Raw genomic sequence first — 224,275 nt, 5'->3', positions numbered from 1 at the left:
ACCCTGCTTGTCCGCCTCGCTCTCGGTGACCGCGATGCCGTCGGTGCCGAGGCCGTCCAGTGAGCCGTGGACGGTACCCAGGTCGAAGGTGCGGTGCAGGGCGGCCGGGTCGGTGACGGTCAGCGCCCGCCCCTCGCCGTCCACTTCCGCGACGCCCCTGCCCAGGCCGACGGCGGTGTCCACCTCGGGCAGTTCCTGGACCGCGCCCGCCAGCCGCGGGCTGAGGCCGCTGCCGCCCGCGCCGAAGGACGGCGCGCTGACGGCGACGTCGCCCGCGAAGGACCGGGAGACGGTCTGGTCCATGGTCGCCTTGAGCGAGGCGCCGAACACCGTGAACAGCGACACGACCGCCACGCCGATCATCAGCGCCCCGGCGGTGGCCGCCGTGCGCTTGGGGCTGCGCAGGGCATTGCGCCGGGCGAGGACGCCGGTGACGCCGCGCAGCCGGTCCAGCGGGGCCCCCAGGACGCGTACGGCGGCGCTGGAGGCGACCGGCCCGAGCACCACGAAGGAGACCAGGGTGAGGACGGCGCCCGCTGCCGCCGACCAGACCGACGGGGAGAGCAGGACCCCGGCGAGCGTCACCGCGAGGGCGAGCGCGAGCAGCGCCGTGCCGGTGACCGCACGGGCACGGGAGGCGCCGGAGGTGTCGACGGCCGTCTCGCGCAGCGCGGCCAGGGGTGCGGTGCGCCCGGCCCGGGCCGCGGGCAGCAGGGCGGAGCCGAGGCAGACCACGACGCCGACGGCGAGCGGGAGCAGCAGCGACAGCGCGCTGATCACCAGGGCGCCTTCGGGGAAGGGGAAGCCGATCGCCGGGAAGAGGGCCTGGAGTCCGGCCGCGATGCCGATGCCGCCCGCGAGCCCGGCGGCGGACGCGGTCACCGCCACGGCGGCCGCCTCGACGAGGGTGGCGGCGGTGACCTGCCCGCGGGAGGCGCCGAGGGCGCGCAGCAGGGCGTTCTCCCGGGTTCGCTGGGCGACCACGATGGCGAAGGTGTTGTGGATCGAGAAGGTCGCGACCAGCAGGGCGATGCCGGAGAAGACGAGCAGGAACGTGGTGAACAGGGTCAGGAACTGGCTGGAGATCATGTCGGTGTTCTCCGCCGCCGACTCCTGCCCCGTGATTGCCTCGACGCCGTCGGGCAGTACGGGGGCGAGCCGGTCGACGAGTTCCCGCTGGCCGACGCCCGGCCCGGCCCGCACCTGGATGCTCGCCGCCTCGCCCGGCCGCGCGGTGAGGTACTTCTCGGCGTCGGCGCGGGTCATGCCGGTGTAGGTCACCTGGGCCATGCCGTCCTCGCCGCCGAAGGTGGCGAGTCCGACGATCGTGACCTCGACGGGGTCGGGGGTGCGCAGGGTGGTGGTGTCGCCGATCGCCAGGCCGCCCTTCTCGGCGGTGCCGCGGTTGACGACGACCTCGCCGGACTTCTGCGGGGCGCGGCCCTCGGCCAGGCGGTACGGGTTCAGCTCGGGATCGGTGATCCAGTTGCCGGCCAGGGTGGGCGGACCCTGGCCGCCGATCGGGTCGCCGTTCGCGCCGACGAGCTGACCCGCGCCCTGGATGCTGGGGGCGACGGCGGCGACGCCGTCCACCCGCTCCAGGGTCCGCACCAGCTCGGTGCCGACCGGCTGCCGTACGCCCTGGCTCTCGCCCGGTGTGGTGATGGCGTCCGCACTGCGCACCACGGCGTCGGTGCCGCCGGCGGCGTTGCCGAACATGCTGTCGAAGCTCGCGCGGAGCGTGTCGCCCATGACCAGGGTGCCGGCCAGGAAGGCGACGCCGAGGACCACGGCGAGGAAGGTCCCGGCGAAGCGGCGCTTGTGGGCCCTGAGCGAGGAGACGCTCAGACGGACGGGGACGGGGGCGTTCACGACGGCACCTCGAAGGCTTTCATCCGGTCCAGGACCCTGTCGGCGGTCGGCGCGTCCATGCGGTCGACGAGGCGTCCGTCGGCGAGGAAGACGACCTCGTCCGCGTGGGCGGCGGCGACGGGGTCGTGGGTGACCATGACGACCGTGCGGCCGGTCTGCCGGACGGTGCGGCCGAGGAGGCCGAGCACCTCGCCGCCGGAGCGGGAGTCGAGGTTGCCGGTGGGCTCGTCGGCGAAGACCACGTCGGGCCGTCCCGCGAAGGCGCGGGCCACGGCGACGCGTTGCTGCTGTCCGCCGGAGAGTTCGGCGGGGCGGTGGTGGAGGCGGTCGCGCAGTCCGACGACGTCGATCAGCGCGTCGACCCATTCGGTGTCGCCCCGCCGTCCGGCGAGGTCGAGGGGGAGGGTGATGTTCTCGGCGACGGTCAGCGTCGGCACCAGGTTGAAGGCCTGGAAGACGAAGCCGACGCGGTCGCGGCGCAGCAGGGTGAGCCGGCGGTCGTCGAGGGTTCCGAGGTCGGTGTCGCCGATGTGCGCGGCGCCCGAGGTGAGGGTGTCGAGCCCGGCGGCGCAGTGCATCAGGGTGGACTTGCCGGAGCCGGAGGGGCCCATGATGGCGGTGAAGCGGCCGGCCGGGAAGCCGACGCTGACGCCGTCGAGGGCGCGTACGGCGGTGTCGCCACCGCCGTACACCTTCACGGCGTCCACGACCCGGGCGGCGGCCCGGGTGACGGTCGTCGCGGTCATGCCGCACCGCCCTTGCCGGTCCGGCCGAACTGCTCGTCCAGCACGGACAGCCGGCGCCAGTACTCGTCCTCGTCGATCTCGCCGGAGGCGAAGCGATGGCCGAGCACCGTGATGGGCGAGTTGTCCTCGACGGCGCGCGGCCGCCCGGGACCGCGGCGTCCGCGCCACACCGTGCGGCGCAGCAGGGTGATGACGCCGCCGATGACCAGTGCCCAGATCACCGGGAAGAGCAGGATCCACGGGCCGGGCCCGCCGTCTCCGAACTGTGCCAGGGTCTCCATGTCGTCCAACTCCTCGGTCGCGATGTCCCTTGTGTCGCTTCCGAGCCTGACTCCGGGAGGGGGTCCGGGTCGTCGTACGGCCAGCGGCAGTGTGCGTACCCCCCGGGGAGTACTTCGGAGGTCCGCGTCTGCTTCCCCGGTCCCGGTCGACCTCTCGACGTCTGTAACTACTAGTATGTACAGTGCTCTCATGAGCACCTCGGAACGCCTGATCGAGTCGACGCGCGAGTTGTTGTGGGAGCGGGGGTACGTGGGCACCAGCCCCAAGGCCATCCTTGAGCGGGCCGAGGCCGGGCAGGGCAGCATGTACCACCACTTCAAGGGCAAGCCCGATCTCGCGCTCGCCGCGATCCGGCGCACGGCAAGGGAGATGCGGGCCGCGGCCGGTGCCGTGCTGGACGGTCCGGGGACCCCGTACGAGCGCATCGAGGCGTATCTGCGGCGCGAGCGGGACGTGCTGCGCGGGTGCCCGGTCGGCCGTCTGACGATGGACCCGGACGTGATCGCGGACGACACCCTGCGCGCCCCCGTGGACGAGACCCTCGACTGGCTGCGGGAGCAGATCGCCCAGCTGGTCGAGGAGGGCCGGGAACAGGGCGAGTTCGCGCCGTGGCTGGACGGCGAGGAGATCGCGGCGGCGGTCGTCGCGACCGTGCAGGGAGGCTACGTCCTGGCCCGCGCGTCCGGCTCCCCCGCCGCCTTCGACGCGGGCGTCCGGGGACTGCTGTCGCTGCTCAAGCCGCCGAAGTCCGTCCTGCGGTAGCGCAGCCGGCACCACCCGAGAGGACCGGAGGAGTCACGAACCGTGCATGCCATGCAGTACACCTTCACCCTGCCCGCCGACTACCCGATGGACGCCATCAGGGAGCGGGTGGCCCGCACCGGGCACCTGCTGGACGACTGGCCCGGGCTCGGACTCAAGGCGTACCTGGTCCGGGAGCGCGGCGGGGACGGCTCGCCGGTCAACCAGTACGCGCCGTTCTACCTGTGGCACACCGTGGAGGGCATGAACTCCTTCCTCTGGGAGGGCGCCTTCCAGCGGCCCACCGACGACTTCGGCCGGCCCGCGGTCCGGCAGTGGACGGGCCTGGCGTACGAGGAGGGCGGCCCCGCCGGATCTCCCGCGCGGGTGGCGGTCGTGCGGCGGCGGCCGGTGCCGGAAGGCGTACCGCTGTCGGAGGCGGCGGCGGACGCGGTGCGGGAGACCGGACGGCTTTCGGCCGTGGACGGGGCGCTGCTCGCGGCGGCGGTCGTGGACACCGGGTGCTGGGAGCTGGTGCACTTCTCGCTGCACGCGGGCGACGCGCCGGACGGCGTGGAGGGCGAGGTCTTCCGGGTGCTGCACCTGTCGGAGCCGGGGCGGGGTCTGCTGGCGAGGGGACGTCAGTGGTGAGCGCCGTCCGCACGGTCCTCGGGGACGTCGGCGGCGCGGAGCTGGGTGTGTGCGACGCCCACGACCACCTGTTCTTCGCCAGTCCCCGGCTGCCCGGCGAGGAGCTGCGCGACGCGGCGGCGGCCCGGGCGGAGCTGGCCGCGTTCCGGGAGCGGGGCGGCGGCGCGGTGGTGCAGTGGACGCCGTACGGGCTGGGGCGGCGGGCCGCCGACCTGCCGGCCCTGTCCCGGGAGACCGGCGTCCACGTGGTGGCCGCGACGGGGCTGCACCAGGACGTCCACTACGACGAGGACACACTCGCGGCGCTGCGGGGCCGTGCCGCCGACGTCTTCGTCGCCGAACTGACGCGGGGCATCGGGACGTCGGGCGTGCGCGCGGGACTGATCAAGGTGGCGGGCGGTTTCCACGCGCTCGACGCGCACGCGCGGTGGACCATGTCGGCGGCGGCCGAGGCGCACCACGCGACGGGAGCGCCGATCGCCGTGCACCTGGAGCTGGGTACGGGCGCCTTGGACGTGCTGGACCTGCTGTGCGGCGAGTCGGGGGTGCCGGCGGAACGGGTGATCCTCGGTCACCTCAACCGCTCCCCCGACCCCGTGGTCCACCGGCAGGCCGCCGCGTCGGGGTGCTGGCTGGCCTTCGACGGGCCGTCGCGGGCGCACCACGCCACGGACTGGCGGATGCCGGACGCCGTGCGAGACCTTGCCGAGGCGGGGTTCGGCGATCGGCTGCTGCTCGGCGGCGACACGACGACCGCGGCCGCCCGCTCGGTGCACGGCGGCCCGGGGATGCCGTACCTGCTGCGCCGTGTGGTTCCCCGGCTGGCGGCCGCCGTGGGCGAGGAGCTGGTGCGGCGCGTGCTCACCGAGAACCCCGCGCGGGCGTTCGCCGCCGACTGGCGCTGACGTCCGCCCCGCACACCGGCGCCCCCGAGGCGTCCGCCCCCGACACCGGCCGCCTTCCGACGTGTCCGCTCCGCACACCGGCCCCCACTCGACGGGAGACCCCTTCATGCCCTTCGTCCGCATCGACGCGCACGGTGGCCGCACCGGCACCGGCCGGCTCGACGCGCTCGGCCGGGCCGTCCACGACGCCCTGGTCGAGACCCTCGGCATCCCGTCCGACGACCGCTTCCAGGTCCTGACCGCCCACGACCCCGCAGGCGGCACCCTGCGCTACGACGACTACCTCGGCGTGCACCGGGACGAGGGCATCGTGTTCGTGGCGATCACGATGCGGGCGGGCCGGACGACCCGGCAGAAGGAGGCGCTGTACGGCCGGATCGCCCGGCTCGCCGAGGAGTACGCGGGCACGGACCCCCGCAACGTCTTCGTCACCCTGACCGAGAACACCTCCGCGGACTGGTCGCTGGGCAACGGGCTGGCGCAGTACGTAGGGTCGGGATCATGCTGAGACTCGGAATCCCCGTCATCGGTGTCACGGACCTCCCCCGCGCGGTCGCGTTCTGGACGGCGGCGCTGCCCCTGGTGGCCGCGGACGAGTGGCAGAGCGAGACGTGGCGGACGCTCGAGTACGCGGACGGCTCGGGGCGCGCCCTCGGCCTGCTGCGCAGCGACTCGCCGCCCGAGCCCCGGCCCCGTCTCCACCTCGACCTGTTCACGGACTCGGCCGGGGAGCAGCGGGCGGAGGTGCGACGCCTGATCGGCCTCGGCGCGCGGGCCGTCGAGTGGGAGCTGTACCCGCCCGACCCCGACTTCGTCGTCCTGGCCGACCCGGACGGCAACATCTTCTGCGTCGTCGACCTCAGCCACGCCCCGAGCGGCGGAGACCGGCCCGCGCCCTGAGGTGCGGGCACGTCCGGCCGCCTACGCCGGGACGCCCAGCGGGTCGTCCAGGACCGGCTGCCAGGCCAACTCGGCCGCGCCGACCAGGCTGTTGTGGTCGAGTCCGCAGGGCAGGATCGGCACCCCGCCGCTCTGGCCCCACAGACTGCGCCCGGCGACGACCGCGCGCAGCCGCTCGGGGTCGGCGTCGAGGAGCGCCCGGTGGAGCCCGCCGAGGACGATGCGGTCCGGGTTGAGGATGTTCACCAGTCCGGCGAGACCCAGGCCGAGGCGGTCGATGAGGGTCTCGGTGGCGGTGCGGACGGCCGGGTCGGTGTAGTGCTCGCGGATCAGGTCGTAGGACTGCTGGAGCAGGGACACCTCGGGTCCCGGTTCGCGCCGGGCCGCCGTGAGGAAGGCCAGCGGGTCGGTCTCCACGTCCAGGCAGCCGCGGCTGCCGCAGTGGCAGGGACGGCCCTCGGGGTTGACGGCGAGGTGGCCGACCTCCAGGGCGAGCCCGGAACTGCCGGTGTGCAGGCGGCCGTCGAGGACCAGGGCGCCACCGACGCCGCGGTGGCCGGTGGCGACGCACAGCAGGTCGCGGGCGCCGCGTCCGGCGCCGTGGCGGTGCTCGGCGAGGGCGGCGAGGTTGACGTCGTTGGCGGCGAAGGCGGGTCCCTCGATGCCCGCGGCGCGCACCTGCTGCGCGAAGATCTCCCGCACGGGCGCGCCGGCCGGCCAGGCCAAGTGCAGCGGGTTCAGGGCCAGGCCCTCCGGTTCCGCGACGGCGGACGGCACGGCGAGCCCGGCGCCGACGCAGCGCCGCCCGGTCTGCCGCAGCAGCTCCGCGCCCGCCTCGACGACGGAGCCCAGCACCTTCGCCGGATCGGCGTCGACGACCTCGCAGCCGGGCGCGGTGGCGACGATCCGGCCGCCGAGACCGACCAGGGCCGCACGGAAGCCGTCGGCGTGGATCTGGGCGGCGAGGGCGACGGGGCCGTCCTCGGCGACCGCGAGACGGTGCGAGGGACGGCCCTGGGAACCGGCGGCGGCCCCGGGCCTGGCGTCCACGCGGATCAGGCCGAGCGCCTCCAGTTCGGCGGCGACCGCGCCGGCCGTGGCCCGGGTCACGCCCAGTTCCGCGGTGAGGACGGCCCGGGTGGGGGCGCGTCCGGTGTGCACGAGCTCCAACGCGGGTCCGAGCGCAGCGCGCCCCCGGTCCAGCCGCGTCCTCGAGGTGGTCCCTTCCCCCGCCGCCCGGGGGTCCGCCTTGCCGCTCATGAGGGGGAGTCTCCCATGATCCGTCCGTGGCGCGGGCCCGGAGGCCGCTGACCCGGGGCGTGATGTCCAGCCGCCCGGCGAGTCCCAACTCGGGTGGCGCGGTGCCCGGGTGCACCCTCGGCACCCCGTGGTACGCGAGCCGGGACGGGCCGCCGAAGACGAACAGGTCGCCGCTGCGCGGCTCGGTGCCGGTGTGGGGCCGTCCGGCGGATCAGGTCGCGGGAAGGACGGGGCACCCTGTCCCCGCGTCTGCGGCATGATCCGCCGGACAGGCCTTCAGGGCGGGTGCGGGTCTCGGGTTGCCGATGCGGAAGACGCAGGTGTCGCCGAGGCTGCGGGAGACCGCGGGGGCGTCGGCGCGCTCGTCCGCGTCGCGGTGCGTGCCCATGCGGGCGTCGGGGTCGTAGAAGTTGACCGGCGCGATGTCGTACGGGGCGGGTGGCAGCGCGTCGGCGCCCAGCGCGTCGGTCACCGCCCGGCGGGCGAGGTCGTCGAGCCGGGCCGGGAAGGGCTTGACCGGGGCGCCGTCGCCGTCGACGGCGGTGGGGGCGTAACCGTACGGGGACCAGTGACGGCCCCGGCAGGCCTGCCGGGCGGTCATCGTGCCGCCGCCGGGGGCGCGCACCGTGCGCGGTCCGGCCGGGGGCGGGCCCGGGCGCCGCAGGCGTCCAGCAGCTCGCGCTGCCGTCCCGGGGCCGGCCGGTCCGGCACGGGGACGGCGCCGGGCGCGGGCCCGGCGCGGGCCCTGGGGAACAGCTCGGCGTCCATGCCCTCCGTCCTGCCTCCGGGAGCGGCCCCACCGGGCGCGACCAGCACCGGGCCGGCGCTCGGCTAGCCTGGACACACGATGAACGACCGCAGCACGAACGACCGCAGCGACAGTACGAACGGCAGCGGCGACCGCATGACCACGCCCTGGGGCGAGCACGTGCTGTCCCGCCATCCCGAGGACCCGCGTGACCGGCTCCGTGCCTGGGACGCCTCCGACGAGTACCTGCTGGGGCACCTTGCGGAGCGGAAGGTCCCGCTGGACGGCACGGTCGTGGTCGTCGGTGACCGCTGGGGAGCGCTGGTGACGGCGCTGGCCGCGCACCGGCCGGTGCAGATCACCGACTCCCACCTCGCGCGGGAGGCGACCCGGGCCAACCTGGCGCGCGCCGGTGCCGAGCCGGGCTCGGTGCGTCTGCTCACCACGCAGGACCCGCCGCCGGACCGGGTGGACGTGCTGCTGGTGCGGGTGCCGAAGAGCCTGGCGCTGCTGGAGGACCAGTTGCTGCGGCTGGCGCCCGCGCTGCACGGGGGCACGGTCGTGGTCGGCACCGGGATGGTGAAGGAGATCCACACCTCGACGCTCCGGCTGTTCGAACGGATCGTCGGCCCGACCCGGACCTCCTTGGCCGTGAAGAAGGCCCGGCTGATCTTCGCGGAGCCCGATCCCGCGCTGCGGCGGCCGGCCAACCCCTGGCCACTCGCCTACCGGCTGCCCGACGAGATCGGGCCGCTCGCCGGCCGCCCCGTCGTCAACCACGCCGGGGTCTTCTGCGCCGACCGCCTCGACGTCGGCACCCGCTTCTTCCTGCGGCACCTGCCGGACACCAGGGGTGTCGGGCGGGTCGTGGACCTCGGCTGCGGCAACGGTGTGGTCGGCACGGCGGTGGCCCTGGCCGATCCGGACGCGGAGGTGCTGTTCACCGACGAGTCGTTCCAGGCGGTGGCCTCGGCGGAGGCGACGTACCGGGCGAACGAGGTCGCGGGCCGGGCGGAGTTCCGGGTGGGCGACGGGCTGGCCGGGGTGCCGGACGGCAGTGTCGGCCTGGTGCTCAACAACCCGCCCTTCCACTCCCACCAGGCGACGACCGACGCCACGGCGTGGCGGATGTTCACCGGGGCGCGGCGGGTGCTGCGCCCCGGCGGCGAACTGTGGGTCGTCGGCAACCGGCACCTGGGCTACCACGTCAAGCTGCGGCGCCTGTTCGGCAACAGCCGGCTGGTGGCGGGCGACCGGAAGTTCGTGGTGCTGAAGGCGGTCAAGGAGTAGCCGGAGGGGAGGCGGGGGCGGTCCGCGCGACCACCTGGATGAGCGTCGCCACCGTCCGGGCCATGGCCTCCCTCCCCGCGGTGAGGTAGCCGCGCGAGTCGACCGCGTCGGGGCGTGCGGCGAGATGCTCCCTGATCGCGCCGGTCATGGCGATGTTGAGCGCGGTGCCGACGTTGACCTTGGCGATGCCGCCCGCGACGGCCGCGGTGAGTTCGCCGTCCGGCACCCCGGAGGAGCCGTGCAGGACGAGCGGCACGTCCAGGGCGCCGGACAGTTCCTTGAGCAGGTCGTGGTCGAGGGCCGCGGTGCGCGTCGTCATCGCGTGGGAGCTGCCGACGGCGACCGCGAGGGCGTCCACGCCGGAGTCGGCGACGTAGGCGTGTGCCTCGGCGGGGTCGGTGCGGGCGCCGGGCGCGTGGGCGTCGAGCGGCGGGGCGCCGTTCTTGCCGCCGACCTCTCCCAACTCGGCCTCGATCCACAGCCCCTGGGCGTGCGCCCAGTCGGCGGCGGCCCGGGTCGCCGCGAGGTTCTCCGCGTACGGCAGCCGGGCGGCGTCGTACATCACGGAGCTGAACCCGGCGTCCGCGGCCTGGCGCAGCAGGCCGTCGCTCTGGACGTGGTCGAGGTGCAGGGCGACGGGCACGGCGGCGCCCTCGGCGGCGGAGACGGCCGCGCGGGCCAGGGGCAGCAGGCGGCCGTAGCGGTACTTCACGGCGTTCTCGCTGACCTGGAGGACCACGGGCATCCCCACGGACTCGGCGCCGGCGACGACGGCCTCGATGTGCTCCAGGGTGATGACGTTGAAGGCGGCGACGGCGGAGCGGCCGGCCGCGGCGCGGCCGACCAGGTCGCCGGTGGTGGCGAGGGGCACGGTCTGGTTCCTTCCCGGGCTTCGGGCGTGGGCGTCAGGGGGCGAGGATGACCGAGCGGGTCAGATGGCGCGGCCGGTCCGGGTCGAGACCGCGGGCGGTGGCGACGGCGACGGCGAGCCGCTGGGCGCGGACCAGTTCGGCCAGCGGATCCAGCGCCGCGGGCACCCACGTCGCGCCGGTCTCCCGGACCTGCTCGGCCAGCCCTTCGGGCGCCTCCCCGAACATCCAGGTCGCCGTGCCCGTCGTGCTGATGCTGATGGGGCCGTGCCGGTACTCCATCGCCGGGTAGGCCTCGGTCCAGGACAGGGAGGCCTCGCGCATCTTCAGGCCCGCCTCGTTGGCCAGTCCGACGGTCCAGCCCCGGCCCAGGAAGGTGAACTGGGTGCGCTCCACGAGCCCTTCGGGCAGGTCGGCGGCGAGCGCGGCACGGGCGTCGGCGACGACGGCGTCGGTGTGCAGGCCGAGGTGGGCGCGGAGCAGCGTGAGCGCGGTGGTCGCGAACCGCGTCTGCACGACGGACCGTTCGTCGGCGTAGTCGAGGACGACCACGTCGTCGGCGGCGGTCATCACCGGCGTCTCCGGGTCGGCGGTGAGGGCGACGGTGCGCGTACGGCCCTTCAGCTCCGTGAGCAGCTCCAGTACTTCGGTGGTGGTGCCGGAGCGGGTGAGGGCCACGACCCGGTCGTACGCCCGCCCCCGGGGGAACTCGGAGGCCGCGAAGGCGTCCGTCTCGCCGAGGCCCGCGTCCTCGCGCAGGGCCGCCGCCGACTGCGCCATGAAGTACGAGGTGCCGCATCCGACGATCGCCACCCGCTCCCCCGCCGCGGGCAGCGCCGCCGTGTGGCGTGCCGCCTCCCCGGCGGCGCGCGTCCAGCACTCGGGCTGGCTGTTGAGCTCGTCCTCGACATACGTCATGTCGCACACTCCCCGAACACGGATTGATTGTTCCTGCAAGATATAGCGAGCTTTCGAGCACAATCAAGCAATCAGAGGGAACAGTACGGTGCGCTAGGGTCGGCGGGGATCGAGGAACGGAGGCGCGGATGTCGCGCGACGCCCGCTGGAAGGCGCTGCTGGAGCTGCTCGTCGAGCGCGGCCGGCTGGACGTCGAGGAGGCGGCGACCGAGCTCGAGGTCTCGGCCGCGACGATCCGCCGGGACTTCGACCGGCTCGCCGAGCAGCAGATGCTCGTGCGTACGCGCGGGGGCGCGGTGGTGCACGGGGTGTCGTACGAGCTGCCGCTGCGCTACAAGACCGCCCGCCGCGCCTCGGAGAAGCAGCGCGTCGCACAGGCGGTCGCCGCGCTAGTGGCGCCCGGCGAGGCGGTGGGGCTGACCGGGGGCACGACCACGACGGAGGTGGCGCGCGCCCTGGCCGTGCGCGCCGATCTGGCCTCCGGCACCCCCGCGCTGACCGTGGTGACCAACGCGCTCAACATCGCCAACGAGCTGGCCGTCCGGCCGCAGTTCAAGATCGTGGTGACCGGCGGGGTGGCCCGCGCCCAGTCCTACGAGCTGATCGGGCCGCTCGCGGACGGGGTGCTGGGCCAGGTGACCCTCGACGTGGCGGTGCTGGGCGTCGTCGCCTTCGACGTGGCGCACGGTGCCGCGGCCCACGACGAGGCGGAGGCCGCGATCAACCGGCTGCTGTGCGACCGCGCCGAGCGGGTGGTCGTGGCCGCCGACTCCAGCAAGCTGGGCCGGCGGGCGTTCGCCCGGATCTGCGCGACCGGGTCGGTGGACACGCTGGTCACGGACGGTGCGGCCGACCCGGAGCTGGTGCGGGGGTTCGAGGAGGCGGGGGTCCGGGTCGTCACGGCCTGAGGACATCCCCTGAGGGCGGCGGCGGTCAGTGTCCGTGGCCGTCGGCGTGCTCCGGCGTGGCGGCCGGGGCGGACTCCTGCGCGCCCGGTGCCGATCCGGCGCGCACGGTGAACGCCGCGGTGTGGACCTCGCCCTGGTGCCGGAAGTCCAGGAAGAGACGGTAGGCGCCGGCGCTGGGCGCGGTGGCCGTGAAGGAGACCTCCGGGCCGGGCGCGGTGGTGCCGTCACCGGGTTCGCCGTTCGGGTGGACGTGCAGGTAGGCGAGGTCGCCGGAGCGCAGGGCGACCAGATGGCCGTAGGCACCCAGGTAGGGCTGGAGGTCGTTGACGGGTTCGCCGTCGCGGGACACCTTCAGCTTCAGCTCGCTCGCCTTGCCGGGGTGCAGGGCTCCGGCGAGTTCGACCTCGTAGCCGTCGGTCCGGGCGGTGGCGTCCGGGACCGGGAGGCGTGCGGGCCGGTAGCGGCCGGAGGCGGCCAGGTCGGCGCCGAGGGTGAGGTTCTCCGCTCCCTTGCCCGCCGGGGTGAAGTCGGCGAAGACGCGGTAGCCGCCCGCCGCGGGCAGGTCGACGGGGGTGCTCCAGGTGCCGTCGGCGGCACGGGTGGGGTGCAGGTGGCGGTAGGTGACCAGGTCGCGCGAGGCCAGGACGAGGTGGAGTTCCTTGTCGTGCTCGCGCTGGTACGCGGTGACGGCGTCGCCGTTCGCGTCCCGGACGGTGAAGCGCAGTTCGGCGCTCCGGCCGGCGGTGACGCGCGGGGTGGCGAGGTCGAGGGTGTATCCGCCCTCGGAGATCTGCAGACCGCCGGGCGGGGTCCTCTCCTGCCCCTCGTGGCTCTTGTCCCCGTGCTGCCGCGCCGTTGACCCGCCGTGCTCGTCGTGCGGCGCGGGTTCGCTCTCCGCTACGACCGGGTCCACTCCCCTGCCCACGCCGTAGGCGGTGCCGAAGGTGGCGGCCAGTGCGGCGGCGAACGCGGTGATCCTCAGTCCGGTGTGCATGGCGGTCCTCTCCTCGAATTCGGGGTCTCCAGCTCACGCGGAGGCCTCTCCATGCACTTCACAATACCCCTAGGGGGTACCCGGTCAAGCGATTCGACGGCTTGCGTCAGATACCCCTTGGGGGTATACATGGAGTCGCCGGGCCGGATACCCCCGCCCCGTATGAGTTCCGACGCCAATCCGGAGGAAGCAATGACCTCGAACGTCACCGCCCCCGTCACCACCACCTACGCCGTCGCCGGCATGAGCTGCGGCCACTGCAGCGCGACACTCACCGGGGTGATCGGCGAGCTGGAGGGTGTCACCGGCGTCGACGTCGCGCTCGACACCGGCCACGTCACCGTCACCTCCGCCGCCGAGCCGGACGACGCCGCGATCGCCGAGGTCGTCGACGAGGCCGGCTACGAGCTGACCGGCCGCCGCTGACCGGCCCGCACGCCCCCCCGTCGAACAGCCGCACCGCCGGGGCCCGCACGCCGGGTCCCGGCCGGCGGCCCGCACCAGGAGCAGCCATGACCACCAGTACGACCAGCGCACCAGCCGAGGTGGAACTCGCCATCGGCGGCATGACCTGTGCCTCGTGCGCCGCCCGGATCGAGAAGAAGCTCAACCGGATGGAGGGGGTCACCGCCACCGTCAACTACGCCACGGAGAAGGCCAGGATCAGCCATGCCGCCGACGTCTCCGTCCCGGAGCTGATCGCCACGGTCGAGGCCACCGGGTACACGGCCCGCGAGCCCGAGCCGGTCCGCCCCGGGCCCACGGGCGACACCGAGCAGGCCGAGCCCGCCGACCCCCTGCGGCCGCTCCGGCAGCGCCTGGTCACGGCCGTGGTGCTGGCGGTCCCCGTCATCGCGATGGCGATGGTGCCGGCGCTCCAGTTCGAGTACTGGCAGTGGCTGTCGCTGACCCTGGCGGCGCCCGTGGTGACGTACGCCGCCTGGCCCTTCCACAGGGCCGCCTTCACCAACGCCCGGCACGGCGCGGCCACCATGGACACCCTGATCTCCGTCGGCACGTCGGCGGCGTTCCTGTGGTCGCTGTGGGCGCTGTTCCTCGGCACCGCGGGCACGCCCGGCATGACCCACCCCTTCGAGCTGACGATCGCCCGCGGTGACGGCTCAGGGAACATCTACCTGGAGGCGGCCGCCGGGGTGACCGCCTTCATCCTCGCCGGGCGCTACTTCGAGGCACGCTCCAAGCGCAAGGCGGGTGCCGCGCTGAAGGCGCTGCTGGAACTGGGCGCGAAGGACGTCACCGTCCTGCGGGACGGCATCGAGGAGCGCGTCCCCGTCGGCGAGCTGAAGACCGGGGACCGCTTCCTGGTGCGCCCCGGCGAGAAGATCGCCACCGACGGCACGGTGGTCGAGGGCACCTCGGCCGTCGACGCGTCGATGCTCACCGGCGAGTCCGTGCCGGTCGAGGTCGGCGTGGGCGACGGGGTCACCGGAGCGACCCTGAACGCGGGCGGCCGACTGGTGGTCGAGGCGACCCGGGTCGGCGCGGACACCCAGCTGGCGCGGATGGCGAAGCTGGTCGAGGACGCGCAGAACGGCAAGGCCGCCGCCCAGCGGCTCGCCGACCGCATCTCCGCCGTCTTCGTCCCCGTCGTCATCGCCCTCGCGCTGGCCACCCTGGGCTTCTGGCTCGGCAACGGCTCGGGACCGGCCGCCGCGTTCACCGCCGCCGTCGCCGTCCTGATCATCGCCTGCCCCTGTGCCCTCGGCCTCGCCACCCCGACCGCGCTGATGGTCGGCACCGGGCGCGGCGCCCAGCTCGGCATCCTCATCAAGGGCCCCGAGGTCCTGGAGTCCACCCGCAAGGTCGACACCGTCGTCCTCGACAAGACCGGCACCGTCACCACCGGCCGCATGACGCTGCTCGCCGTGCACACCGCCGAAGGCACCGAGGAGGCCGAAGTGCTCCGGCTGGCCGGGGCGTTGGAGCACGCCTCGGAGCACCCGATCGCCCGGGCGGTCGCCACGGGCGCCGCCGAACGCATCGGCACCCTGCCCGCCCCCGAGGACTTCGCCAACGTGCCGGGGCTCGGCGTCCAAGGCGTCGTCGAGGGCCATGCGGTCCTGGTCGGCCGCGAGAAGCTGCTCGCCGAGTGGGCCATGGAGCTGCCCGCCGGCCTGGCCCGCGCGAAGACCGCGGCCGAGCAGACCGGCCGCACCGCGATCACCGTCGCCTGGGACGGCGAGGCCCGTGCCGTCCTGGAGGTCGCGGACGCGGTGAAGGAGACCAGCGCCGAGGCGATCACCCGGCTGCGCGGCCTGGGCCTGACGCCGGTGCTGCTGACCGGCGACAACAAGGCAGTGGCCGCCTCCGTCGCCCGCGAGGTCGGCATCGACGCCGAGCACGTCGTCGCCGAGGTACTGCCGCAGGACAAGGTCGCCGTCGTCAAGCGCCTCCAGGGCGAGGGCCGTTCGGTGGCGATGGTCGGCGACGGGGTCAACGACGCCGCCGCGCTCGCCCAGGCCGACCTGGGGCTCGCCATGGGGACCGGCACCGACGCCGCCATCGAGGCCGGCGACCTCACCCTCGTCCGCGGGGACCTGCGGGCCGCCGCCGACGCCATCCGGCTGGCCCGCAGGACGCTGGGCACCATCAAGTCGAACCTGTTCTGGGCCTTCGCCTACAACGTCGCCGCGCTGCCGCTCGCCGCGGCCGGACTCCTCAACCCGATGATCGCCGGAGCGGCCATGGCCTTCTCCTCCGTCTTCGTCGTCGGCAACTCCCTGCGGCTGCGGGGCTTCAAGGCCGCCGGCTGATCCACCACCGCGCCGCCGGGCCGCCGGCCGACCCCTCGAGGGCCGGCCGGCGGCCCGGCGCCGTGTGGTCCCGGTCGTGCCGGTCCGCACCCCGGAACTCGGCCTCCTCGCTCCCGCCGTCCCCCGGACGGGCCCCGCCCACGCGCCGTCGCGCCCGGCCGCGACCAGGGTGGTTCGGGTCCCCTCTCCCCGCGGAGCGAGGAGCCCATGACCGAACCGACCAACGCCGACGGCGACACCCGTGGCCCGCTCGGGCCGGCCCCGGCGCCGGCCCCCGCACGCCGGCGGGCCGTCGCTGCCGTGCTCGGGGATCTGCGTGCCGTGGACGGCGCGCTCTACGCCGCGGTGGCCGCCACGTCCACGCCCACGCTCGACCGGGCACTACGGCGCCTGTCCCATGCCGCCGACCATTCGAAGGTCTCGCTGGGGATCGCCGCCGCGCTCGCGCTGGGCGGGGCGCGGGCACGGCGGGCGGCCCTCGTCGGTGTGGGGGCGGTCGCCGTGGCGTCGGCCTCGACGAACCTGCTGGGCAAGCGCCTGGTGCACCGGGCGCGGCCGGACCGGGAGGCGGCACGCGTGACGGTGGACCGGTATGTGCCCATGCCCCGGTCGGCGTCGTTCCCGTCGGGGCACACGGCCGCCGCGGTGGCGTTCGCCACGGCCGTCGGCGTGGTCCTGCCCGAGGCCGCCGTGCCGCTCGGCGCGCTGGCGAGCGCCGTCGGCTACTCGCGGGTCCACACCGGCGTGCACTATCCCGGTGACGTCGCCGCGGGCGCCGTCCTGGGCATCGCCAGTGCGGCGGCCGCGTTGGCGGCGGCGGCGCCTGCCAGGGTTCGTCAGCCGAACACCTTCACGGCCTGGTAGTACGTCCACGCGGTGCTGTTGCAGGCGGTCTTGGTGGCCCCGCCGTAGCGGGCGCAGACCCGCTTGAGGTCCTCGTAGAAGGCACTGTCCAGGCGGGACTTGTTGGCGTCGAAGGTGCCCGCGTCCTTGTAGTTGCGGTAGCCGAAGTCGTGCCGTGCGCAGGAGGTGCTGAAGGGGAAGCCGAACGGGTTGTCCGGCGAGGAGGAGCAGTAGTCGGTGGTCCAGTCGAACCCGTAGGCGGACCAGGCGGACTTGTCCGCCCGTGCCGCGGTCCAGGCGTTGTAGCTGGACGCACTGGTCTGCGTCCAACTCGCCAGTACCTGTGCCTTGTCGGAGGGAGCGGCCTCGGCGGTCGCGGCGGTGGCGACGACGGTGGTCACCGCCAGCGCGGCGGCGGTGAGTCCGGTGGCGAGTCTGCGGTGCATCCCAACACCTCCATGAGGATGCGGCCCGACTCTCGGGCCGCAGGTTCATGTCAAGATGATGCGCACCTGGACCCCCTGTTCACACCTCTTTCACCCCAACCCGCCGTGAACTCTTCGGTTTTGAGCTACGCGCGTCCTTCAGGGGCCCAGTCGGGATGACCGCCGTGCATGGCCGCGTAGAAGGGGTCGCCGGGCCCGATCTCCCCCGCGTGCACCGGCCGCCCGGTGAACGCCGCCTTGTACAAGGCCGCGGCGAACTCCAGCGTGGCGCGGGCCTCGAAGCCGCTGCCGGGCGGTCGGACCCCGGCGTCCCAGGCGTCCAGGACGGCGCCGAGCTGCGCCGTGTGGGAGCTGGGCACGTCGGCGGGCGGGGTGCGCCAGGCGGCGGCGCGCTCGGGCGCGACGTGCCGGGCCGGGGTGTAGACCCAGTCGTCGTTGCGGTGCCCGTACAGATGGGTCAACTCGACCGTCGCGTCGCGGCAGTCGACGCGTATCCGGCTCGTCTCGTCCGGGGAGAGCACGCTGTTGACGACGGTGGCGAGGGCGCCGCTCCCGAAGCGCACCAGGGCGGTGGAGACGTCCTCGCTCTCGGTGTCGTGCACCAGGCGCGACGCCATGCCCCGTATCTCCGCCCAGGGACCGAGCAGATGGAGCAGCAGGTCGTACTGGTGGATGCCGTGGCCCATGGTCGGGCCGCCGCCCTCGGTGGACCAGCGCCCGCGCCAGGGCACCGCGTAGTAGGCGGCGTCGCGGTGCCAGGTCGTCTGGCAGTGGGCGACCAGCGGGGCGCCCAGCTCGCCGCTCGCGATCAGGTCGCGTGCGTGCGCGGCGCCCGAACCGTACCGGTGCTGGAAGACCACGGACGCGTACGCCCCGGACGCCTCCTCGGCCGCGGCGATGTCGTCGTACTCGGCGAGGGAGAGGCACAGCGGCTTCTCGCACAGCACCCACGCACCCGCCTCGAGCGCGGCCACCGCCTGCTCCCGGTGCAGGGACGGCGGCGTGCCGACGAGCACCAGGTCGGGCCGTACGGCGTCCAGCATCGCGCCCGTCGAGGCGTACCCGGTGACGTCGCCGGGCGCCTCGGCGCGGAAGGCGTCGAGCCGCGCGGGGTCCACGTCGACGGCGGCGACCAGCTCGGTGCGGTCGGCGTGGGCGGCGAGCGCCGGCAGGTGGCCGCCGGTGACGATGGCACCGGTGCCGATCACCGCGACCCGGCGGCGGGCGGGGCGTGGGGACATGCGGTCCTCCTCGGACGGCGGGGCGCGGCACGCGGCGCACGCACACCGTGCGGCACCGCGTCGCTGGAGAAAGCGCTTTCAGAGCAGACCGACCATAGGCGGACCGCGTCACCCCGGACAACCCCCACCGTTTGCGGGCCGGGCGCACCCCTGGTCGACTGTCGCGGGGGGAACCCGGGCCGGCGGCAGCGCGCCGGCCCGCCCTTCAGTCCTCTCCAGAAGGAGTACAGGCGTGAGTTCCCCGAAGCCGAAGCCCCCGTCGTCCGCGGAGCACCGGTCGGACGGCAGCCAGCCCTGGCTGCACCAGAAGGGCCGGACCATTCAGGAGTTCGGCACCGTCAAGCAGTTCCCCGTGGCCCTCACCATGGACACCCGGCTGTACTCCTGCCAGCGGCTCAACAAGGTCCTGGCGGACACCCGGATCCTGCACGACCTGTACAAGAAGTACCACTGGCTGATGCGCGGGGCGACGTTCTACCAACTGCACCTGCTCCTCGACAAGCACGCGGGCGAACAGCTGGAGCTGATCGACACCGTCGCCGAGCGCGTCCAGACACTCGGCGGCGTCGCGGTCGGCGACCCCCGGCACGTCGCCGAGATCACCACCGTGCCGCGCCCGCCGGACGGGGTGGAGGAGGTGCCGTCGATGCTCTCCCGCCTGCTGGAGGCGCACGAGCTGATCCTCACCGAGTGCCACGACGCGGCGGCCCGCACCCAGGAGTACGGGGACGACGGCACCAACGACCTCCTGGTCTCCGAGGTCCTGCGCACCAACGAACTCCAGGCGTGGTTCGTGGCGGAACACCTCGTGGACACGCCGCTGGTCCACGCCTGACCCCGGCCCGGACATGGCGCACCTGTCCCAGGACGCCGACGGCGGTCCCCCGGCCGGCGGGCGGTGGTCCGCCTTCCGGCGGTCGCCGTTCTGGCCGGCCACCGTTCTGGTGCTGATCCTCGCGGCCGCGGCCGGCCTCTTCGCGGGCTCGTACACCTACTCGATGGCGAACCCGACGCCGCGCCTGATCCCCACGGCCGTGGTCGGCTCGTACGAGAAGGCGGCCGGCCGGGCCTATCTCCGCGGCCTGGAGAAGGCGTTGGACACCTCGGTGAAGGTGCATCCGTACGAGACCCGCGCCGCGGCCCGCGAGGCGATCGAGCAGCAGGAGGTCTTCGCGGTCTTCGAGCTGCGCGACGACGGGCGCAGCGCCGCCCTCGACGTGTCCGGCGCGTCCGGCGCCTCGGTCGCCGAACTGCTCTCGCAAACGGCACCGGCCGTGGGCAAGAAGCTCGGTGTCCGGGTCTCGGTGCGGGACGTCAATCCGTTGCAGAAGGGCGACCCGCGCGGGCTGGCGATCTTCTACATCTCGCTGGCCGCCGTGATCATCGGCTTCGTCGGCGCGATCCAGCTCAGCGTGCACGCGCGCACGCTCACCCCCGTCGAACGCATCCTGTTCACGATGGCCTACGCGCTGCTCGGCGGGTTCGCCATCGCCGCCACGGTGGACTGGCTGCTGGGCGCGCTGAACCTGCCGTTCGCCCAGTCGTGGCTGATCCTGGCGCTCACGATGTTCGTGTCCGGGATGGTCTTCACCATGTTCAACACCATGTTCGGCCGCTGGGCGATGCTGCCCACCTGGGGCCTGATGGTGATCATCGGCAACCCTTCGTCCGGCGGCGCGGTGTCCTGGCCGCTGCTGCCGTCACCGCTCGGGACGATCGGCCGGTGGCTGCCGCCCGGGGGCTCGGTCAACGCGCAGCACACAGCGGTGTACTTCCAGGGCCACCAGCACGCCTTCCCGTACCTGGTGCTGGGCGGGTGGGCGCTGTTGTCGTGCACGGTCTTCTGGGTCTGGCGGCACCGGCATCCCGGCGGCCGCGAGCGGGACCCGACGGGAGCGGAGGACACCTGACCCGCGGGTCGCGGGCCCCTGTCGCCGGCGCCGAGCGGCTGCGATCATGAGGCCGGAAGACCCGCCTTCGGGAGTCCGCGCTTCCGGAGGCACCGGCTTCCGGGAGTCCCCGCCTTCGGTTGGAGTGCACATGGCCCTCGACGTCGACGCGATCCGCGCGCAGATACCCGCCCTGAAGTCCGGCTCGGCCCGCTTCGACGCGCCGGGCGGCACCCAGACCCCGCAGCCCGTCATCGACGCGATCGCGCAGGCGCTGTCCAACCCGCTGGCCAACCGCGGCCGCACCACCGAGGGCGAGCGCAACGCGGACGGCATCGTCGCGGACGCCCGCGCCGCGCTGGCCGACCTGCTGGGCGCCGAGCCGCGGGGCATCGTCCTCGGCCGCAGCGCGACCCAGCTCGCCTACGACCTGTCCCGGACGCTCGCCAAGTCCTGGGGGCCCGGGGACGAGGTGGTCGTCACCCGGCTGGACCACGACTCCAACATCCGGCCCTGGGTCCAGGCGGCCGAGTCGGCCGGCGCGACCGTGCGGTGGGCCGACTTCGACCCGGCCACCGGTGAACTGCGTCCCGAGCACATCGAGGCGGTCCTCTCCCCGCGCACCAGGCTGGTGGCGGTGACGGCCGCGTCCAACCTGATCGGCACGATGCCCGACCTGCCGGCGATCGCCCGGCTGGCGCACGGTGTCGGCGCGCTGTGCCACGTGGACGCGGTGCACTACGCCTCGCACGCCGTCGTCGACCCGGTGGCGCTCGGCGCGGACACGCTGGTGTGCTCGCCGTACAAGTTCCTCGGCCCGCACCTGGGGGTGCTGGCGGCCCGGCCGGAGTTCCTCGAGACCCTGCGTCCGGACAAGCTGTTGCCCTCCAGCGACGCCGTCCCCGAGCGCTTCGAGCTGGGCACGCTGCCGTACGAGCTGCTGGCCGGCGCCCGTGCCGCGGTGGACTTCCTCGCCGGTCTGGAGCCGGACGCGCGCGGCACGCGCAGGGACCGGCTGGTCGCCTCGTTCGCGGCGCTCGAGGCCCACGAGGACGTCCTGCGTGAGCGGATCGAGCGGGGGCTGGCCGGTCTGGACGGCGTCACCGTGTACTCGCGGGCCGCACGGCGCACGCCGACCCTGCTGTTCACCGTGGCGGGCCTGCGCCCGGCCGACGTGTACGGGCGACTGGCCGAACGGGGTGTCGACGCGCCCGCCGGGTCCTTCTACGCCCTGGAGGCCTCGCGCCGCCTGGGCCTCGGCGACGCGGGCGCCGTCCGGGTCGGACTGGCGCCCTACACCAGCGCGGACGACGTGGACCGCCTCCTGACCGCGCTGGCCGGCCTCGGCCGCTGACCCGGGCGGTCTCACGACAGCGGTACGGTCACCTTCCCCTCGCCCCGCGCGCTCGCGCCGCCCGCGACCCGGACGGTGAAGGGGCGGTCGGTACCGGTCGCGGTGACCCGCAGGACGTCCCCCTCCCGCCGCACGCGGAAGCTCGCGGCCGGTGTGCCCAGCAGGTCGGGCACGCCGGCCTCGGCCGTGTAGCCGGCGTCGGCGGACGGGTGGACGAGCAGGGTCGGGGCGTCCAGCCAGTCGCCGTCGGGGCGGCTGTCGTCGGAGGCCAGCGGCAGGACGGCGCCCTCGCGGACGTACAGCGGCAGGCTGTCGTAGCCGTGCCGTTCGGTGCGCCAGGCCGGGCCGGTGACGCGCTCGCCGGACAGGAGGTGGGTCCAGGTGCCCTCGGGGAGGTAGACCTCGACCTCGCCGTCCTCGGTGAAGACCGGGGCGACCAGGACGTCGGAGCCGAGCATGTACTGGCGGTCCAGCGGGCGGCAGGCCGGGTCGTGCGGATACTCCAGGACCATCGGCCGCATCATCGGCACGCCGGTGCGGTGGGCCTCGGCGGCGACGCCGTACAGGTAGGGCATCAGGCGGTGCTTGAGGAGGGTGAAGCGGCGGGCGACGTCGACGGCCTCCTCGCCGAACTCCCACGGCACCCGGTACGACGAGGAGCCGTGCAGGCGGCTGTGCGAGGAGAGCAGGCCGAAGGCCAGCCAGCGCTTGAAGACGGCGGGATCGGGCGTGCCCTCGAAGCCGCCGATGTCGTGGCTCCAGAAGCCGAAGCCGCTCAGGGACAGGGACAGACCGCCCCGCAGTGACTCGGCCATCGCCTCGAAGGACGACCAGCAGTCGCCGCCCCAGTGGACGGGGTACTGCTGGCCGCCCGCGGTCGCCGAGCGGGCGAAGAGGACGGCCTCGCCCTGCCCGCGCTCCTTCTCCAGGAGTTCGAAGACGGTGCGGTTGAACAGGTGCGTGTAGTAGTTGTGCATGCGCTCCGGGTCGGAGCCGTCGTGCCAGACCACGTCGGTGGGGACGCGCTCGCCGAAGTCGGTCTTGAAGCAGTCCACGCCCTGGTCGAGCAGGGGCTTGAGCTTCCCGGCGTACCAGTCGCGGGCGGCCGGGCTGGTGAAGTCGACCAGGCCCATGCCGGCCTGCCACAGGTCCCACTGCCAGATGTCGCCGTCCGGCCTGCGCACCAGGTGCCCGAGGGCGGCGGCCTCCTCGAACAGCGGGGACTTCTGGGCGATGTAGGGGTTGATCCAGGCGCTGACCCTCAGCCCCTTGGCCTTGAGCCGGGCGAGCATGCCGTCCGGGTCCGGGAAGACGTCCGGGTCCCATTCGAAGTCGCACCACTGGTACTCGCGCATCCAGAAGCAGTCGAAGTGGAAGACGGAGAGCGGGATGCCGCGCTCGGCCATGCCGTCCACGAACGAGGTGACCGTCTGCTCGTCGTAGGAGGTGGTGAAGGACGTGGTGAGCCACAGGCCGAAGGACCAGGCCGGCGGCAGGGCGGGGCGGCCGGTGAGGGCGGTGTAGCGGGTGAGGACGTCCTTGGGGGTGGGCCCGGCGACGACGTAGTACTCCAGCGTCTGGTCCTCGACGCTGAACTGCACCTGGCCGACGGACTCGGAGCCGACCTCGAAGGAGACCGCGCCGGGGTGGTTGACGAAGACGCCGTACCCGCGCGAGGAGAGGTAGAACGGAACGTTCTTGTAGGCCTGTTCGCTGCTGGTGCCGCCGTCGGCCTGCCACATGTCGACGACCTGGCCGTTCTTGACGAACGGGGTGAAGCGCTCGCCGAGGCCGTAGATCTGCTCGCCGACGCCGAGGGCGAGGCGGCCGAGCATGTGGTGGCCTCCGTCGCCGGTGGTGGCGAAGGCGGTGCCCTTGGCGTCGGCGCGGGTCAGCTCGCGTCCGTCGGCGTCGTGGAAGGTGAGGCCCCAGGGGCCCTCGCGGTCCAGGCGGAGGGTGAGCGCGCCGCTGGTCAGCTCGGTGACGGAGCCGTCCTGGCGCACCTCGCCGGCGCCGTCCGCCGCACCGCTGAGGGCGAAGTCGGGACCGGGCCGGCGTTTGCCGGCGTGGTGGGTGACGCGGACGCCGATGACGCCCTCGGCGGGAGAGAAGCACTCGACCGTGAGGAGCGGCGCGTTGAGCGTGTCCCCTCGCCGCGTCACCTTCTTCACGGCGGCATGGGCGGTGAAGCGCTTCGATTCGGGACGTACATCGCGTACCTCGGTGGCGTACGAGAGGTGCACGCCCTCGCGGATGAGCCAGAAGCCGTCGGTGAACTTCATGATCTTCCTCGGGTGGGGCGGGAGCTGTCGGATGGGGAGCACGGTGGCCGTCTCACAGCGAGTTGATCGTACACAAGACAAATTCCGGCGCCGCGGCGTTTGCCGCACATACAGCGCTCTGAACAGGGACTATTGCCTCACAGAACAGCTTCGCCACCACCCGGGGCGAAGAGGGAGGGGCCACTTTGCTCTAGCGCGGAAGCGGGTCCGTGACGTATTAGTCATCACACCAAACAAATCGGTCCGGCGACGAAGCCGGACAGTACGACAGCAAGGGCCGCACCATGTCGAAGCGCTTCACCTCGCTCGCCTTGACAGCACACCCTCCGGCTGCCACACGCCGCGGGCGAGGGCGCTCAAGCCGAGCCCTCGCCCCGTTCACCGCCGCATCCGTGCTGGTCGCCGGAGCGGCGCTGGCCGGCTGCGGACAGCAGCGCGACGCCGGCACGTACACCGTGATGAACTCCTCGACCGACGAGTCGTACCACCGCTGGGACGCGGAGGCGATGGCCCGCTGCGGCAAGGAGCTGGGCGTCACCATCGAGCAGCAGAGCGTCCCGGCGGCGCAGGTGATGACGAAGGCGCTGCGCATGGCGTCGTCCAAGTCGCTGCCCGACATCGTGCAGTTCGACGCGTCCGAGATGCCGACCTTCGCCGACGCGGGCGGCCTCGTCGACCTCAGGACGCTCGGGCTGAGCACCGAGGACATCCCCGACGGCATCGTCGACTTCGGCTCGTACAAGGGCACGTACTACGGCGCGGCCCGCTCCGTGAACACCCTCGCCCTCTTCTACAACAAGGACGTCCTCGACGAGGCGGGTCTCGATGTGCCCACCACCTGGGACGAGTTGCGGCGGACCGCGAAGGAGCTCACCGAGGGAAAGCGGTACGGCCTGGCGCTCAGCGCGGGCGGCGCGGAGGACGGCGTCTTCCAGTTCACGCCGTTCATGTGGTCCAACGGGGGTGACGAGACCGACCTGGACGGCCCGAAGGTGGTCGAGGCCCTGGACTACTGGAAGAGCCTGCTGAAGGACCGTTCGCTGTCGAAGTCGACGGTCAACTGGACCCAGGCGGACGTCAACGACCAGTTCATGGCCGGGAACGCGGCCATGATGATCAACGGTCCGTGGCAGGTGGAGACCCTCAACAGCGACAAGTCGCTGCACTGGGGCATCGCGCCGATCCCGGTGCCGGAGGCCGGTGACGACTCGGTCGGGCCGCTCGGCGGTGCGGTCCTCACCGTGCCCAACACCGGTGACGAGGGCAGGGAGAAGACGGCCGGGAAGATCGTCGCGTGTCTGTCGAGCGAGAAGGAGCAGCTGACCTACGCGCTCAACAGCTGGATGGTCCCGGCCAACGCGAAGGCCGCGGCCGTCTGGCGCGAGAAGGTGCCCGAGCTGGACTCCCTCGCCGACCAGGTGGCCGTCGCCCGGTCCCGCACGGCGAAGCTCGGCGCCGGCTGGTCGAGCGTGTCGCTCGCCCTGCAGAGCGCCTTCCAGTCGGCCCTGACCGGCCAGTCCAGTGAGACCGCCCTGAAGCGCGCCCAGCAGCGGGCCACGAGCGGGAACTGAGGTACGCCCCCATGACCACGCCCATGCCCACGTCCACGTCTTCCGTCGGCGCGCAGGCGCCCGCGAAGACGTCCGCGTCGCCCGCCGCGCCGGACCCCGGCCGGATCGCGCGCCGCCGCAGGCTCGCCCAGTGGGGGTTCGTCGTCCCCGCCGTCGTCTTCATGCTGCTGTTCTTCGGCTACCCGCTCGTGCGCAACGTCGTGATGAGCTTCCAGGACTACACGCCGAAGACCTTCTTCACCGGTGAGGCGCCCTTCAACGGCGCCGACAACTGGTCCAACGTGTTCCAGGACGCCCTGTTCGGCAAGGCGCTGTGGCACACGCTCGTCTTCACGGCGGGCTCGCTGCTCGGCCAGTTCTGCATCGGCCTGGCGCTCGCGGTGTTCTTCAGCCGGCGCTTCCCCCTCAACGGGGTGCTGCGCTCGCTGATCCTGCTGCCGTGGCTGGTGCCCATGGTGGTGTCCGGCATCGTCTGGCGCCGCATCCTCGACCAGGACACGGGCGTGCTGAACTCGTTCCTGGACACGCTCGGGATCGGCGGTCACACGCCCTGGCTGACCAGCCCCGAGATGGCCCTGGTGTCGGTGATCCTGGTCAACATCTGGATCGGCATCCCGTTCAACATGGTCATCCTGTACGGCGGTCTCCAGGAGATCCCGAAGGAGCTGCACGAGGCGGCCGCGCTGGACGGCGCCTCGGCCTGGCGGACCTTCCGTTCGGTGACCCTGCCGATGCTCAAGCCCGTCGTCACGGTCGTCCTCGTGCTGGGCTTCATGTCGACGGTGAAGATCCTCGACCTGATCCTCGCCCTGACCGACGGCGGCCCGGCCGACGCCACCCAGACGCTCGGCACCCTGACCTACCAGAACTCCTTCGTCCAGCTGGACTTCGGCGCGGGCGCCGTCGTCGGCAACGTACTCATCCTGATCTCCGCCGTGTTCGCGGTGTTCTACCTGCGGGCCAACCGCACCGAGGGGAAGTGACGTCCATGGCCTCGCACACGCCCACCGCCTCCCGGCGCCGCTGGGGTTCCACCGTCGCCGGCGTTCTCATCCTGTGCGTGATGCTGTTCCCGCTGTACTGGATGCTCAACACCGCGCTCCAGCCCGACTCGGGACTGCTCCAGGTCGACCCGGTGCCGGGCGGCCTGGACTTCTCCGGCTTCTCCAAGGCGATCAGCGACCAGGGCGGTCACCTGCTGACGTCGCTGGCGGTCTCGCTGGGCGCGGTCGCCATCTGCCTGGCGATCTCGGCACCGGCGGCCTACGGGCTCGCACGGTTCGGGCTGCGCGGCTCGCGCACCATCGTGTTCGGCACGCTGATCACCCAGATGGTGCCGGGCATCGTCATCGCCAACGCGCTCTACAACTCCTACGTCGACCTGGGCCTGGTCAACTCCTACTTCGGCCTGATGCTGGCGGACGCCTCGCTGGGCATCCCGTTCTCCATCGTGCTGATGCGCTCCTTCATGGTCTCGATCCCGGGCGAGGTGATCGAGGCCGCGCAGATCGACGGAGCCGGACCGGTCCGCACCTTCGTGCGGGTGGTGCTGCCGATGAGCCGCAACTCGCTGATCACGTCCGGGCTGTTCGCGTTCCTGTTCTCGTGGAGCGACTTCATGTTCGCGCTCACCCTGAACACGACCGACGAGGTCAAGCCCATCACCCTGGGCATCTACCAGTACATCGGCGCGCACGTCGGCGACTGGGGCTCGGTGATGGCCGCGTCGGTGCTGTCGGCGGTGCCCGCCGCGATCCTCCTCGTCCTCGCCCAGAAGTACATCGCCGCCGGGATCACCGGCGGCTCCGTCAAGTGAACCCCGTACACATGGAATTGAGCTGTACAGCATGAGCGACTACCCCGGTTTCCCGCCCGGTTTCGTCTTCGGCGCCGCGACCGCCTCGTACCAGATCGAGGGCGCGGCGGCCGAGGACGGACGCGGTCCGTCGATCTGGGACACCTATAGCCGCACCCCCGGTCTGGTCGTGAACGGCGACACGGGTGACGTGGCCTGCGACCACTACCACCGCTACCCCGAGGACGTGGCTCTGCTGCGCGACCTGGGCGTGGACTCGTACCGCTTCTCGATCGCCTGGCCCCGCGTCGTGCCGGACGGCTCGGGCGCGGTGAACCCGAAGGGTCTGGACTTCTACTCCCGCCTGGTGGACGAACTGCTCGCGGCGGGCATCGAGCCGGCCGCCACCCTCTACCACTGGGACCTGCCGCAGGCACTCGAAGACGTCGGGGGCTGGCGGGTGCGGGAGACGGCGGAGCGGTTCGCCGAGTACACGGCGGTGGTCGCCGAGCACCTGGGCGACCGGGTACCGCGCTGGATCACCCTCAACGAGCCGTGGTGCAGTTCCTTCCTCGGCTACTCCATCGGCCGGCACGCGCCCGGCGCGAAGGAGGGCCGGGGCGCGCTCGCCGCCGCCCACCACCTGCTGGTCGGCCACGGGCTGGCCGTGCAGGCGCTGCGCGCGGCCGGGGTCCGCGAGGTCGGCATCACGCTCAACCTCGACCGCAACCTGCCCGCCACCGGCTCCCCCGACGATCTGGCGGCGGTGGTCCGCGCGGACACCCAGCACAACCTGGTGTGGACCGAGCCGATCCTCGCGGGCCGCTACCCGGCCACCGAGGAGGAGACCTGGGGCGAGCTGATCACCGGGGAGGACTTCAGGCGGGAGGGCGACCTGGAGCTGATCTCCCAGCCGCTGGACTTCCTCGGCGTCAACTACTATCGGCCGATCGTGGTCGCCGACGCCCCGCACCGCGAGGGCGACCCGGCGCGGCGGGTGGCCACGGACAACCGGTACGAGGAGGTACGGCTCCCCGGCGTGCGGCACACGGCGATGGACTGGCCGGTCGTGCCGGACAGCTTCACCGACCTGCTCGTTGCCCTGAAGGAGCGGTACGGCGACGCGCTTCCGCCCGTCCACATCACCGAGAACGGCTCGGCGGAGGACGACGCGCCCGCCGCCGACGGCACGGTGCACGACGCGGACCGGGTCGCCTACCTGCGCGACCACCTCACCGCGCTGCGGGCGGCGATCGACGCGGGCGTGGACGTGCGCGGGTACTACGTGTGGTCGCTGCTGGACAACTTCGAGTGGGCGTACGGCTACGACAAGCGCTTCGGCATCGTGCGGGTCGACTACGACACGCAGGAGCGCACGCCGAAGGACAGCTACCGCTGGTACCGGGAGATGATCGCCGCGCAGCGCGGCTGACGGAGCGGGGGGCGGGGCACGGGTGCCGAGGGCCGCCGGGCGGCTGCCCTCGGCATCGGCGCGCGGCGGCGCGGTGGGGCGGTGGGCGGTGGGGCGGTGGGGCGGGTCCTGAAAGCAGCCTTGCCCGTGTGCGGCCCCACCTCTAGCCTGATTTTGTGCCGCAAATAAACAAAGCCCGATCGCACAGCGCCGTGCCGGGCACCCGCGACGACCTCACCCGTCTCCGTGCCGCTCTGACCGCCTTCTTCGCCCTCGACGGCTTCGTCTTCGCCGGCTGGGTGGTCCGCATCCCCGCCATCAAGGAGCAGACCGGCGCCTCCGCCAGCGCCCTGGGCCTCGCCCTGCTCGGTGTCTCGGCCGGTGCCGTCGTCACCATGACGCTCACCGGCCGGCTGGTCCGCCGCTACGGCAGCCATCCCGTCACCGTCGCCTGCGCGGTCCTGCTCTGCCTCAGCATCGCGCTGCCCCCGCTCACCCACTCGGCGCTCGCCCTCGGCGCCGTGCTCCTGGTGTTCGGGAGCGCGTACGGCGGGATCAACGTCGCCTTCAACAGCGCCGCCGTCGACCTGGTGGCCGTACTGGGGCGCCCGATCATGCCCAGCTTCCACGCGGCGTTCAGCCTCGGCGGCATGGTCGGTGCGGGGCTGGGCGGCCTGGTCGCCGGGTCGTTGTCGCCGACGCGGCATCTGCTCGCGCTCACCGTGACCGGTCTGCTGGTCACCCTGGTCGCGGGCCGTGCCCTGTTGCGCTGCGAGCCCGCCGTGCCGCCGGACCGCGCCCCCGAGGAGAACTCCGGACGGGACGGCGCCCCGCGCCGCCGGGACCGCCGTACCCGCCGCCTCGTCGTCACCTTCGGGCTGATCGCGCTGTGCACGGCGTACGGCGAGGGCGCCATGGCCGACTGGGGCGCCCTGCACCTGGAGCAGGACCTCGACGCCTCGCCGGGCCTGGCGGCCGCGGGGTACTCGTGCTTCGCGCTCGCCATGACCGTCGGCCGGCTGACCGGGACGACGCTGCTGGAGCGGCTGGGCCGGACGGCCACGGTCGTGGCCGGCGGCACCACCGCCGTGGCCGGCATGCTGCTCGGCTCGCTCGCCCCGTCCGTAGGGGTGGCGCTGTTCGGCTTCGCGATCACCGGCCTCGGCCTCGCCAACATCTTCCCGGTCGCGGTCGAGCGGGCCGGAGCGCTCGGCGGCCCGAGCGGTGTCGCGACCGCCTCCACGCTGGGCTACGGCGGCATGCTGCTGGGCCCGCCCGCGATCGGTTTCATGGCCGACTGGTTCTCCCTCCCGACGGCGCTCACCAGCGTGGCGGCGCTCGCGGCGGTCGCGGTGCTGGTCGCGGTGGCCACACGGCGCGCGGGGGTGGCCGGCTGAGGCGGGTCTCCCCCGAACACCCGCCCGCTCTGGGACACTTCACGACATGGACACCAACGGGGGACGGCGCTCGCAGCGCGAAAGGGACGCCGTCACGGTCGAGATCGGCTACGCCCTGTGCAGCGCGGCGTTCGCGGCTGCCGTGCTGTTCGGGGCGGTGGCGGGACCGGCGTATCTCTTCGGTCTGACGGGCGGACCGCGCGCCGCGCTCGTCGGGTCCGGGGCGGTGTCGGCCGTGGTGGTGTTCCTCGTCCGGGTGGTGAGCGTGCTGGTCCGGTTCGCGCGGGGTGGTCAGCCGAGCCAGCCCGGCCGCACCAGCCCGGACTCGTAGGCGAGGACCACCAGTTGGGCCCGGTCGCGGGCGCCCAGCTTCACCATGGTGCGGCTGACGTGGGTCTTGGCGGTCAGCGGACTGACGACGAGTCGCCGGGCGATCTCCTCGTTGGACAGTCCGATGCCGACCAGTGCCATCACCTCGCGCTCCCGCTCGGTGAGCCGGGCCATCTCGCCGGCCGCCGCGGGCTCCTTGGAGCGGGCCGCGAACTCGGCGATCAGCCGGCGCGTCACCCCCGGTGACAGCAGCGCGTCGCCGTCCACCACCGCACGGACGGCGCGCAGGAGTTCCTCGGGTTCGGTGTCCTTGACCAGGAATCCGGAGGCGCCGGAGCGGATCGCCTCGAAGACGTACTCGTCGAGTTCGAAGGTGGTGAGCATGACCACCTTCACGTCGTGGAGCCCGGCGTCACCGGTGACCTCGCGGGTCGCGGCGAGGCCGTCCAGCAGCGGCATGCGGATGTCCATGAGGACGACGTCTGGGCGCAGTTCGCGGATCGAGCGCACCGCCTCCTCACCGTCGGCGGCCTCCGCGACCACCTCGATGTCCGACTGCGCGTCCAGCAGCGCCCGGAACCCGGCCCGGACCAGCGACTGGTCGTCGGCGAGCAGTACGCGGATCACCGGTCGTCCCCCTTCACCTGCGTCGTGTGCTTCACGTGCGCCGTGTCCTCACGTGCGTCGGTTCCTTCCGCGTGCGCCGTGTCCTTCACGTCGGCCGGCAGGGTCGCCAGTACCCGGAAGCCGCCGTCGGGACGCGGGCCCGCCTCGATGGTGCCACCGAGGGCCGCGGCGCGCTCCCGCATCCCGGCCAGCCCGTTGCCGCTGCCGCCCGCCTCGGCGCCCGTCGCGGGGCCGTCGTCGTCGACGCGCAGCCGCAGTGTGCTCCCGTCCCTCTCGAGGCGGACCCGCGCGTGCCGCGAACCCGAGTGCCGCACGACGTTGGTGAGTGCCTCCTGCACGATGCGGAACGCGGCGAGATCGGTTCCCGGCGACAGACGCGGGGCCTTCCCCGACACCTCGACGGTCAGACCGGCGCTCGCCGCCTGCTCGACCAGTTCGGGGAGCCGGTCGAGGCCGGGGGCCGGAGCGCGGGGCGCGTCCCCGGGGGTGCGCAGGGTGTCGAGCACCTGCCGCACCTCGCCGAGCGCCTCCTTGCTCTGGTCCTTGATGGTGGTGAGCGCGGATCGGGCCTGCTCCGGGTCGGTGTCCAGGAGGGCCAGTCCGACGCCCGCCTGCACGTTGATGACGGAGATGCTGTGCGCGAGTACGTCGTGCAGCTCGCGGGCGATCCGCAGCCGCTCCTCGTCGGCGCGCCGGCGTGCCGCCTGGGCCCGCTCGGCCCGTTCCCGGGCCCACTGCTCGCGGCGGGCCCGGGCCAGCTCCGACAGGGCCGCGATCGCCACGACCCAGGTGGCGACGACCAGCTCCTGCCCCCAGGACGCGGCCGAGTCCCCGGACGGCGGCAGCCACCGGTAGAGCCAGTGCGCCAGCAGGGCGTGTCCGGCCCACAGCGTCCCCATCGCCGCCCACGCGGCCTTGCGGTGCCCGGCGACGACGGCACTGAAGCAGGCCACCGCGACGGCCACGAACACCGGGCCGTACGGGTATCCGGCGCCGAGGTAGACCAGGGTGGTGACCGCGGTGCCGAACACGACCGCCACCGGATACCGCCGCCGCCACAGCAGGGCGGCGCCCGTCACGAACAGCAGCACCCGCGCGAAGGGGTCCAGGGCGGCCCGCTCGGCGGCCTGGGCGTGGGCGGCGAAGTTCGAGCCGAACAGCACGAACGCCGTGACGAGCACCGTGGAGCGCCAGGGCCACCGGGGGCGGCGCTCCTCGTCGCCCCGCCGGTCCCACCACGCGGGCCCGTGCCGCCACCACCGCGGTGCCCGGCCCCCGGGCTCGTGCTGTCCGTCCATGCCCGCCACGCTAGACGCCTGGCACGTCGGGCGGCGTCACCCGCGCGTGGTGACCACGCGTACTCCCGGCGAAGTACGCCCTTCGCGGGCGAGAGGTCAGGGGCCGGCCGTCTCCCCCGCCGCCGGCTCGGACGGAGCGGACGACGCGGGCGGGTCGGACGGTGCGGCCGGCTCCGCACGCCGGTCCATCGCCGCCAGTGCCCGCTGCGCCAGCGGATGGCCGCGGACCAGCTCGCCCAGCGAGGTCGAGCCCTGCGTGATGTCCTTGAACGCCTTCCACGCCGGACGGAACCCCGTCAGGGCCGCGTGGAACAGCCCGGGCCGGCGCTCGAACACCGTCAGCATCCGCTTGCCGACGCTCATCTCCACGCCGAGCCCGGCCTTGATGGCGAACGCGTAGTTCAGGGCCTGCTTGCGCGCGTCCACCGCGTCGTGCGCCTCGGAGACGCGGACCGCCCACTCCCCCGCGAGCCGGCCCGAGCGCAGCGCGAAGGAGATGCCCTCGCGGGTCCACGGCTCCAGCAGCCCGGCCGCGTCGCCGCACACCAGGACGCGGCCGCGCGACAGCGGCGAGTCGTCCGCGCGGCAACGCGTCAGATGACCGGAGGAGATGCTCGGTTCGAAACCGGCCAGCCCGAGCCGGGCCACGAAGTCCTCCAGATACCGCTTGGTCGCCGCGCCCTCGCCGCGCGCCGAGATGACCCCGACCGTCAGCGTGTCGCCCTTGGGGAAGACCCAGCCGTAACTGCCGGGGATCGGGCCCCAGTCGATGAGCACCCGGCCCTTCCAGTCCTCGGCGACCGTCTCGGGCACCGGGATCTCCGCCTCCAGGCCGAGGTCGACCTGGTCCAGCTTCACCCCGACGTGGGCGCCTATCCGGCTGGCGCTGCCGTCCGCGCCGACGACGGCCCGGGCCAGCACGGTCTCGCCGCCCTGGAGGACGACGGCGACCGTGCGCCGGTCCGGGACCGCCGACCCGTGCTGCTCCACCCGGGTCACGGTGGCCCCGGTGCGCAGCTCGGCGCCCGCCTTCTGGGCGTGCTCGACCAGCTGAAGGTCGAATTCGGGCCGGTTGATCAGCCCGAACAGCATCTGCCGGGAGCGCCGGGTCCGGGTGAAGCGCCCGTTGTTCGAGAAGGTCACCGCGTGCACCCGGTCCTGGAAGGGCAGCTCGAAGCCGGGTGGGAGGGTGTCGCGCGAGGGGCCGATGATGCCTCCGCCGCACGTTTTGTAGCGGGGCAGCTCGGCCTTCTCCAGCAACAGCACGCGCCGCCCCGCGACCGCCGCCGCGTAGGCGGCCGATGCCCCCGCCGGTCCCGCGCCCACCACGACCACGTCCCAGACCTGACGCGCGTCGTCCGCCGAAGAGTTCTCGCTGCTCACGATGGTCTACTGCTCCGATCAAACCGCCTGCCGCACCTGACCCCCGCATCCTACGGCGGGCATCGCCGCAGGCCACTGTGGGAGGATCGGCCCATCATTCCAAGTACTCCTTGGTACAACGTCGCACCCACAAGGAGCGTGCCCATGTCGCCGAATCCGGTCGCCGAGACCGTCGCTTCGCTGATGCCCCGCGCGAAGGAGGAACTCGCCGCGCTGGTGGCCTTCAAGTCGGTGGCCGACTTCGACCAGTTCCCGCGCAGTGAGAGCGAGGGCGCCGCGGACTGGATAGCGACGGCGCTGCGCGCCGAGGGTTTCCAGGACGTGGCCCTGCTCGACACCCCCGACGGCACGCAGTCGGTGTACGGGTACCTGCCCGGCCCCGAGGGCGCGAAGACGGTGCTGCTGTACGCCCACTACGACGTGCAGCCGCCGCTGGACGAGGCCGGGTGGCTCACTCCCCCGTTCGAGCTGACCGAGCGCGACGGCCGCTGGTACGGGCGCGGCGCCGCGGACTGCAAGGGCGGTGTGCTGATGCACCTGCTGGCGCTGCGCGCGCTCAAGGCGAACGGCGGCGTGCCGGTGCACGTCAAGGTCATCGCCGAGGGTTCGGAGGAGCAGGGCACGGGCGGCCTCGAGCGGTACGCCGAGGCGCACCCGGACCTGCTGGCCGCCGACACCATCGTCATCGGCGACGCGGGCAACTTCCGCGTCGGACTGCCGACGGTCACCTCCACGCTGCGCGGCATGACGCTGCTGCGGGTGAAGGTCGACACGCTCGAAGGCAACCTGCACTCCGGACAGTTCGGCGGCGCGGCGCCCGACGCGCTGGCCGCCCTGATCCGCGTACTGGACTCGCTGCGCGCCGAGGACGGCTCGACGACCGTCGACGGCCTCGCGGCGGACAGCGAGTGGGAGGGCCTCGCCTACGACGAGGAGCAGTTCCGCCGGGACGCGCGCGTGCTGGACGGCGTGGAGCTGATCGGTTCCGGTTCGGTCGCCGACCGCATCTGGGCGCGGCCGGCCGTCACGGTGCTCGGCATCGACTGCCCGCCGGTCGTCGGCGCCACCCCGTCGGTGCAGGCGGGCGCGCGGGCGCTGGTGAGCCTGCGCGTGCCGCCGGGCGTGGACGCGGCCGAGGCCACCAAGCTGCTCCGGGCCCACCTGGAGGCGCGGACGCCGTGGGGCGCCCGGGTCGCCGTCGAGCAGATCGGCCAGGGCCAGGCGTTCCGTGCCGACACCACCAGCCCGGCGTACCAGGCCATGGCCGACGCGATGGCGGTGGCGTACCCCGGCGAGGAGATGCAGTACGCCGGTCAGGGCGGCTCCATCCCGCTGTGCAACACGCTGGCGGCTCTCTACCCGGACGCGGAGATCCTGCTGATCGGGCTGAGTGAGCCGGAGGCGCAGATCCACGCCGTGAACGAGAGCGTCTCCCCCGAGGAGCTGGAGCGGCTGTCGGTGGCGGAGGCGCACTTCCTGCTCAATTACGCGGCGGGCTGAGCCGGGTCGCGTTCCGGGTCCGGCCGTCGGCAGAGGGGCCTCGCCACCCGGCGGGGCCCTGCCCACGGTCGTCCCGTGGACGTCGTCGGACTCCTCCCGCGTCCGCACCTGCTGCGCTTCCCGGTCGGTCGGGCCCATCTCCGGCGTGACGGGGACGAGGTGACGCCGATCGACGCCGGGCATGCCGGGTGCGGTGCGCGGATCGCCGCGTACGCGCGGGCCGCCGGCCGCGTGCGACGGGTCGTGCCCACCCACTTCCACGAGGACCGTGCGGGCGGGGCGGCCGAGGCCGGCGCGCTCGCCGGGGCCGACGTGGTGGCGCACGCCCTGGACGCGCCCGTCGTGCGCGGGGAGGTGCCCCGCCCGCCGCCCCCGCTGGAGGACTGGGAGCGCCCGCCGCACGAGGACGCCCTGCGGCGACTCCCGCGCGGCGGCTTCGACCGGCCGGCCCGGGTGGCGGAGGTGGTGGACGGACGGGGACGTCCTGGACTTCGGCGGCGGGACGCGGGTGGTCCATGCGCCGGGTACACGGACGGGAGCATCGCCCTGTACCTGTTTCGGTCATCGGGGATCCGGTGACCGCACGGGCCGGGGACGTGCTGCGCGCGGCGGCGCGGACGTACGGAGTCCCCGGGCGGTCTCAGCCGACCGGCGTGCCCGCCTCCAGATAGTGGGCGGCACCGCGCTCCCGGGCCCGCAGCGCCCAGCGCAGCCGCTCGTAGCGGACCGGGGGCAGCAGGGCGGCGGCCTCGTCCTCGGTGGCGAAGCGCCAGGCGCGCAGCTCGGAGGCGGGCAGCAGGACCCGGTCGGCGTCCGCGGAGTCGAGCCGTCCGCCGTCGAACAGCAGCCGCAGGCCGCCGTGGGCGGGGGGTGCCGGTGGTTCCCAGTCGACGACGAGCAGGGCCGGTACGTCGTCGAGGCAGAGCCCGGTCTCCTCGGCGACCTCGCGCATACCGGCCCGGGCCGGCGCCTCGCCGGGTTCCACGACGCCGCCGGGGAACTCCCAGCCGGGTTTGTAGGTGGGGTCGACGAGCAGGACCCGGTCCCGGTCGTCGAAGAGCAGGACACCGGCGGCGACGGTCTCGCCGGTGGGCTCCGGAGTCTGCACGATCTCGCAGGCCGGTGCCTCCCCCGTGCCGACGGCCTCGGCGACCCGGGCGGCGGCCTCGTACGGGGTGAGGGCGCCGGTGTCGACGGGATGGGCGTCGGCGGTGAGCCAGGAGGCGAGGGCCGCGCGGTAGGGCTCGATGTGGTCGTAGGACCACTGCCGGACCCGCATCTCGCCGTCCGGGAGGCCCTCGGGTATCTCGCGGCTCGCTATCCGCTCGCGCAGGATCGTTTCGGCCGGAGCCAGCAGGACGTGCCGGACCTCGATCCGGCGGGCGGCGAGGCCACCGAAGATCTCGTCCCGGTACTCCTGACGCAGCAGGGTCATCGGGACCACGAGCGTCCCGCCGAGGTCGGCCAGCAGCGCGGCCGCCGTGTCGATCACCAGCCGGCGCCAGATCGGCAGGTCCTGGAAGTCCCCCACCTCGGCCAGGCGTTTGGGCGGCAGCAGCTGCGCGAGCGCGCCGCCGACGACCTCGGGGTCGAAGAGTGTGCTGTTCGGGATCAGTTCGATCAGTTCCCGTGCGGTGGTGGTCTTCCCCGCACCGAACGCGCCGTTGATCCAGACGACGGTCACAGGTCCCCCTCTTCTGTTGGCCCCCTGTGGCTTGCCCGCTTCACCCTGCCACGGAAACCAGGCCGAGTTGAGCCGCGTGAAAGGGCATATGACAACGGCGCCGGCACCCCTCGGGGGCACCGGCGCCGTGCGGTCCGGCCGGGCGTGCGGGCCCGGCCGGCGGGTGTCAGCCCCGCTGTCCCAGGGCGTCGTCGTCGAGGGTCAGGCTCTCGGTGGCGACGGTGTCCTGGAGGGTGCTGACGGTGTCGTCGACCCCGAGACCGAGCGGGAGCTCGCTCGGGGCCGCGTGGGACGGGCTGACGGCCGCCACGACGAAGCCGGTGGCGAGGGACGCGAGGGCGAGCATGCTGCGCTTCTTCATGCCCCGTTCAACTACGCCGACGCGCCGGGGTCACGGGCAGGACGGGCAAGCCTCGGAAGACCCCGGTTCCCACCGGCCCCCGGGCCGGACCCGCAGGGCGGCCGCAGCCGCCGAACCCGGACGTCCCGCGACGGTCGTCGCACAACCCGCCCTGCCCTGACGCCCCGCGGCGGGTGCGTACCGGCTCCCGCGCCCGGACCGGCGCGACGGCCGTGACGCCCGCCGTAGCGGGACGGGCGCGACGGTCCTCGCACCCGCTTCGTCCATGACGTCCAGGCAGCCGGCCCGAGGCGGGTGCCCACACACGCACGGCGGCCGTGGCACCCACCCGCACCCGCCCGCGCCCAGACATGCACCGCGGCCGTCGCCCCGCCGCGCCCAGACGTGCGCGGCACTCGCCGCACCCGCCCGTGCTCAGACGTGCGCCGCGGTCGTCGCGCCCGCCGTCCGCGACAGGGCAGCCGCGGCCGCGCCGACCAGTCCGGCGTCCGTTCCCATCTGGGCGGGGACGACCACCAGGCGCTGGACGAAGGACAGCGTCGCGTAGTCGGTCAGCGCCTTGCGCAGGGGGGCGAAGAGGACGTCCCCCGCCTTGCCCACTCCCCCGCCGACCACGGCGATGTCGATCTCGACGAGGGTCGCGGTCGCGGCGATACCGGCGGCCAGCGCCTGCGCGGCCCGCTCGAAGGACGCGACGGCGACGGGGTCGCCCAGCCGGGCGGCGGCGGCGACCGCGGCGGCGGAGGTGTCGCCGTCGGGGCGGGGCACCCAGCCCCCTTCCAGGGCGCGGCGGGCGATGTTGGGGCCGCTGGCTATGCGCTCCACGCAGCCGCGCGCACCGCACGGGCAGGGGTCGCCGTCCAGGTCGACGCTGATGTGGCCGATGTGGCCGGCGTTGCCGGTCGGCCCCGGGTGCAGCCGGCCGCCCAGCACCAGACCGCCGCCGACGCCGGTCGAGACCACCATGCACAGCGCGTTGTCGTGCCCGCGGGCGGCGCCCTGCCAGTGTTCGGCCGCCGTGATGGCCACCCCGTCGCCGATCAGTTCGACGGGCAGGCCCCCGGTGGCCGCCCGGACCCGGCGGACCAGCGGGTAGTCGCGCCAGCCGGGCACGTTCACCGGGCTGACCGTGCCCGCCGAGGCGTCCACGGGGCCCGCGCTGCCGATTCCGACGGCCGCGGCCCGGCCCCACAGCGGCGACGTGGCCAGTTCCGCGAGGACGGCCTCGACGGCCCCCATCACGGTGTCACCGTCCTCCCGGGCGGGTGTCGCACGCTGTGCGCGCGCCTGGATGCGGCCGTGGCCGTCCACCAGCGCGCCGGCGATCTTGGTGCCGCCGATGTCCAGCGCTGCCACTAGGTCGGTGTGCATCAGAGTCGGATCTCCCCGTCGGACCGAAAGCGAAAAAGCCGTACAACACGAGCGCGCGGCAACCGGCCCCGTGATGGGGACGAGGGCCGGAGAGTGCGATGGACAGTGTCTCCCGCATCTGACAACGTTGTCCAGGCTCTATGCTCGACGCCACATCCTCATACAAGCCCATGACCGACACATCCCCCCGGACAGCAGGAGCCGACGCAATCCCGTGGACGACAGGACAGGACACCGCATCGTGCCCGACGTGACCCGCCGCGCAGACCGCCTCCCCGGGAACCGTTACGGCAACCGCCCGACCATGAAGGACGTGGCAGCCCGGGCGGGAGTCGGCCTCAAGACCGTCTCCCGGGTGGTCAACGGAGAGCCCGGCGTCACCCCGGAGACCGAGCGCCGCGTCCAGGAGGCCATCGACGCGCTGGGCTTCCGCCGCAACGACAGCGCGCGGGTGCTCCGCAAGGGCCGCACCGCGAGCATCGGCCTGGTCCTGGAGGACCTGGCCGACCCGTTCTACGGGCCGCTCAGCCGCGCCGTCGAGGAGGTGGCCCGCGCCCACGGCGCCCTGCTGATCAACGGGTCCAGCGCGGAGGACCCGGAGCGCGAGCAGGAACTGGTCCTCGCCCTGTGCGCGCGGCGCGTGGACGGTCTTGTGGTCATCCCGGCCGGGGACGACCATCGCTATCTGGAGCCCGAGCTGAAGGCGGGCGTCGCCACGGTGTTCGTGGACCGGCCGGCCGGGCAGATCGACGCGGACGTGGTGGTCTCCGACAACTTCGGCGGGGCCCGCGACGGCGTGGCCCACCTGATCGCGCACGGGCACCGCAGGATCGGTTTCATCGGGGACATGCCCCGCATCCACACCGCCGCCGAGCGGCTGCGCGGCTACCGGGCGGCCATGGAGGACGCGGGCATACCGGTCGAGGACGCCTGGATGTCCCTGGGGGTCACCGACCCCGAGCGGGTGCGCCGGGCAGCCGAGGAGATGCTCGCCGACCCGCATCCGGTCACCGCGATCTTCACCGGCAACAACCGGGTGACGGTGACCGTGATCCGGGTCCTGGCCGGACACACCAGGGGCGTCGCCCTGGTCGGCTTCGACGACATCGAGCTGGCCGACCTGCTCCAGCCGGGCGTCACCGTGGTCGCGCAGGACGCCGCCGCCCTCGGTCGCACCGCGGCCGAGCGGCTCTTCCGGCAGCTGGACGGCACCCTCCTCGCCCCCGACCGCATCGAACTGCCGACCAGGCTGGTCACCCGGGGTTCGGGCGAGCTGCCGCCGTCGGACTGAGCGGACCGCGCCGCCCCGGCCGCCGGGAGGAGACCCACCGTGTCGCAACCACCGTCCGAGGGCCGCGAGCCCGCGCCGCCGCCCGGCGGCGACCGCACGCTGCGGGCGCTCGGGCTTGACGGTGTGCCGCGCGAGGAACCGCTGCTGTACCCGGGGGCGTGGCCCCGCGAGTCCGGGCTGCTGGACGGGGACCGGCTGCTGCCGCTGGACCGGCCGTCGTGTCAGGAGTGGGAGGAGGGGGAGGGCCGGGTGCCGGTGCTGGCGATCGGCTCCAACGCGAGCCCCGGTCAGCTGCGGCACAAGATGGCCGAGTTCGGCATCGGCTCGCCGATCCCGATGGTGAGGTCGCGGGTCACGGGGCTGGACATCGGCGTCTCCGCGCACGTGAGCCGCATGGGCTACGTGTCCGCCTCGCCGGTGGGTGCCCCTGGCTCCGTGCGGGAGCTGTTCGTCCTGTGGCTCGACGCCGGGCAGCTCGCGGTGATCGACGCGAGCGAGGGCGTGCCGATGGCGGGCGGCAACTTCGACCGGGTCTGGCTGCCCGCCCCGGACGTGCGTGTCGAGCCCGGGGACGGCTCGGTACTGCGCGGCGCGTACGCGTACGTCAACCGGCACGGGGTTCTGCACGACGGCACCGGCGCGCCACGGCGGCATCCGGGCGAGCAGCGGCCCCTGATCACCGAACTGCTGCACGGGTCGGCCCGGCTGCGGGAGCTGTTCGGCGTGACGCCGGAGGAGTTCTGCGCGCGGGCGCGCGCGGACCGGCGGCTGTGCGACCGGGGGACGCGGCTGTTCGCCGAGGAGCAGCGGGTGACGGCGTCCGGCCTGGAGCGGTACGCGGGCTCCGGGCCGGACGATCCCCTCGCCGGGGGCCGGACGCCGTCGGCGGGACCTACTGCGCCGATGCCGTGAGGTCGCCGCGCCGCGGGCCCGAGAAGCCCTCCAGGTCGGCGCGGGTCAGGCCGGTCAGCCGGGCGACCTCGCCGATGTCGAGCGCGCCGCAGTCCAGGCCGCGCAGCAGGTAGCCGCTGAGGGCCTTGGCGGTGGCGGGCTCGTCCATCACGTCGCCGCCGGTGCGGTTGGCGTAGCGGGCGAGGCGGGCGGCGGCCTGTTCGAAGCCCTCGCGGTAGAAGGCGAAGACGGCGGCGTACCGGGTGGGGATGTGGCCGGGGTGCATGTCCCAGCCCTGGTAGTAGGCGCGGGCCAGCGCGCGGCGGGTGAGGCCGTAGTGCAGGCGCCAGGCGTCGTGGACCTGCGCGGTGGGGCCGACCGGCAGGACGTTGGTCGAGCCGTCCGAGACGCGTACGCCGGTCCCGGCGGCGGCGACCTGCATGACCGCCTTGGCGTGGTCGGCGGCCGGGTGGTCGCTGGCCTGGTGGGCGGCGGAGACGCCGAGGCAGGCGCTGTAGTCGAAGGTGCCGTAGTGCAGGCCGGTGGCGCGGCCCTCGGCGGCCTGGATCATGCGGGCGACGGTGGCGGTGCCGTCGGCGGCGAGGATGGACTGGCTGGTCTCGATCTGGATCTCGAAGCCGATCCGGCCGGGCGTGAGGCCGCGCGCCTCCTCGAAGGCCTCCAGGAGCCGCACCATGGCGGTGACCTGCTCCGGGTAGGTCACCTTGGGCAGGGTGAGGACGAGTCCTTCGGGCAGGCCGCCGGCCTCCAGCAGGCCGCTGAGGAAGACGTCGAGGGTGCGGATGCCCCGGGCGCGCACCGGAGCCTCCATGCACTTCATGCGGATGCCCATGTACGGGGCGGCCGTGCCCTGCTCGTACGCCTCCGCGATCAGCCGGGCGGCGCGGGCGGCCGCCTCGTCCTCCTCGGCGTCCGTACGGTTGCCGTAGCCGTCCTCGAAGTCGACGCGCAGGTCCTCGATCGGCTCGCGCTCCAGTTTGGCGCGTACGCGGGTGTACACGGGCTCGGCGAGGTCGTCGGCGAGGCCGAGGACGGCGGCGAAGGAGGCGGCGTCCGGGGCGTGTTCGTCGAGGGCGGCGAGCGCCCGGTCGCCCCAGGAGCGGACGGTGTCGGCGGCGAAGACGTCACCGGGTACGTAGACGGTGTGGACGGGCTGGCGAGTGCCCGGGTCTCCGGGGTAGCGGCGCTCCAGCTCCGCGTCGACCGGTGCGAGGGAGGCACTGATCTCCTCGCCGACGGCGCCCGCGAGGCTCGTTGCCACCTTCTCCTGCTGACCCATTCGACACCCTCCTGATGTTCATTTTTCCGCTGAACGGAATCTGTTATCCGTAGAGTGAAGTTATCTGCCGGTCTCTCGCCGGTCAACACCATCCTGCGCGCGCACCGAGGCCCCCGCGACGTCCGTGGACGTCTCCGGGGGCCTCGGTGTGCGGAGCGGCGGGAAGGGTCAGCCCTTGCGGGTCTTGACCTCGTCGGTGAGCTGCGGGACGACGTCGAAGAGGTCGCCGACGACGCCGTAGTCGACCAGCTCGAAGATCGGGGCCTCGGCGTCCTTGTTGATCGCCACGATCGTCTTCGAGGTCTGCATGCCGGCGCGGTGCTGGATCGCGCCGGAGATGCCGGAGGCGATGTACAGCTGCGGGGAGACGGACTTGCCGGTCTGCCCGACCTGGTTGGTGTGCGGGTACCAGCCCGCGTCCACCGCGGCGCGCGAGGCACCGACGGCCGCACCGAGGGAGTCGGCGAGCGCCTCGATGATCGCGAAGTTCTCCGCGCCGTTGACGCCGCGGCCGCCGGAGACGACGATCGCGGCCTCGGTCAGCTCCGGACGGCCGGTCGACTCGCGCGGCGTGCGCGAGGTGACCTTGGTGCCGGTCGCGGCGGCGGAGAAGGAGACCGACAGGGCCTCGACCGCACCGGCGGCCGGGGCGGCCTCGACGGCGGCCGAGTTCGGCTTGACCGTGATGACCGGGGTGCCCTTGGAGACGCGGGACTTGGTGGTGAAGGCGGCGGCGAACACCGACTGGGTGGCCACCGGGCCCTCGTCGCCGGCCTCCAGGTCGACGGCGTCGGTGATGACGCCGGAGCCCAGGCGCAGCGCCAGGCGGGCGGCGATCTCCTTGCCCTCGGCGGAGGAGGGGACCAGCACGGCGGCCGGGGAGACGGCGGCGACGGCGGCCTGGAGGGCGTCGACCTTCGGCACGACCAGGTAGTCGGCGTACTCGGCGGCCTCGTGGGTGAGGACCTTCACCGCGCCGTGCTCGGCGAGGGCGGCGGCGGTGTCACCGGCACCGTTGCCCAGCGCGACGGCGACGGGCTCGCCGACGCGGCGGGCCAGCGTCAGCAGCTCCAGGGTCGGCTTGCGGACGGCACCGTCCACGTGATCGACGTAGACGAGAACTTCAGCCATGGGACTTCTTCTCTCCTGCTTGCGAAAGATGAGGGGCGGTAAGGGCGGCAGGGCCTCAGATGAACTTCTGGCCCGCGAGGAACTCGGCGAGCTGCTTGCCGCCCTCGCCCTCGTCCTTGACGATCGTGCCCGCGGAGCGCGCCGGACGCTCGGCGGCCGATTCGACGACCGTGTAGGCGTTCTCCAGGCCGACCTCGTCCTCGTCGATCTCGAGGTCGGAGAGGTCCCAGGACTCCACCGGCTTCTTCTTCGCCGCCATGATGCCCTTGAAGGACGGGTAACGCGCCTCACCCGACTGGTCGGTGACCGACACGACCGCCGGCAGGGAGGCCTCCAGCTGCTCCGTGGCGGAGTCGCCGTCGCGGCGGCCCTTGACCGTGCCGCCCTCGACCGACACCTCGGACAGCAGCGTCACCTGCGGCACGCCCAGGCGCTCGGCGAGCAGCGCGGGGACGACGCCCATGGTGCCGTCGGTGGAGGCCATGCCGGAGACGACCAGGTCGTAACCGGCCTTCTCGACCGCCTTGGCCAGCACCAGGGAGGTGCCGATCGCGTCGGTGCCGTGCAGGTCGTCGTCCTCGACGTGGATCGCCTTGTCCGCGCCCATGGACAACGCCTTGCGCAGCGCGTCCTTGGCGTCCTCGGGACCCACCGTCAGGACGGTGACCTCGACGTCGTCGTCCGAGTTCTCAGAGATCTGCAGCGCCTGTTCGACCGCGTACTCGTCCAGCTCGGAGAGCAGACCGTCCACGTCGTCCCGGTCGACGGTCAGGTCATCGGCGAAGTGCCGGTCGCCAGTGGCGTCGGGCACGTACTTCACAGTGACAACGATCCTCAAGCTCACGCCGGCTCTCCTACTGCGTCGACATTTCTGTGCTGCCTCTTGCAGGCAGCATAGGCGCCCCAAGCGGCCGATCCCGGTCGGGGCGACCTGCGCTCCGCCCGGAATATTACTCGTCAGTACACCCAGTTCTTTCCCGCTAAGCAAGCGCTTTGAACTGTGACCTTCGCAACGCAGCGTAACCGGAACTCGACGCCTCCGCAGAAGCCGTCCCGCTGACCGGTCAGTCGCGCAGTCCCCGGTAACGCCCCTGGTGGTACAGCAGCGGCTCACCGGCTCCGGCGGGGTCGCCGAGGAGGACCTCCGCCAGCACGATCCGATGGTCCCCCGCGGGCACCCGGCCGGCCACCCGGCACACGAGCCAGGCCAGCACGCCGTCCAGCACGGGCACACCCTCGGGCCCCTCCCGCCAGACGGTGGGCGCGGCGAAGCGGTCGGCGCCGCTGCGGGCGAAGGTGGCCGCCAGCTCCTGCTGGTGCTCGCCGAGCACGTGAACGCCGACGTACTGCGCCTCCGACACCGCGGGCCAGCTCGACGAGCCGGTGCCGATGCCGAAGGAGAGCAGCGGCGGGCGGGCGGAGACGGAGGTGAGGGACGTGGCCGTGAAACCGACCGGCCCGCCGGGACCCCGCGCGGTGATCACGGCGACGCCCGCCGCATGCCGCCGGAAGACGGACCGCAGCAGGTCGTCGGTGGCGGGCCGCGGCGAGGCGAGGCCGGGTGTGACCGTCATACGGGGTGGTCCTTCTGTGTTGCGCCGCGGTCCCGGGACCTCGGAGCGGGGCACGGGGGCAGGCTGACGATGGGTGGCACACACAGTCAATTACGTCCCGGGATCTCGGAGCTGTGGAGAAGACCTCACCGCTCGGGTGGCGCTTGTCACACCGCCGCACCCAGCGCGGCGATCACGTCCGCCGTGCGCGGCTGCCCGACGGCACGCCGTACGACGCGGCCGCCGGCGTCGAGGACCAGCACGGTGGGGGTCTTGAGCACGCCGAGGGCGCGGACCAGTTCCAGGCGGGCCTCGGCGTCGATCTCGACGTGGGCGACGCCGGGGACCATGCCGGCCACCTCGCCCAGTACCCGCCGGGTGGCCCGGCAGGGCGCGCAGAAGGCGCTGGAGAACTGTACGAGCGTGGCGCGGTCCCCGAGTTCGGCACCGAGGGCGGCCGCGTCCAGTCGCGGGGTGCCGGTCCCGGACCGCCTGCCGTCGTCCTGCTCGCCCACCAGTGCGCTCCCGTCCCGCCGCCACCGCGGCTGTCCCGGGCGCGCGTGCCCGCGCGCCGCCGATCCGGTCCTCCGAAGGTGCAGCGCCCCGGAGGCGGCCAGGATTCCCGCCGACCGTCGCGTTTCGGCCACCAAACGGCCGTGTGAGTGATGAGGATCTCCCCTCACACGGGCACCAAGGCTGGTACACCGGCCGTTCTTGGGGCACGATCGGCGACAAGCCGAAAACCTACGGCTGCGTAACTTTCGACTGGGAGCCCCCTTCCCAGGCTGACAAGGAAGGGTCCGACCCGCCCATGGCAGAACTCGCCTACCGCCCGGCCATCGGTCTCGCCCGCACCCTGTTCAAGGTGTGGGACCTCAAGATCGACTGCCAGGGTTCGGAGAACATCCCGCGCTCGGGCGGCGCCGTACTGGTGAGCAACCACATCAGCTACCTGGACTTCATCTTCGACGGCCTGGCGGCGCTGCCCCAGAAGCGGCTGGTGCGCTTCATGGCGAAGGAGTCGGTCTTCCGGCACCGGGTTTCCGGCCCGCTGATGCGCAACATGAAGCACATCCCGGTCGACCGCAAGCAGGGCGAGGCGGCGTACGCGCACGCCCTCGACTCGCTGAAGTCCGGCGAGATCGTCGGGGTCTTCCCGGAGGCGACGATCTCCGAGTCGTTCACGCTGAAGAGCTTCAAGTCGGGTGCCGCGCGCCTGGCGCAGGAGGCGGGCGTCCCGCTGATCCCGATGGCGCTGTGGGGCACCCAGCGGCTGTGGACCAAGGGCCACCCGCGCAACTTCAAGCGCAGCCACACCCCGATCACCATCCGGGTCGGCGAGGCCATGGAGGCCTCCCGCGAGCAGTACGCGGGCGCGATCACCCGGCGGCTGCGCGAGCGGGTGCAGGAGCTGCTGGAGGCGGCGCAGCGTGCCTACCCGGTGCGTCCCAAGGGGGCCGACGACACCTGGTGGATGCCGGCCCACCTCGGCGGCACGGCCCCGACGCCCGAGCAGCTGCGCACGGCCCAGGCGCACTGAGCCGGGCGTTCAGAGCGCGGTGGGGAGGGTCTCCCACAAGTGCGGGCGGTCGGTGGCCGCCTTGAGCACCTCCAGCACCTTCGGATGCGGCGCCGCGTACAGCTCCGGGTAGTCCGCCTCCCCCGCCGCGTGGTCCGGCGTGAAGGCCAGCCGCTCCCGCCCCAGGGAGAACCGCGCGTTCACGCCGGGCTTGTTCCCCCGCGGATCCTGCCGGTGCCAGGCGCCGTCCAGGCGTACGGCGACCAGTCCGTGCACCACGTCGAACCGCTGGTAGCACAGCGCGGTGGGGATGTCCTCGGCCCGCAGCAGCGCGGCCAGCGCGTGGGTCTTGGCGTAGCAGATGCCGGTGCGCCGCTCCAGCACGTCGGAGGCCCGCCAGGTGACACGCGGATCCCCGGAGTCCTGTGAGTGCGGGATGGTGTCACGCACGAAGTCGAAGGCCAGCCGCGCATAGTCATACGAATCTGCCGCCTCCTGGGCGAGCAGGCCGGCCGTCTCCCGTACGCGCGGGTGGTCGTGGTCGATGGCCTCGTCGGCTGCCAGATAGGCGGACAGGTCAGGGGTTGTCTGGATCGGCTCCATGCCCGCAGAGCATAGGAAAGCGATCACCCGTCAGTCAATGACTTTTCAGGTGACCGCATACCTATGCAATTCCGGGAGATGCTCCCGTCAGCGCGCCATCTCCTCCTTGAGGGCGGCCACGAACGCGTCGACGTCGTCCTCCGTGGTGTCGAAGGCGCACATCCAGCGCACGTCGCCGGCGGCCTCGTCCCAGAAGTAGAAGCGGAACCGCTTCTGGAGGCGCTCGCTCACCTCGTGCGGCAGCCGCGCGAAGACCGCGTTGGCCTGCACCGGGTAGAGGATCTCCACGCCGTGCACGGCGCGCACGCCCTCGGCCAGGCGCTGGGCCATCTCGTTGGAGTGCCGGGCGTTGCGCAGCCACAGGTCCTTGGCCAGCAGCGCCTCCAGCTGCACGGACACGAAGCGCATCTTGGACGCCAGTTGCATGGACAGCTTGCGCAGGTGCTTCATGTGGCGCACCGCGTCCTGGTTCAGCACCACGACCGCCTCGCCGAACAGCGCGCCGTTCTTGGTGCCGCCCAGGGAGAGGAGGTCGACGCCGACCGCGTTGGTGAACGTGCGCATGGGCACGTCCAGCGAGGCGGCGGCGTTGGCTATCCGGGAGCCGTCCAGGTGCACCTTCATGCCGTGCGCGTGGGCGTGCTCGCAGACGGCGCGGATCTCGTCGGGCGTGTAGAGGGTGCCCAGTTCGGTGCTCTGGGTGATCGACACGACCTGCGGCATGGCGCGGTGCTCGTCGTTCCAGCCGTACGCCTGCCGGTCGATCAGGTCGGGCGTGAGCTTGCCGTCGGGGGTGGGGACGGTGAGCAGCTTGAGGCCGCCCATGCGCTCGGGGGCCCCGCCCTCGTCGACGTTGATGTGCGCGCTGTCGGCGCAGATCACCGCGCCCCAGCGGTCGGTGACCGCCTGGAGCGCGACGACGTTGGCGCCGGTGCCGTTGAAGACCGGGAACGCCTCGGCGCCGGAGCCGAAGTGGCTGCGGACCACGCGCTGGAGGTTGTCGGTGTAGTCGTCCTCGCCGTACGCGACCTGGTGACCGCCGTTGGCGAGCGCCAGGGCGGCCAGCACCTCCGGGTGGGCCCCGGCGTAGTTGTCACTGGCGAAACCGCGGACCTCGGGGTCGTGATGGCGACGCGCGTCGGTCTTCGGGGGGTTCACGGCTTCTCGGTCAGCCACAGACGGTTTCCGTTCACTTCCGCGGCGGGCTTGTCCCAGACACCGGCGACCGCCTCGGCGAGGTCGCGCACGTCCGTGAAGCCCGCGAACTTCGCGTTGGGGCGCTCGGCGCGCATCGCGTCGTGCACCAACGCCTTGACCACCAGGATCGCAGCCGCCGACGTCGGTCCCTGCTCGCCCCCCGCCTTGCGGAAGTAGTCCGCCATGGCCAGCGTCCACGCCTCGGCGGCGGCCTTGGCGGCCGAGTAGGCGGCGTTGCCCGCGGTGGGGCTGGACGCGCCGGCGGCGCTGATCAGGACGTAGCGGCCGCGGTCGCTGCGCTGGAGCGCCTCGTGGAAGGCGAGGGAGGTGTGCTGCACGGTGCGGACGAGCAGCTTCTCCAGGAGGTCCCAGTCGCCGAGTTCGGTCTTGGTGAAGCTCTTGCTGCCGCGCCAGCCGCCCACGAGGTGGACCATGCCGTCGACGTGGCCGAACTCCTTCTCGGTGCGGTCGGCCCAGGCCCGGGTGGAGTCCAGGTCGAGCAGGTCGACCGTCTCGCCGGTGACGGTGGCGCCGCCGTGCGCGTAGCGCGCCGCGTCGACCGCCTCGGCCAGCCGCTCCGGGTCGTTGTCCGCGCCGACGACGGTCGCACCCGCCTCGGCGAGCCGCAGCAGCGCGGCCCGTCCGGCGGGTCCGCCCGCTCCTGCCACCGCGATCACCGCGCCGTCGAGCGCCCCGTTCCCCATGGTCCTCGCCTCCCGAGCCTGCTGAGCCTGTGTCTGCCGTACATCTTCCCGCGTGCCGCCGCCGTCGCTCACGCGGCGGCCCGCTCGGAGCCGTCCGTGGCCGCGGTGATGCCCCGGGTGGAGGCGATCACCTTCTTGAGCTTCTTGGACAGGGCCTCGTAGAACATGCTCAGCGGAAACTCGTCCGGAAGCACGTCGTCGACGAGTTTGCGCGGCGGCAGGGTCAGGTCCAGGGCGTCGGGGCCCTTGGCCCACTTCGAGCCCGGGTGCGGGGCGAGGTAGGTGGAGACCAGCTCGTAGCCGGCGAACCAGTGGACGATCTTCGGGCGGTCGATGCCGTCGCGGTAGAGCTTCTCGATCTCGGCGCACAGCTCGTTGGTGACCTGCGGGGCGCGCTGCCAGTCGATGAAGAGCTTGTTGTCCGTCCAGCGGACGACGTCGTGCTTGTGCAGGTAGGCGAAGAGGAGCTGGCCGCCGAGGCCGTCGTAGTTGCGCACGCGCTCGCCGGTGACGGGGAAGCGGAACATGCGGTCGAAGAGCACCGCGTACTGCACGTCACGGGCCTGCGGGACGCCGTCCGCCTCCAGCTTCACGGCCTCCCTGAACGCGGTGAGGTCGCAGCGCAGCTCCTCCAGGCCGTACATCCAGAACGGCTGGCGCTGCTTGATCATGAACGGGTCGAAGGGCAGGTCGCCGTGGCTGTGGGTCCGGTCGTGGACCATGTCCCACAGCACGAACGCCTCTTCGCAGCGCTTCTGGTCGTGGACCATGGCGGCGACGTCCTCGGGCAGCTCCAGACCCAGCAGGTCCACGGCGGCCTCGGTCACGCGGCGGAAGCGGGCGGCCTCGCGGTCGCAGAAGATGCCGCCCCAGGAGAAGCGCTCGGGGGCCTCCCGCACGGCGATGGTCTCCGGGAAGAGGACGGCCGAGTTGGTGTCGTAGCCGGCCGTGAAGTCCTCGAAGGTGATGCCGCAGAACAGCGGGTTGTCGTAGCGGGTGCGCTCCAGTTCGGCCAGCCAGTCGGGCCAGACCATGCGCAGCACGACCGCTTCGAGGTTGCGGTCCGGGTTGCCGTTCTGCGTGTACATCGGGAAGACGACCAGGTGCTGGAGGCCGTCCGCGCGGTTCGCGGCGGGCTGGAAGGCCAGCAGCGAGTCGAGGAAGTCGGGCACCTCGAAGCCGCCGTCCGCCCAGCGGGCGAGGTCGGTCACCAGGGCCTCGTGGTAGGCGCGGTCGTGCGGCAGCAGCGGGGACAGCTCGCGCACGGCCTCGGTGACACCGCGTACGGCGTCCTCGGCGGCGGCCCGCTCCGGGGCGCCCTCGGCGTCGAAGTCGATCGACCCGTCCTGGGACTGCCATGGCCGGATCCGCTCCACGGCATCCTTGAGCACGGGCCACGCCGGGTGCTCAACCACCCTGTCCGCCGGAGGAACGTCGCCCTCCACACCCACCTGCACAAGAATTTCCGTCATGTCCCATCCTCCACGGGAGAAGCTAGCGTGACGACACCGTAGACATACGACGTTTCTCCAATCAAGGGGAGGCTCCGTAAATTATCCTGCCTGACCCCGGACTTCGCCGCATTTTTTCCTGTCGAGCGCCGGGTTCGTATACCCGGCGCGGCACGGGGGAAACGGTCCGGCAGGGCCGCTAGGCTGCCGCCCTGCCCACGCCGACGTCGACGGAAGCGAGTCGAGCCTTGAACTTCCTCACCATCGGTCACCGCGGAGCGATGGGTGTCGAACCCGAGAACACCCTGCGCTCCTTCGTCGCCGCCGAGCAGGCCGGCCTCGACGTCGTCGAACTGGACCTGCATCTGAGCAAGGACGGCGCGCTCGTCGTCATGCACGACGCCGACGTGGACCGCACCACCGACGGCACCGGCGCGATCGCCGACAAGACCATCGAGGAGCTGCGTGCCCTGGACGCCGGGCGCGGGGAGCGGATCCCGGTCTTCGAGGAGGTGCTGGACGCCGTCTCGGTGCCGTTGCAGGCCGAGATCAAGGACGCGGCCGCCGCGCGCGTCCTCGCCGAGGTGATGCTCCGCCGGGACCTGGTGGACCGGGTGGAGGTGATCTCGTTCCATGACGAGGCCATCGTCGAGATCGCCCGGCTCGTGCCGGGGGTGCGGACCGCCCTGGTCGCGCAGTACTACGGCCCCGAGGTCGTGGACCGCGCCGTGGAGGCGGGCGCCCGGACCCTGTGCCTCGACATCAACAGGATCACGCTGGAGATCGTGAAGAAGGCCCGCAAGGCGGGCCTGCGGGTCTTCTCCTGGACTGTGAACACCCAGGACCACTTGCGTCTGGTACGCGCCCTGGGCCTGGACGGTGCGACGACCGACTATCCGGAGATCAAACGCACCGGCCGCTTCACGGCCTGAGCGGCCGGAGCGGGCCGTTCCCGCGTCACGCCAGCGGCTTGACCAGCAGCTCGAACCGGAGGTCGTCGCGCTGCGGGATGCCGAAGCGCTCGTCGCCGTACGGGAAGGGGGTGGTCTCTCCCGTACGGCGGTACCCGCGGCGCTCGTACCAGGCGATGAGGTCCTCCCGCACGGAGATCACGGTCATGTGCATCTCCGTGGCACCCCACGTCTCGCGGGCCTGCCGCTCGGCCTCCGCGATGATCGTCTTGCCCAGCCCCTCGCCCTGGAGCGCCGGGCTGACGGCGAACATCCCGAAGTAGGCGTGCGCCCCGCGGTGCTCGAGCTGGCAGCAGGCGATGATCCGGCCGTCCCGCTCCACCGTCAGCAGGCGGCTGTCCGGCGCCTTGACGACCTCCAGCACGCCCTGCGGGTCGGTGCGCTGTCCCTGGAGGATGTCCGCCTCCGTGGTCCACCCGGCCCGGCTGGAGTCTCCCCGGTACGCGGACTCTATGAGCGCGACGAGCGCGTCCACGTCGGCGTCGGTGGCGTCGCGGTAGGTCAGTGGGCTGTCGGCGGTGTCCATGGGGGCGTCTCCGGTTCGTTCTCGGGCGCGGCGCGGGCACCGATGAGCGTAACGCCGCCGGCGGCCGCCACTACGCTCGGGACGCATGGTGCACGTACTCGGCAGCCGGACCCTGCTCCGCCCCACCGACCCCGACCGTTCCCGCGCCTTCTACGGCGAGCAGCTCGGTCTCGCCGTCCACCGGGAGTTCGGCACGGGCCCGGAGCGGGGCACCGTCTACTTCCTCGGCGGCGGCTTCCTGGAGGTCTCCGGACGTTCCGGGACACCCGTCACCCCTGGTCTCGCCCTGTGGCTCCAGGTCGAGGACGCCGCGGCGGCGCACGAGGAACTGCGCGCCAAGGGGGTCGAGATCGTGCGGCCGCCGGTCGAGGAGCCGTGGGGCCTGGTGGAGATGTGGATCGCGGACCCGGACGGCACCCGGATCGTGCTGGTGGAGGTGCCCGCGGAGCATCCGCTGCGCTACCGGCCGGGCATCTGAGCCGCGCGGGACGTACCGCGACCGGTGTGCGTGGGTGCCGGATGGCCGCGGTCCCGGCCCGGCCTTAGCGTGCTGGAGGGGGACGGACGGTTCCCGGCCACCGCGGAAGGACGCCACCACGATGAAGCTCCATGAACCGGTGCCCGGCGGGCCCTGCTGGGCGGAGCTGGGGACCACCGACCTGGAAGCGGCCAAGCGGTTCTACACCAGGCTGTTCGGCTGGTACCCGCGGACGGACCCCCGGCAGCAGGCGGGGGGCTACACGATCGCCCGGATCGGCGACGCGGCGGTCGCCGCCCTGACGCCGCTGTACCAGCCGGGACAGCCGGTCGCGTGGAACGTGTCCTTCGCCGTGCGCGACGCGGACGCGGCCGTACGGCAGGTGACGGCGGCCGGCGGTGCGGCCCTCCAGGGACCGACGGACGTCTTCGACTCGGGCCGCTTCGTGGTCGCCGCCGATCCGGCCGGGGCGGTCTTCCAGCTGTGGCAGGGCCGCTCGTTCCCCGGGGCCGGGCTGTTCAACGCGCCCGGCTCACTGGGCTGGGTGGAGCTGCTGACCCGGGAACCCGACCGGGCAGCCGACTTCTACGAGACGGTGTTCGGCTGGAGCATCACGCCTTCGCAGAGCTATCCGCAGTGGGGCATCGACGGGGCGGACTTCGGCGGCATGGTGACGATGGACGACAAGTTCCCGCACGAGGTGCCGGCGCACTGGCTGCCGTACTTCGCGGTGGCGGACGTGAACACCGTCGCGGTCGACACGACCGACGGCGGCGGCAGCGTGCTCATGGAACCGACCTCGGTGCCCGACGGACCGCGCATCGCGGTACTCCGGGACCCGCAGGGCGCGATGTTCGGCGTGTACCGGGCGGGCGACGAACGCTGACCGGGACGGCGTGGGGAGGCCGCCACCGGGCGTCGGTCGACGGGCGTCGGGCGACGGGCGACAGGCGGCGGGCGGTCAGGCCCGCAGCGCGTCCAGGCGGCCCTCCAGCTGGCCGAGGAGTCCGCCGAGGAGCGCCGCCAGCTCGCCCTGCCGCACCCCGTCGACACCGGACAGGACGGCGGACTCGTAGGCGAGCTGTTCCGGCAGGATGCCGTCGACGAGGTCGCGTCCGGTGTCCGTGAGGCGGAGGTGGGCGACCCGGCGGTCCCGGGTGTCGCCGCGCCGCTCGACGAGGCCGCGCTCGGTGAGCTGCTTGAGGCGCTTGGTGACGGCGGCTCCGGAGGAGAAGGTCTCCCTGGCCAGCTCGCCCGGTGTCAGCTCGTGCCCGGTGCGGCGCAGCGCTCCGAGCAGATCGAACTCGGCTCGGCTGAGGCCCGCCCGGCGCAGCGGCGCGTCCTCGGCCTGCTGGAGGAGGGCGGCGCAGCGGTTGATGCGGCCGATGATCTCCATCGGCCCGGTGTCGAGGTCCGGGCGGACGGCACGCCACTGGCGCACGACGGCGGCCACGGTGTCCCCACCCGGTCCTGCCGCCCCGCCGTCACCGGCTCGCCCGTCACCGGCTCCCCCGTCGTGGGCTCCCCCGTCGGTTGCGGTCATGGCCGTACGTCCTCCGTTCTCGTGCCCGTGTCCCGGTCCGGACGCGCTGCCTGGCGTCGCACCGCCTCGGCGAGCGTACGGTGTCCGGACTGCTCGGCCAGCACGACCCTCTCCTGGGGCAGCGCGCGTCCCCACCATTCACCGGCCGCCGCGTCGGCGGTGGCCCGCAGCTCGGTCAGCGCGGCGGCCAGCGACCGGCGCGCGGCTTCCAGGGCGCCGGGGGCCGGCTCGGGCTCCGCGAGGAGGCGCGCGGCACGCTCCCGGGCCCGGTCGGCCGCGGTCACCGCCTGTTCGACGCGGTTCCCGGCCCGCCGGTTGGTGACGACGACGGCGGCGAGGAAGCCGACCAGGGCCCCGACGAGGGTGTCCACGGCCCGCTCGGTCATCAGGTCGCCGGGGGCCTGGTAGCCGGCGAACTCGGTGACGAGCAGGGCCATCGGGGTCACGCAGACGCTGCCGAGCCAGTAGTTGCGGGTGATGAGTGCCTCGGCGCCGAAGTTGAGGGCGAGGCAGCACAGGACGAGCAGCACCTGCGCCAGGTGGGCGAGCGGGGCTATGGCGGCGAAGAGCAGCACGCCGGCGAGGTTGCCGACCACGCGCTGCACGGCCCGGCTCCAGGTCAGGGTGAGGTTGGCCTGGTAGAGCGCGGCGGCGGTGACCAGGGCCCAGTAGGGGCGGCCGATGCCCAGGGCGAGGGACGCGTAGCCGGCCAGCGCGCAGCCGAGGCCGGTACGCACGGCGATCGGGGCCAGCGGGCCGAGCCGCCGCCACAGGGGCGCGGGGCGGGCGGCGAGTTCGGCGTCCACGCCGAGGAGTTCGTCGCCGTCGGCCGGGGCGTCGCCGATGCGGGGGATCCGGCCGCCGCCGCGCAGGGCGTGGGCCCAGGCGCGCAGCCGCTCGGGGTCGGTGTCGGCGGGTGCGGCCAGCGCGACCTCGGCGCGGACGACGAGGCGTTCCAGGGCGTGCCGGGTGGTGGCGCGGGCGCCCGTGGACGGCAGGGCCAGCAGCGTCTGCCAGGCGGCCTGTACGGCGGCGTACCCGGCGGCGCGGGCGGAGGCGTGGCCGTCGCCGGTGCCGCGGGTGGCGGCGTACGCGGCGGCGGCGTTCAGGGCCTGGGCGGTGGCCCGGCGCTCCGGTCCGTGCGGGCGGACCAGGGCGGGTGCCATGCCGACGAGCCAGGCCCAGACGCCCGCGGCGGCGGCCAGCGCCAGGTGCCCGGGGATCTGGGCGAGGGTCTGCGGGGCGAAGAGGGCGGCGGAGCTGATGAAGGTCAGGATCACGTTGCCCGGCGGGCCGACGCGTCCGGCGTCGCACAGGGCCTTCTGCACGGCGGCCAGCAGCGCGCCGACGGTGACGAGGACGACGGCGTCGCGGGTGAGCGAGGCGGTGACCAGGGCGACGGCGACGCCGCCGAGCATGCCGAGTACCACCCACGCCAGGGTGCGGGCACGGGCGGCGTAGGGGCGGTTGTGGGCGTAGAGCGCGCACAGGGACCCGGCCATCGTGTACATCGCCAGGTCGAGCCGGCCGAACGCCAGCAGGAGCAGGTTGGGAGGGGCGACGGCGGCGACCGAGCTCAGGGCGGGCTTGAACCAGATCTCCGAGGGACGTCGCAGCCGCAGCACGCCGGCCAGGGACAGACGGCGGACCGGTGAGGGGCCGGGGGTGGGGGTCGCACTGCTCATGTCTACGAGATTAACAAGTGTTTTACTCGTGAATCAAATGCTGGACGTGTGGCCGCCCACGCCACCGACCAGCGACGAACACCGCGGTGAGGTCGCGCGCTCCCCCGAATGACCCCGCGTGCCCCCTTGCGCTCGCGTGCGCGCCGCATGGGCCGGGCAGTCCTTGACCGACCGTGGCCCGCGGAACGGGGAGGTGCGTGTGCACGGACCGGCGTCGTCCGGATGGCTGCTGGTCGCGCTGTGCGCGGCGACCGGCGTCTACTGCCTGCTGCGGATGCGCAGCGTGGTCGAGGAACAGCGCAGTGCCGCGGGCGGTGAGGCGCTCATGGGGTTCGGCATGGCGGCCATGGCCGTGCCCGCGGCGGTGTTCACCCCGCCGGCCTGGGTCTGGCCCGGCTACGCGGTGGTGTTCGGCGCCGCGGGGCTGCGGGCGTTGTGGGCGGTCCGGTCCGGGCGCCACCATCTGCACCACCTCGTGGGCGCCGCGGCGATGGTCTACATGGCGGTGGCGATGACCGGCTCCCCGGCCCACGCGCATGCCCACGGCACGTCCGGCACGCCGGTACTGACCGGTGCGCTGCTGCTCTACTTCACGGGATACGTCCTGCTGGCCGGCGTACGCCTGATACCCGTCGTGGCAGTGGCCGGGGGCGGCGCGGGGGTGCCGCCCGTACCCGCGCCCGGCGGTGGTCCGGGGGCCGGCGGCCGGGCGGCGACCGGGTGGGGCGACCGGCCGGAACTGGCACGGGCGTGCCGCCTCTCCATGGCGATCGGGATGCTGGCCATGCTGCTTCCCCTGTGACGGCCGCCGGCCGAGACCCGGGTTGCCCAGGACCCGGCCGCCCTGGGACCCGGCCGGGGCGGGCCCGGGACCCGGGTTGCCCGGGGTTCGCCGTGTGCAATCGTTGCCTGCGTCACTTTGCGCCTCGGGCCGTACTGCCGACGGCGCGGCGCTCATAGGCTGCTCCCATGATTCTCCCCGCGGCACTGCTGCTGCTCGGCGCGCTCACCGCCGTGCTCGCCCCCAGGCTGCTCGCCCGGGCCGACTGGCCCGATCGCGAACCGGTGGTCGCGCTGTGGGTCTGGCAGTGCGCGGTGGCGGCGGTGATCGTGTGCTGCGCGCTGTCGATGACGTTCAGCGCGGCGGCGGCCTGGCACGCGGTGGGCGGGCCCGTCTTCGCGACCGCTCCCGGCCCGGTGGTCGAGGCCTACGCGCTGGGCACGTCCGGCCTCTGGGCGGACACGACCGCCCTCACGCTGGCCTGCGGCGGTCTGTGGAGCGTCGCGATGCTGACCCGGGAGGTCGTGCGGGCCCGCTCGCGGCGCCGGGTGCGCCGCGCGGAGCTGAGGCATCGCGCCCCGCTGCTCCCCGGCGAGGAGCCGGGCCCGGGCCGGCTCGTCGTCCTGGAGGGCGAGCGGCCGGACGCCTGGTGGCTGCCCGGCACTCCCCCGCAGCTGGTGGTCACCACCGCGGCACTGCGCCGTCTCGAGGGCCGGCAGCTCGACGCGGTGCTCGCCCACGAGAAGGGGCACGCGCAGGCGCGGCACGACTGGCTGCTGAACTGCTCCACCGCGCTGGCGGACGGTTTCCCGCAGGTCCCGGTCTTCGCTGCGTTCCGCGACGAAATGCACCGGCTGGTCGAACTCGCCGCCGACGACGTGGCCTCCCGCCGCTTCGGCCGGCTGACGACGGCCCTGGCCCTGGTCGAACTCAACGAGGACCGCGGCGTCTTCGGTCCGTGTCCGACCGCCCAGGCCCACGTCCCGCAGCGGGTCCATCGCCTGCTCACCCCGCCGAACCGGCTGACGGCGGGCCGGAGGCTGCGGCTGACGGCCGCCGCCGCACTGGTACCGGCGGTGCCGGTACTGGTCGCCTTCGCACCGGGACTTCGGGCTCTGGGATAGCCGGCCGCCGGGGAACTGGCCCCGGAACCGCCGGTTCGGCGAGGATCGCAGCATGCAGACGCCACCGGTCGACTCCCCGCCCGCCCCGCCGCAGCCGCGCACCGCCCTCCGCGTCACCTGGGTGCTGGCCGTGTGCTCCGCGCTCGTGCTCACCCTGGTGGCCGTGGAGTGGGGCCCGTTGCTGCGGCTGGACGACGACATCGCCGGCACGACCCACCGCTGGGCCGTCGACGAAGGCGGCGTCACCCATGCCATGCGGATCCTCACCGACTGGGTGTGGGACACCTGGACGATGCGTCTGCTGTGCGCGGTGGTGGTGCTGTGGCTGTGGTGGCGCCGCGCGGACCGGTGGACGGCCGTGTGGCTGGGGACGGCCTGTCTGCTGGGCAGCCTGCTGCAACAGGCCCTCAAGGCGGCGGTGGACCGTCCCCGCCCGGTCTGGCCCGACCCCGTGGACTCCGCGCACTACGCGGCCTTCCCCTCCGGGCACGCCATGACCGCGACGTTCGTGTGCGGCCTGCTGGTGTGGCTGCTGCACCACTGCGGCGCGGGCCGCGGCCTGCGCCGGGCCGGCCTCGCCCTCGCGGTGGTCTCGGTGGCCGGGGTCGGTGTGACCCGGGTGTGGCTCGGCGTCCACTGGGCCACGGACGTCCTGGGCGGCTGGCTCCTGGGCGCCCTGGTCGTGGCGCTCGCGGTACTGGTGCACCGGCACCGGCATCCCGCGAGCCGCGTCCGCCCCTAGGATCCGGCCCATGACCGCCGTGCTGTTCGACTTCTCCGGGACCCTGTTCCGCATCGAATCCACCGAGGCCTGGCTGCGCGCGGCCCTCGACGACGCCGGACTCGAGCTTGCCGCACCGGCGTTGGCCGAGACGGCCGGTGCGCTCGAGCGAGCGGGGGCGCTGCCCGGCGGCGCACCGCCCTCGCGCGTACCGGAGGAACTCGCCGAGGCGTGGGAGACCCGCGACGAGAGCTCCGCGCTGCACCGGGCCGCGTACACGGGTCTGTCCCGGCAGGTGTCACTGCCGGACGCCGGCCTCCACGACGCGCTGTACGAGCGGCACATGTCACCCGGCGCGTGGAGTCCCTACCCGGACGCCGCCGAGGTGCTGGCCGCGTTGCGCGGGCGCGGCGTCGCCGTGGGGGTCGTGAGCAACATCGGCTGGGACCTGCGGCCGGTCTTCCGCGAGCACGGTCTGGACCGGTTCGTGGACACCTATGTCCTGTCGTACGAGCACGGCATCCGCAAACCCGATCCCCGGCTGTTCGGCGTCGCCTGCGCGGCCTTGGGCGTGGAGCCCGGACGGACGCTGATGGTCGGCGACGACCGGCGGGCGGACGGCGGAGCGAAGGCGCTGGGGTGCGGGGTGCACTTCGTGGAGCACCTGCCGGTGGCCGAGCGCCCCGACGGACTGCGACCGGTGCTGGACCTGGTGCGCTGACCGGCGCCGACACGAGCTGCGCGCACCTTCACGGTCAGCCGTCCCCGTAGCCCGAGGCAACCGGTGGGTGGTGCCGTCCGCCTCGGACGATCCCCCGTGTCGCCCGAGGCAGACGGTAGCCGGAGCGGGCCCCTGAGGCCCGTCCGCCTGCGCCGAGTATAGTTGGTTGGTAGCCAGTCAACGCAGGAGTACAGCATGTCCCCGCGCAGCGCCTCGGTCAATGAAGAATTGCGGCGGCGCTCGAAGGAGCGTCTCCTGCAGGCCGCCGTGGAGCTCGTGGGCGAGCGCGGGTACGACGCGACCACGCTGGGCGACATCGCGGACCGGGCGGGCTCGGCGCGCGGACTCGTGTCGTACTACTTCCCCGGCAAGCGCCAGCTGGTGCAGTCCGCCGTGCACCGGTTGATGCACCGCACCCTGGAGGAGGCCCTCGAGCGCGAGCCGTGCACCACCGACGGGCGTGAGCGGCTGGCGCGGGCCATCGACGCGATCCTCGGACTGGCCCGGGAGCGGCCGGTGCTCATGCGCCAGCACATGGCGGGCCTGCTCCAGGCCGAGGTGGGTTTCGTGCCCTGTCCGGAGCAGCGGCGGCTGGCGGAGCTGCTGCGGGACACCGTGGCCCGGCGCGGTTCGACGGACGTCGACCACGACTACCCGATGTTGCGCGCCCAGCTGATGGGCGCCGTCTTCGCGGCTCTCGTGCCCGGCGTGCCGATGCCGGTGCCCGAACTGCGCGCCGAGTTGTTCGAACGCTACCGGCTGGACTGGGAGCTGGGTGTCCCGCCGGACGCCGAGGCGTCCGGCGGGACGTCGTACGACCCGGACCTGTCGCGGTTCTTCGCGACCGGCGTACCGGATCGGCCGGACCGGGCCGGCCGGCCAGACCAGACCGACCGGACGGACCGGACCGCTCAGTCGAAGTAGTCCGGCTGCGTCTGCGTGTTGAGCTCCCGCAGACGGACCCGCTTGGCCGGATCGGTGCGCCGGTCGCTGAGCTTGAGGACGTCGAAGCCCTTGGCGATGTCGTTCGAGTAGATGTAGCCGTTGTAGTAGTACGCCGACCACGAACCGCCGGTCTGCATCGTGTCGGTGCTCAGCGGACCCCGCTCGAAGTAGGCGATCTCCCTGGGCCGCGAGGAGTCGGTGAACTCCCAGACGGAGACACCGCCCTGGTACCAGGCCTGGACCATGATGTCCTTGCCCTTGACCGGGATCAGCGAACCGTTGTGGGCGACGCAGTTCTCGGTGTCCGCCTGGTGGCGCGGGATCTTGAAGTAGCTGCGGAAGACCAGCTCGCGGTGGTCGCCCCGGCCGACGATGTCGTAGATGCCGTCGGCGCCGCGGTTCGGGCCGATCTCCGCGTTGCAGGTGGCGGCGCCGCCGCCGCCCAGCTCGTCGGTGAACACGACCTTGTTCGCCTTCTGGTTGAAGGTCGCCGAGTGCCAGAACGCGAAGTTCACGTTGTCCTGGACGCGGTCGATGACCTTCGGGTGCTCGGGGTCCTTGATGGAGAACAGGATGCCGTCGCCCATGCAGGCGCCGGCGGCCAGGTCCTCGGAGGGCAGGACGGTGATGTCGTGGCAGCCGGTGGTCTTGGAGACGCCCGGGTTGGTGGGCCCGCCCGGGTTGCCGCCGCCGTCGGGGCCCTCACCGGGGAAGAGCACGGGGAAGCCCACGAGGGCCGCCCGCTCGGGTGCCTTGCGCGGCACCTTGATCACGGAGATCCCGTCGTGCGGCGGTTGGCAGTCGGGGTAGGCGGCGTTCGGCGAGTACGAGGAGACGTAGACGTAGACGTTCCTGCGCTCGGGCACCAGCGTGTGGGTGTGCGAGCCGCAGGCGGTCTCGACGGCGGCGACGTACTTCGGGTTCCGCTTGTCGCTGATGTCGAAGACCTTCACGCCCTCCCAGGAGGACTTCTCGGTCGCGGGCTGCGTGGTGCTGTTGCAACTGCTGTCGCTGCGCGAGGAGTCGGTCGACAGGAAGAGCAGGTCCCCGGAGACGGATATGTCGTTCTGCGAGCCGGGACACAGCACCTGGGCGACGGTCTTCGGCTTCTTCGGGTTCTTGATGTCGAAGATGCGGAAGCCGTCGTAGTTGCCGGCGAAGGCGTACCGGCCCTGGAAGGCCAGGTCGGAGTTGAAGCCGGACAGCGCGTCCTTGGGGATGTTGGCCAGGTGCTCGATGTTGTCGGAGTGGACTGCCTCGTCCTGACCGGGTATCTCGTCGTTCTGGATGGCCTCGCGCACCTCCGCGCGGGCGCTCTTGGACACGTCCTTCGACGTGGCCGGAGTGTCCCCGGGGTCGGGGGTGGCGACGGCCGGGCCTGCGGTCAGCAGGGCGGCCAGGAGTCCGGCGGCCGCGGCCGCCACCCCCAGCCGTCTGCGCCGCGCTCGCGGGTCGTTCAACAGGGTCACTGTTTCCTCCCAACGTCCGTTCCGGTTGGAACGGTTCACGCTTCCGGCAGTATCGTCGTCGCCATGCTCATATCAACAGGGGGCAACAAACACGCAATGAAGTTTTTTGATCACTGACGCGCGGAAGCGTGCTAGGACGGTCGTCGCACCCACGAGGTGTTCCGCATCCCTCCGCCGGGGGTGCGCCCCCAGCCACAGGAGGTCGTCGTGTCCCTTCGCCCCGGGTTGTCCAGCGCGCCGCTCGTCACGGCCGCCATGACGGCACTGGCCGTGCTCGCACTGGGGGCCTGCGACTCGGGTTCGGACACCGGCCGGGCGGCCGCCGCCGGGCCTTCGGTGATCGCCCCCGGCAAGCCGGGCGAGGGCAACCGGACCCTGTCCGCCGAGGACGCCGAGAAGCAGCGCGCCGACGACGACTCCCCCAACTCGGCGGACGTCTCCTACGCGCGCATGATGATCCAGCACCACGCCCAGGCGCTGGAGATGACCGAACTGGTCCCCGGGCAGGCCCGGTCGGGGCAGGTCAAGAAGCTGGCCGAGCGGATCTCGGCCGCACAGGGGCCGGAGATCAAGGCGATGGAGGGCTGGCTCGAGACCAACGGCGAAAAGGTGACGGGCGGCGGGCACGACCACGCCACGATGCCTGGCATGGCCACCGAGGCACAGCTGAAGAAGCTGCGCGCGGCCGAGGGCAAGGCCTTCGACCAGCTCTTCCTCACCCTGATGATCACTCACCACGAGGGCGCGATCAGCATGGCCACGGACGTGAAGTCCGAAGGCAACAACGTGCTGATCGAGGAGATGGCCGACGACGTGGTCGCCCAGCAGACGAGCGAGATCTCACGGATGCGCGCGATGCTGTGACGCGGCGACGGCCGGGCGGCGGCGCGGGCCCGCGGACACGTCTCAGCGGCGCGCCCGGCGCGGCGCCAGGAATCCCTCGTCGCGCGCCTGACCGATCAGCCTGAGCGACCTGCGCCTGCTGTGCCCGGTCGCGCTCATCACCGCGAGGACCGGGTCGCCGCCCTCCGCCCGGGCCGCCCGGTACTCCTGGGCGACGAGCCTGCGCCCCTCCCGCCCGCGCGGCCACGCCGGCCGGGCCCGCCGCGACGCGGCCGGCGCGCCACCGGCGGGGGCCGGCACACAGGCCTCGAACAGCGGGTTCTCCAGCCAATCTGCGAGCACGGCGAGGTCGTCGAGGGACAGCGCCGGCTGGGCGCGCACGTCCTCGACCCGCACGCTCCGGCCGGACAGCACGGCCAGCGCGTCCACCCGGGCACCGTCGGCGAAGGCAAGACGGACGTCGAACCACGAGGTCGTGACGCCGCCCTCGCTCACCGCCCAGGCATGGCGCACGGACATCTCACCGTCGTCCGGACAGCGGTCGGAAAGCTGAAGAGAACGATCAACGAAGGATGCTTCCAGCACCTACGCAACGTAACCGAATGATCACATTCCATACGAACGGAACACGCTCCGTTCAACGGACGCGGCACCCTGTCAGCGGAGCGGGCCCGCCGGGCAGGCGGCTCCCACCCCGCCGGCCAGCCGCCCCCGCCCGTCAGCCGCCCTCGACGGCGGCCGCCTGCCGTGCCGCTGCGGCCAGCAGGGCGTCGAGCAACCCGGGGAAGAGGGCGTCCAGATCGTCCCTGCGCAGACCGTTCATCTTTGCCGTACCGCGGTAGGTCTGCCGGATCACACCGCTCTCGCGCAGCACCCGGAAGTGGTACGTGGTGGTGGACTTGGTGACCGGCAGGTCGAAGTACGAGCAGGCGAAGAGTGCTCCGCCGTCGGCGGCCAGGTCCCGCACGATCCGCAGCCGCACCGGGTCGGAGAGCGCGTGCAGCACCCCTTCGAGCCGGATCTCCGCACGCGTCGGGTGGGGCAGCTCGCGGGTGCCGGCGGCAGTGGCGACGGGGGTCACGGCGGCTCCAGTCGGTCGGGGGCACCCCACCGGTCGGGCGGGGTTCCCATTGTACGAAGGACGCCGTAGTTTGACACCCGACGTACTACGAGAGTTACCGTACGAGCCGTCCCGTCCCGCGACCCAGGGAGCAGCCCGCCATGAGCGCCCTCTTCGAGCCCCTCCGGCTCCGCGACACCACGATCCCGAACCGGGTCTGGATGCCGCCGATGTGCCAGTACTCGGCCGCGCCCGAAGGCCCCTCGACGGGCGTGCCCGGCGACTGGCACTTCGCGCACTACGGCGCCCGCGCGGTGGGCGGCACCGGCCTGATCGTGGTGGAGGCCACCGGCGTGTCGCCCGAGGGCCGCATCTCCCCGCAGGACCTCGGACTGTGGAACGACACGCAGGTAGAGGCATTCCGCCGGATCACGGGCTTCCTGCGCTCCCAGGGCACGGTCCCCGCGGTCCAGCTGGCCCACGCGGGCCGGAAGGCCTCCACCGCGCAGCCCTGGAAGGGCGGGGCGCCGGTGGGACCGGACGCGTACGGCTGGCAGCCGCTGGCCCCCAGCGCGCTCGCGTTCGACGAGCGGCACCCGGTACCGACCGAGCTGACGGTCCCGCAGATCCAGGAAGTGGTCGGCCGGTTCGCGGACGCGGCACGCCGGGCGCTGGACGCCGGTTTCGAGATCGCCGAGATCCACGGGGCCCACGGGTACCTGATCCACGAGTTCCTGTCGCCGCACTCGAACCACCGCACCGACGCCTACGGCGGCTCGTACGAGAACCGCACCCGGTTCGCCCTGGAGGTGGTCGACGCCGTACGGGAGGTCTGGCCCGACGACAAGCCGCTGTTCTTCCGCGTCTCGGCGACCGACTGGCTGGAGGAGGGCGGCTGGACGCCGGAGGACACCGTCCGCCTCGCCGGCGACCTCCGGGCCCACGGCATCGACCTCCTCGACGTCTCCACCGGCGGCAACGTCCCGCGCGTCCGGATCCCGACCGGGCCGGGCTACCAGGTCCCGTTCGCCGCACGCGTGAAGGCCGGGAGCGCGCTGCCGGTCGCCGCCGTCGGCCTGATCACCGAGGTCGAGCAGGCCGAGAAGATCCTGGCCAACGGCGAGGCCGACGCGGTGCTGCTGGGCCGCGAGCTGCTGCGCAACCCGTCCTGGGCCCAGCACGCGGCGCGGGAGCTCGGCGCGGACACCCGGATGCCGGAGCAGTACGGCTGGGGCATGTGAGGCGGACGGCCGCCCGAGCCGTTGACTAGAAAGCGCTTACCCTCTACGGTCCGTCCATCAGCATGACCGTCGCGAACACCGCGGCTCCACTCTTCCCCACAAGTGGGGCCGCGTGTTCGCGCTCTCGGTCATGATGACGCACGACGTCCACGTACATGTTCCGTTCCACCCCCACTCCCTCTGGAAGGGACCAGAACATGACCCCTGCGACACGACCGCGCACGCGACGCGCGGTGACCGGCACACTGGGCGCATTCGGTCTGGCGGTTGGCATGCTCATGACCTCCGGCGCCTCCTCGGCACAGGCCGCCACGTGGCCGACCCCGAACGGCAGCGAAGGCGTCTCCTCCACCATTCCGGTCTCCGGCACCAAGGACTACGGGATGAAGCGCCTGTACGGCACCGGCGACCTGGGCTCGGGCGGCCAGGACGAGGACCAGGGACCGATCCTCGAACTGGCTCCCGGCGCCGTCCTGAAGAACGTGATCATCGGTGCCCCCGCCGCGGACGGCGTCCACTGCAAGGGCAGTTGCACGCTCCAGAACGTCTGGTGGGAGGACGTCGGCGAGGACGCGGCGACCTTCCGGGGCTCCTCCTCGTCGAACGTGTACACGGTCTCGGGCGGCGGCGCCAAGGAGGCCGACGACAAGGTGTTCCAGTTCAACGGCGCCGGAACGCTGAACGTCTCCGGATTCGCCGTCAAGAACTTCGGCACCTTCGTCCGGTCCTGCGGCAACTGCTCGACGCAGCACAAGCGCACCATCAACCTCAGCGGCATCGAGGTGAACTGGAAGGGCGGCCGGATCGCCGGGATCAACACCAACTACGGCGACAGCGCGACCCTGCGCAACATCACGATCGTCGGGGACAGCGGCAAGAAGATCGTCCCGTGCCAGAAGTACATCGGCAACGACGACGGCGACGAGCCGGACTCGAACGGCTCGGGCGCCGACGGCACCCACTGCAAGTACTCCTCGTCCGACATCACCTACAAGTGACGCGTCAGGTCCGGGCGTCGTACGCCCGGACCTGTCCGGACTGCTCCCGCTGGTACCGCGCGTAGGCGTCCCGCAGGGCCGCCCCCGGCCAGTCGGGCGGGAGCAGCTCCGCGGGCAGTACCGGATCCTCGAGCAGGTGCCGCACGACGGCCGCGAAGGCGGTGAGCCGGCCGGCCGGGCGCCGGGCCCCGCCGACGTGGGCGAGCAGCGCCCGCGCCGTGTCCGCCCAGTCGCCCAGCGGCCACAGGCGAGCGGCCAGTTCGGCGGCAGGGGAACCGGGGCGCGAGACGAGCCGCTCGGCCACCCGGTCGAGAGCGGTGGGCAGCGGGCGGTCGAGGTTGGCGGGACGCAGCCACACGCCCTCGCGGAGTTCGGCCAGGCGCAGGGCGGTCAGCCGGGCGCGCAGCTCGGCTCGGGCGGCGGGGCCGCGCCCCGTCGCGGTGATCACGAGCGTCTCCCAGTCGCCGTCCCACGCGCGCGTGTGCGGGCGCAGCGCCTCGTCCTGGCGCCGCTGGCGCTCCAGCAGGCGTTCGCTGAGCCGGTAGCCGGTCTCCGTGCGCCTCAGGTCCCCGGCGGCGGCCATCCGGCTGAGCGCCGCCCGCGCGGTGGAGGCGCCGACGTCGAATCCCTCCACGAGCCGCACCAGCTCCCGCCCCGGCAGCTCCGGGGGGTGGGTGCCGAGCAGCAGGCTCAGGATCACCGACCGCGCGGACAGCGGACGCGGCACGAGCCCGCCGGAGACCTCGGAACCGCTCATCAGCGCGCGCAGGTGTCGTTCGTCCACATGGGCACGTACTGTACGTGCGCCGACCGTGTTGCACTATTGCTGCGGCCGCAGAGATAGTGCAACACTCGGGCCATGACCACACGCGCGCAGGAGCCGCCGTACGAGCCGTACGAGCCGTACGAGCCGTCCGAGCCGTCCGAGGAGCCCTGGAACGGTCCGGAGGGCTACGCGACGCACGACGTCACCAATCAGCCGCCCCCCGTGGCCCCCTACGACGCGTCGGACGACACCGCCCTGCTGGAAGGCGTGCGGCGGGAGGGCGCCGGGTGGGCCGAGGACGGTCTGCGGCGGCTGGGCCGGCGGGCGGGGAGCGTCGAGGCGCAGGAGTGGGGCGACCTCGCCAACCGCCACGAGCCCGTGCTGCGCACGCACGACCGGTACGGCAACCGGATCGACGAGGTCGAGTACCACCCGAGCTGGCACCACCTGATGCGGGTGGCGGTCGGCGAGGGCCTGGCCGGGGCACCGTGGGCCGACGGCCGGGCGGGCGCCCACGTGGCGCGCACCGCCGGCGGACTCGTCTGGGGGCACACGGAGGCGGGGCACGGGTGTCCGACGTCGATGACGTACGCGGCCGTCCCGGCACTTCGCGCCCAGCCCGAGCTGGCGAAGGTCTACGAGCCGCTGCTGACCTCCCGGGAGTACGAACCGGGGCTGCGGACGCCCGCGGACAAGCGCGGTCTGCTGGCCGGCATGGGGATGACCGAGAAGCAGGGCGGCTCGGACGTCAGGACCAACACCACGACGGCCACCGCGACCGCCGAGCCGGGCGTGTACACGCTGCGTGGGCACAAGTGGTTCACGTCTGCGCCGATGTGCGACGTGTTCCTGGTGCTGGCCCAGGCGCCCGGCGGCCTGTCGTGCTTCCTGGTGCCGCGCGTGCTGCCCGACGGTACGCGGAACACCTTCCGGATCCAGCGTCTGAAGGACAAGCTCGGCAACCGGTCCAACGCCTCCTCGGAGCCCGAGTTCGACGGGACGGTGGCCTGGCTGGTCGGGCCGGAGGGGCAGGGCGTCAAGACGATCATCGAGATGGTCAACTGCACCCGGCTGGACTGCGTGATGTCCTCGGCGACGCTGATGCGCAAGACCCTCGTCGAGGCCGGCCATCACGTACGGCACCGCAGCGCCTTCGGTGCCCGGCTGGTCGACCAGCCGCTGATGCGCAACGTCCTGGCCGACCTCGCCCTGGAGTCCGAGGCCGCGACGACGCTCACGCTGCGGCTCGCCGGTGCGGCCGACCGTGCCGTGCGCGGCGACACCGGGGAGGCGGCGTTCCGGCGGATCGCCACCGCTGTCGGCAAGTACTGGGTGACCAAGCGGGGGCCGGCGTTCACCGCGGAGGCCCTGGAGTGCCTGGGCGGCAACGGCTACGTGGAGGAGTCGGGCATGCCCCGCCACTACCGCGAGGCACCCCTGCTGTCGATCTGGGAGGGCTCGGGGAACGTCAACGCCCTCGACGTGCTGCGAGCGCTCGGCCGCTCCCCCGCCTCGGCGCACGCCCTCTTCGGCGAACTCGCCCTCGCGCGCGGGGCCGACGCCCGGCTGGACGCCGCGGCGGCCCGGCTGGAGTCGGGACTCACCGAGGCGTCCGAGACCGGTGCCCGCCGGCTGGTGGAACTGATGGCCCTCACCCTCCAGGCCTCCCTCCTGGTCCGGCACGCCCCGCCCGCCGTCGCCGACGCCTTCTGCGCGACCCGGCTGGGCGGCGACTGGGGGCACTCCTTCGGCACGTTGCCGGACACGGCCGATCTCGACGGGATCCTGGCGCGGGCGCTGCCGGGCGAGGGCTGACCGGACCGCGCGCGGACACCTCCGCGGGCTCGACATCACCGTCCTGACCTGGGGCGAAGCCCTTTCCAGGGGTGACTGTCAGTGGCTGGGTGCAGACTGGCCCGTGTCCGAGACGAAGGCGTCGACCAGGACGCCGCGGAGGTGATCGGCATGACCGAGGTACTGCTCGCCGTGGGCACCCGCAAGGGCCTGTTCATCGGGCGCCGGCGGGGTGGCACCTGGGAGTTCGACGAGAGTCCCTACTTCAACGCACAGGCGGTCTACTCGGTCGCCCTCGACACCCGCGGCGACACCCCGCGGCTGCTGGCCGGGGGCGACAGCGCGCACTGGGGACCGTCGGTCTTCCACTCCGACGACCTGGGCCGGACCTGGACCGAACCGGCCGCGCCCGCCGTCAGGTTCCCCAAGGAGACCGGCGCCTCGCTGGAGCGGGTGTGGCAGCTGCACCCGGCGGCCGCCGAGCCGGACGTGGTGTACGCGGGCACGGAGCCGGCGGCGCTGTACCGCTCGGAGGACCGCGGGGAGAGCTTCGAGCTGGTCCGCCCGCTGTGGGAGCACCCCACGCGGTCGAAGTGGGTGCCGGGCGGTGGCGGTGAGGGGCTGCACACCGTCCTCACCGACCGGCGCGATCCGCGGTCGGTGACGGTCGCCGTCTCGACCGCGGGCGTGTTCCGCACGGCCGACGGCGGCGCGAGCTGGGCGCCGTCGAACTCGGGGGTCTCCGCCGTCTTCCTGCCGGACCCCGACCCGGAGTTCGGCCAGTGCGTGCACAAGGTCGCGCGCGACGCGGCCAATCCGGACCGGCTGTATCTCCAGAACCACTGGGGGGTGTACCGCAGCGACGACGCGGGCGCGCACTGGACGGACATCGGCGAGGGCCTGCCCTCGACGTTCGGCTTCGCGGTGGCCGCCCACCCGCACCGGGGCGACACGGCGTACGTCTTCCCGATCAACGCCGACGCCGACCGGGTCCCGGCGGACCACCGGTGCCGGGTCTTCCGCACCGCGGACGCGGGCAAGAGCTGGGAGCCCCTCTCGGCGGGCCTGCCCCAGGAGGACCACTACGGCACGGTGCTGCGCGACGCGCTGTCCACGGACGACGCCGAGCAGGCGGGCGTCTACTTCGGCAACCGCAACGGCGAGGTCTTCGCGTCGGCCGACGACGGCGACAGCTGGCGGCAGTTGGCCTCCCACCTGCCGGACGTGCTGTGCGTGCGGGCGGCGGTCGTCGGGTGAACCGGACCGGGGGGACCGGCCTTGGCCACCGGTTGATCGGCGTCACCCGTACGGCAGTAGGGTGACGCCCGTGGCACCACGACCCTTGAATGAAATCGTCGAAGCGGGCTGGGCGAAGGCCCTGGAACCCGTCGCCGGACGGATCACCTCGATGGGTGAGTTCCTGCGCGCGGAGATCGCCGCCGGACGCACCTACCTGCCGGCCGGGGCGAACGTCCTGCGGGCGTTCCAGCAGCCGTTCGACGACGTACGGGTTCTGATCGTCGGACAGGACCCGTACCCCACCCCGGGACACGCCGTCGGGCTGTCGTTCTCCGTCGCGCCCGAGGTGCGCCCGCTGCCCGGCAGCCTGGTGAACATCTTCCGTGAGCTGAACGCCGACCTGGGCCTCCCGCAGCCCTCCAACGGAGACCTGACGCCCTGGACACAGCAGGGTGTGCTGCTGCTCAACAGGGCGCTCACCACGGCCCCGCGCAAGCCCGCGGCGCATCGTGGCAAGGGCTGGGAGGAGGTCACCGAGCAGGCGATACGCGCGCTCGCGGCGCGCGGCAAGCCGATGGTGTCCATCCTCTGGGGCCGCGACGCCCGCAATCTGCGGCCGCTGCTCGGTGACCTGCCGGCGGTCGAGTCGGCGCACCCGTCCCCGATGTCGGCCGACCGGGGCTTCTTCGGTTCACGTCCGTTCAGCCGGGCCAACGACCTGCTGATGCGTCTGGGAGGTCAGCCGGTCGACTGGCGTCTGCCGTGAGCGGCGTCGGCTTCCTGGCCGTGGACTCCGGCGGTTCGGGGCTGCGGGTCGTCGTCGGCACCGTCGGCGGCGACCCCGGTCCGCTGGGCCGGCGTGTCTCGCGCGAGCCCGTTCGCACCGGTCCGCGCGGGATCGACCCCGGCCACCTCTTGGCGCAACTGCTGCCCATGGCCAGGGCATTGACCGAGGAGACGGGCGTCGCCCGGCTCGGCACCGTCGTCGTGGGCGCCGCCGGGCTGGCCACGCTGGGCGACGCCCTGCGCGCCGAACTGCCGGGCGCGCTGGCCCGGGAGCTGGGCGTGCGGACGGTCGCGCTGGCCGCCGACGCCGTGACCGCGTACGTGGGCGCCCTGGGTCCCCGGGCGGGGGCGGTGGTGGCCGCCGGTACCGGCCTGATCGCCGTCGGCACCGACCTGTCCCGCTGGCACCGGGCGGACGGCTGGGGACACCTGCTCGGCGACTGCGGCAGCGGTGCCTGGATCGGGCGGGCCGGTCTGGAGGCGGCGCTGCGCGCCCATGACGGGCGGGAGGGCGGTTCCACGCGGCTGCTGGCCCGGGCCGAGGCCCGGTTCGGTCCGGCGGCGGGGCTGCCCGGGCAGGTGTATCCGCGCTCCGACCGTCCCGCCGTCCTCGCCTCCTTCGCTCCCGAGGTGGCCGCCTGCGCGGCCGCCGACCGTGTCGCCGCGGGCATTCTGCGGGCCGCCGCACGGCACATGGCCGACTCGGCAGCCGCGGTCTGCCCGGCCGGCGGCGAGCCCCGGGTCGCGGTCACCGGCGGGCTGCTGCGGATGGGCGACCCGCTGCTCGTGCCGCTGGGGGAAGAGCTGGCGAAGCGGCTGCCGCAGGCGCGGCGCACGACCGCGGAGGGTGATCCGCTGGACGGCTCGGTGCGGATCGCGACCGACCTCGCGGCCGGCTCGCTCACGCTTCCGGGTGACGACGGAATGCTGTGGGTGACGCGTGTGCCGGGCGGCTGAGAAGTGGTCCGCCGGCGAGGTGAATCGTGCCGATGTCGGCCGATCCGTACGTCACTCATCAGACAAAACCGGACGGATACCGCTCACCTGCACCCTCCCCGAACAGGGAAACCCCGGAAACCAGTAACATGCGGCGCCATGAGCTCCCCCACTGGGCCCGCGTCCGGCCTGCCAGTACGAATGCCGCGCCCCCGCCAGCCCGGACGGCACCGCCGTCCCGAACCACTGGTGGCTCCCGAGGGCGCGCCGGCGCTTGTCCTCGCGGTGCCGGGGACGCCCAGCAGCGCCACCCGAAGCCTCGCCGACGAGGTCATCAGCATCGCCCGTTCCGAGCTGCCCGGGCTCGACGCCCGGATCGGTCACCTCGACGGGGACGACGACACCGAGTTCCCCTCCCTGTCCGCCGTGCTCGTGCGGGCCGCCGAGGAGCGCACCGCCCGCTTCGAGCAGGCCCGCGCCGCCGGCCTGGACGTGAAGGAGCCCGAGGGCCCCGTCGCGGTCGTCGTGCCGCTGCTCGCCGGGCCGGACAACGCGCTGCTGCGCCGGATCCGGCAGGCCGTCATGGACAGCAGGATCGCGGCCGAGCTGACCGACGTGCTCGGCCCGCACCCGCTGCTGGCCGAGGCGCTGCACGTGCGGCTCTCCGAGGCAGGCCTCGCCCGCGCCGACCGTGCCCGTCTGTTCACCGTGGCGACCGCCGCGGACGGCATCATCCTGGCCTCCGTCGGCGGTGACGAGGCCGTCCAGGCGGCCGGGATCACCGGCATGCTGCTCGCCGCGCGTCTCGCCGTGCCGGTGATCGCGGCGGCGCTGGACGAGGAGGGCTCGATCGCGTCCGTGGCCGAGCAGCTGCGCTCCTCGGGCTCGCAGCAGCTGGCGCTCGCGCCGTATCTGATCGGTCCGGAGATCGAGGCGTCCGTGCTGGAGGAGGCGGCCAAGGAGGCGGGCTGCTCCACCGCCGAGCCGCTCGGTCCGTACCCGGCGATCGGCAAGCTGGCGCTGGCCAAGTACACGACGGCGCTCGGCATCTCGCCGCAGCAGGCGCAGGGGGCGCCGGTTCAGTGACGTGCGCGTGCGCGCGCATGTCCGGCTGTTGGTGAAGGGGCCCGCTCCGAGAGAGGAGCGGGCCCCTTCGGCGTTGTGGCGCCGCCGGTCGATTCGGGCACCGGGGGAGGCACGATTGCCCGCGGCTACGGGGCGAAGATCACGCAGGAGGCTGCCGGGACCGGCAGGGAACCCGTGCGGCGGGGGATGCCGGTGGTGGGGTCCAGGGCGAACCAGGTCACGTCTCCGGAGCGTTCGTTGGCCGCGTACAGGAAACCCTCCGACACGGTGATGTCGCGGGGCCAGTGGCCGCCGCAGGGCACGGTGGCGGCCAGGCGCAGCCCGTCCGGCTCCACGACGAACACGGACAGGACGTCCTCGCCTCGGGTCGCGGTCCACACGAAGCGGCCGTCGGGCGAGACGGCGATGCCGGACGGGTAGGCGTCGCCCGCCGGGGCCCCCGGCAGCACCGGCACCTCCGTGAGGGGCTTGAGGGCGCCGTCGGCGGCGTCCCAGTGGCAGACGGTGACGGTCGGCGCCAGTTCGTTGACGACGTAGGCGTGGGAGCCGTCCGGGTGAAAGGCCAGGTGCCGCGGTCCCGAGCCGGGGCGCAGCGCGATCTCCCGGTGCACGGCGGGGACACCGTCGGCGAGGGTGCAGACCCGCACCGAGTCGGTGCCCAGGTCCACGCTGACGGCCCATCGCCCGCTGGGGTCGGGCCGTACCTGGTGGGCGTGGGGTCCCTGCTGCCGCTGGGCGTGCGGTCCCGAGCCGGTGTGCCGCAGGACGCCGGACGCGGACCGGGCGAGGGTGCCGTCGGCGCGGACCGGCACGGCGGTGACGGTGCCGGAGCCGTAGTTGGCGGTCAGCACGTGCCCGGCGTACAGGCACAGGTGAGTCGGTCCGGCGGCCTCGACGGGCACCGGCCTCCCGGTGGGCTCGGGCCTGTCCCCGCTCACGCCATAGGCGGCCACCGCGCCCTCGGCCGTCTCGCTGACGGCGTAGAGCGTGTCGCCGTCGGGTGCCAGGGCCAGGTAGGACGGGTCGGCCAGACCGTCCGTGCCGCTCACGACCGTGAGGGCGCCGCTGTCGGGGGCGACGGTCGCCGTCAGGATCCCGGGGCCGCCGGCCGCCGTGAACGAACCGATGAATGCCCGCCGCTGCCGCCTGCCACCGTCCGTCACCGCTGCCCCTCTCGTCACTGACCGACCGAACCGATCGACGCCCGGGAGCGACGGTAGCAGTCGATCACTTGCGGTCTAGACCAAACGGGTGTCGCGAGTACGACGGGTACGACGGGTCAGGCGCCGGCCAGGCGCGAACCGGAGGGGCTGCGCAGGGGCGCGGCGAGTTCGGCGAGGGCGTGTTCCAGGTCGTGGAGGTGAGCCAGGGCGGGTTCGGCGGCGCGCGGTCCGCCCGTACGGGCGGGGACAGTGCCCCCGCCGGTGAGTGCCTCGACCGCGGCCTCGACACGCCAGCAGGCGGCGGCCAGCCGGGCGTCGTGCGAGGCTTCGGGGTCGGCGGCGACGGCGACGAGGCCGCGGATCTCCCGCGCGCAGTCGTCGAGCAGGTCGAGGACCCGGCGGGCCCGCCGCCTGCGGCCGTACATGGGGCTCAGCGGGTGCACGAGCGGAGCGACGGACAGCCGTACCCGGCCGAGCAGCTGCTCCAGTTCCGCCACGCGCGCCGCCGGGTCGGCGCCCTCCGTACCGGCGAGGCGGGCGGCGGCCTGAGCGGTGCAGGCGTGCACGCAGTGCAGGGCCCGCTGGATCCAGACGTCGGTGACGGCGTGCGTGGTGACCGGCAGGACGAAGAGCACGGCGAGCGCGGCACCGAGCGCGCCCACGCCGGTCTCGGCGAGCCGCAGGGCGAGCAGGCCGGGGCTGAGGAAGCCCAGGAGGCCGTAGAGCAGCTCGGCGAGCAGGGTCACGCAGAGCATCATCCAGGTGTAGGAGACCGCGGCGCTGTAGAAGATGCCGAACACGCAGGCGGCGGCGAGCACGGCGGTGGGCACCGGAGCCCCGGCCACCGGCACGGCGATCAGGAAGCCCAGGCCGATGCCGACGACCGTGCCGAGGACGCGGCGGAAGCCGCGCACCAGCGTCTCGCCGCGCGAGGTGGTGTTGACGAACACCCACCAGGTGGCGCCTACGGCCCAGTACCAGCGGTCCCCGGACACCAGCTGGCCCACGACCAGGGCGAAGCCCGCGCCCGCGGTGGCCTGCACGGCCTGCCGGGTGGTGATGCGGGCCAGCCCGGTGCCGGCGGGCGGCGCGGGGACGGCAGGCGCGGGCCGGCGGCGCTCGTAGCACCACAGGCCGAACCGCACCGCCGCGGCGGCGGCCACGGACAGCAGGACGGCGGCGTACATCTCGGGCAGCCGGTCCGTGGTGGCGTGCAGGAACTGGGCGATGAAGAAGGTCATGAAGGCGAACACGCCGAGGCTGTGCCCGCGCGGCCCCCAGCGGCGCGCGTACACGCCGGCGCCGACGACGGCGAGGAAGGTGAGGTCACGGGCCACGGGCAGGTCGTGCAGCGCGGCGGCGGCGGTGAGCACGGGCAGCCCGGCGACCGGCAGCAGCGCGGTGGTGACGGCCTGGCCGCGCACGGTGGCGTCGGTGACGGTGAACAGCGCGAGCAGGGCGGCGAGGCCGCCGATGATCGCGCCGATCAGGGAGGTACCGGCCATCCCGCACACCACGACGGCCAGCCCGATGCCGAGGACGGCCCGGGCGGCGAACCGCAGCCGGGACCGTCCCGGGTCCGGGCTCACGAACACCTTCTTCAGCACTTGATTACCGCCCCCTCGCTCACTCACGCCCACTGGCCCGGAAGTCACCGCATGCAAAAGGCGCCGCGGGGTCCGCAGCGCCATCGACGCGTCCATAGGAGCACCTTTTCCACCAGTGGCTCAACTCGTCGCTGAGACACTGGGCCATTGGTACACTGATCACGGCATGCCTGCGGCCATCGGAGAGCCAATGGCCGATGAGAGGAGCCGGACCCGCGATGGCCGTCGACGAGCTCGACACCCGCATCCTGCGGCTGCTGCTCGAGCAGCCGCGCACCAGCGTGCGCGAGTACGCCCGCCTCCTCGGGATCGCCCGCGGCACCCTCCAGGCCCGCCTCGACCGGCTGGAGCGGGACGGCGTGATCACCGGCACCGCCCCGTCCCTCTCCCCCGCCGCCCTGGGCCACCCGGTGCTCGCGTTCGTGCACATCGAGGTCACCCAGGGACACCTGGACGAGGTGGGCGAGGCGCTGGCGGCGGTGCCGGAGATCGTCGAGGCCTTCTCGATCACCGGCGGCGGGGACCTGCTGACCCGCGTCGTGGCCCGCGACAACGCGCACCTGGAGGACGTGGTGCAGAAGCTGATCAGCCTGCCCGGCGTGGTCCGCACCCGCAGCGAGGTGGCGTTGCGCGAGCGGGTGCCGCACCGGCTGCTTCCGCTGGTGGAGTCGATCGGACGCTCGGCCCGCAGGTGATCCTTGGCATCCTGGACACCATGAGCACCATGGGCGCACTCGGCGGCATCTCGGTCGTCTTCGATCTCGACGGAACCCTCGTGGACAGCGAGCCGAACTACTACGAAGCGGGCCGGCGCACCCTCGCCGAGTACGGCGTTGCGGACTTCACCTGGGCCGACCACGAGGCGTACGTGGGCATCAGCACCCGGGAGACGGTCGCCGACTGGAAGCGCCGGTACGGCCTGCGGGCCACGGTCGGGGAACTGCTCGCCGTCAAGAACCGCCACTACCTGGGGATCGCCCGCACCTCGGCCCGCGCGTACCCCGAGATGCGGAGGTTCGTCGAGCTGCTGGCGGACGAGGGCGTACCGATGGCGGTGGCGTCGGGTTCGTCGCCCGAGGCGATCGGGACGATCCTCGCCCGCACCGGCCTGGACGCGCACCTGCGCACGGTCGTGTCGGCCGACGAGGTCGCGCGGGGCAAGCCGGCCCCCGACGTGTTCCTGGAGGCGGCCCGCCGGCTGGGGGCGGAACCGGCCCGCTGCGTGGTCCTGGAGGACGCCGCTCCCGGAGCCGCCGCCGCGCACGCGGCGGGGATGCGCTGCATCGCGATCCCGTACGTCGCGGACCAGGCCGACGCCCCGGAGTTCGCCACCGCGGGCCTTCTGCTGCGCGGGGGCCAGGAGGAGTTCACCGCGCGGGCGGCCTACGACTGGCTGGCGCGAGGGGAAAAGAATTGAGCAACTGCCCGGAACGGTGATCAGAACTCCGCCCGTATCCGTACCCCCTGGTGTCCGAGCCTGTCTTCGCCCCCGGGAGGCACGATGCGCGTCACGCGCACCACGGCAGGGACCGCCTTCGTGGCCGGTGCCCTGGTCCTCACTCTCACCGCACTCGCCTACCCGACCATGCTCGGGGTGCAGAACGCGGGCAACGACCAGGCCCGGATCGTCACCAACACCCGGTACGGGCCGCTCACCGAGCAGGACCGGGACTTCGTGGTGAAGGTGCGTGCCGCGGGGCTGTGGGAGCACCCGCTGGGACTCATGGCCATGGAACGGGGGACGTCACCCGAGATGAGGGAGGCCGGTGAGCACCTGGTCGTCGGCCACTCCCGGCTGGACGCCACCTGCCGCAGGATCGCGCCGGAGCTGGGCATCACCCTGCCCAACCTGGCGTCTCCCCAGCAGCAGCAGTTCGTGTCGACCGTGGACGGGACCCGGGGCAAGCAGTTCGACACCACCGCGGTCAACATCATGCGGATCACGCACGGCCAGATCTTCCCGGCCATCGCCAAGATCCGCGCCAACACCAAGAACTCCCTGGTGCGGCAGCTCGCCGACCAGGCCAACGACACCGTCCTCGACCACATCACCGTGCTGGAGAAGACCGGGCTGGTCAATTTCGACCAGGTCAACTTCCAGCAGACCGCCCCGCCCAGCCTGCCCAAGGTGCAGCTGACGCCGCCGGCTCCGCAGCCGGGCGAACCGGTGCTCTCGCTCACCGCGCCGCCCGGGCTCGAGGTCAACACGTCGGCACCGTCACCGAGCCCGACGGTGCGCTGACGGTCCGCCCGCCGGCGGTGCGCCGACGGGGTCGCCCGCGGGGGGGCCGGGTCAGCGGTGGTGCGGGGGGGCGGGGTCAGCGGTGGTGCGGCCTGCCGCCGCGGCCACCGCCCTTGCCCTTGCCGGTGCTTCCGCCCCGGCGGTTGCCACCCGTGCCGCGCCGGGCGGCACCGCCGGTCTGCTTTCCGCCGGCCTTTCCGCCCGCGGCGCCCGACCCGCCCGTCCTGCCGCCGCCCGTCCTGCCGCCCGCCGGTTTGCGGCGTGCCGGGGTGCTCGCCTCCGCGCGCCCGTCCTTCGAACGCGTCGGTTCGGGCTGCCGGCCCCGGGTGCTGTTGACGGTCCGGCCCCGGACGATGCCGATGAAGTCCTCGACCCGGTCCGTGTGCGCGTCCTCGGGCCAGCACAGGGCCACGCCCGATTCGGGGGCGTCCGTGACCGTGCGGTAGGTGAGGTCCTTGCGGTGGTGCAGCCGGGCCAGCGACAGGGGCACGAGCAGCACGCCGATCCCGGCCGCCACCAGTTCGACGGCGTCCGCGGTGGTGTCCGGACGTTCCAGCGCGGGCCGGCCCGGCAGCCTCTCCCACCCGAGGACGTCGTCCAGGGGGTGCAGCACGATCTCGTCGGCGAGGTCCTCGACGGTCACCTCGTCGGCCGCGGTGACGAGGTGGTCCTTGGGGATGAGCACGACCGTGGTCTCGGTGTAGAGCGGGATGGCGCTGAGCACGGTCCGGTCGACGGGCAGCCGCAGCAGCCCGGCGTCGGCGTCGCCGTCCAGCAGCACACCGCCCGCCCCGGCGGCGGGGACCTGGGTCAGGGAGAGGGGGACGTCCGGCAGCCGCTCGTTCCAGATGCGCACCCATTTGTCGGGCGTCACCCCCGGGACGTACGCGAGCCGGAACGAGGGGGGAGCTTCCGAGCCTGTCACCCGGCCAGGTTACCGGGCGTGGTCGGGAGCCACTCACACGATCGATACCCTTGACGGCATGACGTCGCACCAGAACACCCAGACCATGAAGCCCGCGACCGCGGCGAAGAAGCTGGGTGTGTACCTCGAGGCCACACCCACCGAGTTCCGGGAGGGCGTCGTCACGCGCGCCGAACTGAACGCGCTTCAGGCCGACCCGCCCGAGTGGCTGCGCGAGCTGCGGCGCGACGGTCCGCACCCGCGCCCGGTGGTGGCGGCCAAGCTGGGCGTCTCCATCGCGGGCCTGCACCGGGGCGGGGTCTCCGAGCCGCTCACCACGGAGCAGATCGACGCGCTGAAGCAGGAACGCCCGGAGTGGCTGGAGCGCGAGCAGGCCGTGCAGGCCGACGTGCGCAAGGAGGCGGTCCGCGTGAAGAAGCTGCACGCCGAGCGGGCGGAACGCGCCGAGCGCGACTGACCGGCGGCCCTGCCCCGCGGTTCTCCCGCTCACTCCTCGGCCTTCACTCCTCGCCCCTCACTCCTCGGCCTTCTGCGCCGTGAGGCTCCACGCGTACTGCAACCAGTCCGACACCACGACCGCGCTCAGGCCCGCGCACAGCAGCCGTGCCGCCCGGGGCGCGACGGCGTAGGTGCCGACGAGTCCGCCGGCCACCCAGGCCGAGGTGCAGAACGGGCACGAGATCAGGTCACCGACGGCGCGGCGCAGACCGGTGCCGCGCCCGGCGTCCATCACCTCGTTGGCGTTGCCGTGACCCTCCCGGCTGGTGAACGGCGCCCGCAGGAAGCTGGTGACCTTGTCCTTGGTGAGCAGCCGGGAGGCCTTGAACGTCGCCGTTCCCAGCAGGGCCACGTCCCAGGCGGGCACGGTGTCCGGCAGCCGGACCCCACGGCGCCACGCCGTGACCGCGAACACACCGGCGCTCGCCGCGAAGGTCGTCGCGAGCGCCGCGTATCCGGCGAGGGGCGTTTCCTCCCCGTCGGCGTAGCGCTGCTCAACGTCCGTCATGGGTGTCTCCTCGATCTCAGTGGGATGCTCCGGTGGGGCGCTCCCGGTGGGGTACCGGGCCGCCGAAGAGGTCGGCGCAGTCCGCGGGCAGGTGGGAGAGCAGACGGTCGACGCGCTCGCGGGGCACCGCTTCGGCGAGCGTGGCCAGCACGGCACCGGCGTCCCATTCGGCGGTGCGCGGCCGGGCGCCGGTCTGCTGGGCCACCCGCCGCAGGAACTCCTGGCGACCGAAGGACTCGGGACGCCCGCGTTCCGGCCGGAGCGCGTCGTCCAGTGGTGCGGGCAGGCCGTCGGCCAGACCGGCGGCCTCCTCCGGGGTGACGCGGGACGCGATCACCCACAGGACGGCCATGGTGACCTGCTCTGCCTCGTCGTCGCTGTGGAACTCACCGCGGTCGCGGACCCGGGTGAGGAATTCGTCGAGCCGCACGACGTCGCCTCCTTGTGCCGGTTCGCGCTCCGGGGCGGGTGCCCTGGGCTCGGCCGGGAAAACGGAGGCGCTCACCCGGTACGGGCATCACGGCCGTAGGCGCGCTCCCGGCGTCGTACGCGTGCGCGGGACCCGTCGGCGACGTCGGTCACCAGGGTCAGGGCGTCCCCGTTCTCGGTGAACAGCGCGTGTCCGGCGGCGATCCGCTGCTCCCGCGCCGGGCCCGGTGCGGTGAGCCGCCGCAACGCGCCCAGCAGCTCGGCCTCGTCCTCGGCGACCTCGGAGACGCCCAGCGCGGCCATCCGCCGCACCCCGTCGGCGCCGTGGCCGGGCAGGGGACGGTGGCCCACGACCGGCAGTCCGGCGGCGAGCGCCTGTACGGCGGTCTGCCCGGCCGCGTTGTCGACCAGCGCCCGGGCGGCGTGGAGCAGGCCGGGCATGTCCGTCACCCAGCCCAGGGCGAGGACGCCCGGTGCGCCGGACAGCGTGCGGCGCAGCCGCCGGTTGCCGCCGCAGAGCACGACCGGCAGGAAGCCGTGGTCGGTCAGGAGCCGGACCGTGGCGTCCAGGTGCGAGCCGACGCCCCAGGCACCGGCGGACAGCACCACGGCGGGCCGCCCGGGACCGAGTCGGCCGAACACGTCCCGCCACCCGGCCGTCCCCGGGGCACCGGTGGAGCCGGCGAAGAACTCCGGTGCCACGACGGGGCCGCACCGTTCTGCCGGCCGTCCGGTACTCCCCCGCGCCTCGCGCGCCGCGTCCTCGGTGAGGCACAGGTAGTGGTCGTTGCCGGGATGGAGCCACTGCCGGTGCACCTCGAAGTCGATCACCAGGACGGCCGTGGGCACGGGCAGCAGCCCGCGGTCCCGGAGGTGGCCGGTCAGCTGGGCGCCCAGGTGGAAGACGGGCACGACGACGTCCGCGCCCGTGCGCCGGGCCAGCTCGCGCAGTCTGCCCCCGGCCAGCCTGGCCAGGGGCGTACCGCTGGGGCGGCGTCCCGGGCCGGGACGCAGGAAGAGCCGGTACACGCCGGCGTACGCCCAGGGGAAGTGCCGTACCGACCCGCGGTAGAGGCACCTGAGGACGGTGCCCAGGCCGTACGGCAGGAGGGCGAGGACGTCGACGGTCTGGGCGGTGTCGCCGCGCTCGCGCGCCCGGCGGACCAGTTCGGCGGCGACCGTGTCGTGACCGGCGCCCATGCTGGCGCTGACCACCAGCAGACGTCTGCCGCCGTGCGGGCCGCTCGGAGCACCGGACGGCTGGGGCGCTGACGGGCTGCGAGGGTGCACAGCGGACCAGGTTGCCGACGTGCGGGGTTCCAAACCACCGCGCATCAGGGCGTTTCGGATGCCCTGTCGGGGATACTCCGTGACCGCCCGTCCGGCCGGACGCCGGAGCCGACCGCCCGGTCGGACGGTCCCCGGTGCCCGCCCCGAGCCAAGGTGGTCCTCATGGTCCATGCGTTCTCCCGTCCCCGGTCCGTACCCGGACCGCAGGTCGTCGCCCCCGACGCGGACCACGCGAGGCCCCGGCCCCGGCCCGTGGCGGACCGGGGCACGCGGACCCGCACGGCGCTCGTGACGGGGGCGTCCTCCGGCATCGGCGCGGCCGTGGCCCGCCGGCTGGGTGACGAGGACGGCTGGCGTCTGGTGCTCACCGGACGCGACCCGGTGCGGCTGCGTCAGGTCGCCGACGACACCTCGGCCACCGCCTTCGCCGCGGACCTCACCCTTCCCGGAGCCGACCGGCAGCTCACCGACTTCACCACGGCCACGTCCGGCCCGGTTGACCTGCTGGTGGCCGGAGCCGGGGTGGGCTGGGCCGGGGAGTTCCTGGACATGCCCCCGCACACCATCGACGAGGTGTTCGACATCAACGTGCTGGCCACGCTGCGCCTGGTGCGGCTGCTGCTGCCGGGCATGGTGGCTGCGGGTACCGGGCGGGTGGTGCTCATCGGATCGCTGGCGGGCAGTGTCGCGGTGCGCGACGAGGCCGTGTACTCCGCCGCCAAGGCCGCGGTCGGCGCCTTCGCCGACTCGCTGCGCTACGAGTTGCGCGGCACGGGCGTGGGGGTCACCCACGTGGTGCCGGGCGTCGTCGACACACCGTTCTTCGAGCGTCGCGGCACTCCCTACCGGCGGTCCAGGCCACGTCCGGTGCCTCCGGAGCTCGTGGCCGACGCGGTGCGCAGCGCGGTGGTACGCGGCCGGGACGAGGTGTACGTGCCCTCGTGGCTGCGTCTGCCGTGCCGCGTACGGGGCGCGGCTCCGGGCCTGTACCGGCGGCTGGCCGCGCGGTTCGGATGACCGGGAGCCCGCCGCGGTGAGTGTTCTCACCGTCGTCCTCGCCCTGTTCGCCGCGCTGTCCAACGCGGCGGCGTCGGTGCTTCAGCGCCGGGCCGCGGCGCAGGACGAGGACCGGACCGGGGCCAGGCACACGGCGCTGCGCTCGCTGCTGCGGATGACGCGCGACCGGTACTGGGTCGGCGGGGCGGCGCTGCTCGCGCTGACGACGGTGTTGCAGGCGTCCGCGCTGGCGGTGGGCAGCCTGGCCGTCGTACAGCCGCTGATGGCCACCGAACTGCTGTTCACGCTGGTGGTGGGCAGTGCGGTCTTCCACCGGCGTCCGGACTCGCGCACCTGGCTGGCGTTCGCGGCCCTGGCCGTGGGGCTCGCGCTGTTCCTGGGCTCCGCCGCTCCGGCGCCCGGCCACGACACCGCGACCGGGGGCCGGTGGATCTGGGCGGGGCTGGCGCTGTTCGTACTGATCACGGTCCTCGCCTCGGTCGGCAGCATGGTGCACGGCGCGGCCCGCGCGGCGCTGTTCGGGTCGGCCTCCGCGGTGGGATTCGGGGGCACGGCGGCGCTGCTCAAGGAGCTCACCGGACGGCTCCCCCAGGGGGTGGGCGAGGTGCTGACCCAGTGGCCGCCGTACGCGACGGCGGTGGTGGGTGTGGTCAGCTTCCTGCTGTTGCAGAGCGCCCTGCGGGCGGGGACCCTGGCGGCCTCGCAGCCGGCGCTGACCCTCGGCGACGCGCTGACCAGCGTCGCGCTGGGCTGGGCCCTGTTCGGCGAGGAGATCCTGCTCGGGGTGCGGGTGCTGCCCGAGCTGATCGGCGTGGCCCTGATCGGCCTCGGCAGCGTCGGACTGGCCCGCGCTCCCTCGGTCCACGGCGCCTGGGACACCGCCACGGCGGCACGGGACGGTCCCGAGCGCGCGGCGCGGCGATGAGCCGACCGAGACCGACGAGCCGGGACCGACGGGCCGGGACCAGCGAGCCGAGCCAGCGAGCCGGGACCCGATGCCCAAGACCAGTCGACCGAGGCCGGTAGACCGAGACGGCCGGAGGGGCCACCCATGCGCCAGAAGATTTCCGCCGGGCGGGCGGGATACGTCGCCGCGCCGGTCGCCGCCGTCGCCCTGGCCCACATCGGCCCGGCCGCGACCTGGCTCCCCGGCCTGCGCCGGCGCCGGTTCCCCGGACTGGCCGGGCAGGGCAGCCCGGGTCATGTCGCCCTCACCTTCGACGACGGCCCGGATCCGGCGTCCACGCCGCACTTCCTCGACGCACTCGACGGACTAGGGGTACGGGCGACGTTCTTCGTCCTGGGCGAGAATGCCGTACGGCATCCGGCGGTGGCCCGTGAGCTGGTCCGGCGCGGACACGAACTCGCCGTCCACGGATGGACGCACGACCGCCCCTGGTGGCCTTCGCCGGCCCGGGACGCGCGCGAGTTGGCTCGTGCCGCCCACGCGGTGGGCGAGGTGGCCGGCCGGCGGCCCCTCTGGTACCGGCCGCCCTACGGCATCCTCACCTCCGGACGCTGGGCGGCCGCCCGCCGGGCCGGGCTGCGGCCGGTGCTGTGGACGGCGTGGGGCAAGGACTGGCGGCACGACGCGACGCCCGCCTCGGTGCGCGCGACCGTCGCGGCGGACCTGCGCGGCGGCGGCACGGTCCTCCTCCACGACACCGACCACGCCTCCGCGCCGGGAAGCTGGCGGGCCGCGCTCGGCGCGCTGCCGGGCATCGTGCGCGACTGCCACGAGGCGGGTCTCGCGGTGGGCCCGCTGGGCGAGCACGGGACGGGCCCGACCGGGGAGGAGCCGGGAGCTGGGGACGAGCCGGGAGCCGGGGAGGAGCCGGGAGCCGGGCGAAGCGGGTGGACCGTGCGGAGCGCACCGTTTCGGTCGCCGGCGCCGGGATAGCCGTAGCGTCATGAAGGACAGCGACGATCAGCGGGCGGCGGCACCGGACACGTCGTGCCCGCCGTGGGCGCTGCGAGTACGCCGTACTCGCCGACGGCGAGCGGGGTGCGGTCCTGGACCCCCGGGGCCGGATCGTGTGGCTGTGCGCCCCGCGATGGCACGACGACGCGGTGTTCTCCGCGCTGATCGGCGGAGCCGGTCACTTCACCGTGGAGCCCGCGGACCCCTGGCACGTCTGGGGCGGCTCCTACGAGGAGGGCACGCTGATCCGGGTGAGCCGGTGGGTGACCGCCGGCTGCGTGATCGAGTGCCGCGAGGCCCTGGCCCTGCCGTCCCGTACGGACCGGCTCGTGCTGCTGCGCCGTATGCGGGTGGAACGGGGCGAGGCCCGGCTGGACCTGGACCTGGATCCGCGGCCCGGCTTCGGTACGGCCCGGATGCGCGAGCCCCGGCGGGAGCACGGCGTGTGGACGGCCGAGGCGGCGAACCTGCGGATGCGGCTCGCCGGAGCGCCGGACGCGGTGTGGCGGGACGGGTCCGGGCTGTGCGGCGACTTCCGGTTGCGTGAGGGCGAGACGCACGACCTCGTCCTGGAACTGTCGACCGGACGGGAGACAGAGCCGCTCGACGCCGACGCGTTGTGGCGGGCCACCGAACGGGAGTGGCGGCGGACGGTTCCGGACTGCTCGCGGCTGGTCGCGCCCCGCGACGCACGGCACGCGTACGCCGTGCTCCGCGGCCTGACCAGCGTCTCCGGCGGGATGGTCGCCGCGGCCACCACGTCCCTGCCGGAGCGGGCCAACAGCGGGCGCAACTACGACTACCGCTACGCGTGGTTGCGCGACCAGTGCTACGCCGGTCTCGCCATCGCCGCGCACGGCCCGCACCCGCTCGTCGACGACGCCGTGCGTTTCGTCGCCGAGCGCATCCTCGCGGACGGCGACGAGGTGCGTCCCGCGTACACGGTCGACGGCCGACCGGTCGGGCACGAGCGCTCCCTGCGGCTGCCCGGCTATCCCGGGGGCAACGACCACGTGGGCAACGACGCGGGCGCGCAGTTCCAGCTGGACACCTTCGGCGAGGCGCTGCAACTGTTCGCCGCGGCGGCCGCGCACGACCGGCTGACCGAGGAGGCGGAACGGGCCGCGGTGGTCGCCGTGGACGTGGTCGAACGGCAGTGGCTGAAGCCGGAGGCCGGTCTGTGGGAGCTCGAGGACCGGTGGTGGACCCACTCCAGGCTGAGCGTGGTGTGCGGTCTGCGCCGGATGGCCGAGGTGCTGCCCGGGAAGGCGGGGCGCCGGTGCGCCGAGCTCGCCGACACGGTGCTGCGGGAGACCGGGCGCCGGTGCCTGCTCCCCGACGGCCGCTGGCGGCGGGCCGAGGACGACGACGGGCCCGAGGCCGCGCTGCTGGTGCCCATGGCCCGCGGCTGCACCTTCGGGGACCACCACGACGCGGCCACCCGCGCGTACGTCGAGTCCCGCCTGGCCGAGGACGGCTACCTGTTCCGCTTCGAGCATCCCGGCAAGTCGCTCGGGGAGGCGGAGGGAGCCTTCCTGCTCTGCGGCTTCACGATGGCGCTCGCCACGCACCGCGTCGGCGACCGGGTCGGCGCGTTCCGCTGGTTCGAGCGCACCCGGGCGGCCTGCGGACCGCCCGGGTTGTTCGCCGAGGAGTACGACGTGCGCCAGCGCCAGCTCCGCGGCAACCTCCCGCAGGCCTTCGTGCACGCCATGATGCTGGAGTGCGCGGTGCGCCTGGCCGACGAGTCGAAGCTGCCCTGACCTTCGGGCACCCGCCCGGGGCCGTCCCCGCGGCGGGCCGTACGCCGGCATCCGGCGACGTCACGCGTCCGCCGCGGTGCATCACGCGCGGCCGGGCCCGCCACCTGAACCGGGCGGCGGGCTCGACCCCGGGGCTAGGACGGTCGTCCAGCGGGCCGGGCCTCCTGGCGGACTCGGCGGCCCGGCAGGCCCCGGCGGACTCGACAGGCCGGCAGGCCCCGGCGGACTCGACAGGCCCTGCCGTCTGGGCGGACTCGGTGGGCCCAGCAGACCCAGCAGGCCCAGCAGGCCCAGCAGGCCGGATGAACGCAGGACCGCTGGGCCCCCGCAGGCGTCACCGGGCCCGGTGCGCGCCACCGGCCGGTTCGGCAGGGGCCCGTCCTCCCCGCCTCAGGCGGCAGCCCCCGTCACCTCCCGGTGGATCGGTGCCGCCCCGCCAGTCAGGGGCGTGCCCGTGCCGCCGCGGCGGAGGGCGACGATCTCCGCCGCGATGGACAGGGCCGTCTCCTCGGGGGTGCGGGCGCCGAGGTCGAGGCCGATCGGTGAGCGGAGCCGGGAGAGCTCGTCCTCGGTCAGGCCCGCCTCGCGCAGCCGTCGGTCGCGGTCCTCGTGGGTGCGGCGCGAGCCCATCGCGCCGACGAACGCGACCGGCTTGCGCAGCGCCTCCACCAGCAGCGGCACATCGAACTTGGCGTCGTGGGTGAGCACGCACAGCATCGTGCGCCCGTCGGTCGGGGTGTCGCGCAGGTAGCGGTGCGGCCAGTCGACGACGACCTCGTCGGCTTCCGGGAAGCGGGCCCGCGTGGCGAAGACGGGCCGGGCGTCGCACACCGTGACGTGATGTCCGAGGAACTTCCCCGCCCGTACCAGCGCCGCGGCGAAGTCGACCGCCCCGAAGACGATCATGCGGGGCGGCGGCACGCTGGACTCGACGAGCAGGGTGAGCCCGCCGGGACAGTGCGATCCGTCCTCCGAGAGCCCGACCGTGCCGGTGCGCCCGGCGTCGAGCAGGGCCCGGGCCTCGGCGGCCGCGGTGCGGTCCAGGTCGGGGTGACCGCCGAGACCGCCCTCGTGGGTGCCGTCGGGGCGGACCAGCATCGCCCGGCCCAGCAGCTCGGACGGGCCCCGCACCACCCGGGCGAGGCCCGCGGTCCCGCCCCGGGCGGCGGTGGCCAGCGCCGCGCGGAACACCTCCCGCGACGGTGCGTCGGCGCCGACCGGCGTGACCAGGACGTCGACGATCCCGCCGCAGGTCAGGCCGACCGCGAAGGCGTCCTCGTCGCTGTAGCCGAAGCGTTCGCGCACCGTCTCGCCGCTGCGCAGGGCGTCGGTGCACAGTTCGTACACCGCGCCCTCCACACAGCCTCCGGAAACCGAGCCGATCACCGTGCCGCCACTGTCGACGGCGAGGGCGGCGCCGGGCCCGCGCGGTGCGCTGCCGCCGACGGAGACGACAGTGGCGACGGCGAACTCCCGGCCCTCGGCGAGCCAGCGGTTCAGCTCGTCGGCGATGTCAAGCATCCGTGCCGCCCCCGGCCGTGGGCACCCCCGCCGCGAGCACCCGGTCGGGCCGGATCGGCAGGTTCCGGTGGCGCACGCCGGTCGCGTGGCGCACCGCGTTGGCGACGGCAGCCGCGGCGCCCACGATGCCGATCTCGCCGACGCCCTTGATGCCGACCGGGTCGTCCGGGTCGGGGTCGTCCACCCAGTCCGCCTGGATGTCGCCCACGTCGGCGTTGGTGGCCACGTGGTAGCCGGCCAGGTCGGGGGCGTACAGGGCGCCGCTCGCCCGGTCCCGTACCGCCTCCTCGTGCAGGGCCATGGAGATGCCCCAGACCATGCCGCCGACGAGCTGGTTGCGGGCGGTGAGCGGGTTGACTATCCGGCCCGCCGCGAAGATGCCGAGCATGCGGCGCACCCGCACCTCGCCGGTGGCGGTGTCCACGGCCACTTCGGCGAACTGTGCCCCGAAGGAGTGTCGTTCCTTCTGCGCGAGGCGGCCCAGGGCCTCGGTGGTGTCGGACCGCACGGTGATGCCGTCGGCCGGGATGTCGGCGCCCAGGGCGAGGCGCTCGCGCAGTTCGGCGGCCGCGGCCGTGATCGCCCAGGCCCACGAGCGGGTGCCCATCGAGCCGCCCGCGATCATCGCCGGCCCGAAGTCGCTGTCGCCGATGCGGACCCGGACCCGCTCGGGAGCGACCTCCAGCGCGTCGGCCGCGACCAGGGTGAGCGCGGTGCGGGCACCGGTGCCGATGTCGGCGGCGGCGATCCGCACGGTGAAGTTCCCGTCCGCCTCCGCGGTCAGCAGGGCCGTGGAGGGGCCGGCGCCCGAGTGGAAGGAGGCGGCGGCCGTGCCCGTGCCCAGCAGCCAGCGTCCGTCGCGGCGCACGCCGGGGCGCGGGTCGCGCTCGGCCCAGCCGAACCGCCGGGCGCCCTCGCGGAAGCAGGCATCCAGATTGCGGCTGCTGAACGGCAGCCCCGAGACCGGGCCGACCTCGGGCTCGTTGCGCAGGCGCAGCTCGATCGGGTCGACGCCGCAGCGCTCGGCCAGTTCGTCGAGGGCCGACTCGATGGCGAAGGAGCCCGGCGCCTCGCCCGGCGCGCGCATGAACGTCGGCGACGGCACGTCGAGTGGCGTGACCTCGTTGGCCGTGTGGTGCGCTTCGGCGTCGTACATGACCCGGGCCACGCCCGCGCTCGGCTCGACGAACTCGTAGACGGTGGACGTCTGGTTCAGCGAGCGGTGCTCCAGGGCACGCAGCCGGCCGTCGGCGTCGGCGCCGAGCCGCACCCGCTGGACGGTGGGGCTGCGGTAGCCGGCCAGCGAGAACATCTGGCGCCTCGTCATCACCACGCGCACCGGCCGCTGCAGTTGGGTCGCGGCCATCACGGCGGCGACCTGGTGGGCGCGCAGACCCTTGCTGCCGAAGCCGCCGCCGATGTGCTCGGAGCGCACCCGCACCGCGGACGCGTCCAGCGAGAACATGCTGGCCAGTTCGGTCTGGATCCAGGTGGTGCCCTGGTTGGAGTCGACGACCTCCAGCCGGCCCCCGTCCCACCGGGCCGTGGCGGCGTGCGGCTCCATCATGCTGTGGTGCTCTTCGGGCGTGGTGTACTCCTCGTCCACCACGACGGCGGAGGCGGTGAGGCCGGCCGCCAGGTCGCCCTTGGCGGTCTCGCCGGGCATGACGCCGCCGGCCGGGTGGGCGCCCGGGTGCCCGGTGGTGAGTTCGGTGTCGTGCGGTTCCTCGTCGTAGGCGACGACGAGGGCCTCGGCGGCCTCCCGGGCCTGCTCGGGCGTCTCGGCGACGACGAGCGCGACCGGCCAACCCACATGGTGCACCCGGTCCTGCTGGAAGACGGCGGCCGTGGGGTCCGGCGGGATGCCTAGCAGGCCGATGTAGTCGGTGTCGACGCGCGGGGCGTTGCCGTGGTGCAGGACGGCGAGCACGCCGGGCATGGCGAGGACGGGCTCGGTCTCGATCGCGCGCACCCGGCCGCGGGCCGCGGTGGACAGCACCAGCCAGCCGTGCGCGAGGCCGGCGAAGGGGATCTCGCCGGCGTAGCGGGCCGCTCCGGTGACCTTGTCGCGGCCCTCGACGCGGGTGTGGGCGGTGCCGACGGCGCCCTGGGCCGTCGTACGGCCGGTGGTGGCGGTCGTCATCGGGCGGCCTCCCCGGCGAGTTCGGTCAGGACGGCCACGACGAGGTTGCGCATGAGGGTCACCTTGTATCCGTTGTCGGGCAGCGGCCTGGCGGCCGCGAGTTCGGCGTCCGCGGCGGCGGCGAAGGTGTCGCCGTCGGCCGGTGCGCCGGTCAGCACGGCCTCGGCCGCGCGGGCCCGCCAGGGCCGCGAGGCGACCGCGCCGAAGGCCAGCCGGGCCTCGCGCACGACGCCGTCCTCGATGTCGAGCGCGGCGGCGACCGAGCCGATCGCGAAGGCGTACGAGGCCCGTTCGCGGACCTTGCGGTAGCGGGAGTGGGCGGCGACCGGGGCGGGCGGCAGGGTGACGCCGGTGATCAGTGCGCCGGGCGGCAGTGCGGTCTCCCGGTGCGGGGTGTCACCGACGGGCAGGTAGAAGTCGGCCAGCGGCAGCTCGCCCGGGCCGTCGGGGGTCTCGTACTCCACGGCGGCGTCGAGAGCGGCGAGGGCCACGCCCATGTCGGAGGGGTGTACGGCCACGCAGTGGTCGGAGGCGCCCAGCACGGCGTGGTTGTGGTGCTCGCCGCCGATCGCGGAGCAGCCGCTGCCGGGGGCCCGCTTGTTGCAGGGCCTGCTGAGGTCGGTGAAGTAGCCGCAGCGGGTGCGCTGGAGGAGGTTGCCGCCGACCGTCGCCATGTTGCGCAGTTGTCCGGAGGCGCCGGCCAGGACCGCCTGGGTCAGGACCGGGTAGCGGCGGCGTACCTCGGGGTGGGCGGCGAGGTCGCTGTTGGTGACGGTGGCGCCGATGCGCAGGCCGCCGTCCGGGGTCTCCTCGATGCCGTCCAGGGGGAGTTCGCGGACGTCGACGAGCCGGGCGGGGCGTTCGACCCCGGTCTTCATCAGGTCGACGAGATTGGTGCCGCCCCCGAGGAAGCGGGCACTCGGGTCGGCTGCGAGCAGGGCCACGGCACCGGAGACGTCGTCGGCGCGCTGGTATTCGAACTCCCTCATGCCGCCGCCTCCTTCGCCGTCCCGGCCGGGGTGCCGTCGTCGTCACGGGCGGCCTCCCCGTGGGCTTCCGCCGCGCGGGTGACCGCCTGCACGATCGAGACGTAGGCGCCGCAGCGGCACAGGTTGCCGCTCATCCGTTCGCGTATCTCGTCCGGCGTCAGGGGTGGGGGGCCGGCTTCGGGACGTACGTCCTCGGTGGCGGCGCTGGGCCAGCCGGCCGCGTGCTCCTCGATGACGGCGATCGCCGAGCAGATCTGCCCGGGGGTGCAGTAGCCGCACTGGTAGCCGTCGAGGTCGAGGAAGGCCTGCTGGACCGGGTGCAGCCGGTCGCCTTCGGCCATGCCCTCGATGGTGGTGATCTCACGTCCTTCGGCGGCGACGGCGAGGTTGAGGCAGGAGACGGCGCGCCGCCCGTCGACGAGGACGGTGCAGGCTCCGCACTGGCCCTGGTCGCAGCCCTTCTTGGTACCGGTGAGATCCAGGCGCTCGCGCAGGGCGTCGAGCAGGGTGGTGCGGTGGTCGACGGTCAGCTGGTGCTTCTCGCCGTTGATGTTCAGGGTGACGGCGCTGGACGTCGACGAGGGCGTTGGGGCCATGGTCAGCCTTCTTTGGTGTCTGGTGACAGCGGGATGTCTGTTGACAAGGAGAAATGGGCTGTAGGCAGTGGGGGGTCATTCGCGGCCGGTCGACCACCGGCAGGCTCACGCGGCCGCGTCTGCCGCTAGACTGGGCGGGCAACCGGACAACTGTCCGCTCATGAAAAACGTAACGGACAGTTGTCCGCTTAGCAAGGTCGGGATTCGGCCACAACCCGAAAGGGGGACGAGTGCCGCAGCCGATGAAGGACAAGCCGGACACTCCCTTGCGCTCGGACGCCCAGCGCAACCGCGAACGCATCCTGGCAGTGGCCACGGAGGAGCTGACGCACTGCGCGAACGCCCCGTTGAGCGCCATCGCCAAGAAGGCGGGGGTCGGGCAGGGCACCTTCTACCGGAATTTCCCGAACCGCGAGGCGCTGGTCCTGGAGATCTACCGCTACGGGATGCAGCAGGTGGCCCAGGCCGCGCCCGAGATGCTGGCCACCCGGGAACCCGACCTGGCCCTGCGCGAGTGGATGGACCGCCTCGCCGAGTTCGCCATGACCAAGGCGGGTCTGGCGGACGCGATCCGGCTGGTCACCAGCGCGCCCGGGGCGCCGGAGAAGCCGCGCCCCACCCCGCTGGAGGACGCGGCCGAGCTCCTGCTCCGTGCCAACCACGAGGCCGGCACGATCCGGCCCGGAGTGACCGGAGACGACTTCTTCCTGATCCTCGGCGGTCTGTGGGTGATCGGCCCCGGCGAGGACCGGCAGCCGCGGGTCACCCGGTTCCTGGACTTCGTCATGGACGCCCTGCGTGCGGGAGCGCCAGACCGGTGACCGCGCCGCGGAAGCGGTAGCGGCGCTCGGGCCGCCCGGCCACGCCGTAGCGCAGGGAGACGTCGGCGCTGCCCACGGTGTGGAAGTGCTCCAGGTACCTGCGGGCACTGACCCGGGAGATGCCGGTCAGCGCGGCGCACTCGCTGGCGGACAGTGTGCCGTCCGCCTCCCGCAGGGTCCGCTCGACGAGTTCGGCGGTCTCCACGCTCATGCCCTTGGGCAGCACGGGGGCCGTGGCCGCCTGCGCCGTGGCCCCGGCCAGTACGCGGTCGACGTCGGCCTGGCTGCGCACGACCGTGCCGAGCAGCCGGCCCCGCTGGAGGGCGTAGCGCTCGAGCCGGACCCGCAGATCCTCGAACTCGAACGGTTTGAGCAGGTAGTCGACCACGCCCTGCCGCACGGCACCGCGCACCGCCTCCACCTCGCGCGCCGCGCTGATGACCATGACGTCGCAGTCGTGGCCCGCGGCGCGCAGGCGCGGGATGACGTCGAGACCGAAGACGTCCGGCAGGTACAGGTCGAGCAGGACCAGGTCGGGGCGCAGCTCCCCGACGGCGGTGAGCGCCTGCTCCCCGGTGCCGGCGACACCTACGACCCGGAAGGGCTCGACCCGTTCGACGAACGCGCGGTGGACGCGGGCCACCATGAAGTCGTCGTCGACCACGAGCACGCCGATCGGGGCGGCGGCACGGGGCCCGTGCGGGGTCGCGGCGGTGGGGGCGGTCGCGTCGGACGTGCCGCTCGTTGCCGTCATGGTGCTGCTCCTTCCGCCACCGCGTCGGTGAGGTGGCTGACGGTCATGCGGGCGGTGAACATGGCCCCGTCGGGGGTGTTGGTCACCGAGATCTCACCGCCGTGACGTTCGCAGACCAGCCGGGTCAGCGCCAGACCGATGCCGCGCTCGCCCTGCCGGGCGGCCTTGGTGGTGAAGCCGTGGGAGAAGACCTCCCGGGCCAGTTCGGGCGCCACGCCGGGCCCGGAGTCGCGGACCACGATCTCGACGCTCGCGGCGTCCTGCCGCAGTTCGACCTCGACCCAGGCCTCGTGTGCCTCGCCCGGGGCCGCGGCGGCGTCCACGGCATTGTCGACGAGGTTGCCGACCACGGTCGCCACGTCGGCGGCGTCCGCCGGCTCCAGCCGGTCCAGCGCGGTGCGGTCCGAGACGCGCAGGGCGACCCTGCGCTCCGCCGCGAGGGAGGACTTCGCCGTGATCAGCGCGGCCACCGCGGTGTCCCGGACCCGGCGGCTGAGGGTGACGTCCAGGGACTGCCGGCGCTGATTGAGACCGCGGACGTAGCGCACGACCTCCTCCTGTTCGCCGATCTGGATGAGCCCGGAGATGGTGTGCAGTTGGTTGGCGAACTCGTGGGCCTGGGCGCGCAGCAGCTCGGAGGTGCTGCGGAAGGAACCGATCTCCCGTTCCAGGCGGGCGAGTTCGGTGCGGTCGCGCAGGGTGGTGACCGAGCCGAGGGGGCGGCCGTCCTTGGTGACGGTCATCCGGTTCATGACCAGGACCCTGCCGCGGCGGACGACGACCTCGTCGCGCGGTTCCGCCGCTTCGGGCGTGGCCCCGGCGAGTACGTCGCGCAGCCGCCCCTCGATGCCGAGCCCGTCCAGGCTCTGGCCCACGCAGTCGGCGGGCAGGTCGAGCAGGCGCCGGCCCATCTCGTTGACGAGGGTCAGCCGGTGCTGCGGGTCCAGGGCGACGACGCCCTCGGCGATGCCGTACAGCATGGCCTCGCGGTGTTCGGCGAGGCCCGCGATCTCGCGCGGCTCCAGGCCGAGGGTCTGCCGTTTGACACGCCGGGCCAGCAGCCAGGACCCGGCCACCCCGAGGCCACTGGCGATACCGAGGTAGGCAAGCAGGTAGGAGGAGGCCCCGCTGAGGCGCTGCCACACCGTCGGGTCCGCCTCGCCGACCATGACCGTGCCGAGTTTCCGGCCGAGGGTCTGCCGGGTGGCCCCGAGGACGGGGACCTGGGCGACGAGTTCCCGGCTGCCCTGCACGCTCAGCGGCCCCGACCAGCCGCTCGAGGCGCCGGCGCCCTTCCCTCGCGGCAGCCTGGCGCCGATCAGCGTGGGGTCGGTGGAGCTGACGACGCGGCCGTCGGCATCGGCCACCGTGACGGAGGTGACCCCGGACTGGGTCTGGGTGGAGTTGACCAGCGGGGCGAGCGCCTCCTGCGGCACGGGGCGCAGCAGCTGGCTGCGGACCAGCGGCGTGGCGGCCAGCTGTTCGGCCAGGGCGGTGACCCGGCGGCCCTCCACGCGGTTGAAGGTGGCCTTGGACTGGGCGAGCGAGACGGCGGCGACCGCGAGCAGGACGACCACGACGATGGCGAGCTGGAGGACCAGCATCTCGCCCGCGAGGGTCTGACGGCGGAAGGTGGGGGCCACGGCGGACTCGTTCTCGGCTCACGGATGTTTCGGGGGCGGGGACGGGGACCGGACGGGGATGCGGTGACCGGCGGGGGGGCCGGCGGGTGTGCCGGGTCGCCATCATGGCCTCCACCTGCGGCAAGGGAAAGGGATGTGCCTTCGATGTGCCTGCTTCGCAATGAACCGGCGATCCGACAGCGATGTTGACCACGCGGCCCCGGCGACCGCAATGAACACAACCTCCCTTGGTTCCGCAAGGAAGACACGAGGCAGACGCGCGGGCACCATGTGGCCCACGTCACCCTCCCCCACAGGGCTCCCCCTACCTCTCTACCCAACCGACAGGTGGTGTCATTCGTGCGCCTGCGCACCCCCCTTGCCCTGCTCGGGGCCGCCGTGCTCGTGCTGGCCGGACCGCCGTTGCTCTCCTCGGGCGACGACTCCGACTCCGGCACCCAGATCCCGGGCCTGCGCTTCATGGTTCCCAACACGCCCGGCGGCGGATACGACATCACCGCCCGCACGGCCGCGAAGAACGCCGAGGACGCCGGACTCACGCACAACATCGAGGTGTTCAACCTGCCCGGCGCGGGCGGCACCGTGGGCCTGAGCCGGCTGGTCAGCGAACACGGCAACGGCAAGCTCGCCATGTCCATGGGCCTCGGCGTCGTGGGCGCCGTCCGCTCCAACCACGCGCCCAAGACCCTCGCCGACGCCACACCGATCGCGCGGCTCACCGAGGAGCAGGACGTCGTGGTGGTCGCCAAGGACTCGCCGTACAAGACGATCGACGAGCTGGTCGACGCCTGGAAGAAGGACCCGGGCAAGATCCCCGTCGGCGGTGGTTCGTCGCCAGGCGGGCCCGACCACCTCGCCCCGATGCTGATGGCGCAGGCCGCCGGTATCGAGCCGAAGTCGGTCAACTACATCCCCTTCGACGGCGGCGGTGAACTGCTCGCCTCGATCCTCGGCAACAAGGTCGGCTTCGGGGTCTCCGGCGTCGGCGAGTACCTGGACCAGATCAAGGCCGGCGAGCTGAGGGTGCTCGCGGTCACCGGCCCCGAGCGGGTGGACGACCTCGCGGACGCGCCCACGCTCATGGAGTCCGGCTACGACGTGAACTTCACCAACTGGCGCGGCATCGTCGCCCCGCCCGGCCTCTCCGAGGCGCAGCGCACCAAGCTGACCCGCCTCTTCGAGGAGCTGCACGACTCCCCCGAGTGGAAGAAGTCCATGGACCAGAACGGCTGGGACGACGCCTTCCTGACCGGTGAGAAGTTCGGCGACTTCCTGGACGCCCAGGACGAGCGCGTGGTGTCGGTGCTGAAGGAGCTGGGACTGTGACGACACGGACCGAACTCCCCGACGACCGCGGGGCAACGGCCGCCGGCCCGCGCTCGTGGCTGCGCGAGCACTCCGAACTGGGCGTGTGCGTCCTGTTGCTGGCGCTCGGCGTGCTCGTCCTGACCGACGCGCTCACCATGGACGTCGACATCACCCAGCGCGGCCCGGTCGGCCCCAAGACCGTGCCGATCGTGGTCGGCGTCGGCCTGCTGGTGATCGCCGCGCTGCTCGCCGTCGACGTGCTGCGCGGCGGCCGGGGCGAGGCCGAGGGCGGCGAGGACGTCGACCTGTCCGAACCGGCCGACTGGCGCACGGTGCTGCTGCTGTCCGGGATCTTCCTCGGCGCCGCGGCCCTGATCGAGCCGGCCGGCTTCCCCGTCGCGGGCGCACTGCTCTTCTGGGGCGCCGCCTTCGCCCTCGGCAGCCGCCGCCCGGACCGCGATCCGCTGATCGCCGCGGTGGTGTCCCTGATCACCTACGTCGTCTTCGACCAGCTGCTCGGAGTGCCGCTGCCCGGCGGTCCGCTGATGGGAGTGCTCTGACATGAACGCCCTCAACTCCCTGATGGACGGCTTCGGCACGGCCCTCACCCCGGTCAACCTCCTGTGGGCCGCCCTCGGCGTGCTGCTCGGCACGGCCATCGGCGTCCTGCCCGGCATCGGTCCGGCGATGGCGGTGGCGCTGCTGCTGCCGGTGACGTACGGCCTGGACCCGGTCGCCGCGTTCATCATGTTCGCCGGTATCTACTACGGCGCGATGTTCGGCGGTTCGACCACCTCCATCCTGCTCAACACCCCCGGCGAAAGCGCCGCCGTGGTCGCTGCCATGGAGGGCAACCCCATGGCCAAGGCGGGGCGCGGCGCGCAGGCGCTGGCGGCCGCGGCCATCGGTCACTTCGCGGGCGGCATGATCGGCACGATCCTGCTGGTGGCGCTGGCCCCGACGGTCGCCGACCTGGCCGTGGACATCGGCGCGCCGGACTACTTCGCCATCATGGTGCTGGCGTTCATCGCCGTCACGTCGGTGCTGGGTTCGTCGCGGATCAGAGGCCTGGCCTCGCTGCTGATCGGTCTGACGATCGGTCTGGTGGGCCTGGACCAGATGACCGGCCAGCAGCGGCTGACCTTCGGTTCGCTGCAACTCGCCGACGGTGTGGACGTGGTGATCGTGGCGGTCGGTCTGTTCGCGATCGGCGAGGCGCTGTGGGTGGCGGCCCATCTGCGGCGCGGGTCGGCCGAACCGATCCCCGTGGGCCGCCCCTGGCTCGGCCGCGGTGATGTGAAGCGCACCTGGAAGTCCTGGCTGCGCGGTCCGCTCATCGGCTTCCCGTTCGGCGCGATCCCGGCGGGCGGAGCGGAGATACCCACCTTCCTGTCGTACGTCACGGAGAAGCGGCTGTCCAAGCACAAGGACGAGTGGGGCAAGGGCGCCATCGAGGGTGTGGCCGGACCCGAGTCGGCGGCGTCGGCCTCGGCCGCGGGCACGCTGGTCTCCATGCTGACCCTGGGCCTGCCGACGACGGCGGTCGCCGCGGTCATGCTGGCCGCCTTCCAGCAGTACGGCATCCAGCCCGGCCCCCTGCTGTTCGAACGCGAGCCCGAGCTGGTGTGGGGTCTGATCGCCTCGCTCTTCGTCGGCATGGTGCTGCTGCTCGCCCTGAACCTGCCGCTGGCACCGGTGTGGGCCAAGCTGTTGCGCATCCCGCGTCCGTACCTCTACGCGGGGATCATGTTCTTCGCCGCGGTCGGCGCGTACGCGGTCGGCGGCGAGGTGATCGACCTGGTGATCCTGCTGGTCATCGGTCTGATCGGGTTCGGCATGCGGCGTTACGGCCTGCCCGTCCTGCCCGCCGTGATCGGCGTCATCCTCGGCCCGAACGCCGAGCAGCAGCTGCGCCGCGCCCTGCAGATCAGCGACGGCAGCGTGTCGGGCCTGGTCAACACGCCGTTCTCGGTGACGGTGTACGCGGTGATCGTGCTGCTGCTGGCCTGGCCGCTGGTGAAGCGGCTGGTGGGCCGGGGGCGGGCACGGGCGAACGCCTGACCACCGCCCCTCAGAACGGCACCGGGCGGCTGCCCCACCTGGCCGAGCCGGATGGTGCCGGCGACGCGGGACCGGGTACGGATGCGAACGGCGAGGTACTCGCACCGTCCCCGGCCCGCTCGTGCTCACGCCCAGACTCCAGAGCACGCTCACAGAAGGCGAACCCATGATCTTCATCACGGCGAAGTTCCAGGTACTCCCCGAACACGCGGACCAGTGGCCGGAGATCGCCGGCGAGTTCACCCGGGCCACCCGGGCGGAACCCGGCTGCCTCTGGTTCGACTGGTCGCGCAGCGTCGAAGACCCCACGGAATACGTCCTGGTCGAGGCGTTCCGCGACGACGAGGCGGGCGCGGCCCACGTCCAGTCCGCGCACTTCCGCGCCGCGCAGGAGAAGCTGCCGCCCCACCTCGCCCGGACGCCGCGCATCGTGAACGCGACGGTCGACCAGGAGGGCTGGTCGGAGCTGGGCGAGATGGCGGTGGAGTAGTGCTCTCCTAGCGTTTCACCCGGCCACGCACAGCGAGGACGGCCAGACCGAGGAGTGCGGGTTCGACGAGCCGGGAGGCCATCTCGGTGTAGTTGCCGGCGGTGGTCAGGTTCTGGCCGGAGGAGCGGAAGGCCACCGAGTTGATGACCACCCGCAAGGACTTCTCGAACCTCTTGGTCGACAGACGCTCGCGGTAGGGCCCGTCGGGATTGACCGGCTCGGCCCCGGTGGTGGTCAACGTGAGGCGCCGGCCGGTCAGCGTGCCGGTGCTCTGGGGCTTCGGGTCGTCCTTCGGAAGCCCCCACAGCATCATCAGCAGCACGGTCGTGGCCATGCCTCCGAGCAGCCAGCCCAAGGCCCGGGAGGCGCGCAGACCGTATCCGGACAATGCCCAGTAGGTGGTGAGCAGGGCCCGTTCGCTGCGGGGGATGTCGTGGGCGTGGCGGCGCATCTCCATCTCGCCGTAGTAGAAGTCGGCGGCGCCGGGTTCGTGCTTGCCGTCCTCGAAGGCCTTGCGCAGTTGTCGGTACACCGGCGCCAGTGCCGCCGGTTGCAGTGGCACGTCTCCGTCCGGCGCGGGTACCCAGCCGCCCGCGCAGGTGGGGCGGCCGGCACGCCAGTGGTGCTCCTCGGCCAGTGCTCGCCGTGGAGTCCAGCGCACCGGCACCCATCCGCGCCGGCGTAGACCGGTGGGGGTGGTGGCGAACGCGTACAAGCCGTCCAGCCGCAGCTGGTCGAGGTGGACGGTTCCGGCGAACAGGCACTCGGTGAGGTCCACGTCGGTCAGCACCAGGTGAGCCGCGTCCACGCCACGCAGCGATGCGGCCCGCACGCGGGGGTCTGTCAGTCCGGTCTCGGGGACCTCCTGCCCGTCATGGGTGAACGGTTTCGCCTGGGCGGTGATGCTCACTGGGTACTCCAGCACCGCGTCGCTCAGGTCCACGGTGGCGTGCCGCAATCGCAGCACGGCCGTTGAAGCCCACCTGGTTCGGCGGCAGCCCACGGTCGCCGCGGCTGCCTCGATGGTCACGGCGGTCCCGAACACCGCCTCCGTCAGGTCCAGTGATCCGCCGCACACCAGTGGCCCCACGGTTGCGACGTGCGTGAACAGCACCCTGCCGAACGTGGCATCACCGGCGATCGTCACCCCGCCGAACCGGGCGTCGCCGCCGAAGGCCACTTCGCCGAAGCCGGCGTCGCCGCCGATCGTTGCCCTGCGGAACGTGACGTCGCCGGCGAAGGCCGCGCCGACGAACTGGGCGTCGCCCCCGATGGCCGCTCCGCGGAACGCGGTGTCACCGCCCAGGACCGCGCCGCCGAACTGGACGTTGCCGCCGATCGACGCACTCGCGAACCAGGTGTCGCTTCCTATGCGAGCTCTGGGGAACTGGGCGTCCCTGCCGATCTCCACCCTGACGAACCAGGCGTACCCGCCAATGGTGGCCCTGGCGAATTGAACGTGGCCGTCGACCTTCGCTCCGTCGAACTGGGCGTTGCCGCGGATCTCGACCCTGGAGAACTGGGCATCGCCGCGCATCTGCGCCCCGGCGAACGTGGCGTTGCCCGCGATCACCGCCCTGGTGAAATCGGCGTCGCCGTTGATCTCCGCCTGCGCGAAGTCGGCGTCCCCGCCGATCTCCGCCCCGCCGAAGTCGGCGTTCCCGGTGAACTTGGCCAGTCCGAACCGGGCATGGCCGAGGTGGGCTCTGGCTGTACGGGGATCTGTGACGGCGTCGAGCAGTTCCCTCAGCAGTTCCTCCGACAACGGGGTGCCGCGGTGGTCGACATCCGCGCCGGGGCGCAGGCCGGCGAGGTAGGCGGAGCGTTCGGCGTCGCCCAGATGGGCCAGGCACGCCGCGTGGGGCTCGACGATGAGGCCCCGGCACCCGACGTCGTTCGCCGTGCCGCCGTACCGGCAGTACGGCCAGGGGGGAGCGTCCGGGTTGGCGTCGGGCGGGGTGGAAGTCATGCCTCTGAGACGTGGAGCCGATACGCCTGGTTGCGTACCGCTGCCGCGAACGGGGCGTAGACCGGCTCAACGGCCGGCCGGGGGCTCGAACGACCCACGCGGTCGGATCCGTTCTACGCGCCGGCCCGGTGGAGTTCCAGGGTCGTGGCGAGGCGGATGACGGCAGTGTGCCAGTGGGACGTGGCGGGGCCCGCGCCGTGGGTGCGGAGGGTGGTTGTCACGGCGGAGACCTTGTCCGCGGTGGTGTGGAAGCCGGTTCGGTGCAGGCGGGCGGCTGCCGATTCGAGCGTGTCGTGGTCGGTGGCGGCCAGGTTCTTCAGGCCGTGGTGGGCAGCATCGGCGAGGGCGGCGAGGGCCTGTTCCAGGGCGGTGGTGAGGGGGTCGTCCGGGGCATGCGGGGCGACGGGGAGGGCCGTGTCGCCGTCGCCGGGGGCGAGGTCGGGGACGAGGACTCCGTGGGAGGTGCGGACGGCGAGAGGGGCGAGGAGGACCCTGCCCCGGTCGTGGCGGAGGGTACCGCTGATCCGGTCGGCGGTGCCGGAGGCGAGGACGCCGGCCAGGGCGTCCAGGGTGCCGGGGCAGTGGGGGTTGTGCGCGCTGCTCAGCAGGACCTCGTTGCCGGCCGGGTCGTGAAGAACCGCTTCGAGGCGCTGTGCGGCCGGGTCGTACCGCACGGGTCCGGCCTCCGCGACGGCGAGGACACGCATGGACTCGGCCTCCACCCGAGGGCGGACGAGGCGGGGAGGGAGGCTACCGGGGGCGGGGAACTGTGCGGCGAGGTCGGTGACCAGCAGCCCGGGCGGCAGGTCGTCCCAGGCGGTGCCGACGGGGGTGACGGAGGTGGTGGCGATCCGGCCGCGGGAGATCTCCACCGCGCGGCCGGCCGTGCGGGAGGTGGCCTCGCTGACCACGTTGGCGGCGGCGAGGGTGCGCAGGTTCGTACCGAGGATCCTGCGGGAGCCGAGGTCGTGACCGGTGGGCGCCTGCCCGTCGGGCAGCTCCCAGCGTTTGTGCAGAACGAGGACGACACCGGCGTCGGGGTGGGCGAAGAAGACATCGGCGGTGCGGTCGCGGGCGGTGCCGTCGACGTGGCAGCCGAGGGCGACGAGACGAACTCGGCGCAAGGCGGTGCGGGCCGTCTCGGCAGTGCCCAGGACGACTGCGGGGTCGGTGGGGGCGGCGCGGTGACGGGCGTGCAGTTCGGCGAGGAGCAGGGCGTGGGTCTCGCGGTCGTGGCGGGCGCCGCGGACGGCGTGCTCGGCGAGCTGGTGGCGTATCCCCTCGAGGGCCGCGGCGGGCCAGTGGCGGCCGGCGGCCGTGAGGGCGGCGCCGGCACGGCGGAGGGTTCCGTCCAGGACGGGGCCGGCCTGGGGTACGCCTTCGACGAGGAGTTCGTCGACGAGGTCCATGGCTGCGCGGTGGGCGCCGTCGCCGTGGTCCGGGGTTGTATCCCTTCCTCCGACGGTGACTCGGTCGCTGCCCTCGGTGTCGGCGGCGCGGAAGGCCCAGACGGCGAGTACGACCGTCGCGCCGCGCAGCGGCTCGGCGGCGTCGGTGACGGCGAAGCCGGGGCGGTGGGGCACGGGGAAGCGGACGGTGCAGGCGGGGAGTTCGACGGTGGGAACGGGGTCGGCCGGGGTGGGGCGGTGGAGGACGGCCCGGTAGCCGCGGTCGCGGGTGCGGCGTGCCGCGGTGAGGGCGGGACGGCCGAAGGCCTCGGCGAGGGCCGTGTCGTCGATGCTTCCGGGGGACCAGTCGGTGAAGGGTGCCGGGGTGTCCGGTGCGGTCGCGGTGCGCTGGTAGGCGAGGACGAGGCCGATGCGGTGACGGCAGACTCCGTGGGCCCCGCAGCTGCAGCGGGCGTCCTGGAGGGTGGCGCCGGGGGGCAGCCGGGTTTCGGTGCCGTCGGGAAAGCGGCCGTGCACGGTGTGGTCGTCGGTGACGTCCAGGTCGGGGCCCGCTCCGGCGTCGAGGTCCTTGGCGGCGCGTTTGACCAGGCCGCGGTTGGCGAGAGCGGCGAGGGTGTCGGGGGTGAGGGCGATCAGGTCGGTGCGGGTCACGCCGTTCGTCCTCCGTGGGCCATTGTCTCGGCGACGAATTCGGCGAGGTGGCCGGGGGTCATGGCGCCGATGTGTGCGCCGGCCTCGGCGAGGCGGCCGGCCAGGTCGCGGTCGTAGGCGGGGGCGGCCTCCTCGTCGAGGGCGGCGAGGCCGAGGACGGTGACGCCCTGTCCGGTCAGGTCGCGGACGGTGCGGGTGAGGCGGTGGGCGTCGCCGCCCTCGTAGAAGTCGGTGATCAGGGCGACGATGGTGCGGCGCGGGTTGTCGACGAGGCCGGCGCAGTAGTCGACGGCGCGGGCGATGTCGGTGCCACCGCCGAGCTGGACCTTCATCAGGAGTTCGACGGGGTCGGTGACGTCGGAGGTGAGGTCGACGACCTGTGTGTCGAAAGCGACCAGGTGGGTGCGTAGTCCGGGCAGGCCCCAGAGGCAGGCAGCGGTGACGGCGGAGTGGATCACGGATCCGGCCATGGAGCCGGACTGGTCGACGAGGAGGACCAGCTGCCACTGCTCGAGGTGGCGGCGGGTGCGGGAGTGGAAGTGGGGCTGCTCGATGAGGATGCGGCGGTCCTCGGGCCGGTAGTGGGCGAGGTTGGCGCGGATCGTGGCCCTGAAGTCGAAGTTCCGGGCCAGGGGGGTTCGGCTGGGGCGGCGGGAGCGGGCTCCGGTGAGGGCGCGCCGGATCTCCGGCCTCAGCCGCTCGGTCAGGTCGCGCACCACGGCATCGACGATGCGCCGGGCGGCGGCCAGAACCTGCGGGTTCATCAGGTGCTTGGTGCGGAGCACGGCCCGCAGCAGGCTGGTGCTGGGTTCCACGCGGAGCAAGACGTCGGAATCGGTGACGATCTCGTCGATGCCGTAGGTCTCCACGGCGTCGCGTTCGAGGCGTTCGACCGTCTCCCGGGGGAAGAGGCGGTGGATGTCGTCGAGCCAGTCGACGACGGCGAGCGTGGAGGGGCCGTCGCCACCCTCCCGGCCGTCGGCGGTGCCGCGGCGTTCGCCACGGCGGGCGAGGTCGTCGTCCCGGCCGTAGAGCCACTGGAGGGCGGTGTCGCGGGCGGCGTCCGGGCCGTCGAGGCCGCCGGTGCGGCGTTCGGCGGGGGCGCCGAGGATCAGCCGCCAGCGTTCCAGTCCCGCACGGGGGTCGTCGGGGTTCATCGGGGTGCTCCGAGGGCGTGCCGGTCGAGCAGCAGGTCGGTGTGTTCCTCGAGGGCCGCGGCACGGGCGAGGAGCAGCGGGTCGGCGCTGGTGCGCAGCAAGGTGCGGGCGGAGCCGTGCAGGTTCCGGCGGTCGAGGAGGAGGTGCGCGACGCGTTCGCGTTCGCGGGGCGGGAAGAAGGCGAAGGCCTGGCGCAGGGCGGGCAGGGCGTGGAGGAAGACGTCGTCGGTCATGGTGGTGACGACGCCGTCCAGGGTGTCGAGCAGGGACTGTTCGCCCTTCGGGGCGGGCCGCAGGACTTCTTCGCGGGCGAGGGTGAGCAGGCCGGCCAGCCAGTCGCCGAGGACGGCGGGGTCGGCCGCGGCGGCGAACGCTTCGGCCTCCCCGGCGGGTTCGGCCGGAGCTCCGAGGGCGCGGCGCAGGCCGAGGGCGGCGCCGCGCAGGTCGGCGGGGGCGTGCCGGTCGCGGGCGATGCGGGCGGCGGTCGCGGCGGCGGTCTCCGGGGTGAGAGCAAGGGCGGGCGCGGCGTGGAGGAGGGCGTCGCGGGCGGCGGTCAGGGCGCGCAGGCGGGGGACGTCGACGCCGGGCGGGCCGCCGTGGAGGCCCTCTACGAGGTGGAAGAGCCGGTCGACGGCGTGGTCGAGGACGGTGCCGAGCAGCGGTTCACGGGCGGTGCCGAAGACGCGGTCGTGGCGCCAGAGTCCCAGGACCACGGCGAGGGCCCGCCCGAGGGGGCCTGGGTCGGCGGTGGTACGGATCCGGTGGGCGAGGCCGTCCAGGAGGTCGCGGGAGAGGGTTCCGGCTCCGCAGAGGACGGCGTCGAACAGGAGGGCGGCGGTGGTCCCGGCGTCGGCGGCCGTACCGGTGTCGCGGAGGCGGCGGGTGAGGAGGGCTGCGGCGGCCTCGTCGGGGCGGGCTCCGTAGGCGCCGGCCTCGGTCAGTGCGGCGTCGCGGCCGGTGCGGGGGCGGGGTTCCCAGGTTTCGTGGTCGCGGGGGTCGGCTCCGTGGTCGGGACCGGTGACGCGGGTGTGGCCGGGGATGCCGAGGATGCGCAGCTGGTGGAGGAAGCGGCTGCGTTCGAGCCCTCGGGGGTTGGTGAGGTCGAGGTCGAGAGTGCGGTCGCCGTCGAGGCCGAGGCGGATCTCGTCGGCGGTCACGTGGTGGACCAGGGGTGGCAGCGGGGTGTCGGGGTGGAGGCGGCCGGTGCGCTCGCCGGTGCAGGCGGCGACCGTTTCGACGACGGCGGGGTGGGCGCCGGGCCTCAGCGGGCCGTCGGTGTTCCAGGGGAGCGGCTGGTCGAGGTCGTCGGTGATCAGTGCGGCGGCGAGGCCGTCCAGGACGTCGACACGGGCGGGGTGGGGGTGTCCGCGGAGGGCGGCGAGGCCTTCGGTGAGGGTGTGGGCGGAGATCAGGGCGGCGGTGGAGGCGGGGAGGTGGCGGGCGCGGAGCCGTTCCACGACGGTGCGACGGAGGGTTCTCGCGGCCGCTTCGGGGCCTTCGTCCCACAGGCGCTGGTAGTAGCCGGGGGACGGCATGCCGGACTGGTAGCCGGCGAAGGCGTCCATCTGGCGGAAGGAGTAGGGCACCAGGAAGCTGCCGCCCACGGCCCCGTCGGGCGGGGCGGGCACCGGGGGCCATGCGGCGGGTTCCGCCCCCGGAGTCGTGCCGGGGGCGGTGGTGAGGGCGCGCAGGGCGGGCTGGTGGAAGCCACCGGTCACCACCAGGACCGGCCGGTTGCCGGCGTGTGCGACCGCGGCGCGGACCCAGGAGGCCATGTACTGCTCCCGGGCGCGGTCCCCGTCGTCGGCCTCGGTGTCGCCGCGCACCAGGGCGAAGTAGGCGTCCAGGCGGTCCCGCAGGCCGTCCGGATCGGCGATCTCGAAGAGGCGGTCCCACAGGGCGTCCACGGTGTCGACCCGGTAGCGGGCGCGGAGCCGTTCGGTGGCGCGGCTGTAGCGGGCCTCGGCGTCGGCGTAGCGGTTGGCCGCGCCGTCGGGGCGGTCGGTGAAGGCGTGGTGCCAGGCGGGCAGGTCGATGAACCGGACCTCGGCGCCCGCGGCACGGCCCTCGGTGAGTGCCACCCATTCCGGGGAGTACGCGCACAGCGGGGCCCAGGAGGTGGAGACCCTTTCGGTGCCGCGGTGGTGACTGAAGACGGCGATGGGCAGTTCGTGTCCGAGGAGCAGTTCGCCGATCCGGTCGTTCATGTCGGCGGGGCCTTCGACCAGGACGTATGCCGGGCGATGTGCGCGGATCGTGCGGCGGACCAGGCCGGCGCAGGCCGGTGAGTGGTGGCGCACCCCCAGGAAGGTGACGCCGGCGTCGCTCACCGTTGGTCCAGCAGGTGCCGGGCCTCGTGGAGGGCCTGCCACTGGGCGCCCCGGCGCAGGCGGGCCTGCTGTTCGAGGAAGCGGCGCAGGCGGGCGAGGTCCTCGGGGCTGTCCTTGGCGGCGGTGCCGGCGAGACAGGAGACGATGTCGGCGGCGTTGCCCGCCTCGCCGCGCAGGAACCAGCCGCGCAGGCCGACGGCGTGGGCCGTGGAGACGGCTTCGGCGGTACTCATCACTGCGGAGGGCCGGTCGCTCTGGCCGGGTGCGCCGCGCAGTTCGCGGAAGGTACCGACCAGTACCTCGAGGACGTCGGGGTCGGGTGCCCGCTCGACTCCGGACTCGCGGAGCAGGGCGGTGGACTCGGCTTCGACGAGGGCGAGTTCGGTGTCGAGGTCGGGTATCGGGAAGACAGTCTCGAAGTTGAAACGGCGTTTGAGCGCGGCGCTCATCTCATTGACGCCGCGGTCGCGGGTGTTGGCGGTGGCGATGACGTTGAAGCCCTGGCGGGCGAAGACCATGCCGTCGTCGCCGTCGAGTTCGGGGACGGCGACGACGCGTTCGGAGAGCAGGGAGAGCAGGCAGTCCTGGACCTCGAGGGGGCAGCGGGTGATCTCCTCGAAGCGGACGATGCGTCCCTCGGCCATGCCGCGGAGCATGGGGGCGGGCACCAGGGAGCGGCGGGAGGGGCCTTCGGAGACCAGCAGGGCATAGTTCCAGGAGTACTTGATCTGGTCCTCGGTGGTGGCCGCGCCGCCCTGCACGGTGAGCGTGGAGGTGCCGCTGACCGCTGCCGCGATGAGCTCGGAAAGCAGCGACTTGGCCGTGCCGGGTTCGCCGACGAGCATCAGACCCCGGTTGGTGGCCAGGGTCACCAGGGCCCGTTCGACGAGCGAGGGGCTGCCGACGAACTTGCGGCTGATGCCGGCGTCGGGGTCTCCGACCACGAAGCGGAGGGCGGCACGGAGGCTGAGCTGCCAGCCGGGCGGCCGCGGGCCGGTGTCCCCGGCACGCAGCCCGGCGAGTTCGTCGGCGTGGCGCACTTCCGCGGGCGGGCGCTGCAGGCGGGGCGGGTGCGGGTCGCTCACTGTGGTCATGGCGGGGCTCACTTGGCGGTGACGTCGGTCAGGTCGGCGAGGATCTCGGAGGCGACGACGGGGTCGATGTCGCCGAGGCGGTGCGGGTAGGTGTGGCTGCGCCAGTAGTCGCCGGGGGCGGTGTCGATCCAGATGGTCTCGAGGGTCTGGTCGGGGAACTCCGCGACCATGCCGACGGCGATGCCCCCGTCGAGGGCGATGACGAGGTGGCGGTCGCGGGTGATCGGGCGGGAGACCCAGCGTTCCACGCCGTTGTCCTCGGGCGTGCCGCGTTCCCAGCCGCGCTTGGTGAGGCCGAGGAGTTTGCCGACGGGGACGGTGACGCCCTCGAAGCGGGTCAGCCGGTGCCCGTTGGCCTCCTCGTCGGTGAAGGTGTGCACGGGGCGGCCGAGCTGCGGGAAGGGCTGGAGGATCTCGTAGTCGGCGAAGAGGTCGGCCCAGGCCCCGAGTTCGTCTCCCAGATGGAGGGGGTGGGCGAGGCGCACGGTGGCGTCGGCGGGGAGAGTCCATGCGTCGTCGTGGACGTCCGCGAGGGTGAGGTCCTCGGCGACACGGAACGCGGTCACCCTGCCGTCGCCGTCGCCATCGCCGTCACTGCCGCCTTCGCCGTCGCTGCCGCCGAGCCAGACCAGGCGGCGCACCAAGTGGCGCAGAAGGGGGTGCTCGACGAGCAGTTCGCGGAACTCGGCGGCGGTCCAGGAGCGGCCGGTGACCATGGCGGCCTCCAGGCGGCGCAGTTGGTCGGAGGCAATGGTTCGGACCTCCTTCTTGAGGGCGGCGAACCGCTTGCGCTCGGCGGGGGCGAGTTCCGGGTCGTCCTTGACGCCCGGGGCCGGCAGGGCCTTGCGGAGCTTGCCGGTCTCGTCGCGGACACAGGGGCGGAGCTGCTCGTCGAAGGTGACGGTGAAGCGGCGCGGGCCGTAGTCGATGACGGTGCTGCCGTCGTCGGCGAGGCCAAGATCGGGGACCAGCCGGTCGGCGAGCTGGTCGGTGGTGAGGCCGACGTTTTCGGCGACCTCGTCGATCTTCTCCCGGGCTCGCTTCTTGAGGGCCTTGAACGGCACCCGCTGGGAGATGCCGTGCAGATGGCGCAGGGCGGTGTCGGTGCCGATCTCAGCGAGGACGGTGAGGCCCTCGACGGCCCGGTGGTGGGCGTTCTCACCGGGCCAGGCACGCACGAGGGGGGTGAGACGGCGGACGGTCTCGTCGTCGCCGAGGAGGCCGAGGGCGTGGAGGGCCCAGCTGTCCTTGGCCGGCATGCCGTGGAACCGCCACGTCTCGAAGAGGGACCAAGCGAACTCGGCGAGGGAGCCGGCGTCGCACTGCTCGGTGACGACGGCGAGGCCTGGGTAGACGTCACCGGGCTTGGAGATCTGCAGCATGGCCGTCATGTGGCGGACGGCGTCGGCGGGCAGGGCGCCGCGGCCGCCGGTGAGCCGGATCTGCGGGAACAGGGCGGGGTCGGCCCAGGTGCAGGGGGTCGGCATCCTCGCCGGGAGGGCGGCCTCCAGCGGATCGCCGGCGAGGAGGTCGGCGACGATCTCCTCGGCCTCGGCGCCGCAGCCGGCCGCCGTTTCCCGCACGGCCTCGGCGCCCACCTCTGCGGCGAGTTGCCGCAGGGCGTGTTCGGCGTGGTTGCGGAGCGTGCCCGCCGGGCCGACGGCGTCGGGAACCAGGTGGACGGCCGCGGCCCGGCCGTGGCGGCGGAGCCAGGCGAGAACCGTGGGCCTCAGCGACTGGCGGCGCACCAGCCACTCGGCCATCTGCCGGGCCACCTCGACGCTGCGGTAGGGCAGCAGCAGGCCGCCGGCGGTGGCCGGGTACCGGGCGGCGAGCCGGCTCAGCATCGGCAGGGCGTACAGGCCGTGGCGGGCGGCGACGGGCCTGAGGTGGCTCTCGGTGTCCCAGACGTGCTCGGGGGCGAAGGCGTCGAGCAGTGGGCGTACGACGTCCTCGGGGCCGGTGACGAAGAGGCGGGCGGCGTGGATGTTGCCCCGCCATGTCCCCTGCTGCATCTGCTGGATCTCGCGGGACCAGTCGTGCTCGCGCCACCAGGGGGTTTCGGCGACGACGGTGGCCGCCCAGGCCTCCTGCTCCCCGGGCTTCCAGGCCACCTCGGCCTGCGGCGCCCCGGGGACGTCGCGGGCCACGCGTGCCTTGCGCCTGGTGCGCTTCCGGGTCCACGGCGGGGCGACCAGCAGGGCGGGGAGCGCTTCCGCAGGCGCTTCGGCGTCCCGTTCGCCCCGCTTCAGCAGCGGTGCGACGACGGCTGCGGACGCTTCGGGCAGGGCGGGCAACATCTCCTTCGTGAGCTCCGCGTGGGTCACCACGTGCAGCGGCAGCAGCATCCGGGCGAGGGACGCCTGTTCGCCGTCGCCCGCCGCGGCGGCGGAGAGCAGCCGCAGGGCGCGCCGCGGGTAGCGGTTCATGGCGTCGAGCAGGGCGGCGCGGACATTGCGGTCGCCGCCCTTCTTCAGCAGCAGGCGGAAGGCGTCGTCGGTGGGCAGTTCGGCGGCCCAGCCCGCGACGTCCCGGTGGCCGTCGGACCCGTAGGCACCGTCGAACGCGTCCTCCAGCAGGGACCCGACGGCGGGACCGAGCCGGTTCGCGAGGGTGGCGAGCAGCGGGAGTTTCCAGCCGTTCCAGCCGAGTCCTGCTCCTTCGCGGATGAGGGCGATCTGCTCCGGCCGGTACAGGGAGAGAAGGAGCATGCGCCACAGGGCGGAGTCGTCCGGTATCGGGCCGTCGCAGCACTCGTCGACCCAGGCATGCTCATCGGGTACCAGGTAGGAGATCACGCTGCGGCGCTCGACGCTGTCCCGGAGGCCGGCGAGGGCCTCGACGGTCCGCCGTCGGGTCTCCTCGTCGACCGCCGCGAGCAGCTCCCGGACACGGGCGGCGGGCTCCCACACATAGTAGGTCTGGTAATCGGTCACCCTCCGCAGCGCCGCGTCGTACCGTCGGGAACCTGCCTGCTTGTAATGGGGGTTGACACCTCCCAGCTCCACGACGGCACAGGCGGCGAACGGCAGGCCGTGTTCGGTCACGCAGGCGTCGACGAGCACGTCCACCATCGTGTAGTGCCAGCCGACGGCGATCTCCACGGCGGCTCCGAGCGGAGAGGGCCGGCCCTCCCGGTGGGCCCGGCCCTCCTTCACCAGCTCCGGGTCGCTGCCGGAGGAGGAGAACATCTCCTCGAACCAGGCCGCCTCCTGCGCATAGCGGCGAGCGGCCTTCTCCACCGCGTCCTCGGCCGGCTTCGCGGCTGCCCGGGGCGCGGGCAGGGCCCGCAGCCAGGCGGCGGGCATCTCGAACCGGTCCTCGTCGGCGATTTCCTGGTGCATGGCGCTGTTCCTCCCCGTCACCCGTTGCACGGGGACCTCATGAGCAGTTGCCGATCACGTTAGACCTCGGCACTGACAACGGTCGGGCCCGTGCACGCACTCCGGGGGCAGTTGGTGCGGCCGGACTTGCCCTCCGCGGTCCCGCACCGCGTCGGCGCCCTATCCGAGGAAGCTCAACCGCACCTGGCGGTCGTGATTCGAGACGTTCGTGTCCACCAGGCACACCGACTGCCAGGTCCCCAGTTCCAGGCGGCCGCCGATCACCGGCAGCGTCGCGTGGGGCGGGACGAAGGCGGGCAGGACGTGGTCACGGCCGTGTCCGGGGCTGCCGTGGCGGTGCTGCCAGCGGTCGTCGGCCGGGAGCAGGGTGTGCAGGGCGGCCAGCAGGTCGTCGTCGCTGCCGGCGCCCGTCTCGATGATCGCGATTCCGGCGGTGGCGTGCGGGACGAAGACGTTGAGGAGGCCGTCGCGGCCGGACGCCGTCTCGCGCAGGAAGGACTCGCAGTCGCCGGTGATGTCGGCGACCCGCTCCGCCGAGCCGGTGGCGAGGTTGAGGATTCGGGTGGTGAAGGCATCTGGCATGACCCCATCCTGACACCAGGGGAAGATCGGGGCCTCCGGCACCGTTGGTAGAAGCGTGAACAACACACGCGAGGTCGAGGTCGTCGTCGTCGGTGCCGGTCAGGCCGGGCTCGCCGCCGCCTATCACCTGCGGCGCACGGGGTTCGAGCCGGAGCGCGACTTCGTGGTGCTCGACCACTCCCCCGGTCCCGGCGGCGCCTGGCAGTTCCGCTGGCCGTCGCTGACCTACGGCAAGGTGCACGGGATGCACGCCCTGCCGGGCATGGAGCTGACCGGGGCGGATCCGGAGCGGCCGTCCGCCGAGGTGGTCGGCGGGTACTTCGCGGACTACGAGCGGACCTTCGACCTGCGGGTACTGCGGCCGGTCGACGTGCGCGCCGTGCGCGAGGGGACGGACGGGCGGCTGCTCGTCGAGACGTCGGCCGGGTCCTGGTCGACGCGTGCGCTGATCAACGCGACCGGTACCTGGGACCGGCCTTTCTGGCCGCGCTATCCGGGACAGGAGACCTTTCGGGGGCGGCAGTTGCACACCGCGCGGTACGCCGGACCCGAGGAGTTCGCCGGGCAGCGCGTGGTCGTCGTGGGCGGCGGTGCCTCGGGGACACAGCACCTGCTGGAGATCGCCCCGTACGCGGCGGCCACCACCTGGGTGACCAGGAGGCCCCCCGTCTTCCGCGAGGGGCCCTTCGACGAGGAGGCGGGCCGGGCGGCGGTGGCGCTCGTGGAGGAACGGGTGCGGCAGGGGCTGCCGCCGAAGAGCGTCGTCTCGGTGACCGGGCTGCCGCTGAACGACGCGATCCGGGCCGGGCTGGAGTCGGGCGTGCTGGACCGGCAGCCCATGTTCGACCGGATCACTCCCGAGGGTGTGGAGTGGAGTGACGGGCGGCGGGTGGCCGCGGACGTCATCCTGTGGGCGACCGGGTTCCGCCCCGCCGTCGAGCATCTGCGGCCGCTGCGGCTGCGGGAGGCGGGCGGCGGTGTCCGGATCGAGGGAACGCGCGTAGCCGCCGATCCGCGGATCCATCTCGTCGGCTACGGCCCCTCGGCCAGCACCATCGGCGCCAACCGGGCGGGGCGCGCGGCCGTGCGGGACATCAGGAGGCTGCTGGCCGAGGGGGAGCCGGTCGCCGCGTGACGCCCCGACCGGTCACTTGGCGGCCTCGGCCTTCTTCGAAGCGCTTTCCTGGAGGCGGTTGAACTCCGCCACGTTGCGCTGGTGTTCGGCGTAATCGGCGGTGAAGCGGGTGTCTCCGGGCTTGACCGTGACGAAGTACAGCCAGTCACCGGGCGCCGGATTGATCGCGGCACTCATCGCGTCGTCGCCCGGATTGGCGATGGGGGTGGGCGGCAGCCCCATGCGCTGGTACGAGTTGTAAGGACTGTCGATCTTCGTGTCCTTGGTGGTGGTCTTCAGGGTGGAACGGCCCAGGGCGTAGTTGATGGTGGAGTCCATCTGCAGCGGCATGCCGCGTTCCAGCCGGTTGAAGATCACCCGGGCCACCTTGGCCATGTCCTCCTCGGTGGCGGCCTCCGCCTGCACGATGCTGGCGATGGTGACCGCCTGGTAGACGTTCAGCGCGTTGCGCTGGGCGCCCGCCGCGACCGGAGCGCCGGTGAACCTCTTGTTGGCCTTGTCGACCATGGCCGTCAGCAGCTTCTCCGGGGTGGGGTTCTCGCCGAGCGGATAGGTCGCGGGGAAGAGATAGCCCTCCGGGTTGCCCTCGGCGTCGTTCGGCAGCTTGAGGTTGACTTTGGCCAGGGATTTCTTGGTGGTGCCCGCGGGCAGGGCCAGGACCTTGTCGACGGCCCCGTAGACCTGGGTCGCGCGCCAGCCCTCCGGGACCACCAGCGACGTGGGGGCGGACTCGCCCTCGTCGTCCGTCGTCAGCAGCGGCACCGCCACCGCGGTGGCGGCCACTACGGCGCCGACCGCGATCAGGGCGGCACGGCCCCGGCGCGTCAGCCGGATCGCTCTCCGGGGGCTTCTGGGACCGCGGAGACCTCTGACGCCTTTCAGAGCCCCTCTGGGGCCTCTGGCGCTCCTCGCGCTTCTCGCGCTCCGTGGTGGAGTGTTCATCTGCATGCGGGCACGGTAACCCCCATATGCGTGCAAACCCGGCATATCTTCATCTTGTCGGCTCCAGTCGGGTGTCCCGGCGGACCAGCGCGGCGTACTTCCCGTCCTGCGCCAGCAACGCCTCGTGCGTGCCCTGCTCGTCCAGGCGCCCGGAGTCGAGGACCACGATCCGGTCGGCGCCCTGGACGGTGGAGAGACGGTGGGCGATGGTGATCGTGGTGCGGTTGGCGGACAGGGCGTCGATCGCACCCTGCACCGCGGCCTCGGTACGGGTGTCCAGGGCACTGGTCGCCTCGTCCAGGACCAGGACGGGCGGGTCGCGCAGGATGGTGCGGGCGATGGCCAGGCGCTGCTTCTCCCCACCGGAGAACCGATGCCCGCGCTCGCCGACCACCGTGTCGTAGCCGTCGGGCAGGGCGGCGATGTGGTCGTGGATCTGCGCGGCCCTCGCCGCCGCCTCCAGCTCCGCGTCGGTGGCGTCCGGCTTGGCGAAGCGCAGGTTCTCGGCGACCGAGGCGTGGAAGAGGTACGTCTCCTGCGAGACGATGCCGACCGCGCGGGCGAGGGTGTCGAAGTCGAGGTCGCGCACGTCGACTCCGTCGAGGGTGACCCGGCCGCCCGTCACGTCGTAGAGCCGCGGCACGAGGTGGCCGAGCGTGGACTTGCCGGCGCCGGTGGGGCCGACGACGGCGAGACTGCTGCCCGCGGGGACGGTGATGTGGATGCCGTCGAGCACCGGGCCGCCCTTGCCGCCGTAGCCGAACTCGACGTTCTCGAAGCGGACCTCGCCCTTGACGTGATCCAGGTGGACGGGGTCCTCCCGCTCGGTGATGTCGATCGGCAGGTCGAGGTACTCGAAGATGCGCTGGAAGAGCGCGAGCGAGGTCTGGATCTGCACACCGGTCGACAGCAGGCTCACGGTCGGGCGGAACAGCCCCTGCTGGAGCGAGACGAAGGCGACGATCGTGCCGAGGGAGACGTCGGGGCCGCCGAGTTGCAGGGCGATGCCCGCGGTCCAGTAGATGACGGCCGGCATGGCGGCCATGACGATCGTGATGACGGCCATCCGCCAGCGGCCCGCCATGTTCGACCGCACTTCCAGATCGACCAGGCTCTCGGACTCGTCCGCGAAGGCGCGGGTGAGCGAGTCGGAGCGGCCCATGGTGCGGCCGAGCAGGATGCCGCTGACGGAGAGCGACTCGGTGACCGTGGCGGCCATCGCGGCCATCTGCTTCTGGCGCCGGGTGGTGATCTTCCTGCGTTCCCTGCCGACGCGGCGGCTGATCCACACGAAGACCGGGAGGAGCAGCAGTGAGACGACGGTCAGGCGCCAGTCGAGGACGACCATGGCGACGATCGTGGCGACCACGCCGGTGAGGTTGGAGACCAGGGAGGTGGCCGTGGAGGTGACGGTGGCCTGCATGCCGCCGATGTCGTTGGCGATGCGGGACTGGACCTCGCCGGTACGGGTGCGGGTGAAGAAGGCCAGGGACATCCGCTGGAGCCGGCCGTAGACGGCGGTGCGCAGGTCGTGCATGACGCGCTGGCCCACGGTGGTGGAGATCAGGGTCTGCAGTACACCGAAGACGCTGGAGAGGACGGCGCCGAAGATCATGCCCAGGGCGAGCAGGCTCAACAGGCCCGTGCGCCCCTCGGGGATCGCGACGTCGAGGATCTCCCTGAGCAGGAAGGGCGTGGCGACCGACACCAGGGATGCGGCGCCGACCAGCGCGCCGACGACCGCGAGGCGGCCTCGATAGGGGCGGAACAGCTTGAGGATGCGGCGCACCTGCCGGGGCTGTTCCTTCGCGTCGGCGGGTGCGGTCCAGGCGGATTCGCGATCGGGGTGCATGTGCTCCTTCGGAGAGGGCGACGGGAGGTCCGCGAAGCCCTCCGGGCGGCAGACCGTCGGGTACTGCCGCGGGCACGCGCGGATCTCATGGATCGTAGGTCATTGTTACCTATACTCACAATGAACGTCATCCTGATATTGTTCCCGCATGACCGCCCCAGATCCCGACGGCCTGCTCGCCGAGCAGTTGCTGCGGCTCACCCGCCGGGTGCACCGCATCCAGAAGCGCCATCTCGAGCACCGCGACCTCGGCATCACCCCGGCCCAGTCCCGGCTGCTGCGCACGCTGGCGCACTACGGCTCGCCGCCGCGCATGGCCGACCTCGCCGAGCGCCTGGAGGTCGTACCCCGGGCGGTGACGACACTGGTCGACGGGCTGGAGACGGCCGGGAAGGTACGTCGCGTCCCGGATCCCGCCAACCGCCGCGTCATCCGGATCGAACTCACCGACGACGGGCGCGCGGCCCTCGGGGAACTGCGCGCCGCACGCCGGTCCGCCGCCGAGGAGATCCTCGCCCCGCTGAGCGACGGGCAGCGCGCGGTGCTGGGCGGACTGCTGGACACGCTGATCGACGGGCCGGACGACGGCCGGGGCCACCGTCACACCGCCTGAACGTGGGATCAGGCTGCTCCCGGATCCGGCTGCCGCGGGCTTCCGGGAGCCCGCGCTCAGGCTTTCAGGTTCGCCCTGTCCCCCATGACCACCACGGGGTGCAGGTCCGGGTCGAGCGTGCGCAGCAGGTACTCCATCGCCGACTTGGGCAGGCTGACGCAGGCCGATGTACCGCTGCCGTGGTCCATGTGGAGCCAGATCGAACCGCCCTTGGCCGAACCCTCGGGGCGGGTCGGGTCGTTCGGCGGGGTTCCCTCGACTCGGTTGTAGTCGATGGCGATGACGTAGTCGAAGTCGTGCCAGTACGACTTCGCCCACCAGTGCGGGGCCGCGAAGCTCGCGGACCGGCTGTAGGGCAGGCCGGTACCGGGGGCGGGATCCGGGTCCGGCAGCACGCCGCCCGCGTCGCTGAGCGTGAACACGCCGACCGGGCTGCGCTTGTCGTTCTCGTGGTGGTGGGTCGTCCACCCCTTCGTGCCGTTGTGCGCGTCCCAACCGCGGGCGCGGTGCCAGGCGGAGCCCTGCTTCGTGTAGAGCACGGCCGTGGAGTCGGCGGAGTCCCTGCCGTCGCCGTACACCGCGAGGACCTGGCGCGAGTCGGCGGGGATGCGGCGCTGGAGCCGGTCGCCGACGCCGGGGACGGTGGTCGGGTCGGCCGTCCCACCGCTCCGGCCCTCCCCGGCGGGGGGCGCGCTCGCCTCCTTGTCCGCCCGGTGGCCCGTCGGGCCGCCGCAGGCGGACAGCGCCGTCACCGTCAGCAGGGAGCCAAGGGCCGCCATCGCGACCGCCGTACGCCGTACGCCACCACTCGCCATCCGTCCATCGTCGCACTCGTCCCGGGCATGCCGTCATGACCCCGGCGGGCGAACGCGGGTGGAGCGCCTCGGACGGACTCGGCCTGTGCGCCGCGGGCGCGTGCGGGCGACGTGCGGTGGTCCGGAGCCGGATTTGTGTCGCACCGCGGAAAACCGCTTGATTTTGGACCCGCGGCGACGCGAACCTTTCACGGTTTGCAGCCTCTTGATGCCGCATAGCGACGGCACCTCCTGACACGAGCCACTGGGACGTCATGCAGATCCAAGACCTTCCGTATCCCGACCCGGGCGTGCCGGACGCACGCTCGGGCCCCCGATTCCTGTGGTGGCTGTTCCGCAACCAGCTCGATGGCCAACTCAAGTCACTGGCCTGGGGCCTGCTGCACTTCGCCTCCGTCTCCGCCCTGCCCTTCTGCGTCGGTCTCGCCATCCAGTCGGTCGTCGACCGCTCGGGCGGACGCCTCGCCCTCGCCGGCGGCCTCATGGTCCTGTGCTGCGCGGGCAACGCGGTCGGCGACACCTTCCTGCACCGTGCCGCCGTCACCAACTGGATCACCGCGGCCGCACGTGTCCAGCAGCTCCTGGCCCGCAAGACGGCGCTGCTCGGTTCCGCGCTGACCCGACGCGTCGCGGCCGGAGAAGTCGTGGCGGTGTCCACCGGTGACGTCGAGAAGATCGGCTGGTTCGTGGAGGCCGTCTCCCGCTTCACCGCGGCCGCGCTCACCATCGTGCTGGTCTGCGTGGCGCTGGTCGTCTACCAGCCGGCGCTCGGCGTCGTCGTGATCGTGGGCCTGCCGGTCCTGGCCCTCGCGGTGCTGCCCCTGCTGCCCCGAGCCACCCGGCGGGCCGACGTCCAGCGCGACAAGGCCGGCCGTGCCACGGAACTCGCCTCGGACACCGTCGCCGGACTGCGGGTGCTGCGTGGCATCGGCGGCGAGGAACTCTTCCTCGACCGCTACCGCGGGGCCTCCCAGGAAGTGCGCCACGCGGCCGTGCGCAGCGCCCGCATGTGGTCACTGATCTCCGCGATCCAGGTGCTGCTGCCGGGACTGCTGCTGATCGCGGTGGTCTGGCACGGCGTCCACCTGGCCCGCGAGGGCCGCATCGGCGTCGGCGAGCTCGTCACCGTCTACAGCTCCGTCATGATCCTCACCTACCCCCTGCGCCACTTCGAGGAGATCGCCATGGCGTACTCCTTCTCCAAGCCCTCGGCCAAGCGGGCCGCACGGGTGCTGGCCCTGGAACGCGCCACGGACACCACGGGTTCGCGGGAGGCCGAGACCCCCACCGGGGACCTGTACGACCCGGCCACCGGTCTCCTGGCTCCGGAGGGGTGGTTCACCGCCGTGGTGTGCGGTGACCCGGACACGGCCGGACGGCTCGCGGAACGCCTCGGCGGGCATCCGTCGGAGAAGGGGACGTCGGCCCTGCTGGGCGGCGTGCCGCTGGACGAGCTGCCCCTGAAGTCCGCGCGGACCGCCGTCCTGGTCCAGGACAAGGACCCGGTGCTGCTCTCCGGCACGCTTCGCGAGCTGCTGGACGTGCCCGCGTCCGGTGCCGTCGGCGCCGAGGACGCGCTGGCCGCCGCGCAGTGCGGTGACGTGCTGACGGCACTCGCACAGGGCTCGCTCGGCACGGACGACCCGATGGACGCCCGCATCACCGAGCGGGGCCGGTCGCTGTCGGGCGGGCAGCGCCAGCGGCTGGCACTGGCGCGGTCCCTCATCACGGACCCGGGGGCGCTGGTCCTGGACGAACCGACCTCGGCCGTGGACTCGCACACCGAGGCGCGGATCGCGGAAGGCGTGCAGGCCCTGCGCGCGGGGCGCACCACGGTGGTGTTCACCTCGTCCCCGCTGCTGCTGGACCGCGCCGACCGGATCGTGTTCCTGCACGACGGCGAGGTCGCGGCGGTCGGTGCCCACCGGGAGCTGCTGCACACCGAGCCGCGGTACCGGGCCGTGGTGACCCGCGAGACCGAGGAGGAGACCGCGGCGCACCTCGACGGCGTACCGGCCGGGAGGGAGCCCGCGAGGCCGCCGCGCGACGACGCCAATGAACGCGGTGACGGCCGCAATGACGGCCGCGTTGACGGCCGTGAGGGCGCCCTGAGTGACGACGACGTACTGCACCGACTGGAAGAGATCGAGGAAACGGCATGATCGGCGTCGCGCCCCCGTCCTACGACCCGGCGGCCCCCACCACGGCGAGCACCCTGCCCGTCGGCGCCCGCCCGACCGTGCGCGCGTACGTGGGAGAGCTGCTGCGCCGGCACCGTCGGGCCTTCCTCTTCCTCGTCACCGTCAACACCGTCGCCGTGATCGCCTCGATGGCTGGCCCCTACCTGCTGGGCGGGCTCGTGGAACGGGTCTCGGACGACACGCGCGAGTTGCACCTCGGCCTCACGGCCACGCTCTTCGTGATCGCCCTCGTCGTGCAGGCCGTGTTCGTGCGCGAGGTACGGCTGCGGGGGGCGATGCTCGGCGAACGGATGCTGGCCGATCTGCGCGAGGACTTCCTCGTGCGGTCGGTCGGTCTGCCGCCCGGCGTGCTGGAACGGGCCGGTACGGGTGACCTGCTCTCGCGCATCACCACGGACATCGACCGGCTCGCCAACGCCATGCGCGAGGCCGTCCCCCAGCTCGCGATCGGCGCCGTCTGGGTGGTGCTGCTGCTCGGTGGCCTGGTGGTCACGGCACCGCCGCTGGCACCCGCGGTGCTGATCGCGGTGCCGCTGCTGGTGATCGGCTGCCGCTGGTACTTCCGCAGGGCCCCCGCCGCCTACCGCTCGGAAGCCGCCGGGTACGCCGCCGTGGCCGCGGCGCTCGCCGAGACGGTGGACGCCGGGCGCACCGTCGAGTCCCACCGCCTCGACGCCCGTCGCATCGAGCTGTCGGAGCGCCGGATCGCGGAGTGGACGGCCTGGGAGCGGTACACCCTCTGGCTGCGGTCGGTGCTCTTCCCCGTTATCAACGTCACCCATGTGACCGTGCTCGCCTCCGTCCTGCTCATCGGTGGTGTCTTCGTCCTCCAGGGGTGGATCGGGGTCGGTCAGCTGACCACCGCGGCCCTGATCGCGCAGATGCTCGTCGACCCGGTCGGCATCATCCTGCGCTGGTACGACGAGCTGCAGGTGGCCCAGGTCTCGCTGGCCCGGCTGGTGGGCGTGCGGGACATCGAGCCGGACGCCGGTGACGGCACGCTCTCCCCCGACGGGCGGCACGTGCACGCCGACGGGGTGCACTTCGGCTACCTCGAGGGTGTGGACGTGCTGCGCAAGGTGTCGCTGGAGGTCGCCCCCGGCACCAGGCTCGCCCTGGTCGGCCCCTCGGGCGCCGGCAAGTCCACGCTGGGCAGGCTGCTGGCCGGCATCTACGGTCCCCGTGAAGGCCGGATCACGCTGGGCGGCGCGGAGCTCTCCCGGATGTCCGCCGAACGGGTCCGCTCGCACGTGGCCCTGGTCAACCAGGAGCACCACGTCTTCGTGGGCTCCCTGCGCGACAACCTCCGCCTCGCGAGGACCGCCGCCACCGACGCCGAGCTGTGGGCGGCGCTGGGCGCGGTCGACGCGGACGACTGGTCCCGTGGGCTCGAGGAGGGCCTCGACACCGAGGTCGGCTCGGGCGGCTTCGCGCTCACCCCCGCGCAGGCCCAGCAGATCGCGCTGGCCCGCCTGGTTCTGGCCGATCCGCACACGCTGGTGCTGGACGAGGCGACGTCGCTGCTCGACCCGCGGGCCGCGCGCCATCTCGAACGGTCCCTGGCCCGGGTCCTGGACGGCCGCACAGTGATCGCGATCGCCCACCGCCTGCACACTGCCCACGACGCGGACGTCATCGCCGTGGTCGAGAACGGCCGGATCAGCGAACTGGGCAGCCACGACGAACTCGTCGCGGCGGACGGCGCCTACGCGGCGCTGTGGCGGTCCTGGCACGGGTAGCCCTGTCGCGCGTCCTTCCGGGGACGGGGTGGTCCCGGACGGGGTGGTCCCGGACGGGGCGGTTCCAGGCGGAGTGACCACTCCCGGACGGGCCTGCCGGAGCGGGGCTTCCCGGTGGGGGCCGGCCCGGAACCGCCCTCGGAACCACCCCGCACCGTCCGCCCCGGACGGGACTCGGTGCTGCCGGACGACTCAGGCGGGGGCCCGACGGCAGGCCGGGCGATGGGCAGCGCACCGGACGGGGGTCCGACGCGTCGCCGATGCAGGGCCGGTCGGCGTGGGCCGGGCGGGCCGTCGGAGCCGGAGGAGCGGGCCCGGCGGTCACCCCGGCGGGGCCCGTGCCGTTGCGCGGTTCCGAACGGGAGTGGAAGGCTGGGAAGAGGCACCGGCTCGAGGCAGGCCCCGGGACCGTACGGTTCCGCAACGGGTGACGCCTGTGCCCCGTGCAGCGGCGACCCGCCGCGGTCCACGGTGAGAAGGGGCCGGTCCCCACCCCCTGGAGGTACCCGTGAACAGCGTCGACGGATGGGGAGATGACGTCTACCAGCCCGACGGATCCGAGCAGAGGGAGGACACCGGCCTCCTGGACGGCGAGGACACCCTCGAGGAGGACGGCGTCGCCGATCCGCTCGACCGGGGATGGTCCCCGCCCGAGCGGCCCTGGGCGGTGGAGCACACCGGTGTGACGGCCGCCGAACGCCACCGCGGTGAAACGCTGGACCAGCGGCTCGCCGAGGAGCGTCCGGACGAGCTCGCGCCCGACGGCGACGGGCTGGGCGATTCCGACGGCACCGACGGAGAGCTGCTGGACAACGAGGTCGGCGCGGACCGGTCCGGCCGGCTCGTGGCACCCGACGAAGGGGCGCACGAGGACGAGGAGCCGGCGCTGGTAGCCATGGACGTGGGCATCGACGGCGCGGCGGCCTCCGCCGAAGAGGCCGCGATGCACGTGGTCGACGAGGACTCTCTGCCGGGCTGACGCCACTCGCGACGGCGGGCCCGCGCCGTCGCCCCGATGATCCCCGCCGAACGAGGAGCCGCCATGCAGCAGGACAAGCACCCCGAATACCGGCCCGTCGTCTTCCGCGACCGCAGTGCCGGGTACGCCTTCCTGACCCGGTCCACCGCCACCAGTGACCAGACCATCGCGTGGGACGACGGCGAGACCTACCCGGTGGTGGACGTGGAGATCTCCTCGGAGAGCCATCCCTTCTACACGGGGAAGGCCCGAACGGTGGACTCGGAGGGGCGCGTCGCCCGCTTCGAGCGGCGGTACGGCGCGGGCGAGGGGCAGGACGCCGGGGAAGCCGGCTGAGACGGCCCGGCCCGCGTCACTCAGATGAAGTTGAGTGCCGCGGCGCCGCCCACTCCCCCGAGCAGCATGAACACCGGCATCAGTACCTTCAGCTCCACCCAGCTGCCCGCACGGAACCGCATGGCCTTCGGCGGCCCGATGGGGTACCAGCGCTTGCGGCCCACGGGTATCGGCCAGAGTATCGGGCACCCGGAGACGGTCAGCGCGTCCCCGATGTCGTGCACCAGCGCGCCGAGCACGATCGGCAGGCCCAGCCACAGGTACTCCTGGCCCGGTGCGGTGAACAGCCAGTCCGCGCCGCCGTCCGGCTTGTCCAGGATCCCGGCGAGGATCCATGCGCTGGTCCCGGCCAGCAGCCACACCAGCACGTCGCTGCTGGAACCGCGGGTGGCCCGCCAGAGCAGACCCTCGATGGCCAGCACCATGTGTACGAACAGGATCGCCAGGACCGCCCACCGGCCGCCCATGATCGCCAGCGCCGAGGTTCCCCCGCCGATCAGGACCGCCCACAGCCAGGTGTGCGTCAGCGTGCGGTGTCCGCCGGAGCGGCGTGGGTCGCCCCGCTTCCTGGTGGCCTTGTAGACGGCGGCGGACAGCTTGTCGACGATCTCGCACAGTCCCCGTGAGACCGGTCCGAAGGCCCGGGAGATGGTGGCCGCCTTGTGGTCGAGGTCCGGAGCGAGTGCCGCTCCGGCACAGATCAGGGCCCCGGCGAGCAGGACCGGCCAGGGCATCGGGTGCCCCGCGGCGGCGGTCGCCGCTCCGACACCGAGCCACGCCGCGGCGCCCGACAGTGAGTGTGCTGGTCCCATCATCGCCGTTGCCCGCCCCATTTCTCGTGTGCCGCTGTGCAGTTGTCCGGGTCCGCTGTTGCCGCGTCGGCGACCCAGCGTAGCGTTCGTGATCTTCACGCGGACAGCCGATTCCCCCATCGCGGCCCGCGGCAGGCAAGATGGGGGCGTGACCCTCATCGATCAGCTGCCGCGGACCGCCGACCCCGATGCCCTGTACGAAGCCTTCGAGGCGTGGGCCGAGGAACGCGGTCTCACGCTCTACCCTCATCAGGAGGAGGCGCTGATCGAGGTGGTCTCCGGCGCGAACGTGATCGTGTCGACGCCCACCGGCTCCGGCAAGAGCATGATCGCGGCCGGCGCTCACTTCGCCGCGCTGGCCCGGGACGAGGTCACGTTCTACACGGCTCCGATCAAGGCGCTGGTGTCGGAGAAGTTCTTCGAGCTGTGCAAGATCTTCGGCACCGAGAACGTGGGCATGCTGACCGGTGACGCCTCCGTGAACTCCGACGCACCCGTCATCTGCTGCACCGCCGAGGTCCTGGCGTCGATCGCGCTGCGTGACGGCAAGCACGCGGACATCGGCCAGGTCGTCATGGACGAGTTCCACTTCTACGCGGAGCCGGACCGCGGCTGGGCCTGGCAGATTCCCCTGCTGGAACTTCCGCAGGCGCAGTTCGTCCTGATGTCCGCGACACTCGGTGACGTCTCGTTCTTCGAGGGGGACCTCGCACGCCGTACCGGCCGTCCCACCTCGGTGGTCCGTTCGGCCACCCGTCCGGTGCCGCTGTCCTACGAGTTCCGCTACACCCCGCTCACCGAGACGCTCACCGATCTGCTGTCGGCCCGGCAGGCTCCCGTGTACATCGTGCACTTCACGCAGGCGCAGGCCGTGGAGCGGGCGCAGGCGCTCATGAGCATCAACATGTGCACGCGGGAGGAGAAGGAGCGGATCGCCGATCTGATCGGCAACTTCCGCTTCACCACGAAGTTCGGCCGCAATCTCTCCCGCTACGTGCGGCACGGCATCGGGGTCCACCACGCCGGCATGCTGCCCAAGTACCGGCGACTGGTGGAGAAGCTCGCGCAGGCCGGTCTGCTGAAGGTGATCTGCGGAACGGACACGCTCGGCGTGGGCGTCAACGTCCCGATCCGCACCGTCCTGTTCACTGCGCTGACGAAGTACGACGGCACCCGGGTCCGCACGCTCAGGGCGCGGGAGTTCCACCAGATCGCCGGCCGGGCCGGGCGCGCCGGGTTCGACACGGAGGGTTTCGTCGTCGCCCAGGCACCCGAGCACGTCGTCGAGAACGAGAAGGCGCTCGCCAAGGCCGGTGACGACCCGAAGAAACGCCGCAAGGTCGTCCGGAAGAAGGCACCCGAGGGCTTCGTGGCCTGGTCGGAGAGCACGTTCGAGAAGCTGATCGGCTCCCAGCCGGAGCCGTTGACCTCCCGCTTCCGGGTCACGCACACCATGCTGCTGTCGGTGATCGCCCGCCCCGGCGACGCCTTCTCCGCGATGCGTCACCTGCTGGAGGACAACCACGAGCCGCGCAGGCAGCAGCTCAGGCACATCCGGCGGGCGATCGCCATCTACCGCTCGCTGCTGGACGGCGGCATCGTGGAGAAGCTCGACCAGCCGGACGCCGAGGGACGCATCGTGCGTCTGACGGTGGACCTGCAGCAGGACTTCGCCCTGAACCAGCCGCTGTCCACCTTCGCTCTGGCCGCCTTCGAACTGCTGGACCCGGAGTCGCCGTCGTACGCGCTGGACATGGTGTCGGTCGTGGAGTCCACGCTGGACGACCCGCGCCAGATCCTCGCCGCTCAGCAGAACAAGGCGCGCGGCGAGGCCGTGGCCGCGATGAAGGCGGACGGGGTCGAGTACGAGGAGCGCATGGAGCGCCTCCAGGACGTCACGTACCCGAAGCCCCTGGAGGAGTTGCTCTTCCACGCCTACGACACCTACCGCAGGAGCCACCCCTGGGTCGGTGACCACCCGCTGTCCCCGAAGTCGGTCATCCGCGACATGTACGAGCGGGCGCTGACCTTCACCGAGCTGGTCTCCCACTACGAACTGGCCCGCACCGAGGGCATCGTGCTGCGCTACCTGGCCAGCGCCTACAAGGCCCTCGACCACACCGTCCCGGACGACCTGAAGTCCGAGGACCTGCAGGACCTGATCGAGTGGCTCGGCGAGATGGTGCGCCAGGTCGACTCCAGTCTCCTCGACGAGTGGGAGCAGCTCGCCAACCCGGAGGAGATGACCGCCGAGGAGGCGCAGGAGAAGGCCGACCAGGTACGGCCGGTCACCGCCAACTCGCGCGCCTTCCGGGTCCTGGTCCGCAACGCCATGTTCCGCCGGGTCGAGCTCGCCGCCCTCGACCACGTCGGCGAGCTGGGCGAGATGGACGCCGACGCCGGCTGGGACGCCGACGCGTGGGGTGAGGCCATGGACAAGTACTGGGACGAGTACGACGACCTCCGCACCGGCCCCGACGCCCGCGGACCGAAGCTGCTGATCATCGAGGAGGAGCCGCAGAACGGGCTGTGGCGCGTGCGGCAGATCTTCGACGACCCGAACGACGACCACGACTGGGGCATCAGCGCGGAGGTCGACCTCACCGCCTCCGACGCGGAGGGCCGTGCGGTCGTCCGCGTCACCGATGTCGGCCAGCTGTGAGCACAGGAGACTCCCACCGATGACGAATCCGGCCGAGAGCCTCGTCGCCCTGCTCGACCTGGAGCAGATCGAGGTCAACATCTTCCGGGGCCGCAGCCCCGAGGAGTCGCTGCAGCGCGTCTTCGGCGGCCAGGTGGCCGGCCAGGCGCTGGTCGCCGCGGGCCGCACCACCGACGGCGACCGCCCGGTGCACTCGCTGCACGCGTACTTCCTGCGTCCCGGTCGCCCCGGTGTGCCGATCGTGTACCAGGTCGAACGGGACCGGGACGGGCGGTCGTTCACGACCCGCCGGGTCACCGCCGTGCAGCAGGGACGCACGATCTTCACGCTCACCGCCTCCTTTCACAAGCCTGAGCAGGGGAGTTTCGAGCACCAGTTGCCACCGGCCCGCAAGGTCCCGGATCCCGAGTCGCTGCCGACGGTCGCCGATGAGGTACGGGAGCACCTGGGCGAACTGCCGGAGCAGCTGGAGCGGATGGCACGCCGCCAGCCCTTCGACATCCGCTACGTCGACCGGCTGCGCTGGAGCCCCGAGGAGGTCGAGGGCGCCGAGCCCCGCAGCGCCGTGTGGATGCGTGCGGTGGGGCCGCTCGGCGACGACCCGCTCGTGCACACCTGCGCCCTGACCTACGCGAGCGACATGACGCTCCTGGACGCGGTGCGTATCCCGGTGGAGCCGCTGTGGGGCCCCAGAGGGTTCGACATGGCGTCGCTGGACCACGCCATGTGGTTCCACCGGCCGTTCCGCGCGGACGAGTGGTTCCTGTACGACCAGGAGTCTCCGATCGCGACCGGAGGCCGCGGGCTCGCCCGTGGACGGATCTACGACACGGAAGGACGGATGCTGGTGTCCGTCGTCCAGGAGGGCCTCTTCCGGTCCCTGTAGGTCAGGAGTCTCTGCGCCACAGTCGGCCGAACAGGCCGCCTGGCCGTCCGGGTCGCTCCGCCGGGCGTGGTCCCTGGAGCTCTGTGCCCTGCCGCGCGCCGGCCACCGTCCCGGGCCGCAGGGGCTCCGCCGTCTCGCCGGGCACGGGCTCGGAACCGGACTCGATCGGCACGGCGTGCAGGGCCGGGCGGGGTGCCGGACACTGCCGACGGGCCGCTTCCACCGCTGCTGCCAGGTCCGACCGGAGCCAGTCGATCTCGTCCTGGTCTGCGGCTGTCACGATCTCCTCGGCGAGCTGTGCGGCCGGGGATTCCGGCGAGCCGTGCGCCGCCGTCACGGGACGGAACCGGCGCAGACGGGAGCGGTCGTACGGGTCGGTGACGACCTCCGAGACCTCGGCTGCGTCGAGCAGCGACGCCACGGCCGCGGCCCGGTCCCACGGGTCGTCGGCCGCCTGGCGGAGCAGGAAGCCCAGGTGCCTTCCCCGCCAGTTGCGGGGCCGCAGGTCCAGCCCCTCCCCCAGTTGGGCCCGGAGGACTTCGGTTGTGCGGCCCGTCAGCAGTGTCGCGTTGCGCTCGTCGGCGGCGAACCGCCGTAGCTCCTCGGCCAGGTAGAGCCAGACGACGGCGCGGTACCGGTTGACGTAGAACTTCACCGGTACCAACAGCCCCAGCCGTGCCAGACGGGTGAACCGTGCCCTGGTCACGTGCATGAGAGCCGCGCCCTCCGTGGTGCCGACGGTCCGGACACCGGACCGAAGCCCCTCGGCGAAGCCGTTCGCCGCCCGGATCCGGTCGATCTCGTCGCGGGGGACTCGCCACCCCCCTGCCACGCGGTCGGGAATCGTGCGGACACGGCCGAGGTGCACCGCGAGGTCGAGTTCGCTTCGCCTGAGCCCCAGTTCCCCTGCCGCGCGCTTCGGCGCGACAGAGGCGTCGCAGGTGGTGCCGGGCCGCTCGACGGCTGCGCCGGCCCTGTGCGTGACGGTGTTGCCGGACATGGTTCGTCTCCCCCGTGGAGTGTGTGGCAGGCGCCGTTCGCACCCGCTGACACAAAACCGTAGCCGCAGCAGCGACCTCCGTGGCAGGCCTGTGGACAACCCTGCGCCAGCCCCCAACGGTCCGCGAAAGTGCAGGTCAGGGCTCGGTGGGGGATATGCGTCGCGGCTGCCGCGCATCGACGTCGAGGTGCTCGCCCACCCGGTTCACGAGCAGCGTCATCTCGTACGCGATCTGCCCGATGTCGGCCTCCGCGCCGCTCAGCACGCACAGACAGCTGCCCGAACCCGCCGCGGTGACGAACAGGACCGCGTCGTCGAACTCCACCATCGTCTGCCGTACCCGACCGGCGCCGAAGTGCCGGCCCGAGCCCTTGGCCAGACTGTGCAGCCCGGACGACACGGCGGCGAGGTGCTCGGCGTCCTCGCGTCGCAGGCCTGTGCTCGCCCCGGTCACCAATCCGTCGTTGGACAGGACCAACGCGTGCCGTACGTGCTCGACGCGCGCCGTCAGGTCGTCAAGCAGCCAGCCGAGTCCCTGGTTCTGCACCATGGTCCGATAACTCCCCGTGTCTCCCCGTACGCGTTGCCTCCCCCTGGCCGGGGGATCCGTCCGCCAGCCTTCACCACGCCCGTGCTCCGGGCAAGGAGGATGGGGGCATGGCACAGAAGATGACCGATGAGGAATGGCGGGCCTTCGTCTCGGAAGGCACGCGCACCGGAAAGCTCTCGACCGTGCGGGCCGACGGCAGCCCGCATGTGGCGCCCATCTGGTTCCTGCTGGACGGGGACGACTTGGTGTTCAACACCGGCAAGGACACCGTGAAGGGGCGCAATCTGGTCCGTGACGGCCGTATCGCCCTGTGCGTGGACGACGACCGGCCGCCCTTCGATTTCGCGGTGCTGCAGGGCCGGGCGCGGATCTCGGAGGATCCCGGTGAGCTGCGGCACTGGGCCGCCCGCATCGCCGCACGGTACATGGGTGAGGAACGCGCCGAGGAGTTCGGGGCGCGCAACGGCGTTCCGGGCGAACTCCTCGTCCGGGTCCCCGTGGACAAAGTCCTGGCCCAGAGGTCGGTGGCGGACTGAGGTCCGGATCGCGGGCCACGAGGCCGATCCCGGCAGTCACGCAGGTGAGGTGAGGCGGCGATGCGGGAGCCGTCTCGCGCGGCGGCCACGAACAGGCACCCGCCGTCCTGGGACGATCGCGTCATGTTCCGACGTGTGCGCTGCGGCATCTCCCGCCCTCTCGGGGGATCATGCGGAGCATGAGTGACGACCACACGCACGTGCAGGAGTTCTTCGGCTCCCGGGCCGCCGACTGGGACCGCCGGTTCCCCGACGACGGACCGGCCTACGCGGCCGCGGTCGCCGAACTCGGGCTCCGGAAGGGTGATCGCGTACTCGACGCGGGATGCGGCACCGGGCGCGCCCTGCCGCCGTTGCGTGCGGCAGTGGGGCGCTCCGGGCAGGTCGTCGGCGCCGATCTGACCCCTGCCATGCTGCAGGCCGCCGTACACGCCGGGAGGGACCGCGACGGGTGTCTGCTGCTGACCGACGTGGCCGCGCTGCCGCTGCGTTCTCGGTCGCTCGACGCGGTGTTCGCGGCGGGGCTCATCGCCCACCTGCCCGATCCGGCCGGAAATCTGCGGGAGTTGGCGCGCGTCGTGCGCCCCGGCGGTGTACTGGCGCTCTTCCACCCGGTCGGCAGGGCGGCGCTCGCGGCCCGGCAGGGGCGCCGGCTCACCCCGGACGACCTGCGAGCCGAGCACAACCTCCGTGTGCTGCTGACCGGTTCCGGGTGGGACATGACGGTGTACGTCGACGAGGAGTCCCGCTTCCTGGCACTGGCGGTACGAGCGGCATGAGTCAGCCGCGCCCGGCGACGGCGACGGGCCGAACTCGGCCGGCTGCGCGAGACGCTGGCTTCACTCGGCGGCCGACGTGCCGATGTGACGGACCGGACAGCCCCGGATGCCGGGGACCGGGCTGGTGCCCAGCTCCGCCAGTTGGTAGCCGTTCGGATATCCCTTGATCTCCCTGTTCTGTCGGGCATGGTGCGGAGCACGCCTCGGCGGCAGCAGTCGGACCGCCCGCCCGCGCAGCCTGACGGCACGGCGCACGACCGCCCGGGTGGCGCTGCTCGGCGGTGCGTAGCCGAAGGCCCGCAGGAGGTGGTCGTCGAGCAGGGCGAGGGTCCCGGCACGCAGCAAGGGTGCGAGGGGGCGCGGATACCAGGAGGCCATGAGGTCGAGTGTGGCGTCGGAGACACGGCGCCCGCCCTCGTCCCAGGCGAAGTGGGCCGCCTCGTAGGCGTCGAGGCAGGCTTCGAACTCCTCGTAGGAACCGGGAATGTCCTTGATGCCCATGTGCCGGCCCAACGTGCGGTAGTGGACGGCGGAGGCGACGGTCTCGTGGCGGGACATCCGGCGCCATCCGTAGGCGTCGATCCAGCGTTTGGGGGTCACGACGAACGTGCACAGGACATACCGCATGTCCTCGTTGGTGATGTCGTAGCTGCGGTGCATCCGGTTGATGCGCCGGATCGCCGTGCGCCCCTGCTCGCTGTCGAAGCCGTGCTCGACGACGGCGTCGAGCAGCAGTGCCGTGTCGTCGTACCGCTTCTGGGGCCGGTCGGTGAACTCCGCCGTCTCGGCGAGCAGCCGGCCGATGCTCGGCACGGCGTAGGTGCGGTAGAGCGCCAGCTCCAGGGCGCGGGCGAAGTCCCAGGGGAACTCGTAGGCCGAGGAGAGCCGGTAGATCTCCGAGGCGTTCCCGTAGGGGTCCATGCGCCTGATCTGTGCCAGTAGTTCGAAGCGCCGCACCATGGCTGCCCCCTTCTGCCGTCGGAGCTTCGACTCTACGTTGAGTAGCAGGACATGTACCGCCAGGCAGGGTGATCACAAGGGGAGGGTGATCCATTTGTTCGACAGGATCCGCGGGGCCTGGGACAGATCCCGCACCGCCCGGCGCTCGGAAGCGGCGAAGAACCAGCGGACGGGGGGCGGGTCGCGTTCCCACAACTTGTTCGAGGCCGCGGCCGCGTACGTCTCGGCGTGTGTGGACGACGACCAGGACCGGATCGACGAGGCGGCGGGCCGGGTGTCGCCGGAGGCCCTCTCCTTCGGGGTCAACGAACTGGCGTGCCGAGCCGTGATCGCGCTCGCGCGGGAACGGGACGAGCCGCCGCGGGACGTGGCCCGCGCACTCCTGGGGCTGCCCGTGACCTGAGTGCCGCCTCCCCCGGTGGCGAGTGGTCGATTCGCCCCCGTCCAACCGGAAAACTGCAGCTCGGGTGCGTCTGGGAGTCGTGACAAGGGCTTCCCGGGCACACTAGGGTGCCCGCCATTGGACAAACCGATGGGGAGGCTGGGATGGCCGGGACGGACGAGGACGCCGTCGCCGCCGCGGACGATGCGCTCTATGTGCTCACGGCGGTGCTGCTGACGCCGGCGAAGTTTCCGAGTGTGCTGGGCGACGACTACCCGGAGGCGTGCGCCGCACTCGGTCTGCCGCCGCTGGCCGACGGCTACGGTCTGGTGCTCGGTCAGGACGGTGACGGCGCCCGGTGGACCGTCGTGGTCGACGACGTCTCGCTGGTCGCCGTCGCGGTGGCGTCCTGGGACTGCGGCATGGAGTACGACCTGTCCCCGGACGAGCGTTCGGTCGTCACCGCACTGCCCGGCTGGCCTCTCGCGGTCGCCGTGGCGGCACCCGGTGTGCCCGTGCCGCACGACCCGGAACCCGACTCCGCCGACCGGCCCGCGCTGTGCCCGCCGGACACCACTGTCTGGGGCCCGGCTCAGCGCCGTCTGGGGGCCGACGAGATCGCCCTGCAGTGGGCGCAGTGGCGGGAGCAGATCGACGACGCGGAGTTCCCGACGCGGGACGGCGACACCGGTTCGGCGGACGGCGCCCCCCGCGCGGGGGAAACCGGAGCGAGCAGCGACGAAGGCGCACGGGCCGACGCCTCGGGCGGTCGCGCCGCCGCGGACGACCGGACCGGCGCGGGCACCTCTGGACACGACGGCGTCCGGCGGGTGCTCACCGAGGCCCGCGCCTACGTCGACACTCCGCCGCCGCTCGGCCGGGTCCGGTCGTCGTTCGCTCCGGGTGACGCGCGGACGCTGCGTGCGGACGGCCCCGGCTGGTCGCTCGTCGCCAGGACCGACGACATCGCGTTCATCCTGCTCGACGAGGAGCCCGGCGAGGTCCTTCCGGTGGGGCGAGGCCCGTCGCTGCCCGGACTCCTGGAGGCGCTGGACAGGATGGCGGTACGTCCTAGCTGAGCATGAACGGGGAAGGCCTCCGGCAGGAAAACCCTTCCGGTCCTCGCCGCCCCGGCCCGCGCCCCCGGCACCCCGGGCAGAGGGCGTCGCGGCGTCAGCGCCTCAACGCCCTATCTCCCTGCGCGAGACACGGCGCAGCCTGCGTCGCTGCGAGGGGTCCAGGGCGAGGTAAGCGGCGGCCGGGACTCCCAGAACTATGAGCAGGGCGGCCCACCAGGGCAGCCAGATCAGCAGGATGAGCCCGGCCGCCACACCACCTGCTGCGACCTTGGCGTTCTTCGACATGGTGTCGCCTCCTTCGCGGCCACTGCCGCTCTCTGTCCTGAAAACGGGCACGCGCTCCCGGCGGTTCCGTGCACCGACCCTGAGAACTCCCTGAGGACCGACCCCTACGCGTCCCTGAGAGCACACCGTCGGCAGAGTCCGCGGAGACACCGAAGAAGCCTCTCCCCTTCTGAAGAGTGACTCATGCCATATCCCGTTCGCGGCTCGCGTTGCCGACGATCAGGTACGATCGGCCGCCGCATCCCAGCTAGTCAAATTTGAGGAATAAGTCATCGCTGCGCAGAAGGATTCTTCTCCCACCCCTTCCGAGATCTCCGCGCTCGTCGGCTGCTGCGCTGTTTTCCTGCCCGGCGAACCGGCCCGCACCAGCACGGTCGCGTTCTGGCGGCCCGACGGCGAAGCACCCAGTGCCCTCCCGTCGGGGACTCCGAGAAGCCTGACGGTCGTGCTGCCCGGCGGCGACGGCGTGGAGGCGGTCAGCGTGCCCGCGGTGCTGCTGCCGCTACGGACCGCCCTGCCGGTGCTCACACGCGCGCGTGCCGGCACCGACGGCCACCGGGCATCGGTCTTCTGGGGTGCGGTCACCGTCGAGGCGCTGCACCTCGTGGCGCGTGGGCTGTTGCTGCCCGGCCTGTCCGCGGCCGACCACGACGCCTGGCGTGCGGGACCGCTGGATGCGGAGCAGACCGAGCGGATCCGCCATCTCGCCGCGGCCATGCCGCCCGAGGCGCACGCGGTCCCGGTGGACGGCACCGGCCCCCTGCGGCTGCCCGACCCGGAAGGCCTGGTGCGGTCCTTCCTGGACGCCGTCGCGGACACGCTGCCCCGCTCCCCCGCCGCCGAACTCCTGACGGCCGGGCCCGCCTATGCCTCCTGGGAGCCCCAGCGGTCGCCCGAGTTGCGTGAGTGGGCCTCGGACGTCGCCGCCGGACACGACGCGGGCGTGCGGCTGTCCCTGCGCATCGAGGTGCGCGGGCTGTCTGCGTCGGCTTCCTCGGACGCCAGGCCGACGTTCCGGGTGGTGCCCCAGGTGCACAGTGTCAGCGATCCCGCACTCGTCGCGGACACCGCTCAGGTGTGGGCCGGTACCGTGGGCGAGGCGTTCGGCACGCGCGCGCGGATGGACGCCCTGCTCTCCCTGCGCCGGGCGGCGCGGGCCTGGTCCTCCCTCACGCCCCTGTTGTCTGCCGCCGTACCGGACGCCGTCGAGCTCACCGACGAGGAGGTGGCCGAGCTTCTCGGAGCCGGCTCCGAGGCGCTCGCCGGCGCGGGAGTCGACGTCCACTGGCCGAGGGAACTGGCCCGGGGTCTGACGGAGCGTGCCGAGGTCGGGCCGCCCGACGGCGACCCGGCGTCGGGTGCGACCGCGTCCCAGGCCGGCCGGTCGTTCCTGTCGGCAGACGCGCTGCTCGCCTTCAACTGGACGTTCGCCCTGGGCGGCAAGGGACTCACGCGCGAGGAGCTGGACCTGCTCGCCGAGGCCAACCGCCCCGTCGTGCGCCTGCGCGACCAGTGGGTGCTCGTCGACCCCGGGGACGCCCGCCGCGCCCGCGCCCGGCAGGACCACAAGGTCACGCCGGTCGACGCGCTCGCCGCGGCCCTGACGGGCTCGACTGAGGTCGACGGACGGCGTGTGGAGGTGCGCCCGACGGGATGGCTGGCGACCCTGCGGGAGCGCCTGGCCGACCCCGAGGCGCAGGAGGCCGTGGCACAGCCCGCCGCCCTCGATGCCACACTGCGCGATTACCAGCGACGGGGCCTCAGCTGGCTGGTGCGCATGACCTCGTTGGGACTCGGCTGCTGTCTCGCCGACGACATGGGGCTCGGGAAGACCATCACACTGATCGCCCTGCATCTGCACCGGCAGACGGACCCGGACGCCGCCGGCCCCACCCTGGTGGTCTGCCCTACCTCCCTGATGGGCAACTGGCAGCGGGAGATCGAGCGATTCGCGCCCGGCACACCGGTGCGCCGCTTCCACGGCGCACGCCGCGACCTCGACGACCTGGCCGACGGCGGGTTCGTGCTGACCACCTACGGCACCATGCGTCTGGACAGCGACCGGCTCTCCGCCGTGCCGTGGGGCATGGTCGTGGCCGACGAGGCGCAACACGTGAAGAACCCGTACTCCGAAACCGCGCGGCAACTGCGGTCCATCGGCGCACGCGCCCGTGTGGCGCTCACCGGCACGCCTGTGGAGAACAACCTCTCGGAACTGTGGGCCGTCCTCGACTGGGCCACCCCGGGGCTGCTGGGCCGCCTCGGCACCTTCCGCCGGCATTACGCCCAGGCCGTCGAGAGCGGGCAGGACCCGGCCGCGGCGGAGCGACTCGCCCGGCTCGTACGGCCCTTCCTGATGCGACGCCGCAAGTCGGACCCCGGAATCGCGCCGGAACTGCCGCCCAAGACGGAAACGGACCATCCCGTGTCGCTGACCCCGGAGCAGGCGGGCCTGTACGAGGCGGTGGTGCGCGAGGCGCTCTCGGAGATCGCCGGGGCCGACCACATGGCACGGCGCGGCATGATCGTGAAGCTGCTGACGAGCCTCAAGCAGATCTGCAACCACCCGGCGCAGTTCCTCAAGGAGGACCGGCCGAAGATCACCGGCCGCTCCGGGAAGCTGGAGCTGCTGGACGAGTTGCTCGACACGATCCTCTCGGAGGACACGAGCGTGCTGGTGTTCACTCAGTACGTGCAGCTGGCGCGGCTCCTCGAGGAGCATCTGGCCGCGCGCGGCGTGCCGTCGCTGTTCCTGCACGGCGGCACGTCCGTCACCGCCCGCGAGTCGCTGGTGCGGCGGTTCCAGGACGGCGAGGTTCCGGTCTTCCTGCTGTCGCTCAAGGCGGCCGGCACCGGACTGAACCTCACGCGCGCGGAACACGTCGTGCACTACGACCGCTGGTGGAACCCGGCCGTCGAGGCACAGGCCACCGACCGCGCCCACCGCATCGGGCAGACCCGCCCCGTGCAGGTGCACCGGCTGATCGCCGAGGGGACCATCGAGGACCGCATCGCCGCGCTGCTGAACCGCAAGAAGGAACTCGCCGACGCGGTTCTGGGCACGGGCGAGGCCGCGCTCACGGAGCTGACGGACGCGGAACTGGCCGATCTGGTCGAGCTGCGAGGGGGTACACGATGACTCGGTACGACAACGACGTGGAACGGACGTTCGTCGCGCTGCCGCCCGCACAGGGACGGGGCTTCGCGCAGACCTGGTGGGGCCGCGCCTGGCTGAAGGCCCTGGAGGACGCGGCGATGGACACGGCCCAGGTGAAGGCGGGGCGCCGCCTCGCACGCGCGGGAGCGGTCGGCGCGGTCTCCGTGCGGCCGGGACGCATCACCGCGGTGGTCCAGGACCGGGACCGTACGGCACATCGGGCCGACGTGCTGCTGGAGCGGCTCTCCGACGCGCAATGGGACCGCTTTGTCGACATGGCGATCGAGCGGTCCGGGCATGTCGCGGCGCTGCTGGACCGCGACATGCCGCCGCACCTGGTGGAGGACGCCGCGGCCGCGGGCATCGACCTGCTGCCGGGCATGGGCGACCTGGAACCGGAGTGCGACTGCGGCGCCTGGGACCACTGCGGGCACACCGCCGCGCTCTGCTACCAGGTCGCCAGGCTGCTGGACCAGGACCCCTTCGTCCTGCTGCTGATGCGGGGGCGTGCGGAGAGCACCGTTCTCGACGCCCTGCAGACGCAGCGCTCCACGCCCGCCGAGGAGGTCGCTTCGCGCGCGGAGGGGGTGGACGCCGCGGAGGCGTACGCGGTGGGGCAGGTGCTGCCTCCGTTGCCCGCGGCCCCCGCTCTCCGGGAGGGTCCGGGTGCACCGCCGTCCCTGGACACCGAGACGGCGCCCCCGCCCGGCGTCGACCCGTCGGCCCTGGTTCTCCTCGCCGCCCGCACCGCGACGGAGGCCCACCGCCTGCTCGCCGAAGCCCTGCGGAGCGGGCACGACCGGCAGGCCGTGCATCCCGGTCCGAGCGCGGCGCAGGACGCCGTGCGCCTGGCGGCGGGAGATCCCGGGCCGGGCGTGCTGGACCGTCTCGGCGAGGGCTCCGGGCGCACGCGCGGGCAACTGGCCTTGGCCGTACGCGCGTGGCGGATCGGCGGCGCGACCGCCCTGTCCGTGCTCGAGGAGGAGTGGGCGGTGGAGGGCGACACGCTCGCACGCGCGCGTGCGGCACTGGAGTCCTCCTGGGAGGAGGGCGACCGGCCCTCCTTGCGGGCGCGGGCAAACCGGTGGACCGTCGTCGGCGCACCGCACCAGATCCGGCTGGACCACGACGGGCGCTGGTGGCCGTACCGCAGGGAGCACGACCGGTGGGCCCCCGTCGGCGGTGCGGCCCAGGATCCGGCGACGGCCCTGGCTTCGGCGGTCCTCGCCGCGGGGGACGAGCTCTGACGCCCCTTCGGTCCTGCCCTGCCCCGCACTGTCTCCTTGTCGCTTTCCCGTCCCGTTGAATGCGCACGGGTCCGGGGGCTGCTGACTACCCGCGAAAGCTCCGGCCCCGTCCGCGAAGGAGGGGCCGGAGCTTTCACGCGGAGGCGGGACCGGTCAGCGGGCGCCGAGGAGGTGGTCCATCGCGAGCTGGTCGAGGTGCTCGAAGGCCATGCCGCGCGCGGCGGCCGCGTCCACGTCGAAGGTGTCGTAGGCGCTCCGGTCGGCGAGCAGGCCGGCGAGACCGTCCTCGGCGGTCGGGCGGGCCAGCTCGTCGAGCCTGGCCGCGGCCAGGGCCTCCTGCACCTGCGGGTCGGCGCGGAAGGCGGCCGCCCGGTCCTTGAGGATCAGGTAGTTGCGCATGCAGCCGGCCGCCGACGCCCACACGCCGTCGAGGTCCTCGGTCCGCGGCGGCTTGAAGTCGAAGTGCCGCGGCCCCGCGTACCCGGCCCGCTCCAGGAGGTCGACGAGCCAGAACGCGGCCCGCAGGTCGCCCGCACCGAACCTCAGGTCCTGGTCGTACTTGATACCGGACTGGCCGTTGAGGTCGATGTGGAACAGCTTGCCCGCCCACAGTGCCTGGGCGATGCCGTGGGGGAAGTTGAGACCGGCCATCTGCTCGTGGCCGACCTCCGGGTTCACGCCGTAGAGTTCCGGCCGCTCGAGACGCTCGATGAACGCCAGCGCGTGCCCCACCGTGGGGAGCAGGATGTCACCGCGCGGCTCGTTCGGCTTCGGCTCGATCGCGAACTTCAGGTCGTAGCCCTGCTCGGTGACGTACTCGCCCAGCAGGTCGAAGGCCTCCTTCATGCGGTCCAGTGCGTCCCGCACGTCCTTGGCGGCGCCGGACTCCGCGCCCTCCCGGCCGCCCCAGGCCACGTAGACGCTCGCGCCCAGCTCGACCGCGAGATCGATGTTGCGGATCGTCTTGCGCAGCGCGTAGCGGCGCACGTCCCGGTCGTTGGCCGTGAAGGCGCCGTCCTTGAACACCGGGTGGGTGAACAGGTTCGTCGTCGCCATCGGCACCTTCATGCCGGTCGCGTCCAGCGCCTGCCGGAACCGCTTGATGTGCGCCTCCCGCTCGGCGTCGCTCGACCCGAACGGAATCAGGTCGTCGTCGTGGAACGTGACGCCGTGGGCGCCCAGCTCCGACAGCCGCCGCACGGACTCCGCCGGGTCCAGGGCCCGCCGGGTGGCGTCACCGAACGGGTCACGGCCCTGCCAGCCGACCGTCCACAAACCGAACGTGAACCTGTCCTCGGGAGTGGGCTGGTAGTTCATTCCGCGGCTCCTCACTCGATGCCGATCAATCGCCGCCGACTATTTCGTCATGGCGCTTTACAAATTAGTATGCACACACGGTCCTGGGAAGGGACAAGGTGTGTCCCCGAAGGAGTGAGTCCGGGTCCCAGGACCCGCGAGAGAGGGAGAAGCCCGATGTCAGCAGCCGAGGGTCCGCTCGTCGTCGGCGTGGACACGTCCACCCAGTCCACCAAGGCGCTGGTCGTCGACGCGGCCACCGGCCGGGTGGTCGCGAGCGGTCAGGCGCCGCACACCGTGTCCTCCGGGACCGCCCGTGAGAGCGATCCCCGTCAGTGGTGGGACGCGCTGAGCGACGCCCTGGCACAGTGCGGCGACGCCGCCCGTGAGGCCGCCGCGGTGTCCATCGGCGGGCAGCAGCACGGCCTGGTCACGCTGGACGAGCAGGGCGAGCCGGTGCGTCCCGCCCTGCTCTGGAACGACGTGCGCTCGGCCCCGCAGGCCCGCCGTCTGATCGACGAACTGGGCGGGCCCAAGGCCTGGGCGGAGCGCACGGGCAGTGTGCCCAGCGCCTCCTTCACGGTCACCAAGTGGGCCTGGCTGGCCGAGCACGAGCCGGAGGCGGCCCGCGCCGTCAGGGCCGTGCGGCTCCCCCACGACTACCTCACCGAGCGCCTCACCGGTGAGGGGACCACCGACCGCGGCGACGTGTCCGGCACCGGCTGGTGGGCGTCGGGCACGGAGGCGTACGACGAGGGGATCCTCGCGCGCGTGGGGCTCGATCCGGCGCTGCTGCCCCGAGTGGTGCGGCCCGGCGAGGTGGCCGGTACCGTGCGCGACGGCCACGGCCTGCCGTTCTCCAAGGGGACCCTCGTCGCCGCCGGCACCGGCGACAACGCGGCCGCCGCGCTGGGGCTCGGGCTGCGCCCCGGCGTCCCGGTGATGAGCCTCGGCACGTCGGGGACGGTGTACGCCGTCTCGGAGCACCGGCCCGCCGACCCGACCGGGACCGTGGCGGGTTTCGCGGACGCACGCGGCGACTGGCTGCCTCTGGCGTGCACGCTCAACTGCACGCTCGCCGTCGACCGCGTCGCGGCCCTGCTGAACCTGGACCGGGAAGCCGTTGAGCCGGGTACCAGTACCACGCTGCTGCCCTTCCTGGACGGCGAACGCACTCCGAACCTCCCGCACTCCTCCGGCCTCCTGTACGGGCTGCGCCACGACACGACCGCCGGCCAACTGCTCCAGGCCGCGTACGACGGCGCCGTGCACTCGCTGCTCGGCGCGCTCGACCTGGTCCTCGACGCCGACGCGGACCCGTCCGCGCCGCTGCTGCTGATCGGCGGCGGCGCCCGGGGGGCGGCCTGGCAGCAGACCGTTCGGCGGTTGTCGGGGCGCCCGGTCCAGATCCCGGAGGCCAGGGAACTGGTCGCGCTCGGTGCCGCCGCGCAGGCGGCCGGTCTGCTGACCGGGGAGGACGCGGCCGCGGTCGCCCGCCGCTGGAACACGGCCGCCGGGCCGGTGCTCGAGGCGGTGGAACGGGACGAGGCGACGCTGAACAGGATCACCGGGGTACTCTCCGACGCGGCACCACTGCTGGAACGCGACGCGACCTCCCACTGAGGAGGTGCTCGCACGGGCGGGCATGCGTGAACCGTTCCTGCGGGACGCCGGAGGGACGGGGCGCCCCCAAGTGAAGTCGTTTCGGGGCACCACGACCGGCGCGTCCCGGCGTCGGCCGGCGAGCGCATGGACCACGGCCAGTGGTCACCGGCCGAGGTTGCCCTCCCGGGCCGCCGGCAGCGAGCCGCTCCGGCGGGACCACCGCCCGGTACCGGACCGAGCGACGACAGACCAAGGACTGACGGAGGCATGACCGCACCGCCGCACGAAGCCCACCCGGCACGCCCCGGGCGCGCGCTGCCGGACACCCAGCAGGGGATGCGCCGCCGCAACCTCGCGCGCGTGATGCACGCCGTCAGCGCCGAGGGGCCGCTGTCCCGGGCCGCCGTCGCCTCACGGATCGGGCTGACGCGAGCGGCGGTGTCGACCCTCGTGGACGAACTCGTCCGCTCGGGCCTCCTGGAGGAGCTGGGCCCCGAGCGTCCCGGCCGCGTGGGCCGGCCCGGGTCCGCGCTCGCCGTCAGCGCACAGGGCCCGGCCGGTATCGGTGCGGAGGTCGGCGTCGACCATCTCGCGGTCTGCGCGGTCGACCTCCGCGGGCGGGTACGCGCGCGTGCCGTTCGGTACGGGAGCAACCGGGGCCGTTCGCCGGAGCCGGTTCTCGAGCAGCTCACCGGTCTCGTGGGGCGGGTCGTCTCGGAGGCGGAGGCCGAGGGGCTGTGGCCGGCCGGGCTCGCGGTCGCGGTGCCGGGTCTCGTGGCTCGGGACGGCCGCACCGTCGTGCGCGCCCCGAACCTGGACTGGCACGACGTGGACCTCGCCACACTGCTGCCCGCGGATCTGCCGCCGACCGTGGACAACGAGGCCAACTTCGGTGCGCTCGCCGAACTCTGGCTCGGTGACGGCACCCCCCGGGACTTCCTGCACGTCTCGGCCGAGATCGGCATCGGTGCGGCCGTGGTGTTCGACGGCCGGCTGGTGCGCGGCACCCGCGGGTTCGCAGGTGAACTCGGTCATGTGCCGGTCCGTCCCGACGGGCCGGCCTGCGCCTGCGGCGGGCAGGGGTGCCTCGAGCAGTACGCGGGTGAGAAGGCGGTACTGCGCGCGGCGGGCGTGGAGCCCGGGGAAGACCGGGTCGGCCTGCTCGCGGGGCGTGCCGCGGAGGGAGACGAGGACGTACGGCGTGCCCTGCGCGAGGCGGGCACGGCGCTCGGCATCGCCCTGACCGGTGCGGTCAACCTGCTGGACCCCGAGGGAGTGGTGCTGGGCGGCGCGCTGGCCGGACTCGCGCCCTGGCTGGTGCCGTCGCTGCGCGAAGAACTCGCCCGGCGCACGGCCGGCCCGGCCTGCCCGGTCGCGGTGTCGGAACTGGGCCCACAGGGACCGCTGCTCGGCGCCGCGCACTCCGTGGTACGGGCGGTCCTGGACGACCCGGGCGCGGTGGCGCGGCGGACCTGACGCCCAATACGCCCCGCCGCGCCAGCGACAGCGCCACCGGCAGCGGCAGCGGCAGCGGCAGCGGCAGCGGCAGCGGCAGCGGCAGCGGCAGCGGAGCGACCGTACGGACCGCGCGACGATCGCACGGCTCCGTGCCGTCGCCCGACCACCGCCCGCGACGACCGCTGCGGCGACGACCACAACCTGCGACGACTCCGCGGCGACGGCTGAACCGCCCCCGCCGCAGGATCCCCGGAGGATCAGCGCCGTACTCCCCCGCGCTCCTTGCCCCCCTGTTCACTCGATCGAGTGAGCACGTTGTCCACAAGGCGGTGCCTGTCCACGGAACGGCGCGGCGCTCTACTGCGCAACCCCCGTCCCCCGTACGGTGATTCACGCGGACGCACCCCGCCCACGGGGCGGTCGGAAGTCCGCGTCGGCTTCCGCTCCGCAACCATGTCGCTCCGTCATGCCGAACAGCTGAGCACCCACCCCCCACCGGGCCCAGGGCCCCACCGACGAAAGGGCAATCCCCATGGACAGCGAAGGGACAGCACCCGTTCCGAGCAGGCGGCGGCTCCTGAAGGGCGCCGCGCTGGCCACCGTCCCGTACGCCCTGCTCTCGGGCACACGGGCCGCGGCGCAGGCCCGTACCGTCGACCACCCCGCCGTCGACCGCACCGCCCTCGGCTACCCCACCCTCGACTGGCAGCCGGCGAGCGCGTCCAACTACAGCCGCTCGACCCGCCCCACGGCCTACCCCGTCGACTACGTGGTCGTCCATGTCACCCAGGAGACGTACGCCGACACCCTGTCCATCTTCCGCGATCCGGAGAAACAGGTGTCGGCGCACTACGTCGTGCGGTCCTCCGACGGGCACGTGGCCCAGTGCGTCCGTGAGGCGGACATCGCCTGGCACGCGGGCAACTGGGACTACAACACCCGCAGCATCGGGATCGAACACGAGGGCTGGGTGGACCGGCCCGACTACTTCACCAACGCCCTGTACGAGCAGTCGGCCCGGCTCACCGCCGCGATCTGCACCGCCTACGGCATCCCCAAGGACCGCACGCACATCATCGCGCACCACGAGGTGCCAGGCAGCGACCACACGGACCCGGGACCCTTCTGGGACTGGACCCGCTACATCAGACTCGTCAACTTCGCCTGACCCGCCCGCCGTGCTCCGCCCCGTCCACCCGGAACACCGTATTCGGGTGATCCGGCTGGTCGAAGTGGTTGTCCGAGCGTAAGCACGGAGTCACGATGTCCCGAACCGCAGGAACGTCCGGGGAGGCCGAGTTGACCGATTCATGGCTGGCTCTGGAACCGGGGGCCGACCCCGTGGAGCGGGCGCGCACCCTGCGTCGGGCCCACGAGACGTTCACCGAAGCGGGGACGGTGCCGCGTCCCGTGCGCGCCGTCGTGGCGGATTCGTGGCGGCGATCCGTCCGGGCGGGCGTCGGCCCGGACGGCACCGCGAACGTGGAACTGATGGACGGTGACCTCGGCGCCTACCGGGCCGAACACCCCCTGGCCCGGGTGATGCCACTGGTCCGGGAGCTCCTTGGCACGTTCGCCGCCGACGGCGAGCATCTGCTCGCGGTGTGCGACGCGCACGGCAGACTGCTGTGGGTCGAGGGGCATCCGGCCACCCGGCGCCGGGCGGGCGGGATGAACTTCGTGCCCGGGGCCCGCTGGGCGGAGTCGGCCGTCGGGACCAACGCGCCGGGGACGGCGGTGGCCGTCGGCCGGCCGGTGCAGGTCTTCGCGGCCGAGCACTTCATACGCCGGGTCCAGCCCTGGACCTGCGCCGCCGCCCCGGTGCACGATCCCCGCACCGGGCGGGTGCTCGGCGCCGTGGACATCACCGGCGGGGACCGTCTGGCACACCCGCACAGCCTGGGTTTCGTACAGGCCGTCGCACGTGCCGCGGAGTCGCAGCTGGCGCTGCTCGCTCCGGAGCGGCCCGGAACCGCGTCGGCCGAACTGACCGCGCTGGGCCGGGACGAGGCGCTGCTGGACGCGGAGGGCCGCCGGGTGCGGCTGAGCCGGCGGCACAGTGAGATCGTCGTGCTGCTGGCCCACCACCCGGAGGGCCTGACCGGCGACGAGTTGCTGTGTGCCCTGTACGAGGACGAGACGGTGCCGCCGGTGACGCTGCGGGCGGAACTGGCCCGGCTGCGCGGCATCCTGGGGCCCGGGCGGCTGGCCTCCCGGCCGTACCGGCTCACGATGCCCGTCGAGACCGACGCCGCCGTTGTGGAACGCCGCCTGGGGGCCGGCGCGGTCACGGCCGCCGCGACGGCGTACGCGGGGCCACTGCTCCCCGGCTCGCAGGCTCCCGCGGTGCAACGGCTCAGGCGCCGGCTCGCCGACGGTCTGCGGGCGGCGCTGATCGCCTGTGGCGATCCCGACCTGCTGGCCGACTGGGTACACGCACCGTGGGGGGAGGACGATCTCGACGTGTGGCGCGCACTCGCGGCGGTCCGGCCCACGGCGGCGACCGGCTCCCGGCTCGCGGCGCTGGAGTCCGAGCTGACGGCGTCGGACACGTGGTGAGCGCCGGCCGGCGAGCTGCCCTCCCGGAGACCGGACGGTGACGACGGCGCACGCAACGTCACTGCAACCTCCCGCTTCCTAGCCTCACGCGCAGAGCTGTCCAACGGCGGGCAGCGCTCGATGAGGGAGGCACAGAGGATGACCCGTTACGCGGCGCCCGGCACCGAGGGCGCGATCGTCTCCTATCAGTCGCGCTACGACCACTTCATCGGCGGGGAGTACGTGCCGCCGGCGCGTGGGCGGTACTTCGAGAACCCGTCCCCGGTGAACGGCCTGCCGTTCACCGAGATCGCGCGCGGCACGGCGGAGGACGTGGAGCTGGCGCTCGACGCGGCGCACGCTGCCGCTCCTGGCTGGGGTCGTGCATCGGTGACCGAGCGCTCCGACATCCTGCTGAGGATCGCCGACCGCATGGAGGCGAACCTGGAGCGTCTGGCGGTCGCCGAGAGCTGGGAGAACGGCAAGCCGGTGCGCGAGACACTGGCGGCGGACATTCCGCTCGCCATCGACCACTTCCGCTACTTCGCGGGTGCCGTCCGCGCCCAGGAGGGCTCACTCAGTGAGGTCGACGACGACACCGTGGCGTACCACTTCCACGAGCCGCTGGGGGTCGTGGCACAGATCATCCCGTGGAACTTCCCGATCCTGATGGCGGCCTGGAAGCTCGCCCCTGCCCTGGCCGCCGGAAACGCGGTGGTCCTGAAGCCGGCGGAGCAGACCCCGGCCTCGATCCACTACTGGCTGAGCCTGGTGGCGGACCTGCTGCCGCCCGGCGTCCTGAACGTCGTCAACGGCTTCGGCGTGGAGGCGGGCAAACCGCTGGCATCCAGCCCCCGGGTGGCGAAGGTGGCGTTCACCGGGGAGACCACCACCGGGCGGCTGATCATGCAGTACGCCTCGGAGAACATCAAGCCGGTCACGCTGGAGCTGGGCGGCAAGTCGCCGAACATCTTCTTCGACGACGTCTGGGCACGGGACGACGACTTCCGCGACAAGGCGCTCGAGGGCTTCACGATGTTCGCGCTCAACCAGGGCGAGGTCTGCACCTGCCCGTCCCGGGCCCTCGTCCAGCGCGGCAGCTACGCCGAGTTCATGGAGGCGGCCGTCGCCCGCACCGAGCTGATCAAGCCGGGCCATCCCCTGGACACCGACACGATGATCGGCGCACAGGCCTCCAACGACCAGTTGGAGAAGATCCTCTCCTACCTGGACATCGGCCGGCAGGAGGGCGCCAAGGTACTCACCGGAGGCGAGCGGATCGAGCACGACGGCGAGCTGAAGGGCGGCTACTACGTCCAGCCGACGATCTTCGAGGGCCACAACCGCATGCGGATCTTCCAGGAGGAGATCTTCGGCCCGGTCGTGTCGGTCACGTCCTTCGACGACTTCGACGACGCGATCAAGACCGCCAACGACACCCTGTACGGCCTCGGCGCGGGAGTGTGGACCCGCGACATGAACACCGCCTACCGCGCGGGCCGCGCGATCCAGGCGGGACGCGTGTGGACGAACTGCTACCACGCCTACCCTGCGCACGCCGCGTTCGGCGGCTACAAGCAGTCGGGCATCGGCCGGGAGAACCACAAGATGATGCTGGACCACTACCAGCAGACGAAGAACATCCTCACGTCCTACAGCCCGAAGAAGGTCGGCTTCTTCTAGAGCCTCGAAAGGGGGTGCCTGGAAACACCGATACGCTCCAGGCACCCCGGCCCGCCCCGCCCGACCCCTCCCGCTCCACCCTGCCGAAACACCTTCGAGCGCCCGGAGTTCGGCTGTCAAAAGCATCCATACCAGGCGTCCTCATGGGCTACCGTTCTGATGTGGACTCGGGGAAGATCCAGCAGTACTACAAGGTGGGCATGGACGTGATCGTCCACCTGGGGGGCGGCCGTTCCGCGCGAGGGTTACTCGTCGAGGTCGGCAACGGCAGTGTGGTGCTGGCGACGGAGCGCGGGCCGTCGCTGGTGAACGCCGACGCCATCGAACTGATCGAGGTGGTGGGCACCGCGCCCCCCGCCGTCGGCCCGACGGGCGTCGCGCCCGGGGGCGCCGAGCCCGGCACACCCTCGGCGGCGGGGGCGCCGAGCGCGCCCGGCAGCACGTCCGACGACCGCGCCGGTTCCGTGCCGGGCCGACCCGATGCCGCGCCTGCGGCTCAGCCGAACGCCGCCCCGCTCTGGCCGGAGCTGGACGCCGAGTTCGCCCCCGGCGAGACCGAGTTACGGCTCAACAAACCCTCCTTCAAGCGGGATCCCGTGGTCGACCTGGGCTACAGCCTGCGAAAGGAGGTGGAGCAGCACCTGGCCCGCGCGAAGAACCGGCTGGAGTCGGCCCGCCTCGCGCGCGACGCCGCCAAGGCCGGAAGCGCCCTGCGCGACCTCGCCGCCGCCTCGCAGACCAGCGGGTACCCACCGGGCCTGCATCTGGCCGCGCTGACGCTGCTGGAGTGGCGCGAGGGCGACGCGACTCGGCGGCAGGCCGAGGCCTGGATGGAACAGGCCGCCCACCTCGGCGGCCGGTACGTGTGGGACCTGGCGGCGCTGCGGGCCCGGGGCGGACGTACCGGGGACGCGATGGCCGCGCTCAGCGGGGCGCTGCGTACGGCTCCGGTGGAGAACGCGGACGACCGGCTGCTGCGCGCCTTCCTGGACCTGGCCCTGCGGACGGGAAACGTCGCCGAGGCCGCGTACACCCTCGCGGGCGCGAGCGAGGCGGACGCCGCGCAGAGGCGTGTCGCGGCTCGAGCCGCGCTGTACCTCGTGGCGCGGCTGCTCCCGGAGCGGGCCGGCCCCCTGGAGCCCTACCTCGACCGGCAGGTCATCGCCCCGGGGGACCTGTGCCGCATCCTGGACGTGCTCAGCCCCGGTACGTCGGAACGGCTCGGCCTCGAGGCAGGCGGCGCGGACGCTCCCCCGTCACCGCACTCGCACCCCGCACCGGCCCTCCCGCCCGCCTCCCGCAGCGGCGGCCCTTCGGCCTCGGTACCCGTTCCGCACCGCTCAGGGGAGTCACCGGCCGCCAACGGCCGTCCCACCCCCTCCGCCTCCCCGTCGCCGGTGCCGGCGCCGGTCCTCCCCCACACTCCGGGAAAGGACCTCCACCGGCAGAAGGAGACGGCCAGGCGGCAGTTCCAGCAGGGCAACTTCGCCGCGGCGATCGCCATCGCCCGGGGTGCGCTCGCGGAGTTCCCCTCCGATCCGGACCTGACCGGGATCGTCGCCCATGCCGAGGCGGAGCTGACCGCCCGGGTGACCGAGCGCGGTGGCGCCGTCGCGTCACCGAAGGCCGCCCCTGCGCCGAGGCCGCCCAAGGCGCAGCCGTCCCGCCCGCGCAACACGCTGTACGCGCAGGCCCAGTTCGCGGACACCCGGTCCAAGGACTGGAAGAAGGCCGAGGCCCTCTACCGTCAGGCGATCGCCGAGGACCCGGGGCACGAACGCGCGCGACGGGCCCTTGCCTGGGGATTGCACCGCTACCAGCGCAGTGACGAGGCCCTGGAGGTGTTGCGCGAGCCCGGCGCGGTGGTGCAGGAGACTCTGCAGCACCAGAACATGATCATCACGATCCTCACCGACCGCAAGCGTCTTCCCGAGGCGGCCCGCCTGCTGGAAGAGCTGCTGCGCGGCGAGCATCCCAACCAGACCCGCACCGGCCTGCTCAAACGCCTTGTCGCCGTCTACCAGCGGCAGCGCGACAAGCAGCGAGCCACGGACGCAGCCGAGCGGCTCCTCGCGCACGGGCCCCGCAACCCCGAGTTCCGTTCCATCCACGACGCGGTGACCAAGGCGGTGCGCACCGGTGTGTGGGACAAACTCGACGAACTCCTCGCCAGAAGCGAATGGCAGCCCGAGCAGTCCGAGTCTCTGAGCCCCGTCATCCGAATGCACCTCAACCGCTGTGAGTACGCCGGTGTCGCCGCCGTCCGCATCCAGGAGGGTTCGCTCGGCGAGCAGGACGTGCTGGAACTGACGAAGCTCATTGAGCGGCTGGGCACCTCACGGCCCGCCGACCGGGCCGAGTTCAACCTGTCCGCGGCCCGCATCCTGCGCGACATCAGCCAGACGACCGACCCGCGCTTCCTGCGCTCCCTGCGTGCCTTCGGCGCCGCGATGGGCGACCTGTGCGCGGCCGAGCGGCGGCCCTCCGACGTCACCCGCGCCTACTACACGGAGGCACTGGCGCTCGGCGGTGGCTGGGACAACATGGCCGAGCTGAAGGTCAAGCAGTTCGTCACCTCCTACCTGGACCCCGGCTGGGAGGAGCCCAAGAGCCGGTCCACCTTCACGGAGTGCGTGCACTGGGTCCTGGAGGACAAGAGCCGTCACAAGCCCCTCACCATGGGCCTGGTCGGGCTTCTCTCGGTGTCGCCGGTGCGGGTCCGCCGCGAGATCATGTCAATGACCTACCGGGACAACCAGATCCGCGACGTGCTGTTCCGGGAGCTGCGCGACTTCCTCAGCGACGGTTCGGTGTCGACCAGTCAGGACGCGTACCGGCAGCTGTGGGACGAGGCACAGCGCAATCACGTCCGCCTCGTGGACCAGCAGCGCACGATCCTTCAGGCGCTGCTTCAGCGGACCGACCCGCTCGGCACCCTCACCGAGGACCGCAACGCCCTGGAGAGCACGTCCGACACGGCGTACACCGCGCCGCTCGACCGGGACCGCCTGGTCAAGGCCGCCGGAGTACTGGCGGAGCTGCGCGCGTACCTCGAGCAGCCCTCGTACCTGGAGCAGGAACGGCTGTCCTCGCGCATCGGTACGTCGATCCGCGAACTCGTGGCCACCATCGAGCGGTTGCCGACCCGGCTCAGTGTCGAGTACCTCGTGCCGCTGCTGACCAGTCTCGACCAGGCGCTGACGGCACACTTCGCACAGGTGCAGCGCGCCGCCGAACCCACCGACCTCGCGGTCAAGGAGGTTCTGTCGGCGTACACCCCGGACGCGGCGAACGTCATCGAAGTACAGCTGTCCGTCACCAATCCGCCGCACCGGTCCCCGGCCGGCGGGGTGCAGTTGCGGGTGCTGCCGAACGACGAGGACTACGAGCGGGTGGACAGCCCCGTCCCCGTGGCGCACACACTGCGTGACGAACAGACCGAGACCTGCACGGTGTCCCTCACGGTGACACCGAAGGCGATCCGCGAACAGTTCGCGACGCTGCGGTTCCGTCTGGAGTACTCCTCGCGGTCCGAGCGCATGCTGGCCAGCGAGGCCAGCACGCTGTCGCTCCAGCTCAGCGATGTCCAGCAGTGGGAGGCAATCCTCAACCCGTATGCCGAGGGCGCCCCCGTCAGAGACCGTCGGATGTTCTTCGGCCGGGACGCGCTGCTCGGGATCCTCGTGGACACCTTCCATCGCAACGACGCGACCTGCGTCGTGATCTACGGCCAGAAGCGCGTCGGCAAGTCCTCCGTCCTGCACCACTTGCAGGAGGAGCTGAAGCCTCCCGTTCTCGCGGCGAAGTTGAGCCTGCTGGAGATCGCCACCGAGATCGATCACGGGCAGCTGCTGTACCTCATCGCGACCGCGTTCCACCGCAGGCTCGAGGAACTGGAGGACGCGGGGCACCCGCCGCTGGACCTGGACCGTCCCAACCTCACCGCGTTCACGGACAGTGATACTCCGAATCTGCACTTCGACGCGTACATGTATGACATGCGGCAGCGGATGCGGCGCAGTGAGGCGTACCAGAACTGGCGGCTCGTGCTGCTGCTGGACGAGTTCACCGTGTTGTACTCCGCCATTGAGCGGGGCACGCTGCCGCGGGAGTTCATGAAGTCGTGGAAGGCGATGCTGGAAGGGAAGATGTTCTCCAGCGTCGTCGTGGGCAACGATCTGATGCCCCGCTTCCTGAAGGCGTTCCCCAACGAGTTCCAGGTGGCACGCCAGGAACCCGTCTCCTACCTCGACCAGGAGTCCGCGGAGGCCCTCATCACGGAGCCCATCACGCTGCCCGGGGGCGAGAGCCGCTACCGGGGCGACTCCGTGCAGCGCGTCATCGAGCTGACCGCGCGCAGCCCGTACTACATCCAGCTCTTCTGCAACCGTCTGGTGCAGCACATGAACCGGCTGCGCCAGCCCCTGATCGGCCCCGCCCATGTCGACGCGGTCGCCGCCTCCCTGGTGAAGGGCGAACGGGCCCTCCCGCAGGAGCAGTTCGACAACCTCCTCACCCCGGGCGACGCCGATGTCAGCGAGCTGCGGGACGATGTGGTGCTCTCCGTGCTGAAGGGTGCCTTGGAGGGCGTCGGCAAGGACGTGTATGTGGACGGCCGCAAATCACGTGAACTCGTCGACGGGCAGCGGGTGGTGGAGGACCTGCTGCGGCGGGACGTGATCGAGCTGGCGTCCGAGGGCCGCTACCGCATCAAGGTGGGGCTGTTCACCGAGTGGCTGTCCCACAGAAGGGCCTGAGCGCATGGAGGACCTCTCACACGTCTCCCTTCCCGGTCAGGGGCGCGCCAACCCGTTCGCCACGGTCGGGCACCCCGTGCACGGAGACGCGCACGTGGGCCGCGCGGAGCAGCTGCGTATCGTACGGGAACGAGTTCTGGAGCAGCCGGTCGCCGGGGCGACGGCGATCATCGGGCCGCCGCGCATCGGCAAGTCCTCACTCGCCTACCACCTGTTCATGCGACCCAACGCCCGCGTCATGTACCCGCGGATGCTGCCGGTGTGGATGAACGTCCGTACCCAGGGCGGCATCGAGAAGGTGCTGCGCCGGCTGGTCGACGACGTGTGGGAACTCATCGAAGAGGCTGCTCCCGACTCCGTCGGCGACCGGCGCCTCGTCCGCGCCCGCGACCGCGCGCTGGCGGAAGGCGCACCGTGGATCGAAGTTCAGGTGGAGACACAGGAGTTCCTGCGACTGGTGCGGCGCCGCGACTGGCGCGTGGTGCTGGTGCTCGACGAGTTCGACGCGGCACGCGAGGTGTTCCGCGACCGGCCCGGAACCTTCCAGGCGCTGCGTGAGATGGCGTACAACCTGGACTGGAACATCGGCCTCGTCACCACGTCGCGCCGCGAGCTGCGCGACATCGTGGACATGGCCGATCCCGACGAGTCGACCTTCGCCGGCATTTTCCGCTCGGTGTTCCTCACCTGCTTCGACGACGGCGACCTCACCCGGCTGGCGTCCCGTGCCGCCAATCCCCCGGGTCCTGTGGACCGGCTGGCCGAGCTGACGGGTGGGCACCCCTACCTGGCCAGCGTCCTCCTGGACCGGGTGTGCTCCGCCGGCCCGCCGGAGAGCCCCCTGGCACAGGCGGTCGAGCGACACGCGGGCCCGCTCCCGGCCGAGTTCCACTACTACTACCGGGACCTCGTGGACCTCCTCAGGGCGGACGGACGGCTGCGGGCCATCCTCGAGGTCGTGCTCGGCCCGCAGCTCGAGGTCACTCCGGAGGATGCCCAGGTCCTGCTGCAACAAGGATTACTGGTGGTCCGCGGGGACACCTACCAAGCGTTCTCCTTGAACTTCCAGCACTATCTGACCACGATCGGGCGCGGTCTCGGTCATTGGGACAACTGGATGACCGTCGAGCGTCGTGTCCGCGATCTCATCGAGAGCGGATTCACCGAGCGGTACGGCAAGGACTGGGAGGCCGGTCTGCGCAAGGCCCGCGGTCCCAAGGTCGCTCCGCTGCTCGACAAGTGTTCCGAGCTGCGCGACCGCGAGTCGCGCACCTACGGCGACCGTGCCTCCGAGCGGCTTCTCGACTTCACCTACCCGCGCGATCTCTACGACCTGATGGCCTCGCACTGGGACGTGTTCGGCAAGCTCCTCGGCCGCGACAAAGCGTACTGGGAGACACGGTTCGCCCTGCTCGCGAAGGTGCGCAACCCCATGGTGCACAACCGCATGGGTGTGGTGACGCCATTGGAGCAGTCCATGTTCCGCACCTACTGCGACGAACTGATGGCGGTCCTGGACCGGATCGACGGCGCCCCGGCCGGGGCCTGAGCCGGGCCGCCGACCGGCGCACCGAGGCGCGGGCTGGAGATCCGCACGATGTCGCCGTACTCGTGGGCGGGCGGAGGTCCGTGGCGCACCGCGCCGGAAGCAGGCCGGGGACGCCGCCGCGCTGCTGCGACACGGGGAGCCGCGCCGGATCGTCGACCCCGGGTTCGCCGGGCCGTGCCGTCGGCGTCGCACCGGCGTGGGAGCCGTTGAGGCCCCCGGCGGCCAGGAGGCCCAGGTGTCACCCGCTGCGGACCTCGGTGTTCTGGCCGACGTGCAGCAGCCAGCGTCCGTCGTCCTGCCTGGTCATGACGTACAGCGGGGTGCCCTCCGTGTCGCCCTCCGCCGAGTGGTAGACCTGCCGGACCTTGACCGCCGCCACGTCGGGGCGCAGGAACCGCGTGTGTGCCACCTCGTAGGTGACGTCGCCGTCCCAGACGGCGTCCGGCAGCACCGCGCGGGTGAACGCGGCGATCGCGTCGAGGCCGAGCAGCACCTTCCCGTGGGCGGTGGTCCAGAGCGCGTCGGGATGGAAGAGGGCGAGGAATCCTTCGGCGTCCTTGGCACGCTGGGTGCGTTCGACGGTGGCCACGACGTGCTCGATGGCCTCGATGTCCGCGGACTCGGCTTCGGTGGGTGCGGGCTCAGTGGGTGCGGGCTCAGTGGGTGCGGCTTGAGCGGGTGCGGGGTCAGTGGGTACGACTTCAGTGGGTACGGCTTCCGGGTTCATGCGGATCACTGTGGTACCTCGACCGCGCTTGAGGTCAAGGGACGGCCGGCGCGGTGGTGACCCGCCGGGCCGGGCGGCCGAGGCGGACCGGCACTCCGGGTGAGTAGAGGACGCTGACCGGTGCTTCCGTCGGGGCGGGTATCCCCGCGCTCGCGACCAGGTCCTCGTCGCACGAGACGAGCCGGGCCCGGTGCAGGGGCCAGCGGGGGTGATCGTTGGGCAGGTACGCGGCCCCGCCGAAGAACATGTTGTGCATGCCCCAGCGGGCGGTGAGGAAGTGCTCCAGGGGCGTGGGCTCGTCGATGCGTTCTCCGGTCCGCACGGTGATGCGGCTGCGGGCACCGCGCGGTCCCGGCCAGCGGCGGGTACTGGTGTAGGTCACGGTGTCGCCCTCCGGACGAACGGTCATGCGGGACCACAGGTACGGCAGCCGGAAGCCGACGCGTCCCATCACCACCGGCAGCAGCCGCGAGGCGTCCATCGAGCGGAAGACCACGCCGCGCCGCCCGTGCGCGTCCACGCTGTACAGACGCACGTTGGTCTCCGGGAACGAGCCGAGGTAGGGGATTCCGGGCAGCCGGAACCACCCGACCCGGTGCATCCGGAAGGCGACGAGTCCGACGTAGGTGAGTCCCTCGTGCGTGTCGGGGACCGTGCCGCTCGGCATCAGTCCCGCCACGACGGAGGGCTCGACGGCCCAGTGGACGAAGGCGAGGTCGAGCCACTCCTGGGTGAGGAGCGGCATCCGTATCGCCGCTGGGGCGTCAGGGGTGACGGCGCTGGGATCTGGCACGGCGCAAGAATGGCAGACGACGGGTCGTGCGGGCCGGCCGGCCACCGCCGGACACCCCGTGGTTGACCCTCGACCTGGTCAAGGGCTCAGAGTTCCGGACGTGGAGAGCGAGATGCGCAGCATTGGGGAAATGGCCCGCGACAGCGGACTGGGTGTGAGCGCCCTGCGGTTCTACGACCGTGCCGGCGTGCTGGTCCCCGACCGGGTCGATCCGGCGAGCGGCTACCGCTGGTACGCCCCGGAGCAGCTCGACGAGGCCAGGGTGCTCGCGCGGCTGCGGCGGGCGGGCATGCCGCTGGCGGACATCCGGCTGGTCCTGGCCGGCTGGTCCGGCGCGGACCCGGCCCTCGTGCGACGGCTGCTCCAGGCGCACCTGCGCCGTCTCGAAGCGGGGCTGACCGAAGCCCGCATCGAGTTCTCCACGCTCCGAGCGCTACTCGACCACAGGGAGAACCCCATGACCGCTTCGCCGCGTACCGACACTGTCCGACTGTCCCTTGGCTCGACCGAACTGGCGGGCGCGATCGACGCGGTCCGTTTCGCCGTCGGCAAGGACCCCGAACTGCCGATGCTCGGCGGGGTTCTGTTCGACGTCGACGGCGACACGCTGCACGTCGTGGCCACCGACCGGTACCGGATGGCCGTCGCGCGCATGGCCTCCGGCTCCGACCCCGCCTCCGCGTCCGCGTCCGCGTCCGACCCCGCCTCCGCCGGACACGGTGGACCGCGTGAACAGGTCGTCGTGCCCGCCCCGCTCGTCGACGCGATGCGCGCGCTGCTGGGGGGCGACGAACCCGCCGGATTCGCCGTCGAGACCGACCGCGTCACTCTGGAGGCGGGCGAGCGCCAGGTGTCGGGGCAACGTCTGGCCCACGACTTCCCCGACTACCGCCGTCTCGTCCAACTGCCGGCCGGGCGACGGGTCGTCGTCGATGTGCCCGCGCTCCGCGAGGCGTTGGAGACCGGCCCCGTCCGCACGGCCGAGGCGGGGGAGCCCGGCCCGTCGGCGCGTGACGTCAGCGTGCTGGCGACGACCGACGACGGAACGGTGACCGTCGTCGGGGACGGCGAAGCGGACGGGAACAGCGTCGGCGTCGACCGCGGGTTCCTGCTGGACGCGCTCGCGGCCGCGGACCGGGACCGGCTCGTCCTGGAGTTCGGGGCCGCCCCCACGGCGCCGCTGGCGATCCGCCGCACGGACGACGAGGGGACGTTCTCCCTGCTGATGCCGGTCCGCCTGGACCACTGACGGCCGGGGACCCCGAGGCCGCCGGCGCCGGCCGGGCTCGCGAGCGCGGGACACCGGCCCCGAGCGCGGCCTCGGCCGCGTCCTCCTCCTCGGCCCCCGTCCTCGCGATCGCCCCGCCGGGCCGGCGCGGGTCACCGTAGTATCGGATGATCTCGTGGGGGAAGGCGGGCGGACATGGGCAGGCAGCGTCCCGGCACGCCGACGCTGGAGGAGGTGGCCGCCCTCGCCGGCGTGGGCCGGGGCACCGTCTCGAGGGTCGTCAACAACGCCGCGGGCGTGCGGGATTCGACGCGCCGCGCCGTGCAGCGGGCCATCGCCGAACTGGGGTACGTCCCGAACCTCGCGGCCCGTTCCCTGGCGGGGCACCGCGCCGACGCCGTCGCGCTGGTGATGACGGAGCCGGACTGGCGGCTGTTCGGGGAGCCGTTCTTCACGGAGGTCGTCCACGCGGTCGGCGACGCCCTCACCGACACCCCGGTGCAACTGCTGCTCACACTGGTCCGCACGGACACCGAGCGGCAGCGTTTCGTGGAGTACGCGCGGGGCGGCCGGGTCGACGGAGTGCTGCTCATGTCCGTGCACGCCGAGGATCCGCTGCCGGACATGCTCGCCAAGGCGGGGCTGCCGACGGTCATGCTGGGGCGGCGTTCCGGCGAGGAGAGCGTCACCTACGTCGACGCCGACAACGCGGGCGGCGCGCGCGGCGCGGTCAGGTATCTGCTGGACGCCGGACGGAGCAGGATCGGGGCCGTCAGCGGACCGCTGGACATGTACGTCGCCCAGTGCCGCCTGCGCGGGTACCGGGAGGCACTGGAGGCGGCGGGCGTGGCGGCCGGGGCGTCGCTGGTCGTCGAGGGGAGCGACTTCACGGAGGAGAGCGGCTGCCGGGCGATGACCGGTCTGCTCGCCCGGCATCCGGACATCGACGCGGTGTTCGCCGCGTCGGACACGCTCGCCGCCGGTGCGCTCAACGCGCTGCGGGCGGCGGGCCGCCGGGTGCCGCAGGACGTGGCGGTGATCGGCTTCGACGACTTCCACCCGGCCCGTCCCACCGACCCGCCGCTGACGACGGTCCGGCAGCCGCTGGAGGAGATCGGCCGCACGATGGTGCGGCTGCTCCAGGAGGAGATGGAGGAGTCTCCCGTCGCCTGGCGCCACGTCATCCTCCGCACGGAACTGGTGATCCGCGACTCCGCATGAGCGGGGTCCGAAGCGGGTCCGCGCGTCCCGGGCCGACGCTCGGGCGACTGCTTCGCCGGGAGCGCTCCCCACAGGGCGGGGCTGTCACCTGGGGCTTCGAGATTTGTTCGACAACTTCGGCACGCACAGTCTTGTCAGGAACATGAACCGCTCCTACAGTCCTCAATCAACCGGTAAGTGGGAGCGCTCCCATCAGTGGGGAGTTGGGAGCGCTCCCGCACCGGCCCCCTCCTTCCCCCCGCACCCCCGGAGAGGCCCCATGCGAACGTTACGGCCCCGAGCCCGCGCCCGGCGTGGCCTCCTGGGCGCCCTGAGCGCCGCCCTGCTGGCCTTCGCCCTCCTCGCGTCACTCGCGACCGCCGCGCCGCCGGCCCAGGCGGACACCACGATCTGCGAACCCTTCGGGACGACGACGATCCAGGGACGGTACGTCGTCCAGAACAACCGCTGGGGTTCGAGCGCCACCCAGTGCGTCACCGCCACCGACACCGGCTTCCGCGTCACGCAGGCCGACGGCTCGGCGCCGACCAACGGGGCTCCGAAGTCGTACCCGTCGGTCTTCAACGGCTGCCACTACACGAACTGTTCGCCGGGCACCAGCCTCCCCGCCCGGCTCGACACCGTCTCCAGGGCGCCGTCCAGCATCTCCTACGGCTTCGTCGACAACGCCGTCTACAACGCCTCGTACGACATCTGGCTGGACCCGACCGCGCGGACCGACGGGGTCAACCGGACCGAGATCATGATCTGGTTCAACAAGGTGGGGCCGATCCAGCCCATCGGGTCGCCGGTGGGATCGGCGACCGTGGGCGGACGGACCTGGGAGGTGTGGAGCGGCGGCAACGGCTCCAACGACGTGCTGTCGTTCGTGGCGCCGTCGGCGATCACCGGCTGGAGCTTCGACGTCATGGACTTCGTCCGGGCGACCGTGGCACGCGGACTCGCCCAGGACGACTGGTACCTGACGAGCGTGCAGGCAGGCTTCGAGCCCTGGCAGAACGGCGCCGGGCTGGCCGTGAACTCGTTCTCCTCCACCGTCGAGACCGACGGCACCCCGGGCGGCACGGACCCCGGTCCGGACCCCGGCGAGCCGGGTGACGCGTCGGCGTGCGAGGTGTCGTACGGCACCAACGTGTGGCAGGACGGCTTCACCGCGGACGTCACCGTCACCAACACGGGAACGGCGCCCGTCGACGGCTGGCAGCTCGCCTTCACCCTGCCCTCCGGTCAGCGGATCGGCAACGCCTGGAACGCCTCCGTCACGCCGTCCACGGGCAGCGTCACGGCGACCGGCGTGAGCCACAACGCCCGGATCGCCCCCGGCGGCAGCTTGTCGTTCGGCTTCCAGGGCACCTACAGCGGCACGTTCGCCGAGCCGGCCGGATTCCTGCTGAACGGCACCGCCTGCACCACGGCCTGACGGCCGGCCCCGCCCACCGCCTCCCCGCCCGTCCGGTCGAAGCGCCCGCCCCGGACGGGCGGGGGTTCCATCACGACCCTCGCCCTTGTCATGAGCTGATCATCAGTGAGACCGTTGGGAGACCCCTATGGCTCGACGCAGCAGATTCCTGTCCTTGGCGGCGGTACTGGCCACCTTGCTCAGCGCGCTCGGCATGACCTTCCTGCTCGGGCAGGGGCGGGCCGAGGCGCACGGCGTGGCGATGATGCCCGGCTCCCGCACCTATCTGTGCCAGCTGGACGCCAAGACCGGCACCGGCGCCCTCGACCCGACGAACCCGGCCTGTCAGTCCGCGCTCGACCAGAGCGGGGCGACGGCACTGTACAACTGGTTCGCCGTGCTCGACTCCAACGCGGGCGGCCGCGGCGCCGGTTACGTACCGGACGGCACCCTGTGCAGTGCCGGTGACCGTTCCCCGTACGACTTCTCCGCCTACAACGCCCCGCGCGGCGACTGGCCCCGCACCCACCTGACGTCGGGTGCGACGATCCCGGTGCAGTACAGCAACTGGGCGGCCCACCCCGGCGACTTCCGGGTGTACCTGACCAAGCCGGGCTGGTCGCCCACGTCCGAACTGGGCTGGGACGACCTGGAGCTGATCCAGACGGTGACCGACCCGCCGCAGCAGGGCTCGCCGGGGACCGACGGCGGCCACTACTACTGGGATCTCGCGCTGCCCTCGGGCCGCTCGGGCGACGCGCTGATCTTCATGCAGTGGGTGCGTTCGGACAGCCAGGAGAACTTCTTCTCCTGCTCTGACGTCGTGTTCGACGGCGGCAACGGAGAGGTCACCGGCATCCGCGGTTCCGGCAGCACCCCGGACCCGGACCCGACGGATCCGACCGACCCGACCGACCCGCCCACGCACACGGGTTCCTGCATGGCCGTGTACTCCGTGGAGAACTCCTGGAGCGGCGGCTTCCAGGGCTCGGTCGAGGTGATGAACCACGGCACCGAGCCGCTGAACGGCTGGGCGGTGCAGTGGCAGCCCGGCAGCGGGACCACGCTCGGCGGGGTGTGGAACGGTTCGCTGTCCAGCGGCTCCGACGGCACGGTCACGGTCCGGAACGTGGACCACAACCGCGTCGTACCACCGGACGGGAGCGTAACCTTCGGCTTCACCGCCACGTCGACGGGCAACGACTTCCCGGTCGACTCGATCGGCTGCGTCACCACCTGACGCCGCCTGACGTTCCCGGCACGCGGTCGGCGGGGCCCCGGCAGGGTCCCCGCCGACCTCACGTGCCGGTTACGAATCACTCAACCTCTGGTTGCGAAGCGGTGATCGGGCGACGATGGGGCCATGACTCTGGCCCAGCGCGCCTTTGAGCGGCTGCACGCCTGGCCCGACCTCTCCGCGGGTCCGGCCAGTTGCCGAACCGGACGGGCGCTGCGCTCCGTCCGCGACGAGATCGTCCACTTCCACTCGGACCGGGACGTGGACCTCCACCTCACCCACCGGGCCATCCAGCGCTTCCAGTACGACCTCGGCGGCTCCACCGCCATCCGGCTGGTGCCCAACTCCCGTTGGGTGACCGTGCACCTGGACTGCGACGCGGACGTCGACCTGCTGCTGAGCCTGACGAGCATCGCGCTCAAGGCCCACCAGTCCCGGCCCCCGGCCGACCTCGCCGCGGGCCCCTCCGGACTCTCGGGGCCCGCCGGCTGCAACTACCACCGGGTCACGGTGCTTCCGCGCTCCGCGGCCGGGGAGGCCTGAGCCCGGCCGCGGCGAGGAGCGCGCCGACCACGCAGAGGGCGCCGGTGACGATCACGGCCAGGTGGACGCCGTTCATGAACGCCTGCCCGCTCCCCTGCGCCACGGCGGCCCGCATCCCGGCCGGCATGTCGCCGGAGACGGGCGCCACGCCCATGGCCACGGCGTCCTTGGCCTCCAGGAGACCGTCGGCCACGGCGGCGGGCACGCCCGCACGGGTGAGCTCGCCCGTGAGCGTCGCCCCGACCTTGGCGCTGATCAGGGAGACCAGCACCGACGTGCCGAGCGCCCCGCCGATCTGGAGGGTCGTCGCCTGGAGGCCGCCCGCCACACCGCCGTCCCGGACGGGCGCGTTGCCCACGATGGCGTCGGAGGACGCGGCCATCACCATGCCGACACCGAGGCCGAGCGCGACGAACGGCGGCCACATCGTGGCGTAGGAGGAGTCGGTCTGCCAGGTGAGCATGCCGAAGCAGGAGGCCGCCTGGAGCAGCATGCCCAGCGGCATGGTCAGCCGGGGGCCGAAGCGCTGGGTGAGGGCCGCGCCCAGGGGCGAGGCCACCAGCGAGGCGAGGCTGAGCGGCAGCGTCCGCACGCCCGCCTCGACCGGCGTGAAGCCGCGCACGTTCTGCAGGTACAGCATGACGAAGAAGATCACGCCGAGCATGACGAAGAAGTTGAGCGCGGTGACGATCGCGCCGATGGTCAGCGCGCGGCTGCGGAACAGGCGCATCGGCAGCAGCGGGTGCTCCACACGGGTCTCGTGCCGGCCGAACACGAGCAGCAGGACGAGGCCGGCGGCGACCGCGCCGAGGGTGCCGGCGGAGGTCCAGCCCCAGGTCTCGCCCTTGACGACGCCGAAGACGACGGCCAGGAGACCGAGGGCGAGCAGGACGAGGCCGGGTATGTCGAAGCGTTCCCGGCCGGTGGCGTCGCGGCCCTGCGGGAGGACGAGGGCGCCGAAGACGATGGCGGCGACACCGATGGGGGCGTTGATGTAGAAGACCGACTCCCAGTCGACGTGTTCCACGAGGAGGCCGCCGACGATGGGTCCGAGGGCGGTCGCGACGGCGGAGACCATGGCCCAGATGCCCACGGCCATGGCGAACTTCTTCGGCGGGAAGACGGAGCGGAGCAGTCCGAGGGTGTTGGGCATCAGCAGTCCGCCGAAGGCGCCTTGGAGGGCGCGGAAGGCGACCACGCCCTCGATCGAACCGGACAGGCCGATGGCGACGGAGGCGAGGGTGAAGCCGGCGACGCCGACGAGGTAGTAGGTGCGGCGTCCGAAGCGGTCCCCGAGCTTGCCGCCGAGGATGAGGGTGGCGGCGAGCGCGAGCAGGTAGGCGTTGGTCACCCACTGGAGTTGGGCGGTGGACGCGTGCAGGTCCCGGCCGATCTCGGGGTTGGCGATGGCGACGACGGAGCCGTCGAGCTGGACCATGAACAGCCCGAACGCGACGGCGAGGAGGGTGAGCCACGGGTTGGACCGCGGACGGCCGGGCGCCCGTGGGGCGGGAGCGGTCTCGGCCGCGGGCACGGCGGAGTGATCCACGGATGTGGACGGCATGGCGGAGCCTTCTCTTCCGGAATTACGGGGGTGCCGCAGCGAGGGCGGGGTGGTGCGGGAAGGGGTCGCTGCGGGAAAGGGAACGGCGCGCCACGAAGGGCGGGCCGGGTGTCAGTGAGCGCCGGGGTGGAGGTGCCGCGTCAACGCGTCGAGGGCGTCCAGGGCGGAGCCGAGCGCGCCCTGCTGGCCCTCGGTGAGGGAGGTCAGGGCGTGGCGGATGAACGCGGTCTCCAGTTCCCGCACCTCGGACAGCCGCTCACGGGCCGTGGCCGTGAGGTGGAGGTGGGCGACCCGCTTGTCGGCACTGTCCCGCCTGCGCTCCAGGTCGCCCTGCTCGGTGAGCTGGGAGACCAGGGCACTGACGTTGTTCGGCTTCATCAGCAGGGCCTCGGCGGCCTCGCGCACCGTGGCGCCCTCGCGCTGCGCGACGAAGCGCAGCAGGGCGATCTGGCTCTCGGGGGGCTTGGGGTGCGGGAACCGGGCGGTGACCTGCCGGTCCAGCGCCCGGTGCAGCGCGGGAAGGCACGCCGCGAGGCCGGAGGCCACGTGGTCGATGTCCCGGCGGGGGGCGTTGGAGTCGGTCACCCGCGAATAATAGGTATGACCTGATAGGTATGTCAAAAGAGGTAGTTCCGGGCGGCTGCCACCGCCACCACGCAACGCACTCGCAACCTTCCCCGTGATGGCATACGCGGCATGGGCGACACATACGAGGAGACCCCGCGCGTCGGGCTGACCGCCGAGGCGTCCGCGCTGCTGCGGCGGCTCCGCGAGACGCACGGCCCGCTGATGTTCCACCAGTCCGGCGGCTGCTGCGACGGCAGCGCCCCCATGTGCTACCCGGCCGGCGAGTTCCGCACCGGCGCCTCGGACATCCTGCTCGGCGAGCTGACGGTCGACGGCGTCGAGGAACCGGTGGAGTTCTGGATGTCGCGCAGCCAGTACGAGGTGTGGTCCCACACCCGTCTGACCGTGGACGTCGTCCCCGGCCGGGGCAGCGGCTTCTCGCTGGAGGCACCCGAGGGGGTGCGCTTCCTCATCCGCTCCCGGGTCGTGGACGCCTAGGCCGTTTCGTTCGGATCACCGCACCCTCGTGTGTGAGGGCGGCGGTCGAGTGTGCAGTGCCTCCGGCGGCCTCTGTAGCCTGGCGGCGCCGACGTCGGGGGGAGCTGACCGTGGAGAACATCCTGTCCGTGGCCATCGGGGCCGCTATCGGCCTCATGGGCGCGGTGTTCGGTTCGTGGTTCACCGCGCACCGGCAGGACCGGATGTGGCTCCGCGAGCAGAAGCTCAAAGCCGGGATCGGCTTCAACACGGCCGTGGTTCAGCTGCTGGACCACCTGAAGGAAGCACGGCTGAGTGACGACGGTCCCGGAGCCAACGAGTTGGCCAGCCAAATGCAGCAAGCGCGCTCAGCCCTCTACCTGCTCTGCGCCGGCGACACCGTCGATCTCGCCGATGCTCTCGCGCGTAGGGTCTGGAGCACCCGGCCCACCGACGGCAGGGACGACCGCCGGGCCGAGTTCCGAGAGACGTTGGACCTCCTGCATCGCTTCACCCGGCAACTCCGGCAAGAAATCGCCAGATCGTAGCCCCCATGGGATCACGGGGACGCTCGACGGAGTTGCGCTGCTTGCAGGCGTCACGATCGAAGGCCGGTGGTCTGCCGCCTCGGCGTCGGGAACACGCAAGCGGACCATGACGTCGGTGAAGGCGGGTGCGTCGCCGGCCCGTCCGGCGGTGAGGACGAGGGCCCGTTCCGGCCTCCGGTCCGGGAGCAACGGCCCGATGCGCGCCCACTGCGCGTCAGTCAACGGCACACCCGGACCAGCGACCGGCCGATCCAGACGAAACTGCCCAGCCCTCGGGCACCTCCCAGACGTTCTACGGTCTGAGGCTGCTCACGATCTCCGCCGTCGCGGTCAGCCCGCTGCTGATGGTCGGGGCGATGCTCGTGCTCGCCAGGTAGAAGCCGAGCAGCAGGCACACCAGTGCGTGCGAGATCTTCAGCCCGCCGTTGCGCAGGAAGAGCACCGCGAGGATGAACAGCAAGAGCACCACAGAGATGGAAACGGCCATCGTCAACCTCCTCCGCCACGTCCACTTCGCGGCGTTCGGCCGCAAGTGTGGCGTAGCGGAGGGTTCGTCCGGGCGGCTGACCTGTCCTCCGAACGAGTGGTGTTCCGGCGCCGCCCCTACCGCTCCCGGTGGGCGTCGAGGAAGGCCTCGAGACCGGCGAGGTCGTCGGTGTTGAGATGGTCGACTCCGGCGGCGACCAGTTCGGCCCACAGGGCGTCCCGCGCGGGCCCGGCCACGTCGGGCGTGGCCCAGAAGCGCACCCGCTGCCCCCGGGCATGGGCCGCGTCCACGATCTCCCGCAGCCTGCGCCGCTCGGCGGCCGGGAAGGTGCCCACGCCCTGCCAGGTGAAGTTGTGCGTCCAGTTGTCGCTGATCAGGGGGACGAAGGAGGCCGGTGCGGCGGTGCCGAGGTCGGCGAGCCGGCCGTCGTAGAAGGCGCGGCGGGTGCGCTGGGCCTCCATGGGCGCGCGGGCGGCCCGGTCGCCGGAGACCACCGCGGTGACGGCGCCCGGGAACACGCGTCCGTGGGCGTAGGAGGTGAACAGGTGCTTGTAGCGGCGCAGTCGGCGGTCGAGTTCGAGGTACGTCGCCTCACCCTCGGTCTTGATGTCGATCAGCAGTTGCAGGGAGCCGCGGTCCCGCCGGTAGACCCGGCCGTGGTGCGCGCGGACGCGGGCGGCGAGCGGGTCGAGGTAGAGCGACTCCAGGGTGCGGGACGGGTCGAGGTCCTCTGGGTCGTGGGCCACGAGGAGTCGGCCGCCGACCAGGTAGATGTCGGCCTCGACGCTGCCGAAGCGGTGGTCGAGGGCGTCGAGGAGGGGGCGGGGGTGCTCGTAGTCGTTGTGGGCGTGCGCGCGCCACAACGGGCGCGGCCCGTGCCTGCCTTCGGACGCCGACGCGGTACCGGCGGGCAGGGCGACCGCGCCCGCGAGGGCGGCGCCGAGGGTGGTGAGGGCTCTGCGTCGGGTGGTGAGGGCCATGCTCTGCCTCCCTGGAAGTGCCGTACGGGACCCCAGTGAGTATGGGGCCCCGGTGGCCTCGGGGAGCAGAGCCGTGCGGGGAGTTGGCCGGACCGCCGCCGGTCGTTCACCTCCGGTGACCCACTCGGCCGGCACGGTTCGCGGACAGGACGTCGGTGCGTCAGGGCGTCAGGGCGCGCGCAGGTCGACCAGTTCGGCCAGGACGGCGCGGTGGGTGCCCGCGGCTCCGTAGGCGATCGCGTCGGCCTTGGCCCGCTTGAGATACAGGTGGACCGGGTGCTCCCACGTCATGCCGATGCCGCCGTGCAGTTGCAGCGCCTCCTCGGCGGCGTGGACGGCGACCTGCGCCGCGTACGCCTGGGCCGCCGCGACGGCCACGTCGGTGTCCTCGCCGGTCGCCAGGGCGTCGGCGGCGCTGCGGGCGGCGGCGCGCAGGCCCGCCACCTCCAGCCACAGCCGGGCCAGCCGGTGCTTGAGCGCCTGGAAGCCGCCGACCTGGCGGTTGAACTGCCTGCGTTCCTTGAGGTAGCGGACCGTCTCGGCCAGCAGCCAGTCGGCGAGCCCCAGTTGCTCGGAGGCGAGCAGCCCGGCACCGGCCCGCAGCGCCCGGCGCACGGCGGGGCCGGTGTCGCCGAGCCGGCGCCCCGGCACGCCGTCGAGGGACACCCGCGCCACCGGCCGGGTGGAGTCGAGGGAGACCTGTGGAGTCACCGTCGCGTCGGCGGAGCGGACCGCGTACAGGCCCCCGTCGTCGGCGGGCACCAGCAGCACGTCGGCGGCCGACGCGTCCGCGATGCCCGTCAACTCGCCGTGCAGGACGCCGTTCTCCAGGCGCGCCTCCGCAGCGGCGCCACCCGGCGCGACGTGCAGCCCCACGGCCAGCGCGGCGACGGTCGTGGCCGCCGCCAGTTCGGAGAGCAGGTCCTCGGCCCCGCAGGCCAGCAGCGCCTCGGTGGCGACGACCGCGCTCGTCAGGTACGGCACCGGCGCGACCGCACGCCCCAACTCCTCCAGGATCACGGCGGCTTCGCGGTGGGTGGCGCCCTGCCCGCCCAGTTCCTCGGGGATCAGCAGGCCCGCCAGGCCCATCGAGTCGGCGAGGGACTTCCACAGCGGCAGGTCGTGGAGGGCGGCCGACTCGGTGCGGGTGATGACGCCCGCCGGGTCGCAGTGGTCGGTGAGCAGGTCCCGGACGGCGGCGCGCAGCGCCTCTTCCTCCTCCGAGTAGAGGAGAGCGGGTTCCGGCTGTGCGCTCATCGGGCGAGGTCCTTCCATGCGACGTCCTTGTCGGTGCGCGGTTCGGCGGGCAGGCCCAGGACGCGCTCGGCGACGATGTTGAGCAGGACCTCGCTGGTCCCGCCCTCGATGCTGTTGCCCTTGGAGCGCAGGTAGCGGTATCCGGCGTCGCGGCCGGTGAAGTCGACCAGCTCGGGGCGGCGCATGGTCCAGTCGTCGTAGAGCAGGCCCTCCTCGCCGAGGAGTTCCACCTCCAGGCCGCTGATCTCCTGGTTGAGGCGGGCGAAGTTCAGCTTCATGCCGGCGCCCTCGGGTCCGGGCTGGCCCGCCACCAGTTGCTGGCGCAGGCGTACACCGGTGAGGCGGGCGACCTCGGCCTCGACCCACAGGCCGAGCAGCCGCTGGTGCAGGTCGTGGGTGCGCAGTTCGGGGCGCTCCCGCCAGGTCGCGGCGATCTTGCCGATCATGCCGCCCTCGCGGGGGATCGGAGTGCCGCCGATGGCGACGCGCTCGTTGTTGAGCGTGGTCTGCGCGACCCGCCAGCCGTCGCCGACCTCGCCGAGGCGGCGGGAGTCGGGGATGCGGACGTCGGTGAGGAAGACCTCGTTGAACTCGGCCTCGCCGGTGATCTGGCGCAGCGGCCGCACCTCGACGCCGGGGTCGGTCATGTCGCACACGAAGTAGGTGATGCCCCGGTGCTTGGGCACGTCCGGATCGGTGCGGGCGATGAGGATGGCCCAGCGGGCGAGGTGGGCGCTCGAGGTCCACACCTTCTGTCCGTTGACGATCCAGTCCTCGCCGTCCCGGACGGCCCGCGTGCCGAGCGCGGCCAGGTCGGATCCGGCGCCCGGCTCGCTGAAGAGCTGGCACCAGACCTCCTCGCCGGTCCACAGCGGGCGCAGCAGCCGGCGCTTCTGCTCCTCGGTGCCGTACTGGAGGATGGTCGGGGCGGCCATGCCGAGGCCGATGCCGATGCGCCGGGGGTCGTTGTCGGGGGCGCCCGCGGCCGCCAACTCGGCGTCCACGACGGCCTGGAGGGAGCGCGGGGCACCGAGTCCGCCGAGGCCCTCCGGGTAGTGCACCCAGGCGAGTCCGGCGTCGAAGCGGGCGCGCAGGAAGTCCGGGCGTCCGGTGGCCGCCGGCGGGTGAGCGGCCAGCAACTCCCGGGTACGGCGGCGCAGTTCCGCTGCGTCGGTCATGCGACGGTTCCCTTCTCCAGCTTCTCCGGTCCTGTCTTGTCCGTTCATGCCTTCTCCGGTACGACGGCCACCCGGCCGGTCGTCCTGCCGTCGGCGACGCGCTGCACGGCGTCCGCCGCTCCGGCGAGCGGCACCCGCTCGCTCACCAGCGGCTTGATCGCGCCGTGTGCGGCCAGCTCGGTGAGCTGCTCGTGGCAGTGCCGGACCAGCCCCGGGTCCTTGGTGTTGTACAGGCCCCAGTGCAGGCCGAGGATCGCGTAGTTCTTCACCAGCGCGTGGTTGAGTGCCGGGCTCGGGATGGTGCCGCTCGCGAAGCCGACGACGACGATCCGGCCCTCGAAGGCGACCACCTTGGCGGACTGGGCGTACGCCTGGCCGCCGACCGGGTCGTAGATCACGTCGGCGCCCCGGCCTCCGGTGGCCTCCTTGACGGCGGCGACGACGTCCTCGCCGTGCCGGTCGACGACCAGGTCGCAGCCCAGCTCGCGGGCGACGGCCGCCTTCTCCGGTCCGCCGACGACGCCGATGACGGTGGCGCCGGCCGCCTTGCCCAGCTGTACGGCGGCGCTTCCGACGCCGCCCGCGGCGGCGTGGACGAGCAGGGTCTCGCCGGCCTCGAGGCGGGCCCGGCGGTGCAGGCCGAACCAGCCGGTCTGGTAGCCGATGTGCAGGGCGGCCGCCTCGGCGTCGTCCAGGGAGTCCGGCGCGGGCAGCAGGGCGCGGGCGTCGGCGAGGGCGTACTCGGCGAAGCCGCCGTGCGGCAGCGCGGGGTTGGCGAGGACGCGGCGGCCGTCCTCGGTCTCGCCGCAGATCTCCACGCCCGGCGTGAACGGCAGCGGCGGCCTGACCTGGTACTGGCCCCGGCACAGCAGGGCGTCCGGGAAGTTGACGTTGGCGGCGCGGACCTTCAGCAGGACCTGGCCCTCGCCGGGCGTCGGGGGCGCCACGTCCCCGAGGCGCATCACCTCGCCCGGCTCGCCGTTCTCGTGCACCTGCCATGCCTGCATGCGGGGCCTCCACCGACTGCGTCGTCCGACCGGGTCCTTCGCATACTAAGCGGTCGCTTGCCGTGAGGGGAACAGCTTCCGCCCGGTCGCGCGTCACGATCGCCGTGCGTCGCGGCCGTCAGGACCGGGAGGGCCGGGCCCGTACGTGCATGCGCTCCCCCTGCGGGCCGAAGAGGCTGAGGAACTCGGCCGGCCCCTCCCCCGTCGACCCGAACCAGTGCGGCACCCGGGTGTCGAACTCCGCGGCCTCCCCCGCCGACAGCACCACGTCGTGCTCGCCGAGCACGAGCCGCAGCCGCCCGGAGAGCACGTAGAGCCACTCGTACCCCTCGTGGGTGCGCGGGTCAGGCTCCTCCTTGCGCTGGGGCTCCAGCACCTTGAACGCCTGGAGGCCGCCCGCCTGACGGGTCAGCGGCCAGTGTGTGCGGCCGTGGCGCACGATCGGTTCGGCACGCACCCGGGGGTCGCCGACCGGCGGGGCGCCGACCAACTCGTCCAGCGGCACCTGGTGGGCCTGGGCGATCGGCAGCAGCAGCTCGAGGCTCGGTTTGCGCAGGCCCGATTCCAGCCGCGACAGGGTACTCACCGAGATACCGGTGGTCTCGGACAACGCCGTCAGGGTCACCTCCCGCTCCTTGCGGAGCTGACGGAGCCTGGGTCCGACACCGGCGAGGACATCATCTGCGGTCGTCATGTGTTTATTGCAGTTCCGGCAAACTTGTTTGTCAATCCCGTACCGTCTGAGCGACCTTCTACGTGGAGGTGGTCACCATGACCCAGAACACGAACCCGAAGGACCTGAAGGACACGTCCGGGACGTACGACGTGGTGGTCGTCGGCGGCGGCGCGGCCGGACTCTCCGCCGCGCTCGTCCTGGGCCGCTCACGGCTGCGCACCCTGGTCGTCGACGCCGGCGAGCCACGCAACGCGCCCTCGGCCCACATGCAGGGGTACCTGACCCGGGACGGCATGTCCCCCGCCGAGTTCCTGGCCCTCGGCCGGGAGGAGATCGCGCGCTACGGCGTGGAGCTGGTCCGCGACCGTGCCGTGGACGTCTCCCGGGGCGAGGACTTCGCGGTGGAGCTGGCCGGCGGGGACACCGTGCACGCCCGCCGGCTGATCGTCACCACCGGGCTCAGGGACGAGCTGCCGGCCGTACCCGGGGTCGCCGAGCGGTACGGCCGGGACGTGCTGCACTGCCCGTTCTGCCACGGCTGGGAGGTGCGGGACGAGCACTTCGGCGTGCTGGCCACCAGCCCGCTCAGCGTGCACCAGGCCCTGATGGTGTCCGGCTGGTCGGACGACGTGACGCTCTTCCTGCACACGGTCGCCGAGCGTGAGCTGTCCGACGACGACCTGCGGCGGCTCGCCGCGGCCGGGGTCAAGGTGGTGCCCGGGGAGGTCGCGGGTCTGCGGATCGAGAACGACCGGCTCACCGGGGTCCGGCTGGCGGACGGCACGGCGCACGACCGCACGGTGCTGTTCGTCGCCCCGAAGGCGGTTCCGCAGACCGGCCTGATGGAGCGGCTGGGGGCCGAGCTTCAGGAGACGCCGTTCGGCGCCTACCCCGTGGTGGACCCGACCGGCCGGACGACCGTGCCGGGCGTGTGGACCGCCGGCAACGCGATGGGCTTCGCCGAGCAGGTCGTCCACGCGGCCAGCGGCGGCTACCGCGCGGCGTCGGCGATCGTCGGCGACCTGATCATGTCGGACCTGGACGCGGCCGTCGCGGAGTGAGTCCGCTCCCGGGCGTCCGGGGAGGGCGTACGCGGGACCGCGCGGCAGCCGCGGGGTGTGCGCCCGCCCTCCGCGGTGCACCATGACTGCATGCTGCTTGCCCGGTTGGCCCAGGTGTCCCGGGAGGTCGCCGCCACGTCGGCGCGGTCCCGCAAGACCGTCCTGCTCGCGGAGCTGTTCCGCGAGGCGGAGGCGGCGGACGTGCCGGTCGTCATCCCGTACCTGGCGGGGCGGCTCCCGCAGGGCCGGATCGGCGTCGGCTGGAAGGTACTGAGCCGGCGGGTCGCGCCCGCCGCCGGACCGACCCTGACCGTACGGGACGTCGACGCCCGGCTCACCCGGCTCGGCGCGGTGTCCGGCGCCGGGTCGCAGGCCGAGCGGGCCCGGCTGGTCGGCGAGCTGATGGGCGCCGCCACGGAGGACGAGCAGCGGTTCCTGATCGGCCTGCTGACGGGTGAGGTACGCCAGGGTGCCCTGGACGCGGCCGCCGTCGAGGGCCTGGCCGCGGCGACGGAGGCGCCCCCGGCGGACGTGCGGCGCGCGGTGATGCTCGCGGGGTCGCTCCAGGCGGTGGCCGAGGCTCTCCTGGCCGACGGCCCCGGCGCCCTGGACCGCTTCCGGCTCACCGTCGGCCGGCCCGTGCTGCCGATGCTGGCGCACAGCGCGTCCTCGGTGGGCGAGGCGGTCGGCAAGCTGGGCGCCGCCGCCGTCGAGGAGAAGCTGGACGGCATCCGCGTCCAGGTGCACCGGGACGGCGGCACCGTACGGGTGTACACCCGCACCCTGGACGAGATCACCGGCCGGCTCCCCGAGGTCACCGGGGCGGCCCTGGCGCTGCCCGGTGAGCGGTTCATCCTGGACGGCGAGGCGATCTCCCTCGACGCGGACGGGCGTCCCCGCTCCTTCCAGGAGACCGCCGGCCGGGTCGGCTCCCGCACCGACGTGGCCACAGCGGCACGGGCGGTCCCGGTCTCCGCGGTCTTCTTCGACGCGCTGTCCGTCGACGGCCGCGACCTGCTCGACCTGCCGCTGACCGAGCGGCACGCGGAGCTGGCCCGGCTGGTCCCCGAGCCCCTGCGGGTACGGCGCACGCTGGTGCGCGGGCCCGACGAGACCGGGGCCGCGGAGGAGTTCCTCGCCGAGACGCTGGCGCGCGGGCACGAGGGCGTCGTCGTCAAGGGGCTGGACGCCGCCTACAGCGCGGGCCGGCGCGGCGCGTCCTGGCTGAAGGTCAAGCCCGTCCACACCCTCGACCTGGTGGTGCTGGCCGCCGAGTGGGGCCACGGCCGCCGCACCGGCAGGCTCTCCAACCTCCACCTGGGCGCCCGCACCGCCGACGGCTCCTTCGCGATGCTCGGCAAGACCTTCAAGGGCATGACCGACGCCCTGCTGGCCTGGCAGACCGAGCGCCTGCGGGAACTGGCCGTCGAGGAGCACGGCTGGGGCGTGACCGTACGCCCCGAACTCGTCGTCGAGATCGCCTACGACGGTCTCCAGCGCTCCACCCGCTACCCGGCCGGCGTCACCCTCCGCTTCGCCCGGGTGGTCCGCTACCGCGAGGACAAGCGCCCCGAGGACGCGGACACCGTGGAGACCCTGCTCGCCGCGCACCCCGGGGTGGCCCCGTGAGGCGCAGCGCGGGCCTGCTGCTGCACCGGCGCGGTCCCGGCGGGGAGCTCCAGGTGCTCCTCGGCCACATGGGCGGCCCCTTCTACACCCGTCGGGACGCCGGGGCGTGGACCGTCCCCAAGGGCGAGTACGACCCCGAGGAACCGGCGTGGGAGGCGGCCCGGCGCGAGTTCGAGGAGGAGCTGGGGCTGCCGCCGCCCGAGGGCGAGGCGGTGCCGCTCGGGGAGGTGCGGCAGGCGGGCGGGAAGCTCGTCACGGTCTGGGCGGTCGAGGCCGACCTCGATCCGGCGGCCGTGGTTCCAGGCACCTTCACGATGGAGTGGCCGCCGAGGTCGGGACGGACCGAGGAGTTCCCCGAACTGGACCGGGTGGCGTGGTTCGCGCTGGACCGGGCCCGCGAGGTGATCGTGAAGGCGCAGGCCGCGTTTCTCGACCGGCTGGCTGAGCACTCGCACTGACGAGACACCACCAGGAACCACCCGCCAGGAACCACGACGAACGACGCGGCCCGTCCGCGTTGCGGTGCCCCGCGCCGCGCGCCAAGGTCGAAGCACGCATGCACTCAGGGAGGTCGGCCATGCCCATCGCGACGGTGAACCCGGCGAACGGCGAGACGCTCAGGACGTACGAGGCCATGGGCGAGGAGGAGATCGAGCGCCGGATCGAGCTCGCGGAGGCCACCTTCCGCACCTACCGGACCACGGGCTTCTACGAGCGGGCCGGGCTGATGCGCCGGGCCGCCGATCTCCTGGAGGCCGACCAGAAGGAGATCGGCAAGGTCATCACCACGGAGATGGGCAAGCCGGTCAAGCAGGCCCGCGCGGAGGCGGCCAAGTGCGCCAAGGCGATGCGCTGGTACGCCGACCACGCGGCGGAGCTGCTGGCCGACGAGGAGCCGGACGACGCCGACGTGAAGGACTCCGGCGCCTCCCGGGCGCTGGTCCGCTACCGGCCGCTGGGCCCGGTGCTCGCGGTGATGCCGTGGAACTTCCCGCTCTGGCAGGTCGTCCGCTTCGCCGCGCCCGCTCTGATGGCGGGCAACGTCGGGCTGCTCAAGCACGCCTCGAACGTGCCGCAGACCGCCCTCTACCTGGAGGACCTGTTCCACCGGGCGGGCTTCCCCGAGGGCTGTTTCCAGACCCTGCTCATCGGTTCCGCCCAGGTCGACGACGTCCTGCGCGACGAGCGGGTGCGGGCCGCCACCCTCACCGGCAGCGAGCCCGCGGGCCGCGCGGTGGCCTCCACCGCCGGACAGATGATCAAGAAGACGGTGCTCGAGCTGGGGGGCAGCGACCCGTTCGTCGTCATGCCGTCCGCCGACGTGGACCGCGCCGCCGAGGTGGCGGTGACCGCGCGCACGCAGAACGCCGGGCAGTCGTGCATCGCCGCCAAGCGGTTCATCGTGCACACGGACGTGTACGACGCCTTCGCCGAGCGCTTCACCGAGGGCATGCGGGCGCTGAGGGTCGGCGACCCGATGGACGAGGAGACCGAGGTCGGCCCGCTCTCCAGCGAGCAGGGACTGAACGACGTGGTGGAGCTGGTCGACGACGCGGTGCGCGGCGGCGCGACGGTGCTGTGCGGCGGCGAACGGCCCGACGGGCCCGGCTGGTACTACCCGCCGACCGTCCTGGCGGACGTCACCCGCGACCTGCGGATCCACCGCGAGGAGGCCTTCGGGCCGGTCGCCACGCTCTACCGGGCGGCCGACCTGGACGAGGCGGTGCTGATCGCCAACGACACGGACTTCGGGCTCAGTTCCAACGTGTGGACGCGCGACGACGCCGACGTGGACCGGTTCGTCCGGGACCTGGAGGCGGGCGGGGTGTACGTCAACGGGATGACGGCGTCCCACCCGGCGTTCCCGTTCGGCGGAGTCAAGCGGTCGGGCTACGGGCGTGAGCTGTCCGGGCACGGAATCCGCGAGTTCTGCAACATCACCACCGTATGGCACGGAGCGTGAGCCCTCCGCGACTACGATCCCCTTTGTGAACCGCGAAGTGACCCTGCCTCTGATCGTCGACGACCGCGGCACGCTCCAGGTCGCCGCGTCCGACGTGAGCAAGCTGCTGCGCACGGTCGGCGGGCGGTGGCTGCGGCTGGTGGAGACCGGCGAGGAGAGTCTGGACGAGGACACCGTCGCGGCCCTCACCATCGAGCTGGCCAAGCTGGCCGACCGGATCGACGTGGCGTGCATCGCCCACAGCAGCGGCCGCTCCTCCTGACGCCTGCCCGGTACGACGCCTGGCGGTACGACGCCTGCCCCGGACGGCGCCTGCCCGGCACGCGCCTTCCCCGAGACGGCCCTTCCCCGAGACGGAGTAGCCCCGCGAGAGATCGCCGCCCGGGTGGGTGATCGTGGACGGGCACCCCTGAAAAGGTGCAGCACTTTCCGGCCGGGGGGCGCAAGCCTTCCGCGAGGCGAAAGCAGGCACGGTTCATGGCGACTTTGTGCAGACCCTCGGTGTCCGTCCCGGAGCACGTGATCACGATGGAGGAGACGCTGGAGCTGGCGCGCCGGCGTCACACCGACCATCCTCAACTGCCGCTCGCGCTCCGGCTGATAGAGAACACCGGGGTCCGCACCCGGCACATCGTGCAGCCCATCGAGGAGACGCTGAAGCACCCGGGCTTCGAGGACCGCAACAAGGTCTACGAGCGGGAGGCGAAGTCCCGCGTACCTGCCGTGGTCCAGCGTGCCCTCGACGACGCGGAGCTGCTCACCACCGACATCGACGTGATCATCTACGTCTCGTGCACGGGCTTCATGATGCCCTCGCTCACGGCGTGGCTGATCAACGAGATGGGCTTCGACGCCACCACGCGGCAGATACCCATCGCCCAGCTGGGCTGTGCGGCCGGCGGTGCGGCGATCAACCGGGCCCACGACTTCTGCACCGCGTACCCCGACGCCAACGCGCTCATCGTGGCCTGCGAGTTCTGCTCGCTGTGCTACCAGCCCACCGACCTCGGGGTGGGCTCCCTGCTCTGCAACGGCCTCTTCGGCGACGGCATTGCCGCCGCGGTGGTCCGCGGCCGGGGCGGCACCGGAGTGCGCCTGGAGCGCAACGGCTCGTACCTGATCCCCAAGACCGAAGAGTGGATCATGTACGACGTGAAGGCGACCGGTTTCCACTTCCTGCTGGACAAGCGGGTGCCGGCCACCATGGAACCGCTCGCGCCGGCGCTCAAGCAGCTGGCGGGCGAGCACGGTTGGGACGCCGCCGACCTGGACTTCTACATCGTGCACGCGGGCGGCCCCCGGATCCTCGACGACCTCAGCAAGTTCCTCCAGGTCGACCCGCACGCGTTCCGGTTCAGCCGGTCCACGCTCACCGAGTACGGCAACATCGCCAGCGCCGTCGTCCTGGACGCGCTGCGCAGGCTCTTCGACGAGGGCGGGGTCGAGGAGGGGGCACGCGGGCTGCTGGCCGGTTTCGGTCCCGGCATCACCGCGGAGATGTCCGTGGGCTGCTGGCAGACCGCGGACCTGCGGCGGAGCGTGCGGCAGGACCTGACGCGGGGTGTGTCCCCGGGCGTGACGCGGAGTGTGAGGCAGACATGAGCGAAGAGACGATGTCCCGGACCGTGCCGCCCGTACGGGACTGGCCGGCCGTCGACCTGCCCGGCAGCGACTTCGACCCGGTGCTCACCGAGTTGATGCGGGAGGGTCCCGTCACCCGGATCTCGCTGCCCAACGGCGAGGGCTGGGCCTGGCTGGTGACCCGCCACGACGACGTGCGCCTGGTCACCAACGATCCGCGGTTCGGCCGCGAGGCCGTCATGGACCGGCAGGTCACCCGGCTGGCCCCGCACTTCATCCCGGCCCGCGGCGCGGTCGGCTTCCTCGACCCGCCGGACCACACCCGGCTGCGCCGCTCGGTGGCCGCCGCCTTCACCGCGCGGGGCGTGGAGCGGGTGCGCGAGCGGTCCCGCGGCATGCTCGACGAACTGGTCGACGCCATGCTGAAGGCCGGTCCGCCCGCCGACCTCACCGAGGCGGTGCTGAGCCCCTTCCCCATCGCGGTGATCTGCGAGCTGATGGGTGTGCCGGCCACCGACCGGCACGCCATGCACACCTGGACCCAGCTCATCCTGTCCTCCTCGCACGGCGCCGAGGTCAGCGAGCGGGCCAAGAACGACATGAACACCTACTTCTCGGATCTCATCGGGCTCCGGTCGGACAGCACCGGCGAGGACGTCACCTCGCTGCTCGGTGCCGCCGTGGGCCGGGAAGAGATCACCCTGGCCGAGGCGGTCGGGCTCGCGGTCCTGCTCCAGATCGGCGGCGAGGCGGTCACCAACAACAGCGGGCAGATGTTCCACCTGCTGCTGAGCCGCCCCGAACTCGCCGAACGCCTGCGTTCCGAACCGGAGATCCGTCCCCGGGCCATCGACGAACTGCTGCGCTGGATCCCCCACCGCAACGCCGTCGGGCTCTCCCGGATCGCCCTGGAGGACGTGGACGTCAAGGGCGTGCGGATCCGGGCGGGCGACGCGGTCTACGTGTCCTACCTGGCCGCCAACCGCGACCCGGAGGTCTTCCCCGACCCGGACACGGTCGACTTCGACCGCTCCCCCAACCCGCACGTGTCCTTCGGCTTCGGCCCGCACTACTGCCCGGGCGGCATGCTGGCCCGGCTGGAGTCGGAGCTGCTGGTCGACGCGGTCCTGGACCGGGTGCCGGGTCTGAAGCTCTCGGTGGCGCCCGAGGACGTCCCCTTCAAGAAGGGCGCGCTGATCCGCGGGCCCGAGGCCCTGCCGGTGACCTGGTGAGCGGCCTGGTGGCGGCGGCCGAGGGCCTGCTGGTGCCGCCGGGGCAGGGCCGGGTGGTGCAGGCGCCGGCCCAGCACGTGACCTTCAAGGTGACCGGTTCGCACTCGCGGATGGCGTCCACCTTCGAGGTGATCGTGCCGCCGGGGTTCGACGTCGGCGCGCACGTGCACAGCCGCAGCGAGGAGCTGTTCTACGTGCTCGAGGGCGAGCTGGACGTGCTCGCCTTCGAGCCGAGGATCCGCACCCCCGACAACTGGCGCACGTGGGAGTCGCCCTCGGGCAACCGGGTGGTGCGCGCCACCCCGGGCACGGTCATCGTCGTACCCCCGGGCTGCCCGCACGCCTTCGCCAACCCGACGGGCGAGCCGGCCAAGATGTTCTTCCAGGCCAGCCCGCCCCCGGACCACGAACGCTACTTCGAGGAACTCCTGGAGATCCTGGGCGACGGGGGCCCACCGGACCACGAGGCGATCGAGGCCCTGCGGGCGAAGTACGACATCGAGCAGCTCACGCCGCTGCGACACGGTTAGCGGATCGGCATGCCCGCCAGCGTCCGCGCGATCACCAGCCGCTGGATCTCACTCGTGCCCTCGAAGATCGTGTAGATCGCGGAGTCCCGGTGCATCCGCTCCACCGGGTACTCCCGCGTGTAGCCGTTGCCGCCCAGGATCTGGACCGCCTGGGCGGTCACCTTCTTCGCGGTCTCGCTCGCGAACAGCTTGGACATCGAGCCCTCGGCCGCCGTGAACGGCTTGCCGTTGATCGCCATCCAGGACGCCCGCCACACCAGCAGCCGCGCGGCGTCGATGGAGGTGCGCATGTCGGCGAGCTGGAAGGCGACGCCCTGGTTGTCGATGATGGGGCGTCCGAACTGCTCACGGGTCTGCGCGTACTCCAGCGCCACCTCGTACGCCGCCCGGGCCGTGCCCACCGCCATCGCGCCGACGGCCGGGCGGGACGCCTCGAAGGTGGCCATCGCGGCGTTCTTCACGCGCTCGCCGCCCTTCTTGGCCTTCTCCCGGGCGCGGGCCAGTCGGGCGTCCAGCTTCTCCTTGCCGCCCAGCAGGCAGGAGCCGGGCACCCGCACGTTGTCGAGGACGACCTCGGCGGTGTGCGAGGCGCGGATGCCGTGCTTCTTGAACTTCTGGCCCTGGGACAGCCCCGGCGTGGCCGGCGGGACGATGAAGGAGGCGTGGCCCTTGGAGCCGAGGTCCGGGTCGACGACCGCGACGACGACGTGGACGTTGGCGATGCCGCCGTTGGTCGCCCAGGTCTTGGTGCCGTTGAGCACCCACTCGTCCTTGGCCTCGTCGTACACGGCACGCGTGCGCATGGAGGCCACGTCGGAACCGGCGTCGGGCTCGGAGGAGCAGAAGGCGGCGACCTTGACGTCGTTGGCGTCGCCGTACATCTGGGGGATCCAGGTGCCGATCTGCTCCTCGGTGCCGTTGGCGAGGACGCCGACGGCGGCGAGGCCGGTGCCGACGATCGACAGGGCGATGCCCGCGTCGCCCCAGAACAGCTCCTCCATCGCCATGGGGATGCCGAGGCCGGTGGAGTCGAAGTACTGCTGGGCGTAGAAGTCCAGGGAGTAGATGCCGACCTTGGCGGCCTCCTGGATGACCGGCCAGGGGGTCTCCTCGCGCTCGTCCCATTCGGCGGCCGCGGGGCGGATGACGTCGGCGGCGAAGCCGTGCAGCCAGTCCCGGACCTCCTTCTGTTCGTCGCTCAGCTCCATGGTGAACTCGGCCATGTCCCCTCCAGTGACGCCCGTGCATGTTACTTGCGGTAACCCCGAGTCTGTTACCGACGGGTAGGAAAAGTCAACTCCCGGAACCCCCTCGCCCTCCCGTTCGATGGCCCTGGTCCCGTGAGTGTTAGTTTGCGCAGGCGTCACCGAAACAGCACGGGTGGGGAGAGCACATGAACACCACACAGCGGGCCGATCCGCAGACGTCCGCCGACCGCAGACGGCGCGAGCTGCTCGAGGCCGCCGACCGGGTGGTGCTGCGCGACGGTCCGCACGCCTCGATGAACGCCATCGCCGCGGAGGCCGGCATCACCAAGCCGATCCTGTACCGCCACTTCGGCGACAAGGGCGGACTCTACGCCGCCCTCGCCGTCCGGCACACGGACGCCCTCCTCGCCTCGCTGCGGGCCGCCCTGGACGCCCCGGCGGAGCGGCGGCAGCGCGTCGAGGCCACCCTGGACACCTATCTGGCGGCCATCGAGGCCCGCCCGCAGGTGTACCGCTTCCTGATGCATCCGGCGGACGGCGGCACCGCACCGGGCGACCAGTCCGAGCAGGGCTTCGACGTCGGCAGGCACTCGGCGCCACTGCTGCGGCGCATGGGCGAGGAGCTGGCCCAGGTCATCGAGGAGCGCCTCGACGTCGGACCGGGCACCCAGCAGCTGGCCCGGGTGTGGGGGCACGGGATCGTCGGCATGATGCACGCCGCCGGGGACTGGTGGCTGGGCGAACGGCCCTGCCCCCGGGAGGAGTTGGTCCGCAGCCTGGCCGACCTGCTGTGGGGCCGCCTCGCCGAGGCGGGGGACAAGGCGGGCGGCCCCGGGTTCTGACCTCCGGTCTCCCCCGGTCCGTCGTCGGTGCGGGCACTCAGCGGCGCCAGGACGCCCGCGCCACCTGCCGCATCAGCTTCCGGTGGCGCCGCCCGGTCAGGCGATCGGCGTAGACCCGCCCCTCCAGATGGTCGCACTCGTGCTGGAGGCACCGCGCGAAGAACCCGGTCCCGCGCACGGTGACCGGCTCTCCGGTCACCGTGAAGCCCGTCACCACCGCCTCGTCGTGCCGCTCGGTCCCCGCCTCCAGGCCCGGCAGCGACAGACAGCCCTCGGGACCGCGCACCACCACCCCGCCGGTCTCCACCAGCCGGGGGTTCACCACGTGCCCGAGGTGCCGCTCCTCCTCGTCGTCCGGGCAGTCGTACACGAAGACGCGCAGCGCCTCGCCGATCTGGTTCGCGGCCAGGCCCACGCCGTGGGCGGCGTACATGGTCGCGAACAAGTCCTCCACGAGCGCCGCGAGTTCCGGACCGAAGTCCGTCACCTCCGCGCAGGGGGCGTGCAGGACGGGGTCGCCGAGGAGGGCGAGGGGACGGACGCGCCCGTGGGCGCCCGGGATGGAGCCTTGTCGCATGGCGGTCAGAGTAAGGTCCCTGTGTCCCCCGGCGGCACGCGCCCACCGCCGGAACCCGGTGGCCGGTGCCGCGATTCGGGAGTGCGAATGGATCTCGATAGGCTGAGGTCCACACCACGTGGCCGTCAGGCTTCACAGGCTTCAGGCGCGGCGCGTACGGCAAGGAGGATCGAGAACTGATGGCAGGCAACTCGGACCCGCTCACGCCGCGGGCCAAGATCGCCGTGACCGCGGGCAAGGCGGTCGCGGCGGCGTCGCGCGCCGCGGGGCGCGGCAGCGGTTCGGTGATCGGCGGCCGGGTCGCGCTGAAACTCGACCCCGACCTCCTGCACCGGCTCGCCGGGCACCTGGACGTGACGCTCGTCTCGGCGACCAACGGCAAGACCACCACCACCCGGCTCATCGCCGAGGCGCTCAAGGCGGCCGGCCCGGTCGTCTCCAACGCGCTCGGCGCCAACATGCCGGCCGGCATCACCTCGGCGCTCGCCGGTGGCGCGGAGGCCCGCTACGGGGTGATCGAGGTCGACGAGAAGTACCTCGTCGGCGTCGCCCAGGCCACCGACCCGAAGTGCATCGCGCTGCTCAACCTCTCCCGCGACCAGCTGGACCGCGCCGCCGAGACCCGCATGCTCGCCGAGAACTGGCGCGAGGGCCTGGCCGGCTCCAAGGCCGTGGTCGTCGCCAACGCCGACGACCCGCTGGTGGTGTGGGCGGCCTCCTCCTCCCCCAACGTGATCTGGGTCGCCGCCGGGCAGATGTGGAAGGACGACGCCTGGTCCTGCCCGTCCTGCGGCGGCGTGATGCAGCGCCCCGGCGACGACTGGTTCTGCGGCGAGTGCGGCTTCCGCCGCCCCACGCCGAGCTGGGCCCTGTCCGGCGACCACGTCCTCGACCCGCACGGTTCCGCCTGGCCCATCCACCTCCAGCTGCCGGGCCGCGCCAACAAGGCCAACGCCGCCTCCTCGGCCGCCGTCGCCGCCGTCTTCGGGGTGCCGCCGCAGGTCGCGCTGGAGCGCATGTACCAGGTGCAGGCGGTCGCCGGGCGCTACGACGTCGTCCAGTTCCAGGGCCGCGACCTGCGCCTGCTGCTCGCCAAGAACCCGGCGGGCTGGCTGGAGACCTTCTCCCTGATCGACCCGCCGCCGGCCCCGGTGATCCTCTCGGTGAACGCGCGCGGCGCCGACGGCACCGACACCTCCTGGCTGTGGGACGTGGACTACACGCGGCTGTCCGGCCACCCGATCTGCGTGGTCGGCGACCGCAAGCTGGACCTCGCGGTGCGCCTGGAGGTCGCGAACCAGCAGTTCCAGGTGTGCGAGGACCTCGACCAGGCGGTGCAGCTCTGCCCGCCCGGCCGCATCGAGGTCATCGCGAACTACACCGCCTTCCAGGACCTGCGCCGCCGCGTCGGCAACTGACCGCGAGACTTCAGGGGATTTTCGTGAGCGACAACCAACTGCGGATCGTCTGGATCTACCCGGACCTGCTCAGCACCTACGGCGACCAGGGCAACGCCCTCGTCGTGGAGCGCCGGGCCCGCCAGCGCGGCCTCGACGTGGCCCGGCTGGACGTGCGCAGCGACCAGCCGATCCCGACCTCCGGCGACATCTACCTGATCGGCGGCGGCGAGGACCGGCCGCAGCGGCTCGCGGCCGAGCGGCTGCGGCGGGACGGCGGACTCAACCGGGCGGTGGAGAACGGCGCGATCGTGTTCTCCGTCTGCGCCGGCTACCAGATCCTGGGCCACGAGTTCATCAACGACCTCGGCCAGCGCGAGCCCGGCCTCGGGCTGCTCGACGTGGTCTCCACCCGCGGCGAGGGCGCCCGGTGCGTCGGCGACGTGCTCGGCGACATCGACCCCCGCCTCGGCCTGCCCCCGCTGACCGGCTTCGAGAACCACCAGGGCGTCACCCACGTCGGGCCCAGCGCCCGTCCGCTCGCCCAGGTCCGCTTCGGCAACGGCAACGGCACGGGGGACGGCACGGAGGGCGCGTACAACGACACGGTCTTCGGTACGTACATGCACGGCCCGGTCCTGGCCCGCAACCCGCTGATCGCGGACCTGCTGCTCAAGCTGGCCCTCGACGTGAACGCACTGCCGCCGACCGACGACCGCTGGTACGAGGCGCTCCGCAACGAGCGCATCGCGGCTGCGCAGCAGCCTGCGTAGTCACAGTTGCGCAGCAGCCTGCGTGACGCCTACGGTCCCGGCCCGTCTGATGGCACATCCGCACAGGTGAGCGGCTGCGTCCAGTAGGCGGACGCGTGGTTCGGTCCCGCCCCCCGGTACCGCTAGGGTGGCGGGGATCGAGCCGGACAGCGCGGTCCGGACCCGTGCCACGTTGAGAAGGTTTTTCGGGCTATGCGCATTGGTGTCCTCACGTCCGGCGGCGACTGCCCCGGCCTGAACGCCGTCATCCGGTCCGTCGTGCACCGTGCCGTCGTCGACCACGGCGACGAGGTCATCGGTTTCCGGGACGGCTGGAAGGGCCTCCTGGAGTGCGACTACCTCAAGCTCGACCTCGACGCGGTCGGCGGCATCCTGGCCCGCGGCGGCACCATCCTCGGCTCCTCCCGGGTCCGTCCCGAGCACCTGCGGGACGGCGTCGAGCGGGCCCGCGGCCACGTCGAGGAACTCGGCCTCGACGCGATCATCCCGATCGGCGGCGAGGGCACCCTGAAGGCGGCCCGGCTGCTGTCGGACAACGGCCTGCCGATCGTGGGCGTGCCGAAGACCATCGACAACGACATAGCGGTCACCGACGTCACCTTCGGTTTCGACACCGCGGTGACCGTCGCCACCGAGGCCCTGGACCGGCTGAAGACCACCGCCGAGTCCCACCAGCGGGTGCTGATCGTCGAGGTCATGGGCCGGCACACCGGCTGGATCGCGCTGCACTCCGGCATGGCGGCCGGCGCACACGCCGTCGTCGTACCGGAGCGGCCCTTCGACATCGACGAGCTGACCGCGAAGGTCGGCGCGCGTTTCTCCGCGGGCAAGCGGTTCGCGATCGTGGTGGCGGCGGAGGGTGCCAAGCCCAGGGCGGGCACCATGGACTTCGACGAGGGCGGCAAGGACGTCTACGGCCACGAGCGCTTCGCCGGGATCGCCCGCCAGCTCTCCATCGAACTGGAGGAACGGCTCGGCAAGGAGGCCCGGCCGGTGATACTCGGGCACGTCCAGCGCGGTGGGACGCCCACGGCGTACGACCGGGTGCTGGCGACGCGGTTCGGGTGGCACGCGGTGGAGGCGGTGCACCGCGGGGAGTTCGGGAAGATGACGGCGCTGCGCGGGACGGACATCGAGATGGTGTCGCTCGCCGACGCGGTGGAGGCGTTGAAGACGGTGCCGGACGCGCGGTACGCGGAAGCGGAGTGTGTTCTCTGACCTGCCGGTCGGAGCTCGGGCCCTGAGGTGATTCGCGGACCGCGGGCCGTAGGTGGCTTGTCGCGCAGTTCCCCGCGCCCCTGAAGGGCGCGTTTCACCGCCCCCAGTCGCAAGCGCGGCCGGGGGCGGTTCTAGTCTGGCTTCGGACAAGCGGTGTTCAACCGCGCTCAACCCCCATGAAACAGGAGCGGGCGGATGGATCACGGCGGGCACGGCATGACGATGGATCTGCCGCCGTTCACGCTGGGGCGGGGGCTCGCCTGGTCGGCGGACCCCTTCTTCCTCGTCGCCTGTCTCCTGGGACTGGCGCTGTACGGCTGGGGCGTCGTCCGCCTGGTGCGGCGCGGCGACAAGTGGCCGGTCGGCCGGACTGTGGCCTTCGTGTCCGGTGTGCTGAGCGTGGCCCTGATGATGTGCACCAAGCTGAACGACTACGGCATGGTCATGTTCAGCGTGCACATGGTGCAGCACATGGTGATCAGCATGGTGTCGCCGATCCTGCTCCTGCTCGGCGCCCCGATCACGCTGGCGCTGCGTGCGCTGCCCCCGGCGGGCCGTGGCCGCAAGGGCCCCCGTGAGCTGCTGCTGATGCTGCTGCACAGCCGCTACATGCGGATCATCACGCACCCGGCGTTCACCATCCCGCTGTTCATCGCGAGCCTGTACGCGCTGTACTTCACTCCCCTCTTCGACACGCTGATGAGCTCCCAGGCCGGGCACATCGGGATGATGGTGCACTTCCTCGCCGTCGGCGTGGTGTTCTTCTGGCCGATCATGGGCGTGGACCCGGGCCCGCACCGGCCGGGCTACCTGATGCGGATGCTGGAGCTGTTCGCGGGCATGCCGTTCCACGCGTTCTTCGGCATCGCGCTGATGATGGCCTCCTCGCCGATGGTCGAGACGTTCAAGAACCCGCCCGCCTCACTCGGCATCGACGCCCTCTCCGACCAGAACGCGGCCGGCGGCATCGCCTGGGCGTTCAGCGAGGTCCCGTCCGTCCTCGTGCTGCTCGCGCTGTTGTTCCAGTGGTACGCCTCGGAGGAGCGCCAGGCCCGGCGCAGCGACCGGGCCGCCGACCGCGACGGCGACAAGGAGCTGGCGGCGTACAACGCCTATCTGGCCTCACTGAACACACGCGGCGGCTGAACGGGGCACCATGGAGGGCAACGGACACGAGGAGGGTGTTGCGATGCCCGGTTCCACGGACAGTTCGACGAAGACGATGGGGGCGTTCACCATCGGAGGCCTGGTCGCGGTGACGGCCTACACGGTGGCGCTCGGGAGCAACGGCTGGTTGTGGTTCGGCTGGGTCGTGCTCGGTCTGATCACCCTGGGGCTGGTGGCCACCCGCAGCGCCTGAGCCCCCGCGCGGGGCACCCGCGTCACTCGGCGGGCCGGCTCAGTCACGACCGAGCCGGCCCGCCGAGTGCACACCCGGCTGGTACTTCGGCAGCCGGACCGTGATCTTCATGCCCGCGCCGACGGCCGTCTCGATGACGAGGCCGTGGTCGTCTCCGTAGACCTGCCGGAGGCGGTCGTCGACGTTGGACAGTCCGATGCCGCCAGACGGGCTGACCTCGCGCGCGAGGATGCGACGCAGCAGGTCCGGGTCCATGCCGGCGCCGTCGTCCTCGATGACGACCAGGGCCTCGGCGCCCGCGTCCTGGGCGGTGATCTGGATGCGGCACCGGTCGGCCTTGCCCTCCAGCCCGTGTTTGACGGCGTTCTCGACGAGCGGCTGGAGGCAGAGGAAGGGCAGCGCGACCGGCAGCACCTCGGGGGCGACCTGGAGGGTGACGGCGAGGCGGTCGCCGAAGCGGGCCCGTACCAGCGCCAGGTAGTGGTCGATGGCGTGCAGTTCGTCGGCGAGGGTGGTGAAGTCGCCGTGCCTGCGGAACGAGTAGCGGGTGAAGTCGGCGAACTCCAGCAGCAGCTCACGGGCACGCTCGGGGTCGGTGCGCACGAAGGACGCGATCACCGCGAGCGAGTTGAAGATGAAGTGCGGGGAGATCTGCGCGCGCAGCGCCTTGATCTCGGCCTCGATGAGGCGGGTGCGGGACTGGTCGAGGTCGGCCAGCTCCAGTTGGACGGAGACCCAGCGGGCCACCTCCCCGGCCGCGCGGACCAGGACGGCGGACTCGCGGGGCGCGCAGGCGACGAGGGCGCCGTGCACCCGGTCGTCCACGGTCAGCGGGGCGACGACGGCCCAGCGCACCGTGCAGTCCGGGGTGTCGCAGGTGAGCCGGAAGGCCTCGCCGCGGCCGGTCTCCAGCGGTCCGGCGAGTCGTTCCATGATCTCGGCGCGGTGGTGGGTGCCCACGCCGTCCCAGACCAGGACCTCCTCGAGGTCGGTCAGGCACAGCGCGTCCGTGCCGAGCAGGGAGCGCAGCTTGCGGGCCGACTTCCCTGCGGTCTCCTCGGTCAGGCCCGCCCGCAGCGGGGGTGTGGCCAGCGAGGCGGTGTGCAGGGTCTGGAAGGTGGCGTGCTCGACCGGGGTGCCCAGGCCGCCGAGGTGCTGCGGGCGGGCCGTGCGCCGCCCCAGCCAGAAGCCGGTGGCCAGCAGCGGGAGCAGGGCGACGGCGAGGCCCGCCAGGAATCCGGCCGCGGAGCCGCTCATCGCGTCGTCTCCTCTCGCTGCCCGGTCCCGGCCTGCGGATCGCCCGTACGAGGGTCCTCCGTGGGCGGTTGGTGGGCGCGCAGGCCCTTCGCATGCAGCTCTTCCGCGCGCAGGTCCTCCGCCCTCAGATCCTCCGCGCGCAGGTCCTCCGCCCTCAGATCCTCCGTGCCCAGTTCCTCCGGCAGGTGGAAGCGGGCCAGGATCGCCGCCGTCCCCGCCGGGACCCGGCCCGGGGTGGCGAGGGAGACCAGCACCATCGTGAGGAAGCCCAGCGGCACCGACCACAGGGCGGGCCAGGCCAGCAGCGCGTGCAGCGCCCCGCCCCCGCCGGGGAGGCCGCCCATCGTGGCGGCGACGGCGAGCAGGGCTGAGCCGCCGCCCACCAGCATCCCGGCAGCCGCGCCGGGCGGGGTCAGCCGTCGCCACCAGATGCCGAGGACGAGCAGCGGGCAGAACGAGGAGGCGGACACGGCGAAGGCGAGGCCGACGGCGTCGGCGACCGGCAGCCCGCCGACCAGCGCGCTCGCCGCCAGCGGCACGGCCATGGCGAGCAGGGTGCCCAGCCGGAAGTGGGGCACGGCGCGGGACGGCAGCACGTCCTGCGTGAGCACGCCCGCGACGGCCATGGTGAGCCCGGACGCGGTGGACAGGAACGCGGCGAAGGCACCGCCCGCGACCAGCGCGCCGAGCAGGTCGCCGCCCACTCCGCCGATCACCCTGTCCGGCAGCAGCAGGACCGCGGCGTCGGCCTCCCCGGTGAGGGTCAGCTCGGGGGCGTAGAGGCGGCCGAGGGCCCCGTAGAGGGGCGGCAGCAGGTAGAAGGCGCCGATGAGGCCGAGGACGGCGACGGTGGTGCGGCGGGCCGAGACGCCGGTCGGGCTGGTGTAGAAGCGGACCACGACGTGCGGCAGGCCCATGGTGCCCAGGAACGTGGCCAGGATCAGGCCGTACGTGGCGTACAGCGGGCGTTCCGCGCGGCTCTCGGCCCGGGACGGCGACAGGGCGTCGTCGGCGCCGCGTCCGGCGGCCGGGACGGGGGTGTCCGCGGCGAAGGTGAGGCGGGTGCCGGCCTCGATGCGGTGGGTGCCGGCGGGCAGGGCGACGCGGGCGCCGTCGCGGGCACGGCCGTCCACGGTGCCGTCGACGGTGACCGTCAGCGGCTCCTCGAGCTTGAGGGTGAGGGTGTCGTCGATGCGGACCGAGCGCTGCTCACGGAAGGTGGCGGGCTCCTCGAAGGGGCGGCCGGGGGCGCCGTCGCCCTGCCAGGCCAGCACCAGGAAGAGGGCGGGGACCAGCAGGGCGGTGAGCTTGAGCCAGAACTGGAACGCCTGGACGAAGGTGATGCTGCGCATGCCCCCGGCGGCGACGATGGCGGTGACGACGACGGCGACGATCACCCCGCCCAGCCAGTCGGGCGCCCCGCTGAGCACGGTCAGCGTCAGCCCGGCGCCCTGGAGCTGGGGCAGCAGGTACAGCCAGCCGACCCCGACGACGAAGGCCCCGGCGAGCCGCCGCACCCCCTGGGAGGCAAGCCGGGCCTCGGCGAAGTCGGGCAGCGTGTAGGCCCCCGAGCGGCGCAGCGGTGCGGCGACGAAGAGCAGCAGGACCAGGTACCCGGCGGTGTAGCCGACCGGGTACCAGAGCATGTCGGGACCCTGGACGAGGACCAGTCCCGCGATGCCGAGGAAGGAGGCGGCGGAGAGGTACTCGCCGCTGATGGCGGCGGCGTTGAGGCGGGGGCCGACGGTGCGGGAGGCGACGTAGAAGTCGGAGGTGGTCCGGGAGATGCGCAGGCCGAAGGCGCCGACGAGGACGGTGGCGACGACCACGAGGGCGACGGCGGGTATGGCGTAGCTGGAGTTCATGGTGCCTTCACGGCCTCGTCCGGCATGGTCACCGGTCCTCGACGAGCCGCACGAAGTCGCGTTCGTTGCGCTCGGCGCGGCGCACGTACCAGCGGGCGAGCAGGACGAGCGGGGCGTACAGGCCGAAGCCGAGGACGGCCCACTCCAGACCGCGGGCGTCGGGCAGCACCGCGAACAGCAGCGGGAGCGGACCGACGAGGAGACCGAGGACGGCGAGGGCGGCGAGGCCGGCCCGCAGCTGGCTGCGCATCAGGGAGCGGACGTAGGTGTGGCCGAGGGTGGTCTGCTCGTCGATCTCGGTGCGCGGGCGGTAGTGGCCCAGGGGCTGGGAGTGCCGTCCGCGCGAGCGGAGCCGGGCGTGCGGGACGGGGCGCCTGGGCGGGGCGGTGACGGTGACGCGGCGCTCGGTGGGGTCCTGGGGCACGGTTCACGGCCTCCGCATGAGCAGGTCCCGCAGCTCGCGGGCGTGGCGCCGGCTGACCTGGAGTTCCTCGGTGCCGACCAGGACGCTGACGCTGCCGGCGTCCAGGCGCAGCTCGCCGATGTGGCGCAGGGCGACGAGGTGACGGCGGTGGATGCGCACGAAGCCCCGGGCCCGCCAGCGTTCCTCCAGGGTGGACAGGGGGATGCGGACGAGGTGGCTGCCCCGGTCGGTGTGCAGGCGGGCGTAGTCGCCCTGCGCCTCGACGTGGGTGATCTCGTCGACGGGCACGAAGCGGGTGACGCCGCCGAGCTCCACGGTGACGTGGTCCGGGTCGGGTTCGTGCACGGGGATGCGCGGGGCGGGCACGGCGGCGGCGCCGCGCCGTTCGGCGGCCCGGCGCACCGCTTCCGCCAGCCGCTCCCGACGCACCGGTTTGAGCACGTAGTCGACGGCCTTGAGGTCGAAGGCCTGGACGGCGAAGTCCTCGTGCGCGGTGACGAACACGACCAGCGGCGGCCGGGCGAACCCGGTGAGCAGCCGGGCGAGGTCCAGCCCGTCGAGGCCGGGCATCTGGATGTCGAGGAAGACGACGTCGATGGCGTCGGGACCGTCGGGGCCCGACTCCAGGGCCCGGTTGATGCGGCGCAGCGCCTCGGTCGCGTCGCTCGCGCCCTCCGCGGTGCCGACGCGGGGGTCGGCGTTCAGCAGGTACACGAGTTCCTCGAGCGTGGGGCGTTCGTCGTCGACAGCCAGGGCGCGCAGCATGAAGGTGGAGTGTAGGGGCGATCCGGGCGCCTGCACACGCCTGCGACGTGGCCGTATCCCCTGGATACAGTGCCCGCATGAACAGCAGGCCCGCTTCCTTCGACGAACTCGACCGGAAGATCGTCACCGCCCTGATGGAGAACGCCAGGACCTCCTTCGCGGAGATCGGCGCGGACGTCGGACTGTCCTCGACGGCGGTCAAGCGCCGGGTGGACCGGCTGCGCGAGACGGACGTGATCACCGGGTTCACGGCCACGGTGCGGCCCTCCGCGCTGGGGTGGCGCACGGAGGCGTACGTGGAGGTGTACTGCGAGGGGGCGGCGCCGCCGCGGCGGCTCGCGGAGGTCGTGCGGGGCTACCCGGAGATCACGGCGGCGATGACGGTCACCGGCGGAGCGGACGCGCTGCTGCACGTGCGGGCGCGGGACGTGGAGCACTTCGAGGAGGTGCTGGAGCGCATTCGTGCGGAGCCGTTCATCCGGAAGACGATCAGCGTGATGGTGCTGTCCCACCTGATCGCGGACAGTCCGGAGGCGGGAGCCGCCCTGCCCGCTCCGGACGGCGCAGCAAACGTGCGCTGACCGGGCGAAAAACGCAGCGATCCTGCGGGAACGCGCAGCCTTCCTCGCTTGTCGGGCTCGGGTGTCACTTCCTACCGTGGTGTCAACACCCCGTCACACACCGTGAAAAGCGGAGGTACCCCTCTGTGACCGAGTCCCGTGTGCCGCGCCGGCGGCGCTTCGTGGTCTGCGAACCCAGACACTTCGCCGTGCAGTACGCGATCAACCCGTGGATGAGCACCGGCCGACCGGTCGACGTCATCCGCGCCCTCGACCAGTGGCAGGCGCTGGTCGACACCTACCGTGCCCACGGACACACCGTGGACACCGTCGCGCCGGTCCCCGGTCTGCCCGACATGGTCTTCGCCGCGAACTGCGCGGTGGTGGTCGGGGGCCGGGTCTTCGGTTCCCTCTTCCACGCGCCCGAGCGGCGTCCCGAGTCCGTGCCCTTCGAGGCGTGGTTCAAGACGGAGGGCTTCGAGGTCCACCATCCCGAGTCGGTCTGCGAGGGCGAGGGCGACCTGGTTCCGGCCGGCCGCTGGATCCTGGCCGGCACCGGGTTCCGCACGACCCGGGACGCGCACCGCGAGGTGCAGGAGTTCTTCGGCGTGCCGGTGATCTCGCTGACCCTGGTGGACCCGTACTTCTACCACCTGGACACGGCGCTCTTCGTGCTCGACGACGGGACGGACGCGGAGGCTCCCGGCGCCGGCGGCGGGAACATCGCCTACTACCCCGGCGCCTTCTCGCCCGGCAGCCGCGAGGTGCTGGAGCGGCTGTACCCGGACGCGGTGCTCGCCACCCGCGAGGACGCGCTGGCGTTCGGGCTCAACTCCGTGTCCGACGGACGGCACGTGTACATCGCTCCGGCGGCCAGGGGGCTGGCCGAGCAACTCGACGGCCGCGGCTACGTGCCGGTCCCCGTCGACCTGTCCGAGTTCCACAAGGCCGGTGGCGGCATCAAGTGCTGCACCCAGGAGATCCGGGAGACCCGCTCATGACCGCACCCGCCCGCAGCACCCGCGGCTCCGACGAGCTGATCCGCGCCGAGGAGCCCGTCCTCGCGCACAACTACCACCCGCTGCCCGTCGTCGTGGCCCGCGCCGAGGGCGCCTGGGTGGAGGACGTGGAGGGCCGCCGCTATCTGGACATGCTGGCCGGCTACTCGGCGCTCAACTTCGGCCACCGCCACCCGGCGCTGGTCGAGGCCGCCCACCGGCAGCTGGACCGGCTCACCCTCACCTCGCGCGCCTTCCACAACGACCGGCTGGCGGGCTTCGCCGAACGGCTGGCCGCGCTGACCGGCACGGACATGGTGCTGCCGATGAACACCGGCGCGGAGGCGGTGGAGAGCGGCATCAAGGTGGCCCGCAAGTGGGCGTACGACGTCAAGGGCGTCCCGGCCGACCGGGCGACGATCGTGGTCGCCGCGGACAACTTCCACGGCCGTACGACGACGATCGTCAGCTTCTCCACCGACGAGACGGCCCGTGCCGGCTTCGGTCCCTTCACGCCGGGCTTCCGGATCGTGCCGTACAACGACCTGGCGGCGATGGAGGCGGCGGTCGACGAGACGACCGCGGCCGTGCTGATCGAGCCGATCCAGGGCGAGGCGGGCGTCCTCATCCCGGACGACGGCTATCTGGCCGGGGTGCGGGAGCTGACCCGGCGCAAGGGCTGTCTGTTCGTCGCGGACGAGATCCAGTCCGGTCTCGGACGCACCGGGCACACCCTGGCCGTCGAGCACGAGTCGGTGGTGCCGGACGTGGTGCTGCTCGGCAAGGCCCTGGGCGGCGGCATCGTCCCGGTGTCGGCGGTGGTGGGCCGCCGGGACGTGCTGGGTGTGCTGCATCCGGGCGAGCACGGTTCGACGTTCGGCGGCAATCCGCTGGCCGCCGCGGTGGGCACGGCGGTGGTGGAGCTGCTGGAGACGGGCGAGTACCAGCGCCGGGCGGCCGAACTGGGCGCGGTGCTGCGCGAGGGGCTGGCCGCCCTGGTCGGCAGGGGCGTCGTCGGCTTCCGGGCACGGGGGCTGTGGGCGGGCGTCGACGTGGACCCGGCGCTGGGCACCGGTCGCGAGGTCAGTGAGCGGCTGATGCGCGAGGGCATCCTCGTCAAGGACACCCACGGCTCCACGATCCGGCTGGCACCGCCGCTGACCGTCACCGCGGAGGAGCTGTCGGGCGCTCTGGGGACGCTGGAGAAGGTCCTCACCTCCTGACCCGCCCCCAGGGGTTCACCGAGCGGCTCGGCGGTCCTCGTCGAGCCGCTCCACGTGCGCGACGTTGTCCCGGTCCTCGGCGTCCGTACTCGGGCCGCCCGCGAACCAGGCGTCGAGGATCTCGCGCAGCACCGGAGCGGACGTCAGCCGCAGGCCGATGGCGAGCACGTTGGCGTCGTTCCAGCGGCGGGCCCCGTCGGCGGTGTACGCGTCGGCGCACAGGGCGGCGCGGACGCCCGGCACCTTGTTGGCGGCGATGGACGCGCCGGTGCCGGTCCAGCAGCACACGACGGCCTGGTCGGCCCGTCCCTCGGCGACCTCGCGCGCCGCCCGCTCGGAACAGGCGGCCCACCGCGGGTCCGCCCCGGGGTTCAGTGCGCCGTACGCGCGCACCTCGTGACCGCGTGCGCGCAGTTCCTCGACGAGGAGCCGGGCCACGGGTTCGTCCATGTCGGAGGAGACGGAGATACGCATGTGCGAAGCGTACTCACCGGCCGCTCACCTCATCGGCCCAATCACATGACCGAAGTCACGACCATACCCAGCATGATCGGGGGAACGGGTACGAGCTGAGAGACGTACGACCGAGCAGCGCTCCGTCCGGAGTGTCTGCGCGTGGAAAGGGAGGCCGCCACGTCCCCCACCGAGAACGGACCGGAGACCGACGCCGCGGCGGTGCGCCGCCACCCCGCCCTCTTCCGGGCGATCAAGCGCCGGCAGAACCCCCGACTGCGCCGGTCGGACATCACCGTCACGGACGAGGCCGCGGTCAAGCGAGCCGTCAAGGCTGCCTCCCTCGGCAACGCCATGGAGTGGTTCGACTTCGGCATCTACGCCTATCTGGCGGGCACGATCGGCCGGGTGTTCTTCCCGTCCGGGAGCGACACCGCGCAGTTGCTCTCCTCGTTCGCCACGTTCGCCGTGGCGTTCCTGGTGCGGCCGATCGGCGGCATGGTCTTCGGCCCGATGGGCGACAAGATCGGCCGCAAGAAGGTGCTGGCGCTGACCATGATCCTCATGGCGATCGGCACGGCCGCCATCGGGTTCATCCCCAGCTACGACTCCATCGGCTTCTGGTCGCCGCTGCTGCTGATCCTGTTCCGCCTGCTCCAGGGCTTCTCCACCGGCGGCGAGTACGGCGGCGCGTCCACCTTCATCGCCGAGTACGCGCCGGACAAGCGGCGCGGTTTCTTCGGCAGCTTCCTGGAGCTGGGAACGCTGGCCGGGTACACCGCCGCCGCCAGCCTGGTCACCGCCCTGACCGCCGTCCTGGGCAGCGACGGCATGGACTCCTGGGGCTGGCGCATCCCGTTCCTGGCCGCGCTTCCGCTCGGCATGATCGGTATCTACCTGCGGCTGCGGCTCGACGACACGCCCGCGTACCTGAAGCTGGAGGACTCCAACGTCCACGTCTCGGAGGCCGCGACGGCGGTGGAGACCACCGCACGGGGCGACCTCGCCAAGATCTTCCGCACCCACTGGCGGGCGCTGGTGCTGTGCATCGCGCTGGTCGGCGCGTACAACATCACCGACTACATGCTGCTGTCGTACATGCCGACGTATCTCTCGGACGAGCTGGACTACAGCGAGAGCCACGGCCTGATGATCCTGGTGGCGACGATGGTGCTGCTGATGCTGATCATCAACCAGGTCGGCCGGCTGTCCGACCGCTTCGGGCGCAAGCCCGTCCTGATGACCGGCATGATCGGGTTCTTCGTGCTGTCCGCACCGGCCTTCGTGCTGGTGCAGGAGGGCAGTCTGCTCGCCGTCTCGGGCGGCATGCTGATGCTCGGCCTGTCGCTGGTCTGTCTGCTGGGCACGATGTCGGCGGCGCTCCCGGCGATGTTCCCGACCAACGTGCGGTACGGGTCCCTGTCGGTCGGCTACAACCTGTCGGCTTCGCTGTTCGGCGGGACCACGCCGCTGGTGATCACGGCGCTGATCAGTGTGACGGGCTCCGACATGATGCCCGCCTACTACTCGATGGCGGCGGCCCTGATCGGTGTGATCGCCGTGGCCTGCATGAAGGAGACGGCCCAGAAGCCGCTGGCGGGCTCCCCGCCGTCGGTGCAGACCGAGGAGGAGGCGGCGGAGATGGTGGAGGCGCAGGCCCCGACGCCGAAGTTCTGACACCGCGGTCACGGGCACACGCCGGGGCGGTGGGGTTCGGTGCGAACCCCACCGCCCGTCGGCGTGTCAGGCGTTTCTCAGCGGTGTGTCACAGGCGCTGCCACAGGGCGGGGACGTTCGGCGGCTCCCAGCCGGGGTAGGCGGTGTGGCCCTGGATGCACCGGTAGCCGACGCCGTCGTAGGTCACCACGTCCCCGGCCGCGTAGGTGGCTCCCAGCCGCCAGGTGGTCTCACCGCCGCCGTCGCCGGAGACGGTGAGGGTGTAGGTGGTGGTGTGGGTGACGGTGCCCGTGCCCGTGAGGGTCAGGGTGTAGGTGCCGCCGGCCGTACCCGCGGCGACCTGGACGGTGGCGGTCGAGGACTGCCCGGAGGTGACCGAGTCCGGGGTGAAGTCCACGCTCACGCCGGTCGGCGCGCCGGACGCCGACAGCCGCACGTTCTGCGCGTCGCCGCTGGTCGTGGCGGTGTTCACGGTGACCGTCGCGGAGCTGCCCGGGTCGACCGTGCCCGAGGACGGGTTGGCGGAGATCGAGAAGTCGTCCTGCGGGTCGGGTGCGTCCCCGACGGCGGTCTTCCAGATCGTGTAGGCGATGCCGTCGGCGCTGCGGTTCAGCGCGGTGGCGTTGATGTTGGACGTGGTGTCGCACGCGGAGTGGTAGCAGGGGTCGTAGGAACGGCCCGCGGTGCCGCCCCACTTGGCGGCCTCCGTGGACGACTTGACGGCGGAGGCGCCGGTGGCGTAGCCGGAGGTGGGAATGCCGACCTGCTGGAACGAGTAGTCGTCGGAGCGGCCCTGGCCCTCGACGTTCTCCTGCGGGGCGAGGCCGAGGGAGGTCCAGTACTCGCGCATCGGGGCGGAGGCCGCGGAGGTCAGGTTGTTGATGAAGTAGCCGCCGTTGACGGAGGCGACCATGTCGAAGTTGTAGTACGCCTTGATCCGCGAGCGCTCGGTCGAGCCGAGCGTGCGGGCGTAGAAGTCGGAGCCGTTCAGGCCCTGCTCCTCGTCGGTCCACCAGGCGAAGCGGACGCGGTTCTTCATGGTCGGGTTCTGCTCGGCCAGGGTGAGCGCCGTCTCGAGGAGCGCGGCGGAGCCGGAGCCGTTGTCGTTGATGCCGGGGCCGGCCGCGACGCCGTCGAGGTGGGCGCCGAACATGTAGACGCTGTTCGCGTCCCCCTTGGGCCATTCGGCGATCAGGTTGTTGCCCGCGCCGGCGGAGCAGCCGGAGGTGCAGGTCTGCTCGGTGACGGTGTAACCGGCCGCCTGGAGCCTGCCCTTCACGTAGGCGAGGGAGGCGTCGTAGCCGGAGCCGGTGGAGCGGCGGTTGCCGCCGTTCTGTGCGGCGATGGAGCCGAACTGCGCCAGGTGGGCCTGCACCTGTGCGACGTCGACGTCGGGCGGCGTGCCGGGGTTGTTCCCGCCGCCGACGGTGAGGGTGTACTGGGCGGTGTGGTTCTTGCTGCCCGCCGTGCCCCTGACCGTGAGCGAGTAGGTTCCGGCGGCGGTGCCCGAGGTGGTGGAGACGCGCATCGTCGAGTTGGAGCCGGAGGTGACCGTCGAGGGGCTGAAGGTGACGCTCACGCCGGGCGGGGTGCCGGTGGCCGTCAGGGACACCTGCTGGGCGCTGCCGGTGACGGTGGAGGTGTTGACCGTGGCGTTGACCGCGGAGCCGGCCTCGACGTCGCCGCTCGCCGGGCTGAGGGCCAGCGAGAAGTCGGTCTCCTGCCGGGTGCAGGTCGGATCGCCGCTCTGCGCCGGGATGTCGATCGCGTTCCAGGCCGCCTTCGTGGCGTCGAACAGGTCGCAGGAGGCGTCCAGTTCCTTCGCCGCGGTGAGGGTGGCGGAGCGGTACCGCTTGTAGGTCATGCCGCTGGTCTTGAGCAGCATCCCGCCGTAGAAGATCTTGCCGGCGTTCTGGATGCCGATGCCGGTGACCTGGCTGCCGTCGCAGGTCGGGCTGGAGGGCTTGCCGCCGCCGGGGTCGGAGCCCTCGGCCAGCAGGTAGAACCAGTGGTTCATGGGCCCGGCGGCCGCGTGTTCCTCGGTCCTCGGGATGGCGGAGGAGTAGCAGTTGGGGTCGTTGTTGACCAGCTGCGGGTTGTACATGTTGCGGATCGGGCCGCGGCCCTGGAGGTTGATCTCCTCGCCGACGGTGTAGTCGGGGGTGTCGTACCCGGAGGGCTGGTCGGCGTAGGCCTCGGTCAGGGCGCCCATGATGTCGCCGGTGGCCTCGCCCAGGCCGCTCTCGTGGTTGGCGCCGCCGGGGGTGTAGCTGTCCAGGCCGTGGCCGTACTCGTGGCCGACCACGTCCATGCCGGCGATCCACTTGCCCGCGCTGTTGTGGCCGATCGTGACCCGGGAGCCGTCCCAGTAGGCGTTGAGCTGGTTGAGCCCGACGGAGGTGGGCCAGCTGCCGCCGTTTCCGTTGTGGCCGTTGCGGCCGAGCCAGTCGCGGAGCATGTCCCACTCCTTCTGCGCCGCGTACATGACGTCGACGCAGCCGGTCTCACGGCTGGAGGCGTTGCCGGTGCCCCAGTCGTCGTCCGGTCCGGTGAACAGGCCGCCGTTGTAGTCCGAGCACTGCAGGCCGGGGCGGGTGGTGTCGCGCAGGGCGTACTGGCTGCCGGAGCGGGACGTGTCGATGGTCAGCGGGTCGGGGCCGTTCCACTCGCTGTGGCCGGTGCCTGCCTTCACGTCGTCGTACTTGTCGACGACCTTGCCGGTGCGGGCGTCCACGAACACGTGCAGCTTGCTGGGCACGTGGTCCTTGGTGGTGCCGACGAGCACGGTCTCCCAGGCGAGGGTCTGGACGTCGTCCTTGACCCGGACCACCAGCCGCTTGGAGTCGACCTTGTCGACCTCGGCGAGCTGCTTGCGGCTGGTCCTCACCGCCTGCTCGGCCTCGATCGCGGCCTCGGTGGGCACGGCTATCGCGGCCTCGGTGGCGGACCGGACGGCGCGGACCCCGCCCTTGCCGTCGGCGAGGACGACGGCGTCGCCGCCGACCACCGGCAGGCCGTGGTAGGTGCGCTCGTAGGCGACGGAGAAGAGGTTCTTGTCCCAGGGGGTGACCTGGTGGCGGTCGTACTGCTCGTCGGGGCCGCCGGCGACGAGGGCGTCCAGGCCGCTGCGGACGGCCCGGTCGGCCGCGGCCACGGCTCTTTCGACGGGGGTGGGTTCCGCCGCGGAGGGCGCGGACCGCTCCGACGCCGAGGCGAGGGAGGCCGGTACCACCACCCCTGCGAGTGTCATGGCCAGGACTGTCCCGGCCACCGCGGTCTGTCTGAGCATCGTGGCTCCTTGTGAGAGTGGGGGCTCCTTGCGGGCCGGCCCGGGCCAGGACATGCCGGACGCGCAGCCTGGGGTGCGGAGACGCGTCCATCGGGTGTGCGAGTGTCATTTGCATGTCATGTCGCGGGCTGGCGGAACCCTCACACCCCGTCGCACCGGAATCAACGACTCCGCGAGCTTGGTCCAGACCTGTCAAAATCCGGCAAGTACGGGTGCGCCCGGGGACGCCCCCGCCCACGGCGCAACCGGGGCCCCTCGCCTCACTCCCCCGCGTCCAGCAGCCGCTCCCGGTACTCCCGGACCTCCGGCAGGTCGGCCCACTCCCCGCTGAGCCGGCTGTGCAGGCCGCGCAGTTCGGCGGTGACCATCGACTCGCGTGAGCGCACGGCCTCCGGCAGGACCTCCGAGGCGACGGCGACTGCGGCGCCGGGGTCTCCGGCACACGCCCAGCTGTCCGCCAGGCGCAGGGTGAGCAGCAGCCGGGCGCCCCGCATCTGGGGCGGCACCTGGGCGCGCGAGCGTGCCGTGGCGTCGACCGCGCGCCGGGCCGCCGTACGGTCCCCGGTCGCCACGGCGAGGTCGCGCAGCGCTCCGCCGATCGCCGAGTCGACCCGCATCGCGCCCTCGGCCCCGGCCATCCACGGCGCCTCCAGGAGGTCCCGCCGGTCGAGGCGGGCGAATCCCCGCCGGGCCAGGGTGATGTGACGGCGGCACTCCGCGGCGTCGCCCGCCAGGGCATGGCCCCGCGCCAGATAGAGGTCCGACAGGGTGGCCGTCCAACGGCGCCGCCCGTCCACCGCGCCGATGCCCCGGGCGTACCCGAGCATCAGCGAGGGGTCGCCGTCGAGGCGGACCAGGGTGCACATGTCGCTGAGCAGGGTGGCGCGGGCCGGCACGTCGTGGACGGCGTCCGCCCAGCGCAGTCCGTGGCCGAACCACGCCATCGCCACGCCGATCTGCCCCCGCTCCATCCGCAGCCGCCCGGCGACCTGCGCGTACTGCGCGCCGAGCCGCAACTGCCCGTACGGCAGCCGTCCGGCGGAGTTGACCTCGCCGGCCCAGCGGGCCAGGGCGCGCAGCAGTCCCTCGACGGCCGTCACCCGGCCCTCGTGTCCGAACGCCTCGCGGATCAGACAGGCCAGGACGGCGGTGAGGCCGTGCAGCAGCTCCGCGTCGCCGACCGCCTCCCCGGCGCCGGTGCCCCACACCGGTGCCGGGCCGCCGGCCGGCCCCGGCCCGCCGAGCAGCGCCGGTAACTCACCCGGCTCGGGCACCGCGCACCCGGCGGCGCCGTGCAGCGGGCACACCAGGCCCTCGGCGGGCAGCCGCGCGGGCCACATCCGGGGGTCCGGGGCGCCCTGCCCGCCGGGGACGTCCGCGCCGGGCAGCGGCGCGAACAGCGCCGGGTCGGCCGGGAACCGGCCCGTCCGCCGGGGCACCTCGCGCGGCTCGGCGAGGATCGCGGCCAGCTCGCCGTCCGTCTCCAGCACCGCGTCGAGCCGGCGCACCAGCCCCACGGGCGGCTCGCGCAGACCCGCCTCGAGCTTGCTCACGGCCGAGTGGTGGTAGCCCACCCGCAGGCCGAGTTGCAGCTGGGTGAGCCCGGCCGCCCTGCGCAGGGAGCGCAACCGCCGCCCGAACTCCGCCCACGGAGCCCCGGCCGCCGCCCCGGCCGATCCACCGGTCATCCGCCCTCCCCCGGTCGCGCCCCCGCCGCGGGCCGTGTGCCGGCCTGGCTTCGCGCATCGCGCCACCGGACAGCACAGAGGACGGGGCAGGCCGCGTCAATCGAGTTGACCGAAGAGCGGCCGAACCGGTCCCGGCCGGTTCCGGCACGGCCGGGCTACGATCGATCACCGGTCGCGGACAAGCGGACGACCGGTCGGGAGCCCGGAGAACTGGAGACACACCGTGTTCTACTACGTGCTCAAGTACGTCCTGCTGGGCCCGCTGCTGAGGGTGGCCTTCCGCCCCAGGATCGAGGGCCTGGACCATGTGCCGGGTTCGGGGGCGGCCATCGTCGCGGGCAATCACCTCTCGTTCTCGGACCATTTCCTCATGCCCGCGGTGCTCAGACGCCGCATCACCTTCCTCGCCAAGGCCGAGTACTTCACCGGGCCGGGCCTCAAGGGCAGGCTGACCGCGTTCTTCTTCCGCAGCGCCGGGCAGATCCCCGTCGACCGCTCCGGCAAGGAGGCGGGGCGGGCCGCGATCCGCGAGGGACTCGGCGTGCTGGACAGGGGCGAGTTGCTCGGCATCTATCCGGAGGGCACCCGCTCGCACGACGGCCGGCTGTACAAGGGCAAGGTCGGCGTCGCGGTGATGGCGCTCAGGGCCGGGGTGCCCGTCGTGCCCTGCGCCATGATCGGCACCTTCGAGGCGCAGCCGCCGGGCCGGAAGATCCCGAAGCTGCATCCGGTGGTGATCCGCTTCGGCGAGCCCCTCGACTTCTCCCGCTACGCGGGCATGGAGGGCGAGAAGGCCGTGCTGCGCGCGGTCACCGACGAGATCGTCTACGCGATCCTCTCGCTGTCCGGTCAGGAGTACGTGGACCGGTACGCGGCGGACGTGAAGGCCGAGGAGGCCCGGAAGGCGGCCGAGAGCCGGAGGTTCCCCCGGCTGCCGCGCCGCTAGGTCCTGGCGTCACATTCCCGTCGTCCGCCCGAAGGCGGTCCCGGCGGCGTCAGGCCGGGGCTTTCGGGGTTCCCTCGTCTGCCGTCGGCAGAGGGGCGTGGCCGCGGGGCGGCGATGCGCCTACGGTCGCCGTATGACACATGCGGTGGTGCTCGGGGCGACGGGACAGATCGGACGGGCGGCGGTGGCGGCGCTGGCCCGGGACGGCTGGGCGGTGACGGCCGTCTCGCGGGGCGGCGACCGGGACGCGCGGTGGCCCGGTGACGTGCGGGTCGTGCGGGCCGACCGGGAGGACGACGGGGCGCTGTCCGAGGCGGTCGGCGAGGGCTGCGACGTCCTGGTGGACATGGTGGCCTACGGGGAGCGCCACGCACGGCAGTTGGTCTCGCTCGCCGGACGGGTCGGCTCGGCGGTGGTGATCTCCAGCGTGTCGGTCTACGAGGACGACAAGGGCCGCACCTTCGACACCCAGGGCGAGCCCGGCGGCTTCCCCGAGTACCCGGTGCCGATCACCGAGGCGCAGCGCACGATCCGCCCGGGCGACGCCTCGTACAGCACCGGCAAGGCGGCGCTGGAGCGGGAACTCCTCGCGGCGGGCGACCGGTTGCCGGCGACGCTGCTGCGGGCGGGCGCGATCCACGGCCCGTACTGCCGGACGCCGCGGGAGCTGTACTTCGTCAAGCGCAACCTCGACGGACGGCGCCGGCGCGTGCTCGCGTACGGCGGTGCGAGCCGCTTCCACCCGGCGAGCGTGCGCAACATCGCCGAGCTGATCCGGCTGGCCGCCCCGCGGCCGGGCACGCGCGTGCTGAACACGGTGGACCCGGACGCCCCGACGGTGGCGGAGATCGCGGCGGCGATCGACGCGGTGATGGGCGTCGAGACCGAGGACGTGCTGATGGACGGCCCGCCGGTGGACGGCGTGGGCGACGCCGTGGACCACTCCCGCGCCGGTGGTGTGCGACATGAGCGCGGCGGAGGACCAGTTGGGCTACCGCCCGGTGGCCCGCTACGCCGACACCCTGCCCGAGACGGTCGCCTTCCTCGAGGAGCGGCTGGCGGGACGGGACTGGCGCGAGGCGTACCCGAAGATGGCCACGGCGTACGGCGACCTCTTCGACTACGCGGCGGAGGACGCCTGGTTCGAGCGGCGGTAGCGGCACGGGAGGGCACGAGAGGGAGGGGGCGACCGGCACGGCCGGTCGCCCCCTCCTTTCCGTCTCCGTCCGCCGGGCTACGGCTTGGGCGTGGCGTGCGGCGCGCAGGTCACGTCACGGGCGTCCAGCTTGCCGGTGAGCAGGTAGGCGTCCACCCGGTCGTTGATGCACGGGTTGACCAGTCCCGTCACGCCGTGCGAGCCGGCGTCCCGCTCGGTGATGAGCCGGGATCCCTTGAACCGCTGGTGCAGTTCGACGGCACCGGCGTACGGGGTGGCCGCGTCGCGCTCGGACTGGACGATCAGGACGGGCGGAAGTCCCTTGCCGGTCTTGACGTTCAGCGGGGTCTGCTGCTTGACCGGCCAGGTGGCGCACGGCAGGTTCATCCAGGCGTTGGCCCAGGTCATGAACGGGTGGTCGCGGTGGAGCCGGGTGTTGTCCCGGTCCCAGGTGTTCCAGTCGGTGGGCCACTTGGCGTCGGTGCACTCGACGGCCGTGTAGACGGCGTTGCCGTTCTCCGCGGAGGCGTTGCCCGCGGTGTCGGACAGGTCGGGTGCGGCGGCGTCGACGAGGGCCTGGGTGTCACCGGCGACGTACTTGCTGAAGGTCTCGGCGATCGGCGCCCAGGCGGAGTCGTAGTAGGGGGCGCTCTGGAAGAAGGAGATCAGCTCGGCCGGTCCGACGACGCCGCCCAGCGGCTCCTTCGCGGCGGTGGCGCGCAGTTTCAGCCACTGGTCCTGGACCTCGGCGCGGGTGTCGCCGAGGTGGTAGGTGGCGTCGTTCGCGGCGACCCAGTCCTGCCAGTCCTTCCAGCGGCCCTCGAAGGCGACGTCCTGGTCCAGGTTGGCCTGGTACCAGATCTTGTCGCGGGAGGGGTTGACGACGCTGTCGACGACCATGCGGCGGACGTGGTCCGGGAAGAGCGTGCCGTAGACGGCTCCGAGGTAGGTGCCGTAGGAGACGCCGAGGTAGTTGAGCTTCTTCTCGCCGAGGGCGGCGCGGATGACGTCGAGGTCGCGCGCGGTGTTCGGCGTGGTCATGTGCGGGAGCATGTCGCCGCTGCGCTCGAAGCAGCCCTCGGCGTACTCGCGGGCGAGCTTGCGCTGGGCGAGCTTGTCCGCCTCGGACCCGGGCACGGGGTCGGCCTTGGGCGCCTTGACGAACTCCTGCGGGTCGACGCAGGAGATGGGCGCGGAGTGGCCGACGCCGCGCGGGTCGAAGCCGACGAAGTCGTAGGCCTTGGCCGCGTTCGCCCACACCGCGCTCTTGCTCGTGACGCGGGCCGGGAAGCGCAGGCCGGAGCCGCCGGGGCCGCCGGGGTTGTAGATCAGGGCGCCCTGGCGCTCGCTCTTGCCGCCGGTGTTGCCGATGCGGTCGACGGCGAGCTTGATCTGCTTGCCGAACGGCTTGGCGTAGTCCAGCGGCACCGTGACGTAGCCGCACTGGATGGGCTTCGGCAGGTTCCAGCCGGCGTCGCAGTCCTCCCAGTCGACGCCCGCCCGGGCGGCGCGGGCGGCGGCGATGGTGGCACCGCGCGCCTCCCGGTCCCAGCCGCGCGCGTGGCCGTCGGCCGGGGCGGCGCTCGCCGCGGGCGCCGAGACGACTCCGGCTATCAGCGTGGCGGTGACCAGCGCTCCGGCCGAGCCGAACCCGGCCGCCCTCCGCCGCATGCTGCTCTTCCTCAAGAGGCCCTCCCCGTACGTGTTCGCGACAAGTACGGGGATCCTCGCGGCTGTGGGTTCCCTGGGAACAGAGTTGGTGTTACTTCTTTGCCAATCCGATAAACGGATCGGCGCGTTCGATCGACGGACCCTCCGGCACGCACCTCAGTCCAGCGAGGCCAGCGCCCCGTCCAGCAGGCGCCGCAGCCGCAGCCCGTCCGCCGCGACGGCGGTCACCAGCGCGACGGGCCCGGTGAGCGGCATGACGGCCGCACCCTCCTCGAAGACCCGCGGCTCCGGTGGTTCACCGGCGAACTCCGGCCGTACGACGACCAGCTGGCCGACCGCGCGGTGTCCGGCCAGTCCGGCCGGTCCGTCCCAGCCGCCCGGCGCGCCGGGCCCGCAGGCCAGCTCCTGGTCGAGGACGCACCGTCCGGCGGTCCGTACGCTCAGACGGCTGGTGAGGCTGCCGGGTTCCTCCCCGGCCCGCCCGAGCACCTGCTCCTCGCGCAGCAGCAGCCGGGCACCGGCGGCGAGGTCGACGGACGTGGTGACCCGCAGGTCACTGCCGCCGGCCGAGATCAGCTGCTCCGGCAGCCAGCACAGTTCGGCGTCGTCGTCGACGGTGAGCCGGACGTCGTAGCGGGCCCCGGTCCTGTCCTGGCCGGGCAGGGCGAGTGTGGCGGCGGCCGAGCCGACCCGCAGGCGGGCACCGCTCGCCGCGTGGACCTCCACGGTGAAGTGGTCGCCACCGAGCGGCCCGCTCATCGCGCCGACCAGCATCACCCGGGCCTCGGCTCCGCTCCCCCGGGTCCGGCGCACGGCGAGGGGGCCCTCGCCCTCCAGCACCGGCAGGACGGTGCCGCCGCGCCCGTCGCCGCGGGCGAGCACACGGGCACTCGCCCGGACACCGCCCGGGACGGCGGTCACGCGGTCCACGCGGCGATCCGCTCCCGCACCCACCCGGCGACCTCCCGTACCCCGTCCTCGCTCCACAACGACTGGAGCACGACGGGCAGTTCACCGCGCACCGACTTGGCGTCGGCGGCCATCCGCGCCAGGTCGGAGCCGACGTACGGCGCGAGGTCGGTCTTGTTGACGATCAGCAGGTCGGCGGTGGCCACACCGGGCCCGCCCTTGCGCGGGATGTCGTCGCCGCCCGCCACGTCGATCACGAACACCTGCGCGTCGACGAGGCCCCTGGAGAACGTGGCGGTGAGATTGTCCCCACCGGACTCCACCAGGACCAGGTCGAGCGGCCCGACCTCGTCCTCCAGGTCCTCCACGGCCTCCAGGTTGGCGGAGATGTCGTCCCGGATCGCGGTGTGCGGGCAGGCACCGGTCTCCACGGCGGTGATCCGCTCGGGCGGCAGCACCGCCTCCCGGAGCAGGAACTCGGCGTCCTCCCGGGTGTAGATGTCGTTGGTCACCACGGCGAGGGACAACTCCTCCCGGAGCGCCCGGCACAGGGCGGCCACGGTGGCGGTCTTCCCGGACCCGACGGGGCCGCCGAGCCCGATCCGCAGTGCCCGCCGCGTCCCGTCGGGCCGACGCGCGTCGGCGGAGACGGCGGCGGGGGATTCGAGGTGATGGTCAAGATGCATGAGCAGTTCCTGTCAAAGTCGGGATCGGCCATATCAGCCCGTCCGGCGTTTGAGGACGAGGCCGTTCAGGCCGAATGGGGGTCCAGGGGGCAAAGCCCCCTGGCGGGGCAGAAGGGGCAGTGCCCCTGGGGTCGGGAAGGGCAGGGGCGGCGGGGGCGAACCCACCTACGAGGCGAACAACCGCACAGGCCAGGCGGCATGCGCCTCCGCCCCGATCTCCAGCAGCGGCGCGGACCGCGCGGGCAGCACGCCGACCCCGTCGGTCACGACGCGCTCGGCTGTCCCGACGGCCTCCCGGGCCGCCCGGTCCACCTCGTCGGCGAGCCGCGCCAGCACCCCCGTCGCGTCGAACGGATCGAGACCGAGCAGCCGCACCACGGCCGTCGCTGGTCCGCTCACGCCTTCGTAGAGCGAGCAGTACGCCGCGTCCGGCGCGCCGAGACCGGCCGCCCGTGCGGCCAGCCCGAGTACGACGGGCTGATGGGCCCCCTTGGGGAACCGGGAGGCCAGGGCGTCGAGTTCGGAGCTCGGCCAGGTCGCGCGGGCGGCCCGCGTCAGCTGCCGCCCCAGTCTGCGCGCCGCCACCCGCAGCGCGGGCGACGGGGTGCGGGCGTCGGCGGCCCGGTCGAGTTCCCCGGGGTCGACCCCGAGGGCGGCGGCCGCCGCGACGCACGCCGCGACGACCCCGCTCGTGTGCAGCCGCCCCCGGCAGAATGCCTCCAGGCTCGCGGCGTCGGTGATGCGTCCCGCCCGGACGGCGGCCTCCGCCCCGCCGGAGTGGGCGTGCCCTCCGGCGGGGAAGCGGCCGTCCGCGAGGACGAGCAGTGCGGCTCGGCTCATTCCGGCGCTCAGAAGAGGAAGTACCGCTGGGCCAGCGGCAGCTCGGCGACGGGGGCGGGCTCGACGAGTTCACCGTCGATGGTCACCGCGAAGGAGTCCGCGGCGACCTCCACCCGGGGCAGCGCGTCGTTCTGCCGCATGTCCGCCTTGGTCCGGCCGCGCGTGGACCGGATGGGCACGAACGCCCGCCCGAGCCCGAGCCGCTCCGCCAGCCCGTCCTCGACGGCCTGCTCGGAGACGAAGTTGACCGAGTTGGTGGCGGGAGCGCGCCCCAGCGCCCCGTACATCGGGCGCGGCAGGACCGGCTGCGGCGTCGGGATGGAGGCGTTCGCGTCGCCCACCTGCGCGTACGCGATCTGGCCGCCCTTGATGACGAGGTGCGGCTTCACGCCGAAAAAGCGGGGGTCCCAGAGCACCAGGTCGGCGAGCTTGCCGGTCTCGACGGAGCCCACCTCGTGCTCGATGCCCTGGGCGACGGCGGGGTTGATCGTGTACTTGGCGACATAGCGACGGGCACGGAGGTTGTCCGCGCGGGTGTCGCCGGGCAGGAAGCCGCGCCGTCGCTTCATCACGTGCGCCGTCTGCCAGGTCCGCAGAACGACCTCGCCGATACGGCCCATGGCCTGGGCGTCCGACGACATGATGGAGATCGCCCCCATGTCGTGCAGGATGTCCTCGGCCGCGATGGTGCTGGGCCGGATCCGGGACTCGGCGAAGGCGAGGTCCTCGGGGACGGCCGGGTTCAGGTGGTGGCAGACCATCAGCATGTCGAGGTGTTCCTCGACCGTGTTGACGGTGTGCGGCCGGGTCGGGTTGGTGGACGCCGGCAGCATGTTGGGCAGCGAAACCGCCGTGATCATGTCAGGCGCATGGCCGCCGCCGGCGCCCTCGACGTGGAAGGCGTGCAGGGTGCGCCCCGCGACCGCGTCGAAGGTGTCGCCGACGAAGCCGGCCTCGTTCAGCGTGTCGGAGTGGATGGCGAGCTGGACGCCGGACTCCTCGCACACGTCCAGGCAGGCGGAGATGACGGCGGGGGTCGCGCCCCAGTCCTCGTGGATCTTGAAGCCGAGGACGCCGGCGCGCAGCTGGTCGCGCATGGACTCCTTCGACATGGTGCTGCCCTTGCCGAGGAAGCCGATGTTGACGGGGCTCGACTCCAGGGCGGCGAACATCCACGCCAGGTGCCAGGAGCCGGGCGTGACGGTGGTCGCCTTGCTGCCCTCGGCCGGGCCCGTGCCGCCGCCGATGAGGGTGGTGATGCCGGACGCCAGGGCCTCGTCGACGGCGCTCGGCGCGATGAAGTGGACGTGGGTGTCGATGCCGCCCGCAGTGACGATCTTGCCGTTGCCCGCGACGACCTCGGTCTCGGGGCCGATGACCAGGTCGGGGTGGACGCCGTCCATGGTGTCCGGGTTGCCGGCCTTGCCGATGCCGGTGATCCGGCCGTCGCGGACGCCGATGTCGGCCTTGACGATCCCCCAGTGGTCGATGATCACGGCTCCCGTGATCACGGTGTCGGGGGCGCCCTCGGCGCGGGTCGTACGCGCCTGCCCCATGGACTCGCGCAGTACCTTGCCGCCGCCGAAGACGGCTTCGTCGCCGGAGCGGCCGGGGCCGCCCGAGCGGTCCTCCTCGATCTCCACGAGGAGGTCGGTGTCGGCGAGGCGGATGCGGTCGCCGGTGGTCGGGCCGAACAGGTCGGCGTAGGCGGGACGGGACAGTTCAGGCATCGAGGGCACCTCCGGTCGCGCCGCGCAGCCCCACGACGACACGGGCGCCCGCGAGCGGGATCAGCCGTACGTCGACGGGGATGCCGGGCTCGAACCGGACGGCGGTGCCGGCGGCGATGTCCAGCCGCCTGCCGTGCGCCGCGGCGCGGTCGAACTCGAGACCGGGGTTGACCTCGGCGAAGTGGTAGTGGGAGCCGACCTGGACGGGCCGGTCGGCGGTGTTGAGCACGGTCAGGCGGGTGACCTCGCGGCCTTCGTTGAAGGCGACCGGCTCGTCGGCGAACAGAATCTCTCCGGGAATCAAGACCGCCGCCCCGTCAGATGATCGGATCGTGGACGGTGACCAGCTTGGTGCCGTCGGGAAAGGTGGCTTCGACCTGCACGTCGTGGATCATCTCGGGGACGCCCTCCATGACCTCGTCGCGCTGGATCAGCCTGCGTCCGGTGGACATGAGTTCGCCGACGCTGCGCCCGTCCCGGGCACCTTCGAGGATGTGCGCGGTGATCAGCGCGACGACCTCGGGATGGTTGAGCTTGACGCCTCGTGCGCGGCGCTTCTCCGCCACGTCCGCGGCCACATGGATGAGCAGTCTCTCCTGCTCGTGCGGGGTCAGTTGCATTTACCACCTCACAGGGCATCACGCCAGGACCCGACGGTCCGGCTGCCGCGGCCACCGCGACGGCTCTAGATGTAACACACATGAATGGGCCGGTATGCACCCACCGGTGCCGGAGAAACCGCAGGTGGATCGGGGTGCAGAGTAGGGCTACAGTGTGACGGCCACGTCACCCGGTTTTGACCGATTGATTACCGGTGCCGTTGGCGATGTCCCGCATGCCCGTTCTACGACGGGTCCGTCCCGCGATGCTCCGCGGCGATGCCGAAGCGGTGGCGCTCGCGGGGCACCGAGGCGGCGGCCGGGTCGTGGACCGTGGCGACCGAGGTGACCACCGGGGCGTCCGAGGACTCCTGGACCTCTTCCAGACGCTCGAGGTCGGCGGCGGAGACGAGGGCGACGAGAGGCTTGCCGTGCCGCGTCACGACGACGCGCTCACCGCCGTACACCACCCGGTTGATCAGGTCGGCGAGCTCAGCCCTGGCTTGCGTCACCGGAATCTCGTAGGCCATGACCCCAGCTTACGGTTTCGCCCGAATCCGCCTCCGGAAAGCGTACGTCCTGTACATTTTTTACGGAGACAGCGCAGCAGAAGACGGCTCTGCCACGAGGAGGGGTTCACCATGACCCGACCGTCCGCCCGCCATGTCCTGCCCGAGTTCACCGAGCGCACGAGCGCCGGGGCCCGGACGACGGATCCCTACTCCGAGCTGCTCCGGGAGCGGATCGTCTTCCTCGGGACACCGGTCGACGAGACCTCCGCGAACGACGTGACGGCGCAGTTCATGTACCTGGAGCACCAGGCGCCGGACCGGGACATCGAGTTGTACGTCAACTCGCCCGGGGGCTCCTTCACCGCGATGACGGCGATCTACGACACGATGCGCTACGTCGCCTGCGACGTGGCGACGACCTGCCTCGGGCAGGCCGGTTCGTCCGCCGCGGTGCTGCTGGCGGCGGGCACCCCGGGCAAGCGCGCCGTACTGCCGGGCGCCCGGGTGGTGCTCCGCCAGCCGGCGCTGACCGAACCGGTGGAGGGGCAGGCGAGCGACCTGGCCGTCCACGCCGGCGAACTCGTCCGCGTCCGCGCCCGCCTGGAGGAGATCCTCGTACGCCACACGGGCCGCAGCCCCGGGCAAGTGCACGAGGACATCGAGCGGGACACCGTCCTGGACGCCCAACAGGCGCTGGAGTACGGCCTGGTGGACCGGATCGTGGCGGACCGCAGGGCGTCGTCCGCCTCCTCCCCGGCGCCCGGCACGAGGTGAGCGGGCCGGTGCTGCCACCCGAGTTGCCCCCGCTGCCCGCCCTGACCCGTGCCGAGGCGGAGGTCATCGACCGCTATCTGGACGTCGTCGACCTGCTGGGCCGGATCAACCCCGGGCGGGACGGCGACACCTACCGCGGGCTGAGGGCCGCCCAGGCGCTGGTCGGCAAGGCGACGGCGCTGCGGGACGCGCTGGCTCTGATGCACCGCCGCGGCGAGACGGAGGTGCACGCCACCACCCTGGCCCGGGCGCTGCGGGTACTGGACGGCGAGCGGCGCACGGCGCGGGTCGGTCTGCCACCGGGTTCCGCGAGTTGAGGGAGCCCGAGTCGAAACGGACCAAAAGGCGTACCCCCTTTCGGCGTAGGAACACGTCCGATTCTCAACCGGCCGAAGTTGCGGCACCCGTGGCCGCGGTAGGCGCGATGCCGCACTCCACCGCTGGTCCCGGGGCCGCCGCCGCACTCGACGGCATCCCGGAGTCCGACGCGTCAACCCGAACGGATGAGCGGCGCGTAACAACACAAAGGGCACGTTCCATTGGGAATTCCCCTTGGGGCGGGACAAGATCCGTGACTGACGACAAGCCCCCGCCGCAGCGGCGGGGCGGTCCGGGCGGACGCCGAGTCCTGCCGCCGTCCGGACGACCGGTCGCGAGGGAAGTGGATCGGCAGGAGTGGAGGACCCGAGCACGACGGGTCGCCGGCACGGCCGTCTGAGCAAGAGGCGCCGGGCCGAGCGGTCCTTGGGGTGAAGCCGCACTCGTGCGGCCGGGCAACTTCGCCAGCCCGAATCCGACAGGTCATCCTTCACAGGCGGCTGACGAAGGGTTGCGCATGTCCGCGCTCAATCGTGTCCCGTCCCTGATGGCTCGTGCCGGTACGGCCTCGGTCCTCACCCTCGCCGCCGTGGGCGGCTCCGTCGTGGTCCCCGGTGCCGCCGCCGAGGCGGCCGCGGCGGGCCATGCGACGAAAGCCCTCAAGATCGCGGCCTCGAAGAAGGGCTCCCCGTACCGGTGGGGCGCCACCGGCCCCCACCGGTTCGACTGTTCCGGCCTGACGCTGTACTCGTTCAAGAAGGCCGGCAAGAAACTGCCGCGCACGGCGGCCCAGCAGTACAACAAGACGCGTCACGTCTCCGCCAAGAACCGCAAGGCCGGAGACCTCGTGTTCTTCCACTCCGGTCGCAGCGTCTACCACGTCGGCATCTACGCCGGCAAGGGCAGGCTCTGGCACGCCCCGAAGACCGGGGACGTGGTCCGCCTCCAGAAGATCTGGACGTCAAGCGTCTGGTACGGCCGGGTCAAGTAGCCCGCCCGCGGGGGTGGCGGCGGGCTGTCCCGCCGTCGCCCCCGCGGGTGCGCCCGGCCCGCGCGGGGGCGTCCAGGGCAGTTCGATCGAGACGGTCTTGCCGCCCTCGCGCGTGGGCCGGACCCTCAGCTTGCCGCCGCACTCGGCGGTGAGCCATCGGATGATCACCATGCCCCGCCCGTTGTCCTGCTGTACGGCCGCGGGCAGGCGCTTGGGGAACCGCGGATGGCTGTCGGTGACACCGATGCGCAGCCGCTCGTCGCGGTCGAGGACGAGGTCCACCGTGAAGGTGGGCGACTGCCCCAGGGTGTGCTGGACCGCGTTGGTCGCGAGTTCGGAGACGATGAGCCGGACGGTCCCGGACAGGTCGGTGTCGGCCGGCAGCCCCCATTCCGCCAGGGTGCCGACCACATAGGTCCGCGCGGCGGCCACCGAGGCGGGATCGCTCGGCAGAGTGACGGATGCTTCCAGATGGTCTGCCATGGCGACGTCGTCCCTTTCTCACGGGACCGCAGGCCCGACACGGAGCGGATCGTTCGAGTACGGTCCCGGACTGGTGCTTCGCCGCCAGACTGCCATCACCAGGCCCAGGAAGGGCGGCGATCCACCAAGATATGCATATATCTGTCGCTCGAAGCGGTGAACTCTGCGACGGCAGAGCGTATTTGGGCGACTCATAAGGAGTAAGGGAGTTGTCCCATGCAGCACGGTCCCGTGGTGCGCCGCCGGAAGCTGGGCGCGGAACTGCGCGCCCTGCGCACCTCGGCGGGCATCACCAGCGGCGAGGCGGCCCGGCTCGTGGGCTGGCACCAGTCGAAGGTCAGCCGGATCGAGACCGGGACGAGCGGGACGAAACCGGCCGACGTGCGGTTACTGCTGGACGTCTACGGCGTGCACGACGAGCAGTTGCGGGGGCTCCTGGTGACGCTGGCGCGCCAGGACGGGACGGGCGGCCGCAACGACTGGTGGCACGCCTACCGCGGGGTGCTGCCCCCGACCTACCGCGACTTCATCAGCCTGGAGTCGCAGGCCAGCGCGATGCGCACGCTGGAGACCACCGTGGTCCCCGGTCTGCTCCAGACGCCGGAGTACGCCCGCGCGGTGACGCGGGCCGCGGTGGACCAGCTGCCGGAGGGACGGCTGGACACGCTGGTGGAGGTGCGGCTGGCCCGGCAGGACGTGCTGCGGGCACAGCCGCCGCTGGCGCTGAGCGCGGTCCTGGACGAGGCGGTGCTGCGCCGGGAGGTGGGCGGCCCCGGCGTGATGGCCCGTCAACTGGCCCGGCTGGTCGAGGCCGCGCGACTCCCCCACGTCCGGCTCCAGGTGCTCCCGTTTGCCGCCGGGGCGCACATCGGTGTCACCGGCCCTTTCGTAATCTTCTCTTTTTCGAGCACTTCTGATCTCGACGTGGTTGTTCTCGACCACTTGACGAGTAGCCTGCACCTCGAACGGAAAGAAGACCTAGAGGCCTACACCGAGGCCTTCAACGCCCTTCTGATCCATGCCCTTTCGCCCGAGGACTCGTTGGACTTCATCGCCGCGACCGCGGCAGGCGCGTAAGGAGGCACCATGTCAGGCTCCATGTCCGAACTTCCCCGGAACATCCCTGTCAGCACGGATATGACCGGCGCCCGGTGGCTGCGCAGCAGCTACAGCACCGGCGCGAACAACTGCGTCGAGACGGCCCGTCCGCCGGCCGGCCCCTGGGCCGGGCTGCTCGCCGTGCGCGACTCCAAGAACCCGGCCGGCCCCGCCCTGCTCTTCTCCCCCGGGAGTTGGACGGCGTTCACCGCCGGCGTCCACCGCGGCTGACCACTCCGGACGCCGGACGACGCACGGCCGTGTCACGCCGACTCATGGCCGCGTTTCGCCGATCACCCGCACTGCGCGTTCGATCTGGTCCCCGGAGAGGTCCCCACGAGCGGTCAGCCTGAGCCGTGAGATCCCGTCGGGCACGGAGGGAGGGCGGAAACAGCCCACGGACAGGCCGGCCGCTCGGCAGTCGGCCGCCCATCGCACGGCCTCCTCCGGGGAGGGCGCACGCACCGAGACGACCGCGGCGTCCGGACGTACCGCGTCCAGACCCGCGGCGGTCAGGCGTGCGTGCAGTTCGGCGGCGACGGCGCGGGCCCGCGCCGCACGCTCCGGCTCGCGGCCGAGCAGCCTGAGCGCCGCCAGGGCCGCTCCCGCCGCGGCGGGAGCGAGTCCGGTGTCGAAGATGAACGTACGGGCCGCGTTGACCAGGTGGTCGACGACCCGGGCGGGCCCCAGCACGGCGCCGCCCTGGGCGCCGAGCGACTTGGACAGCGTGACGGTGACGACGACGTCGTCGCGGCCCGCGAGGCCCGCCCCCTGCGGGGCGCCCCGGCCGCCGTCCCCGAGGACGCCGAGCCCGTGGGCGTCGTCGACGACCAGCCCGGCCCCGTGTTCCCGGCACGCCCCGGCGAGCGCGGTCAGGGGCGCGGCGTCGCCGTCGACCGAGAAGACCGTGTCGGAGACGGCCACGGCGGGTCCGTCGTGCGTCGCCAGTGCCTTGCGCACGGCGTCCGGGTCGGCGTGCCCCACGACCTGGGTGGTGCCGCGGGCGAGCCGGCAGCCGTCGATCAGCGAGGCGTGGTTGCCCGCGTCGGAGACGACGAGACTTCCGTGCGGGGCCAGCGCGGTGACCGCGGCGAGGTTGGCCGCGTAGCCGGAGGAGAGGACGAGCGCCGCCTCGAACCCGCAGAACTCGGCCAGTTCGCGCTCGAGTTCGGTGTGCAGTGCGGTCGTGCCGGTCACGAGCCGTGAGCCGGTCGCGCCGCCGCCCCAGGTCCGCGCGGCCCGGACCGCCCCCTCGACGACCTCCGGGTGCCGGGCGAGTCCCAGGTAGTCGTTGCTCGCCAGGTCCAGCAGCGGCGACACCGCCGGACGCGGGCGCAGAACCCGTACGAGTCCGGCCTCGCGGCGCGCCCGGTCCTGCTCGTCGATCCAGCTGAACGCCATGGGGCGGCCCTCCGGGGTTTTGTAGGCAATGAACAGACATTAGCGGTCCGGCCACCCCCGCGAGGTGTGGCAATACCCACACGTCGATCTGTCAGTGTTGTGCGAAGTCTCCTTGGCCGCGGACGGCCCCGTACGACAGGATCGGCTCTCATGGACCTGCTGAACACGCTGGTGGACAAGGGGCTTCGGCGCGAGTCGCCGACCCGCGAGGAGGCGCTCGCCGTCCTCGCCACTTCCGACGACGACGTGCTCGATGTGGTGGCCGCGGCCGGCAAGGTGCGCCGTCACTGGTTCGGCCGACGGGTGAAACTCAACTACCTCGTCAACCTCAAGTCGGGCCTGTGCCCCGAGGACTGCTCCTACTGCTCGCAGCGGCTGGGCTCCAAGGCGGAGATCCTCAAGTACACCTGGCTCAAGCCCGACCAGGCCTCCGCGGCCGCCGCGGCGGGGGTGTCCGGGGGTGCCAAGCGGGTGTGCCTGGTGGCCAGCGGACGCGGTCCGACCGACCGGGACGTGGACCGGGTGTCGGACACCATCAAGGCCATCAAGGAGCAGAACGAGTCCGTCGAGGTGTGCGCCTGCCTGGGCCTGCTCTCCGACGGGCAGGCGGAGCGGCTGCGGGAGGCCGGGGCCGACGCCTACAACCACAACCTCAACACCTCCGAGTCGACGTACGGCGACATCACGACCACGCACACGTACGCCGACCGGGTGGACACGGTGAACAAGGCGCACGCGGCCGGCCTGTCCGCCTGCTCGGGTCTCATCGCGGGCATGGGTGAGAGCGACGAGGACCTGGTCGACGTGGTCTTCTCGCTGCGCGAGCTGGACCCGGACTCGGTGCCGGTCAACTTCCTGATCCCGATGGAGGGCACGCCGCTGGCCAAGGAGTGGCACCTCACCCCGCAGCGGTGCCTGCGCATCCTGGCGATGACGCGGTTCGTCTGCCCGGACGTCGAGGTGCGCATCGCCGGCGGGCGCGAGGTGCACCTGCGCACGATGCAGCCGCTCGCCCTGCACCTGGCCAACTCGATCTTCCTCGGCGACTACCTCACCAGCGAGGGCCAGGCGGGCCACACGGACCTGGAGATGATCGCGGACGCCGGTTTCGAGGTGGAGGGCGCCGGCGAGGTCACGCTGCCGGAGCACCGCGCCGCCGTGCGGGGTGGCGGCTGCGGCTCGCACGAGGGCGGGGCCGGCTGCGGCTCGCACGAGGGCGGGGGCGGCTGCGGCTCCCACGAGGGCGCGGACGGCGACGCGGGCTGCGGGTCGCACGCCGGTGGTGGAGTGTGCGCCCCTGCACCGGCGGCACGCGCCGAGGAGCCCCGCACGGACCTGGTGGCGGTGCGCCGCCGCGGCGCCGGTACGGACCTCGCGCCCAATGCCTGAGCCCGCGCTGAACGTCGCCGAGTTGCTGGCCCTCGACCGGCGGCACGTCTGGCACCCCTACGGGCCCATGCCCGGCCGGCAGGACCCGCTCGTCGTGGAGTCGGCGAGCGGGGTGCGGCTGCGGCCCGCCGACGGCTCCGGCGAACTGGTCGACGGGATGTCGTCCTGGTGGTCGGCGATCCACGGCTACAACCACCCGGTGCTGAACGAGGCGGCACGCGAGCAGTTGGAGCGGATGAGCCACGTCATGTTCGGCGGGCTCACCCACGAGCCCGCCGTGCGGCTGGCGAAGCTCCTTGTCGACATGTCACCCGAAGGGCTGGAGCACGTGTTCCTCGCCGACTCCGGGTCGGTGTCGGTCGAGGTCGCCGTGAAGATGTGCCTCCAGTACTGGCGTTCGCTCGGCCGCCCCGGCAAGCGGCGCCTGCTCACCTGGCGCGGCGGCTACCACGGCGACACCTGGCAGCCCATGTCGGTGTGCGACCCGGAGGGCGGCATGCACGAGCTCTGGTCCGGCGTCCTGCCGCGCCAGGTCTTCGCGGACGCGCCCCCGGCGGAGTACGAGGAGACGTACGCCGACCACCTGCGGTCGATGGTCGAGCGGCACGCCGACGAACTGGCCGCGGTGATCGTGGAGCCGGTGGTGCAGGGCGCGGGCGGGATGCGCTTCCACTCCCCCGCGTACCTGCGGGTGCTGCGCGAGGCGTGCGACGCGCACGGCGTGCTGCTGGTGTTCGACGAGATCGCCACCGGGTTCGGGCGCACGGGCGCGTTGTTCGCGGCGGAGCACGCGGCGGTGACGCCGGACGTGATGTGTGTGGGCAAGGCGCTGACCGGCGGCTACCTCACGATGGCGGCCACCCTGTGCACGTCGCGGGTGGCCGAGGGCATCTCGCGCGGCGAGGTGCCGGTGCTGGCCCACGGTCCGACGTTCATGGGCAATCCGCTGGCCGCCGCGGTGGCGTGCGCGTCGATCGGGCTGCTGCTCGGGCAGGACTGGCTCGGGGAGGTCAAGCGGATCGAGGCGGGCCTGGGCGCGGGGCTCGCGCCCGCCGCCGAGTTGCCGGGGGTCCGGGACGTACGCGTACTCGGCGCGATCGGAGTGGTGCAGCTCGACCACGACGTCGACATGCGGGCGGCGACCCGGGCGGCGGTGCGCGAGGGTGTGTGGCTGCGTCCGTTCCGCGACCTGGTCTACACCATGCCGCCGTACGTCACGGGCGACGCGGACGTGGCACGGATCGCCCGCGCGGTGTGCGCGGCGGCACGGGAGGGATGAGATGCCGGTACTGGTGATCACGGGCACGGGTACGGAGGTCGGCAAGACCGTCGTGACCGCCGCCGTCGCCGCGGCGGCGCTGGCGGACGGCCGGTCGGTGGCCGTGCTGAAGGCCGCGCAGACGGGCGTGGGTCCGGACGAGGCCGGGGACGCCCGGGAGGTGGCCCGGCTCGCGGGTGACGTGACGGTCGCCGAAGTGGCCCGCTTCCCCGAGCCCTTGGCACCGGGCACGGCCGCGCGCCGGGCCGGGCGGGCGCCGGTGCACCCGCCGGAGGTCGCGGAGACCGCTGCGAAACTGGCCACCGAGCACGACCTGGTGCTGGTCGAGGGTGCGGGCGGGCTGCTCGTACGCTTCGACGCGGCCGGCGGCACGCTGGCGGACGTGGCCGGTCTGCTGGGCGCACCGGTGCTGCTGGTGACGTCGGCGGGGCTGGGCACGCTGAACACCACGGAGCTGACGGCGCGCGAACTGCGGTCCCGGGGGCTGGAGCTGCCGGGGCTGGTGATCGGCAGCTGGCCCGGCTCCCCGGACCTCGCCGCCCGCTGCAACCTCGCGGACCTCCCGGACGTGTCCGGCGCTCCCCTGCTCGGCGCCGTCCCGGCCGGAGCGGGGTCCCTCGTCCCGGCCGGTTTCCGGTCGGCGGCACCGCAATGGCTGGCACCGCCGCTGCACGGCACGTGGGACGCGGAGGCCTTCGGCACGCGGCACGGCGCGTGACCGACGACGCGCCCACGACGGACGGCGCGGGGCAGGCGACGCCCCGCACCGGCGGGACGCCCCGGGGCACGGGCTCGTTCGGTGCTGGGCAGGCGCCCTGACCAGGGGGTCTTCTGTACGCGTCGCCCGTGACGGCACCTGCGGGCGGCGCCGGGGCAGGCGGCGAGGGACCACACACCGCCGGGACGTCCGTGATGGGTGGCCCCGGAGGGTGCGGGACCGTGCCACTCGCCGGCACTGCGGCGGGCGGGTGCCCGGGGTGGACGCATTCACCCTGGCCGGGTGGTTTCGGCAGCCGCCGCCGGTCGCCGCAGCCGGCCCTCGGGGCGGCGCCGTACCCCGACGGGCCGCCGGACCCCGGAGCTCCGGCCCCTGGCCGAGCAGGCGGGCTCCGGGCGAGTCGCTCGCGCGGTGGGTGCGCCGGGCCTCGGCGGGGGAGAATCGCGGTAAGGCACCGCCTCGTGAGGGAGGTCCCCATGCCGCTGCGATCCGCCCGGACCCGCGGGGTGCCGCGGGACGCCGTGCACCATCCGCTGTTCGCCCGCTGCTACGCCCGGATCAGTGTGGGTGCCGAGACCCGGATGGGCATGGCGCGCGTCCGTGAACGGCTGCTCACCGGGCTCTCCGGGCGGGTGATCGAGGTCGGCGCGGGCAACGGGCTGAACTTCTCGCACTACCCGGGCACCGTCTCCGAGGTCGTCGCCATCGAACCGGAGCGCGTGCTGCGGACGTTGGCGGTCGATGCGGCGCAGCACGCCCGGGTACCGGTGGACGTGGCGCCGGGCGCGGCGGAGGCGCTGCCGGTCAAGAGCGAGGCCTTCGACGCGGCCGTGGTCTCGCTGGTGCTGTGCAGCGTCCGGGACGTGCCGCGGGCGCTCGCGGAGTTGCGGCGGGTGTTGCGGCCCGGCGGGCGGTGCGGTTCTTCGAGCACGGCCGGGGCGGCGGGCGGGCGATGACCTTCACCCAGCGCGCGCTGGACCGGACGCTGTGGCCTCCGCTGTCCGGCGGCTGCCACCTGTCCCGGGAACCGGTCGCGGCGCTGCGGGACGCGGGGTTCGTGCTCGGGCCCTACCGGCGGACGATGATGCCGGAGAACGGGCCGGCGTTGCCCAGTTCGTACTGCGTCCTGGGCACGGCCTGGCGGCCCTCCTGAACCGTGGCACGGTCACACGCTCCACCGGCGGAGTTCGTCCGCGATCTCCTCGACCGACGCCTCGCCCCGCTTGACCAGCAGCGCGAGGTCCCGCACCTGCTCGGGCACGGGGGTGACCTTGATCCCGCTCGCGACCAGGTAGGCGTAGGCGACCGCGGAGGCGAACAGGGCGTTGGAGCGTTCCAGCGCAGGGACGTGGATCAGCAGTTGGAGCAGTGCGGCGGCGCGGGCGTGCGGAGTGGCGTAGACGGGGGTGTCGAATATCTCGGCCCGGTGGCGGGCGACGGCCGCGACGAGCGCTCCCCTCGGTGACCCGGGGGTCACCGGGGGTGCGCTGCTCGGCGAGCATCAGCAGCCAGGCGAGATCGATGGTGAGGTCGTTCATCCGGGGCGCGAGGGCTCAGCGGCAGCTCAGTGCCGGCCCTCGCCGGCCTCCTCGGCGAACACCTTCTCGTACTGCCGCATGAAGTCGGCGGCGGCCTCCACGAAGGTGTGGCCGGCCTCGCCGGTGTCCTGCCGGACCAGTTCCTCGATGTAGCGGTTGACGCTCATCCCCCGGGACAGGGCCTTCTCGCGGGCCGCCCGGGCGGTGCCCTCGTCCACCCGCACGTTCAGCTGGGCCTTCTGGGTCTTCGCCATACCTAGAAGCTAGCGCCGGGACGCTAGCAGCGGCAAGGCCCGGTCGCCGCGGCGGTCCGCATGCCGGAAACCCCGGGCCGGGGTCCGGCGCCCGTGGTGGGATCGCGGCATGACGGATCTGCGCATACGGCCCGCCGGGCCCGAGGACCTGGACACCGTGCTGGCCTTCTGGAAGACGGCCGCCGAGGGAACGAGCATCAGCGACGACCGGGACGGAGTGGAGCGCCTGGTGGCACGCGACCCCGGGGCGCTGCTCCTGGCCGAGCGCGGCGGGGAGCTGGTGGGCACGGTGATCGCGGGCTTCGACGGCTGGCGCTGCCACCTGTACCGGCTGGCGGTGCACCCGGACCACCGGCGCCGGGGCATCGGCTCGGCCCTGCTCGCGGCGGCCGACGAGCGGTTCGTACGGCTCGGCGGGCGCCGCGGGGACGCGATGGTGCTGGTGCGCAACGAGCGGGCCCAGCATGCATGGCGGGCCGCCGGGTACGAGCCGCAGGAGCAGTGGCGGCGCTGGGTGAAGCACCTCACCCGATGAGCGGCCGCGAGGCGAAAGGTTGAAGGCTTGAACATCGGGCGGACCTCCGGTTCCTGGCCGATCATGGTTTCGAGGTGACCCGATGACCGAACTGCTCCTGCTGCTGGTGGCGATCCTGCTCTCGCTCGCGTGCGGCGCCTTCGTCGCGGCCGAGTTCTCGCTGACCACCGTCGAACGGGGCGAACTGGAGCGCGCGGCGGAGCGCGGCGAGCGGGGCGCGGCGAGCGCCCTGAAGGGCGTACGGAACCTGACCTTCCAGCTCTCCGGCGCGCAGCTGGGCATCACCGTCACCAACCTGGTGGTCGGCATGCTCGCCGAGCCGTCGGTCGCGGCGCTGATCTCCGGGCCGCTGGAGGATCTGGGCGTGTCCCGTTCGGCGGCCTCCTCGCTGGCACTGGTGCTGGGCACGGCCCTGTCGACGGTGTTCCTGATGATCGTCGGCGAGCTGGTGCCGAAGAACTGGGCGATCTCCTCGCCGCTGGCCGTGGCCAAGCGGGTGGGCGGCCCGCAACGCTGGTTCAGCGCGGTCTTCCGCCCTTTCATCACCCATCTGAACAACACCGCCAACCGCGTCGTGCGCCGCTTCGGCGTGGAGCCCGCCGAGGAACTGGCGTCCGCGCGCGGGCCGCAGGAGCTGGCGGCGCTCGCCCGGCACTCGGCCAAGGAGGGCGCGCTGGAGGCCGACACCGCCGAGTTGTTCGTGCGCACCCTGAACCTGGCCGACCTGACGGCGCAGCAGGTGATGACCCCGCGGGTCCAGGTCGTGGCCCTGGAGGCGCGGGCGACGTGCGAGGACGTGGCGAACGCGACCCGGGCGACGGGACTGTCCCGGTTCCCCGTCTACCGGGAGTCCCTCGACGCCGTGGTCGGCACGGCGCACGTCAAGGACGTCCTCGCGGTGCCCGCCGAGCGGCGGCCCGGGATGCCGGTCGCCGACCTCATGCGCGAGCCGCTCCTGGTCCCCGAGTCCCTGACCGTGGACCGGCTCCTGGACCGGCTCTCCGGACGGCGCACGATGGCCGTGGTGATCGACGAGTACGGCGGGACGGCGGGCGTGGCCACGCTGGAGGACATCGTCGAGGAGGTCGTCGGCCAGGTGCGGGACGAGCACGATCCGCACGAGACGCCCGACGTCGACCCGGCCGGCACGGACGAGGAGGGGCACGCCCTGTACTGGGCCGACGGCTCGGCACGCGTGGACCGGCTCGAGCGGCTGGGGCTGCGGGTGCCGGAGGGGCCGTACGAGACGGTCGCGGGGCTGGTTGCGGCCGGTCTCGGGCACATCCCCGCCGTCGGCGACAGCGTTGACGTCTCCGGCTGGCGGCTGGACGTCGTGGACGCCACGGGACGCAGGGCCGCCAGGGTGCTCATGCACGCCCCGCTGAACGACGCGGCCGGCCCGGGCTCCGGCGCCGGGGAGGACGAAGGGGAGGCCGGCCGGTGACCGCCGTACAGCTGCTGATCGGTCTGGCGACGCTGGTCGTCAACGCGTTCTTCGTGGGCGCGGAGTTCGCGCTGATCTCGGTGCGCCGCAGTCAGGTGGAGCCGTACGCGGAGGAGGGCGACGCCCGTGCCAGGCGCGTGCTGTGGGGCCTGGAGCACGTGTCGGCGCTGCTGGCGGCGGCGCAGCTCGGCATCACGCTGTGCACGCTGGTCCTCGGCATCGTCGCGGAACCGGCGATCGCGCACCTGCTGGAGCCGGTGTTCCACGCGATGGGCGTGCCGTCGGGGGCCGGGCACGCGGTCTCCTTCGTGATCGCCCTGGCGCTGGCGACGTATCTGCACATGCTGCTCGGCGAGATGGTGCCCAAGAACATCGCGCTGGCCGAGCCGGTGCGCAGCGCGCTGATCCTCGGGCCGCCGCTGGTGGCGCTGTCCCGGGCCCTGCGTCCGGTGATCTTCACGGTCAACGCCTTCGCCAACGGGCTGCTCAAGCTGCTCAGGGTCGAGGCGAAGAACGAGGTGGCGGCGACCTTCACGGACGCGGAGCTGGCGGAGATCGTCAAGGACGCCGGCGAGGCGGGGCTGATCGACGACCGGGCCAGGGAGCGGCTGCACGACGCCCTGGAGCTCGGCCGGCGGCCGGTGCGGGACGTGGTGCTGCCGCTGGAGCGCGTCGTCCACGCGCGCGTGGGCATCACCCCGGAGCAGCTGGAGCGGCTGTCGGCGCAGTCGGGGTTCTCCCGTTTCCCGGTGGTGGACGACGGGCGGCGGATCGTCGGCTACCTGCACGTGAAGGACGCCCTGGACGCCTCGCCGCGGGACCTGCCGTTCCGGCTGCGGGACATGCGCCCCATCGCCCGGGTGCGCGAGCGCACCCCGCTGGACGACGTGCTCACCGCCATGCGGCGCAGCCGCACCCATCTGGCGGCCGTGCTCGGCTCGGACGGGCGGCTCGCGGGCCTGGTGACCATGGAGGACGTACTGCGGGAGCTGTTCGGGCAGCGGACGTGAGCGGCGACGGCCTACCGGGCACTGCCATTGCCATTGCCGCTGCCGCTGCCGCTGCCCGAGGGTGACCGACCGGCGGGTATGTGCAGGGGCTACCATTTCGTTCGCCATGCAGACGAACCCCACATACACCAGTCTCGTCGCCGTCGGCGACTCCTTCACCGAGGGCATGTCGGACCTGCTGCCCGACGGCTCCTACCGGGGATGGGCCGACCTGCTCGCCGCGCGGATGGCGGCCCGCTCCCCCGGTTTCCGGTACGCCAACCTGGCGGTGCGGGGAAAGCTGATCGAGCAGATCGTCGACGAGCAGGTGGACGTGGCCGCGGCCATGGGAGCCGACGTGATCACGCTGGTCGGCGGGCTCAACGACACACTGCGGCCCAAGTGCGACATGGCCCGCGTACGGGACCTGCTGACCCAGGCCGTGGAGCGGCTCGCGCCGCACTGCGAGCAGCTGGTGCTGATGCGCAGCCCGGGCCGTCAGGGTCCGGTGCTCGAGCGGTTCCGGCCTCGGATGGAGGCGCTGTTCGCCGTCATCGACGACCTCGCGGAGCGGCACGGCGCCGTGGTCGTCGACCTGTACTCGGCCCGGTCGCTGGCCGATCCGCGGCTGTGGGACGTGGACCGGCTGCACCTGACCGCCGAGGGCCACCGCCGGGTCGCGGAGGCGGTGTGGCAGTCGCTCGGCCACGAGCCGGAGGACTCCGAGTGGCACGCGCCTGTTCCGGCGACGCCGCCGCCGGGCTGGATGGCGCGCAGGACCGCGGACGTCCGGTTCACCCGGCAGCATCTGCTGCCCTGGATAGGCCGCAGGCTGACCGGCCGCTCGTCCGGGGACGGCCTGCCGCCCAAGCGCCCGGACCTGCTGCCCTACGAGGACCCCGCGCGGTGATCCCCGGCACCACGGGCGCTTCGTAGGTTCCGACGAACGGCCCCGCGGCGCCGACCTGCACGAATCGCCAGTAGAATCCGTCCACGTGACTTCCGCTCCCGCCAAGCCCCGCATCCCGAACGTCCTCGCCGGACGCTACGCCTCCGTCGAGCTCGCCACGCTCTGGTCGCCCGAGCAGAAGGTGAGGCTCGAGCGGCAGCTCTGGCTCGCCGTGCTGCGGGCCCAGAAGGATCTGGGCATCGAGGTGCCCGACGCCGCGATCGCCGACTACGAGCGCGTCCTCGACCAGGTCGACCTGGCCTCGATCGCCGAGCGCGAGAAGGTCACCCGGCACGACGTGAAGGCTCGGATCGAGGAGTTCAACGACCTCGCCGGGCACGAGCACGTGCACAAGGGCATGACCTCCCGCGACCTCACGGAGAACGTCGAGCAGCTCCAGGTCCGGCTCTCCCTCGAGCTGATCCGGGACCGCTCGGTGGCCGTCCTGGCCCGCCTCGGCAAGCTGGCCGGCGAGTACGGCGAGCTGGTCATGGCCGGCCGCTCCCACAACGTCGCCGCGCAGGCCACGACGCTGGGCAAGCGGTTCGCCACCGCTGCCGACGAGCTGCTCGTGGCGTACGGCCGGGTGGAGGAGCTGCTCGGCCGCTACCCGCTGCGCGGCATCAAGGGTCCGGTCGGCACCGCGCAGGACATGCTGGACCTGCTGGGCGGCGACGCGGGCAAGCTCGCCGAGCTGGAGCAGCGGATCGCCGGGCACCTGGGCTTCTCCGAGGCCTTCACCTCGGTCGGCCAGGTCTACCCGCGCTCCCTGGACTACGAGGTCGTCACCGCCCTGGTGCAGCTGGCGGCGGCGCCCTCCTCGCTGGCCAAGACGATCCGGCTGATGGCCGGGCACGAGCTGGTCACCGAGGGCTTCAAGCCCGGCCAGGTCGGCTCGTCCGCGATGCCGCACAAGATGAACACCCGCTCCTGCGAGCGCGTCAACGGCCTCATGGTGATCCTGCGCGGCTACGCCTCGATGACCGGCGAGCTGGCGGGCGACCAGTGGAACGAGGGCGACGTGTCCTGCTCGGTGGTGCGCCGGGTGGCGCTCCCGGACGCGTTCTTCGCGCTGGACGGGCTCCTGGAGACGTTCCTGACCGTGCTCGACGAGTTCGGTGCCTTCCCGGCCGTCGTGGCCCGGGAGCTGGACCGCTACCTGCCGTTCCTCGCTACCACCAAGGTGCTGATGGGCGCGGTGCGGGCCGGAGTGGGCCGCGAGGTCGCCCACGAGGCGATCAAGGAGAACGCCGTCGCCTCCGCACTGGCCATGCGCGAGCAGGGCGCCGAGCGCAACGAGCTCCTCGACAAGCTGGCCGCCGACGAGCGCATCCCGCTGGACCGTGCCGCCCTGGACGCCCTGATGGCCGACAAGCTCTCGTTCACCGGCGCCGCGGCCGACCAGGTCGGTGTCGTCGTCGGACGGATCGACGCGATCGTCAAGCGGCACCCGGAGGCCGCCGGCTACACCCCGGGAGCCATCCTCTGACCCGCTTCACCCGGGCCGAGCTGGAGGCCGCCCGCGACCGTCTGCTGCCGGACGTCGTCGCGGACGGCCTCCACGTGCTGTTCTGCGGCATCAACCCGGGCCTGCTGTCGGCGGCGACGGGCCACCACTTCGCCCGTCCCGGCAACCGCTTCTGGCCGGTCCTGCATCTGTCCGGGTTCACCCCCCGGCTGCTGAAGCCCTCGGAGCAGGACGAGCTCCCGTCCTACGGGCTCGGCATCACGAACGTCGTGGCGCGGGCCAGTGCGCGGGCGGACGAGCTGACCGCCGAGGAGTACCGGGAGGGCGGGCGGCTGCTGGTCGCCAAGGTGGCGCGGCTGCGGCCCCGTTGGCTGGCCGTGGTCGGTGTCACCGCGTACCGGATGGCCTTCGACGAGCGGAAGGCGCGAGTGGGGCCGCAGGAGCGGACGTTCGGCGGCACGCGGGTGTGGGTGCTGCCCAACCCTAGCGGGCTCAACGCGCACTGGACGGCGCGGACGATGGCGGAGGAGTACGCCCGGCTGCGGGTCGCGGCGGAAGCGCGGCCGTCCCAGGCGTAGGCCGGGTGGTCACGGTGGCGCCTCCTCGGTGACGACCGCGAGCAGCCGCACCTCGTCCGCGGCGTCCCGGTCGGCGACGGCCACCGCGACCCAGCGGCCGGTGCCCTCCGCCTCCCAGAGGTACGCCACGCGCGCGTGGACGCTCAGGCCGGCCCACGGCTCGGGTATCTCCTCCCGCTCGGTCCGCAGCAGGACCGTCCGCAGGTTCCAGGGGGCCGTCTCGCCCCAGCGCGGGGCGAGCCGTTCGTAGAGGGCGTCCCGCCCCTTCTCGTACTGCTCCACCGTCGCCGCCCGTTCCGCCGGGTCGCTGCCGCGCAGGCCGTGACTGCTCGCCAGCACGGCCGTGAAGCGCCCGGGACCCGCGGCGCCCCCGTCCGACGGGCCGTGTTCCGCCGGGAAGGGCCGGAAGCACAGCTCGTCGATGAGGGCGAGGTGCCGCGCGATGTCCATGTGTCCAGTAAACCCGCCGCCACTGACAATTGGCGGGCCGTCAGTCCGGCCACCGCGTTCCGGTGGTCAGGCGTCCCGGTGGTCAGGCGTCCCGGCGGCGCAGCTGCCAGAATCCGGCGAGGAGCGCGACCGCCGTCCAGACCGCGGTCACCGCGAGCCCGGTCCAGGGCCCCAGGGTCCCTTCGTGCGTCTGGTACAGGACGATCTGCCCGGCCTTGTCCGGCAGGAAGTCGGCGACCGTCCCCGCGGCGTCCCCGATGACGAAGGAGACGATCAGGATGAACGGGATCAGGGTGGACAGCGTGGCGACGCCGCTGCGGAACAGGGTGGTCAGGCCGGCCGCGAAGAGGGCCATGAGCATGAGGTAGATCCCGCAGCCCACGACGCCCCGGACCTGCTCGCCGGCGGTGAGCCCGTCCGCCGCCGCGCCGAGGCCCGCGCGAGCGGCGAGCAGGGCGGCCGACGCGGTGAGCAGTCCCACCCCGAGGACGGGGACGGCGACGACCGCCAGCTTCGCCGCGAACCACCGCCCCCGCTGCGGAACCGCGGCCAGGGTGAGCCGGATCCCGTTGCCCTGGTACTCGCTGGAGACGACGACGGCGCCGAAGGCGATGGCGGCGATCTGGCCCGGCATGATCCCGGACAGGGCCATGAAGAGCGGGTCGAAGTCCGGATCGGAGGTGTCGGACACTCCCGCCAGCGCGGAGAACGCCGTGGTGGCGGCGAACAGGGCCAGCAGGGTGCCGCACAGCGAGCGCAGGGTGAGCACTTTCAGCGCCTCCGCGCGGAGGACGGGCGCGAGGTTCATGGTCAGGCCTCCTGGGGCTGTGCGGTGAACTCGGTCTCTGTGGCGGTCAGGTCGAGGTAGGCCTGTTCCAGCGTGCCTTCGTCGGCGGCCAGTTCGAGGACGGGCACGCCCGCGCCGGACACGATCCGGCCGACGTCGTCCACGCGTGCGTGGTGCACGGTCCAGTACCCGTCGTCGTGTTCCACGGCGTCGTGGCCGTGCCGGGCGAGAGCGGCCTTCAGAGCGGTCGCGTCCGGCGTCCGGACGCGGACCCGCGGCCGCACGCGGGCGTCGATGAACTCCCGCATCGGCGTGTCGGCGAGCAGGCGGCCCCGGCCGAGGACGACCAGGTGGTCGGCGAAGGACGCGGTCTCGTTCATCAGGTGGCTGGAGACCAGGACCGTGCGCCCCTCGGCCGCGAGGCGGCGCAGCAGTTCGCGGATCCAGATGATGCCCTCGGGGTCCAGCCCGTTGGACGGCTCGTCCAGCATCACCACCTCGGGATCGCCCAGCAGCGCGGCGGCGATGCCCAGCCGCTGGCGCATGCCCAGGGAGTACGTCTTCACCCGGCGGCGGGCCACGGACGCGATGCCGGTCTCCTCCAGCACCTCGTCGATCCGTCGCGCGGGGACGCGGTTGCTCGCGGCCAGAACGCGGAGGTGGTCCCGCGCGGTGCGCGAGCCGTGGGCGGCGTGCGCGTCGAGCAGGGCGCCGACGTGCCGCAGCGGCTCCTGGAGGGCGGTGTAGGAGCGTCCGCCGACGGTCGCGGTCCCCGAGGTGGGCCGGTCCAGGCCCAGCACGAGCCGCATGGTGGTGGACTTGCCGGCGCCGTTGGGGCCGAGGAAGCCGGTGACGCGGCCGGGGCGCACGGTGAAGGTGAGGTCGTCGACGGCTCGTCGGGTGCCGTACTCCTTGGTGAGGCTCTGGACGTCGATGCTGGTCATGGCAGCAGCGTGCCGGTCCGTGCGGGGGCGGGGCCTCCCCCACCGGTGGAGACCTGCTCCCCCGTGCGGGGGAGGCCGGGTGTCGGTGGCGGCTGGGAGGATGGGCGCATGGTCCGTTTGCTGCGCCCGTTCGGCCGGGTGGTGACGTACACACGATGGCTGCACCTCTTCATGGCCGTGGTGTGGCCCGCCATGTGGATCTTCGTCGACGAGGCGTGGGCGTTCGCGTCGGTGCTGCCGCTGGCGGCCGCCGGGCTGGTGCCCGGGATGCGGGTGGTCGAGGGTGTGCAGGCCAGACTGCTGCTGACCGGCCACCGCCCGGACGACGCGACCATGGACATCGTCGTCGCGCCCTCCGCGACCTGGGCCGACCGTGCCCGCACGGTCGTGTGGCTGGAGGCCCGCCTCGTCATCGGCTCCTGCGTCGCGATGCTCACCGTCCAGCTGCCCGTCCTCGCCATAGACCTGATGAACGCGGCGCGGGGCGGCCGCCAGGGGGACGGCTCGTACGTCCGCCTCGCGGGCGACCACTGGTGGTACGGCCTGCTCTCGCCGCTGCCGCTGCTGCTGCTCGCCGCGGTCGTGGTGGGCTCGGGGCAGCTCATCACCCGGCTCGCCCTCCGTCTCCTCGGCCCGTCCGCCGCCGAACGGCTCGGCGCCCTCGAGGAACGCACCGAGCAGCTCCTGGAACGCAACCGCATCGCGCGCGAGTTGCACGACTCCATCGGTCACGCGCTGACCGTCGCCGTCGTCCAGGCGGGTGCCGCGCGCGCGGCGAACAGCGCCGAGTTCACCGACCGGGCCCTGACCGCGATCGAGGAGACGGGGAGGGCGGCCCTGGAGGACCTCGAGCGGGTGCTCGGCGTGCTGCGCGAGGCGGATCGGCCGGTGAGCTCCAGACCGACGCTCACGGACGCCGACCGGCTGCTCGCATCCGCGCGCGCCTCCGGGGCCGAGGTCGGCGCGGAGTTCACGGGGCCTCTGGAGACGGTGCCGGGTGCCGTCTCCCGTGAGGGCTACCGCATCCTCCAGGAGGCGCTGACCAACGTGCTGCGGCACGCGGGCGAGGTGCCGACCCTGGTCCACGTCGCGGTGGCGGACGGTGCGCTCACCCTCGACGTGCGCAATCCGCTGCCGGACGACCGGGCCGCCCCCGGCCGCGGGAGCGGGCTGCGCGGCATACGGGAGCGGGCCGCGCTGCTGGGCGGCCGGGCGCACACCGGGCCGGACGGCGCCGGTGACTGGCAGGTGCGTGTCGAGCTGCCGTTGGGCTGATCTACGCTGGCCGGATGCCGGTCAGAGTGCTCCTCGTGGACGACGAACCCCTG

208 protein-coding genes and 5 pseudogenes (2 of these 213 cut by a window edge) are annotated in these 224,275 nt (G+C 72.9%); 118 read left to right on the top strand and 95 right to left on the bottom strand.

All coding sequences use genetic code 11. The features are described 5' to 3' along the window. The 3 genes in view from Sco07f_RS13365 to Sco07f_RS13355 are tightly spaced (each overlapping or abutting the next) and all read right to left on the bottom strand, a layout consistent with a single transcriptional unit that may run on beyond the window. Positions 1-1,872 carry the 5' portion of an ABC transporter permease gene (locus Sco07f_RS13365; protein WP_108987960.1) on the bottom strand. Its footprint begins 696 nt before the window's first position, so only the first 1,872 of its 2,568 coding nucleotides appear in the window; its start codon is at positions 1,870-1,872; its stop codon lies off the left edge, out of view. Next, a complete protein-coding gene (locus tag Sco07f_RS13360; RefSeq protein ID WP_007446810.1) occupies positions 1,869-2,618 on the bottom strand; it encodes an ABC transporter ATP-binding protein in 750 nt (249 codons plus the stop codon). The genes Sco07f_RS13365 and Sco07f_RS13360 overlap by 4 nt, the downstream gene beginning before the upstream one ends. Further along, a complete protein-coding gene (locus Sco07f_RS13355) occupies positions 2,615-2,899 on the bottom strand; it encodes an SHOCT domain-containing protein (RefSeq protein WP_108987959.1) in 285 nt (94 codons plus the stop codon). The genes Sco07f_RS13360 and Sco07f_RS13355 overlap by 4 nt, the downstream gene beginning before the upstream one ends. 175 nt (positions 2,900-3,074) lie before the next feature. Here Sco07f_RS13355 and Sco07f_RS13350 point away from each other — a divergent pair, with 175 nt between their 5' ends. The 5 genes from Sco07f_RS13350 to Sco07f_RS13330 all read left to right on the top strand — a co-directional run bounded on the left by Sco07f_RS13350 (position 3,075) and on the right by Sco07f_RS13330 (position 6,097). Continuing rightward, the gene (locus tag Sco07f_RS13350) at positions 3,075-3,662 is read left to right on the top strand and encodes a TetR/AcrR family transcriptional regulator (protein WP_078581735.1); all 588 of its coding nucleotides are present in this window, start codon (positions 3,075-3,077) and stop codon (positions 3,660-3,662) included. 42 nt (positions 3,663-3,704) lie between these two features. After that, positions 3,705-4,292, top strand: coding sequence for a DUF4865 family protein (locus Sco07f_RS13345; protein WP_108987958.1), 588 nt, complete (start codon positions 3,705-3,707; stop codon positions 4,290-4,292). Further along, positions 4,289-5,197 carry a phosphotriesterase family protein gene (locus Sco07f_RS13340; protein WP_108987957.1) on the top strand — a complete coding sequence of 303 codons (909 nt, stop codon included), beginning with the start codon at positions 4,289-4,291 and terminating at the stop codon, positions 5,195-5,197. Before Sco07f_RS13345 ends, Sco07f_RS13340 begins: the two co-directional genes overlap by 4 nt. A gap of 106 nt (positions 5,198-5,303) precedes the next feature. After that, complete coding sequence (locus Sco07f_RS13335; RefSeq protein WP_007389875.1) at positions 5,304-5,705, top strand: tautomerase family protein; 402 nt, start codon at positions 5,304-5,306, stop codon at positions 5,703-5,705. Beyond that, on the top strand, positions 5,699-6,097 hold the full coding sequence (locus tag Sco07f_RS13330) for a VOC family protein (RefSeq protein ID WP_108987956.1): 399 nt from the start codon (positions 5,699-5,701) through the stop codon (positions 6,095-6,097). The genes Sco07f_RS13335 and Sco07f_RS13330 overlap by 7 nt, the downstream gene beginning before the upstream one ends. 21 nt (positions 6,098-6,118) lie before the next feature. On the opposite strand, the gene Sco07f_RS13325 is transcribed toward Sco07f_RS13330, so the two are convergent. Together Sco07f_RS13325 and Sco07f_RS13315 are read right to left on the bottom strand one after the other, a co-directional pair. Then, positions 6,119-7,357 (bottom strand): ROK family protein, encoded by a 1,239-nt coding sequence (locus Sco07f_RS13325; RefSeq protein WP_087792205.1) that lies wholly within the window; start codon positions 7,355-7,357, stop codon positions 6,119-6,121. A gap of 40 nt (positions 7,358-7,397) precedes the next feature. Beyond that, positions 7,398-8,125: pseudogene (locus Sco07f_RS13315) on the bottom strand (alpha-ketoglutarate-dependent dioxygenase AlkB); the annotation flags it as partial. A 79-nt stretch (positions 8,126-8,204) separates the two neighbouring features. Here Sco07f_RS13315 and Sco07f_RS13310 point away from each other — a divergent pair. After that, positions 8,205-9,395: a methyltransferase gene (locus Sco07f_RS13310; RefSeq protein ID WP_434092090.1), complete on the top strand. Its 1,191-nt coding sequence runs from the start codon at positions 8,205-8,207 to the stop codon at positions 9,393-9,395. On the opposite strand, the gene Sco07f_RS13305 is transcribed toward Sco07f_RS13310, so the two are convergent. Together Sco07f_RS13305 and Sco07f_RS13300 are read right to left on the bottom strand one after the other, a co-directional pair. Then, the gene (locus tag Sco07f_RS13305) at positions 9,385-10,266 is read right to left on the bottom strand and encodes a class II fructose-bisphosphate aldolase (protein ID WP_007446837.1); all 882 of its coding nucleotides are present in this window, start codon (positions 10,264-10,266) and stop codon (positions 9,385-9,387) included. The two genes, Sco07f_RS13310 and Sco07f_RS13305, sit on opposite strands and share 11 nt — an antisense overlap. Before the next feature lie 34 nt (positions 10,267-10,300). Next, positions 10,301-11,182 carry an SIS domain-containing protein gene (locus Sco07f_RS13300; RefSeq protein ID WP_007446839.1) on the bottom strand — a complete coding sequence of 294 codons (882 nt, stop codon included), beginning with the start codon at positions 11,180-11,182 and terminating at the stop codon, positions 10,301-10,303. Between the two features lie 128 nt (positions 11,183-11,310). Here Sco07f_RS13300 and Sco07f_RS13295 point away from each other — a divergent pair, with 128 nt between their 5' ends. Next, positions 11,311-12,090: a DeoR/GlpR family DNA-binding transcription regulator gene (locus tag Sco07f_RS13295; protein WP_054101703.1), complete on the top strand. Its 780-nt coding sequence runs from the start codon at positions 11,311-11,313 to the stop codon at positions 12,088-12,090. 25 nt (positions 12,091-12,115) lie between these two features. Here Sco07f_RS13295 and Sco07f_RS13290 read toward each other — a convergent pair whose 3' ends face one another. Further along, entirely contained in the window at positions 12,116-13,084 is a 969-nt protein-coding gene (locus tag Sco07f_RS13290) for a DUF8832 domain-containing protein (protein ID WP_108987955.1), read from the bottom strand. A 192-nt stretch (positions 13,085-13,276) separates the two neighbouring features. Here Sco07f_RS13290 and Sco07f_RS13285 point away from each other — a divergent pair, with 192 nt between their 5' ends. The 3 genes from Sco07f_RS13285 to Sco07f_RS13275 all read left to right on the top strand — a co-directional run bounded on the left by Sco07f_RS13285 (position 13,277) and on the right by Sco07f_RS13275 (position 16,722). Then, entirely contained in the window at positions 13,277-13,510 is a 234-nt protein-coding gene (locus Sco07f_RS13285; protein ID WP_108987954.1) for a heavy-metal-associated domain-containing protein, read from the top strand. Between the two features lie 86 nt (positions 13,511-13,596). Then, on the top strand, positions 13,597-15,858 hold the full coding sequence (locus tag Sco07f_RS13280) for a heavy metal translocating P-type ATPase (RefSeq protein WP_108987953.1): 2,262 nt from the start codon (positions 13,597-13,599) through the stop codon (positions 15,856-15,858). 207 nt (positions 15,859-16,065) lie between these two features. After that, positions 16,066-16,722: a phosphatase PAP2 family protein gene (locus tag Sco07f_RS13275; RefSeq protein ID WP_108987952.1), complete on the top strand. Its 657-nt coding sequence runs from the start codon at positions 16,066-16,068 to the stop codon at positions 16,720-16,722. Here Sco07f_RS13275 and Sco07f_RS13270 read toward each other — a convergent pair. Together Sco07f_RS13270 and Sco07f_RS13265 are read right to left on the bottom strand one after the other, a co-directional pair. Beyond that, positions 16,695-17,147, bottom strand: coding sequence for a phospholipase (locus Sco07f_RS13270; RefSeq protein ID WP_007388317.1), 453 nt, complete (start codon positions 17,145-17,147; stop codon positions 16,695-16,697). The two genes, Sco07f_RS13275 and Sco07f_RS13270, sit on opposite strands and share 28 nt — an antisense overlap. Positions 17,148-17,272: 125 nt before the next feature. Beyond that, positions 17,273-18,388 carry a Gfo/Idh/MocA family protein gene (locus Sco07f_RS13265; protein ID WP_108987951.1) on the bottom strand — a complete coding sequence of 372 codons (1,116 nt, stop codon included), beginning with the start codon at positions 18,386-18,388 and terminating at the stop codon, positions 17,273-17,275. A 232-nt stretch (positions 18,389-18,620) separates the two neighbouring features. Between Sco07f_RS13265 and Sco07f_RS13260 the strand changes: the two genes are divergently transcribed. The 3 genes from Sco07f_RS13260 to Sco07f_RS13250 all read left to right on the top strand — a co-directional run bounded on the left by Sco07f_RS13260 (position 18,621) and on the right by Sco07f_RS13250 (position 21,631). Next, entirely contained in the window at positions 18,621-19,223 is a 603-nt protein-coding gene (locus tag Sco07f_RS13260) for a Dps family protein (protein WP_003977779.1), read from the top strand. A gap of 13 nt (positions 19,224-19,236) precedes the next feature. After that, complete coding sequence (locus Sco07f_RS13255) at positions 19,237-20,298, top strand: ABC-2 transporter permease (RefSeq protein ID WP_108987950.1); 1,062 nt, start codon at positions 19,237-19,239, stop codon at positions 20,296-20,298. A 130-nt stretch (positions 20,299-20,428) separates the two neighbouring features. After that, positions 20,429-21,631, top strand: coding sequence for a cysteine desulfurase-like protein (locus tag Sco07f_RS13250; RefSeq protein ID WP_108987949.1), 1,203 nt, complete (start codon positions 20,429-20,431; stop codon positions 21,629-21,631). 11 nt (positions 21,632-21,642) lie between these two features. On the opposite strand, the gene yicI is transcribed toward Sco07f_RS13250, so the two are convergent. Beyond that, complete coding sequence (gene yicI, locus Sco07f_RS13245) at positions 21,643-23,913, bottom strand: alpha-xylosidase (protein WP_108987948.1); 2,271 nt, start codon at positions 23,911-23,913, stop codon at positions 21,643-21,645. A gap of 284 nt (positions 23,914-24,197) precedes the next feature. Between yicI and Sco07f_RS13240 the strand changes: the two genes are divergently transcribed. The 6 genes from Sco07f_RS13240 (at position 24,198) to Sco07f_RS13215 (ending at position 30,418) form a co-directional block, all read left to right on the top strand. Further along, entirely contained in the window at positions 24,198-25,484 is a 1,287-nt protein-coding gene (locus tag Sco07f_RS13240; protein WP_167468083.1) for an ABC transporter substrate-binding protein, read from the top strand. Positions 25,485-25,495: 11 nt separating this feature from the next. Further along, positions 25,496-26,467: a carbohydrate ABC transporter permease gene (locus Sco07f_RS13235; protein WP_108987947.1), complete on the top strand. Its 972-nt coding sequence runs from the start codon at positions 25,496-25,498 to the stop codon at positions 26,465-26,467. A gap of 5 nt (positions 26,468-26,472) precedes the next feature. After that, on the top strand, positions 26,473-27,300 hold the full coding sequence (locus Sco07f_RS13230) for a carbohydrate ABC transporter permease (protein ID WP_007388309.1): 828 nt from the start codon (positions 26,473-26,475) through the stop codon (positions 27,298-27,300). A gap of 31 nt (positions 27,301-27,331) precedes the next feature. After that, the gene (locus Sco07f_RS13225; RefSeq protein WP_054102815.1) at positions 27,332-28,711 is read left to right on the top strand and encodes a GH1 family beta-glucosidase; all 1,380 of its coding nucleotides are present in this window, start codon (positions 27,332-27,334) and stop codon (positions 28,709-28,711) included. A gap of 191 nt (positions 28,712-28,902) precedes the next feature. Next, positions 28,903-30,087, top strand: a complete 1,185-nt coding sequence (locus Sco07f_RS13220) for an MFS transporter (RefSeq protein ID WP_108987946.1) — start codon at positions 28,903-28,905, stop codon at positions 30,085-30,087. 46 nt (positions 30,088-30,133) lie between these two features. Beyond that, entirely contained in the window at positions 30,134-30,418 is a 285-nt protein-coding gene (locus Sco07f_RS13215) for a DUF6332 family protein (RefSeq protein WP_108987945.1), read from the top strand. Here Sco07f_RS13215 and Sco07f_RS13210 read toward each other — a convergent pair. From Sco07f_RS13210 to Sco07f_RS13200, 3 genes are all read right to left on the bottom strand, one after another. Then, positions 30,379-31,044 (bottom strand): response regulator transcription factor, encoded by a 666-nt coding sequence (locus Sco07f_RS13210; protein ID WP_108987944.1) that lies wholly within the window; start codon positions 31,042-31,044, stop codon positions 30,379-30,381. The two genes, Sco07f_RS13215 and Sco07f_RS13210, sit on opposite strands and share 40 nt — an antisense overlap. Further along, positions 31,041-32,342 carry a sensor histidine kinase gene (locus tag Sco07f_RS13205; protein ID WP_108987943.1) on the bottom strand — a complete coding sequence of 434 codons (1,302 nt, stop codon included), beginning with the start codon at positions 32,340-32,342 and terminating at the stop codon, positions 31,041-31,043. The genes Sco07f_RS13210 and Sco07f_RS13205 overlap by 4 nt, the downstream gene beginning before the upstream one ends. A gap of 96 nt (positions 32,343-32,438) precedes the next feature. Further along, a complete protein-coding gene (locus tag Sco07f_RS13200; RefSeq protein ID WP_108987942.1) occupies positions 32,439-33,725 on the bottom strand; it encodes a geranylgeranyl reductase family protein in 1,287 nt (428 codons plus the stop codon). Between the two features lie 144 nt (positions 33,726-33,869). Here Sco07f_RS13200 and Sco07f_RS13195 point away from each other — a divergent pair, with 144 nt between their 5' ends. Then, positions 33,870-35,225, top strand: coding sequence for a dipeptidase (locus Sco07f_RS13195; protein ID WP_007446878.1), 1,356 nt, complete (start codon positions 33,870-33,872; stop codon positions 35,223-35,225). A 75-nt stretch (positions 35,226-35,300) separates the two neighbouring features. Further along, entirely contained in the window at positions 35,301-35,804 is a 504-nt protein-coding gene (locus Sco07f_RS13190; protein WP_369695773.1) for an MBL fold metallo-hydrolase, read from the top strand. 61 nt (positions 35,805-35,865) lie between these two features. Here Sco07f_RS13190 and Sco07f_RS13185 read toward each other — a convergent pair whose 3' ends face one another. From Sco07f_RS13185 to Sco07f_RS13175, 3 genes are all read right to left on the bottom strand, one after another. Further along, positions 35,866-36,909, bottom strand: a complete 1,044-nt coding sequence (locus Sco07f_RS13185; RefSeq protein ID WP_108987941.1) for an NUDIX hydrolase — start codon at positions 36,907-36,909, stop codon at positions 35,866-35,868. 166 nt (positions 36,910-37,075) lie between these two features. Then, the gene (locus tag Sco07f_RS13180; protein WP_042823092.1) at positions 37,076-37,270 is read right to left on the bottom strand and encodes a hypothetical protein; all 195 of its coding nucleotides are present in this window, start codon (positions 37,268-37,270) and stop codon (positions 37,076-37,078) included. Between the two features lie 414 nt (positions 37,271-37,684). Then, positions 37,685-38,641 (bottom strand): ROK family protein, encoded by a 957-nt coding sequence (locus Sco07f_RS13175; protein ID WP_108987940.1) that lies wholly within the window; start codon positions 38,639-38,641, stop codon positions 37,685-37,687. Between the two features lie 214 nt (positions 38,642-38,855). On the opposite strand from Sco07f_RS13175, the gene Sco07f_RS13170 reads away from it, so the two are divergent. Together Sco07f_RS13170 and Sco07f_RS13165 are read left to right on the top strand one after the other, a co-directional pair. Next, positions 38,856-39,932 carry a LacI family DNA-binding transcriptional regulator gene (locus Sco07f_RS13170; RefSeq protein WP_164143652.1) on the top strand — a complete coding sequence of 359 codons (1,077 nt, stop codon included), beginning with the start codon at positions 38,856-38,858 and terminating at the stop codon, positions 39,930-39,932. 39 nt (positions 39,933-39,971) lie between these two features. Continuing rightward, the gene (locus Sco07f_RS13165; protein WP_108987939.1) at positions 39,972-40,844 is read left to right on the top strand and encodes a hypothetical protein; all 873 of its coding nucleotides are present in this window, start codon (positions 39,972-39,974) and stop codon (positions 40,842-40,844) included. On the opposite strand, the gene Sco07f_RS13160 is transcribed toward Sco07f_RS13165, so the two are convergent. The 5 genes from Sco07f_RS13160 to Sco07f_RS13140 all read right to left on the bottom strand — a co-directional run bounded on the left by Sco07f_RS13160 (position 40,825) and on the right by Sco07f_RS13140 (position 45,322). After that, positions 40,825-42,123, bottom strand: coding sequence for a DUF6986 family protein (locus tag Sco07f_RS13160; protein ID WP_007446882.1), 1,299 nt, complete (start codon positions 42,121-42,123; stop codon positions 40,825-40,827). The two genes, Sco07f_RS13165 and Sco07f_RS13160, sit on opposite strands and share 20 nt — an antisense overlap. Positions 42,124-42,291: 168 nt before the next feature. After that, positions 42,292-43,254 carry an electron transfer flavoprotein subunit alpha/FixB family protein gene (locus Sco07f_RS13155; protein WP_087792188.1) on the bottom strand — a complete coding sequence of 321 codons (963 nt, stop codon included), beginning with the start codon at positions 43,252-43,254 and terminating at the stop codon, positions 42,292-42,294. Positions 43,255-43,309: 55 nt separating this feature from the next. Further along, positions 43,310-44,098 carry an electron transfer flavoprotein subunit beta/FixA family protein gene (locus Sco07f_RS13150; RefSeq protein WP_007446884.1) on the bottom strand — a complete coding sequence of 263 codons (789 nt, stop codon included), beginning with the start codon at positions 44,096-44,098 and terminating at the stop codon, positions 43,310-43,312. 220 nt (positions 44,099-44,318) lie between these two features. Then, a complete protein-coding gene (locus Sco07f_RS13145; RefSeq protein WP_087792187.1) occupies positions 44,319-44,828 on the bottom strand; it encodes a flavin reductase family protein in 510 nt (169 codons plus the stop codon). A 146-nt stretch (positions 44,829-44,974) separates the two neighbouring features. Continuing rightward, complete coding sequence (locus Sco07f_RS13140; RefSeq protein ID WP_007446886.1) at positions 44,975-45,322, bottom strand: TlpA family protein disulfide reductase; 348 nt, start codon at positions 45,320-45,322, stop codon at positions 44,975-44,977. A 296-nt stretch (positions 45,323-45,618) separates the two neighbouring features. Between Sco07f_RS13140 and Sco07f_RS13135 the strand changes: the two genes are divergently transcribed. Next, entirely contained in the window at positions 45,619-46,347 is a 729-nt protein-coding gene (locus Sco07f_RS13135; RefSeq protein ID WP_007446911.1) for a lysophospholipid acyltransferase family protein, read from the top strand. A gap of 9 nt (positions 46,348-46,356) precedes the next feature. Here the strand turns inward: Sco07f_RS13135 and Sco07f_RS13130 are convergent, their stop codons facing one another. The 4 genes from Sco07f_RS13130 to Sco07f_RS13115 form a co-directional block, all read right to left on the bottom strand. Next, positions 46,357-46,929, bottom strand: a complete 573-nt coding sequence (locus Sco07f_RS13130) for a transglutaminase-like domain-containing protein (protein WP_174855347.1) — start codon at positions 46,927-46,929, stop codon at positions 46,357-46,359. An 87-nt stretch (positions 46,930-47,016) separates the two neighbouring features. Beyond that, positions 47,017-48,087: a threonine aldolase family protein gene (locus Sco07f_RS13125; protein ID WP_108987937.1), complete on the bottom strand. Its 1,071-nt coding sequence runs from the start codon at positions 48,085-48,087 to the stop codon at positions 47,017-47,019. Further along, positions 48,084-48,830 (bottom strand): SDR family NAD(P)-dependent oxidoreductase, encoded by a 747-nt coding sequence (locus Sco07f_RS13120; protein WP_007446889.1) that lies wholly within the window; start codon positions 48,828-48,830, stop codon positions 48,084-48,086. The genes Sco07f_RS13125 and Sco07f_RS13120 overlap by 4 nt, the downstream gene beginning before the upstream one ends. 68 nt (positions 48,831-48,898) lie before the next feature. Beyond that, positions 48,899-50,302, bottom strand: coding sequence for a DUF6421 family protein (locus Sco07f_RS13115; RefSeq protein ID WP_108987936.1), 1,404 nt, complete (start codon positions 50,300-50,302; stop codon positions 48,899-48,901). 227 nt (positions 50,303-50,529) lie between these two features. Between Sco07f_RS13115 and Sco07f_RS13110 the strand changes: the two genes are divergently transcribed. Beyond that, complete coding sequence (locus tag Sco07f_RS13110) at positions 50,530-51,213, top strand: glycerophosphodiester phosphodiesterase (protein WP_042825687.1); 684 nt, start codon at positions 50,530-50,532, stop codon at positions 51,211-51,213. Between the two features lie 25 nt (positions 51,214-51,238). Here Sco07f_RS13110 and Sco07f_RS13105 read toward each other — a convergent pair whose 3' ends face one another. Beyond that, on the bottom strand, positions 51,239-51,778 hold the full coding sequence (locus Sco07f_RS13105; protein WP_108987935.1) for a GNAT family N-acetyltransferase: 540 nt from the start codon (positions 51,776-51,778) through the stop codon (positions 51,239-51,241). 85 nt (positions 51,779-51,863) lie between these two features. On the opposite strand from Sco07f_RS13105, the gene Sco07f_RS13100 reads away from it, so the two are divergent. Next, positions 51,864-52,256, top strand: a complete 393-nt coding sequence (locus tag Sco07f_RS13100; RefSeq protein WP_007446914.1) for a VOC family protein — start codon at positions 51,864-51,866, stop codon at positions 52,254-52,256. Positions 52,257-52,377: 121 nt separating this feature from the next. Continuing rightward, positions 52,378-53,142, top strand: coding sequence for a VOC family protein (locus Sco07f_RS13095; RefSeq protein ID WP_087792182.1), 765 nt, complete (start codon positions 52,378-52,380; stop codon positions 53,140-53,142). Between the two features lie 75 nt (positions 53,143-53,217). Here Sco07f_RS13095 and Sco07f_RS13090 read toward each other — a convergent pair whose 3' ends face one another. Together Sco07f_RS13090 and Sco07f_RS13085 are read right to left on the bottom strand one after the other, a co-directional pair. Continuing rightward, on the bottom strand, positions 53,218-53,799 hold the full coding sequence (locus Sco07f_RS13090; RefSeq protein WP_087792181.1) for a MarR family winged helix-turn-helix transcriptional regulator: 582 nt from the start codon (positions 53,797-53,799) through the stop codon (positions 53,218-53,220). Next, positions 53,796-55,484, bottom strand: a complete 1,689-nt coding sequence (locus tag Sco07f_RS13085; RefSeq protein WP_108987933.1) for an FUSC family protein — start codon at positions 55,482-55,484, stop codon at positions 53,796-53,798. Before Sco07f_RS13085 ends, Sco07f_RS13090 begins: the two co-directional genes overlap by 4 nt. A 199-nt stretch (positions 55,485-55,683) precedes the next feature. Between Sco07f_RS13085 and Sco07f_RS13080 the strand changes: the two genes are divergently transcribed. From Sco07f_RS13080 to Sco07f_RS13060, 5 genes are all read left to right on the top strand, one after another. Further along, complete coding sequence (locus tag Sco07f_RS13080; RefSeq protein ID WP_108987932.1) at positions 55,684-56,286, top strand: DUF5134 domain-containing protein; 603 nt, start codon at positions 55,684-55,686, stop codon at positions 56,284-56,286. Between the two features lie 167 nt (positions 56,287-56,453). After that, positions 56,454-57,389 (top strand): M56 family metallopeptidase, encoded by a 936-nt coding sequence (locus Sco07f_RS13075; RefSeq protein ID WP_108987931.1) that lies wholly within the window; start codon positions 56,454-56,456, stop codon positions 57,387-57,389. A 52-nt stretch (positions 57,390-57,441) separates the two neighbouring features. Next, entirely contained in the window at positions 57,442-58,131 is a 690-nt protein-coding gene (locus Sco07f_RS13070) for a phosphatase PAP2 family protein (protein WP_108987930.1), read from the top strand. Between the two features lie 10 nt (positions 58,132-58,141). Continuing rightward, positions 58,142-58,831 carry an HAD family hydrolase gene (locus tag Sco07f_RS13065; protein ID WP_007446923.1) on the top strand — a complete coding sequence of 230 codons (690 nt, stop codon included), beginning with the start codon at positions 58,142-58,144 and terminating at the stop codon, positions 58,829-58,831. Between the two features lie 195 nt (positions 58,832-59,026). Then, positions 59,027-59,755, top strand: coding sequence for a TetR/AcrR family transcriptional regulator (locus tag Sco07f_RS13060; RefSeq protein ID WP_108987929.1), 729 nt, complete (start codon positions 59,027-59,029; stop codon positions 59,753-59,755). Here the strand turns inward: Sco07f_RS13060 and Sco07f_RS13055 are convergent. After that, a complete protein-coding gene (locus Sco07f_RS13055; RefSeq protein WP_108987928.1) occupies positions 59,743-61,245 on the bottom strand; it encodes an LVIVD repeat-containing protein in 1,503 nt (500 codons plus the stop codon). The two genes, Sco07f_RS13060 and Sco07f_RS13055, sit on opposite strands and share 13 nt — an antisense overlap. Before the next feature lie 207 nt (positions 61,246-61,452). Between Sco07f_RS13055 and Sco07f_RS13050 the strand changes: the two genes are divergently transcribed. Further along, positions 61,453-62,109: a DUF305 domain-containing protein gene (locus tag Sco07f_RS13050; RefSeq protein WP_007446927.1), complete on the top strand. Its 657-nt coding sequence runs from the start codon at positions 61,453-61,455 to the stop codon at positions 62,107-62,109. A 42-nt stretch (positions 62,110-62,151) separates the two neighbouring features. On the opposite strand, the gene Sco07f_RS13045 is transcribed toward Sco07f_RS13050, so the two are convergent. Both Sco07f_RS13045 and Sco07f_RS13040 read right to left on the bottom strand, forming a co-directional pair. After that, positions 62,152-62,607 (bottom strand): DUF6214 family protein, encoded by a 456-nt coding sequence (locus Sco07f_RS13045; RefSeq protein ID WP_054102798.1) that lies wholly within the window; start codon positions 62,605-62,607, stop codon positions 62,152-62,154. 199 nt (positions 62,608-62,806) lie between these two features. Continuing rightward, the gene (locus tag Sco07f_RS13040) at positions 62,807-63,169 is read right to left on the bottom strand and encodes an ArsR/SmtB family transcription factor (protein ID WP_054102797.1); all 363 of its coding nucleotides are present in this window, start codon (positions 63,167-63,169) and stop codon (positions 62,807-62,809) included. A 140-nt stretch (positions 63,170-63,309) separates the two neighbouring features. Between Sco07f_RS13040 and Sco07f_RS13035 the strand changes: the two genes are divergently transcribed. Both Sco07f_RS13035 and Sco07f_RS13030 read left to right on the top strand, forming a co-directional pair. After that, positions 63,310-64,389, top strand: a complete 1,080-nt coding sequence (locus Sco07f_RS13035) for an NADH:flavin oxidoreductase/NADH oxidase (protein ID WP_108987927.1) — start codon at positions 63,310-63,312, stop codon at positions 64,387-64,389. Positions 64,390-64,586: 197 nt separating this feature from the next. Beyond that, entirely contained in the window at positions 64,587-65,387 is an 801-nt protein-coding gene (locus Sco07f_RS13030) for a pectate lyase (RefSeq protein ID WP_108987926.1), read from the top strand. Between the two features lie 4 nt (positions 65,388-65,391). On the opposite strand, the gene Sco07f_RS13025 is transcribed toward Sco07f_RS13030, so the two are convergent. Beyond that, entirely contained in the window at positions 65,392-66,144 is a 753-nt protein-coding gene (locus Sco07f_RS13025; protein ID WP_087793081.1) for a PaaX family transcriptional regulator C-terminal domain-containing protein, read from the bottom strand. 102 nt (positions 66,145-66,246) lie between these two features. Between Sco07f_RS13025 and Sco07f_RS13020 the strand changes: the two genes are divergently transcribed. The 5 genes from Sco07f_RS13020 to Sco07f_RS13000 all read left to right on the top strand — a co-directional run bounded on the left by Sco07f_RS13020 (position 66,247) and on the right by Sco07f_RS13000 (position 71,994). Continuing rightward, the gene (locus Sco07f_RS13020; RefSeq protein ID WP_108987925.1) at positions 66,247-67,968 is read left to right on the top strand and encodes a DNA alkylation response protein; all 1,722 of its coding nucleotides are present in this window, start codon (positions 66,247-66,249) and stop codon (positions 67,966-67,968) included. A gap of 81 nt (positions 67,969-68,049) precedes the next feature. After that, positions 68,050-69,204, top strand: coding sequence for a WD40/YVTN/BNR-like repeat-containing protein (locus Sco07f_RS13015; protein WP_042822041.1), 1,155 nt, complete (start codon positions 68,050-68,052; stop codon positions 69,202-69,204). A gap of 70 nt (positions 69,205-69,274) precedes the next feature. Continuing rightward, on the top strand, positions 69,275-69,952 hold the full coding sequence (locus Sco07f_RS13010; protein ID WP_087792171.1) for a uracil-DNA glycosylase: 678 nt from the start codon (positions 69,275-69,277) through the stop codon (positions 69,950-69,952). Further along, positions 69,949-70,929: an N-acetylglucosamine kinase gene (locus Sco07f_RS13005; RefSeq protein ID WP_108987924.1), complete on the top strand. Its 981-nt coding sequence runs from the start codon at positions 69,949-69,951 to the stop codon at positions 70,927-70,929. Before Sco07f_RS13010 ends, Sco07f_RS13005 begins: the two co-directional genes overlap by 4 nt. Positions 70,930-71,067: 138 nt before the next feature. Further along, positions 71,068-71,994, top strand: coding sequence for a sirohydrochlorin chelatase (locus tag Sco07f_RS13000; RefSeq protein ID WP_007388140.1), 927 nt, complete (start codon positions 71,068-71,070; stop codon positions 71,992-71,994). Positions 71,995-72,119: 125 nt separating this feature from the next. On the opposite strand, the gene Sco07f_RS12995 is transcribed toward Sco07f_RS13000, so the two are convergent. Then, the gene (locus Sco07f_RS12995; protein WP_108987923.1) at positions 72,120-73,157 is read right to left on the bottom strand and encodes a lactonase family protein; all 1,038 of its coding nucleotides are present in this window, start codon (positions 73,155-73,157) and stop codon (positions 72,120-72,122) included. Positions 73,158-73,273: 116 nt separating this feature from the next. Continuing rightward, positions 73,274-74,764 (bottom strand): FUSC family protein, encoded by a 1,491-nt coding sequence (locus Sco07f_RS12990; protein WP_108987922.1) that lies wholly within the window; start codon positions 74,762-74,764, stop codon positions 73,274-73,276. 218 nt (positions 74,765-74,982) lie between these two features. On the opposite strand from Sco07f_RS12990, the gene Sco07f_RS12985 reads away from it, so the two are divergent. From Sco07f_RS12985 to Sco07f_RS12975, 3 genes are all read left to right on the top strand, one after another. Then, positions 74,983-75,459 carry an Lrp/AsnC family transcriptional regulator gene (locus tag Sco07f_RS12985; protein WP_003977712.1) on the top strand — a complete coding sequence of 159 codons (477 nt, stop codon included), beginning with the start codon at positions 74,983-74,985 and terminating at the stop codon, positions 75,457-75,459. Between the two features lie 29 nt (positions 75,460-75,488). Further along, entirely contained in the window at positions 75,489-76,181 is a 693-nt protein-coding gene (locus Sco07f_RS12980; protein WP_167468099.1) for an HAD family hydrolase, read from the top strand. 84 nt (positions 76,182-76,265) lie between these two features. Further along, positions 76,266-77,006, top strand: coding sequence for a DUF4142 domain-containing protein (locus Sco07f_RS12975; RefSeq protein WP_007390123.1), 741 nt, complete (start codon positions 76,266-76,268; stop codon positions 77,004-77,006). A gap of 76 nt (positions 77,007-77,082) precedes the next feature. On the opposite strand, the gene Sco07f_RS12970 is transcribed toward Sco07f_RS12975, so the two are convergent. Then, complete coding sequence (locus Sco07f_RS12970) at positions 77,083-77,931, bottom strand: LysR substrate-binding domain-containing protein (RefSeq protein WP_108987921.1); 849 nt, start codon at positions 77,929-77,931, stop codon at positions 77,083-77,085. 58 nt (positions 77,932-77,989) lie between these two features. Between Sco07f_RS12970 and Sco07f_RS12965 the strand changes: the two genes are divergently transcribed. Beyond that, a complete protein-coding gene (locus tag Sco07f_RS12965; RefSeq protein WP_007446942.1) occupies positions 77,990-78,388 on the top strand; it encodes a DUF5997 family protein in 399 nt (132 codons plus the stop codon). A 57-nt stretch (positions 78,389-78,445) separates the two neighbouring features. Here the strand turns inward: Sco07f_RS12965 and Sco07f_RS12960 are convergent, their stop codons facing one another. From Sco07f_RS12960 to Sco07f_RS12950, 3 genes are all read right to left on the bottom strand, one after another. Further along, on the bottom strand, positions 78,446-78,937 hold the full coding sequence (locus Sco07f_RS12960) for a DUF1360 domain-containing protein (RefSeq protein WP_007446933.1): 492 nt from the start codon (positions 78,935-78,937) through the stop codon (positions 78,446-78,448). A gap of 16 nt (positions 78,938-78,953) precedes the next feature. Then, entirely contained in the window at positions 78,954-79,367 is a 414-nt protein-coding gene (locus tag Sco07f_RS12955) for a DUF2267 domain-containing protein (RefSeq protein ID WP_108987920.1), read from the bottom strand. A 71-nt stretch (positions 79,368-79,438) separates the two neighbouring features. Beyond that, positions 79,439-80,566, bottom strand: coding sequence for an MGDG synthase family glycosyltransferase (locus Sco07f_RS12950; protein WP_167468098.1), 1,128 nt, complete (start codon positions 80,564-80,566; stop codon positions 79,439-79,441). Between the two features lie 252 nt (positions 80,567-80,818). Here Sco07f_RS12950 and Sco07f_RS12945 point away from each other — a divergent pair, with 252 nt between their 5' ends. From Sco07f_RS12945 to Sco07f_RS12930, 4 genes and pseudogenes are all read left to right on the top strand, one after another. Further along, entirely contained in the window at positions 80,819-81,673 is an 855-nt protein-coding gene (locus tag Sco07f_RS12945) for an SDR family NAD(P)-dependent oxidoreductase (protein WP_007446944.1), read from the top strand. 16 nt (positions 81,674-81,689) lie between these two features. Continuing rightward, positions 81,690-82,598: a DMT family transporter gene (locus Sco07f_RS12940; protein WP_054102786.1), complete on the top strand. Its 909-nt coding sequence runs from the start codon at positions 81,690-81,692 to the stop codon at positions 82,596-82,598. Positions 82,599-82,724: 126 nt separating this feature from the next. Beyond that, on the top strand, positions 82,725-83,573 hold the full coding sequence (locus Sco07f_RS12935) for a polysaccharide deacetylase family protein (RefSeq protein ID WP_108987918.1): 849 nt from the start codon (positions 82,725-82,727) through the stop codon (positions 83,571-83,573). Positions 83,574-83,583: 10 nt separating this feature from the next. Then, positions 83,584-85,357, top strand: a pseudogene (locus Sco07f_RS12930) (glycoside hydrolase family 15 protein). A gap of 390 nt (positions 85,358-85,747) precedes the next feature. On the opposite strand, the gene Sco07f_RS12925 reads toward Sco07f_RS12930, so the two are convergent. The 4 genes from Sco07f_RS12925 to Sco07f_RS12910 are packed head-to-tail and all read right to left on the bottom strand — an operon-like array spanning position 85,748 to position 90,606. Beyond that, the gene (locus Sco07f_RS12925) at positions 85,748-86,878 is read right to left on the bottom strand and encodes an XdhC family protein (protein ID WP_108987917.1); all 1,131 of its coding nucleotides are present in this window, start codon (positions 86,876-86,878) and stop codon (positions 85,748-85,750) included. After that, positions 86,871-89,021: a xanthine dehydrogenase family protein molybdopterin-binding subunit gene (locus Sco07f_RS12920; RefSeq protein WP_108987916.1), complete on the bottom strand. Its 2,151-nt coding sequence runs from the start codon at positions 89,019-89,021 to the stop codon at positions 86,871-86,873. The genes Sco07f_RS12925 and Sco07f_RS12920 overlap by 8 nt, the downstream gene beginning before the upstream one ends. Further along, the gene (locus tag Sco07f_RS12915; protein WP_054102781.1) at positions 89,018-90,010 is read right to left on the bottom strand and encodes an FAD binding domain-containing protein; all 993 of its coding nucleotides are present in this window, start codon (positions 90,008-90,010) and stop codon (positions 89,018-89,020) included. The genes Sco07f_RS12920 and Sco07f_RS12915 overlap by 4 nt, the downstream gene beginning before the upstream one ends. Next, complete coding sequence (locus Sco07f_RS12910) at positions 90,007-90,606, bottom strand: 2Fe-2S iron-sulfur cluster-binding protein (RefSeq protein ID WP_007446956.1); 600 nt, start codon at positions 90,604-90,606, stop codon at positions 90,007-90,009. The genes Sco07f_RS12915 and Sco07f_RS12910 overlap by 4 nt, the downstream gene beginning before the upstream one ends. A gap of 230 nt (positions 90,607-90,836) precedes the next feature. Between Sco07f_RS12910 and Sco07f_RS12905 the strand changes: the two genes are divergently transcribed. Further along, a complete protein-coding gene (locus Sco07f_RS12905) occupies positions 90,837-91,427 on the top strand; it encodes a TetR/AcrR family transcriptional regulator (protein WP_087792157.1) in 591 nt (196 codons plus the stop codon). On the opposite strand, the gene Sco07f_RS12900 is transcribed toward Sco07f_RS12905, so the two are convergent. After that, on the bottom strand, positions 91,390-92,181 hold the full coding sequence (locus Sco07f_RS12900) for a response regulator (protein WP_087792156.1): 792 nt from the start codon (positions 92,179-92,181) through the stop codon (positions 91,390-91,392). The genes Sco07f_RS12905 and Sco07f_RS12900 overlap by 38 nt on opposite strands. Further along, complete coding sequence (locus Sco07f_RS12895) at positions 92,178-93,824, bottom strand: sensor histidine kinase (RefSeq protein WP_108987915.1); 1,647 nt, start codon at positions 93,822-93,824, stop codon at positions 92,178-92,180. The genes Sco07f_RS12900 and Sco07f_RS12895 overlap by 4 nt, the downstream gene beginning before the upstream one ends. Before the next feature lie 339 nt (positions 93,825-94,163). Here Sco07f_RS12895 and Sco07f_RS12890 point away from each other — a divergent pair, with 339 nt between their 5' ends. From Sco07f_RS12890 to Sco07f_RS12875, 4 genes are all read left to right on the top strand, one after another. Further along, positions 94,164-95,150: a Bug family tripartite tricarboxylate transporter substrate binding protein gene (locus Sco07f_RS12890; protein ID WP_007446979.1), complete on the top strand. Its 987-nt coding sequence runs from the start codon at positions 94,164-94,166 to the stop codon at positions 95,148-95,150. Next, positions 95,147-95,692: a tripartite tricarboxylate transporter TctB family protein gene (locus Sco07f_RS12885; RefSeq protein WP_087792154.1), complete on the top strand. Its 546-nt coding sequence runs from the start codon at positions 95,147-95,149 to the stop codon at positions 95,690-95,692. The genes Sco07f_RS12890 and Sco07f_RS12885 overlap by 4 nt, the downstream gene beginning before the upstream one ends. Position 95,693: 1 nt before the next feature. Further along, a complete protein-coding gene (locus tag Sco07f_RS12880; protein WP_007446990.1) occupies positions 95,694-97,193 on the top strand; it encodes a tripartite tricarboxylate transporter permease in 1,500 nt (499 codons plus the stop codon). A gap of 166 nt (positions 97,194-97,359) precedes the next feature. After that, positions 97,360-97,683 (top strand): putative quinol monooxygenase, encoded by a 324-nt coding sequence (locus tag Sco07f_RS12875; protein WP_007446991.1) that lies wholly within the window; start codon positions 97,360-97,362, stop codon positions 97,681-97,683. A gap of 7 nt (positions 97,684-97,690) precedes the next feature. Here Sco07f_RS12875 and Sco07f_RS12870 read toward each other — a convergent pair whose 3' ends face one another. The 7 genes from Sco07f_RS12870 to Sco07f_RS12840 all read right to left on the bottom strand — a co-directional run bounded on the left by Sco07f_RS12870 (position 97,691) and on the right by Sco07f_RS12840 (position 110,219). Beyond that, the gene (locus Sco07f_RS12870) at positions 97,691-99,652 is read right to left on the bottom strand and encodes a pentapeptide repeat-containing protein (RefSeq protein ID WP_108987914.1); all 1,962 of its coding nucleotides are present in this window, start codon (positions 99,650-99,652) and stop codon (positions 97,691-97,693) included. A gap of 113 nt (positions 99,653-99,765) precedes the next feature. Beyond that, entirely contained in the window at positions 99,766-101,712 is a 1,947-nt protein-coding gene (locus Sco07f_RS12865; RefSeq protein WP_108987913.1) for a YehQ family protein, read from the bottom strand. Further along, positions 101,709-102,869, bottom strand: a complete 1,161-nt coding sequence (locus Sco07f_RS12860; protein ID WP_108987912.1) for a VWA domain-containing protein — start codon at positions 102,867-102,869, stop codon at positions 101,709-101,711. Before Sco07f_RS12860 ends, Sco07f_RS12865 begins: the two co-directional genes overlap by 4 nt. After that, entirely contained in the window at positions 102,866-105,199 is a 2,334-nt protein-coding gene (locus Sco07f_RS12855; RefSeq protein ID WP_108987911.1) for a DUF5682 family protein, read from the bottom strand. The genes Sco07f_RS12860 and Sco07f_RS12855 overlap by 4 nt, the downstream gene beginning before the upstream one ends. Beyond that, positions 105,196-106,293 carry an AAA family ATPase gene (locus Sco07f_RS12850; protein WP_108987910.1) on the bottom strand — a complete coding sequence of 366 codons (1,098 nt, stop codon included), beginning with the start codon at positions 106,291-106,293 and terminating at the stop codon, positions 105,196-105,198. The genes Sco07f_RS12855 and Sco07f_RS12850 overlap by 4 nt, the downstream gene beginning before the upstream one ends. A gap of 8 nt (positions 106,294-106,301) precedes the next feature. Beyond that, positions 106,302-109,637 carry a DUF4132 domain-containing protein gene (locus tag Sco07f_RS12845; protein ID WP_108987909.1) on the bottom strand — a complete coding sequence of 1,112 codons (3,336 nt, stop codon included), beginning with the start codon at positions 109,635-109,637 and terminating at the stop codon, positions 106,302-106,304. Positions 109,638-109,796: 159 nt separating this feature from the next. Next, positions 109,797-110,219, bottom strand: a complete 423-nt coding sequence (locus Sco07f_RS12840; RefSeq protein WP_108987908.1) for a secondary thiamine-phosphate synthase enzyme YjbQ — start codon at positions 110,217-110,219, stop codon at positions 109,797-109,799. A 55-nt stretch (positions 110,220-110,274) separates the two neighbouring features. Here Sco07f_RS12840 and Sco07f_RS12835 point away from each other — a divergent pair, with 55 nt between their 5' ends. Then, positions 110,275-111,354, top strand: coding sequence for an NAD(P)-binding domain-containing protein (locus Sco07f_RS12835; protein ID WP_108987907.1), 1,080 nt, complete (start codon positions 110,275-110,277; stop codon positions 111,352-111,354). A 12-nt stretch (positions 111,355-111,366) separates the two neighbouring features. Here Sco07f_RS12835 and mltG read toward each other — a convergent pair whose 3' ends face one another. Both mltG and Sco07f_RS12825 read right to left on the bottom strand, forming a co-directional pair. Beyond that, complete coding sequence (gene mltG / locus Sco07f_RS12830; RefSeq protein WP_108988097.1) at positions 111,367-112,122, bottom strand: endolytic transglycosylase MltG; 756 nt, start codon at positions 112,120-112,122, stop codon at positions 111,367-111,369. Between the two features lie 223 nt (positions 112,123-112,345). Beyond that, positions 112,346-114,148 (bottom strand): ABC transporter ATP-binding protein, encoded by a 1,803-nt coding sequence (locus Sco07f_RS12825; RefSeq protein WP_108987906.1) that lies wholly within the window; start codon positions 114,146-114,148, stop codon positions 112,346-112,348. Positions 114,149-114,296: 148 nt separating this feature from the next. On the opposite strand from Sco07f_RS12825, the gene Sco07f_RS12820 reads away from it, so the two are divergent. Further along, the gene (locus tag Sco07f_RS12820; protein ID WP_007447012.1) at positions 114,297-114,761 is read left to right on the top strand and encodes a MarR family winged helix-turn-helix transcriptional regulator; all 465 of its coding nucleotides are present in this window, start codon (positions 114,297-114,299) and stop codon (positions 114,759-114,761) included. Positions 114,762-114,817: 56 nt separating this feature from the next. Here the strand turns inward: Sco07f_RS12820 and Sco07f_RS12815 are convergent, their stop codons facing one another. Beyond that, positions 114,818-115,576: a hypothetical protein gene (locus tag Sco07f_RS12815; protein ID WP_108987905.1), complete on the bottom strand. Its 759-nt coding sequence runs from the start codon at positions 115,574-115,576 to the stop codon at positions 114,818-114,820. Positions 115,577-115,830: 254 nt separating this feature from the next. Here Sco07f_RS12815 and Sco07f_RS12810 point away from each other — a divergent pair, with 254 nt between their 5' ends. The 4 genes from Sco07f_RS12810 to Sco07f_RS12795 all read left to right on the top strand — a co-directional run bounded on the left by Sco07f_RS12810 (position 115,831) and on the right by Sco07f_RS12795 (position 120,831). After that, complete coding sequence (locus Sco07f_RS12810; protein ID WP_108987904.1) at positions 115,831-117,738, top strand: ABC transporter ATP-binding protein; 1,908 nt, start codon at positions 115,831-115,833, stop codon at positions 117,736-117,738. Next, positions 117,735-119,516, top strand: a complete 1,782-nt coding sequence (locus tag Sco07f_RS12805; protein ID WP_108987903.1) for an ABC transporter ATP-binding protein — start codon at positions 117,735-117,737, stop codon at positions 119,514-119,516. Before Sco07f_RS12810 ends, Sco07f_RS12805 begins: the two co-directional genes overlap by 4 nt. 508 nt (positions 119,517-120,024) lie before the next feature. Continuing rightward, a complete protein-coding gene (locus Sco07f_RS12800) occupies positions 120,025-120,495 on the top strand; it encodes a DUF5709 domain-containing protein (RefSeq protein ID WP_007447055.1) in 471 nt (156 codons plus the stop codon). Between the two features lie 63 nt (positions 120,496-120,558). Further along, positions 120,559-120,831 (top strand): type B 50S ribosomal protein L31, encoded by a 273-nt coding sequence (locus Sco07f_RS12795; protein ID WP_108987902.1) that lies wholly within the window; start codon positions 120,559-120,561, stop codon positions 120,829-120,831. A gap of 20 nt (positions 120,832-120,851) precedes the next feature. On the opposite strand, the gene Sco07f_RS12790 is transcribed toward Sco07f_RS12795, so the two are convergent. Next, entirely contained in the window at positions 120,852-121,646 is a 795-nt protein-coding gene (locus tag Sco07f_RS12790; RefSeq protein WP_007447047.1) for a metal-dependent hydrolase, read from the bottom strand. A 145-nt stretch (positions 121,647-121,791) separates the two neighbouring features. On the opposite strand from Sco07f_RS12790, the gene Sco07f_RS12785 reads away from it, so the two are divergent. Together Sco07f_RS12785 and Sco07f_RS12780 are read left to right on the top strand one after the other, a co-directional pair. After that, the gene (locus Sco07f_RS12785; RefSeq protein ID WP_164140304.1) at positions 121,792-124,305 is read left to right on the top strand and encodes a DEAD/DEAH box helicase; all 2,514 of its coding nucleotides are present in this window, start codon (positions 121,792-121,794) and stop codon (positions 124,303-124,305) included. A 19-nt stretch (positions 124,306-124,324) separates the two neighbouring features. Beyond that, on the top strand, positions 124,325-125,191 hold the full coding sequence (locus Sco07f_RS12780; protein WP_007447060.1) for an acyl-CoA thioesterase: 867 nt from the start codon (positions 124,325-124,327) through the stop codon (positions 125,189-125,191). A 1-nt stretch (position 125,192) separates the two neighbouring features. Here Sco07f_RS12780 and Sco07f_RS12775 read toward each other — a convergent pair whose 3' ends face one another. After that, on the bottom strand, positions 125,193-126,191 hold the full coding sequence (locus Sco07f_RS12775) for a DUF6397 family protein (protein WP_108987901.1): 999 nt from the start codon (positions 126,189-126,191) through the stop codon (positions 125,193-125,195). A gap of 136 nt (positions 126,192-126,327) precedes the next feature. Then, positions 126,328-126,741: a roadblock/LC7 domain-containing protein gene (locus tag Sco07f_RS12770; protein ID WP_007447049.1), complete on the bottom strand. Its 414-nt coding sequence runs from the start codon at positions 126,739-126,741 to the stop codon at positions 126,328-126,330. A 107-nt stretch (positions 126,742-126,848) separates the two neighbouring features. Here Sco07f_RS12770 and Sco07f_RS12765 point away from each other — a divergent pair, with 107 nt between their 5' ends. Both Sco07f_RS12765 and Sco07f_RS12760 read left to right on the top strand, forming a co-directional pair. After that, positions 126,849-127,277 (top strand): PPOX class F420-dependent oxidoreductase, encoded by a 429-nt coding sequence (locus Sco07f_RS12765; RefSeq protein ID WP_007447061.1) that lies wholly within the window; start codon positions 126,849-126,851, stop codon positions 127,275-127,277. 179 nt (positions 127,278-127,456) lie between these two features. Then, the gene (locus tag Sco07f_RS12760) at positions 127,457-128,056 is read left to right on the top strand and encodes a class I SAM-dependent methyltransferase (protein WP_108987900.1); all 600 of its coding nucleotides are present in this window, start codon (positions 127,457-127,459) and stop codon (positions 128,054-128,056) included. Between the two features lie 60 nt (positions 128,057-128,116). Here Sco07f_RS12760 and Sco07f_RS12755 read toward each other — a convergent pair whose 3' ends face one another. Continuing rightward, positions 128,117-129,016: an oxygenase MpaB family protein gene (locus tag Sco07f_RS12755; RefSeq protein ID WP_007447050.1), complete on the bottom strand. Its 900-nt coding sequence runs from the start codon at positions 129,014-129,016 to the stop codon at positions 128,117-128,119. 94 nt (positions 129,017-129,110) lie between these two features. On the opposite strand from Sco07f_RS12755, the gene Sco07f_RS12750 reads away from it, so the two are divergent. Continuing rightward, the gene (locus Sco07f_RS12750) at positions 129,111-129,419 is read left to right on the top strand and encodes a hypothetical protein (protein ID WP_167468082.1); all 309 of its coding nucleotides are present in this window, start codon (positions 129,111-129,113) and stop codon (positions 129,417-129,419) included. 143 nt (positions 129,420-129,562) lie between these two features. Next, entirely contained in the window at positions 129,563-130,477 is a 915-nt protein-coding gene (locus Sco07f_RS12745; protein WP_108987899.1) for a hypothetical protein, read from the top strand. A gap of 102 nt (positions 130,478-130,579) precedes the next feature. Here the strand turns inward: Sco07f_RS12745 and Sco07f_RS12740 are convergent, their stop codons facing one another. Then, positions 130,580-130,762, bottom strand: a complete 183-nt coding sequence (locus Sco07f_RS12740; protein WP_007447051.1) for a tail-anchor membrane protein — start codon at positions 130,760-130,762, stop codon at positions 130,580-130,582. A 271-nt stretch (positions 130,763-131,033) separates the two neighbouring features. Between Sco07f_RS12740 and Sco07f_RS12735 the strand changes: the two genes are divergently transcribed. Both Sco07f_RS12735 and Sco07f_RS12730 read left to right on the top strand, forming a co-directional pair. Further along, positions 131,034-133,901 carry an SCO1167/SCO6262 family helicase gene (locus Sco07f_RS12735; protein ID WP_167468097.1) on the top strand — a complete coding sequence of 956 codons (2,868 nt, stop codon included), beginning with the start codon at positions 131,034-131,036 and terminating at the stop codon, positions 133,899-133,901. Continuing rightward, complete coding sequence (locus Sco07f_RS12730; RefSeq protein WP_108987897.1) at positions 133,898-135,166, top strand: SWF or SNF family helicase; 1,269 nt, start codon at positions 133,898-133,900, stop codon at positions 135,164-135,166. Before Sco07f_RS12735 ends, Sco07f_RS12730 begins: the two co-directional genes overlap by 4 nt. A 153-nt stretch (positions 135,167-135,319) precedes the next feature. On the opposite strand, the gene xylA is transcribed toward Sco07f_RS12730, so the two are convergent. Beyond that, positions 135,320-136,483, bottom strand: coding sequence for a xylose isomerase (gene xylA / locus Sco07f_RS12725; RefSeq protein WP_007447053.1), 1,164 nt, complete (start codon positions 136,481-136,483; stop codon positions 135,320-135,322). A gap of 156 nt (positions 136,484-136,639) precedes the next feature. On the opposite strand from xylA, the gene xylB reads away from it, so the two are divergent. From xylB to Sco07f_RS12690, 7 genes are all read left to right on the top strand, one after another. Further along, entirely contained in the window at positions 136,640-138,085 is a 1,446-nt protein-coding gene (gene xylB, locus Sco07f_RS12720) for a xylulokinase (protein WP_108987896.1), read from the top strand. A gap of 249 nt (positions 138,086-138,334) precedes the next feature. After that, the gene (locus tag Sco07f_RS12715; RefSeq protein WP_108987895.1) at positions 138,335-139,543 is read left to right on the top strand and encodes an ROK family transcriptional regulator; all 1,209 of its coding nucleotides are present in this window, start codon (positions 138,335-138,337) and stop codon (positions 139,541-139,543) included. Positions 139,544-140,057: 514 nt separating this feature from the next. Beyond that, positions 140,058-140,693 (top strand): N-acetylmuramoyl-L-alanine amidase, encoded by a 636-nt coding sequence (locus tag Sco07f_RS12710; RefSeq protein ID WP_087792133.1) that lies wholly within the window; start codon positions 140,058-140,060, stop codon positions 140,691-140,693. Positions 140,694-140,824: 131 nt separating this feature from the next. After that, a complete protein-coding gene (locus Sco07f_RS12705) occupies positions 140,825-142,084 on the top strand; it encodes a GAF domain-containing protein (RefSeq protein WP_087792132.1) in 1,260 nt (419 codons plus the stop codon). 138 nt (positions 142,085-142,222) lie between these two features. Continuing rightward, the gene (gene adh, locus Sco07f_RS12700; protein ID WP_087792131.1) at positions 142,223-143,746 is read left to right on the top strand and encodes an aldehyde dehydrogenase; all 1,524 of its coding nucleotides are present in this window, start codon (positions 142,223-142,225) and stop codon (positions 143,744-143,746) included. Positions 143,747-143,907: 161 nt separating this feature from the next. Next, positions 143,908-148,503: a tetratricopeptide repeat protein gene (locus Sco07f_RS12695; protein WP_244942041.1), complete on the top strand. Its 4,596-nt coding sequence runs from the start codon at positions 143,908-143,910 to the stop codon at positions 148,501-148,503. 4 nt (positions 148,504-148,507) lie between these two features. After that, the gene (locus tag Sco07f_RS12690; RefSeq protein WP_108987893.1) at positions 148,508-150,052 is read left to right on the top strand and encodes an ATP-binding protein; all 1,545 of its coding nucleotides are present in this window, start codon (positions 148,508-148,510) and stop codon (positions 150,050-150,052) included. A gap of 238 nt (positions 150,053-150,290) precedes the next feature. On the opposite strand, the gene Sco07f_RS12685 is transcribed toward Sco07f_RS12690, so the two are convergent. Both Sco07f_RS12685 and Sco07f_RS12680 read right to left on the bottom strand, forming a co-directional pair. Further along, on the bottom strand, positions 150,291-150,779 hold the full coding sequence (locus Sco07f_RS12685; RefSeq protein ID WP_439959689.1) for an SgcJ/EcaC family oxidoreductase: 489 nt from the start codon (positions 150,777-150,779) through the stop codon (positions 150,291-150,293). Positions 150,780-150,813: 34 nt separating this feature from the next. Further along, positions 150,814-151,572, bottom strand: a complete 759-nt coding sequence (locus Sco07f_RS12680) for a YqjF family protein (protein ID WP_108987891.1) — start codon at positions 151,570-151,572, stop codon at positions 150,814-150,816. A 112-nt stretch (positions 151,573-151,684) separates the two neighbouring features. Between Sco07f_RS12680 and Sco07f_RS12675 the strand changes: the two genes are divergently transcribed. The 5 genes from Sco07f_RS12675 (at position 151,685) to Sco07f_RS12655 (ending at position 157,200) form a co-directional block, all read left to right on the top strand. Next, positions 151,685-152,821, top strand: coding sequence for a DNA polymerase III subunit beta family protein (locus Sco07f_RS12675; RefSeq protein WP_174855346.1), 1,137 nt, complete (start codon positions 151,685-151,687; stop codon positions 152,819-152,821). 174 nt (positions 152,822-152,995) lie between these two features. Further along, positions 152,996-154,021 carry a LacI family DNA-binding transcriptional regulator gene (locus Sco07f_RS12670; protein WP_007388158.1) on the top strand — a complete coding sequence of 342 codons (1,026 nt, stop codon included), beginning with the start codon at positions 152,996-152,998 and terminating at the stop codon, positions 154,019-154,021. 259 nt (positions 154,022-154,280) lie between these two features. Beyond that, complete coding sequence (locus Sco07f_RS12665; protein ID WP_054102757.1) at positions 154,281-155,441, top strand: glycoside hydrolase family 12 protein; 1,161 nt, start codon at positions 154,281-154,283, stop codon at positions 155,439-155,441. A 127-nt stretch (positions 155,442-155,568) separates the two neighbouring features. Then, on the top strand, positions 155,569-156,660 hold the full coding sequence (locus Sco07f_RS12660; RefSeq protein ID WP_087792125.1) for a lytic polysaccharide monooxygenase: 1,092 nt from the start codon (positions 155,569-155,571) through the stop codon (positions 156,658-156,660). A gap of 123 nt (positions 156,661-156,783) precedes the next feature. Continuing rightward, positions 156,784-157,200: a luciferase domain-containing protein gene (locus Sco07f_RS12655; protein ID WP_108987889.1), complete on the top strand. Its 417-nt coding sequence runs from the start codon at positions 156,784-156,786 to the stop codon at positions 157,198-157,200. Here Sco07f_RS12655 and Sco07f_RS12650 read toward each other — a convergent pair. Beyond that, positions 157,163-158,764: an MFS transporter gene (locus Sco07f_RS12650; RefSeq protein ID WP_087792124.1), complete on the bottom strand. Its 1,602-nt coding sequence runs from the start codon at positions 158,762-158,764 to the stop codon at positions 157,163-157,165. The two genes, Sco07f_RS12655 and Sco07f_RS12650, sit on opposite strands and share 38 nt — an antisense overlap. Positions 158,765-158,875: 111 nt before the next feature. Beyond that, entirely contained in the window at positions 158,876-159,349 is a 474-nt protein-coding gene (locus tag Sco07f_RS12645; RefSeq protein ID WP_007388143.1) for a MarR family winged helix-turn-helix transcriptional regulator, read from the bottom strand. Positions 159,350-159,460: 111 nt separating this feature from the next. Between Sco07f_RS12645 and Sco07f_RS12640 the strand changes: the two genes are divergently transcribed. Beyond that, positions 159,461-159,829, top strand: coding sequence for a DUF779 domain-containing protein (locus tag Sco07f_RS12640; RefSeq protein WP_108987888.1), 369 nt, complete (start codon positions 159,461-159,463; stop codon positions 159,827-159,829). A 110-nt stretch (positions 159,830-159,939) separates the two neighbouring features. After that, positions 159,940-160,356 carry a hypothetical protein gene (locus Sco07f_RS12635; RefSeq protein WP_108987887.1) on the top strand — a complete coding sequence of 139 codons (417 nt, stop codon included), beginning with the start codon at positions 159,940-159,942 and terminating at the stop codon, positions 160,354-160,356. A 292-nt stretch (positions 160,357-160,648) separates the two neighbouring features. Here the strand turns inward: Sco07f_RS12635 and Sco07f_RS12630 are convergent, their stop codons facing one another. The 6 genes from Sco07f_RS12630 to Sco07f_RS12605 all read right to left on the bottom strand — a co-directional run bounded on the left by Sco07f_RS12630 (position 160,649) and on the right by Sco07f_RS12605 (position 165,959). Beyond that, positions 160,649-160,843 carry a hypothetical protein gene (locus Sco07f_RS12630; RefSeq protein WP_007388144.1) on the bottom strand — a complete coding sequence of 65 codons (195 nt, stop codon included), beginning with the start codon at positions 160,841-160,843 and terminating at the stop codon, positions 160,649-160,651. 116 nt (positions 160,844-160,959) lie between these two features. Beyond that, positions 160,960-161,823 carry a phosphatidylinositol-specific phospholipase C/glycerophosphodiester phosphodiesterase family protein gene (locus tag Sco07f_RS12625; RefSeq protein ID WP_007388145.1) on the bottom strand — a complete coding sequence of 288 codons (864 nt, stop codon included), beginning with the start codon at positions 161,821-161,823 and terminating at the stop codon, positions 160,960-160,962. A 168-nt stretch (positions 161,824-161,991) separates the two neighbouring features. After that, positions 161,992-163,080: an acyl-CoA dehydrogenase family protein gene (locus Sco07f_RS12620; RefSeq protein WP_108987886.1), complete on the bottom strand. Its 1,089-nt coding sequence runs from the start codon at positions 163,078-163,080 to the stop codon at positions 161,992-161,994. Then, a complete protein-coding gene (locus Sco07f_RS12615; protein ID WP_007388147.1) occupies positions 163,077-164,258 on the bottom strand; it encodes an acyl-CoA dehydrogenase in 1,182 nt (393 codons plus the stop codon). The genes Sco07f_RS12620 and Sco07f_RS12615 overlap by 4 nt, the downstream gene beginning before the upstream one ends. Positions 164,259-164,302: 44 nt before the next feature. Continuing rightward, positions 164,303-165,265 (bottom strand): NADPH:quinone oxidoreductase family protein, encoded by a 963-nt coding sequence (locus Sco07f_RS12610; RefSeq protein WP_108987885.1) that lies wholly within the window; start codon positions 165,263-165,265, stop codon positions 164,303-164,305. Positions 165,266-165,383: 118 nt separating this feature from the next. Beyond that, entirely contained in the window at positions 165,384-165,959 is a 576-nt protein-coding gene (locus Sco07f_RS12605; RefSeq protein WP_042822050.1) for a helix-turn-helix domain-containing protein, read from the bottom strand. 77 nt (positions 165,960-166,036) lie between these two features. Here Sco07f_RS12605 and Sco07f_RS12600 point away from each other — a divergent pair, with 77 nt between their 5' ends. From Sco07f_RS12600 to Sco07f_RS12565, 8 genes are all read left to right on the top strand, one after another. Next, positions 166,037-167,002 (top strand): NAD(P)/FAD-dependent oxidoreductase, encoded by a 966-nt coding sequence (locus Sco07f_RS12600; RefSeq protein ID WP_108988095.1) that lies wholly within the window; start codon positions 166,037-166,039, stop codon positions 167,000-167,002. Between the two features lie 90 nt (positions 167,003-167,092). Beyond that, positions 167,093-168,631: an ATP-dependent DNA ligase gene (locus Sco07f_RS12595; protein WP_108987884.1), complete on the top strand. Its 1,539-nt coding sequence runs from the start codon at positions 167,093-167,095 to the stop codon at positions 168,629-168,631. Next, positions 168,628-169,089: an NUDIX hydrolase gene (locus Sco07f_RS12590; protein ID WP_007388166.1), complete on the top strand. Its 462-nt coding sequence runs from the start codon at positions 168,628-168,630 to the stop codon at positions 169,087-169,089. Before Sco07f_RS12595 ends, Sco07f_RS12590 begins: the two co-directional genes overlap by 4 nt. 119 nt (positions 169,090-169,208) lie before the next feature. Further along, complete coding sequence (locus Sco07f_RS12585; protein ID WP_108987883.1) at positions 169,209-170,594, top strand: NADP-dependent succinic semialdehyde dehydrogenase; 1,386 nt, start codon at positions 169,209-169,211, stop codon at positions 170,592-170,594. Positions 170,595-170,619: 25 nt separating this feature from the next. Then, entirely contained in the window at positions 170,620-170,856 is a 237-nt protein-coding gene (locus Sco07f_RS12580) for a DUF6213 family protein (protein ID WP_007388168.1), read from the top strand. Positions 170,857-171,011: 155 nt separating this feature from the next. Next, on the top strand, positions 171,012-172,196 hold the full coding sequence (locus tag Sco07f_RS12575) for a type III polyketide synthase (RefSeq protein WP_275576659.1): 1,185 nt from the start codon (positions 171,012-171,014) through the stop codon (positions 172,194-172,196). Continuing rightward, a complete protein-coding gene (locus tag Sco07f_RS12570) occupies positions 172,193-173,407 on the top strand; it encodes a cytochrome P450 (protein ID WP_007388170.1) in 1,215 nt (404 codons plus the stop codon). Before Sco07f_RS12575 ends, Sco07f_RS12570 begins: the two co-directional genes overlap by 4 nt. Then, a complete protein-coding gene (locus Sco07f_RS12565) occupies positions 173,404-173,937 on the top strand; it encodes a cupin domain-containing protein (protein WP_007388171.1) in 534 nt (177 codons plus the stop codon). Before Sco07f_RS12570 ends, Sco07f_RS12565 begins: the two co-directional genes overlap by 4 nt. Here Sco07f_RS12565 and Sco07f_RS12560 read toward each other — a convergent pair. Next, on the bottom strand, positions 173,934-175,160 hold the full coding sequence (locus Sco07f_RS12560; protein ID WP_003977622.1) for an acyl-CoA dehydrogenase family protein: 1,227 nt from the start codon (positions 175,158-175,160) through the stop codon (positions 173,934-173,936). The two genes, Sco07f_RS12565 and Sco07f_RS12560, sit on opposite strands and share 4 nt — an antisense overlap. A 170-nt stretch (positions 175,161-175,330) precedes the next feature. Here Sco07f_RS12560 and Sco07f_RS12555 point away from each other — a divergent pair, with 170 nt between their 5' ends. Continuing rightward, entirely contained in the window at positions 175,331-175,987 is a 657-nt protein-coding gene (locus Sco07f_RS12555; protein ID WP_007388172.1) for a TetR/AcrR family transcriptional regulator, read from the top strand. A gap of 37 nt (positions 175,988-176,024) precedes the next feature. Here the strand turns inward: Sco07f_RS12555 and def are convergent, their stop codons facing one another. Beyond that, positions 176,025-176,564 carry a peptide deformylase gene (gene def / locus Sco07f_RS12550; protein WP_007388150.1) on the bottom strand — a complete coding sequence of 180 codons (540 nt, stop codon included), beginning with the start codon at positions 176,562-176,564 and terminating at the stop codon, positions 176,025-176,027. Between the two features lie 179 nt (positions 176,565-176,743). On the opposite strand from def, the gene Sco07f_RS12545 reads away from it, so the two are divergent. The 5 genes from Sco07f_RS12545 (at position 176,744) to Sco07f_RS12525 (ending at position 181,312) form a co-directional block, all read left to right on the top strand. Continuing rightward, positions 176,744-177,982 (top strand): Mur ligase family protein, encoded by a 1,239-nt coding sequence (locus tag Sco07f_RS12545; RefSeq protein WP_054102745.1) that lies wholly within the window; start codon positions 176,744-176,746, stop codon positions 177,980-177,982. Positions 177,983-178,005: 23 nt separating this feature from the next. Further along, complete coding sequence (locus Sco07f_RS12540) at positions 178,006-178,734, top strand: type 1 glutamine amidotransferase (RefSeq protein ID WP_007388174.1); 729 nt, start codon at positions 178,006-178,008, stop codon at positions 178,732-178,734. A 192-nt stretch (positions 178,735-178,926) separates the two neighbouring features. Continuing rightward, a complete protein-coding gene (locus tag Sco07f_RS12535; protein WP_108987882.1) occupies positions 178,927-179,952 on the top strand; it encodes a 6-phosphofructokinase in 1,026 nt (341 codons plus the stop codon). Positions 179,953-180,147: 195 nt separating this feature from the next. Next, entirely contained in the window at positions 180,148-181,098 is a 951-nt protein-coding gene (locus tag Sco07f_RS12530) for a cytochrome c oxidase assembly protein (protein ID WP_108987881.1), read from the top strand. Between the two features lie 43 nt (positions 181,099-181,141). Continuing rightward, positions 181,142-181,312 carry a hypothetical protein gene (locus Sco07f_RS12525; RefSeq protein ID WP_007388177.1) on the top strand — a complete coding sequence of 57 codons (171 nt, stop codon included), beginning with the start codon at positions 181,142-181,144 and terminating at the stop codon, positions 181,310-181,312. Positions 181,313-181,351: 39 nt separating this feature from the next. Here the strand turns inward: Sco07f_RS12525 and Sco07f_RS12520 are convergent, their stop codons facing one another. From Sco07f_RS12520 to Sco07f_RS12505, 4 genes are read right to left on the bottom strand one after another with little or no spacing between them, the layout of a single operon-like run. Further along, complete coding sequence (locus Sco07f_RS12520) at positions 181,352-182,569, bottom strand: sensor histidine kinase (RefSeq protein WP_007388151.1); 1,218 nt, start codon at positions 182,567-182,569, stop codon at positions 181,352-181,354. After that, positions 182,566-184,434 carry a sodium/solute symporter gene (locus tag Sco07f_RS12515; RefSeq protein ID WP_108987880.1) on the bottom strand — a complete coding sequence of 623 codons (1,869 nt, stop codon included), beginning with the start codon at positions 184,432-184,434 and terminating at the stop codon, positions 182,566-182,568. Before Sco07f_RS12515 ends, Sco07f_RS12520 begins: the two co-directional genes overlap by 4 nt. 28 nt (positions 184,435-184,462) lie before the next feature. Then, complete coding sequence (locus Sco07f_RS12510; protein WP_054102742.1) at positions 184,463-184,858, bottom strand: hypothetical protein; 396 nt, start codon at positions 184,856-184,858, stop codon at positions 184,463-184,465. Between the two features lie 3 nt (positions 184,859-184,861). Beyond that, positions 184,862-185,623 (bottom strand): LytR/AlgR family response regulator transcription factor, encoded by a 762-nt coding sequence (locus Sco07f_RS12505; protein WP_007388154.1) that lies wholly within the window; start codon positions 185,621-185,623, stop codon positions 184,862-184,864. Positions 185,624-185,700: 77 nt separating this feature from the next. On the opposite strand from Sco07f_RS12505, the gene Sco07f_RS12500 reads away from it, so the two are divergent. The 3 genes from Sco07f_RS12500 (at position 185,701) to rocD (ending at position 188,404) form a co-directional block, all read left to right on the top strand. Continuing rightward, positions 185,701-186,204 carry an Lrp/AsnC family transcriptional regulator gene (locus tag Sco07f_RS12500; RefSeq protein ID WP_007388178.1) on the top strand — a complete coding sequence of 168 codons (504 nt, stop codon included), beginning with the start codon at positions 185,701-185,703 and terminating at the stop codon, positions 186,202-186,204. A 125-nt stretch (positions 186,205-186,329) separates the two neighbouring features. Continuing rightward, complete coding sequence (gene ddaH, locus Sco07f_RS12495) at positions 186,330-187,184, top strand: dimethylargininase (protein WP_007388179.1); 855 nt, start codon at positions 186,330-186,332, stop codon at positions 187,182-187,184. Then, positions 187,181-188,404, top strand: a complete 1,224-nt coding sequence (gene rocD / locus Sco07f_RS12490) for an ornithine--oxo-acid transaminase (protein WP_007388180.1) — start codon at positions 187,181-187,183, stop codon at positions 188,402-188,404. Before ddaH ends, rocD begins: the two co-directional genes overlap by 4 nt. A 15-nt stretch (positions 188,405-188,419) precedes the next feature. Here the strand turns inward: rocD and Sco07f_RS12485 are convergent, their stop codons facing one another. Next, entirely contained in the window at positions 188,420-188,878 is a 459-nt protein-coding gene (locus tag Sco07f_RS12485) for an RpiB/LacA/LacB family sugar-phosphate isomerase (RefSeq protein ID WP_007388155.1), read from the bottom strand. A 141-nt stretch (positions 188,879-189,019) separates the two neighbouring features. Between Sco07f_RS12485 and proP the strand changes: the two genes are divergently transcribed. Next, positions 189,020-190,534 carry a glycine betaine/L-proline transporter ProP gene (gene proP / locus Sco07f_RS12480; protein ID WP_108987879.1) on the top strand — a complete coding sequence of 505 codons (1,515 nt, stop codon included), beginning with the start codon at positions 189,020-189,022 and terminating at the stop codon, positions 190,532-190,534. Positions 190,535-190,622: 88 nt separating this feature from the next. Here the strand turns inward: proP and Sco07f_RS12475 are convergent, their stop codons facing one another. Continuing rightward, the gene (locus Sco07f_RS12475) at positions 190,623-193,823 is read right to left on the bottom strand and encodes a M20/M25/M40 family metallo-hydrolase (RefSeq protein ID WP_108987878.1); all 3,201 of its coding nucleotides are present in this window, start codon (positions 193,821-193,823) and stop codon (positions 190,623-190,625) included. A 260-nt stretch (positions 193,824-194,083) separates the two neighbouring features. Continuing rightward, positions 194,084-195,511 (bottom strand): helix-turn-helix domain-containing protein, encoded by a 1,428-nt coding sequence (locus Sco07f_RS12470; RefSeq protein ID WP_054102739.1) that lies wholly within the window; start codon positions 195,509-195,511, stop codon positions 194,084-194,086. A gap of 223 nt (positions 195,512-195,734) precedes the next feature. Here Sco07f_RS12470 and Sco07f_RS12465 point away from each other — a divergent pair, with 223 nt between their 5' ends. Continuing rightward, positions 195,735-196,457 carry a lysophospholipid acyltransferase family protein gene (locus Sco07f_RS12465; RefSeq protein ID WP_007447075.1) on the top strand — a complete coding sequence of 241 codons (723 nt, stop codon included), beginning with the start codon at positions 195,735-195,737 and terminating at the stop codon, positions 196,455-196,457. Positions 196,458-196,602: 145 nt separating this feature from the next. Further along, a pseudogene (locus tag Sco07f_RS12460) lies at positions 196,603-197,614 on the top strand (NAD-dependent epimerase/dehydratase family protein). 77 nt (positions 197,615-197,691) lie between these two features. Here Sco07f_RS12460 and Sco07f_RS12455 read toward each other — a convergent pair. The 8 genes from Sco07f_RS12455 to Sco07f_RS12420 all read right to left on the bottom strand — a co-directional run bounded on the left by Sco07f_RS12455 (position 197,692) and on the right by Sco07f_RS12420 (position 204,578). After that, positions 197,692-199,299 (bottom strand): alpha/beta hydrolase, encoded by a 1,608-nt coding sequence (locus tag Sco07f_RS12455; RefSeq protein ID WP_054102737.1) that lies wholly within the window; start codon positions 199,297-199,299, stop codon positions 197,692-197,694. A 141-nt stretch (positions 199,300-199,440) separates the two neighbouring features. Beyond that, positions 199,441-200,205, bottom strand: a complete 765-nt coding sequence (locus tag Sco07f_RS12450; RefSeq protein WP_042824296.1) for an urease accessory protein UreD — start codon at positions 200,203-200,205, stop codon at positions 199,441-199,443. After that, positions 200,202-200,879, bottom strand: coding sequence for an urease accessory protein UreG (gene ureG / locus Sco07f_RS12445; RefSeq protein WP_007442900.1), 678 nt, complete (start codon positions 200,877-200,879; stop codon positions 200,202-200,204). Before ureG ends, Sco07f_RS12450 begins: the two co-directional genes overlap by 4 nt. Positions 200,880-201,044: 165 nt before the next feature. Then, positions 201,045-201,719, bottom strand: a complete 675-nt coding sequence (locus Sco07f_RS12440) for an urease accessory protein UreF (protein ID WP_054102736.1) — start codon at positions 201,717-201,719, stop codon at positions 201,045-201,047. A gap of 8 nt (positions 201,720-201,727) precedes the next feature. Further along, a complete protein-coding gene (locus tag Sco07f_RS12435) occupies positions 201,728-203,449 on the bottom strand; it encodes an urease subunit alpha (protein WP_007447079.1) in 1,722 nt (573 codons plus the stop codon). Further along, positions 203,442-203,753: an urease subunit beta gene (locus Sco07f_RS12430; protein ID WP_007447081.1), complete on the bottom strand. Its 312-nt coding sequence runs from the start codon at positions 203,751-203,753 to the stop codon at positions 203,442-203,444. The genes Sco07f_RS12435 and Sco07f_RS12430 overlap by 8 nt, the downstream gene beginning before the upstream one ends. Positions 203,754-203,766: 13 nt before the next feature. Continuing rightward, the gene (locus Sco07f_RS12425; RefSeq protein ID WP_108987877.1) at positions 203,767-204,069 is read right to left on the bottom strand and encodes an urease subunit gamma; all 303 of its coding nucleotides are present in this window, start codon (positions 204,067-204,069) and stop codon (positions 203,767-203,769) included. A 224-nt stretch (positions 204,070-204,293) separates the two neighbouring features. Further along, positions 204,294-204,578: a type II toxin-antitoxin system Phd/YefM family antitoxin gene (locus Sco07f_RS12420; protein ID WP_108987876.1), complete on the bottom strand. Its 285-nt coding sequence runs from the start codon at positions 204,576-204,578 to the stop codon at positions 204,294-204,296. A 111-nt stretch (positions 204,579-204,689) separates the two neighbouring features. Here Sco07f_RS12420 and Sco07f_RS12415 point away from each other — a divergent pair, with 111 nt between their 5' ends. The 3 genes from Sco07f_RS12415 to Sco07f_RS12405 all read left to right on the top strand — a co-directional run bounded on the left by Sco07f_RS12415 (position 204,690) and on the right by Sco07f_RS12405 (position 206,643). Next, a complete protein-coding gene (locus Sco07f_RS12415; RefSeq protein WP_108987875.1) occupies positions 204,690-205,334 on the top strand; it encodes an ATP-dependent Clp protease proteolytic subunit in 645 nt (214 codons plus the stop codon). An 8-nt stretch (positions 205,335-205,342) separates the two neighbouring features. Continuing rightward, a complete protein-coding gene (locus tag Sco07f_RS12410) occupies positions 205,343-205,651 on the top strand; it encodes a hypothetical protein (RefSeq protein WP_108987874.1) in 309 nt (102 codons plus the stop codon). Positions 205,652-206,169: 518 nt separating this feature from the next. Further along, on the top strand, positions 206,170-206,643 hold the full coding sequence (locus Sco07f_RS12405; protein WP_054102732.1) for a C40 family peptidase: 474 nt from the start codon (positions 206,170-206,172) through the stop codon (positions 206,641-206,643). Here Sco07f_RS12405 and Sco07f_RS12400 read toward each other — a convergent pair. Then, positions 206,614-207,126 (bottom strand): ATP-binding protein, encoded by a 513-nt coding sequence (locus Sco07f_RS12400; RefSeq protein WP_108987873.1) that lies wholly within the window; start codon positions 207,124-207,126, stop codon positions 206,614-206,616. The genes Sco07f_RS12405 and Sco07f_RS12400 overlap by 30 nt on opposite strands. A gap of 216 nt (positions 207,127-207,342) precedes the next feature. On the opposite strand from Sco07f_RS12400, the gene Sco07f_RS12395 reads away from it, so the two are divergent. Then, positions 207,343-208,203 carry a helix-turn-helix domain-containing protein gene (locus Sco07f_RS12395; RefSeq protein ID WP_007443145.1) on the top strand — a complete coding sequence of 287 codons (861 nt, stop codon included), beginning with the start codon at positions 207,343-207,345 and terminating at the stop codon, positions 208,201-208,203. A 21-nt stretch (positions 208,204-208,224) separates the two neighbouring features. Next, the gene (locus tag Sco07f_RS12390) at positions 208,225-208,455 is read left to right on the top strand and encodes a DUF397 domain-containing protein (protein WP_087792096.1); all 231 of its coding nucleotides are present in this window, start codon (positions 208,225-208,227) and stop codon (positions 208,453-208,455) included. A gap of 42 nt (positions 208,456-208,497) precedes the next feature. Here Sco07f_RS12390 and Sco07f_RS12385 read toward each other — a convergent pair whose 3' ends face one another. After that, positions 208,498-209,625: an 8-amino-7-oxononanoate synthase gene (locus Sco07f_RS12385; RefSeq protein WP_108987872.1), complete on the bottom strand. Its 1,128-nt coding sequence runs from the start codon at positions 209,623-209,625 to the stop codon at positions 208,498-208,500. Between the two features lie 150 nt (positions 209,626-209,775). On the opposite strand from Sco07f_RS12385, the gene bioB reads away from it, so the two are divergent. From bioB to Sco07f_RS12365, 4 genes and pseudogenes are all read left to right on the top strand, one after another. Further along, positions 209,776-211,014 (top strand): biotin synthase BioB, encoded by a 1,239-nt coding sequence (gene bioB, locus Sco07f_RS12380; RefSeq protein WP_108987871.1) that lies wholly within the window; start codon positions 209,776-209,778, stop codon positions 211,012-211,014. After that, complete coding sequence (locus tag Sco07f_RS12375) at positions 211,007-212,293, top strand: adenosylmethionine--8-amino-7-oxononanoate transaminase (protein WP_007447135.1); 1,287 nt, start codon at positions 211,007-211,009, stop codon at positions 212,291-212,293. The genes bioB and Sco07f_RS12375 overlap by 8 nt, the downstream gene beginning before the upstream one ends. Before the next feature lies 1 nt (position 212,294). Next, a complete protein-coding gene (gene bioD / locus Sco07f_RS12370; protein ID WP_054102726.1) occupies positions 212,295-213,011 on the top strand; it encodes a dethiobiotin synthase in 717 nt (238 codons plus the stop codon). A 476-nt stretch (positions 213,012-213,487) separates the two neighbouring features. Then, positions 213,488-214,164 (top strand): annotated as a pseudogene (locus Sco07f_RS12365) (class I SAM-dependent methyltransferase). Positions 214,165-214,176: 12 nt separating this feature from the next. Here the strand turns inward: Sco07f_RS12365 and Sco07f_RS12360 are convergent. Both Sco07f_RS12360 and Sco07f_RS12355 read right to left on the bottom strand, forming a co-directional pair. After that, a pseudogene (locus Sco07f_RS12360) lies at positions 214,177-214,549 on the bottom strand (fic family toxin-antitoxin system, toxin component). A gap of 26 nt (positions 214,550-214,575) precedes the next feature. Then, positions 214,576-214,803, bottom strand: a complete 228-nt coding sequence (locus Sco07f_RS12355) for a toxin-antitoxin system HicB family antitoxin (protein ID WP_108987870.1) — start codon at positions 214,801-214,803, stop codon at positions 214,576-214,578. A 109-nt stretch (positions 214,804-214,912) separates the two neighbouring features. Here Sco07f_RS12355 and Sco07f_RS12350 point away from each other — a divergent pair, with 109 nt between their 5' ends. The 6 genes from Sco07f_RS12350 to mug all read left to right on the top strand — a co-directional run bounded on the left by Sco07f_RS12350 (position 214,913) and on the right by mug (position 220,766). Then, positions 214,913-215,338: a GNAT family N-acetyltransferase gene (locus tag Sco07f_RS12350; protein WP_087792089.1), complete on the top strand. Its 426-nt coding sequence runs from the start codon at positions 214,913-214,915 to the stop codon at positions 215,336-215,338. A gap of 82 nt (positions 215,339-215,420) precedes the next feature. Further along, positions 215,421-216,782 (top strand): hemolysin family protein, encoded by a 1,362-nt coding sequence (locus tag Sco07f_RS12345; protein WP_054102724.1) that lies wholly within the window; start codon positions 215,421-215,423, stop codon positions 216,780-216,782. Beyond that, positions 216,779-217,792, top strand: coding sequence for a hemolysin family protein (locus tag Sco07f_RS12340; protein ID WP_087792087.1), 1,014 nt, complete (start codon positions 216,779-216,781; stop codon positions 217,790-217,792). Before Sco07f_RS12345 ends, Sco07f_RS12340 begins: the two co-directional genes overlap by 4 nt. Positions 217,793-217,898: 106 nt before the next feature. Beyond that, entirely contained in the window at positions 217,899-218,681 is a 783-nt protein-coding gene (locus Sco07f_RS12335) for an SGNH/GDSL hydrolase family protein (RefSeq protein ID WP_087792086.1), read from the top strand. Positions 218,682-218,766: 85 nt separating this feature from the next. Continuing rightward, a complete protein-coding gene (gene purB, locus Sco07f_RS12330; protein WP_054102722.1) occupies positions 218,767-220,209 on the top strand; it encodes an adenylosuccinate lyase in 1,443 nt (480 codons plus the stop codon). Further along, complete coding sequence (gene mug, locus Sco07f_RS12325; RefSeq protein WP_167468096.1) at positions 220,206-220,766, top strand: G/U mismatch-specific DNA glycosylase; 561 nt, start codon at positions 220,206-220,208, stop codon at positions 220,764-220,766. Before purB ends, mug begins: the two co-directional genes overlap by 4 nt. Positions 220,767-220,775: 9 nt before the next feature. On the opposite strand, the gene Sco07f_RS12320 is transcribed toward mug, so the two are convergent. The 3 genes from Sco07f_RS12320 to Sco07f_RS12310 all read right to left on the bottom strand — a co-directional run bounded on the left by Sco07f_RS12320 (position 220,776) and on the right by Sco07f_RS12310 (position 222,947). Further along, complete coding sequence (locus tag Sco07f_RS12320) at positions 220,776-221,216, bottom strand: hypothetical protein (protein WP_108987869.1); 441 nt, start codon at positions 221,214-221,216, stop codon at positions 220,776-220,778. Between the two features lie 82 nt (positions 221,217-221,298). Then, on the bottom strand, positions 221,299-222,024 hold the full coding sequence (locus Sco07f_RS12315) for an ABC transporter permease (protein WP_108987868.1): 726 nt from the start codon (positions 222,022-222,024) through the stop codon (positions 221,299-221,301). Positions 222,025-222,026: 2 nt separating this feature from the next. Continuing rightward, positions 222,027-222,947, bottom strand: a complete 921-nt coding sequence (locus Sco07f_RS12310) for an ABC transporter ATP-binding protein (RefSeq protein ID WP_007447132.1) — start codon at positions 222,945-222,947, stop codon at positions 222,027-222,029. Positions 222,948-223,055: 108 nt separating this feature from the next. On the opposite strand from Sco07f_RS12310, the gene Sco07f_RS12305 reads away from it, so the two are divergent. Then, positions 223,056-224,222, top strand: a complete 1,167-nt coding sequence (locus tag Sco07f_RS12305) for a sensor histidine kinase (RefSeq protein WP_108987867.1) — start codon at positions 223,056-223,058, stop codon at positions 224,220-224,222. A 14-nt stretch (positions 224,223-224,236) separates the two neighbouring features. Next, positions 224,237-224,275, top strand: the beginning of a protein-coding gene (locus Sco07f_RS12300) for a response regulator transcription factor (RefSeq protein WP_007447146.1). 624 nt of this gene lie beyond the right edge of the window; only the first 39 of its 663 coding nucleotides appear in the window; it begins with the start codon at positions 224,237-224,239; its stop codon lies beyond the right edge, outside the window.

Origin of the sequence: Streptomyces coelicoflavus (genome assembly GCF_003112555.1) — a bacterium.
GTDB classification, from domain to species: domain Bacteria; phylum Actinomycetota; class Actinomycetes; order Streptomycetales; family Streptomycetaceae; genus Streptomyces; species Streptomyces coelicoflavus.
This window is presented reverse-complemented; position numbering and strand designations above follow the sequence as displayed.

Excerpts from the sequence above, each read along its gene's own strand:
- Sco07f_RS12925 (WP_108987917.1), bottom strand. The coding sequence starts at position 86,878 with ATGCTTGACATCGCCGACGAGCTGAACCGCTGGCTCGCCGAGGGCCGG.
- Sco07f_RS12425 (WP_108987877.1), bottom strand. The coding sequence starts at position 204,069 with ATGCAACTGACCCCGCACGAGCAGGAGAGACTGCTCATCCATGTGGCC.
- Sco07f_RS12795 (WP_108987902.1), top strand. The coding sequence starts at position 120,559 with ATGCAGCAGGACAAGCACCCCGAATACCGGCCCGTCGTCTTCCGCGAC.
- Sco07f_RS12470 (WP_054102739.1), bottom strand. The coding sequence starts at position 195,511 with ATGACCGGTGGATCGGCCGGGGCGGCGGCCGGGGCTCCGTGGGCGGAG.
- Sco07f_RS12310 (WP_007447132.1), bottom strand. The coding sequence starts at position 222,947 with ATGACCAGCATCGACGTCCAGAGCCTCACCAAGGAGTACGGCACCCGA.
- Sco07f_RS13130 (WP_174855347.1), bottom strand. The coding sequence starts at position 46,929 with ATGGAGCCGATCCAGACAACCCCTGACCTGTCCGCCTATCTGGCAGCC.
- Sco07f_RS13270 (WP_007388317.1), bottom strand. The coding sequence starts at position 17,147 with ATGCACCGCAGACTCGCCACCGGACTCACCGCCGCCGCGCTGGCGGTG.
- Sco07f_RS12870 (WP_108987914.1), bottom strand. The coding sequence starts at position 99,652 with ATGACTTCCACCCCGCCCGACGCCAACCCGGACGCTCCCCCCTGGCCG.
- Sco07f_RS12315 (WP_108987868.1), bottom strand. The coding sequence starts at position 222,024 with ATGAACCTCGCGCCCGTCCTCCGCGCGGAGGCGCTGAAAGTGCTCACC.
- Sco07f_RS12765 (WP_007447061.1), top strand. The coding sequence starts at position 126,849 with ATGGCACAGAAGATGACCGATGAGGAATGGCGGGCCTTCGTCTCGGAA.
- Sco07f_RS12975 (WP_007390123.1), top strand. The coding sequence starts at position 76,266 with ATGCGCGTCACGCGCACCACGGCAGGGACCGCCTTCGTGGCCGGTGCC.
- Sco07f_RS12350 (WP_087792089.1), top strand. The coding sequence starts at position 214,913 with ATGACGGATCTGCGCATACGGCCCGCCGGGCCCGAGGACCTGGACACC.
- Sco07f_RS12985 (WP_003977712.1), top strand. The coding sequence starts at position 74,983 with ATGGCCGTCGACGAGCTCGACACCCGCATCCTGCGGCTGCTGCTCGAG.
- Sco07f_RS13280 (WP_108987953.1), top strand. The coding sequence starts at position 13,597 with ATGACCACCAGTACGACCAGCGCACCAGCCGAGGTGGAACTCGCCATC.
- Sco07f_RS12960 (WP_007446933.1), bottom strand. The coding sequence starts at position 78,937 with ATGACGGACGTTGAGCAGCGCTACGCCGACGGGGAGGAAACGCCCCTC.
- Sco07f_RS13100 (WP_007446914.1), top strand. The coding sequence starts at position 51,864 with ATGGTGCACGTACTCGGCAGCCGGACCCTGCTCCGCCCCACCGACCCC.
- Sco07f_RS12615 (WP_007388147.1), bottom strand. The coding sequence starts at position 164,258 with ATGACCGACGCAGCGGAACTGCGCCGCCGTACCCGGGAGTTGCTGGCC.
- Sco07f_RS12730 (WP_108987897.1), top strand. The coding sequence starts at position 133,898 with ATGACTCGGTACGACAACGACGTGGAACGGACGTTCGTCGCGCTGCCG.
- Sco07f_RS13105 (WP_108987935.1), bottom strand. The coding sequence starts at position 51,778 with ATGGACACCGCCGACAGCCCACTGACCTACCGCGACGCCACCGACGCC.
- ureG (WP_007442900.1), bottom strand. The coding sequence starts at position 200,879 with ATGCATCTTGACCATCACCTCGAATCCCCCGCCGCCGTCTCCGCCGAC.
- Sco07f_RS13205 (WP_108987943.1), bottom strand. The coding sequence starts at position 32,342 with ATGGACGGACAGCACGAGCCCGGGGGCCGGGCACCGCGGTGGTGGCGG.
- Sco07f_RS12600 (WP_108988095.1), top strand. The coding sequence starts at position 166,037 with ATGACCCAGAACACGAACCCGAAGGACCTGAAGGACACGTCCGGGACG.
- Sco07f_RS12860 (WP_108987912.1), bottom strand. The coding sequence starts at position 102,869 with ATGAACCCCGACGACCCCCGTGCGGGACTGGAACGCTGGCGGCTGATC.
- Sco07f_RS13115 (WP_108987936.1), bottom strand. The coding sequence starts at position 50,302 with ATGACGGAAATTCTTGTGCAGGTGGGTGTGGAGGGCGACGTTCCTCCG.
- Sco07f_RS12675 (WP_174855346.1), top strand. The coding sequence starts at position 151,685 with ATGCGCAGCATTGGGGAAATGGCCCGCGACAGCGGACTGGGTGTGAGC.
- Sco07f_RS13360 (WP_007446810.1), bottom strand. The coding sequence starts at position 2,618 with ATGACCGCGACGACCGTCACCCGGGCCGCCGCCCGGGTCGTGGACGCC.
- Sco07f_RS12335 (WP_087792086.1), top strand. The coding sequence starts at position 217,899 with ATGCAGACGAACCCCACATACACCAGTCTCGTCGCCGTCGGCGACTCC.
- Sco07f_RS13215 (WP_108987945.1), top strand. The coding sequence starts at position 30,134 with ATGGACACCAACGGGGGACGGCGCTCGCAGCGCGAAAGGGACGCCGTC.
- Sco07f_RS13175 (WP_108987940.1), bottom strand. The coding sequence starts at position 38,641 with ATGCACACCGACCTAGTGGCAGCGCTGGACATCGGCGGCACCAAGATC.
- Sco07f_RS13075 (WP_108987931.1), top strand. The coding sequence starts at position 56,454 with ATGATTCTCCCCGCGGCACTGCTGCTGCTCGGCGCGCTCACCGCCGTG.
- Sco07f_RS13045 (WP_054102798.1), bottom strand. The coding sequence starts at position 62,607 with ATGTCCGTGCGCCATGCCTGGGCGGTGAGCGAGGGCGGCGTCACGACC.
- Sco07f_RS13265 (WP_108987951.1), bottom strand. The coding sequence starts at position 18,388 with ATGTCCCCACGCCCCGCCCGCCGCCGGGTCGCGGTGATCGGCACCGGT.
- Sco07f_RS12555 (WP_007388172.1), top strand. The coding sequence starts at position 175,331 with ATGAACACCACACAGCGGGCCGATCCGCAGACGTCCGCCGACCGCAGA.
- Sco07f_RS12880 (WP_007446990.1), top strand. The coding sequence starts at position 95,694 with ATGAACGCCCTCAACTCCCTGATGGACGGCTTCGGCACGGCCCTCACC.
- Sco07f_RS12525 (WP_007388177.1), top strand. The coding sequence starts at position 181,142 with ATGCCCGGTTCCACGGACAGTTCGACGAAGACGATGGGGGCGTTCACC.
- Sco07f_RS13300 (WP_007446839.1), bottom strand. The coding sequence starts at position 11,182 with ATGACGTATGTCGAGGACGAGCTCAACAGCCAGCCCGAGTGCTGGACG.
- Sco07f_RS12755 (WP_007447050.1), bottom strand. The coding sequence starts at position 129,016 with ATGGTGCGGCGCTTCGAACTACTGGCACAGATCAGGCGCATGGACCCC.
- Sco07f_RS12385 (WP_108987872.1), bottom strand. The coding sequence starts at position 209,625 with ATGGCGTTCAGCTGGATCGACGAGCAGGACCGGGCGCGCCGCGAGGCC.
- Sco07f_RS13145 (WP_087792187.1), bottom strand. The coding sequence starts at position 44,828 with ATGACGGTCACACCCGGCCTCGCCTCGCCGCGGCCCGCCACCGACGAC.
- Sco07f_RS12560 (WP_003977622.1), bottom strand. The coding sequence starts at position 175,160 with ATGGCCGAGTTCACCATGGAGCTGAGCGACGAACAGAAGGAGGTCCGG.
- Sco07f_RS12900 (WP_087792156.1), bottom strand. The coding sequence starts at position 92,181 with ATGACGGCAACGAGCGGCACGTCCGACGCGACCGCCCCCACCGCCGCG.
- Sco07f_RS12530 (WP_108987881.1), top strand. The coding sequence starts at position 180,148 with ATGGATCACGGCGGGCACGGCATGACGATGGATCTGCCGCCGTTCACG.
- Sco07f_RS12660 (WP_087792125.1), top strand. The coding sequence starts at position 155,569 with ATGGCTCGACGCAGCAGATTCCTGTCCTTGGCGGCGGTACTGGCCACC.
- Sco07f_RS12345 (WP_054102724.1), top strand. The coding sequence starts at position 215,421 with ATGACCGAACTGCTCCTGCTGCTGGTGGCGATCCTGCTCTCGCTCGCG.
- Sco07f_RS12570 (WP_007388170.1), top strand. The coding sequence starts at position 172,193 with ATGAGCGAAGAGACGATGTCCCGGACCGTGCCGCCCGTACGGGACTGG.
- adh (WP_087792131.1), top strand. The coding sequence starts at position 142,223 with ATGACCCGTTACGCGGCGCCCGGCACCGAGGGCGCGATCGTCTCCTAT.
- Sco07f_RS13355 (WP_108987959.1), bottom strand. The coding sequence starts at position 2,899 with ATGGAGACCCTGGCACAGTTCGGAGACGGCGGGCCCGGCCCGTGGATC.
- Sco07f_RS12650 (WP_087792124.1), bottom strand. The coding sequence starts at position 158,764 with ATGCCGTCCACATCCGTGGATCACTCCGCCGTGCCCGCGGCCGAGACC.
- Sco07f_RS12790 (WP_007447047.1), bottom strand. The coding sequence starts at position 121,646 with ATGATGGGACCAGCACACTCACTGTCGGGCGCCGCGGCGTGGCTCGGT.
- Sco07f_RS12760 (WP_108987900.1), top strand. The coding sequence starts at position 127,457 with ATGAGTGACGACCACACGCACGTGCAGGAGTTCTTCGGCTCCCGGGCC.
- Sco07f_RS12390 (WP_087792096.1), top strand. The coding sequence starts at position 208,225 with ATGTCCGAACTTCCCCGGAACATCCCTGTCAGCACGGATATGACCGGC.
- Sco07f_RS13090 (WP_087792181.1), bottom strand. The coding sequence starts at position 53,799 with ATGACCGCAACCGACGGGGGAGCCCACGACGGGGGAGCCGGTGACGGG.
- def (WP_007388150.1), bottom strand. The coding sequence starts at position 176,564 with ATGCGACAAGGCTCCATCCCGGGCGCCCACGGGCGCGTCCGTCCCCTC.
- Sco07f_RS12375 (WP_007447135.1), top strand. The coding sequence starts at position 211,007 with ATGCCTGAGCCCGCGCTGAACGTCGCCGAGTTGCTGGCCCTCGACCGG.
- Sco07f_RS12320 (WP_108987869.1), bottom strand. The coding sequence starts at position 221,216 with ATGGACATCGCGCGGCACCTCGCCCTCATCGACGAGCTGTGCTTCCGG.
- Sco07f_RS12420 (WP_108987876.1), bottom strand. The coding sequence starts at position 204,578 with ATGGCCTACGAGATTCCGGTGACGCAAGCCAGGGCTGAGCTCGCCGAC.
- Sco07f_RS12355 (WP_108987870.1), bottom strand. The coding sequence starts at position 214,803 with ATGGCGAAGACCCAGAAGGCCCAGCTGAACGTGCGGGTGGACGAGGGC.
- Sco07f_RS12545 (WP_054102745.1), top strand. The coding sequence starts at position 176,744 with ATGGCAGGCAACTCGGACCCGCTCACGCCGCGGGCCAAGATCGCCGTG.
- Sco07f_RS12640 (WP_108987888.1), top strand. The coding sequence starts at position 159,461 with ATGGGCGACACATACGAGGAGACCCCGCGCGTCGGGCTGACCGCCGAG.
- Sco07f_RS12710 (WP_087792133.1), top strand. The coding sequence starts at position 140,058 with ATGGACAGCGAAGGGACAGCACCCGTTCCGAGCAGGCGGCGGCTCCTG.
- bioB (WP_108987871.1), top strand. The coding sequence starts at position 209,776 with ATGGACCTGCTGAACACGCTGGTGGACAAGGGGCTTCGGCGCGAGTCG.
- Sco07f_RS12715 (WP_108987895.1), top strand. The coding sequence starts at position 138,335 with ATGACCGCACCGCCGCACGAAGCCCACCCGGCACGCCCCGGGCGCGCG.
- Sco07f_RS12850 (WP_108987910.1), bottom strand. The coding sequence starts at position 106,293 with ATGACCACAGTGAGCGACCCGCACCCGCCCCGCCTGCAGCGCCCGCCC.
- Sco07f_RS12920 (WP_108987916.1), bottom strand. The coding sequence starts at position 89,021 with ATGACGACCGCCACCACCGGCCGTACGACGGCCCAGGGCGCCGTCGGC.
- Sco07f_RS12405 (WP_054102732.1), top strand. The coding sequence starts at position 206,170 with ATGTCCGCGCTCAATCGTGTCCCGTCCCTGATGGCTCGTGCCGGTACG.
- Sco07f_RS12670 (WP_007388158.1), top strand. The coding sequence starts at position 152,996 with ATGGGCAGGCAGCGTCCCGGCACGCCGACGCTGGAGGAGGTGGCCGCC.
- Sco07f_RS12305 (WP_108987867.1), top strand. The coding sequence starts at position 223,056 with ATGGTCCGTTTGCTGCGCCCGTTCGGCCGGGTGGTGACGTACACACGA.
- Sco07f_RS13060 (WP_108987929.1), top strand. The coding sequence starts at position 59,027 with ATGTCCCCGCGCAGCGCCTCGGTCAATGAAGAATTGCGGCGGCGCTCG.
- Sco07f_RS12500 (WP_007388178.1), top strand. The coding sequence starts at position 185,701 with ATGAACAGCAGGCCCGCTTCCTTCGACGAACTCGACCGGAAGATCGTC.
- Sco07f_RS12400 (WP_108987873.1), bottom strand. The coding sequence starts at position 207,126 with ATGGCAGACCATCTGGAAGCATCCGTCACTCTGCCGAGCGATCCCGCC.
- Sco07f_RS13135 (WP_007446911.1), top strand. The coding sequence starts at position 45,619 with ATGGCAGAACTCGCCTACCGCCCGGCCATCGGTCTCGCCCGCACCCTG.
- Sco07f_RS13025 (WP_087793081.1), bottom strand. The coding sequence starts at position 66,144 with ATGAGCGGTTCCGAGGTCTCCGGCGGGCTCGTGCCGCGTCCGCTGTCC.
- Sco07f_RS13065 (WP_007446923.1), top strand. The coding sequence starts at position 58,142 with ATGACCGCCGTGCTGTTCGACTTCTCCGGGACCCTGTTCCGCATCGAA.
- Sco07f_RS12950 (WP_167468098.1), bottom strand. The coding sequence starts at position 80,566 with ATGGGCGCCGGTCACGACACGGTCGCCGCCGAACTGGTCCGCCGGGCG.
- Sco07f_RS13250 (WP_108987949.1), top strand. The coding sequence starts at position 20,429 with ATGGCCCTCGACGTCGACGCGATCCGCGCGCAGATACCCGCCCTGAAG.
- Sco07f_RS13155 (WP_087792188.1), bottom strand. The coding sequence starts at position 43,254 with ATGGCTGAAGTTCTCGTCTACGTCGATCACGTGGACGGTGCCGTCCGC.
- Sco07f_RS13230 (WP_007388309.1), top strand. The coding sequence starts at position 26,473 with ATGGCCTCGCACACGCCCACCGCCTCCCGGCGCCGCTGGGGTTCCACC.
- Sco07f_RS12935 (WP_108987918.1), top strand. The coding sequence starts at position 82,725 with ATGCGCCAGAAGATTTCCGCCGGGCGGGCGGGATACGTCGCCGCGCCG.
- Sco07f_RS13310 (WP_434092090.1), top strand. The coding sequence starts at position 8,205 with ATGAACGACCGCAGCACGAACGACCGCAGCGACAGTACGAACGGCAGC.
- Sco07f_RS12910 (WP_007446956.1), bottom strand. The coding sequence starts at position 90,606 with ATGGCCCCAACGCCCTCGTCGACGTCCAGCGCCGTCACCCTGAACATC.
- Sco07f_RS12810 (WP_108987904.1), top strand. The coding sequence starts at position 115,831 with ATGCAGATCCAAGACCTTCCGTATCCCGACCCGGGCGTGCCGGACGCA.
- Sco07f_RS12745 (WP_108987899.1), top strand. The coding sequence starts at position 129,563 with ATGGCCGGGACGGACGAGGACGCCGTCGCCGCCGCGGACGATGCGCTC.
- Sco07f_RS13290 (WP_108987955.1), bottom strand. The coding sequence starts at position 13,084 with ATGCACACCGGACTGAGGATCACCGCGTTCGCCGCCGCACTGGCCGCC.
- Sco07f_RS12475 (WP_108987878.1), bottom strand. The coding sequence starts at position 193,823 with ATGCTCAGACAGACCGCGGTGGCCGGGACAGTCCTGGCCATGACACTC.
- Sco07f_RS12395 (WP_007443145.1), top strand. The coding sequence starts at position 207,343 with ATGCAGCACGGTCCCGTGGTGCGCCGCCGGAAGCTGGGCGCGGAACTG.
- Sco07f_RS13195 (WP_007446878.1), top strand. The coding sequence starts at position 33,870 with ATGTCGCCGAATCCGGTCGCCGAGACCGTCGCTTCGCTGATGCCCCGC.
- yicI (WP_108987948.1), bottom strand. The coding sequence starts at position 23,913 with ATGAAGTTCACCGACGGCTTCTGGCTCATCCGCGAGGGCGTGCACCTC.
- Sco07f_RS12875 (WP_007446991.1), top strand. The coding sequence starts at position 97,360 with ATGATCTTCATCACGGCGAAGTTCCAGGTACTCCCCGAACACGCGGAC.
- Sco07f_RS12665 (WP_054102757.1), top strand. The coding sequence starts at position 154,281 with ATGCGAACGTTACGGCCCCGAGCCCGCGCCCGGCGTGGCCTCCTGGGC.
- Sco07f_RS13350 (WP_078581735.1), top strand. The coding sequence starts at position 3,075 with ATGTACAGTGCTCTCATGAGCACCTCGGAACGCCTGATCGAGTCGACG.
- Sco07f_RS12770 (WP_007447049.1), bottom strand. The coding sequence starts at position 126,741 with ATGGTGCAGAACCAGGGACTCGGCTGGCTGCTTGACGACCTGACGGCG.
- Sco07f_RS12435 (WP_007447079.1), bottom strand. The coding sequence starts at position 203,449 with ATGCCTGAACTGTCCCGTCCCGCCTACGCCGACCTGTTCGGCCCGACC.
- Sco07f_RS13295 (WP_054101703.1), top strand. The coding sequence starts at position 11,311 with ATGTCGCGCGACGCCCGCTGGAAGGCGCTGCTGGAGCTGCTCGTCGAG.
- Sco07f_RS13020 (WP_108987925.1), top strand. The coding sequence starts at position 66,247 with ATGACCACACGCGCGCAGGAGCCGCCGTACGAGCCGTACGAGCCGTAC.
- Sco07f_RS13035 (WP_108987927.1), top strand. The coding sequence starts at position 63,310 with ATGAGCGCCCTCTTCGAGCCCCTCCGGCTCCGCGACACCACGATCCCG.
- Sco07f_RS12620 (WP_108987886.1), bottom strand. The coding sequence starts at position 163,080 with ATGAGCGCACAGCCGGAACCCGCTCTCCTCTACTCGGAGGAGGAAGAG.
- Sco07f_RS12805 (WP_108987903.1), top strand. The coding sequence starts at position 117,735 with ATGATCGGCGTCGCGCCCCCGTCCTACGACCCGGCGGCCCCCACCACG.
- xylA (WP_007447053.1), bottom strand. The coding sequence starts at position 136,483 with ATGAACTACCAGCCCACTCCCGAGGACAGGTTCACGTTCGGTTTGTGG.
- Sco07f_RS12585 (WP_108987883.1), top strand. The coding sequence starts at position 169,209 with ATGCCCATCGCGACGGTGAACCCGGCGAACGGCGAGACGCTCAGGACG.
- Sco07f_RS12610 (WP_108987885.1), bottom strand. The coding sequence starts at position 165,265 with ATGCAGGCATGGCAGGTGCACGAGAACGGCGAGCCGGGCGAGGTGATG.
- Sco07f_RS13085 (WP_108987933.1), bottom strand. The coding sequence starts at position 55,484 with ATGAGCAGTGCGACCCCCACCCCCGGCCCCTCACCGGTCCGCCGTCTG.
- Sco07f_RS13095 (WP_087792182.1), top strand. The coding sequence starts at position 52,378 with ATGAAGCTCCATGAACCGGTGCCCGGCGGGCCCTGCTGGGCGGAGCTG.
- Sco07f_RS12825 (WP_108987906.1), bottom strand. The coding sequence starts at position 114,148 with ATGCACCCCGATCGCGAATCCGCCTGGACCGCACCCGCCGACGCGAAG.
- Sco07f_RS12625 (WP_007388145.1), bottom strand. The coding sequence starts at position 161,823 with ATGGCCCTCACCACCCGACGCAGAGCCCTCACCACCCTCGGCGCCGCC.
- Sco07f_RS12520 (WP_007388151.1), bottom strand. The coding sequence starts at position 182,569 with ATGAGCGGCTCCGCGGCCGGATTCCTGGCGGGCCTCGCCGTCGCCCTG.
- Sco07f_RS12740 (WP_007447051.1), bottom strand. The coding sequence starts at position 130,762 with ATGTCGAAGAACGCCAAGGTCGCAGCAGGTGGTGTGGCGGCCGGGCTC.
- Sco07f_RS12535 (WP_108987882.1), top strand. The coding sequence starts at position 178,927 with ATGCGCATTGGTGTCCTCACGTCCGGCGGCGACTGCCCCGGCCTGAAC.
- rocD (WP_007388180.1), top strand. The coding sequence starts at position 187,181 with ATGACCGCACCCGCCCGCAGCACCCGCGGCTCCGACGAGCTGATCCGC.
- Sco07f_RS12820 (WP_007447012.1), top strand. The coding sequence starts at position 114,297 with ATGACCGCCCCAGATCCCGACGGCCTGCTCGCCGAGCAGTTGCTGCGG.
- Sco07f_RS12815 (WP_108987905.1), bottom strand. The coding sequence starts at position 115,576 with ATGGCGAGTGGTGGCGTACGGCGTACGGCGGTCGCGATGGCGGCCCTT.
- Sco07f_RS13030 (WP_108987926.1), top strand. The coding sequence starts at position 64,587 with ATGACCCCTGCGACACGACCGCGCACGCGACGCGCGGTGACCGGCACA.
- Sco07f_RS12840 (WP_108987908.1), bottom strand. The coding sequence starts at position 110,219 with ATGCCAGATGCCTTCACCACCCGAATCCTCAACCTCGCCACCGGCTCG.
- Sco07f_RS13160 (WP_007446882.1), bottom strand. The coding sequence starts at position 42,123 with ATGGGTCAGCAGGAGAAGGTGGCAACGAGCCTCGCGGGCGCCGTCGGC.
- bioD (WP_054102726.1), top strand. The coding sequence starts at position 212,295 with ATGCCGGTACTGGTGATCACGGGCACGGGTACGGAGGTCGGCAAGACC.
- Sco07f_RS13275 (WP_108987952.1), top strand. The coding sequence starts at position 16,066 with ATGACCGAACCGACCAACGCCGACGGCGACACCCGTGGCCCGCTCGGG.
- Sco07f_RS12915 (WP_054102781.1), bottom strand. The coding sequence starts at position 90,010 with ATGAGGGAGTTCGAATACCAGCGCGCCGACGACGTCTCCGGTGCCGTG.
- Sco07f_RS12845 (WP_108987909.1), bottom strand. The coding sequence starts at position 109,637 with ATGCACCAGGAAATCGCCGACGAGGACCGGTTCGAGATGCCCGCCGCC.
- Sco07f_RS12945 (WP_007446944.1), top strand. The coding sequence starts at position 80,819 with ATGGTCCATGCGTTCTCCCGTCCCCGGTCCGTACCCGGACCGCAGGTC.
- Sco07f_RS13235 (WP_108987947.1), top strand. The coding sequence starts at position 25,496 with ATGACCACGCCCATGCCCACGTCCACGTCTTCCGTCGGCGCGCAGGCG.
- Sco07f_RS13285 (WP_108987954.1), top strand. The coding sequence starts at position 13,277 with ATGACCTCGAACGTCACCGCCCCCGTCACCACCACCTACGCCGTCGCC.
- Sco07f_RS13180 (WP_042823092.1), bottom strand. The coding sequence starts at position 37,270 with ATGAAGAAGCGCAGCATGCTCGCCCTCGCGTCCCTCGCCACCGGCTTC.
- xylB (WP_108987896.1), top strand. The coding sequence starts at position 136,640 with ATGTCAGCAGCCGAGGGTCCGCTCGTCGTCGGCGTGGACACGTCCACC.
- Sco07f_RS12485 (WP_007388155.1), bottom strand. The coding sequence starts at position 188,878 with ATGCGTATCTCCGTCTCCTCCGACATGGACGAACCCGTGGCCCGGCTC.
- Sco07f_RS13070 (WP_108987930.1), top strand. The coding sequence starts at position 57,442 with ATGCAGACGCCACCGGTCGACTCCCCGCCCGCCCCGCCGCAGCCGCGC.
- Sco07f_RS13330 (WP_108987956.1), top strand. The coding sequence starts at position 5,699 with ATGCTGAGACTCGGAATCCCCGTCATCGGTGTCACGGACCTCCCCCGC.
- Sco07f_RS13325 (WP_087792205.1), bottom strand. The coding sequence starts at position 7,357 with ATGAGCGGCAAGGCGGACCCCCGGGCGGCGGGGGAAGGGACCACCTCG.
- Sco07f_RS13120 (WP_007446889.1), bottom strand. The coding sequence starts at position 48,830 with ATGGGGAACGGGGCGCTCGACGGCGCGGTGATCGCGGTGGCAGGAGCG.
- Sco07f_RS12685 (WP_439959689.1), bottom strand. The coding sequence starts at position 150,779 with ATGAACCCGGAAGCCGTACCCACTGAAGTCGTACCCACTGACCCCGCA.
- Sco07f_RS12630 (WP_007388144.1), bottom strand. The coding sequence starts at position 160,843 with ATGGCCGTTTCCATCTCTGTGGTGCTCTTGCTGTTCATCCTCGCGGTG.
- Sco07f_RS12980 (WP_167468099.1), top strand. The coding sequence starts at position 75,489 with ATGGGCGCACTCGGCGGCATCTCGGTCGTCTTCGATCTCGACGGAACC.
- Sco07f_RS12775 (WP_108987901.1), bottom strand. The coding sequence starts at position 126,191 with ATGTCCGGCAACACCGTCACGCACAGGGCCGGCGCAGCCGTCGAGCGG.
- Sco07f_RS13255 (WP_108987950.1), top strand. The coding sequence starts at position 19,237 with ATGGCGCACCTGTCCCAGGACGCCGACGGCGGTCCCCCGGCCGGCGGG.
- Sco07f_RS13335 (WP_007389875.1), top strand. The coding sequence starts at position 5,304 with ATGCCCTTCGTCCGCATCGACGCGCACGGTGGCCGCACCGGCACCGGC.
- Sco07f_RS12780 (WP_007447060.1), top strand. The coding sequence starts at position 124,325 with ATGACGAATCCGGCCGAGAGCCTCGTCGCCCTGCTCGACCTGGAGCAG.
- Sco07f_RS12415 (WP_108987875.1), top strand. The coding sequence starts at position 204,690 with ATGACCCGACCGTCCGCCCGCCATGTCCTGCCCGAGTTCACCGAGCGC.
- Sco07f_RS12690 (WP_108987893.1), top strand. The coding sequence starts at position 148,508 with ATGGAGGACCTCTCACACGTCTCCCTTCCCGGTCAGGGGCGCGCCAAC.
- Sco07f_RS13225 (WP_054102815.1), top strand. The coding sequence starts at position 27,332 with ATGAGCGACTACCCCGGTTTCCCGCCCGGTTTCGTCTTCGGCGCCGCG.
- Sco07f_RS12965 (WP_007446942.1), top strand. The coding sequence starts at position 77,990 with ATGACGTCGCACCAGAACACCCAGACCATGAAGCCCGCGACCGCGGCG.
- Sco07f_RS12605 (WP_042822050.1), bottom strand. The coding sequence starts at position 165,959 with ATGACGACCGCAGATGATGTCCTCGCCGGTGTCGGACCCAGGCTCCGT.
- Sco07f_RS12515 (WP_108987880.1), bottom strand. The coding sequence starts at position 184,434 with ATGAACTCCAGCTACGCCATACCCGCCGTCGCCCTCGTGGTCGTCGCC.
- Sco07f_RS12655 (WP_108987889.1), top strand. The coding sequence starts at position 156,784 with ATGACTCTGGCCCAGCGCGCCTTTGAGCGGCTGCACGCCTGGCCCGAC.
- Sco07f_RS12505 (WP_007388154.1), bottom strand. The coding sequence starts at position 185,623 with ATGCTGCGCGCCCTGGCTGTCGACGACGAACGCCCCACGCTCGAGGAA.
- Sco07f_RS13240 (WP_167468083.1), top strand. The coding sequence starts at position 24,198 with ATGTCGAAGCGCTTCACCTCGCTCGCCTTGACAGCACACCCTCCGGCT.
- Sco07f_RS12595 (WP_108987884.1), top strand. The coding sequence starts at position 167,093 with ATGCTGCTTGCCCGGTTGGCCCAGGTGTCCCGGGAGGTCGCCGCCACG.
- Sco07f_RS13000 (WP_007388140.1), top strand. The coding sequence starts at position 71,068 with ATGAGCTCCCCCACTGGGCCCGCGTCCGGCCTGCCAGTACGAATGCCG.
- Sco07f_RS12440 (WP_054102736.1), bottom strand. The coding sequence starts at position 201,719 with ATGAGCCGAGCCGCACTGCTCGTCCTCGCGGACGGCCGCTTCCCCGCC.